Annotated in this window: 205 protein-coding genes, 20 tRNA genes, 1 pseudogene, 1 riboswitch and 2 other annotated features (1 of these 229 running past the window's edge); of the genes and pseudogenes, 176 read left to right on the top strand and 50 right to left on the bottom strand. The window is 44.5% G+C overall.

Annotated elements, in window-relative coordinates:
* The 25 genes from MKY50_RS15855 to glgP form a co-directional block, all read left to right on the top strand.
* Window positions 1-34 (top strand) — tRNA-Thr (locus MKY50_RS15855); it begins 42 nt to the left of the window's first position.
* A gap of 37 nt (window positions 35-71) precedes the next feature.
* Window positions 72-147: transfer RNA gene (locus tag MKY50_RS15850), tRNA-Lys, on the top strand.
* A 10-nt stretch (window positions 148-157) separates the two neighbouring features.
* Window positions 158-244: transfer RNA gene (locus tag MKY50_RS15845), tRNA-Leu, on the top strand.
* Window positions 245-249: 5 nt separating this feature from the next.
* Window positions 250-324: transfer RNA gene (locus tag MKY50_RS15840), tRNA-Gly, on the top strand.
* 14 nt (window positions 325-338) lie between these two features.
* Window positions 339-424, top strand: a tRNA-Leu gene (locus MKY50_RS15835).
* Between the two features lie 9 nt (window positions 425-433).
* Window positions 434-510: transfer RNA gene (locus MKY50_RS15830), tRNA-Arg, on the top strand.
* 15 nt (window positions 511-525) lie between these two features.
* Window positions 526-602 (top strand) — tRNA-Pro (locus MKY50_RS15825).
* A gap of 5 nt (window positions 603-607) precedes the next feature.
* Window positions 608-680, top strand: a tRNA-Ala gene (locus MKY50_RS15820).
* Between the two features lie 20 nt (window positions 681-700).
* A tRNA-Met gene (locus MKY50_RS15815) sits at window positions 701-777 on the top strand.
* A gap of 2 nt (window positions 778-779) precedes the next feature.
* A tRNA-Ile gene (locus MKY50_RS15810) sits at window positions 780-856 on the top strand.
* 6 nt (window positions 857-862) lie between these two features.
* Window positions 863-955 (top strand) — tRNA-Ser (locus MKY50_RS15805).
* A gap of 17 nt (window positions 956-972) precedes the next feature.
* Window positions 973-1,049 (top strand) — tRNA-Met (locus MKY50_RS15800).
* A gap of 11 nt (window positions 1,050-1,060) precedes the next feature.
* Window positions 1,061-1,137, top strand: a tRNA-Asp gene (locus MKY50_RS15795).
* 12 nt (window positions 1,138-1,149) lie between these two features.
* Window positions 1,150-1,225, top strand: a tRNA-Phe gene (locus tag MKY50_RS15790).
* A 17-nt stretch (window positions 1,226-1,242) separates the two neighbouring features.
* Window positions 1,243-1,318: transfer RNA gene (locus MKY50_RS15785), tRNA-His, on the top strand.
* A gap of 10 nt (window positions 1,319-1,328) precedes the next feature.
* Window positions 1,329-1,402, top strand: a tRNA-Gly gene (locus tag MKY50_RS15780).
* Window positions 1,403-1,417: 15 nt separating this feature from the next.
* Window positions 1,418-1,494 (top strand) — tRNA-Ile (locus MKY50_RS15775).
* Between the two features lie 12 nt (window positions 1,495-1,506).
* Window positions 1,507-1,581, top strand: a tRNA-Asn gene (locus tag MKY50_RS15770).
* Window positions 1,582-1,584: 3 nt separating this feature from the next.
* Window positions 1,585-1,675, top strand: a tRNA-Ser gene (locus MKY50_RS15765).
* A 25-nt stretch (window positions 1,676-1,700) separates the two neighbouring features.
* Window positions 1,701-1,772, top strand: a tRNA-Glu gene (locus MKY50_RS15760).
* 231 nt (window positions 1,773-2,003) lie between these two features.
* Window positions 2,004-3,887: a 1,4-alpha-glucan branching enzyme gene (gene glgB / locus MKY50_RS15755; RefSeq protein WP_212059404.1), complete on the top strand. Its 1,884-nt coding sequence runs from the start codon at window positions 2,004-2,006 to the stop codon at window positions 3,885-3,887.
* Entirely contained in the window at window positions 3,884-5,026 is a 1,143-nt protein-coding gene (locus MKY50_RS15750) for a glucose-1-phosphate adenylyltransferase (protein ID WP_003229018.1), read from the top strand. Before glgB ends, MKY50_RS15750 begins: the two co-directional genes overlap by 4 nt.
* Window positions 5,027-5,049: 23 nt before the next feature.
* The gene (gene glgD, locus MKY50_RS15745; RefSeq protein ID WP_015251371.1) at window positions 5,050-6,081 is read left to right on the top strand and encodes a glucose-1-phosphate adenylyltransferase subunit GlgD; all 1,032 of its coding nucleotides are present in this window, start codon (window positions 5,050-5,052) and stop codon (window positions 6,079-6,081) included.
* Window positions 6,078-7,532, top strand: coding sequence for a glycogen synthase GlgA (gene glgA / locus MKY50_RS15740; protein ID WP_213414531.1), 1,455 nt, complete (start codon window positions 6,078-6,080; stop codon window positions 7,530-7,532). The genes glgD and glgA overlap by 4 nt, the downstream gene beginning before the upstream one ends.
* The gene (gene glgP / locus MKY50_RS15735; protein ID WP_041352273.1) at window positions 7,519-9,915 is read left to right on the top strand and encodes a glycogen phosphorylase GlgP; all 2,397 of its coding nucleotides are present in this window, start codon (window positions 7,519-7,521) and stop codon (window positions 9,913-9,915) included. Before glgA ends, glgP begins: the two co-directional genes overlap by 14 nt.
* 30 nt (window positions 9,916-9,945) lie before the next feature.
* Here the strand turns inward: glgP and MKY50_RS15730 are convergent, their stop codons facing one another.
* The gene (locus MKY50_RS15730) at window positions 9,946-10,413 is read right to left on the bottom strand and encodes a TspO/MBR family protein (protein WP_341116914.1); all 468 of its coding nucleotides are present in this window, start codon (window positions 10,411-10,413) and stop codon (window positions 9,946-9,948) included.
* A gap of 79 nt (window positions 10,414-10,492) precedes the next feature.
* A complete protein-coding gene (gene cotI, locus MKY50_RS15725; RefSeq protein ID WP_015251374.1) occupies window positions 10,493-11,566 on the bottom strand; it encodes a spore coat kinase CotI in 1,074 nt (357 codons plus the stop codon).
* 189 nt (window positions 11,567-11,755) lie between these two features.
* Between cotI and cotSA the strand changes: the two genes are divergently transcribed.
* Genes cotSA through MKY50_RS15710 form a run of 3 tightly spaced genes read left to right on the top strand, consistent with a single transcriptional unit; the run spans window position 11,756 to window position 14,392 of the window.
* The gene (gene cotSA, locus MKY50_RS15720; RefSeq protein ID WP_003229028.1) at window positions 11,756-12,889 is read left to right on the top strand and encodes a spore coat protein CotSA; all 1,134 of its coding nucleotides are present in this window, start codon (window positions 11,756-11,758) and stop codon (window positions 12,887-12,889) included.
* 14 nt (window positions 12,890-12,903) lie between these two features.
* Window positions 12,904-13,959, top strand: coding sequence for a spore coat putative kinase CotS (cotS, locus tag MKY50_RS15715; RefSeq protein ID WP_088467357.1), 1,056 nt, complete (start codon window positions 12,904-12,906; stop codon window positions 13,957-13,959).
* 1 nt (window position 13,960) lies between these two features.
* Window positions 13,961-14,392: a hypothetical protein gene (locus tag MKY50_RS15710; RefSeq protein ID WP_004399071.1), complete on the top strand. Its 432-nt coding sequence runs from the start codon at window positions 13,961-13,963 to the stop codon at window positions 14,390-14,392.
* A gap of 73 nt (window positions 14,393-14,465) precedes the next feature.
* Here MKY50_RS15710 and MKY50_RS15705 read toward each other — a convergent pair whose 3' ends face one another.
* From MKY50_RS15705 to MKY50_RS15695, 3 genes are read right to left on the bottom strand one after another with little or no spacing between them, the layout of a single operon-like run.
* Window positions 14,466-15,689: a glycosyltransferase family 4 protein gene (locus MKY50_RS15705; RefSeq protein WP_029318307.1), complete on the bottom strand. Its 1,224-nt coding sequence runs from the start codon at window positions 15,687-15,689 to the stop codon at window positions 14,466-14,468.
* A 2-nt stretch (window positions 15,690-15,691) separates the two neighbouring features.
* A complete protein-coding gene (locus MKY50_RS15700; RefSeq protein ID WP_029318306.1) occupies window positions 15,692-16,642 on the bottom strand; it encodes an NAD-dependent epimerase/dehydratase family protein in 951 nt (316 codons plus the stop codon).
* The gene (locus MKY50_RS15695; RefSeq protein ID WP_004398478.1) at window positions 16,639-17,925 is read right to left on the bottom strand and encodes a UDP-glucose dehydrogenase family protein; all 1,287 of its coding nucleotides are present in this window, start codon (window positions 17,923-17,925) and stop codon (window positions 16,639-16,641) included. The genes MKY50_RS15700 and MKY50_RS15695 overlap by 4 nt, the downstream gene beginning before the upstream one ends.
* Window positions 17,926-18,096: 171 nt before the next feature.
* Here MKY50_RS15695 and MKY50_RS15690 point away from each other — a divergent pair, with 171 nt between their 5' ends.
* Window positions 18,097-18,915 (top strand): UTP--glucose-1-phosphate uridylyltransferase, encoded by an 819-nt coding sequence (locus MKY50_RS15690; RefSeq protein ID WP_003229044.1) that lies wholly within the window; start codon window positions 18,097-18,099, stop codon window positions 18,913-18,915.
* 8 nt (window positions 18,916-18,923) lie between these two features.
* Here MKY50_RS15690 and MKY50_RS15685 read toward each other — a convergent pair whose 3' ends face one another.
* Window positions 18,924-19,643 (bottom strand): yteA family sporulation protein, encoded by a 720-nt coding sequence (locus MKY50_RS15685; RefSeq protein WP_033884539.1) that lies wholly within the window; start codon window positions 19,641-19,643, stop codon window positions 18,924-18,926.
* Window positions 19,644-19,932: 289 nt separating this feature from the next.
* Here MKY50_RS15685 and MKY50_RS15680 point away from each other — a divergent pair, with 289 nt between their 5' ends.
* The 10 genes from MKY50_RS15680 (at window position 19,933) to mntD (ending at window position 31,573) form a co-directional block, all read left to right on the top strand.
* Window positions 19,933-21,348 (top strand): isochorismate synthase, encoded by a 1,416-nt coding sequence (locus tag MKY50_RS15680; RefSeq protein ID WP_015251378.1) that lies wholly within the window; start codon window positions 19,933-19,935, stop codon window positions 21,346-21,348.
* Window positions 21,345-23,087, top strand: coding sequence for a 2-succinyl-5-enolpyruvyl-6-hydroxy-3-cyclohexene-1-carboxylic-acid synthase (gene menD / locus MKY50_RS15675; protein ID WP_069322840.1), 1,743 nt, complete (start codon window positions 21,345-21,347; stop codon window positions 23,085-23,087). The genes MKY50_RS15680 and menD overlap by 4 nt, the downstream gene beginning before the upstream one ends.
* Window positions 23,075-23,899: a 2-succinyl-6-hydroxy-2,4-cyclohexadiene-1-carboxylate synthase gene (menH, locus tag MKY50_RS15670; RefSeq protein ID WP_069322839.1), complete on the top strand. Its 825-nt coding sequence runs from the start codon at window positions 23,075-23,077 to the stop codon at window positions 23,897-23,899. Before menD ends, menH begins: the two co-directional genes overlap by 13 nt.
* A gap of 34 nt (window positions 23,900-23,933) precedes the next feature.
* Window positions 23,934-24,749, top strand: coding sequence for a 1,4-dihydroxy-2-naphthoyl-CoA synthase (gene menB / locus MKY50_RS15665; RefSeq protein ID WP_003229054.1), 816 nt, complete (start codon window positions 23,934-23,936; stop codon window positions 24,747-24,749).
* Between the two features lie 90 nt (window positions 24,750-24,839).
* Window positions 24,840-26,309: an o-succinylbenzoate--CoA ligase gene (locus MKY50_RS15660; RefSeq protein ID WP_341116913.1), complete on the top strand. Its 1,470-nt coding sequence runs from the start codon at window positions 24,840-24,842 to the stop codon at window positions 26,307-26,309.
* On the top strand, window positions 26,297-27,412 hold the full coding sequence (menC, locus tag MKY50_RS15655) for an o-succinylbenzoate synthase (RefSeq protein WP_341116912.1): 1,116 nt from the start codon (window positions 26,297-26,299) through the stop codon (window positions 27,410-27,412). Before MKY50_RS15660 ends, menC begins: the two co-directional genes overlap by 13 nt.
* Before the next feature lie 279 nt (window positions 27,413-27,691).
* Window positions 27,692-28,612 carry a manganese ABC transporter substrate-binding protein/adhesin MntA gene (gene mntA, locus MKY50_RS15650; RefSeq protein WP_341116911.1) on the top strand — a complete coding sequence of 307 codons (921 nt, stop codon included), beginning with the start codon at window positions 27,692-27,694 and terminating at the stop codon, window positions 28,610-28,612.
* An 18-nt stretch (window positions 28,613-28,630) separates the two neighbouring features.
* A complete protein-coding gene (gene mntB, locus MKY50_RS15645; RefSeq protein ID WP_335388804.1) occupies window positions 28,631-29,383 on the top strand; it encodes a manganese ABC transporter ATP-binding protein MntB in 753 nt (250 codons plus the stop codon).
* Window positions 29,384-29,388: 5 nt separating this feature from the next.
* Complete coding sequence (gene mntC / locus MKY50_RS15640; protein WP_341116910.1) at window positions 29,389-30,696, top strand: manganese ABC transporter permease MntC; 1,308 nt, start codon at window positions 29,389-29,391, stop codon at window positions 30,694-30,696.
* Window positions 30,686-31,573: a manganese ABC transporter permease MntD gene (gene mntD, locus MKY50_RS15635; protein ID WP_125121175.1), complete on the top strand. Its 888-nt coding sequence runs from the start codon at window positions 30,686-30,688 to the stop codon at window positions 31,571-31,573. Before mntC ends, mntD begins: the two co-directional genes overlap by 11 nt.
* A gap of 18 nt (window positions 31,574-31,591) precedes the next feature.
* Here the strand turns inward: mntD and MKY50_RS15630 are convergent, their stop codons facing one another.
* From MKY50_RS15630 to MKY50_RS15620, 3 genes are read right to left on the bottom strand one after another with little or no spacing between them, the layout of a single operon-like run.
* Entirely contained in the window at window positions 31,592-31,750 is a 159-nt protein-coding gene (locus MKY50_RS15630) for a DUF1540 domain-containing protein (RefSeq protein ID WP_003229069.1), read from the bottom strand.
* Window positions 31,751-31,803: 53 nt separating this feature from the next.
* On the bottom strand, window positions 31,804-32,844 hold the full coding sequence (locus MKY50_RS15625; RefSeq protein ID WP_341116909.1) for a cytochrome d ubiquinol oxidase subunit II: 1,041 nt from the start codon (window positions 32,842-32,844) through the stop codon (window positions 31,804-31,806).
* 43 nt (window positions 32,845-32,887) lie between these two features.
* On the bottom strand, window positions 32,888-34,219 hold the full coding sequence (locus tag MKY50_RS15620; RefSeq protein ID WP_003229073.1) for a cytochrome ubiquinol oxidase subunit I: 1,332 nt from the start codon (window positions 34,217-34,219) through the stop codon (window positions 32,888-32,890).
* Between the two features lie 204 nt (window positions 34,220-34,423).
* On the opposite strand from MKY50_RS15620, the gene MKY50_RS15615 reads away from it, so the two are divergent.
* The gene (locus MKY50_RS15615) at window positions 34,424-34,672 is read left to right on the top strand and encodes a type B 50S ribosomal protein L31 (protein ID WP_003219346.1); all 249 of its coding nucleotides are present in this window, start codon (window positions 34,424-34,426) and stop codon (window positions 34,670-34,672) included.
* Between the two features lie 93 nt (window positions 34,673-34,765).
* Entirely contained in the window at window positions 34,766-35,329 is a 564-nt protein-coding gene (locus tag MKY50_RS15610; protein WP_014665093.1) for a beta-class carbonic anhydrase, read from the top strand.
* Here MKY50_RS15610 and yidD read toward each other — a convergent pair.
* The gene (gene yidD / locus MKY50_RS15605; RefSeq protein ID WP_014665092.1) at window positions 35,326-35,553 is read right to left on the bottom strand and encodes a membrane protein insertion efficiency factor YidD; all 228 of its coding nucleotides are present in this window, start codon (window positions 35,551-35,553) and stop codon (window positions 35,326-35,328) included. The two genes, MKY50_RS15610 and yidD, sit on opposite strands and share 4 nt — an antisense overlap.
* Window positions 35,554-35,680: 127 nt before the next feature.
* On the opposite strand from yidD, the gene MKY50_RS15600 reads away from it, so the two are divergent.
* A complete protein-coding gene (locus tag MKY50_RS15600; protein ID WP_003219361.1) occupies window positions 35,681-36,154 on the top strand; it encodes an S-ribosylhomocysteine lyase in 474 nt (157 codons plus the stop codon).
* A 119-nt stretch (window positions 36,155-36,273) separates the two neighbouring features.
* Complete coding sequence (locus tag MKY50_RS15595) at window positions 36,274-36,711, top strand: FixH family protein (protein ID WP_341116907.1); 438 nt, start codon at window positions 36,274-36,276, stop codon at window positions 36,709-36,711.
* On the opposite strand, the gene ytzI is transcribed toward MKY50_RS15595, so the two are convergent.
* The gene (ytzI, locus tag MKY50_RS15590; RefSeq protein ID WP_003229081.1) at window positions 36,705-36,845 is read right to left on the bottom strand and encodes a YtzI protein; all 141 of its coding nucleotides are present in this window, start codon (window positions 36,843-36,845) and stop codon (window positions 36,705-36,707) included. The two genes, MKY50_RS15595 and ytzI, sit on opposite strands and share 7 nt — an antisense overlap.
* 128 nt (window positions 36,846-36,973) lie before the next feature.
* Between ytzI and MKY50_RS15585 the strand changes: the two genes are divergently transcribed.
* The 3 genes from MKY50_RS15585 to ytkD all read left to right on the top strand — a co-directional run bounded on the left by MKY50_RS15585 (window position 36,974) and on the right by ytkD (window position 38,666).
* Window positions 36,974-37,411 carry a Dps family protein gene (locus tag MKY50_RS15585; protein ID WP_003229083.1) on the top strand — a complete coding sequence of 146 codons (438 nt, stop codon included), beginning with the start codon at window positions 36,974-36,976 and terminating at the stop codon, window positions 37,409-37,411.
* Between the two features lie 165 nt (window positions 37,412-37,576).
* On the top strand, window positions 37,577-37,981 hold the full coding sequence (locus MKY50_RS15580; RefSeq protein WP_326043423.1) for a phage holin family protein: 405 nt from the start codon (window positions 37,577-37,579) through the stop codon (window positions 37,979-37,981).
* 208 nt (window positions 37,982-38,189) lie between these two features.
* Window positions 38,190-38,666 (top strand): RNA deprotection pyrophosphohydrolase, encoded by a 477-nt coding sequence (gene ytkD, locus MKY50_RS15575; protein ID WP_003229087.1) that lies wholly within the window; start codon window positions 38,190-38,192, stop codon window positions 38,664-38,666.
* 26 nt (window positions 38,667-38,692) lie between these two features.
* Here the strand turns inward: ytkD and MKY50_RS15570 are convergent, their stop codons facing one another.
* Genes MKY50_RS15570 through MKY50_RS15560 form a run of 3 tightly spaced genes read right to left on the bottom strand, consistent with a single transcriptional unit; the run spans window position 38,693 to window position 41,279 of the window.
* Window positions 38,693-39,505 carry an ABC transporter permease gene (locus MKY50_RS15570; protein ID WP_014477740.1) on the bottom strand — a complete coding sequence of 271 codons (813 nt, stop codon included), beginning with the start codon at window positions 39,503-39,505 and terminating at the stop codon, window positions 38,693-38,695.
* Window positions 39,480-40,262: an ABC transporter ATP-binding protein gene (locus MKY50_RS15565; protein WP_227057906.1), complete on the bottom strand. Its 783-nt coding sequence runs from the start codon at window positions 40,260-40,262 to the stop codon at window positions 39,480-39,482. The genes MKY50_RS15570 and MKY50_RS15565 overlap by 26 nt, the downstream gene beginning before the upstream one ends.
* Window positions 40,263-40,274: 12 nt before the next feature.
* Entirely contained in the window at window positions 40,275-41,279 is a 1,005-nt protein-coding gene (locus MKY50_RS15560) for an ABC transporter substrate-binding protein (protein ID WP_029318293.1), read from the bottom strand.
* A 151-nt stretch (window positions 41,280-41,430) separates the two neighbouring features.
* Between MKY50_RS15560 and MKY50_RS15555 the strand changes: the two genes are divergently transcribed.
* Together MKY50_RS15555 and MKY50_RS15550 are read left to right on the top strand one after the other, a co-directional pair.
* Window positions 41,431-42,204 carry an alpha/beta hydrolase family protein gene (locus tag MKY50_RS15555; RefSeq protein ID WP_029318292.1) on the top strand — a complete coding sequence of 258 codons (774 nt, stop codon included), beginning with the start codon at window positions 41,431-41,433 and terminating at the stop codon, window positions 42,202-42,204.
* Between the two features lie 51 nt (window positions 42,205-42,255).
* Complete coding sequence (locus MKY50_RS15550; RefSeq protein WP_004398611.1) at window positions 42,256-42,498, top strand: DUF2584 domain-containing protein; 243 nt, start codon at window positions 42,256-42,258, stop codon at window positions 42,496-42,498.
* Window positions 42,499-42,536: 38 nt separating this feature from the next.
* Here MKY50_RS15550 and pckA read toward each other — a convergent pair whose 3' ends face one another.
* A complete protein-coding gene (gene pckA, locus MKY50_RS15545) occupies window positions 42,537-44,120 on the bottom strand; it encodes a phosphoenolpyruvate carboxykinase (ATP) (protein WP_029318291.1) in 1,584 nt (527 codons plus the stop codon).
* A 196-nt stretch (window positions 44,121-44,316) separates the two neighbouring features.
* Window positions 44,317-44,455, top strand: a riboswitch (SAM riboswitch).
* A gap of 167 nt (window positions 44,456-44,622) precedes the next feature.
* Between pckA and metK the strand changes: the two genes are divergently transcribed.
* The 3 genes from metK (at window position 44,623) to alaP (ending at window position 49,400) form a co-directional block, all read left to right on the top strand.
* Complete coding sequence (gene metK, locus MKY50_RS15540; RefSeq protein WP_003229102.1) at window positions 44,623-45,825, top strand: methionine adenosyltransferase; 1,203 nt, start codon at window positions 44,623-44,625, stop codon at window positions 45,823-45,825.
* Window positions 45,826-45,974: 149 nt separating this feature from the next.
* Window positions 45,975-47,873: an asparagine synthase (glutamine-hydrolyzing) gene (asnB, locus tag MKY50_RS15535; RefSeq protein WP_004398625.1), complete on the top strand. Its 1,899-nt coding sequence runs from the start codon at window positions 45,975-45,977 to the stop codon at window positions 47,871-47,873.
* Window positions 47,874-48,008: 135 nt separating this feature from the next.
* Window positions 48,009-49,400 (top strand): alanine permease AlaP, encoded by a 1,392-nt coding sequence (gene alaP / locus MKY50_RS15530; RefSeq protein WP_003229105.1) that lies wholly within the window; start codon window positions 48,009-48,011, stop codon window positions 49,398-49,400.
* 245 nt (window positions 49,401-49,645) lie between these two features.
* Here the strand turns inward: alaP and MKY50_RS15525 are convergent, their stop codons facing one another.
* On the bottom strand, window positions 49,646-50,161 hold the full coding sequence (locus MKY50_RS15525; RefSeq protein ID WP_004399093.1) for a gamma carbonic anhydrase: 516 nt from the start codon (window positions 50,159-50,161) through the stop codon (window positions 49,646-49,648).
* 48 nt (window positions 50,162-50,209) lie between these two features.
* Between MKY50_RS15525 and ytpA the strand changes: the two genes are divergently transcribed.
* Both ytpA and tbcS read left to right on the top strand, forming a co-directional pair.
* Window positions 50,210-50,989, top strand: coding sequence for a phospholipase YtpA (ytpA, locus tag MKY50_RS15520; RefSeq protein ID WP_004398545.1), 780 nt, complete (start codon window positions 50,210-50,212; stop codon window positions 50,987-50,989).
* 20 nt (window positions 50,990-51,009) lie between these two features.
* Entirely contained in the window at window positions 51,010-52,113 is a 1,104-nt protein-coding gene (gene tbcS / locus MKY50_RS15515; RefSeq protein ID WP_220396804.1) for a tetraprenyl-beta-curcumene synthase, read from the top strand.
* On the opposite strand, the gene MKY50_RS15510 is transcribed toward tbcS, so the two are convergent.
* Both MKY50_RS15510 and MKY50_RS15505 read right to left on the bottom strand, forming a co-directional pair.
* Window positions 52,103-52,687, bottom strand: a complete 585-nt coding sequence (locus MKY50_RS15510; protein WP_038429495.1) for a tRNA (mnm(5)s(2)U34)-methyltransferase — start codon at window positions 52,685-52,687, stop codon at window positions 52,103-52,105. The genes tbcS and MKY50_RS15510 overlap by 11 nt on opposite strands.
* Window positions 52,684-53,652: a TIGR01212 family radical SAM protein gene (locus MKY50_RS15505; RefSeq protein ID WP_024572829.1), complete on the bottom strand. Its 969-nt coding sequence runs from the start codon at window positions 53,650-53,652 to the stop codon at window positions 52,684-52,686. The genes MKY50_RS15510 and MKY50_RS15505 overlap by 4 nt, the downstream gene beginning before the upstream one ends.
* A 161-nt stretch (window positions 53,653-53,813) precedes the next feature.
* Between MKY50_RS15505 and MKY50_RS15500 the strand changes: the two genes are divergently transcribed.
* The 12 genes from MKY50_RS15500 (at window position 53,814) to bceB (ending at window position 64,257) form a co-directional block, all read left to right on the top strand.
* Window positions 53,814-54,086 (top strand): YtzC family protein, encoded by a 273-nt coding sequence (locus tag MKY50_RS15500; protein WP_003229117.1) that lies wholly within the window; start codon window positions 53,814-53,816, stop codon window positions 54,084-54,086.
* A gap of 155 nt (window positions 54,087-54,241) precedes the next feature.
* Window positions 54,242-54,379: a hypothetical protein gene (locus tag MKY50_RS15495; RefSeq protein WP_003229119.1), complete on the top strand. Its 138-nt coding sequence runs from the start codon at window positions 54,242-54,244 to the stop codon at window positions 54,377-54,379.
* 33 nt (window positions 54,380-54,412) lie between these two features.
* On the top strand, window positions 54,413-54,805 hold the full coding sequence (gene ytrA / locus MKY50_RS15490; RefSeq protein WP_003229121.1) for a GntR family transcriptional regulator YtrA: 393 nt from the start codon (window positions 54,413-54,415) through the stop codon (window positions 54,803-54,805).
* Window positions 54,798-55,676 (top strand): ABC transporter ATP-binding protein YtrB, encoded by an 879-nt coding sequence (ytrB, locus tag MKY50_RS15485; RefSeq protein ID WP_144483335.1) that lies wholly within the window; start codon window positions 54,798-54,800, stop codon window positions 55,674-55,676. Before ytrA ends, ytrB begins: the two co-directional genes overlap by 8 nt.
* Entirely contained in the window at window positions 55,670-56,656 is a 987-nt protein-coding gene (locus MKY50_RS15480) for an ABC transporter permease subunit (protein WP_069964267.1), read from the top strand. Before ytrB ends, MKY50_RS15480 begins: the two co-directional genes overlap by 7 nt.
* A gap of 31 nt (window positions 56,657-56,687) precedes the next feature.
* On the top strand, window positions 56,688-57,665 hold the full coding sequence (gene ytrD, locus MKY50_RS15475; protein WP_341116905.1) for an ABC transporter permease YtrD: 978 nt from the start codon (window positions 56,688-56,690) through the stop codon (window positions 57,663-57,665).
* Between the two features lie 14 nt (window positions 57,666-57,679).
* Window positions 57,680-58,375 carry an ABC transporter ATP-binding protein YtrE gene (ytrE, locus tag MKY50_RS15470; RefSeq protein WP_341116904.1) on the top strand — a complete coding sequence of 232 codons (696 nt, stop codon included), beginning with the start codon at window positions 57,680-57,682 and terminating at the stop codon, window positions 58,373-58,375.
* Window positions 58,365-59,675: an ABC transporter permease YtrF gene (gene ytrF / locus MKY50_RS15465; protein ID WP_004398682.1), complete on the top strand. Its 1,311-nt coding sequence runs from the start codon at window positions 58,365-58,367 to the stop codon at window positions 59,673-59,675. Before ytrE ends, ytrF begins: the two co-directional genes overlap by 11 nt.
* A gap of 96 nt (window positions 59,676-59,771) precedes the next feature.
* Entirely contained in the window at window positions 59,772-60,467 is a 696-nt protein-coding gene (gene bceR, locus MKY50_RS15460) for a two-component response regulator BceR (protein WP_033884849.1), read from the top strand.
* Window positions 60,460-61,464: a two-component sensor histidine kinase BceS gene (gene bceS / locus MKY50_RS15455; RefSeq protein WP_004398652.1), complete on the top strand. Its 1,005-nt coding sequence runs from the start codon at window positions 60,460-60,462 to the stop codon at window positions 61,462-61,464. The genes bceR and bceS overlap by 8 nt, the downstream gene beginning before the upstream one ends.
* 101 nt (window positions 61,465-61,565) lie before the next feature.
* The gene (bceA, locus tag MKY50_RS15450; protein WP_003229137.1) at window positions 61,566-62,327 is read left to right on the top strand and encodes a bacitracin ABC transporter ATP-binding protein BceA; all 762 of its coding nucleotides are present in this window, start codon (window positions 61,566-61,568) and stop codon (window positions 62,325-62,327) included.
* Window positions 62,317-64,257, top strand: a complete 1,941-nt coding sequence (gene bceB, locus MKY50_RS15445; protein WP_341116903.1) for a bacitracin ABC transporter permease BceB — start codon at window positions 62,317-62,319, stop codon at window positions 64,255-64,257. Before bceA ends, bceB begins: the two co-directional genes overlap by 11 nt.
* Before the next feature lie 36 nt (window positions 64,258-64,293).
* Here bceB and MKY50_RS15440 read toward each other — a convergent pair whose 3' ends face one another.
* Window positions 64,294-65,040, bottom strand: a complete 747-nt coding sequence (locus MKY50_RS15440) for an LMBR1 domain-containing protein (RefSeq protein ID WP_014480618.1) — start codon at window positions 65,038-65,040, stop codon at window positions 64,294-64,296.
* Between the two features lie 188 nt (window positions 65,041-65,228).
* Here MKY50_RS15440 and MKY50_RS15435 point away from each other — a divergent pair, with 188 nt between their 5' ends.
* Window positions 65,229-66,422, top strand: coding sequence for an MDR family MFS transporter (locus MKY50_RS15435; protein WP_024572130.1), 1,194 nt, complete (start codon window positions 65,229-65,231; stop codon window positions 66,420-66,422).
* A 236-nt stretch (window positions 66,423-66,658) separates the two neighbouring features.
* Here MKY50_RS15435 and MKY50_RS15430 read toward each other — a convergent pair whose 3' ends face one another.
* Window positions 66,659-67,444 carry a blue-light photoreceptor gene (locus tag MKY50_RS15430; RefSeq protein ID WP_003229169.1) on the bottom strand — a complete coding sequence of 262 codons (786 nt, stop codon included), beginning with the start codon at window positions 67,442-67,444 and terminating at the stop codon, window positions 66,659-66,661.
* Window positions 67,445-67,847: 403 nt separating this feature from the next.
* Between MKY50_RS15430 and MKY50_RS15425 the strand changes: the two genes are divergently transcribed.
* The 3 genes from MKY50_RS15425 to MKY50_RS15415 all read left to right on the top strand — a co-directional run bounded on the left by MKY50_RS15425 (window position 67,848) and on the right by MKY50_RS15415 (window position 71,449).
* A complete protein-coding gene (locus MKY50_RS15425; RefSeq protein ID WP_003246114.1) occupies window positions 67,848-68,183 on the top strand; it encodes a DUF4257 domain-containing protein in 336 nt (111 codons plus the stop codon).
* A 102-nt stretch (window positions 68,184-68,285) separates the two neighbouring features.
* Window positions 68,286-68,500 (top strand) — a binding site (T-box leader).
* Window positions 68,501-68,607: 107 nt separating this feature from the next.
* Window positions 68,608-71,022, top strand: coding sequence for a leucine--tRNA ligase (gene leuS, locus MKY50_RS15420; RefSeq protein ID WP_341116902.1), 2,415 nt, complete (start codon window positions 68,608-68,610; stop codon window positions 71,020-71,022).
* 115 nt (window positions 71,023-71,137) lie between these two features.
* Entirely contained in the window at window positions 71,138-71,449 is a 312-nt protein-coding gene (locus MKY50_RS15415) for a rhodanese-like domain-containing protein (RefSeq protein WP_004398993.1), read from the top strand.
* 21 nt (window positions 71,450-71,470) lie between these two features.
* Here MKY50_RS15415 and melA read toward each other — a convergent pair whose 3' ends face one another.
* Genes melA through MKY50_RS15390 form a run of 5 tightly spaced genes read right to left on the bottom strand, consistent with a single transcriptional unit; the run spans window position 71,471 to window position 76,868 of the window.
* Window positions 71,471-72,769, bottom strand: a complete 1,299-nt coding sequence (gene melA, locus MKY50_RS15410; RefSeq protein ID WP_003229179.1) for an alpha-galactosidase MelA — start codon at window positions 72,767-72,769, stop codon at window positions 71,471-71,473.
* A 19-nt stretch (window positions 72,770-72,788) separates the two neighbouring features.
* Window positions 72,789-73,619 (bottom strand): carbohydrate ABC transporter permease, encoded by an 831-nt coding sequence (locus tag MKY50_RS15405; protein ID WP_213414543.1) that lies wholly within the window; start codon window positions 73,617-73,619, stop codon window positions 72,789-72,791.
* The gene (locus MKY50_RS15400; RefSeq protein ID WP_015251409.1) at window positions 73,616-74,527 is read right to left on the bottom strand and encodes a carbohydrate ABC transporter permease; all 912 of its coding nucleotides are present in this window, start codon (window positions 74,525-74,527) and stop codon (window positions 73,616-73,618) included. The genes MKY50_RS15405 and MKY50_RS15400 overlap by 4 nt, the downstream gene beginning before the upstream one ends.
* Entirely contained in the window at window positions 74,520-75,800 is a 1,281-nt protein-coding gene (locus tag MKY50_RS15395; RefSeq protein WP_061891032.1) for an ABC transporter substrate-binding protein, read from the bottom strand. Before MKY50_RS15395 ends, MKY50_RS15400 begins: the two co-directional genes overlap by 8 nt.
* A gap of 33 nt (window positions 75,801-75,833) precedes the next feature.
* Window positions 75,834-76,868, bottom strand: a complete 1,035-nt coding sequence (locus tag MKY50_RS15390) for a LacI family DNA-binding transcriptional regulator (protein ID WP_033884841.1) — start codon at window positions 76,866-76,868, stop codon at window positions 75,834-75,836.
* Between the two features lie 217 nt (window positions 76,869-77,085).
* On the opposite strand from MKY50_RS15390, the gene MKY50_RS15385 reads away from it, so the two are divergent.
* From MKY50_RS15385 to MKY50_RS15340, 10 genes are all read left to right on the top strand, one after another.
* Entirely contained in the window at window positions 77,086-77,985 is a 900-nt protein-coding gene (locus MKY50_RS15385) for a dienelactone hydrolase family protein (protein ID WP_212059381.1), read from the top strand.
* 209 nt (window positions 77,986-78,194) lie between these two features.
* Window positions 78,195-78,971: a 6-carboxyhexanoate--CoA ligase gene (gene bioW, locus MKY50_RS15380; RefSeq protein ID WP_017695466.1), complete on the top strand. Its 777-nt coding sequence runs from the start codon at window positions 78,195-78,197 to the stop codon at window positions 78,969-78,971.
* Window positions 78,961-80,307: an adenosylmethionine--8-amino-7-oxononanoate transaminase gene (gene bioA / locus MKY50_RS15375; protein ID WP_341116901.1), complete on the top strand. Its 1,347-nt coding sequence runs from the start codon at window positions 78,961-78,963 to the stop codon at window positions 80,305-80,307. The genes bioW and bioA overlap by 11 nt, the downstream gene beginning before the upstream one ends.
* A complete protein-coding gene (bioF, locus tag MKY50_RS15370; protein ID WP_151262384.1) occupies window positions 80,297-81,466 on the top strand; it encodes an 8-amino-7-oxononanoate synthase in 1,170 nt (389 codons plus the stop codon). The genes bioA and bioF overlap by 11 nt, the downstream gene beginning before the upstream one ends.
* Window positions 81,463-82,158 (top strand): dethiobiotin synthase, encoded by a 696-nt coding sequence (gene bioD, locus MKY50_RS15365; protein ID WP_213379564.1) that lies wholly within the window; start codon window positions 81,463-81,465, stop codon window positions 82,156-82,158. Before bioF ends, bioD begins: the two co-directional genes overlap by 4 nt.
* 2 nt (window positions 82,159-82,160) lie before the next feature.
* Window positions 82,161-83,168, top strand: coding sequence for a biotin synthase BioB (bioB, locus tag MKY50_RS15360; protein WP_015251417.1), 1,008 nt, complete (start codon window positions 82,161-82,163; stop codon window positions 83,166-83,168).
* Between the two features lie 68 nt (window positions 83,169-83,236).
* Window positions 83,237-84,424, top strand: coding sequence for a biotin biosynthesis cytochrome P450 (gene bioI, locus MKY50_RS15355; protein WP_341116899.1), 1,188 nt, complete (start codon window positions 83,237-83,239; stop codon window positions 84,422-84,424).
* Between the two features lie 76 nt (window positions 84,425-84,500).
* Complete coding sequence (locus MKY50_RS15350) at window positions 84,501-85,262, top strand: NAD-dependent epimerase/dehydratase family protein (protein WP_014477703.1); 762 nt, start codon at window positions 84,501-84,503, stop codon at window positions 85,260-85,262.
* Window positions 85,263-85,468: 206 nt separating this feature from the next.
* The gene (locus MKY50_RS15345) at window positions 85,469-86,329 is read left to right on the top strand and encodes a carbohydrate ABC transporter permease (protein WP_010886597.1); all 861 of its coding nucleotides are present in this window, start codon (window positions 85,469-85,471) and stop codon (window positions 86,327-86,329) included.
* Window positions 86,330-86,353: 24 nt separating this feature from the next.
* Window positions 86,354-87,850 carry an extracellular solute-binding protein gene (locus MKY50_RS15340; protein ID WP_341116898.1) on the top strand — a complete coding sequence of 499 codons (1,497 nt, stop codon included), beginning with the start codon at window positions 86,354-86,356 and terminating at the stop codon, window positions 87,848-87,850.
* 40 nt (window positions 87,851-87,890) lie between these two features.
* Here MKY50_RS15340 and MKY50_RS15335 read toward each other — a convergent pair whose 3' ends face one another.
* Window positions 87,891-90,206, bottom strand: a complete 2,316-nt coding sequence (locus MKY50_RS15335) for a helix-turn-helix domain-containing protein (RefSeq protein ID WP_341116896.1) — start codon at window positions 90,204-90,206, stop codon at window positions 87,891-87,893.
* A gap of 215 nt (window positions 90,207-90,421) precedes the next feature.
* On the opposite strand from MKY50_RS15335, the gene rmgP reads away from it, so the two are divergent.
* The 6 genes from rmgP to MKY50_RS15305 all read left to right on the top strand — a co-directional run bounded on the left by rmgP (window position 90,422) and on the right by MKY50_RS15305 (window position 95,254).
* Window positions 90,422-91,387 carry a polygalacturonan/rhamnogalacturonan ABC transporter permease gene (rmgP, locus tag MKY50_RS15330; RefSeq protein WP_015251423.1) on the top strand — a complete coding sequence of 322 codons (966 nt, stop codon included), beginning with the start codon at window positions 90,422-90,424 and terminating at the stop codon, window positions 91,385-91,387.
* A gap of 7 nt (window positions 91,388-91,394) precedes the next feature.
* A complete protein-coding gene (gene rmgQ, locus MKY50_RS15325; protein WP_341116895.1) occupies window positions 91,395-92,516 on the top strand; it encodes an unsaturated rhamnogalacturonyl hydrolase in 1,122 nt (373 codons plus the stop codon).
* Window positions 92,513-93,016 (top strand): rhamnogalaturonan transport/degradation protein RmgS, encoded by a 504-nt coding sequence (gene rmgS / locus MKY50_RS15320; protein ID WP_213385753.1) that lies wholly within the window; start codon window positions 92,513-92,515, stop codon window positions 93,014-93,016. The genes rmgQ and rmgS overlap by 4 nt, the downstream gene beginning before the upstream one ends.
* Window positions 93,017-93,027: 11 nt before the next feature.
* Window positions 93,028-94,314 (top strand): Gfo/Idh/MocA family protein, encoded by a 1,287-nt coding sequence (locus MKY50_RS15315; protein ID WP_128993295.1) that lies wholly within the window; start codon window positions 93,028-93,030, stop codon window positions 94,312-94,314.
* Window positions 94,315-94,335: 21 nt separating this feature from the next.
* Window positions 94,336-95,004 carry a YesL family protein gene (locus MKY50_RS15310; protein WP_187001867.1) on the top strand — a complete coding sequence of 223 codons (669 nt, stop codon included), beginning with the start codon at window positions 94,336-94,338 and terminating at the stop codon, window positions 95,002-95,004.
* Window positions 95,005-95,071: 67 nt separating this feature from the next.
* The gene (locus tag MKY50_RS15305; protein WP_003223398.1) at window positions 95,072-95,254 is read left to right on the top strand and encodes a sporulation protein Cse60; all 183 of its coding nucleotides are present in this window, start codon (window positions 95,072-95,074) and stop codon (window positions 95,252-95,254) included.
* Between the two features lie 36 nt (window positions 95,255-95,290).
* Here the strand turns inward: MKY50_RS15305 and opuD are convergent, their stop codons facing one another.
* Both opuD and MKY50_RS15295 read right to left on the bottom strand, forming a co-directional pair.
* A complete protein-coding gene (opuD, locus tag MKY50_RS15300) occupies window positions 95,291-96,829 on the bottom strand; it encodes a glycine betaine transporter OpuD (RefSeq protein ID WP_015384403.1) in 1,539 nt (512 codons plus the stop codon).
* Window positions 96,830-97,017: 188 nt separating this feature from the next.
* Window positions 97,018-98,280, bottom strand: coding sequence for a BaiN/RdsA family NAD(P)/FAD-dependent oxidoreductase (locus MKY50_RS15295; RefSeq protein ID WP_072173641.1), 1,263 nt, complete (start codon window positions 98,278-98,280; stop codon window positions 97,018-97,020).
* A gap of 202 nt (window positions 98,281-98,482) precedes the next feature.
* Between MKY50_RS15295 and murJ the strand changes: the two genes are divergently transcribed.
* Both murJ and MKY50_RS15285 read left to right on the top strand, forming a co-directional pair.
* The gene (gene murJ, locus MKY50_RS15290) at window positions 98,483-100,117 is read left to right on the top strand and encodes a lipid II flippase MurJ (protein WP_015251430.1); all 1,635 of its coding nucleotides are present in this window, start codon (window positions 98,483-98,485) and stop codon (window positions 100,115-100,117) included.
* 68 nt (window positions 100,118-100,185) lie between these two features.
* A complete protein-coding gene (locus MKY50_RS15285; RefSeq protein ID WP_017695479.1) occupies window positions 100,186-100,905 on the top strand; it encodes a pseudouridine synthase in 720 nt (239 codons plus the stop codon).
* A gap of 121 nt (window positions 100,906-101,026) precedes the next feature.
* Here the strand turns inward: MKY50_RS15285 and MKY50_RS15280 are convergent, their stop codons facing one another.
* Complete coding sequence (locus tag MKY50_RS15280) at window positions 101,027-101,248, bottom strand: DeoR family transcriptional regulator (protein WP_003152337.1); 222 nt, start codon at window positions 101,246-101,248, stop codon at window positions 101,027-101,029.
* Window positions 101,249-101,537: 289 nt separating this feature from the next.
* Between MKY50_RS15280 and MKY50_RS15275 the strand changes: the two genes are divergently transcribed.
* Window positions 101,538-102,248 carry an ABC transporter ATP-binding protein gene (locus MKY50_RS15275; RefSeq protein WP_015714539.1) on the top strand — a complete coding sequence of 237 codons (711 nt, stop codon included), beginning with the start codon at window positions 101,538-101,540 and terminating at the stop codon, window positions 102,246-102,248.
* The gene (locus tag MKY50_RS15270; RefSeq protein WP_341116893.1) at window positions 102,245-103,402 is read left to right on the top strand and encodes an ABC transporter permease; all 1,158 of its coding nucleotides are present in this window, start codon (window positions 102,245-102,247) and stop codon (window positions 103,400-103,402) included. Before MKY50_RS15275 ends, MKY50_RS15270 begins: the two co-directional genes overlap by 4 nt.
* Before the next feature lie 40 nt (window positions 103,403-103,442).
* Here the strand turns inward: MKY50_RS15270 and pbuO are convergent, their stop codons facing one another.
* Window positions 103,443-104,741: a hypoxanthine/guanine permease PbuO gene (gene pbuO / locus MKY50_RS15265; RefSeq protein WP_069964255.1), complete on the bottom strand. Its 1,299-nt coding sequence runs from the start codon at window positions 104,739-104,741 to the stop codon at window positions 103,443-103,445.
* Window positions 104,742-104,837: 96 nt separating this feature from the next.
* On the opposite strand from pbuO, the gene pepV reads away from it, so the two are divergent.
* Window positions 104,838-106,229, top strand: coding sequence for a dipeptidase PepV (pepV, locus tag MKY50_RS15260; RefSeq protein WP_029318264.1), 1,392 nt, complete (start codon window positions 104,838-104,840; stop codon window positions 106,227-106,229).
* A 33-nt stretch (window positions 106,230-106,262) separates the two neighbouring features.
* On the opposite strand, the gene cysK is transcribed toward pepV, so the two are convergent.
* Window positions 106,263-107,198, bottom strand: coding sequence for a cysteine synthase A (gene cysK, locus MKY50_RS15255; protein WP_003229237.1), 936 nt, complete (start codon window positions 107,196-107,198; stop codon window positions 106,263-106,265).
* A 148-nt stretch (window positions 107,199-107,346) separates the two neighbouring features.
* On the opposite strand from cysK, the gene thpR reads away from it, so the two are divergent.
* From thpR to MKY50_RS15230, 5 genes are all read left to right on the top strand, one after another.
* Window positions 107,347-107,898 (top strand): RNA 2',3'-cyclic phosphodiesterase, encoded by a 552-nt coding sequence (thpR, locus tag MKY50_RS15250; protein ID WP_069322823.1) that lies wholly within the window; start codon window positions 107,347-107,349, stop codon window positions 107,896-107,898.
* 25 nt (window positions 107,899-107,923) lie between these two features.
* Window positions 107,924-108,838: a hypothetical protein gene (locus MKY50_RS15245; protein ID WP_003229241.1), complete on the top strand. Its 915-nt coding sequence runs from the start codon at window positions 107,924-107,926 to the stop codon at window positions 108,836-108,838.
* Between the two features lie 48 nt (window positions 108,839-108,886).
* Window positions 108,887-109,816 (top strand): diacylglycerol kinase family lipid kinase, encoded by a 930-nt coding sequence (locus tag MKY50_RS15240; protein WP_003229243.1) that lies wholly within the window; start codon window positions 108,887-108,889, stop codon window positions 109,814-109,816.
* A 25-nt stretch (window positions 109,817-109,841) separates the two neighbouring features.
* The gene (pulA, locus tag MKY50_RS15235) at window positions 109,842-111,998 is read left to right on the top strand and encodes a type I pullulanase (RefSeq protein ID WP_273796573.1); all 2,157 of its coding nucleotides are present in this window, start codon (window positions 109,842-109,844) and stop codon (window positions 111,996-111,998) included.
* 179 nt (window positions 111,999-112,177) lie between these two features.
* Window positions 112,178-112,975: a phosphotransferase family protein gene (locus tag MKY50_RS15230; protein ID WP_009967993.1), complete on the top strand. Its 798-nt coding sequence runs from the start codon at window positions 112,178-112,180 to the stop codon at window positions 112,973-112,975.
* On the opposite strand, the gene MKY50_RS15225 is transcribed toward MKY50_RS15230, so the two are convergent.
* On the bottom strand, window positions 112,976-113,254 hold the full coding sequence (locus MKY50_RS15225; protein ID WP_003237926.1) for a YtzH-like family protein: 279 nt from the start codon (window positions 113,252-113,254) through the stop codon (window positions 112,976-112,978).
* 206 nt (window positions 113,255-113,460) lie between these two features.
* Here MKY50_RS15225 and trmB point away from each other — a divergent pair, with 206 nt between their 5' ends.
* The 3 genes from trmB to MKY50_RS15210 all read left to right on the top strand — a co-directional run bounded on the left by trmB (window position 113,461) and on the right by MKY50_RS15210 (window position 116,800).
* Window positions 113,461-114,102, top strand: a complete 642-nt coding sequence (trmB, locus tag MKY50_RS15220) for a tRNA (guanosine(46)-N7)-methyltransferase TrmB (protein ID WP_004398646.1) — start codon at window positions 113,461-113,463, stop codon at window positions 114,100-114,102.
* Between the two features lie 69 nt (window positions 114,103-114,171).
* Window positions 114,172-115,017 (top strand): YtnP family quorum-quenching lactonase, encoded by an 846-nt coding sequence (locus MKY50_RS15215; RefSeq protein WP_038429477.1) that lies wholly within the window; start codon window positions 114,172-114,174, stop codon window positions 115,015-115,017.
* An 82-nt stretch (window positions 115,018-115,099) separates the two neighbouring features.
* On the top strand, window positions 115,100-116,800 hold the full coding sequence (locus MKY50_RS15210) for an NAD-dependent malic enzyme (RefSeq protein ID WP_038429476.1): 1,701 nt from the start codon (window positions 115,100-115,102) through the stop codon (window positions 116,798-116,800).
* 52 nt (window positions 116,801-116,852) lie between these two features.
* Here MKY50_RS15210 and MKY50_RS15205 read toward each other — a convergent pair whose 3' ends face one another.
* Window positions 116,853-117,170: a PepSY domain-containing protein gene (locus MKY50_RS15205; protein WP_014480575.1), complete on the bottom strand. Its 318-nt coding sequence runs from the start codon at window positions 117,168-117,170 to the stop codon at window positions 116,853-116,855.
* Between the two features lie 158 nt (window positions 117,171-117,328).
* On the opposite strand from MKY50_RS15205, the gene MKY50_RS15200 reads away from it, so the two are divergent.
* Window positions 117,329-118,402 carry a M42 family metallopeptidase gene (locus MKY50_RS15200; protein WP_014480574.1) on the top strand — a complete coding sequence of 358 codons (1,074 nt, stop codon included), beginning with the start codon at window positions 117,329-117,331 and terminating at the stop codon, window positions 118,400-118,402.
* A gap of 54 nt (window positions 118,403-118,456) precedes the next feature.
* Here the strand turns inward: MKY50_RS15200 and MKY50_RS15195 are convergent, their stop codons facing one another.
* The gene (locus tag MKY50_RS15195; RefSeq protein ID WP_003229263.1) at window positions 118,457-118,903 is read right to left on the bottom strand and encodes a YtoQ family protein; all 447 of its coding nucleotides are present in this window, start codon (window positions 118,901-118,903) and stop codon (window positions 118,457-118,459) included.
* Window positions 118,904-118,982: 79 nt separating this feature from the next.
* Between MKY50_RS15195 and MKY50_RS15190 the strand changes: the two genes are divergently transcribed.
* The 13 genes from MKY50_RS15190 to motS all read left to right on the top strand — a co-directional run bounded on the left by MKY50_RS15190 (window position 118,983) and on the right by motS (window position 131,083).
* Entirely contained in the window at window positions 118,983-119,099 is a 117-nt protein-coding gene (locus MKY50_RS15190; RefSeq protein WP_004399150.1) for a hypothetical protein, read from the top strand.
* A gap of 38 nt (window positions 119,100-119,137) precedes the next feature.
* Window positions 119,138-119,461, top strand: coding sequence for a thioredoxin family protein (locus MKY50_RS15185; protein WP_003229265.1), 324 nt, complete (start codon window positions 119,138-119,140; stop codon window positions 119,459-119,461).
* 14 nt (window positions 119,462-119,475) lie between these two features.
* Window positions 119,476-120,285: a DUF1444 domain-containing protein gene (locus MKY50_RS15180; protein WP_009967991.1), complete on the top strand. Its 810-nt coding sequence runs from the start codon at window positions 119,476-119,478 to the stop codon at window positions 120,283-120,285.
* A gap of 15 nt (window positions 120,286-120,300) precedes the next feature.
* Window positions 120,301-120,906, top strand: a complete 606-nt coding sequence (gene ytpR, locus MKY50_RS15175; protein ID WP_076458270.1) for a YtpR family tRNA-binding protein — start codon at window positions 120,301-120,303, stop codon at window positions 120,904-120,906.
* Window positions 120,907-121,065: 159 nt separating this feature from the next.
* Window positions 121,066-123,924, top strand: coding sequence for a DNA translocase SftA (sftA, locus tag MKY50_RS15170; RefSeq protein ID WP_326237070.1), 2,859 nt, complete (start codon window positions 121,066-121,068; stop codon window positions 123,922-123,924).
* A gap of 249 nt (window positions 123,925-124,173) precedes the next feature.
* A complete protein-coding gene (gene murC, locus MKY50_RS15165) occupies window positions 124,174-125,472 on the top strand; it encodes a UDP-N-acetylmuramate--L-alanine ligase (RefSeq protein ID WP_003229274.1) in 1,299 nt (432 codons plus the stop codon).
* A gap of 161 nt (window positions 125,473-125,633) precedes the next feature.
* Window positions 125,634-126,056, top strand: coding sequence for a DUF948 domain-containing protein (locus MKY50_RS15160; RefSeq protein ID WP_003229276.1), 423 nt, complete (start codon window positions 125,634-125,636; stop codon window positions 126,054-126,056).
* A 30-nt stretch (window positions 126,057-126,086) separates the two neighbouring features.
* Window positions 126,087-126,542: a YtxH domain-containing protein gene (locus tag MKY50_RS15155; protein WP_004398549.1), complete on the top strand. Its 456-nt coding sequence runs from the start codon at window positions 126,087-126,089 to the stop codon at window positions 126,540-126,542.
* A 23-nt stretch (window positions 126,543-126,565) separates the two neighbouring features.
* On the top strand, window positions 126,566-126,892 hold the full coding sequence (gene ytxJ / locus MKY50_RS15150; RefSeq protein ID WP_003229280.1) for a bacillithiol system redox-active protein YtxJ: 327 nt from the start codon (window positions 126,566-126,568) through the stop codon (window positions 126,890-126,892).
* Window positions 126,893-127,127: 235 nt separating this feature from the next.
* Window positions 127,128-128,204, top strand: coding sequence for a bifunctional 3-deoxy-7-phosphoheptulonate synthase/chorismate mutase (locus tag MKY50_RS15145; RefSeq protein WP_003223454.1), 1,077 nt, complete (start codon window positions 127,128-127,130; stop codon window positions 128,202-128,204).
* A gap of 275 nt (window positions 128,205-128,479) precedes the next feature.
* Complete coding sequence (gene ccpA, locus MKY50_RS15140) at window positions 128,480-129,484, top strand: catabolite control protein A (protein ID WP_003229285.1); 1,005 nt, start codon at window positions 128,480-128,482, stop codon at window positions 129,482-129,484.
* A 62-nt stretch (window positions 129,485-129,546) separates the two neighbouring features.
* A complete protein-coding gene (motP, locus tag MKY50_RS15135; protein ID WP_014477672.1) occupies window positions 129,547-130,365 on the top strand; it encodes a flagellar motor protein MotP in 819 nt (272 codons plus the stop codon).
* Window positions 130,355-131,083, top strand: coding sequence for a flagellar motor protein MotS (gene motS, locus MKY50_RS15130; protein ID WP_003229290.1), 729 nt, complete (start codon window positions 130,355-130,357; stop codon window positions 131,081-131,083). Before motP ends, motS begins: the two co-directional genes overlap by 11 nt.
* A gap of 10 nt (window positions 131,084-131,093) precedes the next feature.
* On the opposite strand, the gene MKY50_RS15125 is transcribed toward motS, so the two are convergent.
* From MKY50_RS15125 to acuA, 3 genes are read right to left on the bottom strand one after another with little or no spacing between them, the layout of a single operon-like run.
* Complete coding sequence (locus MKY50_RS15125; protein ID WP_015251447.1) at window positions 131,094-132,257, bottom strand: acetoin utilization protein AcuC; 1,164 nt, start codon at window positions 132,255-132,257, stop codon at window positions 131,094-131,096.
* Window positions 132,254-132,898, bottom strand: coding sequence for an acetoin utilization AcuB family protein (locus MKY50_RS15120; protein ID WP_003229294.1), 645 nt, complete (start codon window positions 132,896-132,898; stop codon window positions 132,254-132,256). The genes MKY50_RS15125 and MKY50_RS15120 overlap by 4 nt, the downstream gene beginning before the upstream one ends.
* Window positions 132,899-132,924: 26 nt before the next feature.
* Entirely contained in the window at window positions 132,925-133,557 is a 633-nt protein-coding gene (acuA, locus tag MKY50_RS15115) for an acetoin utilization protein acetyltransferase AcuA (RefSeq protein WP_134156591.1), read from the bottom strand.
* A 159-nt stretch (window positions 133,558-133,716) separates the two neighbouring features.
* Between acuA and acsA the strand changes: the two genes are divergently transcribed.
* From acsA to sr7p, 3 genes are all read left to right on the top strand, one after another.
* Entirely contained in the window at window positions 133,717-135,435 is a 1,719-nt protein-coding gene (acsA, locus tag MKY50_RS15110; protein ID WP_029318255.1) for an acetate--CoA ligase, read from the top strand.
* A gap of 54 nt (window positions 135,436-135,489) precedes the next feature.
* Window positions 135,490-135,726: a binding site (T-box leader), on the top strand.
* Window positions 135,727-135,776: 50 nt separating this feature from the next.
* The gene (tyrS, locus tag MKY50_RS15105; RefSeq protein ID WP_341116888.1) at window positions 135,777-137,045 is read left to right on the top strand and encodes a tyrosine--tRNA ligase; all 1,269 of its coding nucleotides are present in this window, start codon (window positions 135,777-135,779) and stop codon (window positions 137,043-137,045) included.
* Between the two features lie 129 nt (window positions 137,046-137,174).
* Window positions 137,175-137,303 (top strand): small protein SR7P, encoded by a 129-nt coding sequence (sr7p, locus tag MKY50_RS15100; RefSeq protein WP_015483566.1) that lies wholly within the window; start codon window positions 137,175-137,177, stop codon window positions 137,301-137,303.
* A 21-nt stretch (window positions 137,304-137,324) separates the two neighbouring features.
* Here the strand turns inward: sr7p and rpsD are convergent, their stop codons facing one another.
* Window positions 137,325-137,927 carry a 30S ribosomal protein S4 gene (gene rpsD, locus MKY50_RS15095; RefSeq protein WP_003229304.1) on the bottom strand — a complete coding sequence of 201 codons (603 nt, stop codon included), beginning with the start codon at window positions 137,925-137,927 and terminating at the stop codon, window positions 137,325-137,327.
* A gap of 294 nt (window positions 137,928-138,221) precedes the next feature.
* Here rpsD and MKY50_RS15090 point away from each other — a divergent pair, with 294 nt between their 5' ends.
* Complete coding sequence (locus tag MKY50_RS15090; RefSeq protein ID WP_003229309.1) at window positions 138,222-139,961, top strand: diguanylate cyclase domain-containing protein; 1,740 nt, start codon at window positions 138,222-138,224, stop codon at window positions 139,959-139,961.
* 37 nt (window positions 139,962-139,998) lie between these two features.
* Here MKY50_RS15090 and MKY50_RS15085 read toward each other — a convergent pair whose 3' ends face one another.
* On the bottom strand, window positions 139,999-140,490 hold the full coding sequence (locus tag MKY50_RS15085) for a GAF domain-containing protein (protein WP_003229311.1): 492 nt from the start codon (window positions 140,488-140,490) through the stop codon (window positions 139,999-140,001).
* A 126-nt stretch (window positions 140,491-140,616) separates the two neighbouring features.
* Between MKY50_RS15085 and refZ the strand changes: the two genes are divergently transcribed.
* The gene (refZ, locus tag MKY50_RS15080; RefSeq protein ID WP_003229313.1) at window positions 140,617-141,240 is read left to right on the top strand and encodes a transcriptional regulator RefZ; all 624 of its coding nucleotides are present in this window, start codon (window positions 140,617-140,619) and stop codon (window positions 141,238-141,240) included.
* Here refZ and hisJ read toward each other — a convergent pair.
* Window positions 141,237-142,043, bottom strand: a complete 807-nt coding sequence (hisJ, locus tag MKY50_RS15075) for a histidinol-phosphatase HisJ (protein ID WP_029318252.1) — start codon at window positions 142,041-142,043, stop codon at window positions 141,237-141,239. The two genes, refZ and hisJ, sit on opposite strands and share 4 nt — an antisense overlap.
* Window positions 142,044-142,239: 196 nt before the next feature.
* Here hisJ and ezrA point away from each other — a divergent pair, with 196 nt between their 5' ends.
* A complete protein-coding gene (gene ezrA / locus MKY50_RS15070) occupies window positions 142,240-143,928 on the top strand; it encodes a septation ring formation regulator EzrA (RefSeq protein ID WP_014480561.1) in 1,689 nt (562 codons plus the stop codon).
* Window positions 143,929-144,023: 95 nt separating this feature from the next.
* Here ezrA and brnQ read toward each other — a convergent pair whose 3' ends face one another.
* Window positions 144,024-145,361, bottom strand: a complete 1,338-nt coding sequence (brnQ, locus tag MKY50_RS15065) for a branched-chain amino acid transport system II carrier protein (RefSeq protein ID WP_003229322.1) — start codon at window positions 145,359-145,361, stop codon at window positions 144,024-144,026.
* Between the two features lie 194 nt (window positions 145,362-145,555).
* Here brnQ and MKY50_RS15060 point away from each other — a divergent pair, with 194 nt between their 5' ends.
* The 5 genes from MKY50_RS15060 (at window position 145,556) to MKY50_RS15040 (ending at window position 151,590) form a co-directional block, all read left to right on the top strand.
* Window positions 145,556-146,701 (top strand): cysteine desulfurase family protein, encoded by a 1,146-nt coding sequence (locus MKY50_RS15060; RefSeq protein ID WP_014480560.1) that lies wholly within the window; start codon window positions 145,556-145,558, stop codon window positions 146,699-146,701.
* A 3-nt stretch (window positions 146,702-146,704) separates the two neighbouring features.
* On the top strand, window positions 146,705-147,910 hold the full coding sequence (thiI, locus tag MKY50_RS15055) for a tRNA uracil 4-sulfurtransferase ThiI (RefSeq protein WP_088326737.1): 1,206 nt from the start codon (window positions 146,705-146,707) through the stop codon (window positions 147,908-147,910).
* 93 nt (window positions 147,911-148,003) lie between these two features.
* Window positions 148,004-148,213, top strand: coding sequence for an alpha type acid-soluble spore protein SspA (gene sspA / locus MKY50_RS15050; protein ID WP_003223491.1), 210 nt, complete (start codon window positions 148,004-148,006; stop codon window positions 148,211-148,213).
* Window positions 148,214-148,391: 178 nt separating this feature from the next.
* A complete protein-coding gene (gene mbcS / locus MKY50_RS15045) occupies window positions 148,392-149,981 on the top strand; it encodes an acyl-CoA synthetase MbcS (protein WP_021480313.1) in 1,590 nt (529 codons plus the stop codon).
* 19 nt (window positions 149,982-150,000) lie between these two features.
* Complete coding sequence (locus MKY50_RS15040; RefSeq protein WP_087962084.1) at window positions 150,001-151,590, top strand: amidohydrolase; 1,590 nt, start codon at window positions 150,001-150,003, stop codon at window positions 151,588-151,590.
* 31 nt (window positions 151,591-151,621) lie between these two features.
* On the opposite strand, the gene MKY50_RS15035 is transcribed toward MKY50_RS15040, so the two are convergent.
* Window positions 151,622-152,425 (bottom strand): NAD kinase, encoded by an 804-nt coding sequence (locus MKY50_RS15035; RefSeq protein WP_004399091.1) that lies wholly within the window; start codon window positions 152,423-152,425, stop codon window positions 151,622-151,624.
* 185 nt (window positions 152,426-152,610) lie between these two features.
* On the opposite strand from MKY50_RS15035, the gene sppA reads away from it, so the two are divergent.
* The 14 genes from sppA (at window position 152,611) to MKY50_RS14965 (ending at window position 163,742) form a co-directional block, all read left to right on the top strand.
* Window positions 152,611-153,618, top strand: a complete 1,008-nt coding sequence (sppA, locus tag MKY50_RS15030; RefSeq protein ID WP_069322816.1) for a signal peptide peptidase SppA — start codon at window positions 152,611-152,613, stop codon at window positions 153,616-153,618.
* Between the two features lie 12 nt (window positions 153,619-153,630).
* The gene (locus tag MKY50_RS15025; protein WP_339187591.1) at window positions 153,631-154,125 is read left to right on the top strand and encodes an RDD family protein; all 495 of its coding nucleotides are present in this window, start codon (window positions 153,631-153,633) and stop codon (window positions 154,123-154,125) included.
* Window positions 154,126-154,199: 74 nt separating this feature from the next.
* Window positions 154,200-154,880 carry a DUF2953 domain-containing protein gene (locus tag MKY50_RS15020; RefSeq protein WP_004399127.1) on the top strand — a complete coding sequence of 227 codons (681 nt, stop codon included), beginning with the start codon at window positions 154,200-154,202 and terminating at the stop codon, window positions 154,878-154,880.
* A 13-nt stretch (window positions 154,881-154,893) separates the two neighbouring features.
* Complete coding sequence (gene ytfJ / locus MKY50_RS15015) at window positions 154,894-155,349, top strand: GerW family sporulation protein (RefSeq protein ID WP_003223504.1); 456 nt, start codon at window positions 154,894-154,896, stop codon at window positions 155,347-155,349.
* Between the two features lie 108 nt (window positions 155,350-155,457).
* Window positions 155,458-155,961, top strand: coding sequence for a thiol peroxidase (gene tpx, locus MKY50_RS15010; protein WP_003223506.1), 504 nt, complete (start codon window positions 155,458-155,460; stop codon window positions 155,959-155,961).
* A gap of 60 nt (window positions 155,962-156,021) precedes the next feature.
* Window positions 156,022-157,011, top strand: coding sequence for a class I SAM-dependent methyltransferase (locus MKY50_RS15005; protein WP_003229346.1), 990 nt, complete (start codon window positions 156,022-156,024; stop codon window positions 157,009-157,011).
* Entirely contained in the window at window positions 156,983-157,186 is a 204-nt protein-coding gene (locus MKY50_RS15000; RefSeq protein ID WP_123372909.1) for a hypothetical protein, read from the top strand. The genes MKY50_RS15005 and MKY50_RS15000 overlap by 29 nt, the downstream gene beginning before the upstream one ends.
* Window positions 157,187-157,358: 172 nt before the next feature.
* Window positions 157,359-158,546, top strand: coding sequence for an acetate kinase (locus tag MKY50_RS14995; protein ID WP_003223511.1), 1,188 nt, complete (start codon window positions 157,359-157,361; stop codon window positions 158,544-158,546).
* Between the two features lie 84 nt (window positions 158,547-158,630).
* Window positions 158,631-159,143, top strand: coding sequence for a MogA/MoaB family molybdenum cofactor biosynthesis protein (locus tag MKY50_RS14990; protein ID WP_003229354.1), 513 nt, complete (start codon window positions 158,631-158,633; stop codon window positions 159,141-159,143).
* Window positions 159,144-159,312: 169 nt separating this feature from the next.
* The gene (locus MKY50_RS14985; RefSeq protein WP_003229357.1) at window positions 159,313-160,524 is read left to right on the top strand and encodes an argininosuccinate synthase; all 1,212 of its coding nucleotides are present in this window, start codon (window positions 159,313-159,315) and stop codon (window positions 160,522-160,524) included.
* A complete protein-coding gene (argH, locus tag MKY50_RS14980; RefSeq protein WP_064670905.1) occupies window positions 160,521-161,906 on the top strand; it encodes an argininosuccinate lyase in 1,386 nt (461 codons plus the stop codon). The genes MKY50_RS14985 and argH overlap by 4 nt, the downstream gene beginning before the upstream one ends.
* A 64-nt stretch (window positions 161,907-161,970) precedes the next feature.
* On the top strand, window positions 161,971-162,102 hold the full coding sequence (locus MKY50_RS14975; protein WP_009967976.1) for a hypothetical protein: 132 nt from the start codon (window positions 161,971-161,973) through the stop codon (window positions 162,100-162,102).
* 126 nt (window positions 162,103-162,228) lie between these two features.
* Window positions 162,229-162,996 carry an SDR family oxidoreductase gene (locus MKY50_RS14970; RefSeq protein ID WP_004398521.1) on the top strand — a complete coding sequence of 256 codons (768 nt, stop codon included), beginning with the start codon at window positions 162,229-162,231 and terminating at the stop codon, window positions 162,994-162,996.
* A gap of 62 nt (window positions 162,997-163,058) precedes the next feature.
* Complete coding sequence (locus MKY50_RS14965; protein WP_069322815.1) at window positions 163,059-163,742, top strand: metal-dependent hydrolase; 684 nt, start codon at window positions 163,059-163,061, stop codon at window positions 163,740-163,742.
* 50 nt (window positions 163,743-163,792) lie between these two features.
* Here MKY50_RS14965 and ytlI read toward each other — a convergent pair whose 3' ends face one another.
* Window positions 163,793-164,719 (bottom strand): LysR family transcriptional regulator YtlI, encoded by a 927-nt coding sequence (gene ytlI / locus MKY50_RS14960; protein WP_041851091.1) that lies wholly within the window; start codon window positions 164,717-164,719, stop codon window positions 163,793-163,795.
* A gap of 152 nt (window positions 164,720-164,871) precedes the next feature.
* Here ytlI and snaA point away from each other — a divergent pair, with 152 nt between their 5' ends.
* The 13 genes from snaA (at window position 164,872) to MKY50_RS14895 (ending at window position 176,353) form a co-directional block, all read left to right on the top strand.
* Window positions 164,872-165,408 carry an N-acetyltransferase SnaA gene (gene snaA, locus MKY50_RS14955; RefSeq protein ID WP_341116882.1) on the top strand — a complete coding sequence of 179 codons (537 nt, stop codon included), beginning with the start codon at window positions 164,872-164,874 and terminating at the stop codon, window positions 165,406-165,408.
* Window positions 165,409-165,421: 13 nt separating this feature from the next.
* On the top strand, window positions 165,422-166,231 hold the full coding sequence (tcyJ, locus tag MKY50_RS14950) for a sulfur-containing amino acid ABC transporter substrate-binding protein TcyJ (RefSeq protein WP_015251465.1): 810 nt from the start codon (window positions 165,422-165,424) through the stop codon (window positions 166,229-166,231).
* A 13-nt stretch (window positions 166,232-166,244) separates the two neighbouring features.
* On the top strand, window positions 166,245-167,057 hold the full coding sequence (gene tcyK, locus MKY50_RS14945) for a sulfur-containing amino acid ABC transporter substrate-binding protein TcyK (RefSeq protein WP_029726404.1): 813 nt from the start codon (window positions 166,245-166,247) through the stop codon (window positions 167,055-167,057).
* 21 nt (window positions 167,058-167,078) lie between these two features.
* On the top strand, window positions 167,079-167,798 hold the full coding sequence (tcyL, locus tag MKY50_RS14940) for a sulfur-containing amino acid ABC transporter permease TcyL (RefSeq protein WP_004399112.1): 720 nt from the start codon (window positions 167,079-167,081) through the stop codon (window positions 167,796-167,798).
* Between the two features lie 29 nt (window positions 167,799-167,827).
* Window positions 167,828-168,535, top strand: a complete 708-nt coding sequence (gene tcyM, locus MKY50_RS14935; protein WP_017695743.1) for a sulfur-containing amino acid ABC transporter permease TcyM — start codon at window positions 167,828-167,830, stop codon at window positions 168,533-168,535.
* Window positions 168,532-169,311, top strand: coding sequence for a sulfur-containing amino-acid ABC transporter ATP-binding protein TcyN (gene tcyN, locus MKY50_RS14930; protein ID WP_004398701.1), 780 nt, complete (start codon window positions 168,532-168,534; stop codon window positions 169,309-169,311). Before tcyM ends, tcyN begins: the two co-directional genes overlap by 4 nt.
* Complete coding sequence (locus MKY50_RS14925) at window positions 169,308-170,312, top strand: LLM class flavin-dependent oxidoreductase (protein ID WP_004398798.1); 1,005 nt, start codon at window positions 169,308-169,310, stop codon at window positions 170,310-170,312. The genes tcyN and MKY50_RS14925 overlap by 4 nt, the downstream gene beginning before the upstream one ends.
* Window positions 170,313-170,326: 14 nt before the next feature.
* Window positions 170,327-170,605 carry a glutaredoxin family protein gene (locus MKY50_RS14920; RefSeq protein WP_277736596.1) on the top strand — a complete coding sequence of 93 codons (279 nt, stop codon included), beginning with the start codon at window positions 170,327-170,329 and terminating at the stop codon, window positions 170,603-170,605.
* A complete protein-coding gene (locus MKY50_RS14915; protein WP_341116881.1) occupies window positions 170,602-171,930 on the top strand; it encodes an LLM class flavin-dependent oxidoreductase in 1,329 nt (442 codons plus the stop codon). The genes MKY50_RS14920 and MKY50_RS14915 overlap by 4 nt, the downstream gene beginning before the upstream one ends.
* Window positions 171,931-171,976: 46 nt before the next feature.
* The gene (ribR, locus tag MKY50_RS14910) at window positions 171,977-172,669 is read left to right on the top strand and encodes an RNA-binding riboflavin kinase RibR (protein ID WP_029318236.1); all 693 of its coding nucleotides are present in this window, start codon (window positions 171,977-171,979) and stop codon (window positions 172,667-172,669) included.
* Window positions 172,670-172,686: 17 nt separating this feature from the next.
* Window positions 172,687-173,937, top strand: coding sequence for an S-alkyl-N-acetyl-metabolite deacetylase SndA (gene sndA, locus MKY50_RS14905; protein WP_033884132.1), 1,251 nt, complete (start codon window positions 172,687-172,689; stop codon window positions 173,935-173,937).
* 18 nt (window positions 173,938-173,955) lie between these two features.
* Window positions 173,956-174,858 (top strand): sulfite exporter TauE/SafE family protein, encoded by a 903-nt coding sequence (locus MKY50_RS14900; protein WP_015714506.1) that lies wholly within the window; start codon window positions 173,956-173,958, stop codon window positions 174,856-174,858.
* Window positions 174,859-175,033: 175 nt separating this feature from the next.
* Complete coding sequence (locus MKY50_RS14895; protein WP_004398641.1) at window positions 175,034-176,353, top strand: CBS domain-containing protein; 1,320 nt, start codon at window positions 175,034-175,036, stop codon at window positions 176,351-176,353.
* 18 nt (window positions 176,354-176,371) lie between these two features.
* On the opposite strand, the gene MKY50_RS14890 is transcribed toward MKY50_RS14895, so the two are convergent.
* Window positions 176,372-176,674, bottom strand: a complete 303-nt coding sequence (locus MKY50_RS14890; RefSeq protein WP_341116880.1) for a YtpI family protein — start codon at window positions 176,672-176,674, stop codon at window positions 176,372-176,374.
* Between the two features lie 130 nt (window positions 176,675-176,804).
* Between MKY50_RS14890 and nrnA the strand changes: the two genes are divergently transcribed.
* Window positions 176,805-177,746, top strand: coding sequence for a bifunctional oligoribonuclease/PAP phosphatase NrnA (nrnA, locus tag MKY50_RS14885; protein WP_004398971.1), 942 nt, complete (start codon window positions 176,805-176,807; stop codon window positions 177,744-177,746).
* 17 nt (window positions 177,747-177,763) lie between these two features.
* Here the strand turns inward: nrnA and MKY50_RS14880 are convergent, their stop codons facing one another.
* The 3 genes from MKY50_RS14880 to ytrH form a co-directional block, all read right to left on the bottom strand.
* The gene (locus MKY50_RS14880) at window positions 177,764-177,955 is read right to left on the bottom strand and encodes a hypothetical protein (protein ID WP_003229407.1); all 192 of its coding nucleotides are present in this window, start codon (window positions 177,953-177,955) and stop codon (window positions 177,764-177,766) included.
* Between the two features lie 101 nt (window positions 177,956-178,056).
* A complete protein-coding gene (gene ytrI, locus MKY50_RS14875; RefSeq protein ID WP_003229408.1) occupies window positions 178,057-178,560 on the bottom strand; it encodes a sporulation membrane protein YtrI in 504 nt (167 codons plus the stop codon).
* Window positions 178,557-178,898, bottom strand: coding sequence for a sporulation membrane protein YtrH (gene ytrH, locus MKY50_RS14870; protein WP_003229410.1), 342 nt, complete (start codon window positions 178,896-178,898; stop codon window positions 178,557-178,559). The genes ytrI and ytrH overlap by 4 nt, the downstream gene beginning before the upstream one ends.
* Window positions 178,899-179,037: 139 nt before the next feature.
* Here ytrH and dnaE point away from each other — a divergent pair, with 139 nt between their 5' ends.
* The 7 genes from dnaE (at window position 179,038) to MKY50_RS14835 (ending at window position 189,342) form a co-directional block, all read left to right on the top strand.
* Complete coding sequence (gene dnaE / locus MKY50_RS14865; protein WP_341116879.1) at window positions 179,038-182,385, top strand: DNA polymerase III subunit alpha; 3,348 nt, start codon at window positions 179,038-179,040, stop codon at window positions 182,383-182,385.
* A 136-nt stretch (window positions 182,386-182,521) separates the two neighbouring features.
* Complete coding sequence (gene maeB / locus MKY50_RS14860; RefSeq protein ID WP_014664951.1) at window positions 182,522-183,754, top strand: NADP-dependent malic enzyme; 1,233 nt, start codon at window positions 182,522-182,524, stop codon at window positions 183,752-183,754.
* Window positions 183,755-184,088: 334 nt separating this feature from the next.
* Window positions 184,089-184,961, top strand: coding sequence for an acetyl-CoA carboxylase, carboxyltransferase subunit beta (gene accD, locus MKY50_RS14855; protein WP_003223544.1), 873 nt, complete (start codon window positions 184,089-184,091; stop codon window positions 184,959-184,961).
* On the top strand, window positions 184,946-185,923 hold the full coding sequence (accA, locus tag MKY50_RS14850) for an acetyl-CoA carboxylase carboxyl transferase subunit alpha (protein WP_003229417.1): 978 nt from the start codon (window positions 184,946-184,948) through the stop codon (window positions 185,921-185,923). The genes accD and accA overlap by 16 nt, the downstream gene beginning before the upstream one ends.
* A 183-nt stretch (window positions 185,924-186,106) precedes the next feature.
* Window positions 186,107-187,066: a 6-phosphofructokinase gene (gene pfkA / locus MKY50_RS14845; protein WP_003229420.1), complete on the top strand. Its 960-nt coding sequence runs from the start codon at window positions 186,107-186,109 to the stop codon at window positions 187,064-187,066.
* Window positions 187,067-187,108: 42 nt separating this feature from the next.
* Window positions 187,109-188,866, top strand: coding sequence for a pyruvate kinase (gene pyk / locus MKY50_RS14840; RefSeq protein WP_004398560.1), 1,758 nt, complete (start codon window positions 187,109-187,111; stop codon window positions 188,864-188,866).
* A 92-nt stretch (window positions 188,867-188,958) separates the two neighbouring features.
* Window positions 188,959-189,342 carry an FxsA family protein gene (locus MKY50_RS14835; RefSeq protein WP_338382560.1) on the top strand — a complete coding sequence of 128 codons (384 nt, stop codon included), beginning with the start codon at window positions 188,959-188,961 and terminating at the stop codon, window positions 189,340-189,342.
* A 32-nt stretch (window positions 189,343-189,374) separates the two neighbouring features.
* Here the strand turns inward: MKY50_RS14835 and ytvI are convergent, their stop codons facing one another.
* Window positions 189,375-190,490 carry a sporulation integral membrane protein YtvI gene (gene ytvI / locus MKY50_RS14830; RefSeq protein ID WP_029318231.1) on the bottom strand — a complete coding sequence of 372 codons (1,116 nt, stop codon included), beginning with the start codon at window positions 190,488-190,490 and terminating at the stop codon, window positions 189,375-189,377.
* Between the two features lie 96 nt (window positions 190,491-190,586).
* On the opposite strand from ytvI, the gene MKY50_RS14825 reads away from it, so the two are divergent.
* The 10 genes and pseudogenes from MKY50_RS14825 (at window position 190,587) to coaE (ending at window position 202,735) form a co-directional block, all read left to right on the top strand.
* Entirely contained in the window at window positions 190,587-191,051 is a 465-nt protein-coding gene (locus MKY50_RS14825) for a DUF441 domain-containing protein (RefSeq protein ID WP_004398695.1), read from the top strand.
* A gap of 334 nt (window positions 191,052-191,385) precedes the next feature.
* Window positions 191,386-192,504 carry a citrate synthase gene (citZ, locus tag MKY50_RS14820; protein ID WP_004398810.1) on the top strand — a complete coding sequence of 373 codons (1,119 nt, stop codon included), beginning with the start codon at window positions 191,386-191,388 and terminating at the stop codon, window positions 192,502-192,504.
* 164 nt (window positions 192,505-192,668) lie between these two features.
* On the top strand, window positions 192,669-193,940 hold the full coding sequence (gene icd / locus MKY50_RS14815) for an NADP-dependent isocitrate dehydrogenase (RefSeq protein ID WP_003229433.1): 1,272 nt from the start codon (window positions 192,669-192,671) through the stop codon (window positions 193,938-193,940).
* A gap of 43 nt (window positions 193,941-193,983) precedes the next feature.
* Window positions 193,984-194,922, top strand: a complete 939-nt coding sequence (gene mdh / locus MKY50_RS14810; protein ID WP_003237775.1) for a malate dehydrogenase — start codon at window positions 193,984-193,986, stop codon at window positions 194,920-194,922.
* A gap of 211 nt (window positions 194,923-195,133) precedes the next feature.
* Complete coding sequence (gene phoP / locus MKY50_RS14805) at window positions 195,134-195,856, top strand: two-component system response regulator PhoP (RefSeq protein ID WP_003229442.1); 723 nt, start codon at window positions 195,134-195,136, stop codon at window positions 195,854-195,856.
* On the top strand, window positions 195,849-197,588 hold the full coding sequence (gene phoR, locus MKY50_RS14800) for a sensory box histidine kinase PhoR (protein WP_014480538.1): 1,740 nt from the start codon (window positions 195,849-195,851) through the stop codon (window positions 197,586-197,588). Before phoP ends, phoR begins: the two co-directional genes overlap by 8 nt.
* A 243-nt stretch (window positions 197,589-197,831) precedes the next feature.
* Window positions 197,832-200,474 carry a DNA polymerase I gene (gene polA / locus MKY50_RS14795; RefSeq protein WP_251233307.1) on the top strand — a complete coding sequence of 881 codons (2,643 nt, stop codon included), beginning with the start codon at window positions 197,832-197,834 and terminating at the stop codon, window positions 200,472-200,474.
* 22 nt (window positions 200,475-200,496) lie between these two features.
* Window positions 200,497-201,327 carry a DNA-formamidopyrimidine glycosylase gene (gene mutM, locus MKY50_RS14790; protein WP_024572149.1) on the top strand — a complete coding sequence of 277 codons (831 nt, stop codon included), beginning with the start codon at window positions 200,497-200,499 and terminating at the stop codon, window positions 201,325-201,327.
* 148 nt (window positions 201,328-201,475) lie between these two features.
* Window positions 201,476-202,126 (top strand): annotated as a pseudogene (gene ytaF / locus MKY50_RS14785) (sporulation membrane protein YtaF); the annotation flags it as partial.
* 15 nt (window positions 202,127-202,141) lie between these two features.
* Window positions 202,142-202,735 (top strand): dephospho-CoA kinase, encoded by a 594-nt coding sequence (gene coaE, locus MKY50_RS14780; RefSeq protein ID WP_004398928.1) that lies wholly within the window; start codon window positions 202,142-202,144, stop codon window positions 202,733-202,735.
* Window positions 202,736-202,776: 41 nt separating this feature from the next.
* Here coaE and ytbE read toward each other — a convergent pair whose 3' ends face one another.
* Together ytbE and MKY50_RS14770 are read right to left on the bottom strand one after the other, a co-directional pair.
* Complete coding sequence (gene ytbE, locus MKY50_RS14775) at window positions 202,777-203,619, bottom strand: aldo/keto reductase YtbE (protein ID WP_003229455.1); 843 nt, start codon at window positions 203,617-203,619, stop codon at window positions 202,777-202,779.
* Between the two features lie 23 nt (window positions 203,620-203,642).
* Window positions 203,643-204,830 (bottom strand): MFS transporter, encoded by a 1,188-nt coding sequence (locus MKY50_RS14770; RefSeq protein WP_015251485.1) that lies wholly within the window; start codon window positions 204,828-204,830, stop codon window positions 203,643-203,645.
* Window positions 204,831-205,013: 183 nt separating this feature from the next.
* Between MKY50_RS14770 and MKY50_RS14765 the strand changes: the two genes are divergently transcribed.
* The 8 genes from MKY50_RS14765 to ytxC all read left to right on the top strand — a co-directional run bounded on the left by MKY50_RS14765 (window position 205,014) and on the right by ytxC (window position 212,068).
* The gene (locus tag MKY50_RS14765) at window positions 205,014-205,394 is read left to right on the top strand and encodes a winged helix-turn-helix transcriptional regulator (RefSeq protein WP_003229458.1); all 381 of its coding nucleotides are present in this window, start codon (window positions 205,014-205,016) and stop codon (window positions 205,392-205,394) included.
* A gap of 205 nt (window positions 205,395-205,599) precedes the next feature.
* The gene (locus tag MKY50_RS14760; protein WP_003229459.1) at window positions 205,600-206,622 is read left to right on the top strand and encodes a glyceraldehyde-3-phosphate dehydrogenase; all 1,023 of its coding nucleotides are present in this window, start codon (window positions 205,600-205,602) and stop codon (window positions 206,620-206,622) included.
* A gap of 238 nt (window positions 206,623-206,860) precedes the next feature.
* Window positions 206,861-207,241, top strand: coding sequence for an adenosylmethionine decarboxylase (gene speD, locus MKY50_RS14755; RefSeq protein WP_003223584.1), 381 nt, complete (start codon window positions 206,861-206,863; stop codon window positions 207,239-207,241).
* 273 nt (window positions 207,242-207,514) lie between these two features.
* Window positions 207,515-207,973: a transcriptional regulator NrdR gene (nrdR, locus tag MKY50_RS14750; RefSeq protein ID WP_003223586.1), complete on the top strand. Its 459-nt coding sequence runs from the start codon at window positions 207,515-207,517 to the stop codon at window positions 207,971-207,973.
* A 114-nt stretch (window positions 207,974-208,087) separates the two neighbouring features.
* Entirely contained in the window at window positions 208,088-209,506 is a 1,419-nt protein-coding gene (gene dnaB, locus MKY50_RS14745) for a replication initiation membrane attachment protein DnaB (protein ID WP_341116877.1), read from the top strand.
* A 27-nt stretch (window positions 209,507-209,533) separates the two neighbouring features.
* Window positions 209,534-210,469, top strand: coding sequence for a primosomal protein DnaI (gene dnaI / locus MKY50_RS14740; protein ID WP_003229466.1), 936 nt, complete (start codon window positions 209,534-209,536; stop codon window positions 210,467-210,469).
* Window positions 210,470-210,502: 33 nt separating this feature from the next.
* Window positions 210,503-211,144, top strand: coding sequence for a TVP38/TMEM64 family protein (locus tag MKY50_RS14735; RefSeq protein ID WP_341116875.1), 642 nt, complete (start codon window positions 210,503-210,505; stop codon window positions 211,142-211,144).
* A gap of 78 nt (window positions 211,145-211,222) precedes the next feature.
* Window positions 211,223-212,068, top strand: coding sequence for a putative sporulation protein YtxC (ytxC, locus tag MKY50_RS14730; protein WP_015384337.1), 846 nt, complete (start codon window positions 211,223-211,225; stop codon window positions 212,066-212,068).
* Window positions 212,069-212,359 lie beyond the last annotated feature (291 nt).

Below are 212,359 nucleotides of genomic sequence, written 5' to 3'. Positions count from 1 at the left end.
TAGGTTGGGGGTTCAAGTCCTCTTGCCGGCACCACTTTTATATGATATAATATTCAAGTCTCTTGTAAGAAGAGCCATTAGCTCAGTTGGTAGAGCATCTGACTTTTAATCAGAGGGTCGAAGGTTCGAGTCCTTCATGGCTCACCATTTACATGTTGCGGATGTGGCGGAATTGGCAGACGCGCTAGAATCAGGCTCTAGTGTCTTTACAGACGTGGGGGTTCAAGTCCCTTCATCCGCACCATTTCTGCGGAAGTAGTTCAGTGGTAGAACACCACCTTGCCAAGGTGGGGGTCGCGGGTTCGAATCCCGTCTTCCGCTCCAACTATACCATCCACGCCGGGGTGGTGGAATTGGCAGACACACAGGACTTAAAATCCTGCGGTAGGTGACTACCGTGCCGGTTCAAGTCCGGCCCTCGGCATTAAGTGTTGCGCCCGTAGCTCAATTGGATAGAGCGTTTGACTACGGATCAAAAGGTTAGGGGTTCGACTCCTCTCGGGCGCGCCATGATCTATATGAAATCGGGAAGTAGCTCAGCTTGGTAGAGCACATGGTTTGGGACCATGGGGTCGCAGGTTCGAATCCTGTCTTCCCGACCATTCTTGGGGCCTTAGCTCAGCTGGGAGAGCGCCTGCTTTGCACGCAGGAGGTCAGCGGTTCGATCCCGCTAGGCTCCACTTGATTTTAAAAAATATTTGGCGGTGTAGCTCAGCTGGCTAGAGCGTACGGTTCATACCCGTGAGGTCGGGGGTTCGATCCCCTCCGCCGCTACCAATGGACCTTTAGCTCAGTTGGTTAGAGCAGACGGCTCATAACCGTCCGGTCGTAGGTTCGAGTCCTACAAGGTCCACCACTATACGGAGGAATACCCAAGTCTGGCTGAAGGGATCGGTCTTGAAAACCGACAGGGGTGTCAAAGCCCGCGGGGGTTCGAATCCCTCTTCCTCCGCCATACATATTCCTAATCATCGCGGGGTGGAGCAGTTCGGTAGCTCGTCGGGCTCATAACCCGAAGGTCGCAGGTTCAAATCCTGCCCCCGCAACCAAATTTTAAAATGGTCCGGTAGTTCAGTTGGTTAGAATGCCTGCCTGTCACGCAGGAGGTCGCGGGTTCGAGTCCCGTCCGGACCGCCATTTAAATACTTAGGCTCGGTAGCTCAGTTGGTAGAGCAACGGACTGAAAATCCGTGTGTCGGCGGTTCGATTCCGTCCCGAGCCACCATTTATCAATATATTTTGGCGGTTGTGGCGAAGTGGTTAACGCACCAGATTGTGGCTCTGGCATTCGTGGGTTCGATTCCCATCAATCGCCCCAAATAAAAATTGCGGGTGTAGTTTAGTGGTAAAACCTCAGCCTTCCAAGCTGATGTCGTGGGTTCGATTCCCATCACCCGCTCCATTTCTATATCGTCATGGGCCTGTAGCTCAGCTGGTTAGAGCGCACGCCTGATAAGCGTGAGGTCGATGGTTCGAGTCCATTCAGGCCCACCATGACTTTTGTATTCCACAGTAGCTCAGTGGTAGAGCTATCGGCTGTTAACCGATCGGTCGCAGGTTCGAATCCTGCCTGTGGAGCCAAATGGAGAAGTACTCAAGTGGCTGAAGAGGCGCCCCTGCTAAGGGTGTAGGTCGTGTAAGCGGCGCGAGGGTTCAAATCCCTCCTTCTCCGCCATATGATTACAGATATAATAATTATCGGCCCGTTGGTCAAGCGGTTAAGACACCGCCCTTTCACGGCGGTAACACGGGTTCGAATCCCGTACGGGTCATCCAGAAGCCTTGCATATCCTGCAAGGTTTTTTTGTTTTATAAATCATGATATGTCTTAGATTTTGTTCTTTATTTTAAAAACAGACTACAATTATCTCCATATATTTCGTTTTTCTTCAGAAAATGAAGTTAATTGTCTATAAGTATAAGCGCTTTCAGGAAAGGGCTTTTTTTTATTTCTTCGAATAAATACTATAAATGAAAACTATGATGTCAGAAAGGATGATTACATGGCCGCTGCCAGCCCGACAGCACATGATGTTTATCTTTTTCACGAAGGCAGTCTGTTTAAAAGCTATCAGCTGTTTGGCTCGCATTACCGCGAGCTGAATGGCAAAAGCGGATATGAATTCTGTGTGTGGGCGCCTCATGCGTCGGAAGTACGAGTGGCTGGAGATTTTAACAGCTGGTCTGGAGAAGAGCATGTGATGCACAGAGTGAATGATAGTGGTATTTGGACGTTATTTATTCCAGGTTTAGGAGAAAAGGAACGATATAAATATGAAATCGTGACGAATAACGGTGAGATCAGGCTGAAGGCAGATCCATACGCTATTTATTCAGAAGTCAGACCAAACACAGCGTCATTTACTTACGATTTGGAAGGGTACAGCTGGCAAGATCAAAAATGGCAAAAGAAACAGAAGGCTAAGACGCTGTATGAAAAACCTGTTTTCATTTATGAACTGCATCTTGGGTCTTGGAAGAAGCATTCTGATGGCAGGCATTATTCCTATAAAGAATTAAGTCAGACGCTTATCCCTTATATCAAGGAGCATGGGTTTACCCATATTGAACTGCTTCCGGTGTATGAGCATCCATATGATCGTTCATGGGGGTACCAAGGAACGGGGTATTACAGCCCGACAAGCAGGTTTGGCACGCCGCATGATCTGATGAAGTTTGTTGATGAATGTCATCAACAAAATATCGGAGTCATTTTGGATTGGGTCCCCGGACATTTTTGTAAAGATGCACATGGCCTTTATATGTTTGATGGAGAACCGCTTTATGAATACAAAGAAGAACGTGATCGGGAGAACTGGTTATGGGGCACGGCAAACTTTGACCTGGGAAAACCGGAAGTTCATAGTTTTTTAATTTCGAATGCGTTGTACTGGGCGGAATTCTATCATATAGATGGATTTAGGGTTGATGCAGTGGCTAATATCCTGTATTGGCCAAATCAGGATGAACGCCACACGAATCCATATGCTGTTGATTTTTTAAAAAAACTCAATCAAACCATGAGAGAGACATATCCCCATGTGATGATGATTGCAGAAGATTCTACAGAATGGCCTCAAGTGACAGGTGCCGTTGAGGAAGGGGGGCTTGGTTTTCATTATAAATGGAATATGGGATGGATGAATGACGTACTGAAATACATGGAGACGCCGCCCGAAGAAAGGCGGCATTGTCATCAGCTTATCTCTTTTTCATTACTATATGCGTTTAGTGAACATTTTGTATTGCCGTTTTCTCATGATGAAGTCGTATACGGAAAAAAATCACTTCTCAATAAAATGCCTGGCGACTACTGGCAGAAATTTGCCCAGTATCGGCTTTTGCTGGGCTATATGACAGTGCATCCCGGAAAGAAATTGATCTTTATGGGATCAGAGTTTGCTCAATTTGATGAATGGAAAGATACAGAACAGCTTGATTGGTTTTTGGACTCCTTCCCCATGCATCAGAAAGCCAGCGTTTTTACGCAAGATCTTCTCCGCTTTTACCAAAAAAGCAAAATCCTTTATGAGCATGACCATCGTGCACAATCGTTTGAATGGATTGATGTCCATAATGACGAACAATCAATCTTTTCTTTTATTCGTTATGGCAAAAAGCACGGTGAGGCGCTTGTCATCATTTGTAATTTTACACCCGTGGTCTATCATCAATATGATGTTGGAGTTCCTTTTTTTACTCAATACATTGAAGTGCTTAACAGTGACAGTGAAACATATGGAGGCTCAGGGCAAATCAACAAAAAGCCGTTATCGGCTAAAAAGGGAGCACTTCATCATAAACCGTGTTATATCACGATGACCATCCCCCCTTACGGCATCTCGATTTTACGGGCGGTTAAAAAAAGAGGAGAGATAAAAAGATGAAAAAACAATGTGTAGCCATGCTCCTTGCCGGCGGGAAGGGCAGCCGTCTCAGCGGATTAACAAAAAATATGGCCAAACCGGCTGTATCTTTCGGGGGAAAATACAGGATTATTGATTTTACCCTAAGCAACTGTTCTAATTCAGGCATAGACACAGTCGGGATTTTAACGCAATATCAGCCGCTTGAGCTGAATTCCTATATTGGGATCGGCAGTGCATGGGACCTGGATAGATATAATGGAGGCGTGACGGTTTTACCCCCTTATGCCGAGTCATCAGAAGTCAAATGGTATAAAGGGACGGCAAGCGCCATTTATGAAAATCTCAATTATTTGAATCAGTATGATCCTGAGTATGTACTGATTTTATCAGGAGATCACATATACAAGATGGACTACGGCAAAATGCTTGATTATCACATTGAAAAGAAAGCAGATGTGACCATCTCTGTCATCGAAGTGGGCTGGGAGGAAGCAAGCCGGTTCGGCATCATGAAGGCCAATCCAGATGGGACGATCACACATTTTGATGAAAAGCCCAAATTCCCTAAGAGCAATCTTGCCTCAATGGGAATTTATATATTCAATTGGCCGCTTTTGAAACAGTATCTTGAGATGGACGATCAAAACCCTTATTCTAGCCACGACTTCGGCAAAGACATTATTCCTCTGCTTTTGGAAGAGAAAAAGAAGCTTTCTGCTTATCCGTTCAAGGGATATTGGAAGGATGTCGGAACGGTGCAGAGCTTGTGGGAAGCCAATATGGATTTGTTAAAAGAGGACTCGGAGCTGAAGCTGTTTGAACGCAAATGGAAAATTTACTCTGTCAATCCAAATCAGCCTCCGCAATTTATTTCATCTGATGCGCAGGTTCAAGATTCGCTTGTGAACGAAGGTTGTGTTGTATATGGAAATGTGTCTCACTCCGTTCTTTTTCAAGGTGTGACTGTTGGTAAGCATACGACTGTTACATCATCCGTCATAATGCCGGATGTGACGATTGGGGAGCATGTAGTCATTGAAAATGCCATTGTTCCTAATGGGATGGTGCTGCCGGATGGCGCAGTGATTCGCTCCGAAAAAGACATTGAAGAGGTGCTGCTCGTTTCAGAGGAATTTGTAGAAAAAGAATTGATTTAATTACTGAAGAGGGGGCAGAGTCAGTGTTCAATAATCAAATGTTAGGTGTTATAGATGAAACCACATATAAGCATTCTCTTCAGGATTTAACAGCACAGCGGTCGCTCGGGGCGATCCCTTTTGCCGGCAGGTACCGACTGATTGATTTTATGCTTTCCAACATGGTGAATGCGGATATTAGGAGTGTTGCAATTTTTCCGAAGTATCGTTACCGTTCGCTCATGGATCACCTTGGGGCGGGTAAGGAATGGGATTTGCACCGGAAAAAGGACGGCCTCTTTTTTTTCCCGTCTCCCCATCTTCATCACGAATACGATGAATTCGGTTCCTTTCGCCAGTTTTCGGACCATCTAGATTACTTCCACAGAAGCACTCAGCAATATGCTGTAATCTCCAACAGCCATACCGTATGCAACATTCAATTTCAATATGTGCTGAAACGCCATCAGGAGGTTGGCTGCGACGTCACCGAGGTATTTCAGGACGGCCAGTCGCTGCAAATCTATATCATGTCAACAACGCTTTTAAAGGATCTGATCTACGGACATAGCGAAAAAGGCTATAAAACCATTCAGGAGGCTGTTGAAAAGGAATCTTCCGCCCTGACCATTTGCCCTTATGAATATTCAGGTTATGCCGCTGTCATTGATTCGGTGGAAAAATATTATACCCACAGTATGGAGCTCATTCAGCCTCGTTTTTGGCAGCAGGTGTTTTTGCCGCAGCAGCCTATCTATACAAAAGTGAAGGATGAGCCGCCTACGAAATACGGAAAGCACAGCACTGTCAAAAATTCTTTGGTGGCAAACGGCTGTGTGCTTGAAGGAGAGGTTGAAAACTGCATTTTGTTCAGGGCGGTCCATGTCGGAAAGGGTACGAAGCTGAAAAACTGCATTATTATGCAAAAAACGCAGATTGGCGAGGATTGTCTTCTTGAGCAGGTCATTTCGGATAAGGACGTTAAAATCGGCAAGGCGACAGAAGCTGTAGGAACAGCTGAGCAGCCGCTTGTATTAAGAAAAGGTTTGGTGCAAGGAGAGCTGATGAATTCTTGAAGATATTATTTGCTGTGTCTGAATGCACCCCATTTGTGAAATCAGGAGGTCTTGCCGATGTAGCAGGCGCTCTTCCGAAGGCGCTTGCGCGATTAGGCAATGAAGTATATGTGATGCTGCCGAAGTACAGCCAAATACCTGAACCGTGGAAAAAGCGTATGAAAAAAAAGGCTGAGTGTACGGTAGCTGTCGGCTGGCGTCAGCAATATTGCGGAATTGAACATATGGCCGAAGACGATGTGAATTATTACTTCATCGACAATGAGTACTATTTCAACAGGGATTCGTTGTACGGGCATTATGATGACGGTGAGCGGTTTGCCTTTTTTTCAAGAGCTGTGCTGGAGGCTGCCAAAGTTGTGAATGTTCCAGCCGATATTGTTCATACTCACGATTGGCATACAGCGATGGTCAATTATTTGCTGAAAGAGGAGTACAGAAAACATCCTTTTTATGAACGGATGAAAAGCGTGCTCACGATCCACAACCTGCAGTTTCAAGGCATATTCCCTCCTGATGTCACACATGACTTGCTGGGTCTTGAGATGGATCATTTTCATTATGAAAGGTTAGAATGCAACGGATTTGTTAATTTTATGAAAGCGGGCATCATTGCGGCTGATCATGTGACAACTGTGAGCCCCACTTACAGAAATGAAATCATGACGCCGTATTATGGTGAGCAGTTGGAACAGGTTTTGCAATATAGGGAAGATGATGTAACCGGCATATTAAATGGCATTGATGATACGTTCTATCAGCCGAAAAGCGACCCTTATATAGAGGCGCAATACGATTCAGGAGATCTTGCATGCAAGCTGGAAAACAAAACGAAGCTTCAGCAGCGGATGGGGCTTCCAGAGAAAAACGATATTCCGCTGATCAGTATGGTGACAAGGCTCACTAAACAAAAGGGGCTTGATCTTGTCCGCAGAATTATGCACGAACTTCTTGAGGAGCAAGACATACAGCTGGTTGTGCTAGGCACAGGAGAACGTGAATTTGAAGATTATTTCCGGTATGCAGAATTTGCTTTTCATGAGAAGTGCCGGGCTTATATCGGGTTTGATGAGCCGCTAGCCCATCAAATTTATGCGGGCTCTGATATGTTTTTGATGCCGTCGAAATTTGAGCCGTGCGGTTTGGGGCAGCTCATTGCTCTTCAATATGGCGCCATTCCGATTGTCAGGGAAACGGGCGGTCTTTACGACACTGTCCGTGCCTATCAGGAGGAAGAGGGAACGGGCAATGGCTTTACGTTTTCCGCCTTTAATGCGCATGATCTGAAATTTACGATAGAAAGGGCGCTGTCGTTTTATTGCCAACAGGATGTATGGAAGAGCATCGTGAAGACCGCTATGAATGCAGATTACAGCTGGGGGAAGTCGGCTAAAGAGTATCAGCGTATTTTCGAGCAGGTGACAAGGAGTGGACGGGATGTTCTCGAGTAAAGAACGCTTTGCAGACTTATTTTTAAAGCGTCTGGAAATGACGTGCGGAAAAAGCTTTAAAGATTCTGCCAAGCTGGATCAATATAAAACGTTGGGCAATATGGTCAGAGAGTATATCAGCGCTGATTGGATCGAAACGAATGAAAAAAGCAGATCAAATTCCGGGAAGCAGACATATTATTTATCAATCGAATTTCTGCTCGGTCAGCTCCTTGAGCAAAACTTAATGAATCTTGGTGTTCGTGATGTTGTAGAAGCTGGTTTAAAGGAAATCGGCATCAATTTAGAGGAGATCCTTCAGATAGAGAACGATGCAGGTCTCGGCAATGGCGGACTTGGGCGCTTGGCCGCTTGCTTTTTAGATTCGCTTGCTTCGTTGAACCTGCCTGGGCACGGCATGGGCATACGTTATAAGCATGGTTTGTTTGAGCAAAAAATTGTAGACGGGCATCAGGTGGAGCTGCCTGAGCAATGGCTGAAAAACGGGAACGTATGGGAAGTAAGGAATGCGGATCAAGCAGTGGACGTGCCGTTTTGGGGCGAAGTCCATATGACAGAAAAAAGCGGGCGCCTGCATTTTCGCCACGAACAAGCGACAATTGTTACCGCTGTTCCTTATGATATCCCGGTCATCGGCTATGAAACGGGCACTGTCAACACGTTAAGGCTCTGGAACGCCGAGCCCTATGCGCATTATCACGGCGGTAATATTTTGTCTTATAAGCGAGAAACAGAAGCGGTTTCTGAATTCTTATATCCCGATGACACCCATGATGAGGGAAAAATTTTACGGCTGAAGCAGCAGTATTTTTTAGTATGCGCAAGCTTAAAAAGCATTGTGAACAATTACCGAAAAACACATAAATCTTTATCCGGCCTGCATAAAAAAGTGAGCATTCATATTAATGACACTCACCCTGCGCTTGCGGTGCCTGAGCTGATGCGGATTTTGCTCGATGAAGAGAACATGAGCTGGGAAGAAGCTTGGCATATCACTGTACATACGATTTCTTATACAAATCATACAACATTGTCAGAAGCGCTCGAGAAATGGCCGATTCATTTGTTTAAGCCGCTGCTCCCGCGAATGTACATGATTATTGAAGAGATCAATGAGAGGTTTTGTCGTGCAGTTTGGGAAAAGTATCCGGGAGACTGGAAAAGGATAGAGGACATGGCGATTACAGCGCATGGTGTTGTCAAAATGGCTCATCTGGCCATAGTAGGCAGTTACAGTGTAAATGGCGTTGCAAAAATACATTCCGATATATTAATGGAAAGGGAGATGCGCGACTTTCACTTGCTGTTTCCGAATCGTTTTAACAATAAGACGAATGGAATTGCCCACAGGCGCTGGCTGTTAAAAGCGAATCCAGGCTTGTCTGCCATCATTACAGAGGCGATCGGCGATGAATGGGTCAAACAGCCGGAATCACTGATCCGTTTAGAACCGTACGCCACTGATCCTGCATTTATTGAACAGTTTCAAAACAACAAAAGCAAGAAAAAACAAGAGCTTGCCGATTTGATTTTTTGCACGGCCGGGGTGGTTGTGAACCCTGACAGCATATTCGACGTACAGGTGAAACGGCTTCATGCATATAAACGGCAGCTGCTGAATGTTCTTCACATTATGTATTTGTATAACCGCCTCAAGGAGGACGCCGGGTTTTCAATCTACCCGCAAACCTTTATTTTCGGGGCAAAGGCTTCACCAAGCTATTATTATGCCAAGAAAATCATTAAGCTGATCCATTCTGTCGCAGAAAAAGTCAATTATGATCCGGCAGTCAAACAGCTGATCAAAGTTGTTTTTTTAGAAAATTATAGAGTTTCTATGGCTGAGCGAATTTTTCCGGCATCAGACGTAAGTGAGCAAATTTCAACCGCAAGCAAGGAAGCGTCTGGTACAGGGAATATGAAGTTTATGATGAACGGGGCTTTGACGATCGGCACGCATGACGGCGCAAATATCGAGATCCTTGAGCGGGTGGGCCCTGACTGTATTTACACGTTCGGCTTAAAGGCGGATGAGGTTCTATCGTATCAGGAAAACGGCGGCTATAGGTCGAGGGAATATTATCAGCATGACAGGAGAATCAGGCAGGTAGCGGATCAGCTGATCAATGGTTTTTTTGAAGGAGAGGCAGATGAATTTGAATCGATCTTTGACTCGCTGCTTCCGCATAATGATGAGTATTTTGTGCTGAAGGATTTCAGCTCATATGCAGATGCGCAGGAGCGAATTCAAGCTGATTATCGAGAGCGAAGGAAATGGTCTGAGCGTTCGATTGTAAACATTGCTCATTCTGGATATTTCTCCAGCGACCGCACGATCCGGGAATATGCGAAGGACATTTGGGGCATCAAGCCGATGATGTGAAAAAGCCGCTGTATAAGCGGCTTTTTTTGTTCACAGATTCATTGAATTGATTGTAAAGGATAAGAACGTCGCAAATGCACTCCATAAAAAATAAGGCAAAAGAAGATAGCTTGCGGTTCTGCTGTATTTTTTGGCAATGATCAGTAATATGATTGCTGTGATGGCGACAAGCAGGCAGTCAAGCGATGCAGCCAGCAGATTTTTTTGCGTAAACTGAAAATAGCTGAAGGTTTGATTGAGCACGTAATTTATCAAAAGTGTAAACCAAAAGCTTTTCGCACCTTTAAATGAAAACGCAGCATATACTATAGTTGCTGAAAGGGAGATCAGGGCAAACAGGATGGCCCAAATGATGCCGATCGCAGTTCCGCTTGGCGTCCAGTCCGGTTTTTTCAATGAATTGTACCATTCTTGGTCCACAGGAAACAGGTAGCCTGCGGCTGAAAACAGCGCATATGTAATCACAAAAACGGCTAAAGCGCCGACAATCTTTTTCATATTTGCAACCTCCGCATGTATTTAATTACCCTTTATCTTATAAAGATCAAACCCCCGATATGCGGGGGAAATGATGGTCTTAAATAAGCTGCCGCAATGCGTTTGCTTTAATGCGTTCATATTCAAAAGCTGATTCTAATTCTTCCTTCGGTAAAGCAGACTTGCGGACGTATTTTTCGCGAATGACATCGTAAAGCTCGTAAGGAAACAGCATATCAATAAACATGACTTGTTTTTGTTCTTCAGTTAATGGGGCTCTGGATTCGTATGCGTTCAGCATGACATTAAATGTTTCTTCATCCCAAACGCCCGTCGTATCCAAAAGCGGAATAATCATTTTGCGCAAATCGCGAATAGGCAGATCAAATGAAACGGTATCTAAGTCAATGACCCAAATCTGTTCATTTTCCCCTAAGAGTGTATTTCCGGTTCCGTAATCTTGGTGGCAAAGGTTAGGGCTTTTTTTCAGCTGTTCAGTCCATGGAACATAGGTCGACTGCAAAAGCTGGTCTTTGATGCGCAGCCCGTCTTCAATAAAGCCATCTATCTCCTGAAGATAAAACTGTGAGAAAGGATCTTCTTTTTCCGCCTCCGCCATCAGCTTCCACGTTTCCATCTGTTTGCATCGTTTCGTGTAGTGATTCGGCCAGCGACCTAATTTGGTAAATACGGGAACGCCATTTGGCGGCTGATATCCGACGGAAGCTGTATGAAAATCAGCAAGGCCTTTCATGATAAACTCCAAGTCCTGCTTTACAGTCAGCTCAAACGGCCTTCCTTCGATCCAGTCATATACGACAAATAGAAATGAGCCGTGCTTGGAATATAGGCTGCCTTTTTTGTTTGGGAGTATGCCAGGAACATTCATGCCTTTTTTTGCTAAATAGTCCTGTGCGAAAATGGAAAACAACGCTTTCTTTTCTGGCCTGTGTATTCGTTTTAGACAAACCGCGCCGGAGTCTGTGTGGACCTTCCAGACAAGCGCCATCTGGTTTCCCTGAATGACGTCTATTTTTTCAGCCTGCACATCCCATCCTTGAAGCACATTTTCAGCCAGCTCCGTTAATTTTTTTGCATCTTCTGCTGATAAAGGAAGCTCTGATGAATTCCCCTCCTCAATGACTTCATGGTTTTCTGCCATTAAAGGACACATCCTTACCTGTTTTACTCCTACCTTATGAATCAAAAGGAAAAAATGATTGAGTTATTTGACTATATTTAATAGATGAATCTAGTTGTTTACCCGTTTTGTTTTTAGGGCAGTCCCATTCCGCACAAGTTGGTTGTTCAGCCGTATCATGATTCTAACTAGTTAAAAATCATGCAGGAATGGAGGCTATGTATGAAAATAGCACTGATCGCCACAGAGAAGCTTCCTGTCCCATCGGTTCGAGGAGGCGCCATTCAAATCTACCTAGAAGCGGTTGCCCCTTTAATTGCCAAAAAACATGAGGTGACTGTGTTTTCTATTAAAGATCCGAATCTCGCTGATAGAGAGAAGGTAGACGGTGTCCATTATGTGCATTTGGATGAAGACCGTTATGAAGAAGCCGTTGGAGCAGAGCTGAAAAAGAGCCGTTTTGATCTTGTGCATGTTTGTAATCGCCCAAGCTGGGTTCCGAAATTGAAGAAACAGGCGCCGGATGCTGTTTTTATTTTAAGCGTTCACAATGAAATGTTCGCTTACGATAAAATCAGCCAGGCGGAAGGCGAGATTTGCATCGACTCCGTAGCGCAGATTGTTACGGTCAGCGATTATATCGGACAGACGATCACAAGCCGTTTTCCGTCAGCACGATCAAAAACAAAAACGGTGTATTCTGGTGTGGATTTAAAAACGTACCACCCTCGCTGGACGAATGAAGGGCAGCGGGCTCGCGAAGAGATGCGTAGCGAGCTGGGGCTTCACGGCAAAAAAATCGTCTTGTTTGTCGGCCGGCTTAGCAAAGTCAAAGGCCCGCACATATTATTGCAAGCTTTGCCGGACATCATTGAGGAGCACCCCGATGTCATGATGGTGTTTATCGGGTCAAAATGGTTCGGAGATAATGAATTAAATAACTATGTCAAACATCTTCATACCCTTGGTGCGATGCAAAAGGATCATGTCACATTTATTCAATTTGTGAAGCCAAAGGACATTCCGCGCCTTTATACCATGTCAGATGTATTTGTATGCTCTTCGCAATGGCAGGAGCCTTTAGCAAGGGTGCATTATGAAGCGATGGCTGCGGGACTTCCTATTATTACAAGCAATCGGGGAGGCAATCCAGAGGTCATAGAGGAAGGGAAAAACGGCTACATCATTCATGACTTTGAAAATCCTAAACAATATGCCGAACGTATCAATGATTTGCTGAGCAGCTCGGAAAAGCGGGAACGGCTTGGGAAATACAGCCGCCGTGAGGCAGAAAGCAATTTTGGCTGGCAGAGGGTGGCTGAAAATCTGCTCAGCGTCTATGAAAAGAACAGATAAAAGGGGTGAACAGAGTGTACCAAAAAGAGCATGAAGAACAGATTGTGTCCGAAATTCTCAGCTATTATCCGTTTCATATCGACCATGTGGCGCTGAAATCGAACAAAAGCGGGCGCAAAATCTGGGAAGTCGAAACTGATCATGGCCCAAAGCTGCTAAAAGAAGCGCAAATGAAACCGGAGCGGATGCTTTTTATCACTCAGGCACACGCCCATTTACAAGAGAAAGGGCTGCCGATAGCGCCGATTCATCAAACAAAAAATGGCGGGAGCTGCTTGGGCACGGATCAGGTTTCTTACAGCTTATATGACAAAGTGACAGGAAAAGAAATGATTTACTATGATGCAGAGCAAATGAAAAAAGTCATGTCATTTGCCGGCCATTTTCATCATGCCTCAAAAGGATATGTTTGCACAGATGAAAGCAAGAAGAGAAGCAGGCTGGGAAAATGGCATAAATTGTACCGATGGAAGCTGCAGGAACTTGAAGGGAATATGCAGATCGCGGCATCCTATCCTGATGACGTATTTTCGCAAACTTTCTTAAAACATGCTGATAAAATGCTGGCAAGAGGAAAAGAAGCTCTTCAGGCGCTTGATGACTCAGAATACGAAACCTGGACAAAAGAAACGCTCGAGCATGGCGGATTCTGTTTTCAAGATTTTACATTGGCACGTTTGACAGAGATCGAAGGGGAGCCTTTTTTAAAGGAGCTTCACTCGATTACCTACGATTTGCCGTCAAGAGACCTTCGTATTCTACTGAATAAAGTGATGGTTAAGCTTTCTGTATGGGATACTGATTTCATGGTCGCACTGCTTGCGGCCTACGACGCAGTGTATCCGCTCACAGAAAAACAGTACGAGGTACTTTGGATTGATCTCGCGTTTCCGCATTTGTTCTGTGCAATCGGGCACAAATATTATTTGAAGCAAAAGAAAACGTGGTCAGATGAGAAATATAACTGGGCGCTGCAAAACATGATTTCTGTTGAAGAATCTAAAGATTCGTTTTTGGATAAACTGCCGGAACTGTATAAAAAGATAAAAGCGTATCGGGAGGCGAATTGACATGAGGTCATCGAGACAAAAAGCCTCTATTTCTAAACTGGATCTCGACCAATTCGTATTTACACCGCCAGGACCGATGGGATGGCAGGCTCATGACTCAATCTCAGCTGAGAAGGAAGAAGAGGAGAAGCATTTAGATGTGGGCAGCATTCGAGAGCTCCCTCACATCAATGCACCGAAAGAATATCAAAAAGAAACGAAGGAAAAGGAAACAGATCGCAAAATCGTCGATGATGAAGAAGAAACAAAATTCGAAACCACTCTGGAGCCTGAGGAGGAGCGTGATTCGAAACGCTCAGCGCCCCCATATGAAGAAGAGGATGAAGATGAAGAACCAGACTTAGCGGAAGAAGCTAAAGTGGAAATCATCATTCTTCCAAGTGAATCTAAACCAGCTCCATGGTTTTCTCAAACTGTAAAGCGCAAGGCATAAAGTCACATTTATGCCTTTTTTTAAGTTCTCTGTAGCGAAAAAACAGCCCGTTTTGCAACACGAGCTGTAGGTTTTATGTTTTTGCTTTCACAAAAAGCTGATTGATAGATGATAAATCAAAATTTTGCGTCAGAAAAGGCGGCGGAAATTGTTTGTTTTTCGGGGTCAGAACGGATTGGTAAACAGTATTGAGCCTTTTGGCAGCATGGGTAAAGGTAAATAAAGCTTCTACATGCTTTCGGGCGTTTTTTGTCATTTTGTTCATTAATTCTTGATCTGTAAAGGCTCTGTCAATTGCTTTTGCAAATGAAGAAGGTTTGTTGTAGCTATCGATGACAAGGCCGGTGACTTCGTGTTTTACGACTTCACCGTTTCCGCCCCGGTTTGTGGTAATTAAGGGCGTGCCGGCCGCCATTGCTTCATAATTCACACGGGCGAGGGGTTCGTTCCACTGAGAGCTGCACACAAATACATCTGCCATCAGAAAAAGGTTTGGGATGTCGTCTGCGGGAATGAATTTTGTAAAGATTATGTGGTCTCTGTATGGCAGCGCCAGCGTGCGCAGATAGGTGACATATTGGTTTTCGCTGTCATCGCTGAACCACTTCCCGCCTGCTATGACCAGTACAGCATCAGGGTGCTGCTGCAAAATCCGTCTCATGCTGTGAATGAGAAGGTGAGGCCCTTTTGTCGGGCTTAAGCGGCCGGCGAATAAAATAACTTTTTTATCTTCAATACCGTATTTTTTCCGGTATGTTTTTCTGACAGCCGAGCCTTTCATCGTCCAGACGGGCGGATAAGAGTTTAAATCAACGCCGGAATACACAACTTTTGTGATGTCCTCGGCTTCAGGGAAACGTTCAATGACGGTTTGTTTAATAAATTCGCTCACTGTTGTGATCATGGAGACATTGTCGAGTACTTCTTTTCCTTGCGCGAAGGTCATCTTTTTTTCAGAAAACATTTCGTTATGCAGGCTCAGAACGATCTTGCTGTTTGGTGAGGCTTTTTTATATAAAGAGACATTTAAAGGCCTGTTGAACACATGAATGAGGTCAAAGGAAGAGGCTCGCAGCTCTTCGGCTACCGCCTCGCGGTAATGTTCTTTTGGCAGATGGATATAATGTACGCCGTCTTTTGTTTCTCTTTTTGGGAGCGATGGATCTTCTATTGAAAAAATGGTCAGGTTGTACCTGCTGCTGAAATAGGGCGTGACACCGTCAATCATCATTTGAATAGCGCCGCCGCGTACTGCGGGCGCCGGCAGCTTTTCTGTACAGATAAAGGCAAGCTTCATTTTTATTCCCCCTGATACAGCGACGATAAATAGGCGATTTCGTTGGTCAAGCCATCCTTTAAGGATGTGGCGGGATCATAATGCAAGAGCTGTTTTGCTTTTGAAATATCCGCCCACGTGTTGCTCGGTTCCCCTGCTATTTTGTCCGAAAAGTGCAGTGTTGCTTTTCTCCCGGAAATATCCTCAATGAGGGAGACAACTTTTAAGACTGAGGCACGCTCTGCGCCGCCGATATTTACTGTTTCACCAATAAGGTGGGGTTTCCCAAGAACAGCGGTGATGCCTTTGACACAGTCGCTGATATAAGTGAAATCTCTTGACTGCTGCCCATCACCGAAGATGGTAAGCGGCTTTTGCTGAAGGTGCTGCTTAATGAGCCGGTGAAAAGCCATATCCGGCCGCTGTCTTGGCCCGTATACGGTAAAAAAACGGAGAATCACAATTGGAATGCCAAAGCTCTGTTTATACACATGGCAAAGCTTTTCTCCCGTAAGCTTTGTTACCCCGTACGGAGATAAAGGAGAAAGCGACGTGTTTTCGCTGACTTTTCCTTGTTTTTCGCCATAGACGGAAGAGGTGGATGCAAAGACGAACGTTTGAATAGAATGTTCCCGGCACGCCTCGAGGAGCCTTTGGAGCGCTTGGATATTATGTGCGGCATATGGGTGAAAATGATTGCCCCAGCTTGAGCGGACACCCGGTATGGCCGCCAAATGAAAGATGACGTCCACTCCTTCCAGTAAGGGAGCAAGATCGGCTGTCAGCAGATTTTCCTTTATGAACGTAAATCGCTTTTCCGGCAGCAGGTTTTTAAGGTTTTTTAATTTCAAGGAAAATGGAGTAGGACCGATAAAGTCATCGATTCCGATAACGTTATGTTTCTTATCTTTTAGTAATTCTTCGCAGAGGTGGGAGCCGATAAAGCCAGCTGCTCCTGTGACGAGTATTTTCATGGACGGCCAACTCCCGTACAGATCAGGCCGCAAGCCTCGATCAGTTCTTTTTTTAGTACGTTGCGTCCGTCAATCACAAGACGCCCTTTCATGATATCTGCAGCCTTTTTCCAATCAAACGCTAAAAACTCAGACCATTCTGTCGCCAAAAATAAAAAGTCACTCTCTTCGATCGCATCAAAAGCTTGAGAATGCTGAGTTACATGTTGCCGCAAATGTTCTGGAAGTACAGCTTCAGGATCATATGCATGAACATCACATCCCAGCTCCGCCAGCCTTTCCATCAGTCTGACAGCCTGAGAATTCCGGATGTCATCAGTATTCGGTTTGAAGGAAATGCCGAGTACAGCCGCTTTCTTGCCTTGAAGTGTTTCGAAGAATGACTGTATTTTTTTGATATACAGGCCAAGCTGGGTGTCATTAATGTGCTGCACGGCCCGGAGCAGGAAGGTCTCCGTGTTTTTTTCCTGGGCAGCAAATTGCAGCGCCTGCAGATCCTTTGGAAAACAAGAGCCTCCGTATCCGATGCCTGCCTGCAAAAAGTGCTTCCCGATCCTTGGGTCTAGACCGATAGCGCGGGAAATATCTGAGATATCTGATTGATAGGCTTCACATATGCGGGCCATTTCGTTAATAAACGAAATTTTGGCCGCTAAAAAGAAATTGTTGGCATATTTGATCAGCTCTGCTCCCGCTAAGCTTGTAACGATAAAAGGGGTATCAATGTGTTTGTAAATGGATTTGACGATGGCTGCCGATACGTGATCTTCTTCCTGAACACCGATGACTGTTTTGTCAGGATGCAGCATGTCATATAAGGCATTGCCTTCCCGCAGAAACTCCGGATTGGATACGATATTAAAGAGGTTTTTAGACACTCCGGAGGCAATCAGCTGTTTTGCTATGTTTTCATTTGTCCCGGGCGGAACAGTGCTTTTCGTAATAATGGTTTTATACGATCGGATCGCCTCGCTTAAATCACCGATGACGGACTGCAGGGCTTTCGTATCAGCTGATCCGTCCGAACGCGGCGGAGTTCCGACTGCGATAAAAATAACGGGACATTCCTCCATGCTCGATTTCACTTCAGAAGAAAACGAGAGATTGCCGCAACGAAGTATTGCATCTGAAAGCCCAGGCTCGTAAAAGGGAATGACTCCTTTTTTCAGCTGCCCGATTTTTTTGACGTCTTTGTCTGTGCATATCATGTCATGTCCGATGGATGCCAGTGCCGCTGATAGGGTTAAACCGACATACCCGGCGCCAACCACACAAATTTTCATCACCTGAGCTCCTTTACAAGATTACTGGTCATATATCAATATCCTATTAAAAAAGGGCTGGTTCGTGATTCCGCTTTCTGCCCAGTTGCTTCCGCCTAATTTCAGATGTACAAACATCGGGATGCGCTCTTGGAATATCATGTAATAAACATGAGCTGAGGGGAAAATACCATGATAAAAAAAGCGATCATTCCTGCAGGCGGATTCGGCACGAGAAATCTGCCGGTGACGAAGGTGATTCCGAAAGAAATGTTTCCAGTAGGATCTAAGCCTGTGATTCATTATCTTGTTGAAGAATTAAAGGAGTCAGGCATTGAGGACATTTTGATGGTTGTATCGAGCCATAAAAATCTGATTGTCGACTATTTTGATTCCTCTTTGGCACTTGAGGCTTTTTTGGCCTCTAAGAATAAACTGCATTTACTTAGAGAGCATCCCATTCCGGATATACGGATTCACTATGTGCGGCAGCCTTATGCAAAGGGTCTTGGCGACGCCATTTCTTTCGGAAAGCAATTTGCAGGCGGAGAGCCTTTTGCCGTCGTTTTGCCAGATGATCTGATTTTTTCCGCCAATCAGCCGGCTTTGGGGCAGCTGATTGAAGCATATACGAAATATCAGTCCAGTGTGATCGGCTTAAAAGAAACAAAAACGGAGGATTTACATCATTACGGGGTGATAAAAGGGGAGCCTGTTGAAAAAGGGCTTTATCGCATACAGGATATTGTGGAAAAGCCTAAACAAAACCCTCCGTCTCATTTTGCCGCAGCAGGGCGTTATATTTTCACACCGGATATTTTTAATGAGCTGGAGGCATTAGAAGCTGACAGCGGAGGAGAAGTGCAGGTAACGGATGCGATAAAAGCTTCGCTCGGGGCATGTACCGTATACGGGAAATTGCTAGAGGGCGAGCGGTATGACATCGGCCTGCAAAAGGATTATCTGAAGCTGATTTACGATATGCTGAAAACGGAAAAGAACCCCCAATAATTGGGGGTTCAATCAGCGTGGAGATCGCCGAATGTGGTCATGATTCCCTCTTCGTCAAGTTCTTCTTCATAGCGCTCATGGGCTCTGCTTTGATAAACGGTAATTTCTTTTCCAGTGATATCTGTAGCGATGAAATTTTCGTAAGACTCCGTATTGCCGATATTCTCTTCGGCATTCATCGTCATATCATCATAGCTGAGCGGAGGGTTTTCCATATCCTGCGGCGTTTGTGAGTTACCATATTTTTCGACATCCTGATAGGAATCCTCACTGTCATATGGCGCTCTGATTTCTTCATCATCATCAAATTCAAATTGCCCGAATGGTGTTTCTTCTTCAATCGGACGGTCTCTGGAAACCACGTCCTGTGACGAATACTCCGCGAGGGTTGTGGCAGTCGGAAGCGCTTCAAGTCGTTCGAAAGGGATTTCCTTTCCGCTGACTTCACAAATGCCATAAGTACCGTTTTCTATCGCCTTCAATGAATGCTCAATGTCCCGAAGGTGCTCTCTCTCATGCAAGTCTAGAGCGATGTCTTTCTCACGCTCGTAAAGTTCTGTCGCCTGATCGCCGGGATGGTTGTCGTATGCCGAAAGCTCACCCCACGAATCATAAGGAAAGGCTGAGTTAAGCTGAAAATGATCATTGTCTTTGAAACGGTTTAAGATATCTTTTTTCGTTTGTTCCAGTTCATTTTTTAAATGCTGAAGCTGTTCTTTCGTAAGCAATGTGATCGCCTCGTTTCTCTGTGATGCATACCTTTAGTATGAACAGATCGCCTGAGAACTTTCATAAATGGCGGGTGGAGGAATATAGGAGGTTTTCCTTTTATGGTAAGCGGATACAACCTTTGCTATCAGTGGAGAAAGAAATTTAAGCTTTGTTTCTTTTTCATTTCTGAAATTAGGTTTATAATAGGTAAGGCAGGCCATTTGGACTGCATGATCTGTGTTTGACACAAAGGAGACACAGGTGTATGGTATTAAAAGCATTTTAAGGATTATGGAGGAATGTCTCATGGTGACAACGGTGCAGCGTACGTTCCGAAAGGAAGTTCTACATGCATTACATAAAGCCAAAGAAGTCAACCATGCTGTCTTAATAAGCTATTCGAGACAAATCGAGTCTCTTGACCCTCTATCATTTTTCAATTACGGAGCAAAAAAATATACAGGCAATCGATTTTTTTGGTCAGATCCTGAAAGTGAATTGACAATAGTCGGTCTTGGCAAAGAAGCGGTTTTCCAGACAAATCAAAAAAACAGCGAGCGGTATCGTGAGGTTTTTGAACAATGGGAGCGCTTTAAAAAGACGGCTTTTCATATTTATGAAGAAGAAAAGCTGCAGCATTCTGCAGTGGGACCTGTGTTATTCGGAGGATTTTCTTTTGACCCTTGCGAAGAAAGAGGTTCACAATGGGACCATTTCTCGGAAGGGGATTTCTTTGTGCCTGCGCTTATGCTGACGATGACTGCTGAAGGCCCGTTCTTAACAGTTAACAGATGGGTAAGCGGAGGAGAAGACGCAGAAGCTGTTTTAGAAGGTTTAAAAGCTTTTGCGGCGGAATTTATGGTTCCCGATTTCAAGCAAGAAGATCAGGCTGTGATTGCAGCAGCCGAAGAGCTGGATAAGGATGATTGGCTGAAAGCAATCGAAACGGCCACAAGCCAAATTAAAGAGAAACAATATGATAAGGTTGTTCTTGCCCGAGAGCTGCTGCTCACGTTTGACGGTCCAATCCAAATTGAACCGGTGCTTAAAACGCTTCTGGACGATCAGCAGACAAGCTATGTTTTTGCAATTGAACAAGAAGGCAAAACTTTTGTCGGCGCGTCTCCGGAAAGACTGATCAAAAGAGACGGCGGCACTGTCATGTCTTCCTGTCTGGCAGGCTCCATTAAACGAGGCGTGAATGAAGAAGACGACCGCCGGATAGGCCTTGAATTATTAAACGATGAGAAAAACCTGCTTGAGCATGATATTGTGGTAGGTATGATTCATAATGCTTTTGTATCAAGCTGTTCAGAGGTTGAAAAGCCTGATGGACCTGTTTTGTACAAAACAAAAAGCGTTCAGCACCTGTTTACGCCGATTGTCGGACAGCTGCGCGAGTCTGCATCGATTTTTGACTTAATTGAGAAGCTGCATCCCACTCCGGCGCTTGGGGGAGCACCTCAGGAAAAAGCTGTTGACGTGATCAGGGAGATTGAACCGATGTCTCGCGGCTGGTATGCGGCCCCTATCGGCTGGATTGACAGCCAGGATAACGGGGAATTCGCGGTCGCCATTCGTTCAGGGCTCATCGAAGGAAGCACAGCAAGGCTGTTTGCCGGGTGCGGTATTGTGGAAGACTCGGAACCAATCTCGGAATATGAAGAAACACAGATTAAATTGAAGCCGATGATCTCTGCATTAGGAGGTGAGAGGCGTTGACAGTCAACCCGATTACTCATTACATCGGAAGTTTTATTGATGAATTCGCCCTTTCCGGAATTACGGACGCCGTCGTTTGTCCGGGCTCAAGATCTACACCGCTGGCTGTTCTTTGTGCTGCGCATCCCGATATCAGCGTCCATGTCCAAATTGATGAAAGGTCTGCCGGATTTTTTGCCTTAGGTTTGGCAAAAGCGAAGCAGCGTCCCGTACTATTGATCTGTACATCTGGAACAGCCGCGGCCAACTTTTATCCGGCTGTGGTTGAAGCCCATTATTCAAGGGTGCCTATTATTGTGTTAACTGCTGATCGGCCTCATGAGCTGCGCGAAGTAGGCGCACCGCAGGCTATTAATCAGCACTTCTTATTCGGTAACTTTGTTAAGTTTTTCACAGACTCTGCTCTTCCTGAAGAGTCTCCGCAAATGCTGAGATACATCCGAACGCTGGCAAGCCGCGCTGCCGGAGAAGCACAAAAGCGCCCAATGGGGCCTGTCCATGTGAATGTGCCGCTGCGCGAACCGCTGATGCCGGATCTTTCAGATGAGCCGTTTGGAAGAATGAGAACAGGCCGTCATGTGTCTGTGAAAACGGGTACGCAGTCTGTTGACCGAGAGTCCCTGTCTGATGTGGCTGAGATGCTCGCAGAGGCTGAAAAAGGAATGATCGTCTGCGGAGAGCTCCATAGTGATGCGGACAAGGAAAACATTATTGCGCTGTCAAAAGCGCTTCAGTATCCAATTTTAGCAGATCCGCTGTCTAATCTGCGGAATGGTGTTCATGATAAAAGCACTGTTATTGATGCGTATGATTCGTTTTTAAAAGATGATGAGCTGAAGCGGAAACTCCGTCCTGATGTTGTCATTCGGTTTGGACCGATGCCTGTTTCAAAACCGGTTTTCTTATGGCTTAAGGATGATCCGGCGATTCAGCAAATCGTGATTGATGAGGATGGAGGGTGGAGAGACCCGACACAGGCAAGCGCGCATATGATTCATTGTAATGCGTCTGTTTTTGCTGAGGAGATCATGGCAGGCCTTACTGCTGCTGCCAGATCCTCAGAGTGGCTGGAAAAGTGGCAGTTTGTCAATGGGCGGTTCCGCGAGCATCTGCAAACAATCAGCAGTGAAGATGTTTCGTTTGAAGGCAATCTCTATCGAATCCTTCAGCATCTTGTGCCTGAAAACAGCTCGCTGTTTGTGGGAAACAGCATGCCGATCAGGGATGTTGATACGTTTTTTGAAAAGCAGGACCGCCCTTTCCGGATTTATTCAAACCGGGGAGCAAACGGGATAGACGGTGTCGTCTCCTCTGCCATGGGGGTATGTGAAGGAACAAAAGCGCCTGTTACCCTTGTGATTGGAGATTTATCTTTTTATCACGATTTAAACGGCCTGCTGGCGGCCAAAAAGCTGGGTATTCCTCTTACTGTGATTCTTGTCAATAATGACGGAGGAGGGATTTTCTCCTTTTTGCCGCAGGCTTCTGAGAAGACACACTTTGAAGATTTGTTCGGCACACCGACAGGGCTCGATTTCAAGCATGCGGCTGCACTTTACGGCGGAACGTATTCATGCCCGGCTTCTTGGGATGAATTCAAAACAGCTTACGCGCCGCAGGCAGACAAGCCCGGACTCCATTTGATTGAAATCAAAACGGATCGCCAATCAAGAGTCCAGCTTCATCGCGATATGCTGAATGAGGCTGTGTGGGAAGTGAAAAAACAATGGGAACTGTAAACATAACGGTATCAGATGGTGTCCGATATGCAGTGGCAGACGGGGGACCGAATGATTCCGAAGCCGTCGTCTGTCTGCACGGGTTTACCGGCAGCAAACAATCATGGACTTTTCTTGATGAAATGCTGCCTGATTCCCGCTTGATCAAAATTGATTGTTTAGGGCATGGGGAAACCGATGCCCCGCTGAATGGGAAAAGATACAGCATAAGCCGGCAAGTTTCTGACCTTGCCGAGATTTTTGATCAATTAAAACTTCACAAAGTGAAATTGATTGGGTATTCTATGGGAGGAAGGCTTGCTTACTCTTTTGCGATGACATATCCCGAGCGGGTATCGGCACTTGTGCTTGAAAGCACGACGCCGGGGCTCAAAACACTTGGGGAACGGCGGGAACGAATCATGCGGGACCGGAAGCTTGCTGATTTTATTTTACGAGACGGGCTCAAAGCGTTTGTTGCCTATTGGGAGAATATCCCTTTGTTTTCATCTCAGCAGAGGCTGGCTGAAGATATTCGGCACAGGATACGATCGGGCCGTCTGCGGAACAATAAGAATGGGCTTGCGAACAGTTTAACCGGCATGGGCACCGGTTCACAGCCTTCCTTGTGGAGCCGTGTAGAGGAAATAGATGTTCCTGTGCTTCTTATCTGCGGGGAGTGGGACGAAAAATTTTGCGCCATCAATCAAGAGGTGCATAAGATGCTTCCTTCTAGTAGAATAGAGATTGTTCCAAAAGCAGGACATACGGTCCATGTGGAACAGCCGCGATTGTTTGGTAAAATAGTGAGTGAGTTTTTGACAAGCATCTGACTCATTCACATAGAGAATAAAAGGAGGTCATCATATGGCTGAATGGAAAACAAAACGGACATACGATGAGATATTGTATGAAACGTATAATGGCATTGCAAAAATAACAATCAACCGACCTGAGGTACATAATGCGTTTACCCCTAAAACGGTTGCTGAAATGATTGATGCGTTTGCTGACGCAAGAGACGACCAAAACGTTGGGGTTATCGTGCTTGCCGGTGCAGGGGACAAAGCATTTTGTTCTGGCGGAGACCAAAAAGTGCGCGGCCACGGTGGATATGTAGGAGACGACCAGATCCCTCGTCTTAACGTATTGGATCTTCAGCGTTTAATCCGCGTCATCCCGAAACCGGTTGTTGCGATGGTGTCCGGATATGCGATCGGCGGAGGCCATGTGCTTCACATCGTATGTGACTTGACAATTGCTGCGGACAACGCAATTTTTGGACAAACAGGCCCTAAAGTGGGAAGCTTCGATGCAGGTTACGGTTCTGGCTACCTGGCTCGAATTGTAGGACATAAAAAAGCACGTGAAATCTGGTACCTATGCCGTCAGTACAACGCACAGGAAGCACTGGACATGGGTCTTGTCAACACAGTCGTTCCTTTGGAACAGCTTGAAGAAGAAACGATTAAATGGTGTGAAGAAATGCTTGAAAAAAGCCCGACCGCACTGCGCTTTCTTAAAGCTGCGTTTAACGCGGACACAGACGGACTTGCTGGAATTCAGCAGTTTGCAGGGGATGCTACCCTTCTTTACTACACAACAGATGAAGCAAAAGAAGGCCGTGATTCCTTTAAGGAAAAACGCAAACCTGATTTCGGACAGTTCCCTCGTTTCCCGTGATCAGCAATACTTAGTAAACCAACAGCTTGAGACTTTGCGGTCCAAGCTGTTTTCTTTTCAATACAGACATTTTACCTCGGAGATGATGACATGCTGACAGAACAGCCTAACTGGCTCATGCAGCGGGCACAGCTGACACCTGAGAGAATCGCTCTCATCTATAGAGACCAAACAGTGACATTTGCAGAATTATTTGCCGCGTCTAAGCGAATGGCGGCACAGCTTGCCGCTCATTCGGTTCGGAAAGGGGATACTGCGGCTATTTTGCTCCAAAACCGTGCAGAAATGGTATACGCCGTTCACGCTTGTTTTTTGCTTGGTGTTAAGGCGGTGCTTTTGAATACGAAGCTGTCAACACATGAAAGGGTGTTTCAGCTGGAGGATTCGGGATCCGGCTTTTTATTGACAGATTCAAGCTTTGAGAAGAAAGAATATGAACACATCGTTCAAACGATTGATGTGGATGAACTGATGAAAGAAGCAGCAGAGGAAATTGAGATTCAGGCTTATATGCAAATGGATGCAACGGCAACGCTGATGTATACGTCGGGTACGACAGGAAAGCCCAAGGGAGTTCAGCAAACGTTCGGAAACCATTATTTCAGTGCGGTGTCGTCCGCTCTTAATTTGGGTATAACAGAACAAGACCGCTGGCTTATCGCATTGCCGCTCTTTCATATCAGCGGATTGTCCGCATTATTTAAATCTGTGATCTATGGAATGACTGTCGTGCTTCACCAGCGTTTTTCCGTAAGCGATGTGCTGGATTCTATCAACAGGCATGAAGTGACAATGATATCTGCGGTGCAGACTATGCTGGCCAGTCTTTTGGAAGAAACAAACCGCTGCCCTGAATCCATCAGATGCATTCTTCTCGGCGGCGGTCCTGCACCGCTGCCATTGCTTGAGGAATGCCGTGAGAAAGGATTCCCTGTCTTTCAGTCATATGGAATGACAGAAACATGCTCGCAAATTGTTACCCTGTCGCCGGAATTCAGTATGGAAAAGCTCGGATCTGCGGGGAAACCGCTGTTTTCGTGTGAAATCAAAATAGAGCGGGACGGACAGGTATGTGAACCGTTTGAACACGGTGAAATCATGGTCAAAGGCCCGAATGTCATGAAAAGCTATTTTAACCGGGAGAGCGCAAACGAAGCCTCTTTTCAAAATGGCTGGCTGAAAACAGGTGATCTTGGTTATTTGGACAGCGAAGGCTTTTTATATGTATTAGACAGACGTTCAGATCTGATCATATCCGGCGGAGAAAACATTTATCCGGCCGAAGTGGAGTCAGTGCTGCTTTCACACCCCGCTGTGGCCGAAGCCGGGGTTTCAGGGGCTGAGGACAAAAAATGGGGGAAAGTGCCTCACGCCTATCTTGTCCTTCACAAGCCTGTGAGCGCAGAAGAATTGACTGCCTACTGCAAAGAACGCTTGGCGAAGTATAAAATTCCGGCAAAATTCTTTGTGCTTGACCGCCTGCCGCGCAATGCGTCTAATAAGCTCTTGCGAAAACAGCTGAAGGATGCGCGTAAAGGAGAACTGCTATGCTCGAAATAGAAAAAATCACCCTTTACCATTTGAGCATGAACTTAAAGAAACCGTTTAAAAACAGTATCGAAACGCTTCAAGAGCGTAAATTTCTGATCGTGGAAGCCATTGATACATCAGGTGTCACAGGCTGGGGAGAAGTTTCCGCTTTCTCTTCGCCTTGGTACACCGAGGAAACCATTGGAACATGTTTGCATATGCTAAAAGATTTTTTTATCCCAAATGTCGTCGGCCGTGAATTCAATCATCCTTCAGAAGTGCCGGACAGCCTGGCGCGTTATAAAGGAAATCGGATGGCAAAAGCGGGACTTGAATCGGCTGTATGGGATATCTATGCCAAAAAGAAGGGCGTATCCCTTGCTGAGGCATTGGGCGGAACAAGAGATAAAGTCCCTGCCGGGGTGGTAGTCGGCCTGGCGCCTCTTGACGATATGCTGAAGGAAATTGAGAGCTATCAAAAAGAAGGTTATCAAAGAATAAAAATTAAAATTCAGCCTGGGCAGGATGTGGAATTGGTCAAGGCCATCCGCAGCCGATTCCCAAACATCCCGCTTATGGCCGATGCCAATTCCTCTTACGAACTGAAGGATATCAGCCGCTTAAAGGAGCTTGATGACTACCATTTAATGATGATTGAGCAACCCCTTCAATCCGACGATATCGTTGACCACCGCCACCTGCAGAAACATTTGAAAACGGCCATTTGCCTTGACGAGAGCATTTGTTCAGTTGATGATGCGAGACGGGCGATTGAGCTAGGAAGCTGCAAAATTATTAATATAAAACCTTCTCGTGTCGGCGGCTTAACAGAAGCCTTAAAAATTCATGATTTATGCCAAGAGCATCATATGGAGGTTTGGTGCGGCGGAATGCTGGAAACAGGCATATCAAGAGCGCAGAACGTGGCGCTTGCTTCACTGCCTCAATTCACAATACCTGGCGATATATCTTCATCCTCACGCTATTGGGATGAAGATATTGTAACTCCTGATATTCGTATTGATAATGGATTTATTTCTGTGTCAAAACAGCCTGGTTTAGGGGTTGAGGTAAACCAAGACATTATGCGAAAATATGTGACCAAAATGGATGTTTTCACACAGCATGGTTAAGAAAAAAGCATTTTGCTATTTTGAATAAATGACACTGTGCTGTTACAGTAAAAGTGTTCGTTGAATACATCCCTTCTCGTTTGGACCGGCTGCTGACCCAGCCGGTTTTTTTATGTAAATTAGCTTGACAAAAATGGCCAAACGCGATAATTTTGCACAAGGGAAACTTTTTGTCCTGTGTAAATAAAACATGCTTTTGGCTAATTTAATGTCACATGTCTAAGAACTGACAACATAAGATAAAACAATCGGACATTGATGGTAAAGAGGAGGAGAAATATGAGACGAGGGCTGATGGCAGCAGTACTTTTTGCGACCTTTGCTTTAACGGGATGCGGAACGGATTCAGCCGGAAAAAGCGCTGATCAGCAATTACAAGTGACAGCGACAACATCTCAAATTGCCGATGCAGCAGAAATCATCGGAGGTAAGCATGTAAAAGTCACCTCTTTAATGGGACCGGGGGTTGATCCGCACCTTTACAAAGCTTCCCAAGGTGACACGAAAAAATTAATGTCTGCCGATGTTGTTCTGTACAGCGGGTTGCATTTGGAAGGGAAAATGGAGGATGTGCTCCAAAAAATCGGTGAACAAAAACAATCGGCGGCAGTAGCTGAGGCCATTCCGAAAAATAAGCTTATTCCCGCGGGGGAAGGCAAGACGTTTGATCCCCACGTCTGGTTCAGCATTCCGTTATGGATCTATGCGGTGGATGAAATTGAAGCGCAATTCAGCAAAGCAATGCCTCAGCACGCAGATGCCTTTCGGAAAAATGCCAAAGAGTACAAAGAAGATTTGCAATATTTAGATAAGTGGTCGCGTCAGGAGATCGCACATATTCCGGAGAAAAGCCGTGTGCTTGTGACTGCTCATGATGCGTTTGCGTACTTTGGGAATGAGTATGGATTTAAGGTAAAAGGCCTGCAGGGACTCAGCACAGATTCGGACTATGGATTAAGGGATGTTCAGGAGCTGGTTGATCTTCTGACAGACAAACAAATAAAAGCTGTGTTCGTAGAAAGCAGTGTATCTGAAAAATCAATCAATGCAGTGGTGGAAGGCGCTAAAGAAAAAGGCCATACAGTCACAATCGGCGGTCAGCTTTATTCGGATGCCATGGGTGAAAAGGGCACAAAAGAAGGCACATATGAAGGAATGTTCCGCCACAATATCAACACGATTACTAAAGCGCTTAAATAAAGAAAAGAGGTGAAGGATATGTTCCCTGTGGAGCTTGATAATGTGACGGTTGCTTATCATAAAAAGCCTGTACTGCAGGACATTTCGCTGCAGGTGCCGGAAGGAAAACTTATTGGCATTATCGGCCCAAACGGCGCGGGAAAATCAACCTTGATCAAAACGATTCTCGGTCTTGTGCCCCGTGCTTCCGGAGACATCTCTATTTACGGCAAAGAATATAAGGATCAGCGGACCAGAATCGGATATGTTCCGCAGCGCGGCTCGGTTGACTGGGATTTCCCCACAAGCGCGCTCGATGTCGTCCTAATGGGAAGATACGGGAGAATCGGTTTATTAAAGAGGCCAAAGAAAGCGGATGTGGAGATGGCGAAGGCCGCATTAGCAAAAGTCGGGATGCTTGATTATGCGAAGAGGCAGATCAGCCAGCTGTCAGGCGGCCAGCAGCAGCGGGTGTTTCTTGCCCGGGCACTCTGCCAGAACGCTGACATTTATTTTATGGATGAACCGTTTGCAGGTGTCGATGCAGCGACGGAGCGCGCGATTATGACGCTGTTGGCAGAACTCAAAGAAAAAGGAAAAACCGTGCTTGTCGTCCATCATGACCTGCAGACCGCCGAGGATTATTTCGATTGGATCTTACTGCTTCATTTAAGAAAAATCGCTTTCGGACCGGCGGAAAACGTTTTTACGATCGAAAACCTGCAAAAAACATATGGAGGAAGGCTTACGTTTTTAAAAGATAAAGTGCTGGCAGAAGGACATAAGGAGTGAGCGCGATGTTTGAAAGTTTGTGGCTGCAGCTTCAGCATCCGAATACACAGTGGGTGCTGGCCGGTACGCTTTTGCTCGGGACGGCCAGCGGTGTTTTGGGCAGCTTTGTGCTGCTGAGAAAGCAAAGTTTAATCGGCGATGCGATGGCCCATTCAGCTCTGCCGGGAGTGTGTCTCGCTTTTCTGTTCACCGGGCAAAAATCACTGCCTTTCTTTTTGCTGGGTGCGGCGCTCGCCGGACTGCTCGGAACGTTTTGTATTCAGCTGATTCCGCGGCTTTCAAAAACAAAGGAGGACTCGGCGATCGGGATTGTTCTTTCTGTGTTTTTTGGCGTCGGGATCATTCTGCTGACATATATTCAGCAACAGGGGGCGGGAAGCCAAAGCGGGCTTGATTCTTTTTTATTCGGCCAGGCTGCTTCATTGGTCAGGCAGGATATCATCCTTATTGCAGGAATATCCGCTGCTCTACTGCTCCTATGTATTGTTTTCTTTAAGGAATTTACATTGATTACTTTTGATCTCGCGTTTGCAAAGGGATTAGGAATCCCGGTGCGTTTTTTAAACGGGCTTTTGGCTTGTCTGATTGTCTGTGCTGTCGTCGTTGGGCTTCAGACTGTTGGTGTGATATTAATGGCGGCTATGCTGATTACACCTGCCATAACCGCGAGATATTGGACCGAACGATTAACCGGGATGATCGTCATTGCCGGGATTACAGGCGGGGTCAGCGGTGCGGCCGGAACCCTGCTTAGCACCACGATGAAGGGAATGGCGACAGGGCCATTAATGATTTTATCTGCAACGCTGCTCTTTCTTTTTTCAATGATTTGTGCGCCTAAGCGGGGATTGGCTGCTAAAGCCATAAGGCTGATGAGGCTGCGGCGCAGAACAAGCAGGGAGCAAGTGCTTTTGGAGATTTATGAACAGTATGAAAAGAATAATCTTTGTGTAACTGTTGAAAGTGTAAGAAAGAAAAGACGCCTATCCCCTTCATTATGCCTTAAGGCATTAAATGACTTGGAACAAGAGAGGTGCATTGAGCGTATCGAAAATGGGATTTGGCAAATCACAAGCAAAGGGATAGAAAAAGGCTATCACACAGCTTTGAAGCAGCGGATGTATGAAGTGTATCTCATGCATGAAATGGAACTTGCCAATATAGAATCCGATCAGGACTGCTTTAACCCAGACCGTTTACCGAGAGAAACGAGAGAGCGGCTTTATTCACTCTTAAAGCTGTATGGACGGATGCCTGAGCGTCGAAAAGCGTCTCATGATGCCGAGAAGGGACAGATCGTAAATGAGTTTTGAAGCATGGATTATAGCTACCGGTGTATTAGTCGGTGTAAGCTGCGGATTGATCGGCACATTTCTTGTGCTGAGAAGCATGGCGATGCTGGCCGACGCAATCAGTCATACAGTGTTGCTTGGCATTGTCGGCGCTTTTCTAGTGACGGGAAGTCTCGATGGGATTTCTATGTTTATTGGCGCAGCCGCAATCGGTCTGTTAACGGCTTTCTTGGTTCAGCTTCTTCATAGCAAGGGGGTTCAATCAGATGCTGCCATAGGAGTTGTGTTTACATCCTTATTTGCAATCGGGGTTATTTTGCTTTCTGTATATGGAGCGAATGTCCATCTCGATATTGAGCACTCGTTAATGGGAGAAATCGCTTTTGTGCCGTGGAATACGGTGACGGTATTCGGGGTTGATATTGGGCCGAAAGCGTTTTGGATGCTGACATCTATTCTGGTTTTAAACGTAGTGTTGATCAGTGTGTGCTATAAGGAGTTTAAAATCGCTTCGTTTGATCCTCAAATGGCCTTAGCCTTGGGAATACCGGTTTTGCTCATTCATTACGTGCAAATGGGCATGCTGTCTCTGACGACTGTTGCTTCCTTTGATTCGGTGGGTGCTGTATTGGTTGTGGCTATGTTGATTGTTCCGCCTGCTGCGGCACATTTGCTGACAGACCGGCTTCTTTATATGCTGATTCTCAGCGCGTTGATTGGCGGGCTGTCGGCGGTCATGGGCTATTTCTTCGCAACATGGCTTAATGTTTCGATTTCAGGAGCGATGGCGGCCATGACAGGTGTATGTTATGCAAGCGCCTTTTTGTTTTCACCTGCAAACGGGGTCATGACTAAAAAGTTAAGAACACTCAACATGCAAAAAGAAAGAGCTGGCTGACGCAGCTCTTTCTTTTAATTACAAATCATGTGGCTTAAACGTTTTGCAGTCTGTTTCCCGGCTGTTTTCAGCCGTTTCACCAGTATGGCTGACAACATAAATGGCATCAGCGGTGCATTTGTTACCTTTGCCCCAATAAGAACAGTTGTTGACCTCACATAGAATTTTCTGCTCCATGCCATCCCCTCCTTATAAAGGTTCTGGATTAGTATAGCCGGCTGGCTTGCCCTCTATTCCTTCTGGCGGATATAGCGTTTATCTCGCATAAACATTTTCCAGAAGAAATAAAAGCCCGGAAATAGAATGATAAATGCAACGATATACGTTGCAAACAGCGCTCTGAACGTTGCTGGCTCTGTGAAGCCTGACATGACTGTCACATCGGGATAAATCATATACGGAAGATGCGCCCGCCCGTACGCGTAGCTTGCGAGAAAATACTGTATCCCAATCGCGACAAGTGCAAGCCGCGGTTTTCCGATGTTTTGCCCAAAGCTCTTATTAGGCAGGAAAAGGGCGATTCCAGCAATGACAAATGTAATGAACGATGCAATAATCCAAGTAAAATCATTCAGCATTCCGCTGTACAGCCAGTTTGCTTCATTCCGCATCGTCACCATGATGCATACAGCAAACAACAGTGAAATCGGGCCGGTAATCAGGGCGCTTTTTCTGTAGGCTCGGTACGCATCCTGTTCCTCTGCCACATTTGAAACATCTGCAAGCAGCAGCGAGGACAAAAATAAGGTGCTTAAAATCGCAAACCCGATAAATGAATAGGCGTTGGGGCTTGAAAAGATTTTAGACATATTTAAGTTATAGATTCCATCCGTTTTTTCTATAAACCCTCCGTGTGTCACAGGAAGCACCAAAATTAAAATAGCAGGAATGATAAAGCCGGAGATGCCGGAAATATATCTTAGCGTTTTCCGCTCCTTTGCTGTATTTGAAAAAACGAGAAATCCGCTTCGAATCGCTAAAAGCAGCAAAATCATGCTTCCGGGAATTAATAAAACGGTTCCGAGCACAAATGTCGCGCCGGGGAAAAAACTGAAAAGCGCCACGACGATGGCTACTATAAAGACGTTTGTGACCTCCCAAGTCGGGGACAAAAAGCGATTCGCAATATCGGTGGCCTTCATATGCTCCTTGTTTAAATAGATCATAGACCAAAATCCCGCTCCAAAATCCATTGTCGCCATGACGGCGTAAATAAACACAAAGCCCCAGATAATTGAGATGGCGATCAGAGCGTCAGTTGAAATCTCCATTTGTACGATCTTCCTTCCATTTGGTTTCCTGTTTGCGGAGCCATTACGACTCCGCTGTATTTAAATCTTCGTCAACCGGGTGCTTGCGGAAATAATACAGCAGCACGTAGACGACAGCTGCGCCTAACACGGCATAAACAAATGTGAAAAATAAGAACAGCACCCCGATCGAGCCAGTCGTTGTTACGACATCTGACGTTTTCAGCAGATGATAGATGACCCAAGGCTGCCTCCCCGTACATGCGAAAATCCAGCCGAATTCAATGCCGATGAGACTAAAAGGGCCTGCTGTCATGAAAATGACCAAAAGCCACGTAGGGAAACGGTCTTTCTTGAGCACCTTTCTCCAGACCACACCGATAATGGAATAAAGAATAAGCAGCATGCCTACACCGACCATCGCATTAAACAGCGTGTGAATGAAAAGCGGCGGCCATTCATCTCTCGGAAATGCATTTAATCCTTTTACAACAGTGTCAAAACGGTTCGCTGCCAAAAAGCTTAAAGCCCATGGAATCTCGATTGCCCATTTTACTTTTTCTTCATTCGGGTCGGTAAAACCGCCGATAGCGAGCGGGGCGTGGGATCTTGTTTCAAACAGGCCTTCCGCACCGGCTAATTTTTCGGGCTGGTATTCGTACAGCATCTGTGCAGATTCGTGTCCGTTCAAAGCGGTCAGCAAAGAAAAAATACCGCCGATCGTCAGTGCGAGCAAAAGGGCTTTCCGGTGAAAGCGATAGACCTTTTCCTTTTTCCTCGTCCGGATCATTTTATACGCCGCAACAGAAGCCACGATAAACGCACCGGTCATAAACGCGGACAGCACGACATGGCCCGCAGTGATAAAAAAGCTAGGATTAAAAAACGCAGCCCACGGGTCAACATCTGTAATTTTTCCGTTTAAAATTTTAAAACCGGCGGGCGTACCTTCAAAAGCGTGAACATTCGTAATCAGAACAGCTGATGCTGCTGCCCCGACTAACACAAAGAAAACAGCAACAATCCTCATTGCAGGTGACAAACGGTCTGCAGCGTATACATAAATCGACATGAATAGGGCTTCAACAAAAAAAGCATAGATTTCAATTTGAAATGGCAGGGACATGACCCGGCCGATGACTTCCATAAATCCCGGCCATAAAAGCGCGAGCTGAGTGCCCGCGATCGTTCCGGTCGGTATGGCGACTCCCAGTAAAACGGCTTGTGCTTTCGTCCACCTTTTCGCCATGATCGCATAATGGTCATCTTTCGTTTTTTGATAGATCAATTCCGCCACTAAAATCATGAGCGGCAGACCGACTCCAAGCGTTGCGAAAATGATATGAAAGCCCATTGTCGTGCCAAAAAGGCTTCTGGCCAAAACTAAATCATCCACAATCGTAAACCACCTTTCTCAAATGACGTTCTTTATGTATTTTGGGTTTATTATTTGCTTCCTCGGTTAGATTATTCTTCCTATTCTTAAATGCCATGAGTTTACGATGAGAAAACAGAGGGAAAGATATAAGAAGATTGACAAAACGTTTGTGACGTTATAAAATAAAACGTAATTATTACGATTTGGTGAAAGGAGATACGCATGAAAGAAGGAATTCATCCAAAGAACCACAAAGTGATATTTCAGGATGTCAACAGCGGCTACCGTTTTCTCAGCACCTCTACGAAAACATCTAATGAAACAGCAGAGTGGGAAGATGGTAACACATATCCCGTCATTAAAGTAGAAGTAAGCTCTGACACGCATCCGTTTTATACAGGCCGCCAGAAATTCAATGAAAAAGGCGGACGAGTTGAGCAGTTCAAAAAACGCTATAACATGGGGAAATAAGGCAGACCTGAGGGTTTGTCTTTTTTTATTATGACGAATAAACAAGTGTTGTGATATATTGAAGAGTAAAAAGAATAGAAAGGGACAACGAACATGAGTCTTCTAAATGATATTCTCGAATTTAACAAGACATTTACTGAACAAAGAGAGTATGAAAAGTATAAAACGTCAAAATTCCCCGATAAAAAAATGGCGATTCTTTCTTGCATGGACACTCGTCTGGTTGAACTGCTGCCGCATTCAATGAATATGCGAAACGGCGATGTGAAAATCATTAAAAGTGCCGGTGCGCTTGTGACACACCCATTCGGAAGCATCATGAGAAGTTTACTCGTCGCAGTGTACGAGCTGAACGCCGATGAGGTATGTGTGATCGGACATCACGATTGCGGCATGAGCAAAATCAGCAGCGAAAGCATGCTTGATAGAATCAAAGAAAGAGGAATTCCGGAAGAACGCATCGAAACATTAAAGTACTCCGGTGTTGATTTTGATCAATGGTTTAAAAGCTTTGATTCAGTAGAAGCAAGCGTGAAAGACAGCGTAGAAGTCATTAAACATCATCCGCTGTTCCCGGAAAACGTTCCAGTCCACGGCTTGGTTATTGATCCTGACACAGGAAAACTGGATCTTGTCGTAAATGGCTATAACGCTTAATGTTTGTGTTTCTTTTCAGGAACGGGATCGACTCCTCCTGGATGGAACGGGTGACATTTCAAAATCCGTTTGATTGTCAGCCATCCGCCTTTTAAAGCGCCATGTGTTTTAATCGCTTCGATTCCATATTGGGAACAGGTCGGATAAAAGCGGCACGTTGGCGGTGTCAGGGGCGAGATGAATTTTTGATATCCTCTGATCAGAGCGATGAATAGGGTTTTCATATGTATTCAGCAACCTTTCTGATGCAAGTATAAGAAAAAAAACGCAGATTGAAAAGCTATTCGATTATTCTTATCGGAAAGGTATGTTATAATGAATGTACATTTTTAGAAAAGGGAGAGTGCCATTATGCCTTCAGTAGAAAGTTTTGAGCTTGATCATAATGCGGTTGTTGCTCCATATGTAAGACATTGCGGCGTGCATAAAGTGGGAACAGACGGCGTTGTAAATAAATTTGACATTCGTTTTTGCCAGCCAAATAAACAGGCGATGAAGCCTGACACCATTCACACACTCGAGCATTTGCTCGCGTTTACGATTCGTTCTCACGCTGAGAAATACGATCATTTTGATATCATTGATATTTCTCCAATGGGCTGCCAGACAGGCTATTATCTAGTTGTGAGCGGAGAGCCGACATCAGCGGAAATCGTTGATCTGCTTGAAGACACAATGAAGGAAGCGGTAGAGATTACAGAAATACCAGCTGCGAATGAAAAGCAGTGCGGCCAAGCGAAGCTTCATGATCTGGAAGGCGCTAAACGTTTAATGCGTTTCTGGCTTTCACAGGATAAAGAAGAATTGCTAAAAGTATTTGGCTAAAATAGAAAGGACCTTTTTGCGCATAAGCAAAAAGGTCTTTTTTGTGACGTCTCATATTTTATGTACCATTTGCTGTAAGCGTTTGCTACTATTTAGGTAAACGATGAAAGGGTGATGGCATGAAAAAGATGTTGGTTGTTCTGCTTTTTTCTGCTTTATTGCTTAATGGATGCGGATCTGGTGAAAGCAAAGCAAATACAGCTGAGACGCCCGAGGTTTTGGATGTCAAGCTGACCGGACCTGAAAAAGTAAATCCCGGAGAAAGCGCTGCTTATGAAGCAGCCGTATCATATGGTGATGAAGCTGTGACGGATGCCGATGAAGTAGAGTTTGAAGTATGGAAAGAAGGGGAAAAAGACGCAAGCCAAATGTTTAAGGCGAAACAAGAAAAAGGCGTATACCGATTGGAAACGACGTTTAAGGAAGATGGTGTATACACTGTCCAATCCCATGTCACAGCAAAAAAACAGCATAGCATGCCGACCTTAAAAGTCCAAGTCGGAGACGTCGATGCTGCCAGCAATCAGTCAGAAAAGGAGCATTCACATCATCATTGATTGTGTGAATCAGAGTGATTTTCTTGTGGTGGATCAATGGTATGCTTTACATTATAGGCTTTTACAGTCGTCCAAATGGTTACAAGCAAAACAGCCAGCACAATCAAAATACTTATCGTAATGAGAAGCGTCATGACATTCCACCTCCCGTTTTTTAACAATTGTAGCATAATAGAAGAAATCGTGACAGATAAGGGTAAAAAAGAGGTTTTAGCGTACGATATTAAGGGTATACATAGTCATATAACAAGGAGGAGATACCATGTCAGAACAATTGATTCAAGCAGTGAACAAACAAGTAGCCAACTGGACGGTCATGTATGTGAAACTACATAATTATCACTGGTATGTGAAAGGAAAAGATTTCTTCACTCTTCATGAAAAGTTTGAGGAGCTGTACAATGAAACGGCAACTTATATTGATGACTTAGCAGAACGTCTTTTGGCGCTGAACGGAAAACCGATTGCAACAATGAAGGAATCCTTAGAAACGGCTTCTGTCAAAGAAGCTGCTGGAAATGAAACAGCTGAACAAATGGTTCAAAGCGTATATGATGATTTCACAGTCATCGCGGAAGAGCTGAAAAACGGCATGGATTTAGCTGATGAAGTCGGTGACGAAACAACAGGGGACATGCTTCTTGCGATCCATCAAAATATTGAAAAACATAACTGGATGCTAAAAGCTTACCTAGGTTAAGTTCAAAAATAGAACGGCCGGATGTCTTAAAAAAGACGTCCGGCTTTTCTTTTTGTATCTGAAAAATAGGCGACAACCAGTCCATTTTTCTGAAAAATCCAATCCGTTCGGCTTGTTTACCATAGAATATCGTAAGGCCGTTTCTGTGAAAGGATGTTGGGATAAATGGATAGAGACTTTGGCATCTTTTCGTTTTTAGCAGTCAGCGTTTCAGCAGCGGGTTTTTTCTTTGGAGGTTTTCAGTATTCATTTCTGATTTTGCTCTCTCTGATGGCAATTGAATTTATCAGTACGACTTTGAAGGAAACCATTATTCATAAACTGTCATTTATAAAGGTATTTGCCCGGCTTGTCAAAAAATTAGTCACGCTGGCTCTGATCTCTGTATGCCACTTTTTTGATCAGCTGCTGAATACACAGGGGTCAATTCGTGACTTGGCTATTATGTTTTATATTCTTTATGAATCTGTGCAAATTGTTGTGACAGCCAGCTCTCTTGGCATACCGGTTCCTCAGATGCTTGTCGATCTTTTAGAAACGTTAAAAAATAAATTTAAGCGCAAACCGTAACTTTTCCCTGTTCGCGGGTCATAATAAAGCCCAGAGCGTCGGTCACACTTTCCGGCAAAAGTATCGCAAAAAAACTGTACGAGCTAGTCTGCATGCAGAACCTGACGGCGTGCTGGGTTTCCCTTATTTTTTGATAAAAGGCTTCCGAAGAAACGTAACTGTGGTATGATGTATGGAAGATAGCTAGGAACGGATTTGAGGGATAAACATGTACGAGTTTAAAGATTATTATCAGAATACTGTTCAGCTTTCCTTTGACGATCAGCCTTTCTCGGACAGCCCGAAGCATGTCTGGGTGATTTGCCGTTTTGGCGGCAAATGGCTTTTAACAGAACATGAGGACAGAGGCTATGAGTTTCCAGGCGGGAAAGTAGAGCCGATGGAGTGCGCAGAAGAGGCTGCGCTCCGGGAAGTAAAGGAAGAGACGGGCGCGAGAGTCAAAAGCCTCAAGTATCTCGGACAGTATAAAGTTCTCGGAAAAGAAAAAGTGATTGTAAAAAATATATATTTTGCAGATATAGAAAAGCTTGAAAAGCAGGCTGATTACTTTGAAACGAAAGGCCCGGTTTTGTTTCACGAGCTGCCGGAGAACCTTTCCCGCAATAAAAAATTCAGCTTTATTATGAAGGATTCCGTACTTCCGATCAGTTTGAAAAAACTGAAAGAATCTGGATGGATTGAATAAAAAACCCGGCACATGTGCCGGGTTTTTTATGTCCTCCCCTTCGTCCATTTCTTTTCCAGCAGCTCGACGCCCTGATACATCAGAGTGGCGAAGATGGCGATGATCAGCAGGCTTAAGAAGACGAGTGTAAAATTGAAGACTTGGAATCCGTAAATAATCATATATCCTAATCCGACCTTCGAAACGAGGAATTCCCCTACAATGACGCCAACCCATGATAAACCGACGTTCACTTTTAGTGTTGAAATAATCGCGGGGGAGGATGCAGGCAGTATGACTTCTTTAAAAATAACCCACTTTTTTGCGCCGAATGTTTTCATGACTTTCGTATAGTTTTCGTCGACCTCCTGGAAGGCGGTGTAGACAACGATGGTTGTGATAATGACGCTGATGATGGCTCCCATCGCAATGATGCTGATAAAACTGGGACCGAGCGCGACAATCAGAATCGGGCCCAGGGCCACTTTCGGCATTGCATTCAAAATCACAAGATACGGATCTAAAATTCTGGCAAGTCGGTTAGACCACCATAACAAAGCGGCGAGGCACGTGCCCATAAACGTCCCAAGCAAAAAGCCAAGCACCGTTTCAAATAAAGTGACGCCGATGTGTGACAGTAAAGAACCGTCACCAAGTTTCTCCAGCAATAATCGCCACACAGCTGAGGGAGAGCTGAAGATCAGCGGATCGATCCAGCCCTGCCTGCTGGAGGTTTCCCAGCCCGAGAAAAAGAGAATAAATATGGCAAGCTGAAAGGAATGAACCTTCCACTTTTCCTTTTTCTGTTTGAATTGATACTGCTCGTGAAGCAGATCAATGGTTTCTTTGCTGTTTCTCAAGAGAATTCAGCTCCTTCCATATCGTTTGAAACAGTGTCTGGAAGGAAGGTTCCTGACGGGCGTCAAAAGGCAACATCGCGGCCAATTCCTTAGGAATGGTAAAAATCTGATGGATGGTGCCCGGCTGATTTGAAAATAAATAGATCGTATCGCTCATCGCTATCGCTTCCCCTATATCATGAGTGACAAGCACTGCTGTTTTTTGATATTCCTTTAATGTGCGGAATACCAGGTTTTCCAAAGACAGCTTTGTCTGAAAATCAAGCGCGGAAAATGGCTCATCCAGCAAAAGCAGACTAGGGTTAGGCGCAAGTGTTCTTGCAAGCGCAGCCCGCTGGCGCATCCCGCCTGACAGCTCTTTCGGATATTTTTTCTCCACATCTATGAGGCCGAACTCCGGCAATAGACCGAGTGCAGCGGCTTTGCTTTCTTCTGTCAGCGTGTCGGCGATTTTTAAACCGAGAAGCACATTTTCCTCGATAGATTTCCAGGGAAATAAGTAATCCTGCTGAAGCATATAGCCAATATTATGTTCTTTTTGATTCGGCTCACGGCCTTCAATCAGAACTCTGCCTTCTGATGGCTCAATCAAACCGGCAATAATGGAAAGCAGTGTTGTTTTTCCGCAGCCGCTTGGGCCGAGAAATGAGATGAAATCACCTTTTTCGGCATCGAAATGAATATCCCGCACAGCCGTTGTTTTTTCTTTAATAGAAAAATAAGTATGGGTTACATGGTCGACATGTAAGAAAGACATAGATGGCGCCTCCTATTTCTCCGAGGTGACTTTTTCAGCAATATGTTTATTTACAAGCTGATTGTATGGAATGTGCTTCGGCAGTTCTCCCGATTGATCCATAATGGTTTGGAGAAGCTCCCATTCTTTTTCGTTAAGCAGAGGGTCTGGCGAATATGAATGCTGTTTTTTATAGCGTTCAATGGATGTTTCGATGACGTCTGGGTCGGTATCATCAAATTCATCTTTAATGGCATCTGTGATGTCCTTCGCAGAATGGTTTTCAACCCACTGCTGCGCCTTATAAATGGCCTTTGTAAACTTGACGGCTGTGTCTTCATTTTTCTTCAAATAGCTTTTTTTCGCCATAAAAGTCGTATAAGGAACCTCTCCTGATTCTTCTCCGAATGAAGCCACGATATGGCCGATGCCTTTTTTCTCAAAGAGAGAAGCCTGCGGTTCAAAGAGCTGTACATACTCACCGGTTCCAGAAGCAAACGCATTGGCAATATTGGCGAAGTCTATGTTCTGGATAAGGTCTATATCCTTATGCGGGTCAATCTTATGTTTGTTCAGCACATACTCGCCGACCATTTGCGGCATGCCGCCTTTTCGCTGGCCGAGAAACGTTTTTCCTTTCAGCTGATCCCAGTCGAAGTGTTCAACATTTTCTCTCGCGACAAGAAACGTTCCGTCTGTCTGAGTCAGCTGGGCGAAATTAATGACGGGATCTTTAGCCCCTTGCGCTTCGACATAAATAGATGTTTCTGACCCGACAAGCGCGATGTCGGAGCCGTTGGAAAGAAGCGATGTCATCGTTTTGTCTCCGCCCCAGGTCGTATTCACATCGACATCAAGCCCTTCTTCCTTAAAAAAACCTTTAGACTCAGCAACATATAAAGGTGCGTAAAAAATTGAATGGGTCACTTCAGCTACTTTGACTTTGGTGAGCGTTTCTTCCTGCTTGCAAGCCGCCAGGGCGATCATCAGAAAGATACTGCCGACACAGGCGAAGCCCAGCCTTAACCATCTGTTCACATAGACAACCTCCTTATTTCGCATCAAGTTAATATCCTTTTTTGCTTTACATATCGTATGATGGGTATAAAAATGTGTGAATGCCTAACCAGGTTCTCCGGATGTAATTTTGGAGTAAGGAAAGCATATAGAAAAAAAGGAGGCGGCTGTTTTGATTGTAGAGAAAAGAAGATTTCCGTCGCCAAGCCAGCATGTGCGTTTGTATACGATCTGCTATCTGTCAAATGGATTACGGGTTAAGGGGCTTCTGGCTGAGCCGGCGGAACCGGGACAATATGACGGATTTTTATATTTGCGCGGCGGGATTAAAAGCGTGGGCATGGTTCGGCCGGGCCGGATTATCCAGTTTGCATCCCAAGGGTTTGTGGTGTTTGCTCCTTTTTACAGAGGAAATCAAGGAGGAGAAGGCAATGAGGATTTTGCAGGAGAAGACAGGGAGGATGCATTTTCTGCTTTTCGCCTGCTTCAGCAGCACCCAAATGTCAAGAAGGATAGAATCCACATCTTCGGTTTTTCCCGCGGCGGAATTATGGGAATGCTCACTGCGATCGAAATGGGCGGGCAGGCAGCTTCATTTGTTTCCTGGGGAGGCGTCAGTGATATGATTCTTACATACGAGGAGCGGCAGGATTTGCGGCGAATGATGAAAAGAGTCATCGGCGGAACACCGAAAAAGGTGCCTGAGGAATATCAATGGAGGACACCGTTTGACCAAGTAAACAAAATTCAGGCTCCCGTGCTGTTAATCCATGGAGAAAAAGACCAAAATGTTTCGATTCAGCATTCCTATTTATTTGAAGAGAAGCTAAAACAACTGCATAAGCCGGTGGAGACATGGTACTACAGTACATTCACACATTATTTCCCGCCAAAAGAAAACCGGCGTATCGTGCGGCAGCTCACACAATGGATGAAAAACCGCTGACAGTGAAATATGTTATGATAAAGAAAAAAGAGAACGAAAGGGGATTTCACTTTGGGAATGCCTGTTGAATTTAATACACTGATTGTGACAAAAGGAAAAGAAGTCCGCATAGATGAGAATATATTCACGTTAGAGAAGGACGGATACCGAGTATATCCGATGGAGATTCCAATGGATGTACGCAAAACAAAGTTTGGCGAAAAGTCAGGCACAGCTGAAGTGCAGAAGCTTCAATGGGAAGAAGGCCGGACCATCATTACATATAAGCTGACTTCTTTGCATTCCGTCAATTAAAACAAGCCAAGAGCATAATTGCTCTTGGCTTTTGTTTTTTATACGAGAGGGCCGCCTGCCTGGGCGATGGCATCGGTATGTGCGAACTTTTTAAAGTTCTCTTTGAATTCATTTGCAAGGTAGACTGCTTTTTCTTTGTATTCTTCCTTGTTGGTCCACGTGTTTTCAGGCTGAAGGATATGATCAGGAACGCCAGGAACATGGGCCGGAATGTGCAGGCCGAAAATATCGTCAGTTATCATTTCTGCATCCTCTAATTTTCCTTCAATCGCTGCTTTAACCATTGCTCTCGTGTAAGAAAGCTTCATTCGTTCGCCTGTGCCGTAGCCGCCCCCGGTCCAGCCGGTATTGACTAAGAAAACGTCTGCGCCGTGTTCATCGATCTTTTTGCCGAGCATTTCAGCATAGACGTGAGCAGGAAGCGGCAGGAACGGTGAGCCGAAGCATGTAGAAAACGTCGTTTCAGGAGACGTGACACCACGTTCGGTTCCGGCAAGCTTACTCGTGTAACCGCTCAAGAAATGGTACATCGCCTGCTCCTTCGTTAGTTTGCTGATCGGCGGCAGGACTCCGAAGGCATCAGCCGTCAAAAATACAATTGCTGACGGATGGCCGGCCATGCTTGGAGTCACGATGTTGTCAATCATATGAATCGGGTAAGCTGCCCGCGTGTTTTCAGTATAGAAGGAATCATCATAATTGGCTTCGCGTGTATCTTCATCCACAACGACATTTTCGAGAACAGACCCGAAGCGGATCGCGTTAAAGATTTGCGGCTCCTTTTCCTCGCTTAAATGAATGCACTTAGCGTAGCACCCGCCTTCAATATTAAAGACGCCTGTATCAGACCAGCCATGTTCATCGTCACCGATCAGCTTGCGGTCAGCATCTGCCGACAGGGTGGTCTTGCCTGTTCCTGACAGTCCGAAGAAAAGGGCGACATCGCCTTTTTCACCGACATTGGCGGAGCAGTGCATAGATAAAATATCTCTTTCAGGCAGCAGGAAATTCATAATGGAGAAAATGGACTTCTTCATTTCACCGGCATACTCAGTTCCGCCGATTAAAATTGTCCGCTTTTCGAAAGAGACAATAATAAACGTTTCGGAATGAGTGCCGTCTGTTTTTGGATCCGCTTTGAAATGCGGAGCAGAAAGAATGGTGAACGGCTGCTCAACTGTTTTCTTATCATTTCCTTCCGGACGGATAAACAGCTGCCGCGCAAATAAATTGTGCCATGCGAACTCATTTACGACAGTGATCGGCAGCCTGTATTTCTCGTCTGCTCCGGCAAATCCTTCGAAAACAAACAGTTCATCTCGCTCCTTTAAATAGCTGACAACTTTCGTGTACAGCCGCTCAAACGCTTCTTCTGAAATCGGCTGATTCACCGGGCCCCAATCGATCTTATTTTTCGTGCTTTCTTCCTCCACGATGAATTTATCTTTAGGTGAGCGTCCTGTGTAAGCGCCTGTTGTCGCGCGAACAGCACCTGTGGATGTTAAAATGCCTTCGTTTCGGGAGAGGACTTTTTCTGTTAGCTGTGCTGCTGATAAATTATGACGCACATTTGGACATGTTAATAAGGCTTGTAAATCAGTGGTCAAATCAACTGAGTTCATATGAAACCTTCCTTTATCGTTTTTTGTGTTTTGCTAATTGTGAATTAGTATAACATATATTTTCAAATAGTCTATACTATTTATCATTTTTTGTGTGTGCATTTCCATTGTTTTCCCTCAATATAGGTGCCTATTTCTTCTGAATCATATTGACATTGCAAACCCTTTTACGATAAGATATTTCATTGAGCGGATACTCTTATCCCGAGCTGGCGGAGGGACAGGCCCTATGAAGCCCAGCAACCGGTTTCTCTGTTATTTATTATGTTCAACTGAGTGAGACAACCAAGGTGCTAACCTGTTGCAAGGTTGTATGATTCCTTGAGCGATAAGAGTGAAAGGCACAAAGACCAAACCCTTTCCTCGATGGAAAAGGTTTTTTTATTTCATAAATATGCCAATTAACATTCTCTAATATAACTGTACATTGTATAAGAGGGAGCGAGTTCCGTATCATATATACAAGGTCTTTCGGGAGGCCTTGTGCAGGAGGAAGCAAATCATGAGTAAAAATCGTCGTTTATTTACATCAGAATCTGTTACGGAGGGGCATCCGGATAAAATCTGTGACCAGATTTCTGACAGCATTTTAGATGAAATTTTAAAGAAAGACCCTAACGCGCGTGTTGCTTGTGAAACATCTGTGACAACAGGTTTGGTTCTTGTAAGCGGAGAGATCACAACTTCTACGTATGTTGACATTCCGAAAACGGTTCGCCAAACCATTAAAGAAATCGGATACACACGTGCAAAATACGGATTTGATGCGGAAACTTGTGCGGTTTTAACATCAATTGATGAGCAGTCTGCTGATATCGCGATGGGCGTAGACCAAGCGCTTGAAGCCCGTGAAGGCACAATGAGCGACGAAGAAATTGAAGCGATTGGTGCGGGTGACCAAGGATTAATGTTCGGTTATGCGTGCAACGAAACGAAAGAGCTTATGCCTCTTCCAATTTCACTTGCCCATAAATTAGCCCGCCGCCTAAGTGAAGTCCGTAAAGAAGATATTCTTCCGTACCTTCGCCCTGACGGCAAAACACAGGTAACGGTTGAGTACGATGAAAATAACAAACCAGTCCGCATTGACGCGATTGTTATTTCAACTCAGCATCATCCTGAAATTACACTTGAGCAAATTCAGCGCAACATTAAAGAACATGTAATCAATCCGGTTGTTCCTGAAGAGCTGATTGATGAAGAAACAAAATATTTCATCAACCCTACAGGACGTTTCGTAATCGGAGGCCCTCAAGGGGATGCGGGACTTACAGGACGCAAAATCATCGTTGATACGTACGGCGGCTATGCACGCCACGGCGGAGGCGCGTTCTCAGGTAAGGACGCGACGAAGGTAGACCGTTCTGCAGCTTATGCGGCAAGATACGTTGCGAAAAACATCGTTGCGGCTGAGCTTGCTGATTCTTGCGAAGTACAGCTTGCTTACGCGATCGGTGTTGCACAGCCTGTGTCAATCTCAATCAACACATTCGGTTCCGGAAAAGCTTCTGAGGAAAAACTGATTGAAGTTGTTCGCAATAACTTTGATTTACGACCTGCCGGCATTATCAAAATGCTTGATTTGCGCCGTCCGATCTACAAACAAACTGCTGCGTACGGCCACTTTGGACGTCACGATGTTGACCTTCCATGGGAGCGCACAGACAAAGCGGAGCAGCTGCGTAAAGAAGCGTTAGGAGAATAATTTTATAGCCGCTTACTGGTTAAGCGGCTTTCCCTTTTTTATCGTTGTATTCATGTTTATTTTTTTACATAACTGTGAAACCAAATACTATTCACAGCGTCTATAAATAGGGGTTCAATGATGACAATTTTAATTATGGAGGCAATACTATGTGTGGATTTGTCGGGGTTTTTAACAAGCATCCGTTAGCTCAAACCGCTGATCAAGAAGAACTAATCAAACAAATGAACCAAATGATCGTTCACCGCGGTCCTGACAGTGATGGATATTTCCATGATGAGCACGTCGGCTTCGGATTCAGACGGCTCAGCATTATTGATGTAGAAAATGGCGGACAGCCTTTATCATATGAAGATGAAACATATTGGATTATCTTTAACGGAGAAATCTATAACTATATCGAACTGAGAGAAGAACTTGAAGCAAAGGGGTACACATTCAACACGGATTCGGACACAGAGGTTCTTCTTGCGACTTACCGTCACTATAAAGAAGAAGCGGCGTCCAAACTGCGCGGTATGTTTGCCTTTCTGATTTGGAATAAAAACGATCATGTGCTTTATGGGGCAAGAGATCCATTCGGCATTAAACCGTTGTACTACACAACGATCAATGATCAGGTTTATTTTGCCTCAGAGAGAAAAAGTTTAATGGTTGCTCAGAATGATATTGAAATAGATAAAGAGGCATTGCAGCAGTACATGTCTTTCCAATTTGTTCCTGAACCAAGCACGCTTGATGCCCATGTGAAAAAAGTAGAGCCGGGTTCACAGTTCACAATCCGCCCGGACGGCGATATCACATTCAAAACGTATTTCAAAGCGAACTTCAAGCCGGTTCAGACTGAAGAAGACAAGCTTGTGAAAGAAGTCCGAGACGCGATCTATGACTCTGTAAACGTTCATATGAGAAGTGACGTTCCTGTCGGTTCGTTCCTGTCTGGCGGGATTGATTCTTCCTTTATTGTGTCTGTTGCGAAGGAATTTCATCCAAGCTTAAAAACATTCTCTGTCGGCTTTGAACAGCAGGGCTTCAGTGAGGTTGATGTAGCGAAAGAAACGGCAGCGGCGCTGGGCATTGAAAATATCAGCAAAGTCATTTCGCCTGAGGAATACATGAATGAGCTTCCGAAGATCGTATGGCATTTTGATGACCCGCTTGCTGATCCGGCAGCGATTCCGTTGTACTTTGTTGCAAAAGAAGCGAAAAAACATGTAACGGTTGCTTTATCAGGTGAAGGAGCGGATGAGCTCTTCGGCGGATATAACATTTACCGTGAACCGCTTTCGCTTAAACCGTTTGAACGGATTCCGTCCGGCTTGAAAAAGATGCTTCTGCACGTTGCTGCCGTTATGCCTGAAGGTATGAGAGGGAAGAGCCTGCTTGAGCGCGGCTGCACTCCGCTTCAGGATCGTTATATCGGTAACGCTAAAATCTTTGAAGAGTCTGTCAAAAAGCAGCTGTTGAAGCATTATAATCCGAACCTTTCATATCGCGATGTGACGAAGACTTACTTTACAGAAAGCAGCTCGTACAGCGATATCAACAAAATGCAGTATGTCGATATCCACACTTGGATGCGCGGCGACATTTTGTTAAAGGCGGATAAAATGACGATGGCGAATTCTTTGGAACTGCGTGTGCCGTTCTTGGATAAAGTCGTATTCGACGTCGCTTCAAAAATTCCTGATGAGCTGAAAACGAAGAACGGCACGACGAAGTATCTTCTTCGCAAAGCCGCTGAAGGAATTGTGCCTGAGCACGTATTAAACCGCAAAAAGCTTGGTTTCCCTGTACCGATCCGTCATTGGCTGAAAAACGAAATGAACGAATGGGTGCGGAATATTATTCAGGAAAGCCAAACGGATGCTTATATCCATAAGGATTATGTCCTTCAGCTTCTTGAAGACCATTGTGCGGACAAGGCTGATAACAGCCGTAAAATCTGGACTGTGCTAATCTTTATGATCTGGCACAGCATCAATATTGAAAAACGGTATATGCCTGAAGAGCTGAGCCATCAGCCTAAAGAAGTCATCTTTGTGTAACAGACAACAAGGCTTTCGAGTAGTCGAAAGCCTTGTTGTTATCCTTTTATTTCTCCATCATCATTGGTTTACCCAATTCATACGAAATATTCAGAAAAATGATTTAATGATATTTTTTTCTAGGGGAGAAGAAGCATGCAAAAACAAAAACAAGAGTTGCACCGCGGACTCGAAGAAAGGCATATTTCTTTAATGTCTTTAGGAGCTGCTATAGGAGTAGGGTTGTTCCTCGGCTCCGCATCAGCTATTCAATTAGCAGGGCCTGGTATTTTGGTAGCGTATGCCGCAAGCGGCCTGGTCATGTTTTTTATTATGAGAGCGCTTGGGGAAATGGCTATTCAAAAACCGGTTGCAGGCTCCTTCAGCAGGTATGCGCGTGATTATTTGGGACCGCTTGCAGGCTATTTAACAGGGTGGAACTACTGGTTTTTATGGGTTGTCACTTGTATGGCCGAAATTACTGCTGTCGGCATCTATATGGGGTTCTGGTTTCCTGACGTGCCAAACTGGATTTGGGCATTATCGGCGCTGGTCATTATGACGGGTGTTAATTTCCTGGCTGTCAAAGCTTACGGTGAGCTGGAATTTTGGTTCGCATTGATTAAAATTGTTGCGATCTTATCCATGATTGCAGTCGGTTTATTGATGATTATTGCAGGAGTCGGCAATGGGGGCATTGCCACCGGAATCAGTAATTTGTGGAACAACGGAGGATTTTTCCCTCATGGATTAAAAGGGGTTCTATTGTCTCTTCAAATGGTCATGTTCGCATATTTAGGGATTGAAATGATCGGGGTGACGGCTGGCGAAGTAAAAAACCCGCAAAAATCGTTAGCCAAAGCAATCGATACAGTATTTTGGCGGATTTTGATTTTTTATGTAGGCGCTTTATTTGTCATTATGTCTATTTATCCGTGGCAGGAAATTGGCTCTCAAGGAAGTCCATTTGTTCTCACATTTCAAAAAGTGGGCATTCCATCGGCCGCAGGTATCATTAACTTTGTCGTGTTGACAGCCGCGCTGTCTTCATGCAACAGCGGTATTTTCAGCACAGGGCGGATGCTGTTTAACTTGGCGGAACAGAAAGAGGCGCCACAAGCATATGGTCAGCTGACGAAAGGCGGCATCCCGGGTAAAGCTGTTCTGGCTTCAGCGGGCGCTTTATTAGTCGGAGTGCTGTTAAACTATGTTGTCCCTGCGAAGGTATTTACTTGGGTTACAAGTATTGCGACGTTCGGAGCGATTTGGACGTGGGCAATCATTTTGCTTTCTCAAATAAAATACAGGAAAAGTTTGAAGCCGGAAGAAAAGAAACAATTAAAGTACAAAATGCCTTTATTTCCGTTTACGTCTTATGTGTCATTGGCATTTCTAGCATTCGTCGTCATTCTTATGGCTTACAGCCCTGATACAAGAGTAGCCGTGATTATCGGGCCGATATGGTTTCTCATCTTGCTGGCTGTGTACTATGGAAAAGGGTTTCATAAAAAAAATGCAGCTGCTGCCAGCGAACGAAATATCAGCTGACAAAAAGAGCTCCCAGTGGGCTCTTTTTGTGTGTGCTCATAGAAAATAGAGAACAGGAAAGAATAGGTATGTGTGTTTGCAGAGGCTGTTTATAGTTTTGTGATAAGATAAAAGTCATACGTTTCATGCTATATGTGAACGTTTTATGGAAAAATCGAAACCCGAACTGTTATGACGTCCGGGTTAACGATGGTTATTGCTTTCAAATATAATTTGAAAAATGGTAAAGTAAGACGAAGCAGGTCTTATGTTTGTTGAAGAAATTTATAATATTGGCCCTTTTCTACATATTCTGACCGTATTCTTTGCATATCTTTTCGGTCTTCTTCCGTCAAAGGGCGGATGACTTTTGCAGGGCGGCCAAAGGCGAGATGGCCAGGCGGAATGATTTTTCCGGGCGGGACAAGACTGCCGGCACCAATAAAAGCGCCTTCGCCAATTTCGGCTCCGTCTAAAATGATTGAGCCCATCCCGATTAAGGCGTTCTTGCGGATAACAGCGCTATGAAGTGTAACCTGATGGCCTATCGTGGCGTCATCTTCAATGAGCAGCGTCTTGTTCGGGCTTTGATGGAGGCAGCTTAAATCTTGGATATTGACTCTGTTTCCGATTCTGGTCGGCGCAACATCTCCCCTTATGACAACAGAAAACCAAATGCTGGACTGTTCTCCGATCACGACATCACCGGTAATTGTTGCATTATCAGCTATAAAGGCTGTTGGGTGGATATCTGGCTTGTGTTCCTTATAAGGGTAGATCATAAGATTCATCCTTCTTTCTCTATTTAAATTTCGTATGAGGTGAAGAACATGTGGACCTGGAAAGCAGACAGACCTGTTGCAGTGATTGTAATCATTCACGGGGCAAGTGAATATCACGGACGATATAAATGGCTGATTGAAATGTGGCGGTCTTCGGGTTATCACGTTGTCATGGGCGATTTGCCTGGACAGGGAACAACGACAAGAGCGAGAGGGCATATTCGCTCGTTTCAAGAATACATTGATGAAGTAGATGCTTGGATAGATAAAGCGCGAACCTTTGATCTGCCGGTTTTTCTTCTAGGTCACAGCATGGGCGGTCTGGTCGCGATTGAATGGGTTAAACAGCAAAGAAATCCCCGGATTACGGGAATTATTTTATCATCACCGTGTCTTGGACTGCAAATTAAAGTCAATAAAGCGCTTGATCTTGCATCAAAAGGTCTGAATGTCATCGCTCCGTCACTTAAGGTTGATTCGGGATTATCAATTGATATGGCGACGCGCAATGAGGACGTCATCGAGGCTGACCAAAATGATTCGTTATACGTCAGGAAAGTTTCTGTCAGATGGTACAGAGAGCTTTTAAAGACAATTGAATCGGCAATGGTGCCGACAGAGGCATTTTTGAAAGTTCCGCTTCTTGTGATGCAAGCCGGTGATGACAAGCTTGTTGACAAAACGATGGTCATCAAGTGGTTTAATGGTGTTGCTTCTCATAATAAAGCATACAGAGAGTGGGAAGGGCTTTACCATGAGATCTTCAATGAACCCGAGAGAGAAGATGTTTTTAAAGCAGCAAGAGCGTTTACTGATCAATATATTTGAACTAGTAGGGGGTGCATGTGTTGACAGTACCGGAACATCCTTTTGGATTGATGGCAAAGGTATATCGAGATATTTTTCCGCTCGTTCATCAAGAGCTGGACATATGGAAGCAAAAATCAGAATCGATTCATAACAGTGAATTGAAAGCACAGGCAACCGCAAGTATTCGGGACAAAACGTTTCACTGTGAAGGCGGCGGCATACTGGCCTTATTGTCAGGCAGCCAAAAACAGAAATGTGTCGAGTTTATCATCGCGTATCAAACGATTAGTGATTATTTGGACAATCTGTGTGACCGCAGCACCTCGCTGGACCCGCAGGATTTTCGGATGCTCCATGCCTCAATGCAGGATGCACTGACAGTTGGGGCGGAACTGCAAAATTATTATCAATTCAGGGAAGAACAGGATGACAGCGGATATCTGCACGAACTGGTCAAAACGTGCCAGCGTGTCCTTGGTTCCATTGAGCACTATGACATGATTAAACCTTATCTGCTTGAACTGTGCGGCTATTATTGCGATTTGCAGGTGCATAAGCACGTTATTGAGCATGAGCGTGTTCCGCGGCTTGAAAAGTGGTTTGCTCAATATGAATCAGAGCTGCCTGAGATGGAATGGTATGAATTTTCAGCCTGTGCAGGCTCAACGTTAGGCATTTTCTGTCTGGTTGCGTATTCGTTCCAGCCTGATTTCACAGAAAGCACCGCTAAAAAAATCCGCGACAGTTATTTTCCTTACATACAGGGTCTTCATATTCTTCTTGATTATTTGATTGATCAAGAGGAGGACTTGTTGGAAGGAGACTTGAATTTCTGCTCGTATTATCAGTCTCATGAAGAGATGATGGACCGGCTTGAACACTTTATCCATAAAGCCGACGAGCATTTACAAGGCATTCCGCATGAAAACTTCCATCGTTTAATCAATCGCGGCTTGCTTGGCGTTTATTTGTCAGATGATAAAGTGGCAGGCCAAAAGGAAATGGGCCGGCTCGCAAAGAAGCTGATCAAAGCCAGCGGAAAAACCTCCCTTTTCTTTTATATCAACGGCAGAGCCTACCGGAAATTTCAAAAAATGTCCTGGATGAAAAACTCAAAGAAAAAAGCTCAAATCATTTGCTGATCTGAGCTTTTTTTTCGATGGCGATAATAAATGGCGGGTCATTTTGCTGATTGATAAATCCGTATGATAATACACGGGCTGTTTGCTGGTCCAAGTCCCGGCAAAACTCGAGCACGTCGTTTTTTTCAGCTTTGCCTTCCGGGTGGCCATGATAGACGACGAGAACAATCAGACCTTCGTCTTTCATGATGCCGAGAAGCTGTTCAATGGCTTTGATCGTAGAACTGCCGTTTGTCGTAATTGATTTGTCCCCGCCCGGCAAATAGCCGAGGTTAAATACCGCGGCCGCCACTTTGCCATGTGTTTCAGGCGGGAGGGATTCAGCGATTTTATCATGGCTTTTGTGAAATAACGTTGTTCGCGCTTGATACATGTCACCGAGCCGTTCCTTTGTATTGGCCACGGCTGATTCTTGGATGTCGAATGCGTACACATGACCGTTTTCACCAACAAGCTCCGCTAAAAACTGTGTATCATGTCCGTTGCCCATTGTCGCATCTACGACAATATCTCCTTCTCCCGCGGCCATTTTCAGCAGTTCTTTGCTGTAGGGAAGAATTTTCTTCAAAATCATAGCGCTGATTCCTCCTCAAGCCGCTGAAAGAACTTTCCTTGATAGCTGCCTCGATTTTCTAGCTCTTTATTAATGGCGCCAAGCACTTCCCATTTGTTGACGCTCCACATTGGCCCGATCATCAACTCAATCGGTCCGTCACCTGTAATGCGGTGGACGATCATTTCAGGCGGAATGATCTCAAGCTGATCGCAGACGAGCTGCACATAATCATCTTGAGAAAGAAATTCCAGCTTCCCCTTTTCATATTGCTTGACCATTGGCGTGCCTTTCAGTAGGTGAAGCAGATGGATTTTAATGCCCTGGACGTCCAAATCTGCGACGGCCTTTGCCGTTTCCATCATCATGTCCCGGTCTTCCAAAGGCAGCCCATTGATAATATGCGAGCAGACACGTATGCCGTGTTTTCTTAATTTATTGACGCCTTCCACATAGCAGTTAAAATCATGTGCGCGGTTGATCAGAAGTGCAGTCCGTTCATGAACTGTTTGAAGCCCAAGCTCCACCCACAAATACGTACGTTCATTCAGCTCTGCCAAGTAATCAACGACATCATCAGGCAGACAGTCCGGGCGTGTGGCGATCGAAATGCCGACCACATCATCTAAGGCGAGGACGGATTCGAATTTCTCACGAAGCACCTCAACCGGGGCGTGAGTGTTTGTGAAAGCCTGAAAATAAGCGATGTACTTGCCATCCTTCCATTTTTCGTGCATGCGGTTTTTGATGTCATGGAATTGCGTAATTAAATCATCGGCCCGGTTCCCGGCAAAATCGCCGGAGCCTGCTGCGCTGCAAAACGTACAGCCTCCGTGGGCTACGGTGCCGTCCCGATTCGGACAGTCAAAACCGCCGTCAAGCGCCACTTTAAATACCTTATGGCCGAAATGTTCTCTGAGATGATAATTCAATGTATGATAGCGTTTTTCCGTATTTGAATAAGGAAAAGGATTGTTCTGCATCACAATTCATGTGCCTCCTTGCGTACGATTGCATCCTAAAATTGTAGCACGCATTTCACAAGAGAACAAATGAATATCGACCATAAATTACTTTATTGAACAAAGTCAGATGAGGCTACAATATGAATGATGGATGATTTCCATTACCAAGAGGAGGGGTTACTGTGGCAACAAGACAATCAGTAGATGAACATCTCCAGCAATGTATGCAGGCCTATGATTATGCTGAAGAACAGCTGAAAATCGCTTCTAAACAAGAGCATTATAACGATCAAGAATATAGTGATGCACAAATGCAGCTTGAAGATGCGGTAAATGCCTTGAATAAGCTATGGCTGTCGTCAAATGATCAGCAGAGAGAACAGCTGTACAGAATGAGGCTTCAGCTTCAATCTTTGCAAAATAATATGATCCTGCAGCACCCTCTTGATGTGTAGGAAAACGGACCCTTTTAAAAGGGTCCGTTTTTTTTGTAAAAAAAGGATTGACTTTGTGAGTTAAAGTATTTATTGTATTAAGTGTACTAATTGAAGTAATACACTATAGACACTAATATAAAATCATTTATATATTGACATTAAGGGAGGCAGTTATGAAACATAAAAAACGAAACAAACGTAACGTGCCAATGCTGATTGCGGCATCTGTGATCGCTTGTTCTTTTTTTCTTGTTCTTGTGATGATCGGTTTTGAATGGCAAAAAAGTATAATTGATCATTTTTATCTATAAAAGGTTCAGATCGTATAGAAAGTAGGGAAGTAAATGATTCAAATCGATCCAAGAAGCTCAACACCCATTTACGAACAAATTATTCAGCAAATGAAAGAGCTTTGTTTGAAAGGGATCATGAAGCCTGGTGATAAGCTTCCTTCTGTCAGAGAATTGGCGACGATCATTATTGCGAATCCGAACACTGTCAGCAAAGCGTATAAAGAACTTGAGCGAGAGGGGATTATTGAAACGCTGCGGGGCAGAGGGACCTATATATCGGAGAATGCAAAAACGACACTGGTTGAAGGGAAGATGACGATGATTAAAGAGCAACTCAAACAGCTCATCATCGATGCACACTATGCAGGGGTTGAGCTGGAAAAACTGCACGAATGGATAAAGGAAATCAGCGCTGATGTGAAGGGAGGCAAAAAAAATGATTGAACTGCGGCAGCTGTCAAAAGCGATTGACGGCAATCAAGTATTAAAAGATGTTTCATTAACAATCGAAAAAGGAGAAATCTTTGGATTGCTTGGACGCAACGGATCAGGGAAAACGACGATGCTTCGCTTAATCCAGCAAATCATTTTCCCTGACAGCGGAACGATTTTATTTGACGGCGTAGAAATCAAAAAGCACCCGAAGGTCAAACAAAATATCATCTACATGCCTGTTCAAAATCCTTTTTACGACAAGTATACATACAAGCAGCTTGTTGATATCCTGAGAAGAATATATCCGAAATTTGATGTCACGTACGCGAATGAACTGATGAACAGATACGAAATTCCAGAAACGAAAAAATACCGTGAGCTGTCGACAGGCTTAAAAAAACAGCTGTCCCTCGTTCTGTCGTTTGCGGCGAGACCGGCGCTGATCCTCCTTGATGAGCCGACGGATGGAATAGACGCGGTGACAAGGCATGATGTGCTGCAGCTGATGGTCGATGAAGTGGCAGAGCGTGATACGAGTATCCTGATTACGTCCCACCGGCTTGAAGACATAGAGCGGATGTGCAACCGAATTGGTTTTCTCGAAGATAACAGACTGACCAACGTCATGGATCTTGATGAGTTAAAAGAAGAATACATTAAAATTCAAATGGCTTTCGATACAGATGTCAATTTGGCCATCAGAGAGCAAAACATTCCGATGCTCGATCAGGCCGGCGTGTTTTACACAGTGCTGATTCCGAAAAGCGATGAGGAGAAAAAGAGCTTTTTGAGAGAGCTGAAGCCAAAAGTATGGAATGAGCTTCCTGTCAACCTGGAAGAAGTGTTCATTGCGAAGTTTGGAGGGAAGCGGAGATGGTAGACCGAGGTCTCCTCTATCGAGAGTGGAAACAGAATCAAGTGGTGATTTTGCTGAGTATTGTGTTTTTAGTCTTGGCAAATCCTTTAACGATTTATCACTCATATTCTTTAAACGAGTCATGCCTAGCACATTCAGACCCAAAACTGTGTGCATTTTTTGTGGATTACCACATAGACAGCATGATTCAAATCAATTGGGTGATAGGGATTATACTGGCAGTATGTTTGGTCGGGCTTGAACGTTCGAGAGGTACGATGGACTTTTTGTTAGGTCTTCCATATAAAAGAAGTCAAATTTTTCAAACGAAATTTTGGCTAGGCGCAGTTGTCCTTGTGCTTTCACAATTAGTCGGATTTTTATTGGCATGGCTGCTGATTCTTTTCTTAAAACCTGAACAAGTAAACTTTTTTGAACATGGAAGCATTGGTGTTATGATCACTAGCATTATGTTTTACTCATTAGTAATGGCCGCTGGGTCGTTAGCTGGAAACGCTTTTGCTCAGTTGTTGACAGCTTTTGCAACTTCTGTATTGCCATATTTGATTATCGTATTGCCATTTTCTAATATAGAGATTATCTCAGGGGTTCAAGTTTGGAGACTAATTCCTAACGTTGAATATTACTTCGATTTTGAAAATAATTTGATGAACTTTTCCCCAATTGCTTATGTGGATTCAAGTTGGGTGGCGGAAAGTAAATATTTATTATTAATCCCTGCAGTGATGAGTATTCTCTTTTATTTCATTGGTTATATCAGTTTTATAAAACATCATAATGAGCGTAATGGATACTTTTTCTTATGGAAAACATTAGATCGACCTATTCAAATCCTTGTCATCGTGTTAGGAATCCTAGGTTTTGGTATAGTGGGGCATTCTGCTGGCGAATCCATAGCGGGTTACATTATCGGCATGATTATCGGAGGAATTGTAGGATTTTTGATCAGTTATTTTTCCATCTTTAAAAAAGTAAGACATTAAGATAACGGTTTAAAGTTCGGAGGGAAGTAAAATGCCGGATTCCGGTCTGCTTTATAAGGAGTGGAAACAAAATAAAGTCGCCTTAGTTATCACCATTTTGGTTTTTATATTGGGTAATCCATTATCAATTTTAAATATGTATCTCATCTATCAAGGCTGTGTCACTGGAAAAGAAAATTGGGTCGGCCCCTGCGTATTCAGCGTTGATTATTTAAACAGCTCATTTATCTCATTGTTTTGGATTTGGGGAGTCGTTTTGGCGGTCAGCCAGCTAGGGATTGAACGAAGCAAGGGCTTTTTTGATTTTACATTAAGCCTTCCGTATACAAGAGGGCAGATATTTCATGCGAAGTTCCTTACTGGCGGAATGGTGATTGTGATACCGCAACTCATAGGTTATGTTTTATCTGTTTTGCTGATCATGCTTTTGAAGCCTGATCAGGCCGTTTATTTTCACAATTACAGCCTTGGTATGATCATCATCAGCATGCTGGCTTATTCGCTTGTTATGGCGGGTGGAGCTCTGACAGGCAATATTTTTGCACAGCTTTTGGTCTCATTTACCGTGGCCATTTCGCCATTTTTACTCATCAGCCTGCCTGCGATCAACCTCGAGATCCTTTTTGGCGGATCAATCGATTTTATCCATGGTCCAGTACCTAAATGGGTGCAGTATTTCATTCCGATAATTTATGTAGACTCGAAATGGGCTGAGAATTCACCATATTATTTAGTCATTCCGGCTATCATGACTATCATTTTTTACATCATCGGCTATATTAGCTTTGTTAAAATGTCTAATGAAAGAAACGGATATTTCTTCTTATGGAAGCCGCTTAACCGCCCGGTGCAGATCATCGTTATTATCATAGGAATCATGGGCTTCAGCTATTTTGGATTTACTGCAAGCGAGAGCTTTGCCGGTTATCTCATTGGCATGGGTACAGGTGCGGTAATCGGTTTCTTGATTAGTTATTTTGCGATTTATAAAAAAATGAAACTTTTGTAAGGGAGAGAGAACATATGATTGATGTTCAGCATATCGACCATTCTTTCACGATCGGAAAAAAGGGCCGTGAGAATGAAGTTCCAGTATTGAAGGATGTTTCATTGAGCGTGGCGAAAGGGGAAATCGCCTGCATTGTCGGACGAAGCGGCTCAGGGAAATCAACGCTTTTGAATTTGATTTCCGGCTACATATCGCCGACAAAAGGGCGGATTGTCATTAATGGCACTGATGTTACGGAGTTTAATGAAAAGGAATGGGCGCAATTTCGGCTTGACCATTTCGGGTTTATTTTTCAGAGCTTTCAGCTCATCCCGGGTTTAACGACGTATGAGAATGTGGAAATGCCGCTGGCGTTAAAAGGAATCAAGCCCTCTGAGCGGAAGCAAAAGGTGCAGGACATGCTGAAACGCGTCGGTCTGGAAAGCCACGCCGCTCATTATCCGAATGAACTGTCAGGCGGCCAGCAGCAGCGTGTCAGTATTGCTCGAGCATTGATTTTAAATCCTTCGATTATCTTAGCAGATGAGCCGACGGGAAGCCTTGATTCAGAAACGGAACATGAAGTGCTGGAATTGATCCAGCAGCTGAATCGTGAGCGTGGCATTACATTTGTGATCATTACTCACGATGATGAAGTCGCTTCTATCGGACATTCAAAATTTCAGCTTCATGATGGTGTGCTAAAAGGAGGAATTACCGTTGAGGTTTAAGGATCAGGTTCATTTTATCAGAAGAAATATGAAGAAAAACAGGCTTCGCGTCTTTATGACGATTCTGGCGACAACAATGGCGTGTGCGTTTTTGGTTGTGTTGTCGTCCGTTGGATTTGGGATTCAAAAGACGATTACAGATATGACAATGAGCCAGCAGATTGTAACGAAAGTCAGCGTAATGGGCAAGGAAGGAGACAAGCCGATTAAAAAAGCTGATTTAGAGAAGTATGATCACGTAAGGTCAGTTGTAGAAAGAACGCAAGTGTATGAACCAAACAAAGCTACTTTAGGCAATCGTACAAATGAAAGCTCAAATCTCATTTTTACTAATATGAATGATGAATTAAAGGCCAATATGGAATTGGAAAAGGGAAGAGTCGCAAAGTCGGAAAATGAAATCGTAGTAGGATACGACTTCGCAAAGAGATTATTAACGAAAAAAGAATCGGAAGAATATAACAAAAAAATCGAGGAAGCAAAAGGAAATCCAGAAGATATAAAAGAACCAAAGGGCTATACGAAAGATATTCTAAATAAAACAATTGAACTAAGTGTATCGAAGACAGATTCTAAAACAGGGGATGTTACAAAAACAAAAACATATGACTTTAAAATTGTCGGTATTACAAAAAAACCATCTCAAGACTGGATGGAGGACTCAAATATTTTTATCAGTGATCAATTCAAAAAAGATTTTTCGGAATTCTTAGATTTCAAAGGCGGAAATGTTGAAACGAACATTGGTGTTTTTGCTGATAAGTTTGAGAATGTGGAACAGCTGACAAATGATCTAACAGATGACGGGTACTATGTCACATCAGTGACTACCGAACTTGAGGGAGCCAATACCTTCTTCATGGTCTTCAAAATCGGACTGATCTTTGTCGGATGTATCGCAGTTATCATTTCAGCGATCGGCATTTTTAACACGATGACGATGGCGGTGACAGAGAGAACGCAAGAGATCGGCATTATGAAAGCGATTGGGGCGAGCCCGTCAATCATTCGCCGAATGTTCTTGATGGAAAGCGCGTATATCGGAATTTTAGGCTGTGTGATTGGGATTATCATTTCTTACGGCGTGAGCTACCTTGTCAACCTGGCCGTTCCGATGATTCTTGCGGCCACAAGCGGTGGCGATGCGGGCGATTTGAATTACACATTCTCCTACATCCCGGCGAGCCTTGTGATCATTGCCGTTGTGATTTGCGGAGGGGTCGCAGTCATTTCCGGAATGAACCCGGCGAGAAAAGCTACCAAAACCAACGTGCTGACAGCGTTGAGAAGAGAATTATAATGCGAACGAGCCGGCTGAGACAGCCGGCTTTTTCTATAGCGCATGCTGGCGTTTTGCTATACACTTGATAAAAAAGGAAAAAGTGCGGTGAGTCGATTGTTTAAACTTTTGCTGATTGAAGATGATGAATCGCTGTTTCATGAAATCAAGGATCGTTTAACGGGATGGTCCTATGATGTATACGGCATTCAGGATTTCAGTCAGGTGCTGCAGGAATTTGCGGCGGTTAATCCTGATTGTGTCATTATTGATGTGCAGCTGCCTAAATTTGACGGCTTTCATTGGTGCCGTCTGATCCGCTCCCGGTCAAATGTTCCGATTCTCTTTTTATCCTCCCGGGATCATCCTGCTGATATGGTGATGTCCATGCAGCTCGGGGCAGATGACTTTATCCAAAAGCCATTTCATTTTGATGTGCTGATTGCGAAAATCCAAGCAATGTTCCGGCGTGTGCACCATTATAATACGGAGCCGAATACGATTAAAACGTGGTGCGGCGCTGCTGTAGACGCGGAGCAGAACCTCGTCAGCAATGACAAAGGATCTGTTGAACTGACCAAAAATGAAATGTTCATTCTAAAACAATTAATAGAGCAAAAAAACAAGATCGTCAGCCGGGAAGAGCTGATCAGAAGCTTGTGGAACGATGAGCGTTTTGTTAGTGATAATACGCTGACCGTCAATGTCAATCGCCTGCGAAAAAAACTGGACGCCCTGCAGCTTGGTGCATATATCGAGACAAAGGTGGGCCAGGGCTACATCGCGAAGGAAGAGGACAAGTTCTATGATTAAAGCATTCCTTATCGAAAGGCGGAGCTGGATTGCCGCTTTTTTGTTTCAGCAGGCTTTGATGCTGTTCATTGCTTTTGTCGATCCTTCCATATCATTTGGGAATGTACTTTATATGGTGTATTTGTGCATCTTGTTTTTTATCATATTCCTTTGGTTCCGCTATCGGAAAGAAACAGCGTTTTATAAAAGCTTGAAAACATGGGAGAACAATCTCGATGTGACAGCCATAAATGAACCGGAAACGCCGTTTGAAGCAATGGTTGAAAGAAGCATTGCCGGGCAAACAGAACACTTGAAGCAGACCGCAGCACGGCATCGCTTAGCATTGGAAAATGAAAAAGATGAGCTGATGGCATGGATCCATGAGGTCAAAACCCCATTAACAGCGATGCATTTAATCATTGATAGAATGGAAGAAAAAGCACTGAAATCCCAGCTGTCATATGAATGGCTGCGTATTCACCTGCTTCTTGATCAGCAGCTTCATCAAAAACGCATTTCATTTATTGAAAACGACCTGTCAGTAGAATTCATTCAGCTTCAGCCTTTGATCTTTAAAGAAATCAAAGATTTACAATCGTGGTGTATCCAAAAAGGGATCGGTTTTGACATACAGCTCGAGGCCAAAGAAGTGCTGAGCGATGCAAAATGGCTGGCGTTTATCATCAGGCAGCTGCTGACAAACGCGGTGAAATACAGCGAAGCCTCTGAAATCGAGATCAAAAGCTTTCAAAAAGGGGAACAGACGCAGCTCCAAGTGAAAGATTGTGGCAGGGGCATTGATCCAAAAGATGTACCGCGTATTTTTGATAAAGGGTTTACATCCACAACGGATCACCATGATCAAGCGTCAACTGGCATGGGGCTGTACTTGGCAAAAAAAGCAGCGGCGCCGTTATTGATCCATATTGATGTTGAGTCGGAGTTTGGTGCGGGAACAGTTTTTACATTAACCTTTCCAATACGGAATCAATTTGAACATGTCATAAGCGTGTGACGAAAATGTCACATGCTTTTCTTTTTTGTTCGCCGTATCGAAGGAAAAGCCCGGCATTCCTTTTTATAATGAGATTATCCAATATAAAGGAGACTGCGTAAATGGTGATTTTAGAAGCGAATAAAATTCGAAAAAGTTATGGAAACAAGCTGAATAAACAGGAAGTGCTGAAGGGCATCGATATTCACATTGAAAAGGGCGAATTCGTCAGTATTATGGGTGCTTCCGGGTCGGGAAAAACCACTTTGCTCAACGTTCTGTCCTCAATCGATCAGGTCAGTCACGGAACCATTCATATTAATGGAAATGACATGACGGCTATGAAGGAAAAGCAGCTGGCTGAATTTAGAAAACAGCATTTAGGTTTTATCTTTCAGGATTACAATTTGTTAGACACATTGACAGTGAAAGAGAATATCCTTCTGCCTTTATCGATCACGAAACTATCAAAAAAGGAAGCCAATCGCAAGTTTGAGGAAGTTGCCAAGGAACTGGGAATATATGAATTGCGGGATAAATACCCGAATGAAATTTCCGGCGGCCAGAAGCAGAGAACATCCGCTGGAAGAGCGTTTATTCATGACCCGAGCATTATTTTCGCTGATGAACCGACCGGCGCGCTCGATTCGAAATCGGCCTCTGATCTATTAAATAAGCTGAGCCAGCTCAATCAAAAACGCAACGCGACGATTATTATGGTTACCCATGATCCCGTCGCTGCCAGCTACTGCGGCAGAGTCATTTTTATTAAGGACGGTCAAATGTATACACAGCTGAATAAAGGGGGCCAGGACAGGCAAACGTTTTTCCAGGATATTATGAAAACGCAAGGCGTGTTAGGCGGGGTGCAGCATGAACATTAATCAGCTCATCCTGCGAAATTTGAAAAAGAATCTCCGGAATTACTATTTGTATGTGTTTGCGCTCATCTTTAGCGTGGCGCTTTATTTCGCCTTTGTCACGCTGCAGTATGATCCAGCAATTAACGAAGTGAAGGCTTCAATCAAGGGAGCCGCGGCTATTAAAACCGCTTCGATTTTGCTTGTGGCTGTAGTGGCGATCTTCATTTTATATGCCAATACGATTTTTATTAAGAGACGGAGTAAAGAAATCGGGCTGTTTCAATTAATTGGAATGACGAAGCATAAAATTTTTCGCATCTTAAGTGCAGAAAATGTCATGCTGTATTTCGGTTCATTAGCGATCGGGGTAGCGGCCGGGTTTTCGATATCGAAGCTTGTCTTGATGATTCTGTTCAAAATTGTCGATGTCAAAGCGGATGCGAAACTGCATTTTTCTGAGCAGGCCTTGGTCCAAACGGTCATTGTGTTCTGCGGCATTTACCTTTTGATCATGATCATGAATTATACGTTTATCAAAAAACAGAGTATTTTATCTTTGTTTAAAGTAACGTCCTCCACTGAAGACAAAGTGAAGAAAATATCATTTTTCCAAATGCTGATCGGCGCTTTAGGCATCGCGTTGATTTTGACAGGATACTATGTGTCTTCTGAGCTGTTTGGCGGAAAATTTAAGACCATTAATGAACTGTTTGTTGCGATGAGCTTCATTCTGGGGAGCGTCATTATCGGGACGTTTTTGTTTTATAAAGGATCAGTTACGTTTATCTCGAATATCATTCGAAAAAGCAAGGGCGGCTACTTAAATATTTCTGAGGTTCTGTCACTGTCATCGATCATGTTCAGAATGAAATCGAATGCGCTGCTGCTGACGATTATTACAACCGTTTCAGCGCTCGCCATCGGGCTGTTATCTCTTGCTTACATCTCGTATTACTCGTCGGAAAAGACCGCTGAACAAAATGTAGCGGCTGATTTTTCATTCATGAATGAGAAAGATGCCAAGTTATTTGAAAACAAATTGAGGGAAAGCAACATCTCGTTTGTAAAAAAGGCAACACCTGTCCTGCAAGCAAATGTTGACATTGCAAATATTATGGATGGAACTCCGAAAGAGATGCAGGGCGATCCCGGCAATATGCAGCTTGCTGTTGTTAGCGACAAAGATGTAAAAGGAGTCGATGTGGCGGCTGGAGAAGCCGTTTTCTCAGGATACACCGACTTGCTGCAAAAAATAATGGTTTTCAAGGACTCTGGTGTTATTAAAGTAAAAAGCAAGCACGAGACGCAGCCATTAAAATATAAAGGATTAAGAGAAGAGTTTCTTGTATCCTACACGTTTACAAGCGGGGGCATGCCCGCTGTCATTGTGGATGACAGCCTGTTTAAACAGCTGGACAAGGATAAAGACCCCCGCATTCAGCTGGCGCAATCTACATTTATCGGCGTCAATGTGAAACATGACGATCAAATGGAAAAAGCAAATGAGCTTTTTCAACAGGTGAACAAGAAAAACGAGCATTTATCAAGACTAGATACAAGCGCTGCGCAAAAATCACTGTTTGGTATGGTGATGTTCATCGTCGGCTTCTTAGGGTTAACGTTCCTGATTACATCAGGTTGTATCCTTTATTTTAAACAAATGGGTGAAAGTGAAGATGAAAAACCGAGCTATACAATTTTAAGAAAACTCGGCTTTACGCAGGGCGACCTGATAAAGGGGATACGCATCAAACAAATGTACAACTTCGGCATTCCGCTCGTTGTCGGCCTCTTCCACAGTTACTTTGCCGTCCAATCCGGCTGGTTCTTATTCGGATCAGAGGTATGGGCGCCTATGATTATGGTGATGGTGTTATATACTGCGCTCTACTCCATTTTTGGCTTTCTGTCAGTTCTTTATTATAAGAAGGTCATTAAATCGTCGTTGTGAAACAGAAAAAGCTCCAGACATTCTGGAGCTTTTTGTTTATCGTTTTGGCGCCCGATAACCGGCGGCTTCAGCTTCTTCAACTGAGCAAAACATTTCAGCCGGATCGGTTGTCCGGTCGTAGTATGTACTGCCTGGCGTGTGGTAGATGCCGTTTTTGCTTCCTTTGATATTACAGCCTTCTGCTTTGTCAGCTGTTTTGGTTTCATCACTTTTACTCGTATTGTTTGAAGAACTTCCAGTGTCTTCATGAGAACTGGCAGTTTGGCTTTCCGTCTCTTTTAATTGATTTTCAAGCTTTGTTTTATCTTGTCGGAGTGTTTCATTTTCAGCCTTTGCCGTTTTTGCATCTTCTTTGAGCTGCTTTTGATTTTCTTGAAGCTCTTTAATCTCAGCTTTTAATGATTTCTGAGTCTTTTTTAGATCGCTATTTTCGTTTTTAAGCTTTTCAAGCTTGTCTTGATCTTCTTTGTTGTCTTTTAATTTCTTTGCTTCGGAGCTGACAGATTTATATTCTTTCTCAAGTTCTTCGTGCTCTTTTGTGAGGTTTTTATATTCGGCGTTTAGCGCTGAATATTTTTTCTCGGCATTTGCTGCGGCAGTGTCAGGTTCTGCCAATGCTGCCCCGGTAAAGAGCAGCACAAGGCCTCCAATGAAAAGCGGCCAAAAAAGTCTCTTGGAGAAACGTTTTTCCTTTTTCAGTACATATCTGACAAGGTGATATAATCCATAGCCCAGTGCAATGAGACATGCCAGAAAACCTAAGAATGCTAATACCATTTCCATAATATGACCCCTTTTTCTATTTATTTTACATTTTTCAAACAATATTTGTTAGATTTTTTCACGCTCATCAGTTGAAAAATGTGAGAGAGACAGATAGAATGAATGTGCTATGATAACTGGATTCGTACGGAGCCGTTTTAGGTTTCGTTTTTTTCATGAGCTTTTTTAGGTAAGAAAGGGGGATGAGTATGCCGCGTGCTCTTAAAATTTTAGTCATTGGAATGTTTATCAATGTGACGGGTGCTTCTTTTTTATGGCCGCTGAATACGATTTATATCCATAATCATTTAGGAAAGTCGTTAACAGTAGCCGGACTTGTCCTGATGCTGAATTCCGGCGCCAGTGTGGCTGGCAATTTATGCGGAGGTTTTTTGTTTGATAAAATCGGCGGTTTTAAATCGATTATGCTTGGGATAGCCATTACGTTAGCAAGCCTGATGGGCCTTGTCTTTTTTCATGATTGGCCAGCCTATATTGTGCTGCTGACGATTGTGGGCTTTGGCTCCGGTGTTGTTTTTCCGGCCAGCTACGCAATGGCAGGATCGGTATGGCCTGAAGGGGGAAGGAAGGCATTTAATGCGATATATGTCGCGCAAAACGCAGGTGTGGCTGTCGGTTCAGCGCTTGGCGGTGTCGTGGCGTCTTTCTCGTTTTCATATGTATTTTTGGCGAATGCCGCGCTGTATCTGGTCTTTTTCTTTATTGTATATTTCGGATTTCGAAATATTCAGACGGGAGATGCGTCCCAAACGTCTGTGCTTGATTACGATGCTGTGAACAGCAAAGCAAAATTTGCCGCACTGATCATTTTAAGCGGAGGCTATGTACTGGGATGGCTGGCTTATTCTCAATGGTCAACCACAATTGCTTCGTACACACAAAGCATTGGAATATCTCTTTCCTTATACAGTGTGCTGTGGACGGTTAACGGAATTCTCATTGTGCTCGGCCAGCCGCTCGTCAGTTTTGTGGTGAAAAAATGGGCCGAGTCGCTAAAAGCGCAAATGGTCATCGGCTTTATCATTTTTATTGTGTCTTTCAGCATGCTGCTGACTGCAAAGCAATTTCCGATGTTTCTCGCTGCGATGGTAATCCTGACTATCGGAGAAATGCTTGTTTGGCCTGCTGTGCCGACTATTGCCAATCAGCTTGCCCCTAAAGGGAAAGAAGGCTTTTATCAAGGCTTTGTCAACAGTGCGGCGACAGGCGGCAGAATGATTGGTCCCCTGTTCGGAGGAGTGCTTGTCGATCATTACGGCATTAGGGCTCTTGTTTTATCTCTGTTGGTATTGCTGCTGATCAGTATTGCCACAACGCTTCTATATGACAAACGGCTAAAATCAGCTAAAGAAACAAATAAGCAGGCATCAATCTCTTCATAATAAAAGATCCCGCTGGGTGAGCGGGATCTTTCAGCGTGTCGACAAACCCTCGCATTCGTTGTCAGGCCTGCGCTTCGGTGCTCACGAATTAGAACATTCGCTCCGCTCCTATGCTCGTCCTTCCTAGACTTCAAGGGTTTTCAATCACGCTGAAAAGATGACAAAATCCTAAAATGAAAACCATTTTAGGATTTTGTCAACAATCTGAAAGATCCAGCTGGGTGAGCGGGATCTTTTTACATAATCGGAAGCACTTTAACGGCATCCTTTACATTTGAATATGTTTTCAGCGACGAAAAATTGGCATCCAGTTTATTCATTTTCATAGCCAATTCAGGCTTAATGCCAGTAATGATTAACTCAGTTCCGGTCAATTTCAGCAAATGGCTCAGCTTGAAAATTTGGTCGGCCGTTTGTTCGTTCACTTGGGCCAATCCGGATAAATCAATGATCAAATAATCATCTTTGGATGTTGATAAGATATTCGTCAATGTGCAAACGATGGAATTAAATCGCTCCTCTGTCAGGTTTCCGACTAGCGGAAGAGCCGAAATGCCATTGCGAATCGGGACAATAGGAGTTGAAAGTGCAGTAATTTCCGTGAGGGAATCCTCGAGAAGCTTTTCATACTCTTTTTGCTTGGTGATGTCTTTCTGAATTCCGACAAAATATGTTTTATCCTCTATTTCCATTGGATCAATATTTAATTCATTCCAGAACATCGTTCCGTCTTTTTTGTAGTTTTGAATCTGAACGGTGACCGGTTCTTTATTTTGTAAAGCGGTTCTGATGTTGTCCACTTCTGCAGGATCTGTGTGTTTCCCCTGTAAGAAGCGGCAGTTCTTTCCTAAAATTTCCTCGGTCTCGTAGCCGGTCATTTGAACAAAGCCTTGATTTACGTAGATAATAGGATTATCTTCAAGTGCGGGATCTGTAATTACCACACCGACTCGCACGTGATCAAGCGCTTTTTTGATGACTTCCAGCTGTCCTGGTATCCCAAATGATTGAAAACTAGCCATATAAATCCCCCTTAGGCCGTCAGCTTGCTATGCGAAAGCCTGATATTCCCCTTTTTAAAATGAATTCTACAGTAACCGTAGCACAACACATGTTCTGATTCAAGCAAGTGCAGTTTGTTGTTTGTCATTAGGGCTTGTCCTCGTATACACTAAAAATAAGAACAGAATTTGAACATATGAACGGAAAGGTTTTCTACATGCTAAATAGGTGACTAGGTCAATGTCACTGGGTGAAAAATGAATCCAATGCATCAAGCTTACCGATCATGTGTTCACATATAATGGAAGAAACAAGCTTTTTACAGATTTGCCGGTATGTAGATATCGAAAATCATCGGAATCGTTTAAGGGGGCTGGATGGCCTGAAGTCGCTTTACGAAATAAGGGCTTTAGGAAGGTGATGATGAAGATGCTGCATCAGGTACTCATTGCTTGTGTAATTGGAGGAATCATGGGGATTCTCGGTCATGTGAAAAAGAGAGGCAGGCTGGAGAAGCCCAGAATGACGAAGCGGTTTATCTACCTTGGATTTTTGGAAGATTGGTTTATCGGCATGACGGCTTCCATTTTACTTGTATTATCCGCTGACCCCGATTCAGGAATTCAACTTGTCATCTTATCCATTATCTCAGGCTACGGCGGTGAAGCTGTTCTCAGAAGTTTTGACTTTGTGAGAGAACTGAACAGCGGCGGCGAACCGGCCGAGTCCAAACGTCAAACCAAAACTCCACCCGAATAATTGTCCTCAATCTCCGCCCGTTCAGGGTACATTCCCATTGTATACAAACCTGCTTGCACTTATGAACAGAATTCTATAAAATACAGTTAGATTACGGTTGCGATAAGAACAATGAAGAGGAGCAGTAAGAAACAGATATTGTTGCAGAGAGTTGACGGCTGGTGAAAGTCAATCAAGTTTGTTTCCGAACTCACCTCAGAGTTGCAGCGGTGAAAAGCCGCTGACGCATAACTGCGTTAAAAGTATCAAGTGAGTGCGGCGTATGCCGCGCTAACGAGGGTGGTACCGCGGGAAAACGAAAGTCTCTCGTCCCTTTTTGGGATGAGGGAGTTTTTTTTAGTTTGGGAATATTCTGAATAATCCTCTCCTTCCCGTCAATACTTGAACCATACACGCCGTATTCAATCAGAAGGAGGTTTTTACTTTGAGTTTTCAGCACAAAGAGATAGAAAAGAAATGGCAAACATATTGGCTTGAAAACAAAACATTTGCCACTCTTGATAATAATGAAAAACAAAAATTCTACGCGCTGGACATGTTTCCTTACCCGTCTGGAGCTGGGTTGCACGTCGGCCATCCTGAAGGATACACAGCTACGGATATTCTGTCCCGCATGAAGCGAATGCAGGGCTATGATGTCCTTCATCCAATGGGCTGGGACGCATTCGGCCTGCCAGCTGAACAATACGCGCTTGACACAGGGAACGACCCCGCTGTGTTTACGAAGCAGAATATTGATAACTTCCGCCGCCAAATTCAAGCGCTTGGCTTCTCATATGACTGGGATCGCGAAATCAATACGACTGACCCTGAATACTATAAATGGACGCAATGGATTTTCTTAAAGCTATACGAAAAAGGCCTTGCTTACGTTGACGAAGTGCCTGTAAACTGGTGCCCTGCGCTCGGTACTGTTCTTGCCAACGAAGAAGTCATTGACGGCAAGAGCGAACGCGGCGGCCATCCGGTAGAGAGACGCCCAATGAAGCAGTGGATGCTGAAAATCACCGCTTATGCGGACAGGCTCCTTGAGGACTTGGAAGAGCTTGATTGGCCGGAAAGCATTAAAGATATGCAGCGCAACTGGATCGGCCGCTCGGAAGGCGCTCACGTTCATTTTGCTATAGATGGACATGATGATTCCTTTACGGTGTTTACAACAAGACCAGATACGCTGTTTGGCGCTACATACACTGTCCTTGCCCCGGAACACGCATTGGTGGAAAACATCACAACGGCTGAGCAAAAAGAAGCTGTTGAAGCTTATATCAAAGAAATTCAATCAAAGAGTGACCTAGAACGCACAGATCTTGCGAAAACAAAGAAAGGCGTATTCACAGGAGCGTATGCGATCAATCCTGTAAACGGAGAAAAACTGCCGATTTGGATTGCAGATTATGTTCTTGCATCATACGGAACAGGTGCTGTCATGGCAGTTCCAGGCCACGATGAGCGTGATTTTGAATTCGCCAAAACATTCGGCCTTCCGGTGAAGGAAGTCGTAAAAGGCGGGAACGTCGAGGAAGCAGCTTATACTGGCGACGGCGAGCACGTGAACTCTGATTTCCTGAACGGCCTTCACAAACAGGAAGCGATTGAGAAAGTGATCGCTTGGCTGGAAGAAACGAAAAACGGTGAGAAGAAAGTGACGTACCGTCTTCGTGACTGGCTCTTCAGCCGCCAGCGTTATTGGGGCGAGCCGATTCCGGTCATTCATTGGGAAGACGGAACGTCAACAGCTGTCCCGGAAGAGGAGCTGCCGCTGATTTTGCCAAAAACGGATGAAATCAAACCGAGCGGAACGGGCGAATCACCGCTTGCGAACATTAAAGAGTGGGTGGAAGTCACAGATCCTGAGACAGGGAAAAAAGGAAGAAGAGAAACGAATACAATGCCGCAATGGGCGGGAAGCTGCTGGTATTTCTTGCGCTATATTGATCCGCACAATCCGGATCAGCTGGCATCACCAGAAAAATTGGAAAAATGGCTTCCGGTCGATATGTATATCGGCGGTGCAGAGCATGCCGTGCTTCACCTTCTGTATGCCCGCTTCTGGCACAAGTTCCTTTATGATATCGGCGTAGTGCCGACGAAAGAACCGTTCCAAAAGCTGTACAACCAAGGAATGATTCTCGGTGAAAATAATGAAAAAATGAGTAAATCTAAAGGGAACGTTGTCAACCCTGACGAAATCGTGTCCTCTCACGGTGCTGATACGCTGAGATTGTACGAAATGTTCATGGGACCTCTTGATGCTTCAATCGCCTGGTCTGAATCAGGATTAGACGGTGCGCGCCGTTTCCTTGACCGTGTATGGCGCCTGTTTATTGAAGACAGCGGTGAGCTTAATGGCAAAATCGTTGAAGGCGCGGGTGAAACATTGGAGCGCGTCTATCATGAAACGGTCATGAAAGTCACAGACCATTATGAAGGCCTTCGTTTCAACACGGGTATTTCCCAGCTAATGGTCTTTATTAATGAAGCTTATAAAGCAACAGAACTGCCGAAAGAATATATGGAAGGCTTCGTGAAGCTTCTTTCTCCTGTCGCGCCACACTTAGCGGAAGAGCTATGGGAGAAGCTTGGCCATTCCGGCACAATTGCCTACGAAGCTTGGCCTGTATATGATGAAACAAAACTTGTGGATGATGAAGTTGAAATCGTTGTTCAGCTGAACGGAAAAGTAAAAGCGAAATTACAGGTTCCTGCCGATGCAACGAAAGAACAGCTGGAACAGCTTGCTCAAGCAGATGAAAAGGTCAAAGAGCAGCTTGAAGGCAAAACGATTCGGAAAATCATCGCGGTGCCTGGGAAGCTTGTCAATATTGTGGCAAACTAAGCCTAGAAAAAATCCCCTTTGCCAAAAGGGGATTTTTTTCATCAGTCTCAGAATGGCAATCGTTCAGCTGACTTTGATATACTGAACATGATCACTGTGAATAGGAGTGTTTTCTTTGGAAATAAAAGAAATCAGCACAGCCGCTTTGAAAGAAAAAATTGAGGCGGACGAAGAATTATATTTAATTGATGTCAGAGAAGATGAAGAGGTAGCGGAAGGCATGATCCCGCAAGCCGTTCATATTCGCATGGGGGATATTCCTGAAAAAATGGAAACCCTTGATAAAGACAAAGAGTACGTATTTATCTGCCGCTCAGGAATGCGCAGCATGAACGTCTGCAAGTACCTGGATGAGCAAGGCTTTAAAACAGTCAATGTTGAAGGCGGCATGATGGCCTGGGAAGGCGAAACAAAACCAAAAAACTAGGGGAGAGCGGTCCCCTAGTTTTTATTTGTATTCCGGAAGCCAATCGCCGTGTGCTGCAAATAAATCGTCGCACATGGAGATGATGTCCTTCATGGAAAGCTCCGCGCTTGTATGCGGATCAAGCATTGCAGCTTGGTAAACCGCTTCTTTTTTCCGTGTGACAGCCGCTTCGATTGTCATCAGCTGTGTATTAATATTCGTCCGGTTTAAGGCGGCAAGCTGCTCAGGCAGTTCTCCGGCGAAGCACGGTGTAATTTTTTTTCTGTCGGCGACGCATGTCACTTCCACAACCGCTTTTGAAGGAAGGTTGGTGATCAGCCCTGTATTCAAGACGTTTCCTCCGAAGGTGAATGGTTCGTTTGTTTCCATTGCTTCTATAATTCTTGAACCATATTCCTTTGAGCGTTCGTGCGTAAGGTTTTTATTATTGACGATATCATCCCGCATTTTCTCCCAATTTTCAATTTGCTTGACGCACCTTCTCGGATATTCGTCGAGCGGGATTTGCAGCTCGCTGATCAGTTCAGGGTAATTCCGTTTAATAAAGTATGGGTGATACTCTGCGTTATGTTCGGACGATTCCGTGACATAATAGCCGAACTTATCCATTAATTCAAACCGCACCATATCATGATGCTTTGTTTTTTGTTTTTCTTTCGCTCTCCTTTTGATTTCTGGATATAAATCTGTGCCGTCTTTTTTGACTTCCAAAAGCCAAGCCATATGATTGATTCCCGCGATGCGTTCCTCAATTCCGTCATGCTCCATTCCGAGAGCTTTAAATAAATCCTTCGTGCACACTTGAACACTGTGGCAGAGCCCGATTGTTTTGATATTGGTATAGCGGAGCATGGCGCCTGTAAGAGTGGCCATTGGATTTGTATAGTTTAAGAACCATGCGTCAGGGCACATTTCCTCCATATCTTTTGCGATATCAATTAAGACCGGGATTGTTCTGAGAGATCTGAATATCCCGCCGATGCCGACTGTATCGGCGATCGTCTGGCGCAGCCCATACCGTTTAGGAATCTCGAAATCGATGACTGTGCTCGGTTTGTATCCTCCAACCTGAATCGCATTGATGACATAGCCTGCGTTTTGCAAGGCGAGTTTTCTGTCATCATAGCTGTTGATGGCCACACTTGGGTTATAACGGTCTCTTAGATTTTCGAGCATGAGCTGGGATTCCTGCAGGCGTTTGGGATCAATGTCGTAAAGAGCGAACTCAAATCCATTCAGTGCCTCTGTTAACAGGCAGTCTCCCAAAACATTTTTGGCGAAAATCGTGCTCCCTGCACCGATAAATGTAATCTTTTTCATATTGCTTCCTCCTTTAATGTTAACCCTTTACCGCTCCGGAAGACAGGCCGGCAATAAAGTATTTTTGCAGCGCCAAAAACAGAACAACCATCGGCAGCATTGCCATAAGTGCCGCTGCGGCAACTAAATGCAGGTTGTTTGCGTTTTCTCCAAAAAAACTTGCCATGGCGACTGTTAATGTCTGAACCTTTTGATCTTGTAAAAAGAAAATGGCAAATTGATAGTCGTTCCAAATAAAGACACAAGAAATAATACAGATGGTCGCAGTGATCGGCTTCAGCAGAGGAAACACAATCGTAAAAAAGATTTTCAGCATGCCTGCGCCGTCAATTCTTGCGGCTTCTTCAAGCTCTTTTGGAATGGTCGATCGGATAAAGCCTGAATATAAGAATACGGTTAACGGCATGTAAGCCGCTGTATTGATGAAAATGGCAATTGCGTGTGTATTGACCATCCCGGCGTCCACGACCATTCGGTACAAAGGAACCATGGACGTTAACGGAGGGATGATCATAATGGAAATCAGCAAGGCAAAAACGGCTTTATTCAGTTTCGTTTCCCTCCGGGCAAGCGGGTAGGCGGCAAGTGAGCCGAATATAATTAATAACAAGGCAGAAAAACCTGTGATGATCATGGTGTTTATAAAAGAGTTACCTAGCGAAGCGCGCTCCCACGCCTCTGAGAAATTGTGAAAGGAGATGTTGGCTGGAAATATCCATTTCGAACTGTAGTCTCCTTTTGCTTTCAATGAAGTGGTCAGCAGGATATAAAAAGGAATAAAATGCGCACAGGCCACAATGGCGGCAAGAAGCGTAATGATCCGCATGTTTTTTGTACGGACGGCTCTCATGACATTTCCGTCTCCTTTCTTTTAAAGTACGCAAGCGCGCAAAAGCTGATGATCAAAATGACAAATGCCATAAATATGCCTTGCGTTGCGGCATAGCCGGCATCCTGCCGTTTGAAATACAAATCATACATAAACGTGGACATGGATTGTGACGCATTTCCGGGACCGCCCGCGGTGAGTGCAATGATGACGTCAAAAAGCTTTAAGCCTCCGATAATATTGATGACCATATTAATGGTAATGGAGGGCATTAACAGCGGCAGCGTGATGGTAAAAAACTGCTGGCCTTGTTTCGCGCCATCCATTTGCGCCGCTTCATAGTAGTCTTTCGGAATGCTTTGCAGACCGGCTAAGTAGACAACCATAGCAATCCCGACATATTGATAGGTGTTAATCATGACAATGATCCATGGATTGAGCGAGGGACTGGCGAGCGCATTAATAGGGCTGATGCCGAAGACCCCGAGCAAATCGTTGAGCGCGCCTCCGTCATAGGAGAAGAAAAAGTACCAAATGTAGCCCATAATGAGCGGGCTGATCATCACCGGCAAATACACAATTGTTCTTGTTACCGCTTTCGTTTTAATGCTTTGATTTAAGAGGAGAGCGTACAGAAGCCCGACCACATTTTGAAAAAAGGTGCTGCCAAGCCCGTAAAGCAGAGTGTTTTTTAAGATATGCCAAGTATCAGGATCAGAAAACAGCCTTTCATATTGCGCGAATCCAACCCATTGGTAGACTTGTGAAAATCCGTTCCAGTTTGTAAAGGTAATCAATGTGCCTTTCACAAACGGGTAAATCATAAAGACCAGAACGGAGAGCAAAGCAGGAATGTACATCCACCAAAGTGAGGACTGCTTTTTTGGCTTAACCTGTTTCACATGAACGTCCCTTGCGATCTCACTCATTGTTTTCAGCTCCCTGTGTTTCCGATTGCTCCCGGAGTCGTTTATATTCTCTTCCCAGCTTCTGCGAAATGTCTTGAGGCGCCAAAATGTCAGCCGCGAGCTCCTGCCCAACCGTGCCCAGGACATCCCACATTCCGTTTGGCAAGTATAAACGGTCGAAGTAAGGCTCTACTTTGACATCTTGATAATGCTCATAATCGTTTGCGTAGAAAATATCAGCTTTCACATTGGTCAGCCCTGAAGGAAGCGATGTGGCTTCAGCCATTTGTTTGGCATTGGCCGGGCGGGCCATAAATGCGATAAAATCTTTTGCCTCTTTTAATTGAGGCGAATCTTTCCATGCTGCAAGGGTGTAGCGTTCACCGCCGATCCATATCGGGTCATCACCGGGATGGATGGCAGGTGTCGGGATAATGCCGACCTTGACGTTCGGGTTGATCTGGGCAACGTCTTGGCCGAGTGTGCCGCCTTGCATTGTAAAGGCGATTTTGTTTTGGGCCATTAATTCAATGAGCTGTGATTTTTTTGCCGTGACGGCGTCGATATTGATCAATTTTTCTTTCTGCATTTGTTTGAGGATTTCTGATAAATAAGTGAATTTACTCCATTGAAAAGTGCCGTTGATGAGCTGTTTTTTTTCATTATGGGCAGGGTCTGTGATGAGAAGAGGTGTAGCGAATTGGTCGTAATATTGAGCGAATGAGCTTTTGTCATAGCCGGCAAACCAGAAGGGAACAATGCTTCCCTTGCTCTTTTCTTTAATCGTTCTCAGTGCTTTGATAAAGTCATCCATGGTTTCCGGCGGAGCAATGCCGTAACGGTCTAAAATATTGCGGTTATACGCCAGACCGTCTTTTGCCTGATTGATCGGATAGGCATACACCTTTCCGCTTTTATTTTTGAGGATGCTGTTTAAATTGGGATCAAGATCTTGAGTCCATTCCATATCCCGGAGATCGGCTGTATATTCACCGTACCTGATTTTCCCCCAGCCATGTGTATCGAATAGATCTGGCAAATCATTGGCCGCCATTCTGACACGCATCATATTTTCATAGTCATTGCCTGGGAAATGAAGGCTGACATGAATGTCACTGTGTTCCTTTTCGAATGCTGCCGCCAGTTTTCTGAACGTATCTCTTTCACTGTCGGTTGACATTGTAGAATAAATGGTTAACGTCTTTTTTGCGGTATCTGCTGAGCTTTTCTCTGCTGAACACCCGGGCAGAACAAGCAGAATAAGAGAGAGAAATAAAACAAAAGTGTGTTTCATCTTTTCCTCCTTATCATCGTGATGAATCTTTGCTTATGTCACCTCCTTTGCTGTACATCCGCAGCTTTGTCTTACGATTAATGTTGTAGGCAGGGTGACATGGTGAGGAAGCGTTCGGCCATTGAGACGGTCAAGCAGCAGTTTTACGCCTGTCCGGCCCATTTCCTCTGTGTATACCTTCACCGTCGTTAAAGGCGTGCTGGCAAATTCAGCTTCCTCAATGCCGTTAAAGCTGACGATTGCGGTATCCCGCGGCACTTGCAGTCCGGCTTCCTGCAGCGCTTTTAATGCGCCGATCGCCATAGAATCGCTGGCAATAAAGAATGCTTCCGGCAGATGGCCTTGATCGATTGCTTTCTTCATCAGGCGATAGCCCTCACGCATGCTGTATTCTCCGATCAGCACATGCTCAGGCTGGGGGGCGGCTGACTCCAAAAAAGCGGTCAGGCGTTTATCTTCAATCGTTCTGCGAATGCTTTGGCCGTCCTTCAGCGTATGCTCTTTTTCTTGTCCGCCAATGTAGCCTAACCGTTTGTAGCCTAAGTCGAAAAGGTGATCAATCGCCTGGCGTGAAGCCGATTCAAAATCGATTCCAATCGAATCGTATGCTTGCGGATCTGGTGAATGATTGATAAATACGGCATGCTCCAGCCTTCCGCTGATATGCTTAACCGCTTCATCATGAACACGGCCGATGACAATGACACCATCCAATTCCCGAAAGATATGTTCCTGAAAGGAGCCGAGATGAATTGAATTTGTAATGAAAATTTCCTGTTCAAAGCATTCCTTTTCAATCCCTTTCCGAATGGAAGAAAAATAAGGGTCCTGCCTTTCCTGATCAGGGGACAGACAGCTCAGCACACCGATCAGCGGCTGGGCCCGCTGTTTTTGCCCGCGGGCTTTTCGGCGTTTGGCAACGGTTTGATAACCAAGCTCTTCAGCGATGTTGATGACTCTTTGTCTCGTTTCGCCCGCAACAGAAAGCGACTCATCTTCATTTAAAATTCTGGACACAGTTGCGCTGGAAACTTTAGCTTTCAAGGCGATATCTTTAATACGAACCATGGGTATCCCTCTCATCTATTTAGTAAAATATTAACTCATCTGTTTTTGATAAATTGATACTATCATATAAAAGTAAGCGGTTACAATAATTGTTTTCGAAATATTTCATGATATTTACTAAATATTTAGTGAATGATGTGATTTATGTTGGAAAAATAAAGGGGAACCCAGATCTGTCTCGTAAATGTGAAGTAAGCGAATAAGGAAGGGTGATGGGATGAGAGCCGAAAGAAGAAAGCAACTGTTTCGATTGCTTGGTGATTTGCCTGATCGGAGGCCAATCAGTGTTGAGACATTACGTATTGAAGAAAGAGAAGAAAATATCGTTGAAACGCTCCTGCTCGATTTAAATGGACATGAAAAGGCGCCCGCTTATTTTGTGAAGCCGAAGAAAACAGAAGGACCGTGCCCAGCCGTATTGTTTCAGCATTCGCATGGGGGCCAGTATGATAGGGGAAAAAGTGAGCTGATTGAGGGAGCGGATTATTTGAAAACGCCTTCTTTTTCTGATGAGCTTACTTCACTCGGATACGGCGTTCTTGCGATTGATCATTGGGGATTTGGAGATCGGCGGGGAAAAGCGGAAAGCGAGATATTTAAAGAAATGCTTCTCACCGGAAAAGTGATGTGGGGGATGATGATTTATGACAGTTTAAGTGCGTTGGACTATATGCAGTTACGCTCTGATGTTCAGCCTGACAGGATCGGAACCATCGGCATGTCTATGGGAGGTTTGATGGCGTGGTGGACAGCGGCGCTCGATGACCGGATTAAGGTGTGTGTGGATTTGTGCAGCCAGGTGGATCATCACGTGCTGATCAAAACACAGAATCTTGACAGGCACGGCTTTTATTATTACGTCCCATCGCTTGCAAAGCATTTTTCCGCATCGGAGATCCAAGGCCTGATCGCGCCGCGCCCGCACCTTAGTCTTGTTGGTGTACACGATCGGTTAACGCCGGCCGAGGGCGTGGACAAAATCGAAAAAGAATTGACAGCTGTCTATGCTGGACAGGGAGCTTCTGATTGCTACCGAGTGGTCCGTTCTGCTTCGGGACATTTCGAAACAGCAGTTATGAGGCATGAAGCTGTCCGGTTTTTGCAAAAGTGGCTGTGACTGTTAAAAGAAATCGAAAAAGACCGTTTTATGTGAAAACGGTCTTTTTGTTTCCTTTTAACCACCTGCCATAAATCGATGCTTTCTTCTATTGACAGAAACAGGAGAGAATAATATATTCTAATTGTTAACCTTAAAATATAATTGGTTAACAATTAAGGTGAGAAGCACTGCACGTTCTTCAGTTATCAGTGAAAGGGCGAGAAATGATGCAAGAAGAAACTTTTTATAGTGTCAGAATGAGGGCTTCTATGAATGGATCTCATGAAGACGGCGGAAAGCATATATCCGGCGGAGAACGGCTTATACCTTTCCATGAGATGAAGCATACAGTCAATGCTTTATTAGAAAAAGGGTTATCCCATTCAAGAGGAAAACCTGATTTTATGCAAATTCAATTTGAAGAGGTATATGAATCGATAAAAACCATTCAGCCATTGCCTGTCCATACGAATGAAGTGAGCTGCCCGGAAGAAGGACAAAAGCTGGCCCGATTGTTATTGGAAAAAGAAGGCGTTTCACGAGACGTGATTGAAAAAGCATATGAACAAATCCCTGAATGGTCAGATGTCAGGGGTGCGGTGTTGTTTGATATTCATACAGGAAAGCGAATGGATCAAACAAAAGAAAAAGGGGTGCGGGTCTCCAGAATGGATTGGCCGGACGCTAATTTTGAAAAATGGGCGCTTCACAGTCACGTGCCAGCTCATTCAAGAATAAAAGAGGCCCTTGCGCTCGCTTCAAAGGTAAGCCGGCACCCGGCAGCCGTTGCAGAATTATGCTGGTCGGACGATCCGGATTACATAACAGGCTATGTTGCGGGTAAGAAAATGGGCTATCAGCGTATTACAGCAATGAAAGAATACGGGACTGAAGAGGGCTGCCGAGTCTTTTTTATTGATGGATCCAATGATGTAAACACGTACATACATGACCTGGAGAGGCAGCCTATTTTAATAGAGTGGGAGGAAGATCATGACTCATGATTTGATAGAAAAAAGTAAAAAGCACCTCTGGCTGCCATTTACCCAAATGAAAGATTATGATGAAAACCCCTTAATCATCGAAAGCGGGACTGGAATCAAAGTCAAAGACATAAATGGCAAGGAATACTATGACGGTTTTTCATCAGTTTGGCTTAATGTCCACGGACACCGCAAAAAAGAACTAGATAATGCCATAAAAAAACAGCTCGGAAAAATTGCGCACTCCACGTTATTGGGCATGACCAATGTTCCAGCAACCCAGCTTGCCGAAACATTAATCAACATCAGCCCAAAAAAGCTCACGCGGGTCTTTTATTCAGACAGCGGCGCAGAGGCGATGGAAATAGCCCTAAAAATGGCGTTTCAGTATTGGAAGAACATCGGGAAGCCCGAGAAACAAAAATTTATCGCAATGAAAAACGGGTATCACGGTGATACGATTGGCGCCGTCAGTGTCGGTTCAATTGAGCTTTTTCACCACGTATACGGCCCGTTGATGTTCGAGAGTTACAAGGCTCCGATTCCTTATGTGTATCGCTCTGAAAGCGGTGATCCTGATGAGTGCCGTGATCAGTGCCTCCGAGAGCTTGAACAGCTGCTTAAGGAACATCACGAGGAAATTGCTGCGCTTTCCATTGAATCAATGGTACAAGGGGCTTCCGGTATGATTGTGATGCCGGAAGGATATTTGGCAGGGGTGCGCGAGCTATGTACAACATACGATGTCTTAATGATCGTTGATGAAGTCGCTACAGGCTTTGGCCGTACAGGAAAAATGTTTGCGTGCGAGCACGAGAATGTCCAGCCTGATCTGATGGCTGCCGGTAAAGGCATTACAGGAGGCTATTTGCCAATTGCCGTTACGTTTGCCACTGAAGACATCTATAAGGCATTTTATGATGATTATGAAAACCTAAAAACCTTTTTCCATGGCCATTCCTATACAGGCAATCAGCTTGGCTGTGCGGTTGCGCTTGAAAATCTGGCATTATTTGAATCTGAAAACATTGTGGAACAAGTAGCGGAAAAAAGTAAAAAGCTCCATTTTCTTCTTCAAGATCTGCACGCTCTTCCTCATGTTGGGGATATTCGGCAGCTTGGCTTTATGTGCGGTGCAGAGCTTGTACGATCAAAGGAAACTAAAGAACCTTACCCGGCTGATCGGCGGATTGGATACAAAGTTTCCTTAAAAATGAGAGAGTTAGGAATGCTGACAAGACCGCTTGGGGACGTGATTGCATTTCTTCCTCCTCTTGCCAGCACAGCTGAAGAGCTCTCGGAAATGGTTGCCATTATGAAACAAGCGATCCACGAGGTTACGAGCCTTGAAGATTGATTCCTGGTTAAACGAGCGGTTAGACATAGCAAAGGAAGCCGGCATACACCGTAACCTGCGGTCAATGAATGGGGCACCGGTTCCAGAGAGGAACATTGATGGCGAAAATCAAAAGGTCTGGTCCTCAAACAATTATTTAGGGCTCGCAAGCGATAGACGTTTGATCGATGCAGCCCAAACAGCATTGCAGCAATTTGGGACAGGAAGCAGCGGTTCACGTTTAACGACAGGCAATTCAGTCTGGCATGAAAAGCTAGAAAAGAAGATTGCCAGCTTTAAGCGGACAGAAGCGGCCCTGCTGTTTTCGAGCGGTTACTTGGCCAATGTCGGTGTCCTTTCATCCTTGCCAGAAAAGGAAGATGTCATTTTAAGTGACCAGCTCAATCATGCAAGTATGATCGACGGCTGCCGACTTTCTAAGGCTGATACAGTTGTTTATCGGCATATTGATATGAATGATCTTGAAAATAAGCTGAATGAAACACAGCGTTATCAGCGCCGTTTTATCGTAACAGACGGGGTATTCAGCATGGATGGTACAATCGCCCCTCTTGATCAGATCATCTCACTTGCGAAACGCTATCATGCCTTCGTGGTCGTTGATGACGCCCACGCAACAGGAGTTTTAGGCGATTCGGGACGAGGAACGAGTGAATACTTTGGTGTTTGTCCCGACATTGTGATCGGCACCTTAAGCAAAGCTGTTGGCGCGGAAGGAGGTTTTGCGGCAGGATCAGCGGTCCTCATCGACTTTTTGCTGAACCATGCCAGAACATTTATCTTTCAAACCGCTATTCCGCCAGCCAGCTGTGCGGCTGCTCACGAGGCTTTCAACATCATTGAAGCCAGCAGGGAAAAACGACAGCTTTTATTTTCTTATATCAGTATGATCAGAACCAGTCTGATGAATATGGGGTATGTGGTGAAAGGAGATCACACACCGATTATTCCTGTAGTCATTGGCGATGCCCATAAAACGGTCATATTTGCTGAAAAACTGCAGGGCAAGGGAATTTATGCTCCTGCCATTCGGCCGCCGACCGTTGCGCCGGGTGAAAGCCGTATTCGAATTACAATCACGTCTGACCACAGTATGGGTGATATTGATGATTTGCTGAAAACATTTCATTCAATCGGAAAGGAGCTGCATATCATTTGAGGGGTTTTTTTGTGACGGGAACTGATACAGAAGTAGGGAAAACGGTTATATCCAGCGGAATCGCCGCTTTATTGAAAGAACATAATAGAGATGTTGGGGTGTATAAACCATTTTTAAGCGGGATATCACGTCATCATCCAGATAGTGATACTAGTCTGCTGAAAGACATGTCGCAGACCAGTCTTTCTCATGAAGACATTACGCCTTTTGCCTTCAAAGCGCCGCTTGCACCATACGTTGCAGGGAAACTTGAGGGAAAGACTGTCACCATGGAAGAGGTTTTAAGCCATTGGGGACGGATTAGAGAAAAACATGAATGCTTCATCGTAGAAGGTGCAGGCGGTATTTCTGTGCCATTGGGAGAGGACTATTTGGTCAGTCATGTCATAAAAGCGTTGCAGCTTCCCATGATTATTGTGGCACGTCCTCACCTTGGAACCATTAATCATACCTTTTTAACTGTCAAATATGCAGAAAGCATGGGGCTTCCAATTGCCGGAATTATCATCAATGGAATCAGTGACTCTCCTGATGAAGATGAAAAAACCAATCCTGAGATGATTGAGCGCTTATGCGGTGTGCCGATTTTAGGGGTTACGCCAAAGCTTGCCAACGTGACGAAAGAAACGGTTCTACATATGGTAAAAGACCATATCAATCTATCATTACTGATGAATCAAGTGGGGGTATGAGAATGAATCAATGGATGGAACTCGCAGACCGGGTGCTGGCTGGAGCAGAAGTGACTGACGAAGAGGCGCTTTCAATATTACATTGTCCTGATGAAGATATTTTGCTATTAATGCATGGAGCTTTTCATATCAGAAAACACTTTTATGGAAAAAAAGTAAAGCTCAATATGATTATGAATGCGAAATCCGGGCTCTGCCCGGAAAACTGCGGCTATTGTTCACAGTCTGCGATTTCGAAAGCGCCGATTGAGTCTTACCGGATGGTGAATAAGGAAACACTGCTTGAAGGCGCGAAGCGGGCGCACGATCTGAATATCGGCACATATTGTATCGTGGCAAGCGGCAGAGGGCCGTCTAACAGAGAAGTGGATCAGGTCGTAGATGCGGTTCAGGAAATTAAAGAGACGTATGGACTGAAGGTTTGTGCGTGTCTCGGACTGTTGAAGCCAGAGCAGGCGAAGCGTCTCAAAGATGCCGGAGTAGACCGCTATAATCATAATTTGAATACGTCACAGAGAAACCATTCAAACATCACGACCTCACATACATACGATGACAGAGTCAATACGGTTGAAATCGCAAAAGAATCGGGACTTTCTCCGTGTTCCGGCGCCATTATTGGGATGAAGGAGACGAAACAGGATGTCATTGACATCGCCAAAAGCTTGAAGGCTCTTGACGCGGATTCCATTCCTGTGAATTTTTTGCATGCAATTGATGGCACGCCGTTAGAAGGCGTCAACGAATTAAACCCGCTGTATTGTTTAAAAGTGCTGGCGCTGTTCCGTTTTATCAATCCATCAAAAGAAATTCGCATTTCCGGAGGAAGAGAGGTCAATCTCCGCTCATTGCAGCCATTAGGGCTTTACGCCGCAAACTCCATTTTTGTCGGAGACTACTTAACAACTGCCGGGCAAGAGGAGACGGAGGATCATAAAATGCTGAGTGATTTAGGCTTTGAAGTTGAATCAGTCGAAGAAATGAAGGCCAGTTTAAGTGCGAAAAGCTGAAAGAATCAATAAAAGCAATCGGTATGATGTCGATTGCTTTTATTTTTGAACAGAAAGGAGAAAATCACGTGACAATTGCATCGTCAACTGCATCTTATGAGTTTTTGAAAAACCCATATTCTTTTTACGACACATTGCGAGCTGTTCATCCTATCTATAAAGGGAGTTTCTTAAAATATCCGGGCTGGTATGTCACAGGATATGAAGAAACGGCTGCTATTTTGAAAGATGCGAGATTCAAAGTCCGCACCCCGCTGCCTGAGAGCTCAACCAAATATCAGGACCTTTCACATGTGCAAAATCAAATGATGCTGTTTCAGAACCGGCCTGATCATAGACGATTGCGGACGCTTGCCAGCGGAGCGTTTACGCCGAGAACGACAGAGAGTTATCAGCCGTATATCATTGAAACTGTCCATCATTTGCTTGATCAAGTGCAAGGTAAAAAAAAGATGGAGGTCATTTCGGACTTTGCTTTTCCTTTAGCAAGTTTTGTCATAGCTAACATTATAGGTGTACCGGAGGAAGATAGGGAGCAATTAAAGGAGTGGGCTGCGAGTCTCATTCAAACGATTGATTTTACCCGCTCAAGAAAGGCATTAACAGAGGGCAATATTATGGCTGTGCAGGCTATGGCATATTTCAAAGAGCTGATTCAAAAGAGAAAACGCCACCCTCAACAGGATATGATCAGCATGCTCTTGAAGGGGAGAGAAAAGGATAAGCTGACGGAAGAGGAGGCGGCATCTACGTGCATATTGCTGGCGATCGCCGGACATGAGACAACGGTCAATCTCATCAGCAATTCAGTCCTTTGTCTGCTGCAGCATCCAGAACAGCTTTTGAAACTGAGAGAAAATCCAGATCTTATTGGTACCGCAGTCGAGGAATGTTTACGCTATGAAAGCCCCACGCAAATGACAGCCAGAGTTGCGTCAGAGGATATTGACATCTGCGGGGTGACGATCCGTCAAGGAGAACAAGTCTATCTTTTGTTAGGAGCGGCTAATCGAGACCCTAGCATATTCACGAACCCCGATGTCTTCGATATTACGAGAAGTCCTAATCCGCATCTTTCATTCGGGCATGGCCATCATGTTTGCTTAGGGTCCTCGCTGGCACGATTAGAAGCGCAAATTGCGATTAACACTCTTCTGCAGCGAATGCCCAGCCTTAATCTTGCGAATTTTGAATGGCGGTATCGGCCGCTTTTTGGATTTCGGGCGCTTGAGGAGCTGCCGGTGACTTTTGAATAAGCCTAAGAATGTGAGTGCCAAAAAAGTGTCAGCCCCGCCGAAAATGGGCAATCTATAAAAAAGGGGAGTGAACATCGTGAAAAAAGTGCTGATCGCCGGCGGAAATGGTGTGATTGGGAGACTGCTTGCTGAAGGGCTTATTTCAGACTATGAAGTGACTGTGCTTGATAAAGATCATTTCGATGGCAAAGCCTCTTCCATTCAGGCTGACGCGGCAAATTATGAGGAGCTGTTGAAGAAGATTCCAAAAGATACCGATGCCATCTTGAATTTACTCGCTGTGAAAATCAAATACGATATTATGGACATCGCTGAGTTTGAAAAAATGACGGATGTTTTCTATAGGGCAAGCTATTATCTGTGCCGTGCGGCAGCGGAGCTCGGCATTCAAAAGCTCGTGTTCGCCAGCAGCAATCATGTCACAGATGTATATGAAAAAGACGGGCGCTCGCTCTTAGGACGGGAAATCACAACAAGCGATTATCCGCTGTCAAAAAACTTGTACGGTGTATTAAAGCTGACCTCTGAACAGATCGGCCATTTGTTTTATTTGGAAAATAAGCTATCAGTAATCAACCTTCGAATCGGAACAGTCGTGACAGATGAAATGGATACGCTGCATGAAAAAGAACGGACGAAAAAGACACTGCTTTCTCACCCCGATCTGCTGTCGATTTTCAAAGCCGCCATTGAGACCAACATCCGGTATGGCACTTATTACGCCGTCTCTGATAATCCGGGCCGGCCATGGTCCATTGAATCTGCCGTGAATGAACTTGGGTTTTCGCCACAAATCAATACGGCCGAACTTCTGAACGGGGAGGAGAACGGAGCATAATCATTTTCTAAGATTATGCTCTTTTTCTTTTGTTATCGGTCTCAATTCGCGGCAGCCCCCGCCCGGCCGGGGACTCTGTTCAAATGATTATAGACATGGCAATCACAGATTTGCTACATTTTAGACACGATATCGTCACATGCTGAGCTCGGTTTTCAAAAACATGATAACGCTTACAAAGAGAGGTGGGAGCTATCGCACATTCACTGAAAAACCGTCTGTTTGATATGTTGATTTATGGTTTCTTGCTGATGTTCGCTTTAATATGCGTACTTCCGTTCATTCATGTCATCGCAGCATCTTTCGCCACAGTAGAAGAAGTCGTGTCGAAAAAATTCATTTTAATACCGACCACTTTTTCGCTAGATGCTTATCGCTACATTTTTTCAACAGATATTATTTATAAGAGTTTGCTTGTTTCTGTGTTTGTGACAGTGATAGGCACTGCGGTCAGCATGTTTCTTTCTTCACTGATGGCTTATGGGTTATCCCGCCGTGATTTAATCGGCCGGCAGCCGCTCATGTTTCTCGTCGTATTTACGATGCTGTTTAGCGGCGGCATGATTCCGACTTTCCTTGTGGTCAAATCGCTTGGATTGCTCGATTCTTACTGGGCGCTTATTTTGCCGACAGCCATTAATGCCTTTAACCTGATCATTCTGAAAAACTTCTTTCAAAATATCCCATCAAGCCTGGAAGAGTCCGCGAAAATTGACGGGTGCAATGATCTGGGCATATTCTTTAAAATTGTGCTGCCGCTGTCTCTTCCTGCGATCGCAACGATTTCACTATTTTATGCGGTCACGTATTGGAACACGTATATGACAGCGATCTTGTACTTAAATGATTCAGCAAAATGGCCGATTCAGGTGCTTCTGCGCCAAATCGTCATTGTATCAAGCGGTATGCAGGGGGATATGTCTGAAATGGGGTCGGGCAGCCCGCCGCCTGAGCAAACGATTAAAATGGCGGTCATAGTGGTGGCGACCATCCCGGTTCTGCTTGTCTATCCGTTTATACAAAAGCATTTTGCAAAAGGAGCTTTGCTGGGATCTGTCAAAGGATAAAGAAATATGAAACGGAGGGGTACGATGGGAAACAAATGGAGGGTGCTTTTGATTGTGCTTGTACTGGCACTCGGCGGAGTGCTGGCGGGCTGTAAAGGAGCTGATCAGTCTTCGGCTGAAGGCAAAGCTGGCCCAGATTCAAAGGTAAAGCTGTCTTGGATGGCGATTTTGTATCACCAGCAGCCGCCGAAAGACAGGGCGATTAAAGAAATTGAAAAGCTGACAAATACAGAACTCGACATCACCTGGGTTCCAGACGCGGTGAAAGAAGACAGGCTGAATGCAGCGCTTGCAGCCGGGAATCTTCCGCAAATCGTGACCATCCAGGATATTAAAAATTCGTCAGTCATGAATGCCTTTCGGTCAGGAATGTTTTGGGAAATCGGCGATTATATCAAGGATTATCCCAACTTAAACAAAATGAACAAACTCATTAATAAAAATGTGACAATTGACGGCAAGCTCTACGGGATATACAGAGAGCGCCCGCTTTCCAGACAGGGGATCGTCATTCGGAAGGACTGGCTGGACAATTTAAATTTGAAAACCCCGAAAACGTTGGATGAGCTTTATGAAGTGGCCAAAGCATTTACGGAGGACGACCCGGACAAGGATGGGAAAGATGATACGATCGGGCTGACAGACCGTAATGACTTGATTTACGGCGCGTTTAAAACGATTGGCTCGTATGAAGGCATGCCGACAGATTGGAAGGAATCGGGCGGCAAATTCACGCCTGATTTCATGACACAGGAATACAAAGACACGATGAACTATATGAAAAAGCTGCGTGATAACGGGTATATGAATAAGGATTTTCCCGTCACGAGCAAAACCCAGCAGCAGGAGCTGTTTTCTCAAGGAAAAGCCGGAATTTATATTGGCAATATGGTAGATGCGGTCAATCTGCGCGACCATGCCTCTGATAAATCAATGAAGCTCGAGATCATCAACCGCATAAAAGGCCCAGATGGGAAAGAGCGGGTATGGGCATCAGGAGGCCATAACGGCGTGTTTGCTTTCCCGAAAACGAGTGTGAAAACGGAAGCTGAGCTTAAACGGATCTTGGCGTTTTTTGACCGAATTGCCGAAGAAGATGTCTATAGCCTGATGACTTATGGCATTGACGGCGTTCATTACAACAAAGGTGCGGACAAAACGTTTACACGCAAAGAAAGCCAGGTAAAAGACTGGCAGACTGATATTCAGCCGCTGTCCGCTTTAATTGCCATTGATAAAGCCTACTTAAAAAACACTGGAGATCCGCTTCGGACGGCGTACGAGGAGCTGACCGAGGACAATGAAAAGATTATCGTCTCAAACCCGGCTGAAAGCCTGTATTCCGCATCGGAGTCGGAACGGGGTGATGAACTGAAGAAAATCATTGATGACGCGACTTATAAATATATGATTGGAGACATCACAGAAAGCCAGTTCGATAAAGAAGTGGAAAAATGGGAGTCAAGCGGAGGAAAACAAATTATTCAGGAATACGAAGAAGCGTTTAAACAAGCAAAATAACATTGGGAAAACCCAAAACGCGCAAGCGGTTTTGGGTTTTTTACATGCTTCTTTTTTGCTGGCGGTAGTTTCCCGGTGTAATCCCCTCCAGCTTCTTAAATGATCTGATAAAATTTTGCGAGTTTTTATATTTCAGCTTTTCGGCAATGTCCTTGACCGCCATGTCTGTTTCGGCAAGCCAGCTTTTCGCCATATGGTGTCGGTAGCTTGAGACATACTCGCTGAATGAAATTCCCATTTCTTTTTTGAAAATGCTGCTTAAATAATTTGGGTTGTAATGCAGCCTGCGCGCGATTTCGTCCAGTGTCAATTCGGATTCAAACTCATGATGGATGATATGAATGATGTTGTCGGAAATATTTTTGTACTGGGCATCCGCGCGGGCGTTCACTTTGTCTGTCATCGGATCAATAAACTCATTCTTTAGCCAGTTTTCGGTATCCTCGAACGTTTTCAGCTCAAAAATTTGGTCATACAGCATTTTGTTTTCTTCAAGCTCAAACAATTCGATCCCGAGCACATGCATCAGCTCAATCACATGGTTCAAAAAACGGGCGATGGCGATTTGAAATTGATACGGGTTGGTGTTCTGGGTGAAAATGGCTTGCAAAATCGCGTGCAGGCATTTGTCCGCTTTCTCCTTGTCTCCTGCTTTGACGGCATCGAACAGCTCATGCTGAAGCTGCTTGGGAAAATGGGTTTTGAAGGTTTTTTTCTGGTCCAGGTCTTCATAAAAGATAATCGATTTGTTTTCTGCTTTGAGCCGGTATTTCAACGCCTCCGAACCTTCAGCGTAGGCTGTTTTCGCCTTTGTCAGCGCATCAAACGGCTGGCTGACGCCGATGCTGACAGACAGCTGCAGCTCAGCTTCCGCTTTTTCCTGAATCATCCTTGCAGTCTCATTCAGCTCAGCCATGAATTCCTCCTTTGTCCCGCTTTGATTGATCAAAATCGTTGCCTGCTGTTTGTCCACCACGGCGGGGGCAAGATGTTTGTCCGTCGGGATGCTGCGCTCAATCAGGCTGTTGACGGCAAACAAAAGCAGATCCATATCTTTTTTCTCATAAGGTGTATGATTCAGTGTGTCAATTTGGAGCACAAGCAGGGCAAGGTGCCGCCAATTTTGCTTTAAACCGAGGCTTTCAAAACGGTTATTAACCTCCTCATCCGTCAGTTTTCCGAGCATAAGCCTGACCATAAAATATTGCTGCAGGTGGGTGGCTTGCTGCTTCATCGTTTCTTCAAGATCATCATTTCTGTCCTTCAGCTGCTTAAAGCTCTGTTCAATTAACTCAAATTCATTTTGAGGCGGCTGTTTTTCTTGTATGGCACCATGCCTTGCGAATGATTCGTAAAGCACCCTGATCGGCTTGTAAAAATGGCGGGAACCCAGCCAAGAAAACAATAATGAAAGCGTTAACAAAATAAGGCATACTGTAAAAGTGATCCAGCCGATTGATTTGGCTTCTTTTTTTAGCTCAGGCAGGGAAACGAGAGAAAAATAAGTCCACGTGTTATAATCGGATTTTTGATAGGTGACTTTATAATGAATCCGGTCAATAACTGTTTCAAACTGACCGCTATTAGCGGTTTGCGCCAGCATTTTTTGGACAAAACCGTCGTTATGAAGATTTTCTCCCACGTCAGACATATTGTTATGCAGGATGATGCGGCCTTTTTCATCCATGATAAACAGGTTGTTGGCGTTAGAATAGTCAGGCATATTTTTGACAAGCGAACAGCTCGGGATGCTTGCGGCGGCTAATCCTTTTGTATTTGTGCTGTTCAAAGGCAGCTGCTTAATTAAATTGATATTGTAGCGGCAGTTTTCTGATGTGCCTTCTTTGGTTGAAATCAAATGATTGTTTTCCTCAAGCGCCCAATAGGAGCGGCTCGCTTTGTGTTTCGTGTACGCTGAGGCTGCTTCATGAAGAGTGTCTGTATTCAAACGGTACAAACCGGAATTGTTCATGTACCATTTTTTCGTATAACTGACTAACGTCATGTTGGACAGATCGGTATCAAAGCTTTGCAGATAATTGAGCTCTTGGTTCACTTGGTTATAGATTTGAAATTGGTCTGAGTGCAAAGGCTCGGACAATGTGCGAAGGAGAGGCGGCGAACTCACATAGTGGGTTAAAGAGTGATCGACGGTTTTCAATATATGCTCGATGCTTTGCTGGGTCTGCTGGAGTGTGTCGAATTTTTCCTCTGAAACGTTGGAAATAGCCGTTTTCTGAGAGTGCTCGTACGAAAACAATCCGACCAAAATAACCGGAATGGTGCTGAGCAGGCAGAAAAACGTGATCAGTTTGTAGTAAAACTTGTATTGGCTTCTTTTCATAAAACCCCCCATTTCATAACATCCACTTCACCTTAATACAATTAATCCAAAGATTGATAGATATTGTCAATAATCATTTTCTAATATCGGTGTCTTTTTTTCAGGTGGACCTCCTGAACCCTTGATTATAAAGGGATAAAACAGGATGTGATCATATGATTGTAGACGGACTTTTGCCTGCTGCGCTACAGTGAATGCAAGAACCCGTGAAAGGAGGCTGGGAAAAAATGAAAACAGCAGAAGCGCAAGCGCCGGCTGTTGATACAGTCATTTTTAAAAAAGAAAAAAGAAAGCGCTTACTAAGTAAGCTGATTCAGCAAAAATATTTGTACTTGATGATTTTGCCAGGGTGTATTTATTTTTTGCTTTTTAAGTATGTCCCGATGTGGGGAATTGTGATTGCGTTTCAGGATTATCAGCCGTTCCTCGGCATTTTGGGCAGTGAGTGGGTGGGGCTGAAGCATTTTATCAGGCTGTTTACTGAGCCTACATTTTTTCTCTTGTTAAAAAACACGCTCGTGTTATTTGCTTTGAACCTGGCCATATTTTTCCCGGTGCCGATACTGCTGGCGCTTCTATTGAACGAAGTGCGGATTGCTCTCTTTAAAAAATTTGTTCAGACGCTGATTTATATCCCGCATTTTATGTCTTGGGTCATTGTTGTATCGCTTTCGTTTGTGCTTTTAACGGTAGACGGAGGCTTGATTAATGAACTGATTGTGTTTTTTGGCGGTGAAAAAATCAATTTTCTGCTGAACGAAGAATGGTTCCGGCCCCTGTATATTCTGCAGGTTATCTGGAGGGAAGCGGGCTGGTCGACGATCATTTATCTGGCGGCTATTACAGCGGTTGACCCCCAGCTGTATGAAGCGGCGAAAATGGACGGAGCGGGACGGCTGCGGCAAATGTGGCATATTACGCTGCCCGCCATTAAAAGCGTTATCGTCGTTTTGCTGATTTTGAAAATCGGAGACACGCTGGAGCTTGGCTTCGAGCATGTGTATTTGCTGTTAAATGCGACTAACAGGGAAGTGGCGGAAATTTTTGATACGTATGTTTATACTGCAGGGCTGAAACAGGGCCAATTCAGCTACAGTACAGCAGTCGGCGTATTTAAAGCGGCGGTCGGGCTGATTTTGGTCATGCTTGCGAATCGTTTAGCGAAGAAATTTGGCGAGGAAGGAATTTATTAAGAAAGGGATGGGATCAATGGATCAATCAATCGCTGTAAAATCGCCTCTTACGTACGCGGAGGCATTGGCAAAAACCATTATGAATACGTACACAGTCGAGGAGCTGCCTCCTGCAAACCGCTGGCACTACCACCAGGGTGTTTTCTTATGCGGTGTATTGCGGCTGTGGGAAGCAACCGGGGAAAAGCGGTATTTTGAGTATGCGAAGGCTTATGCAGATCTCTTAATCGATGATTATGGCAATCTATTATTTAGAAGAGATGAACTGGACGCCATTCAAGCGGGTCTCATTCTTTTTCCATTATACGAGCAGACGAAGGATGAACGGTATGTCAAAGCGGCAAAAAGGCTGCGCGGCTTATATGGAACACTAAACCGGACGTCTGAGGGCGGTTTTTGGCACAAAGACGGTTATCCTTACCAAATGTGGCTTGATGGCTTATACATGGGGGGGCCGTTCGCACTGAAATATGCCAATCTGAAGCAGGAGCCGGAGCTGTTTGATCAGGTCGTGCTGCAGGAGTCATTAATGAAAAAGCATACGAAGGATTCAAAAACCGGACTTTTTTATCACGCCTGGGATGAAGCGAAAAAAATGCCTTGGGCCAATGAAGAGACAGGCTGTTCACCGGAATTTTGGGCACGTTCCATCGGCTGGTATGTCATGTCTCTTTCTGACATGATTGAAGAGCTGCCGAAGAAGCATCCAAACCGTCATGTGTGGAAAAACACGCTGCAGGACATGATGGAAAGCATCTGCCGCTATCAAGACAAAGAGACGGGGCTATGGTATCAGATCGTTGATAAGGGAGACAGGTCTGATAACTGGCTGGAAAGCTCAGGATCCTGTCTGTACATGTACGCAATCGCAAAAGGAATCAATGAAGGCTATCTAGACAGAGCTTACGAAACAACACTACTTAAAGCGTATCAAGGCTTGATTCAGCATAAAACCGAAACATCAGAAGCCGGCGCGTTTCTCGTCAAAGACATATGTGTCGGAACGTCAGCCGGTTTCTATGACTATTATGTCAGCCGCGAAAGAAGCACAAACGATCTGCACGGAGCCGGCGCGTTTATTTTAGCTATGACAGAGCTGGAGTCTCTTTTTAGGTCAGCGGGGAAATGACAAAAAAGATACGTACGGCTTTGTGTGTGATCGTCTCAGTGCTCTTTTTGGCATCATGCTCAAGCAGGCCGGACGGAATGCATGTCATTCTCTTTTCTGATATGCAGGCTGGCGTACAGGAAAAAATAAAAAAGGCCGCCGAGCAGAATGCCGGGAAGGTCGATATCTTTCCAGCTTTTCAGGAAAAACTGCTGACTGAAATTACCGCCCATGAAGGAGATGTTTTTATCGTGCCTGAAGACATGTTTCAAGCTTACGATGATCCGGAAAATTTTCAGCCGTTAAACGGATTGCCTCCTGAAAAAACATCTCCTTATACAACTGTTAGTAAAAAAACAGGAGAAAAAACGATCTATGCCGTTCAGATCGAAAAAGGGAAAAAACAGCTGAACGGCTATTCTTTTCAATTGAATCGCGATATGGCGGCGTTTATCCCTGTGTATGCTGAAAAAACAGAGGAAGCGCTGCAGCTGATTTCTCAACTAACTGAAGCCCGATAGAGGTGAGGATATTGAAGAACATCGTCTTTTGCGGATTGAGCAGCAGAGCATTCAGTATGTTTATCAAACCGCTGTTGGAGCGGTTTTCAACTCATTATGAGATTACGGGATTGCTGGATGCCGATCCGAAACGTTTTGCCGTTTGCAAGAAGAAATTTCCCGAGCTGGCCCACGTGCCCGAGTTTAGCGAAGATGCTTTTGACGAGATGATGCGCGTGTCAAAGCCTGATATCGTCATTGTGGCAGGCAGGGACGATACGCATGTCACATATATTGTAAAAAGTCTTCAGTGGAATACAGATGTGATTACTGAAAAACCAATGGTGACAACAGTGCAGGATGCGAATCGGGTGCTTGAAGCGGAGGCCAAAAGCGAAGGAAAAGTCACCGTCGCGTTTAACTATCGCTACAGCCCGTTTCATCGGAAAATAAAAGAAATGATTCTGGACGGAAAAATAGGCAGGGTCACCTCCGTTGATTTAAATTGGTATATTGATACGTATCATGGCGCCAGCTATTTTAAACGCTGGAACAGGTCGAGACAGTTTTCCGGGGGCCTTTCTGTCCATAAATCAACACATCACTTTGATCTCGTCAATTGGTGGCTCGGGCAAAATCCGGAAGAGGTATTTGCTTATGGCGCCTTGAATTACTATGGGCCGGACAGTGAGTGGAACCCCTTGCCGGAAGAAGACGGGCGTTTTTGCGGGACGTGCCGGGTCAAAGAAAAATGCCACTACTATTCAAGGTGGCATCCCCGTTCCTCTAAAGCTTCTATAAAGGATGATCATCTCGAAGCAGGAGACCAGTCCAGCTTATATACTGCATACAGGCCTGACGCGTGTATTTTTGACGAGGAAATTGACATCGAGGATACGTACGTGGCGGCAGTCAAATATGATGGCGGCGCACTGTTAAGCTACTCGATTATTTTTTCGGCCCCGTATGAAGGCTACCGGCTGACGATCAACGGCACAAAAGGGCGTATTGAATCAAATGAATTTCACGAACCTTCCAGAATTCCGTTTGCTTTTCCTGAGCAGACAATCGAATACTATCCGCTTTTTGAATCAAAGCAGACGATACAAGTGGTCAAAAATGAAGGGGGGCATGGCGGAGGTGATCCGCTTTTGCTTGAGGATCTTTTTTTAGGAAAAGACCCGCTGCGCCGCTATGATATTTTAGCCGGGGCTGAAGCTGGAGCCTACTCCATCGCGGTTGGTGAGGGAATGTGGCGCTCGGTTGCCGAAAAGAAGCCGATCGGCATGAAAGAGCTTTTTCAGATGCAGAATGTATAATGCAAAAAAGGAGGGGGCGCCATGGAACATGATGGCTCACTGGGACGGATGCTGCGTTTTTGCGAATGGATTATGAGATTTGCGTATACAAACTTGCTGTGGCTGTTTTTTACGTTACTCGGTCTCGGCGTGTTTGGCATCATGCCCGCGACCGCGGCTTTATTCGCTGTCATGCGGAAGTGGATTCAGGGGCAGGACAACGTTCCCGTGCTCAAAACGTTTTGGCAGGAATACAAGGGTGAATTTTTTCGTTCAAATCTGCTCGGCGCTGTTCTGGCGCTCATCGGAGTGATCATTTATATTGATTTGGCCTTCATTTATCCAAGTCATTTCCTTCTGCACATCCTGCGCTTCGCCATTATGATATTTGGCTTTTTGTTCGTATCCATGCTTTTTTATGTGTTTCCGCTGCTCGTCCACTTTGACTGGAAAAAACGTCTGTATGTGAAATTTTCGCTCTTGCTCAGTGTGGCGTATTTGCAATATACGCTTACTATGCTTGCGCTGACTGTTGCTCTCTTTTTCTTGCTTGCGTACCTGCCCGGCATTGTCCCTTTTTTCAGCGTCAGCCTGATCAGCTACTGCCATATGCGAATTGTTTATGCCGTGCTGCTGAAAGTGGGGCAGCAAGGCGGCGAGCCACAGAGGGAATCCCATATACGGAAAGCTTTTTATCTGGAAACGAGATAATCATCATTTCTCTATCATAACGCTGTTCCAAACGGAATAGATTGATAGAGAAAGGAGAGCGGATAAAATGCTGAAGGTAGCGGTATTTGATGAAGAGCATGAAAAAGACTTACAAACGGAAATCAATTCATTTTTAAAAGGGATATCGGAGGAGCAGCTGATTGATATCAAATATACGGTTTCGGCGGCGTGCGACCCAGACGGCGAGCAGCTTTACTGTTTTTCCGCCCTTATTTTATATCGCAAATAAAAAGATCTTCCCGCAGGCGCGGAAAGATCTTTTTTGTTAATATGCTTTTTTCACTCTTGGACTTCTCGGTTTATCGAGTTTCTCCGCTTTTTTGATCTCTCTTCTTTCTTTTGAGAGCGATTGATAGAGAGAGGCAATCATCAGCAGGATAACGATAGAAAACGGCAGCGCTGCCAGAATCGCTGTGTTCTGCAAAGCGGCAAGCCCTCCGGAATATAGGAGCACAGCCGCCATGGCGGACTGAATGATACCCCAGCTGAGTTTCACAGAATTCGCCGGATTTAAAGAACCGTACGACGTCTGCATGCCCAGCACGAATGTAGCTGAATCAGCAGACGTGATAAAGAATACTGCGATCAGAATCAATGCAAGGATCGATGTCACCATTGTCAGCGGATAGTGATCAAGTGTTCCGAACAGCATCGTTTCAGTGGACAGCTTTGCTACATTGAACGTGCCTTTTTGCTGGAGATCCATGGCTGATACGCCGAAAATGGAGAACCATAGAAATGTCAAAATACAAGGTGTCACCAAGACGCCGATTAAAAATTCGCGGATCGTCCGGCCTCTGGATACACGGGCGATGAAAATGCCGACAAATGGAGACCAGGAAATCCACCATGCCCAATAGAAAATCGTCCAGCTGTTAATCCATTCGCGTTTTTCAGGATCGTTCGGTGTCAGTCTGAAGCTCATTTGAACGATATTTTGAATGTATTGTCCGATAGAATCTGTAAATGAGTTCATGATCAGCACTGTAGGCCCGACAACGAGCATAAACAACATTAACAATCCGGCCAATACCATGTTTGTGTTGCTTAAATACTTAATTCCTTTTCCGAGTCCGCTCCACGCAGAAAGTAAAAAGAGCACTGTCACAATAATGATTAAAACCAATTGGACGATAAACGCATTCGGAATGCCGAACAGGTAATTCAAACCGCCGTTAATTTGGGTTGCGCCAAGACCAAGACTTGTTGACACCCCGACAACAGTGGCGAAAACTGCAATACAGTCAATGGCCTTTCCGATCGGTCCGTTTACTTTATCCCCGAGAATCGGTGACAGTGTGCTGCTGATTAACCCGGGTGCGCCTTTGCGGAATTGGAAATAGGCAATGCATAATGCCACAATGGCATAAATGGCCCAAGCGTGCAAACCCCAGTGGAAAAACGTATAGCGGAGTGCATCTCTGAAGGCTTGGGGGGTTTCTGTTTCACCTGATGGAGAGCTAATTGCGTAATGGCTGATCGGTTCAGCCGCACCGTAGAATACTAAGCCGATTCCCATGCCTGCGCTGAACAGCATGGCAAACCATGATAATAACCCGAATTCCGGTTTTTCATCAGGCTTTCCGAGTTTGATTTTTCCGATCGGGCTGAAAATCAAAAAGAGACAAAACCCGACAAACAAAGAGACAACTAAAAGATAATACCAACCAAATGAATCGGTAATAAATGCTTGTGCCGATTGAGACACATTTTGCAGGCTGTCAGGAGAAATAACACCCCATAATACAGCTGCAGCTGTGATTGCAATCACAATCCAAAATACACTAGATATATGTTTCAACATTTCTCACCCTCTAATTTTTTGTGTACGCCTATATCTTGCTCGCAGGCTTAGTATGGTCGTACGATGGCAGCTCATTCCTCTCTTAAAATTACCCCGCAATCAGGTGAAACAAAACAAGTCTCACCCTAACATGAATGCGGGGAATGTTCAAATGTGAGTTTGGCGGCAAGAGATTTAAAGAGTAATGATTAAGAACGGGCGTATTGCCCGGCATTTAGCCCTGCAAGCCTGCCTGTGACAAGGGCGGAGGTAATATTGTATCCGCCTGTGTAGCCGTGGATATCCAGAATTTCACCGCAAAAATAAAGCCCCTCCATTTTTTTAGAAGCCATCTTTTTCGGGTCAATTTCTTTTACAGATACCCCGCCTCCCGTGACAAATGCCTTATCAAGCGACAGTGTGCCATTTGCGAGGACAGTAAACTGCTTGCAGTCCCTTACAAATTGTCTGAAAGGATCCTTCGGCAGCTCAGAAAACGATACGTTCGGAGAGATGCCGTTTTTTTCGAGCAGGAATAGGAGATAGCGCTCCTGCATCCAAGGCTTCAGCACGTTTTTAATGGTTTTTTTCGGTGCTTCCTTCAGTTCTTTATACATCTTTTGGAAAAGCGTTTCTTCATTGATATCCGGATACAAGTCGATTCTGATCGGCACTTGAGGCTGTTTTTTCAGCTCTTTTACGACAAATTGGCTGCATCTGAGAATGGCAGGTCCTGAGAGGCCGAAATGGGTAAACAGCATGTCCATTTTATGTGTGATAATCGGTTTGCCTTTTTTATTTAACACACTAACGGCTACATCTCTTAGTGATAAGCCCTGAAGTGTTTTTTGCTTAATGAACGGTTCGCCAGAAGTGACTGGAACCTCTGTCGGAAACAGCTCTGTTATGGTATGGCCCGCGGCTTCAGCCCATTCATAGCCGTCTCCCGTGCTTCCGGTATGAGGCACGCTTTTACCGCCTACAGCGATAATGACTGCCTGGCTATGGATCATTTCGCCATTATTCGTCACAATCCCTGCTGCCTGTCCATCTTCATATATAACAGATTTAATTTTCTCGTTCGTTCTGATTGTTACGCGGAGCTGCTTCAGCCTGTTTAACAGCGCGTCAACGACACTTTGGGCTTTGTCGGTCACAGGAAACATCCGGCCGTGATCCTCTTCCTTCAATTGAATGCCGAGGTTTTCAAAAAACTTGATAATGTCTTCATTATTAAATTCAGAAAACGCGCTGTATAAAAAACGCCCGTTGCCGGGGATGTGCTTGATAATTTCTTCCACAGGAAGGCGGTTCGTCACATTACAGCGGCCGCCCCCGGAAATCGCGAGTTTCCGTCCTAATTTATTTCCTTTATCTATCAGCAACACGCCAGCGCCCTGTTCTCCTGCTGCAATCGCAGCCATCAAGCCTGAAGGGCCTCCGCCGATTACGATTACGTCATATTGTTTCATCTTTATCATCAACTTTCTTTTCATTTCGTGTGCGGACACCCCGTCCGCAGTACTATTATAGCGAAAGAAAGCCGCTCCTTAAACGTCTTTTGCCGCGGACATGAATGTTCACAGGATTGCTTTTGTATTTATTACCGTCTAAATGCCCAGTTGTGGTAAAATAGAAAAGTTGAATCTTCGTAGAAAATGGTGATGAAGAAACATGTCAAGCAAACTGTTAAGAGGCACGTTTGTATTAACGCTCGGTACATATATATCGCGGATTCTGGGGATGGTCTATTTAATTCCCTTCAGCATTATGGTCGGGGCGACAGGCGGTGCATTATTTCAATACGGATACAACCAATACACTTTATTTTTGAATATTGCTACGATGGGCTTTCCGGCCGCTGTTTCTAAATTTGTTTCCAAATATAATTCAAAAGGGGATTATGAGACAAGCAGGAAAATGCTCAAGGCGGGCATGTCGGTTATGCTCGTCACAGGAATGATAGCCTTTTTCATTCTGTATCTATCGGCTCCGATGTTTGCGGAAATATCGCTGGGAGGCAAGGATAATAACGGCTTGACAATTGATCATGTCGTTTATGTCATCCGCATGGTCAGCTTAGCGCTTTTGGTCGTACCGATTATGAGCCTTGTCCGCGGATTCTTTCAAGGGCACCAAATGATGGGTCCGACAGCTGTTTCCCAAGTCGTTGAACAGATTGTCCGCATCATCTTTCTATTGAGTGCGACATTCTTGATTTTGAAGGTTTTCAACGGCGGCCTTGTCATCGCTGTGGGCTATGCAACCTTCGCAGCGCTGATCGGTGCCTTCGGAGGGCTGGTCGTGCTTTATATTTATTGGAACAAACGGAAGGGCAGCCTGCTGGCGATGATGCCGAATACGGGTCCGACAGCAAACCTAAGCTACAAAAAAATGTTTTTCGAGCTGTTCAGCTATGCTGCTCCGTACGTTTTTGTCGGACTAGCCATCCCTTTGTATAACTATATTGATACAAATACGTTTAACAAAGCGATGATTGAAGCCGGTCATCAAGCCATCAGCCAAGACATGCTTGCGATTCTAACCCTGTATGTTCAGAAGCTCGTGATGATCCCGGTTTCCCTAGCAACTGCTTTCGGACTGACATTAATTCCAACGATTACTGAATCGTTTACAAGCGGAAACTATAAGCTGTTAAATCAGCAGATTAATCAAACGATGCAGACGATCCTGTTTTTAATTATTCCGGCTGTTGTTGGGATCTCTCTATTGTCAGGACCGACGTATACGTTCTTTTACGGGTCAGAGAGCCTTCACCCTGAACTGGGGGCAAACATTTTGCTATGGTATTCGCCAGTCGCAATTCTGTTCTCTTTGTTTACAGTCAACGCAGCCATTCTGCAGGGCATCAATAAGCAAAAATTTGCGGTTGTCAGCCTTGTGATCGGCGTCGTGATCAAGCTTGTGCTGAATGTTCCGCTGATCAAGCTGATGCAGGCTGACGGAGCGATTTTAGCGACGGCGCTTGGATATATCGCTTCCCTTTTATATGGGTTTATCATGATTAAGCGCCATGCAGGCTATTCGTATAAGATACTAGTTAAACGAACTGTTTTGATGCTTGTCTTATCAGCCATTATGGGTATTGCCGTGAAAATCGTGCAGTGGGTATTAGGCTTCTTTATTTCCTATCAGGATGGCCAGCTGCAAGCTGCGATTGTTGTGGTGATCGCGGCCGCTGTTGGCGGAGCTGTCTACCTGTATTGCGGCTACCGATTAGGATTTTTGCAGAAAATTTTAGGCCGCCGTTTGCCAGGTTTCTTAAAGAAAGGCAGACATGCAGGCTGATGAACTAGATATGATGAAACTGAGGGCTCGCATGCTGCGGGCTTTCTTTTATAAAGGAGAGATTGGGAATGAGACTTGATAAGCTGCTTGCCAACAGCGGGTATGGTTCCAGAAAAGAAGTCAAAGCCGTTGTGAAGGCTGGAGCCGTGATGATCGACGGCAAACCTGCCAAAGATGTAAAGGCGCACGTTGATCCTGATACACAGGAGGTGACCGTATACGGGGAACCGGTTGATTATCGAGAATTCATTTATCTTATGATGAATAAACCGCAGGGCGTGCTGTCGGCGACTGAGGACAGCCGGCAGCAAACAGTGGTCGATCTGCTGACGCCGGAGGAGATGAGATTTGAGCCATTTCCAGCCGGCAGGCTTGATAAAGATACAGAGGGCTTTTTGCTGCTCACAAATGACGGGCAGCTCGCACATCGGCTCCTTTCTCCTAAAAAGCATGTTCCAAAAACGTATGAAGTCCATTTAAAATCACAGATTTCTCGGGAAGACATCTCCGATTTGGAAACGGGTGTCTACATAGAGGGCGGCTATAAAACAAAGCCGGCAAAAGCGGAAATCAAAACAAACGACAGTGGCAATACCGTGATATACCTGACAATTACAGAAGGAAAATACCATCAGGTCAAGCAAATGGCAAAGGCAGTCGGCAACGAAGTGGTTTATCTGAAGCGGCTTTCGATGGGACGCGTTTCCCTAGATCCCGCTCTGGCACCCGGAGAATACCGTGAGCTGACAGAGGAAGAGCTTCATTTGCTCAATGAGCCGCAAGCATGACAAAAACCCCGCATACCGAATGCGGGGTTTTATTTATAAGCACACAAAAACAAGGCTCAGTAGTTTCTTCGCCCTATTATCTATCGGGCCGCTCTCAGGCGGCCCTATGTAATTTTTCAATTTATGAGGTAATCTTTACTTTCTTTCTCGTTGTCTCCCACTTGCCACGGCTTGGACTATGAACAAGATCATTATATGCCAACACATTTAAGTCTCTTTGAATCGTTCTAGGTGTAATGCCGAATTCGTCAACCAGTTCCTGTGTTGTCACAAGACCTTTTTCTTGGATAAACATGTAAACTGATTTGATTCGAGTTAGCATACGGTTTGTTGAAGGTTTCAAAAAACCACTCCCTATCATAAGATCGGATGGACTTGACTAACCACAACTCACGACTATCAACTGCGTACGAAATAGCAACAAAGGCAGACATCTGTAATTGTTAAAATAATTCGCCCTCATTATACACGATATTGCAGTGATGAATCTAGGGATAACTCCTATTAATTTTTTCCAATTCGCGTTGGGCAGCCATCCTTGTTGGATTACTATGTATTTCGGCTCAATATTATTATGGTTAAAGAAACTTTTTTTATTCTGTTTCGTAGTAAATTTTGGAGGTGGGTGAGTTTTGACAAATTTGCTTGAAGCTTCAATAGAACAGGCCGGGTATACAAGCCGAAAAAAAGTGCTCACCGATGTTTTTCTGGAAGTCAGAAAAGGGGAACTAGTTGGACTGATCGGAGCTAACGGCGCCGGAAAAAGCACTGCAATCAAGGCGATACTCGGCCTTTCAGAAGATTTTAAAGGGCATATTGCCTGGAACGACTGTTCATTTGCATATATTCCGGAGCATCCGTCCTTTTACGAAGAACTGACGCTGTGGGAGCATTTGGATCTGATCAGCACACTCCACGGCATTGAAGAGAGAGAATTTGCGCATCGGGCCCAAAGCCTGCTGCAGACGTTTTCGCTTGATCATGTCAAACATGAGCTGCCTGTCACCTTTTCGAAGGGCATGCAGCAAAAACTAATGCTTATCCAGGCCTTTCTCTCTAAGCCGGATATGTATGTGATTGATGAACCGTTTATCGGCCTTGATCCGATATCGACGAAACGCTTTGTGGACATGCTTAAGGCTGAAAAAGAACGTGGAGCCGGAATTCTGATGTGCACGCATGTACTCGATACCGCGGAAAAAATCTGTGACCGGTTTTATATGATTGAGAAAGGTTCATTATTTCTCCAAGGCACGTTAAAAGATATTCAGGACAAGACCGGATTAGAGGGGCAGTCATTGCTTGACTGTTTTTATAAGGCAGTTCAAGGTGATCGGCCATGAACGGGCGTACGCTCTTTTTTCGAAGGCTGTTTGACTATTACAAGTATCAGTTTAAAGTGTTGCATGCGGTCATTGACTGGACAGTCGCTCTCTATATTGTTTTGCCGACGATTGCTTTTGTCATCTATCAGTATATTGATTTGATGAATGGAAGAGGTCTTCTTTATGAGTGGTCTGAAGTGGCGGAGTGGAGATGGCTGTACGCTGTGTGTGGGCTGATCATGTTTACAGGCTCGATTCGTACATTTTTAATGGAAGCGGACAAAGTGTTTTTGCTGCAAAAGAAGGAAATCATCTATCAGCTCAAACGGTACGCGCTTTTGTATTCTTTTCTGGTCACGATGGCTAAATGGCTGCTTCTCTTTTTTATTGTCCTTCCCCTTATCAGTCATTTTGTTCACATCACATTCGCAGAAAGCACTGCTCTATTGTGTTATTTGTTTGGCCTTCATATATTCTTTTTATCCTTAAAGCAAGACAGGATCAGAAAGCCGCGCTCTATTTCGAGATGGATTGGCGATATCCTTGTCAGAGCTATTCTTTTTACTGGTTCTGCTATCCTGATTGTTTTGACTCAGTGGCACTTGCTTGCGCTTTTTGGCATTTTATTTTTGCTTTTCTCAGTTATCCGCAGTTTGAAAAAGACGGCTTCGTTCACGGCTTTTGAAGCTGAGGTGACTGAAGAGAAAAAAAGCAGGCTTGCTCTTGCAGGACTTGTGATGATGATGAGTCAGGAGGCGGGAATGCCAAAAGTAAAAGACAGGATGAGAAGAAAACCGTTATTATACCGTAATTCAAAAAGGATATTTAAAAGGCGAACGATCTGCACAGGCTATAAGGAATTGTTTTTTAAAGTCATGCTGAGGAATGGCGAGTATGCGAGGCAGATGTACATGCTATTGTCAGCTTTCACCGTTCTCATATTTGTTTCCCCAATTTGGCTGAAGGTGATTGCGCTGCTGGTATATACAGGGGTTTGCCGTTATATCCTGACGCTTATTTTTGACAAGGTCATGGATGCCCCTTTTTTAATTGGCGCCGATAAGGAAAGTGATGAATATTATCGGGCCAGAAAAAGCTGTATCAATATCCTGCACTATGCATTTGCCGCCTGTTGTTTTTTAGCGGCCGCTGTCTCTTTATTGTTTACATAAAAAAACCCAAACGGCGACGTTTGGGTTTTTTGGTCTATCCTTATAAAATAAACAGCTGGATGAAAAACAGAATGGCGAAAACGATGACGAGCGGATGAATCTCTCTCCATTTTCCCCGCGCCGCTTTTACTATTGGGTACGAAATAAAGCCAAGCGCGATTCCTGTAGAAATGCTAGAGGTCAAAGGCATGGCTAGAATGACGAGAAACGCAGGAAATGCCTCGTCCATCTCTTTCCAATTCATATTGGAAACTGAGCCCATCATCAGGCTGCCGACGATAATCAAAGCAGGCGAGGTGATGGCGGCTATACCGGACAAGGCGCTGACAAGCGGACTGAAAAACATTGAAGCCGCAAACATCACCGCGACAGTCAAAGCCGTAAGCCCCGTTCTTCCCCCGGCTGCGACACCGGCGGAAGACTCGATAAATGCAGTCGTCGGACTTGTGCCGAAAACAGCTCCTACTGTCGTCGCGGTTGAATCAGCAAGCAGCGCTTTTCGCACGTTCGGCAGCTTGTTGTTCTTCATCAGCCCGGCTTGCTCGGCAACTCCGATCATCGTGCCTGTCGTATCAAAAATGGTGACTAATAGAAAAGAAAAGACGACAGCGTACAGGCCGTGATGAATGACATCGCCAAAAGCGATAAATGGATTTGAGATCATCAATCCTTCCGGCAAATGAGGAAGCGACATAAATCCCTTTGGAAAATGGAGCTGACCGGTGAAAAAGGCGATCAAAGCAGTAGCTGCCATTCCGATAAATAAAGCGCCGCTTACATTCAGCACCATCAGGACCACGCTGATCAAAAGGCCAACCAGCGTTAAGATAACACCAGGTGAATGCAGATTGCCGAGAGTGACTAGGTTTGACTCATCAGCTGCCACAATGCCCGCTTGACGCAAACCGATAAAAGCAATAAACAGCCCGATCCCTGTTGTGATCCCGTATTTTAAATTGTTTGGAATCGCTTCTATAAGTTGTTTTCTTAAAGGCGTTAACGATAGAATAATGAAGAGAACCCCTGCTGTAAATACTGCGCTGAAAGCTGTTGCGTACGTGATGCCGCCATCGCTTGCGCTTACGACATGAAAGGCTAAATAAGCGTTCAAGCCCATGCCGGGCGCAATAGCAATCGGATAATTTGCTGCCAGGGCCATCCACAGCGTTCCGACAATGGAGGCAATAATCGTTGCGGTGAAAACCTGGTCGAAAGGAACCCCGGCGTTAGCCAGAATGACCGGATTGACCACGACGATATAGACCATTGTGAAAAAGGTCGTCAGCCCTGCTATGATTTCTTGCTTTATGGATGTTTGCTGCTCTTTTAGATGAAACATAGTATCCTCCAATTACGAACGTTTTAACAAAACACCATTAATATTATTCGTTTTATTTGGTTTTTGCAAGTCATTTCTTGCGGAAAGGGGATCATTATGAACTGGGAAGTTGAAGTGATCAGAAAAAAAGAGGATTTAATTCGTGATACGCAGGAATTTTTGAGAATCAACAGTGTCATGGACGAAACAACCGCCGGACCCGGTAAACCGTTTGGAGAAGGGGTAAACGCCAGCCTGACTTCGTTGCTGGAGCTTGGAGAAAAAGAAGGCTTTACAACAAAAAATCTTGACGGCTTCGCAGGTCATATTGAATGGGGGGAGGGCGATGACATTATCGGCGTACTTTGCCATGTTGACGTCGTGCCGCCGGGAGATGGGTGGACGAGTGATCCATTTTCAGCTGAAATCCGCAACGGACGGATTTATGCAAGGGGCGCCATTGATGACAAAGGCCCGACAATGGCGGCATTCTACGCGCTGAAAATCGTGAAAGACATGAATTTGCCCCTGTCCAAGCGAGTCAGAATGATTATCGGAACAGATGAAGAAAGCGATTGGAGATGCGTAGAGCATTATTTCAAGCATGAAGAAATGCCAACAATGGGCTTTGCGCCTGACGCCGATTTTCCAATCATTAATGCGGAAAAAGGGATCATCGATGCTTCTTTACTTATTCCGCACCGCCCAAATCAAGCAGAACCAAAGGCAGTGCTTGTCTCGTTTCAATCAGGCCTTCGCTTAAACATGGTGCCCGACGCTGCGGAAGCTGTCATTGAAGGGCCGAAAAATGAAGAGATTCTGTCTTCATTTAAAGACATGCTCCGCACGACGGATCAAAAAGGGGAAGCTGCAATAGAGAACGGACAGCTCATTTTGCGTATGTACGGTCTTTCCTGCCATGCGATGGAACCGAACAATGGGATCAATGCCGGCATTTTATTGTGCGAATTTCTCCAGCAGACTGAGCTTGACGATGCAGGAAAGCGGTTTGTGCAAGTTGTGACAGATAAGTTCTCAGGTGATACAAGAGGAAAAAAACTGGACATCGACTGTGAGGATGAAATCAGCGGTGAGCTGACATTAAATGTCGGAACACTGCGCTATAAAGAAGGGCAGGGAGGCGAGCTCGGGATCAATATCCGCTATCCTGTGACAGCAGAAAGCAAAGCGATTCGCGATGCATTCGAAAGTGCATCTGAATTTGATCTGGGAGAATTCAAAGACAGCAAGCCGCATCACGTGTCCGCAGATCATCCGTTAGTCAAAACCCTGCAAAAGGTTTATGAAGGCCAGCTGGGTAAAAAAGCTGACTTAATCTCAATCGGCGGGGGGACATATGCGAGATCCTTAAAAGCCGGTGTCGCGTTCGGCCCGCTGTTCCCCGGACGCCCTGACAGCGCACACCAAAAGGATGAATATATCGAAATTGATGACCTGCTGAGATCGACAGCGTTATATGCTCAGGCCATTTACGAGCTTGCAAAATAAAAGGACCGGCTTCTGCTGAAGCCAGTCCTTTTTTTAAATAAATGACCATAAATCAGTTGATAAGTACCGTTCTCCTGTATCAGCTGTCATGCAGACCACAACTTTGTCAGGAGAGAGGCGTTTCGCTGTTTCGATTGCCGCGAAGCAGGCAGCGCCTGATGAAGGACCGACAAGAATTCCTTCTTCAGCAGCAAGCCGTCTTGTCGTCGTATACGCGTCTTCATCAGAGATTTTGATAATTTCATCATAAACGTCTTCATTTAAAATCGGCGGTATAAAGCCTGGGCTCGTTCCTACAAGTTTATGTGCGCCAGGTTTTCCGCCGGATAATACAGGCGAACCCGCTGGCTCAACAACATGAACCGTGATATCCGGAAAAAGCTCTTTGAGCGCCTCACCTGTTCCGGTAATGGTTCCGCCCGTTCCAGAGGAGGCGACAAAAGCGCCGAGCGGTTTTCCGATTTCCTCTATTGCCCGGGCGATTTCAGGCGCTGTTGTTTTCCGGTGCGCATCAGGATTAGCAGTGTTATCGAACTGCATTGGAATATAGCTGTTCGGAATTTGTTCGGCAAGCTCCTTCGCTTTTTTGATGCTGCCCGGCATTCTTTCCTCTCCGGGAGTTAATACAACTTCTGCACCGTAAGCTTTAAGCAGGTTGATCCGTTCCTTCGTCATCGTATCAGGCATCACTAAGATTGCTTTATATCCGCGTGCTGCCGCATTCATGGCGAGCCCGATTCCGGTATTTCCGCTTGTCGGCTCTATAATAACTGATCCCGGCTTGAGTAAACCGTTTTGTTCAGCTTCTATGATCATTTGATAAGCGGCTCTGTCTTTCACACTGCCGCTCGGATTGAAAAATTCAAGCTTTAAATAGACTTGTGCCGCATTTTCCGGCTGAAGCCGATTCAATCTCACTAGCGGTGTATCTCCTATCAGATCAGCTGTGTTTGCAACGATTTTCAACATTGTCATTCCTTTCTGAATAAAACAAGTGTCATATAATATCCTAACATAATAAACGTTTGTGCGAGAGTGTTTTCATACACTGTTCCTCTATCCGCACAGCCTCTTTATTGATAAAATAATAGCTGTCAAAGAAGGGAGTGTCAGACGGATGCCAGATATACGGCCTCATTATTTCATCGGCGTTCCCATACCTGAGGGAATTGCAAATCCGATCTACCAGGCTGCGAAAAACGAACCGATATTGACGTTTCAAAAATGGGTGCACCCGCTTGACTATCATATCACGTTAATTTTTCTCGGAGCGGCGGATGAGACACAAATAAAGAAGCTTGAAGGTTCGCTAGCAGAGATTGCTTCAGAAATTGACCCATTTTCAATTGAGTTTGACAAGATAGATGTATTCGGCGACCGCAGAAGGCCGCGCGTTTTACATCTGGAGCCAAAGAAAAACAAAACGCTTGATAGACTGCGGGAACATACGAAGCAGGCTGTCCTTCAGGCCGGCTTTCAAGTGGAAAAAAGACCGTATCATCCTCATATGACGCTGGCAAGAAAATGGACAGGCGAAGATGGATTTCCAGCTCACGTTCCGTTTGAAAGCGGCGAGGTTTCGATGATGGCTGAACGATTTTCGCTCTTTCAAATACACTTGAACCAATCACCAAAATACGAGGAAATATTCAAATTTCAATTATCTTAATTCATTGCGGAGTGGAGAAACAAACATGGCACAAATCATCAAAATTCATGATTATATATCGAGATATGAGCTTGATCCGTACCATTATATCAACCAGTTTGTACGTTTGAAAAAAGAGCGCTGGCTTTCACTAGTAGAAGCAGCGGAGCGCCAGCATGAAGAAAGGCAAGCCAGTGCTGAAGAACCGGAACCGGTGCAGAAACGAAAAAAATTTTCATTGAAAAGAAGAAAAGAAGAGATAAAAGCCGATATACAAGAAGAGAGACACCAATGGTTTGAGGACGAAGAAGATATTCATGTAAGGCTCCCGAAGAGCAGGGTGGCGCTTGCTTCTTTTTATAAAAGGCATTTATATGATTTTCAGCTCAAATGGGCAAGCTCTACTCTTTCAGAAATATCTCAACTCTCAAACCAAGTGAAGCAGGACCGCATTTTGCGTTATCTGACCCAGCAGCTGCCTGATTCTTATTTTATTATGTATAAGCCTGTGCTGAAAATTCAGCAGGCGGCGGTTGAATTAAGCATTGTGATTATTTCTCCTCTGGAAATTTATTGCGTTTCTTTTTTAGAGGCTGAGGAAGACAGTGTCTACATAGGGTCTAAAAATCGTTTTTGGGACAAGAAAACAGCCTCTCAGACTGCATCAGTGTTAAATCCAGGGCTTAGCCTGTTTCGTACGGACTCGGTTGTGTCAAAGATCGTAAAGGAAAAACAGGCTGAGATTCCGGTTCGAAAATTGCTTCTGAGCAGAACGTCGTACATCGATTACCCGGAGCCGCCATACGGCTTAGAAATAGCGGATAAGCGGAGCGCGGAAGAATGGATTGAGCGGCAGAAGAAAAACACTGCTCCGATCAAACATCATCAGGTAAAGGCTGCAAAGGCTCTATTGTCTTACTGCATGTCTGACTCCTATCGCAGACAGGAGTGGCTGGAGTAAAAGAGAACGATTTGAGCGGTTTTCTCATAACATAAGCAGGTGAGAAAGATGAGCCATTGGTTTTTTATTATTAATCCGACAGCAGGACATCGAAACGGCCTGCGTGTTTGGAAGTCCATTCAAAAAGAATTGATCAAACGAAAGGTTGAGCACCGTTCATTTTTAACTGAACATCCGGGACACGCAGAGGTGCTCGCCAGACAGATTTCAACGATACAGGAATATAAGCTGAAGCGCCTGATCGTCATTGGCGGAGACGGAACCATGCATGAAGTTGTCAACGGGCTGAAAGATGTTGACGATATTGAGCTGAGCTTTGTGCCGGCAGGCGCGTATAATGATTTTTCGCGAGGATTCTCTATTAAAAAAATCGATCTGATACAGGAAATCAAGAAGGTAAAGCGCCCGTTAACAAGAACCTTTCATTTAGGGAGCGTCAATTTCCTTCAGGATAAATCACAGATTCTTTATTTTATGAATCATATCGGGATCGGGTTTGACGCATATGTCAATAAAAAGGCGATGGAATTTCCGTTGAGACGGGTTTTTCTTTTTCTCCGCCTTCGATTTCTTGTGTATCCGCTTTCTCATTTGCACGCTTCGGCAACCTTTAAGCCGTTTACGTTAGCTTGTACGACGGAAGACGAGACGCGCGAATTTCATGATGTCTGGTTTGCCGTTGTATCCAACCATCCGTTTTACGGGGGAGGCATGAAGGCGGCGCCCCTAGCAAATCCGCGCGAGAAGACATTTGATATCGTAATCGTTGAAAACCAGCCGTTTTTGAAAAAATATTGGCTTTTATGTCTCATGGCATTTGGAAAACATACAAAGATGGATGGCGTTACGATGTTTAAAGCGAAGGACATTACATTTTACACGAAGGACAAAATCCCCTTCCATGCTGACGGTGAAATCATGGGCACTACCCCGTTTCGTCTGGCATCTAGTCCTTCACCCCTAAGAATCAAAACATAAACGTGTTTGGAGGAGAGAGCTTCCGATGGTCAGCATCCGCCGCAGCTTCGAAGCGTATGTCGATGACATGAATATTATTACTGTTCTGATTCCTGCTGAACAAAAGGAAATCATTACACCGCCGTTTCGGCTTGAGACAGAAACAACAGTTTTTCCTCTGGCTGTCAGGGAGGAATACTCCCTTGAAGCAAAATACAAGTACGTCTGCGTATCCGACCATCCTGTGACATTTGGAAAAATCCATTGCGTCAGAGCATCCAGCGGCCACAAAACGGATCTCCAAATTGGCGCGGTCATCCGGACGGCTGTGTTCGATGACGAATTTTATTATGACGGAGAGCTGGGCGCCGTTTATACCGCGGATCATACCGTATTTAAAGTATGGGCGCCTGCTGCAACCTCAGCTGCTGTCAAGCTTTCACACCCCAATAAAAGCGGGCGCACATTCCAAATGACTCGGTTGGAAAAAGGCGTCTATGCCGTTACGGTCACAGGTGACCTTCACGGATATGAGTATTTGTTTTGCATCTGCAACAATTCAGAATGGATGGAAACCGTTGACCCGTATGCCAAGGCTGTGACTGTAAATGGAGAGAAGGGCGTCGTCTTGCGCCCGGATCAAATGAAATGGACTGCTCCTCTTAAACCATTCTCACACCCTGTGGATGCCGTCATCTATGAGACGCACCTTCGCGACTTCTCCATCCATGAAAACAGCGGCATGATAAACAAGGGAAAATACTTAGCATTAACGGAAACTGATACACAAACCGCAAATGGCAGTTCTTCTGGACTGGCGTATATAAAAGAGCTCGGTGTTACACATGTGGAGCTTCTGCCGGTGAATGATTTTGTCGGAGTTGATGAAGAGAAGCCGCTTGATGCATACAATTGGGGATATAACCCGCTTCATTTCTTTGCCCCGGAGGGAAGCTATGCCTCAAACCCTCATGATCCTCGAACGAGAAAAACAGAGCTGAAACAAATGATCAATACCCTGCATCAGCACGGTCTGCGAGTCATTCTGGATGTTGTTTTTAACCATGTGTATAAGAGGGAGAATTCCCCCTTTGAAAAGACAGTGCCCGGTTATTTTTTCCGGCACGACGAATGTGGGATGCCATCAAACGGCACCGGCGTTGGCAATGATATCGCATCAGAAAGAAGGATGGCAAGAAAATTCATTGCGGATTGCGTGGTCTATTGGCTTGAAGAATACAATGTTGACGGCTTCCGCTTTGATCTCCTCGGGATTTTAGATATTGACACCGTGCTTTATATGAAAGAGAAAGCAACTAAGGCAAAGCCCGGAATCCTGCTTTTTGGAGAAGGGTGGGATCTGGCTACACCGCTGCCGCATGAACAGAAAGCTGCTTTGGCGAACGCGCCAAGAATGCCGGGCATCGGCTTTTTTAATGATATGTTTCGTGACGCTGTAAAAGGGAACACCTTTCACCTTAAGGCAGCAGGGTTTGCGCTCGGCAGCGGTGAATCAGCACAAGCTGTGATGCATGGAATTGCCGGGTCTTCCGGATGGAAGGCATTAGCACCGATTGTTCCGGAACCAAGCCAGTCCATCAATTATGTCGAATCACACGACAATCACACCTTTTGGGATAAAATGAGCTTTGCGCTTCCTCAAGAAAATGACAGCCGAAAGCGAAGCAGGCAAAGGCTTGCAGCCGCGATTATTTTGCTTGCCCAAGGGGTGCCGTTTATTCACAGCGGCCAGGAATTTTTCCGGACGAAGCAGGGAGTGGAAAACAGCTATCAATCCAGTGACAGCATCAACCAGCTCGACTGGGATCGCCGTGAAACATTCAAAGAAGATGTTCACTATATCCGCAGGCTGATCTCGCTGAGAAAAGCGCATCCTGCATTCCGTCTTAGGTCCGCTGCAGACATCCAGCGCCATCTTGAATGCTTGACGCTAAAAGAACACCTTATCGCATACAGGCTTTATGATCTTGACGAGGTTGACGAATGGAAAGATATCATTGTTATCCATCACGCGAGTCCAGACTCCGTCGAGTGGAGGCTGCCAAACGACATACCTTATCGGCTTTTATGTGATCCATCAGGATTTCAGGAAGACCCAACAGAAATCAAGAAAACGGTTGCAGTAAACGGCATCGGAACGGTTATCTTATATTTAGCATCAGATCTTAAGAGTTTTGCTTGACGAAGTTTGTGCTATAGCGCTAAAATTTAAAGGACGGCTATTGATTAGCATATGAGACTCTCAATAGCTGTCTTTTTTATTTTTATACGATTCGTACGAAAAAGGCATTCGCTGGATAGACTAGAAACGATTAGCCTTAATTCTAAAATATTTTAAGAAATGATGGGTTGAACATTGATATGAACTGGTTGGGACAATTACTAGGTAGCGATTGGGAGATCTTCCCCGCCGGAGGAGCTACAGGAGATGCATATTATGCGAAACATAACGGGCAGCAGCTTTTTTTAAAACGTAATAGCTCACCTTTTTTAGCTGTTTTATCCGCCGAAGGCATTGTTCCGAAGCTGGTTTGGACAAAACGGATGGAAAATGGGGACGTCATTACGGCCCAGCACTGGATGACCGGCAGAGAGCTGAAGCCTAAAGACATGAGCGGACGGCCCGTTGCTGAATTGCTTCGTAAAATACACACATCAAAAGCCTTGCTGGACATGCTGAAGAGACTTGGAAAAGAACCGCTGAACCCGGGGGCTCTTTTGTCTCAGCTGAAGCAGGCTGTATTTGCTGTGCAGCAATCTTCGCCGCTGATTCAAGAAGGGATCAAGTATTTGGAAGAACACCTGCATGAAGTGCATTTCGGTGAGAAAGTCGTTTGCCATTGTGATGTCAATCATAATAACTGGCTATTGTCTGAAGACAACCAGCTGTATTTAATTGACTGGGACGGCGCCATGATCGCTGATCCGGCGATGGACCTCGGGCCTTTGCTGTACCACTACGTCGAAAAGCCAGCTTGGGAGAGCTGGCTGAGCATGTACGGCATAGAGCTGACAGAAAGCCTTCGGTTGCGAATGGCTTGGTATGTGTTATCTGAAACAATTACTTTCATTGCCTGGCATAAAGCAAAAGGCAATGATAAGGAATTTCATGATGCAATGGAAGAGCTGCATATCCTCATGAAACGAATTGTTGATTAATCAGGAATACGAATCCATTTGCTCTACCCATTGAGACAGGCTGTTCTGATGCTCTTGTATGTGTGAGTCGATGGATTTGGACGATATTCCTGATTGGCTGTAGCGGTAAACATCTTCAAGCACGTTTTTGAAATTTGAATCAAGCTCGGTGTTTGCCATCAGTGATTTAATCACACGCTCAAGCTGCTCGTACTCTGCGACTGTTCCGCAGCAGTCCAATTGATGGTCAGTCAATATATCCTTCAATAAATGAACTTGATGCTCATAATGTAAACCCATAACGGTACACATCCCTTCAGTATCATACGGGTTAAATTGTTCAAAACAGAGCGTTTTTATACATGGGAAAGGAGTGTTCCAGCAGACGGGACCCTCTTTTTTTATGCGCTCGGCCTTAAGAGAGATACACTGGAAAAACGAGCTTGCGGGTCTTTTTAATTCATGGTATGTTGTTAGTCGAAATAATAGATAGAGGTGTCAATCATATGAGAATGCGCCACAAGCCTTGGGCTGATGACTTTTTGGCTGAAAACGCAGATATTGCCATCAGCAATCCTGCTGATTATAAAGGGAAATGGAACACAGTGTTTGGTAACGACAATCCGATCCATATCGAGGTTGGTACAGGAAAAGGCCAATTTATTTCTGGTATGGCCAAACAAAATCCCGACATCAATTATATTGGTATTGAGTTATTTAAAAGCGTCATCGTGACAGCCGTCCAAAAAGTAAAAGACAGCGAAGCGCAGAATGTAAAGCTTCTGAATATAGATGCGGACACGCTGACGGATGTGTTTGAGCCGGGGGAAGTGAAACGGGTCTACTTGAACTTTTCTGATCCTTGGCCGAAGAAACGGCATGAAAAACGCCGCCTGACATATTCCCACTTCCTCAAAAAATATGAAGAAGTAATGGGCAAAGGCGGATCGATTCATTTTAAAACGGACAACCGAGGTTTATTTGAGTACTCTTTGAAGAGCTTCTCTGAGTACGGCCTCCTGCTGACATACGTCAGTCTCGATTTGCATAACAGCAATCTGGAAGGCAATATTATGACAGAATATGAAGAAAAATTCTCTGCACTCGGCCAGCCGATCTATCGGGCTGAGGTTGAATGGAGAACGTAAAGACAGACTCTGACAGGAGTCTGTTTTTTTTATGGGCCGTTTGCTACCATGATGACAGGGGGGATGAAAATGGAAACAATGAAAATTGGAAACATCACGTTGACCTGGCTTGACGGAGGCGTGACGCATATGGACGGAGGCGCCATGTTCGGCGTTGTGCCAAAGCCGCTTTGGTCTAAAAAATATCCAGTCAATGAAAAAAACCAGATTGAACTAAGAACAGACCCTATTTTGATTCAAAAGGATGGGCTCAATATCATCGTTGACGCCGGAATTGGGTACGGCAAGCTGACTGATAAACAAAAACGAAACTATGGCGTGACACAAGAGTCGAATGTGAAACCATCGTTAGCAGCACTCGGATTAACGGTTGCCGATATAGATGTGATCGCAATGACACACCTTCATTTTGATCATGCATGCGGTTTAACGGAGTATGAAGGTGAACGGCTCGTCTCTGTCTTTCCGAATGCAGTAATTTATACATCAGCTGTTGAATGGGACGAAATGCGCCATCCGAATATCAGGTCGAAAAATACGTATTGGAAAGAAAATTGGGAGGCTGTAGCTGGCCAAGTCAAAACCTTTGAAGACACCTTAACGATCACAGAGGGTATTACAATGCATCACACCGGAGGCCATAGCGACGGACACAGTGTCCTGATATGCGAGGATGCGGGTGAAACTGCCGTACATATGGCAGATCTGATGCCGACACATGCCCACCGCAATCCGCTATGGGTGCTGGCTTACGATGATTATCCGATGACCTCTATCCCGCAAAAGCAGAAATGGCAGGCGTTCGCAGCAGAAAAAGACGCTTGGTTTATTTTTTATCATGATGCCGAGTATCGCGCCCTTCAATGGGAGGAGGACGGAAGCATCAAAGATTCAGTCAAGCGAATGAAGCAATAGCATATTTTTATGTTTACCCTGCATGTTTTCCGGCTAATAATGCAAACCTAGTACTAATTATGCTCAGAAAGGAAGAGGCAGGGTGAAACAATTCAGAGTAACAAACGAAGGAGACATTCAAACAACATTAAGAGGCCTTGAAGTGCTCTCTGTTCCTTTTTTGAACAAAGGTGTTGCTTTTACTGAGGAAGAAAGAAAAGAACTTGGTTTAAAAGGCTTTCTGCCGCCCAAGGTATTAACAATTGATGAGCAGGCGAAAAGAGCGTATGAGCAATATTCCGCACAGCCTGACGATTTGAGCAAAAATGTCTATTTAACGGCGCTGCACGATCGGAATGAAACGCTGTTTTACCGCCTGTTAAATGACCATTTAGGGGAAATGCTCCCGATTGTCTACACACCGACAGTCGGAACGGCAATCCAGAGATACAGCCATGAATACAGAAAACCACGAGGGCTCTATCTGTCAATCGATGACCCGGACGGTATGAAAGAAGCATTTAAACAGTATAAAGATCAAAGCGATACGATCGATTTAATTGTTGCAACTGATGCAGAAGGAATTTTAGGAATCGGTGACTGGGGCGTCGGAGGAATCGCGATTTCTATTGGCAAGCTGGCGGTTTATACAGCGGCTGCGGGCATTGATCCGAGCAGAGTGCTGGCTGTTGTTTTAGATGCGGGGACAAATCAGGAGAGCCTCTTAAACGACCCGCTTTATGTCGGCAACCAGCATTCCAGAGTGCGCGGGGAACGTTATGACCAATTTATTGACGACTACGTTGCGCTGGCGAGAGAAACATTTCCGAATGCATTGCTGCATTGGGAGGATTTCGGGGCGAAAAACGCGCGAAGCATTTTGAAACGCTATAAAGATAAAGTGTGTACCTTCAATGATGATATCCAAGGAACTGGCGCTGTTTCTTTGGCCGCAGTCTTATCCTGTGCAAAAGCGTCTAAAGTTCCGCTGAGAGATCACAGAGTTGTTATATTCGGAGCGGGAACGGCAGGAATCGGAATTGCCGAACAGCTGCGGGAAGCATTGGTGCGCGAGGGACTGAGTGAAGAAGAATCATACAAGCGCTTCTGGTGCATAGACAGGAACGGGCTGTTAACAGATGATATGGATCAGCTTCTTGATTTCCAAAAGCCGTATGCCCGTTCGGCTGATGAAGTGAAGGATTATCAGCGGAACGGAGACGGCGGAGGCATTGATCTTCTTGAAGTGGTCCGGCAGGCGAAACCGACGATCCTGATCGGCACATCTACGGTTTCCGGCGCTTTCACTGAAGAAATTGTAAAAGAAATGGCGTCACATGTGAAACGGCCGGCGATTTTGCCAATGTCAAATCCGACAACTCTTTCTGAAGCAAAGCCGGAGGATTTAATCGAATGGACAGAAGGCCGTGCGCTGATCACGACAGGAAGCCCGTTCCCGCCAGTTGAATATAACGGAGTTACGTATCATATCGGGCAGGCAAACAACGCGCTTGTCTTCCCTGGTCTCGGTCTTGGAACGATTGTTACCAAATCAAAATTAATTACCGACGGCATGTTTGAAGCATGTGCCCGGGCAATCGCAGGTATGGTCAATGTCGGGGTGCCTGGCGCGCCGATGCTTCCAAAAGTTGAAGATTTGCGCACTGTTTCGGCAACCGTTGCTGTTGAAGTTGCAAAAACCGCAATGAAGGAAGGCGTCGCTACGGAAGAGCCTGAAGACATTATACAGGCAGTGCAGGATGCGATGTGGTATCCGGTATACAAACCGATTCGCGCGATATAATAAAAAAGAGCCGCTGCGTGGGCAGCGGCTTCTATTTTTTGCTTGTCCGGTGTTAAGAGGCGATTGTATCAATGACATCAACAATTTCTCCCGTTTTGGCATCCACCATCACTTCATACTGTTCTAATTCTCCGAAAGCTGATCGTGTAATGCCGGTTTTGTATACCTGTACCGTTTCTCCGTTAATATTGTAAGGCTCCGGCTGGGTGTAAATCCATGATCCGTCAATCGGGCCCCGCTGCTTAAAAGCAGACTTTACAATTCGAAGCGCTTTTTCTGAAGAAATATAAGGCTTCATCACATATTGTTTCACAACGACAGCCGCACAAATTCCAAGTCCTGCACCTAAAAGAAGATGACGCAATTTCAAAATAAAGCACCTCCTGGTTGATCGTACTTTTCATTATACAGAAACAGCCAAATCCTGTTAAGCAATACGCGGCTGATCGAGCAGATTCGGTCAGGGTGCTTGGAAAACTTCATTGTTTCTAATAAAATAAAAGGACTACATAGAAATGAGGGGAAAACATGAATCAAGAAACGAAAGCGCTTTTCCAAACACTGACGCAGCTTCCCGGCGCGCCGGGCAATGAGCATCAGGTTCGTGCTTTTATGAAGCAGGAGCTAGCCAAATATGCCGATGACATCGTTCAGGACAGACTGGGAAGTGTTTTCGGAGTCAGACGAGGCGCAGAGGACGCACCGAGAATTATGGTAGCCGGGCACATGGACGAAGTCGGCTTCATGGTGACATCCATTACAGACAACGGGCTGCTCAGATTCCAGACGCTCGGAGGCTGGTGGAGCCAGGTTTTGCTTGCGCAGCGGGTTGAAATTCAAACAGATAACGGGCCGGTTCCGGGTGTGATTTCAAGCATACCGCCGCATTTATTGACAGATGCGCAGCGAAACCGTCCGATGGATATCAAAAACATGATGATCGACATTGGAGCGGATGATAAGGAAGACGCCATCAAAATCGGCATTAAACCGGGACAGCAGATCGTGCCTGTTTGTCCGTTTACGACGATGGCGAATGAAAAGAAAATTTTATCAAAAGCATGGGATAACAGATATGGATGCGGCTTAAGCATTGAACTTCTGAAGGAATTACACGGTAAAGAGCTTCCGAATACACTCTATGCGGGTGCAACGGTTCAGGAAGAAGTAGGGCTAAGGGGCGCGCAGACGGCTTCTCATATGATTAAACCGGACTTGTTTTTCGCCCTTGACGCCAGCCCGGCAAACGATATGAGCGGAGACAAAAATGAATTCGGCCAGCTTGGAAAAGGCTTTTTGCTGCGCATTCTTGACAGAACGACAGTCATGCATCGCGGAATGAGGGAATTCGTTCTTGATATGGCTGAAACGCATGATATTCCATATCAATATTTTGTATCCGGCGGGGGAACAGACGCAGGCAAGGTTCATATTTCGAACAGCGGTGTGCCGTCAGCGGTTATCGGAATATGTTCCCGCTATATTCATACAAACGCTTCTATCATTCATATTGATGATTATGCTGCTGCTAAAGAAATGCTCATCAAACTTGTAACAGCCTGCGATAAGCAGACGGTGGATGCGATTAAAGAAAATATGTAGGTTTCATAAAAGCTTGTTGAACGAGCAGTAAGCCCGGATCGACAAGCTTTTTTCTTATTCTGTTTCAAATAGATAGGAAAGGGCCTTAATGGCTTGGTTAACGGTTTCAACCGTAATATTCGCTTTATTGGAAAGCTCTTTTAAAGGATGGTGGAGCGATTCCGGCCGGATGATAATCAGGGGTTTTCCTTTTGCGATCGCATATGATGCATCCATTGCCGTGTTCCACTGTTTGTACTTTTCGCCAAACAGGGCGATCACAAAGTCTGCTTTATTCATCAGGACGGCGGTTCTGAAGTTGTTGATGTCAGAGGCTTTGTCATCCTTTAAAACGGCATTTGGCTGTACGCCCATAATTTCTTCACCAATATTGTCTGAGCGGTCATGATTCTCCATCGGGCCAACAAACGTAATCGGGAGCTTCAGTGATTTTGTTTTTTCTTTAATTTCCTCGCGCCAATTGCTGTGGATTTCTCCTGCTAAATAGACGATAAACTCCATAATAAAAATCCCTCCTTATGTATATCCATCTGTAAATTTCACCCTCATGTACACGATGTTAAACGAAACGAGCTTGATAATGCAAATAAAATATGATAATGATAATGGGAAAGCCAATCTTACATATTCATTCGTTGCATATAAGTGGTTTTGCCTCAAGCAGTTTGGTATGATCCAAATGGACGAGTATCGATAAAAAACATGTAAGAACATAAACAACTGGAGGGATATGAAATGAAAAAAATTGAATCAACTCAAGAGCTGGAAAAAGCGGTAAAGGATGATTGGTCTGTATTTATGTTTTCAGCCGATTGGTGCCCGGATTGCCGTTTTGTAGAGCCTTTCCTGCCTGAACTGGAAGCGAATTTCCCTGAATTCACCTACTACTACGTAGACCGTGACAAATTCATTGATACATGTGCAGAGTGGGAAATTTACGGAATCCCAAGCTTTGTGGTGTTTAATGAAGGAAAAGAAGTAAATCGTTTTGTGAGCAAAGACCGCAAAACAAAAGAAGAAATTGAACAGTTTTTAACAGACTCTCTCGCTAAAGCGTAAAGGAGGACATCGTTTTGAAAATGACCTCAAGGAAGCTGTCAGATATACTGAAACAGCGCCTTCAGCACGAGAATCGCTCCTTTCTGTTTGACAGAGAAAAAGACACCCTCCGTGTTGAGGATCAAACGACTAAAAAAGGGATTACGCTCGATTTGCCGCCGATTATTGCAAAATGGGAACTGAAAAAAGACGAAGCCATTGATGAGATCGTGTACTATGTCTCCGAAGCGATGACGGCAATGGAAGGGAAGGCTCAGGAAATGACCGGGAAAGAAACTCGCATTTATCCGGTCATCCGCTCGACTTCCTTCCCGGACAAGTCCAGCGAAGATATCCCGCTCATTTATGACGATCATACCGCAGAGACAAGAATTTATTACGCGCTAGATCTCGGGAAAACCTACCGTTTAATTGACCAGCGCATGCTTGAGAAAGAAAACTGGACAAAAGAGCGGATCAGAGAGACGGCCGCATTTAATCTCCGTTCTCTGCCGACGGTTGTCAAAGAGGATACGGTTGCCGGCAATTACTTTTATTTCTTCAGGGCAAACGACGGATACGACGCAAGCCGGATATTGAACGAAGCGATCTTAAATGAATATAAGCAGCATGCAGAAGGTGAGCTGGCGATCTCTGTTCCTCATCAGGACGTTTTGATTCTTGCTGACATCCGAAATGAATCGGGGTATGATATTCTAGGACAAATGTCGATGAGCTTCTTTGCAGGCGGCACCGTCCCGATTACCGCCCTATCATTTTTGTACAATGAAGGAAAGCTGGAACCGGTGTTTATCCTGGCGAAAAGCCGTCCGAAAAAGGATTAGAAAGGATTTTTACTTATGAACGCTTTTTATAATAAAGAAGGTGTGGGAGACACGCTCCTGATCTCTCTTCAAGATGTGACACGCGAACAATTAGGCTACGAAAAACACGGCGACGTCGTCAAAATTTTTAATAACGAAACAAAAGAAACAACGGGCTTCAACATTTTCAACGCGTCTTCTTACTTGACCATTGATGAAAACGGCCCTGTTGCGCTCTCAGAAACATTCGTGCAAGATGTGAATGAGATTTTAAACAGAAACGGCGTTGAAGAAACATTAGTCGTTGATTTATCTCCGAAGTTTGTTGTGGGGTATGTAGAATCAAAAGAAAAACATCCGAATGCGGATAAATTAAGCGTATGTAAAGTCAACGTAGGAGAAGAAACGCTTCAGATCGTCTGCGGCGCGCCTAACGTTGACAAAGGCCAAAAAGTTGTCGTTGCCAAAGTCGGTGCTGTGATGCCTAGCGGACTTGTCATTAAGGATGCAGAGCTTCGCGGCGTTCCGTCAAGCGGGATGATCTGCTCAGCGAAAGAGCTTGATTTGCCGGATGCCCCTGCTGAAAAAGGAATCCTTGTGTTAGAAGGAGACTATGAGGCGGGAGACGCATTTCAGTTTTAGACTCCCATAAATCCGCCAAAAAAAACGAATCATGTGAAAAGCCGCTAAGCCCTTGTTTAGCGGCTTTGTTTCTGCTGATAGCTTAATCTTTTCTGGGCCGACCAGCAGTGGTATACTAAAAACCGTCCCAGAAAACTATAAGGGAGTTAGAGATAAATTATGAGTTGGCTTCATAAATTTTTTGATTTGTTTTTAGGCGAAAGCGAAGAGGATGCTGAACGGGAGACAAAACCCGCTCAAATTCCGCAGCAACAAGAGGTACATCATCCTGAAGGACAATTAAAAAGATTGGAAGATCCTAAAATATATTATGAATATCCAAAAGGCAAATTCCGTTTTCCAGTCGTGCCTGACGGATACAAAAATCATGACCTGAGAAGGCGCCGCACACCATCGGACGAACCGAAATCCGCGCCTCGTCCAAGTGCTGCACCTTACAGAGAGCGTCCCAGAAATGAAGAAGAGCAGCATACATATCAAGCAGCAGAGCCGGCGAAGAAACCGTTTAAACCGACAAATATCCCTTCGCCTGTCTATGGATTCAATCAAAAACCATCTGTTAAAAAGGATGTGCCGAAAAAGCCTTCTGAAACATTGAACGAACCGGATAAATCGGTAAAAGAGAAGGTAACACTGCTGTCAGAAGAGATCGAACGTGAACGCGGCTATCCTGCTTCAGACACACAGGCGCATTCCAAAAAAGAAAGTCCTTTCTTCCCGGATACCCAATTTGAAAAACAGCCTTCTTGCGTTTTAAACAGAAAGGATACGGAGCATGATGAGGCGCTGGCGAAACGGCCAGCCGAGCCGTCAGGTAACAAAGTGCCATTTGAGTCAGGCGTTCAACAGCCGGAAAAAGAGGAGCCTTCCTTCCCAGCTGAACATGCCGAAGAGCAAACACCGCCTGAGATGCTCACAGATACGGCGGCTGAAGGGCTTTCAGACAGTGAAGTAGGCCGCGAAGAGCCTGCAACGGCTAAGGAAGAACAAAGGGAGCAGCAGTCAGAGAAATTTGAAGAGCCTGTTTTCTCCGCTGAACTTGATGAAGAGCAAACAGCTCCTGAATCTCAGACAGCGGCAGTATCTGAGGATGAAAAAGCAAAAGAGCCGTCAGACAGCCAAGTATACAATCATCATGAAAACGCGGCAGAAGGTGCTGAGTCCCCGTTCGTTCAAGAAGAACAAATGGAAATTCGTCAGGAAGAGCCTTTATTGACTGATCATGAGTATTCATCAGAGGCTCTGGCTCAAGCAGAAACTGTGGCAAAAGAATCAGAAGAGCCATCAGAAAGCATAATAAATAATCATTATGACACCCTGGGAGAGGCTCAGGAAACGAAGATAGATGTTCAGCCAGACAGCCATACAGAGCTTGAGAAAACTGAACACATGGAGCAGGGTTCCAAATCGTTTTCTGCAACTCTTGAAAATCGGCAGGGAATTCGCGCAGACAAACCTCGCGAAGCTTCAGAAGAGCCGAAAAAAAGGCCTGATGTACAGGAGAAAAGGACTGAACAAAGCGCATCTTCTCAAAAAGGGCCATCCGTTCCTTTTAATGTGATGATGCTGAAAAGAGATACGCATAAACAGCAAAAAGCAGAGGAGCGCCGCGGCAGCTATGTATTTCCGAATGTTGCACTGCTTGATGTCCCGCCAGCGCAGGTTCAAGATGATACTGCGTGGATCGAAGAACAGCGTCAGCTTCTTGATTTGACCTTGAAAAACTTCAATGTCCGCGCCAATGTGGTCCATGTAACCCAGGGTCCGTCTGTCACGAGATTTGAAGTGCATCCTGAACCAGGTGTAAAGGTGAATAAAATCACCAACTTGTCCGATGATATTAAACTCAGTCTCTCAGCGAGAGATATTCGGATTGAAGCGCCGATTCCGGGGAAAAACACGATCGGAATTGAAGTGCCGAACCGCACGAGCAAGGTGGTTGATTTGCGCCAAATGATTCGCAGCTCAGCTTTCAGGACAAGCAAGTCACCGCTCACAGCTGCGCTGGGATTAGATATTTCAGGAAATCCTGTTGTTATCGACTTGAAGAAAATGCCGCATGGCTTGATTGCCGGCGCTACAGGCTCCGGAAAAAGCGTATGCATCAATACAATATTAGTCAGCCTGCTTTATAAAGCTGACCCGAGTGAGGTAAAGGTGCTGCTGATTGATCCGAAAATGGTAGAGCTGGCCCCTTACAATAAAATTCCTCACCTCGTCAGCCCGGTCATTACTGATGCTAAAGCGGCTACAGCTGCTTTGAAATGGGTCGTTGAGGAAATGGAGCGCCGCTATGAGCTTTTTGCCCATTCAGGTGTCCGCGACATTGACCGCTTTAATCAATTAACCGCTGAACACCAAATGGGTGAAAAGCTGCCATATTTAGTTGTCATTATTGATGAGCTTGCAGATTTGATGATGGTGGCTCCAAACGATGTGGAAGAAAGCATTGCGCGGATCGCCCAAAAAGCCAGAGCGTGCGGTATCCATCTTCTCGTCGCCACTCAGCGTCCGTCAGTCGATGTCATTACAGGTCTGATAAAGGCGAATATCCCAACGAGAATCGCCTTTTCTGTTTCAAGCCAGGTTGATTCCCGAACAATTATCGACATAGCCGGTGCAGAAAAGCTTCTCGGAAAAGGGGATATGCTCTTTTTGGAAAACGGATCGGGAAAACCGGTTCGTCTGCAAGGTAACTTTGTGTCAGACCGGGAAATCGACCGCGTCGTTTCCCACGTCAGAAGCCAAATGCCGCCGACCTATTTATTTGAACAAGAAGAGCTCGTAAGACAAGGATCAGCCCTGAAAGAAGAGGACGAACTGTTTTACGAAGCGTGTGAGTTTGTTGTAGAGCAAAACAGTGCGAGCACTTCAAGCCTGCAAAGAAGATTCAGAATCGGTTACAATCGTGCGGCAAGGCTGATCGACATGATGGAAGCGGAAGGCATGATCTCTGAGGCAAAAGGAAGCAAGCCTCGGGAGGTGCTGATCACAGCAAGTGATTTAATAAACGAATAATATGGGTTCATTTTCACACCAAACATGGTATGATAGTGTTTAGAGCATTTAACAGCTATGCCGCTTTACAGCAGCTGTGCATAGACAAATCTTGATATCTGGGTTTAATCGGAAAGAAATAACCTGATACTAAACATAACAAAACATATAAAATACGCCGCTAAGGGAGGCTTTTCAGCCGCCGCGGTCGCAAATTGAAATGAGCGTCATATACTGGGGAACAGATAGACGTTTGTTGGAGGTACAATTATGACTGTTTATCATTTTGTTGGAATAAAAGGGACCGGTATGAGTCCGCTTGCCCAAATACTTCATGATAATGGATATACTGTCCAAGGATCGGATATCGAAAAATTTATTTTTACGCAAACAGCGCTTGAAAAAAGAAATATTACGATTCTTCCTTTTAGCGCGGAAAATATTAAACCCGGCATGACAGTCATCGCCGGAAACGCATTCCCAGACACGCATCCTGAAATAGAAAAAGCGATGTCTGAGGGAATTCCGGTGATACGTTATCATAAGTTTTTAGGCGACTACATGAAAAAATTCACGAGTGTTGCCGTTACGGGCGCACACGGCAAAACGTCGACTACGGGTCTGCTGGCTCACGTGATCCAAAACGCAAAACCGACGTCTTTCTTAATCGGAGACGGAACAGGCCAGGGAAATGAAAACAGCGAATACTTTGTGTTTGAAGCGTGCGAATACCGCCGCCATTTCTTAAGCTATCAGCCAGATTATGCGATTATGACGAATATTGATTTTGATCACCCTGATTACTTCTCAAGCATTGACGATGTATTTGACGCTTTCCAAGAGATGGCTCTTCAAGTCAACAAAGGCATTATTGCCTGCGGAGACGATGAGCATCTGCCGAAAATCCATGCGAACGTCCCGGTTGTGTATTACGGCACGGGGGAAGAAAATGATTTTCAAGCCAGAAACATCGTAAAAAGCACGGAAGGGACAACTTTTGATGTCTTTGTCCGCAATACGTTCTATGATACGTTTTATATTCCTGCGTACGGCCACCACAATGTATTAAACTCATTGGCGGTCATTGCGTTATGCCATTATGAAGAAATTGATTCCAGCATCATTAAGCATGCTCTCAAATCCTTTGGGGGCGTCAAACGCAGATTCAATGAGAAGCAGCTTGGGGATCAAGTGCTGATCGATGACTATGCTCATCATCCGACAGAAATAAAAGTGACAATTGAGGCGGCAAGACAGAAATATCCTGATCGGGAAATTGTCGCGGTATTCCAGCCTCATACATTTACACGGACGCAGCAGTTCCTTGACGAATTTGCAGAAAGCCTGAGCGGCGCTGACTGTGTGTATTTATGCGATATTTTCGGCTCAGCCCGTGAGAATGCCGGAAAGCTGACGATCGGCGATCTCCAGGGAAAAATTCATAATGCCAAGCTGATTGAAGAAGATGACACATCTGTTTTAAAAGCTCATGATAAAGCCGTTCTCATCTTCATGGGAGCAGGAGATATCCAAAAATATATGAGAGCCTACGAAAACGTCATGGCATAATAAAAAGCAGTGATCTCACTGCTTTTTATTTATCTGATGGAAAAGCTTATTAAAGGATTTTCTTACATAACGGAGAATAGTATGTATACAGCCCAGTACACATGTTTATGATTGAAGAAAACGGGTAAACAGCAGTATATCCTGCAGCAAGGAGGTTTGAGATGATTATTATTCTTTATTTGAGCGTTGCACTCATCGCAGTTGCATTTCTCGTATTAGTGATCTACTTGTCTAAAACATTGAAGTCACTGCAGCTGACACTAAAAAACGTCGCATCCACTCTTGAAGGGCTGGAGGGACAAATGAAGGGCATCACAACTGAAACAGCCGAGCTTTTACATAAGACCAACCGCCTGGCTGAAGATATTCAGGAAAAATCAGAAAAGCTGAACACGGTCGTTCATGCTGTTCAAGGAGTGGGAGCTTCTGTACAGCAGTTCAATACATCCATGAAACAAGCGGCAGGGTCTGTATCGGCATCAGTTAGAGAGAATCAAGATAAGATCAATCAAGTTGTCACTTGGAGTCAAGCAGCAATGGAAATTTGGGAGAAATGGAAGCAAAAGAAAAAATCAGCCCTGTAAGAGAAAAAAATACTAAGAGGAGGAATAATGATGAGCAAAGATGGAATTAATAGTAAAGATTTTTTAATCGGAACTTTAATCGGGGGAATCATCGGTGCCACTACAGCTCTTTTTCTAGCGCCTAAATCAGGCAAAGAACTTCGCGACGATCTCGGCAGCCAGGCTGTTGCCTTACGGGACAAAACTGATAAAATGACGGCAGATGCGAAGGAAAAAGGCACGCAATATGTCAGCATCGCAAAAGACAAAACTTCCAACATCACACAGCTTGTAGCGGATCAGTCTGGACAGATCATGAACAAGGTAAAGGATTTGAGAGACCGTTCCAAATCTGACAAAACGGATTCATCGACTGCAATGCAAGATATGAGGGAAGAAGCGATGCAGGCAGCTGATGAAACAAAAGATCAAGTCCTCCAGACGAAAGAAGATGTAAAAGACGAACTGAAAGATGCACAAAAACAGGCTGAGCAGTTGAATCGCTGAGCAGGGAAGGAAGAGCTTGAGTCATGGCTAAACAGCTTATTCAATCTGAGGAAGAATTTAAACGGATTGCAGAACAGGAAGGCGTTTTCGTCTTCTTGAAACACAGCACCACATGCCCGATCAGCCAGGCAGCATTTCATGAGTTTGATGCCTTTGCAAATCAGCATGAGGATGTGCCGGCTTACTATCTTCAAGTACAAGAAGCCCGGCCGCTGTCCAATTTCATTGCAGAAACATATGGGGTCAAGCATGAAAGCCCTCAGATATTCATCATCCAGAACGGTGAAGTGAAATGGCATACCTCACATTCACAAATTACAGAAGCCGCTATTGAGCAGCATTTGTCATAGAAAAAAGCGTCCAGATATCATCTGGCGCTTTTTTTTGTAAAAAACCCTTGAACATTGCCCTCACATCATGTAGGATAGCTTCATAGATTACTTTATCACTTAAAAGCGTTTGGGTAATAAAGTAGAGTTTTTATAAAATTTTTTGTATTTCAGTATTTCCATTTGGAATTACTTATAGTAAGATGCATGATAACTACAAAATAAAAAATGAATGTGCAGGGAAAGGATGAAAAAAATGAGCAACACAGAGTTAGAGCTTTTAAGGCAGAAAGCAGACGAATTAAACCTACAAATTTTAAAATTAATCAACGAACGCGGCAATGTTGTAAAAGAGATCGGTAAAGCGAAGGAAGCACAGGGTGTCAACCGATTTGACCCTGTCAGAGAACGCACAATGTTAAACAATATCATTGAAAACAATGACGGGCCGTTCGAAAATTCAACCATCCAGCACATTTTTAAAGAGATATTCAAAGCCGGTTTAGAGCTTCAGGAAGAAGATCACAGCAAAGCGCTGCTTGTCTCCCGCAAGAAAAAACCTGAAGATACAATTGTTGATATCAAAGGCGAAAAAATCGGAGACGGCCAGCAAAGATTCATTGTCGGCCCATGTGCGGTAGAGAGCTATGAGCAGGTAGCTGAAGTCGCTGCAGCTGCGAAAAAACAAGGGATTAAAATTTTGCGCGGTGGAGCCTTTAAGCCTCGTACGAGCCCATACGATTTCCAAGGGCTTGGTGTTGAAGGCCTTCAAATTTTAAAACGTGTAGCGGATGAATTTGATCTGGCGGTTATCAGTGAAATCGTAACTCCGGCTCATATCGAAGAAGCGCTGGACTACATTGATGTCATTCAAATCGGAGCGCGCAACATGCAAAACTTCGAATTGCTGAAAGCGGCCGGCGCCGTGAAAAAGCCAGTGCTTCTGAAGCGCGGTCTTGCTGCAACGATCTCTGAATTCATCAATGCTGCTGAATACATCATGTCACAAGGAAATGACCAAATTATCCTTTGTGAGCGCGGAATCAGAACATATGAAACAGCAACGAGAAACACGCTGGATATTTCAGCTGTGCCGATTTTGAAACAAGAAACGCATTTGCCAGTCTTTGTTGATGTTACGCATTCAACAGGCCGCCGTGACCTCTTGCTTCCGACAGCTAAAGCCGCTTTAGCGATCGGTGCTGATGGCGTAATGGCTGAGGTTCACCCTGATCCGTCAGTCGCACTTTCTGACTCTGCTCAGCAAATGGCGATTCCTGAATTCGAAAAATGGCTGAATGAACTGAAGCCAATGGTGAAAGTCAACGCTTAATTGAACAATCCAAAAGGCCGCGCCTGCGGCCTTTTTTTATGCTTTCTCGTTTATTTAGTTATAAAAACCAAGTATACGTTTTCATCATCTATAAAAACGTGTATAATTTCATGAGAAGTAATTAAATTTGATGAATAATGAAAAATAATGTACACTACTGACTTACGCTTACAAATCATAAACGACATAAATTCGGACATTATGACATTTCTCTACATAAAGTGTTTATGCTATAGATAAGGATAAGTGTATCCAGTAAAAGGAGTGGTTTTAGGATGAGCAATATTACGATCTACGATGTAGCGAGAGAAGCTAATGTAAGCATGGCAACCGTTTCCCGTGTCGTGAACGGCAACCCGAATGTAAAACCGACAACGAGGAAAAAAGTCTTGGAAGCCATTGAACGTCTCGGTTACCGTCCAAACGCGGTGGCAAGAGGGCTGGCAAGTAAAAAAACAACAACTGTAGGTGTCATCATTCCCGATATCTCAAGCATTTTCTATTCAGAGCTTGCGCGCGGAATTGAAGATATCGCGACAATGTATAAATACAATATTATTTTGAGCAACTCTGACCAAAACATGGAGAAAGAGCTGCACTTGTTAAACACAATGCTCGGCAAACAAGTGGACGGCATCGTGTTTATGGGCGGAAACATTACGGACGAGCATGTGGCGGAATTTAAGCGTTCTCCAGTGCCGATTGTACTTGCCGCTTCTGTAGAAGAGCAGGAGGAAACACCGTCAGTCGCTATCGATTACGAACAGGCGATTTATGATGCCGTGAAGCTTTTGGTTGATAAAGGACATACAGACATCGCGTTCGTTTCCGGACCAATGGCAGAACCGATCAACCGTTCGAAAAAACTCCAAGGCTACAAACGTGCGCTTGAAGAAGCGAACCTTCCGTTTAATGAACAATTTGTAGCTGAAGGGGATTACACATATGATTCCGGACTCGAAGCACTGCAGCATCTGATGAGCCTGGATAAAAAACCGACAGCCATTCTTTCTGCAACTGATGAAATGGCACTCGGCATTATCCATGCCGCTCAGGATCAGGGCTTATCCATTCCGGAGGATCTCGACATTATCGGTTTTGATAATACAAGATTAAGCCTCATGGTTCGTCCTCAGCTTTCAACAGTTGTTCAGCCGACATATGATATCGGCGCCGTTGCGATGAGACTGCTGACGAAGCTCATGAATAAAGAGCCGGTTGAAGAGCATATCGTCGAACTGCCGCACCGTATAGAGCTTAGAAAGTCAACCAAGTCATAAGAAAAACAAAGAGCAAGCTTCACCTTTATGGTGAATTCTTGCTTTTTTCATGGGGAGAAATGATGAAACGTTTTGATTATCTTACACCTGTTGGATTTGTGTTAGGAACGATTATTATTGTTATCGGGATTATTTCAGGATCGGGAGTAAGCGGTTTCCGCTCTTTTCTTGATCTGACCTCTTTCTTCATCGTAACAGGGGGACTTTGCGCCGCTGTTTTTATCAGTTTTCCGCCAAGAGAGCTGAAAAAAGCGCCCTCTGTGTTAAAGCAGGCATTCATCCGCCAGGAAGACAATGTGAAAGATCTTGTGAAAACCTTTGTTTCCCTTTCCGATCACGCGCGAAAACACGGGCTTTTATCATTGGATGATCAGGCTCGGGAAATCAAAGATCCATTCTTGAAAAAAGGGCTGCTTTTAGCGATTGACGGCTGGGATGAAGAAACGATTCGGCTCGTCATGGATTCAGAAATCGCAGCAATGGAGGAACGGCACCGAAAAGGGCGGCGAGTTTTTGAAAAAGCGGGAGAATTCGCTCCGGCATGGGGAATGATCGGAACACTCGTCGGGCTTGTGCTGATGCTCAAAAACTTAAATGACCCGCATATGCTTGGACCAAATATGGCCATTGCGCTTCTGACGACTTTATATGGTTCATTACTGGCAAATATGGTCTTCAACCCGATCGCGGCTAAGCTTGAAGAGAAAACAGAAAGTGAAATTTTCATCAAGCAGGTAATGGTGGAAGGGATTATCGGTGTTCAATCCGGAAAAAACCCGCGCAACCTTGAAAGCCAGCTGGTCGTTTTCAGCTCACGGGAAGAATGGCAGAAGCAGCCAAAACAAGTAAAAACAAAAAAGGGATCTGTACATGAAGCTTAGAAGAGAACGTTTTGAAAGAAGGAATGGAAGCGGAAAAAACAGTCAATCTTCATCCAGCTGGATGGTAACCTTTACAGATTTGATCACCTTGATCCTTGTGTTCTTTATTTTACTCTTTTCGATGTCCCAAATTGATCTGCAAAAATTTAAAGCGGCAGTGGACTCGATCCAGAAGGAAGGCAACGGGCTTCAGCCGGACCAAACATCCATAGAAAAAAAGAATACATCCCCATCTGATACGAAGAAGCAAGAGGATCAGCAGGATCAGCTTCTCAAGAAAGTAAATACATATATAAAAGACAATCATTTGAAGGCCCAAATGACAGCCAAACGGGATGAACGCGGTGTCGTGCTCGTTCTTCAGGAGGCTGTGCTGTTTGATACAGGTGAGGCAAAGGTGCTGAAAAATGCCGAAACACTTCTTCACCAAATTGCCGTTCTTCTTCAAACCATTCCAAATGACATTCAGGTGGAGGGGCATACAGACAGCCGAAACATTTCGACATACCGATACCCGTCGAACTGGGAGCTATCAGCAGCACGGGCAAGTGGGGTTATTCAATACTTCACGTCTAAAGAGAAGCTTCCCTCCAAGCGCTTTATTGCTGTCGGTTATGCGGATACAAAGCCAGTAAAGGATAACAAGACAAATGAACACATGAAGGAAAATCGGCGTGTGGAAATAGTGATTAAAAAATCAAAAACGACCTCTTCGTAAAGGTCGTTTTTTACTTTGTTCTTTGCTGTTCAGAACGTATCGCATATAATGCTTTGCTGACAGTTTGGGCATTTTTTTCTGTAATTTCAGGCTTGCGGGGAATCGGAGGATATAAATCAGCCGGATCGCTCCAGCTCGACGGAAGGGCCACGGGGCATTGTTTTTGCCATTTAGCAATCCATTCCGGCGGGATCTCGTGTCCCGGATCAATTCCCTTCATTTCAAGCCATATTCTGGCCCAGGCGCGGGGCACGACACGCCAAATATCATATCCGCCCCCTCCGACTGCAATCCATTTCCCTCCGCAATATTGATGAGCCAAAGTGTGTGCAAGACGGGGGATTTCTTCGTATATATTGATTGTTGCTGATAAATGCGTCAGCGGGTCGTAGTAATGGGCATCGGCGCCGTTTTGGCTGATAATGACATCAGGCTCGAAATACGCGGCGACTTCTGAAGCTGCTGTCCGGTAAGCCTCAAGAAAAGAATCATCCTCTGTAAAAGCGTCAAGCGGGATATTAAAGGAATAGCCATATCCTTTTCCGCTGCCTTTTTCTTGGATCTGGCCGGTTCCAGGGAATAAATACCTTCCTGTTTCATGAATGGACAGCGTGCATACGTCAGGATTATCGTAAAATGTAAATTGCACACCGTCCCCGTGGTGGGCGTCCGTATCAATATAAAGCACTCTGGCGCTATATTTTTTCTGGATATATTGAATCGCCACAGCGCTGTCGTTGTATATGCAGAATCCTGATGCTCTCCCGCGAAAGCCATGATGAAGCCCTCCACCAAGGTTTGCCGCATGCAGGGCTTGTCCTGACATGACCCAGTCTGCGGCCGTTAAAGTGCCGCCGACCAAGAGTGATGCCGCTTCGTGCATGCCGGCAAAGACGGGTGTGTCTTCAGTGCCGAGCCCGTAGCTTTCTCCTTCTTCAGCGGGAAGCTTTCCGGCGCCCGCAAGCTTTACGGCCTGAATGTAATCGTCCGTGTGGACAAGGGAAAGCTCCTCTTCTGAAGCGAGTCTGGGGGTGACAATGTCTCCATCATCAAAGGCATTGATCGTCTTAAGCAAATCATATGTTAACAGAACCCGCTGCTGATTAAAGGGATGCTCCTGATGAAACATATAGGTTTGGTAGGATGGAGAATAGATAAATACACTGTCTCTCATAGCAGATCCCTTTGCTCTGACGGCCATACGACGTGGTGTCCATTTCTTTGTAATGCCTGCAAAAACGGCAGCGGATTCATCGTTTTTACACGGAAGACAAGCACTTTTACACCGGGATCGTCATGCGGATAAACAAGCACGCTTAATATTTTCACTTGAAGGTCTTGGCAAAGACTGCTGATCTCAGCGAGGCTTTTGGTGATGTCGTTTACTTTTATCTCAATTTGCGATCCCGGCTGGTCAGCGCCTGTCAATTTGACAAACGTCCGCAGCAAATCGGTTTTTGTTAAAATGCCTATTAATTTTTGATGGTGCACCACTGGAAGGCAGCCGATGCCATGCTCGTAGAACACGGCTGATATTTCTTCGACAAAATCTAACGGGTGGGCGCAGACAACATCCTTTTTCATAATTGAATCTACGCTTCGTGTGAGAAATAGGCTTCGTTTGTTTTCTTCAAAAATACTCGGGCTGGCCTGTTTCATGTCTCTGTCTGTAATCATGCCGATCACGTGTCGTTCTTCATCTACAACAGGCAGATGTCTGATATGGAATTCCTTCAGTTTGCATATGGCTGTTTCAAGCGTATCTGTCTTCGTTAATGTAATGACATCTCTTTTCATGATTTGCTCAACAATCATTATTTTTTCCCCTTTGCCAGTGTCAGTTAATACATATAACGATGATAAAAACGGAGCCTGTCAAATTGCTCAATTGATTCTTGGCTGACGTTTTTTCCAATGCGGGCCATCAGACAGTTTGCAGGGTGGGAGCTGATCTCCGGCTCATCCGTTGCAAACCAGACCAATCCGCCTGCATTCATCATCTTTTCCATGATCTTTCTGTATTCCCACACATCTTTTTTCATCCCTTTTAAATCCCAATGCCAGTAATATTCTGTCGTCATCACAATGTAGTTTTCCATTTGTTCATCCATCATGCTGACGGTCAGGAGCGTCTTTCCGACAGCGCATCCCCGATAGTCCGGCGCTACTTCGATGGCTCCGAGCTCAATCAAATCCTCCATATTTCCTTCAGACCATCTTTCGAGCGGGTCAGGATATAAATACGTGACATAGCCGACAATGGTTCGGCCGTCTCTGGCAATAATAATGCGCCCTTCGGGAAGGCCTGCAATGTCGACTAGCGCTTCATGCTGCTCGCGAGGCGGGCGAAATGCGGTTAAATCTTTATGAAACTCATAACCTGCCAAATTCTCTGGAGAGACAGGCCCTTCTATCAGTAAAGAGCCGGTTGCTGTTTTGATGTTTGCTGAATGGTATGTTTTATGATGTTCCACTAATTCACCGTCCCATCAATTCTTATAAAAATACATGCCTTCTTTAAGAATACCAAATTATAAAGCGTTTTCAACATGGTTTATATTTTAAAAATTGAGAAGAATATGAATATATACTATAATAATTGTGACAACTTCAGCAAAGGGGGATGTTTGGGCATGAATTTGAAAGCGTTACCAGCAATAGAGGGGGATCATAACTTAAAAAACTATGAAGAAACGTACCGGCATTTTGATTGGGCCGAGGCAGAGAAACATTTCTCTTGGCATGAGACAGGTAAACTGAATGCGGCGTATGAAGCGATTGACCGCCATGCCGAATCGTTTCGAAAAAACAAAGTAGCGCTTTATTATAAAGACGCAAAAAGGGATGAAAAATACACATTTAAAGAAATGAAGGAAGAATCAAACAGAGCCGGGAATGTGCTGAGACGGTATGGAAATGTGGAAAAAGGGGACCGCGTTTTTATTTTTATGCCAAGATCACCCGAGCTTTATTTTATTATGCTTGGCGCAATCAAAATTGGCGCCATCGCCGGGCCGCTGTTCGAAGCATTTATGGAGGGAGCGGTGAAAGACCGGCTTGAAAACAGTGAGGCAAAGGTTGTTGTCACAACGCCTGAGCTGCTGGAGAGAATACCAGCAGACAAACTGCCTCACTTGCAGCATGTCTTCGTAGTCGGGGGAGAGGCTGAGAGCGGCACGAATATCATCAATTATGATGAAGCAGCGAAACAGGAGAGCACAAGACTGGATATCGAATGGATGGATAAAAAAGACGGCTTTCTGCTTCACTATACATCAGGTTCCACTGGTACGCCAAAGGGCGTGCTGCATGTCCATGAAGCGATGATTCAGCAATATCAAACAGGAAAATGGGTCCTTGATTTAAAGGAAGAAGACATTTATTGGTGCACGGCTGATCCTGGCTGGGTGACAGGTACGGTATACGGCATTTTTGCACCGTGGCTGAACGGAGCGACAAATGTCATCGTCGGCGGTCGTTTCAGCCCGGAAAGCTGGTATGGAACGATTGAACAGCTTGGCGTCAATGTCTGGTACAGCGCGCCGACCGCTTTTCGGATGCTGATGGGAGCGGGAGATGAGATGGCTGCGAAATATGATCTAACTTCACTACGGCATGTGCTCAGTGTCGGTGAGCCGCTAAATCCGGAAGTCATCAGATGGGGACATAAAGTTTTTAACAAACGAATCCATGATACCTGGTGGATGACCGAAACGGGCAGTCAGCTCATCTGCAACTATCCTTGCATGGATATTAAACCGGGTTCAATGGGTAAGCCGATTCCAGGAGTGGAGGCAGCGATCGTTGACAATCAAGGCAACGAGCTTCCCCCGTACCGTATGGGCAATCTCGCCATCAAAAAGGGCTGGCCTTCCATGATGCATACCATTTGGAATAACCCTGAAAAGTATGAATCATATTTCATGCCGGGCGGCTGGTATGTGTCTGGGGATTCTGCTTACATGGATGAAGAGGGATACTTTTGGTTCCAAGGCAGAGTTGATGACGTCATCATGACCTCCGGTGAGCGCGTCGGCCCATTTGAAGTGGAAAGCAAGCTTGTCGAACATCCGGCTATTGCAGAAGCAGGCGTAATCGGAAAGCCTGACCCGGTGCGTGGAGAAATCATTAAAGCCTTTATTGCACTCAGGGAAGGATTTGAGCCGTCTGATAAACTGAAAGAAGAGATCCGCCTATTTGTAAAGCAGGGTCTTGCAGCCCATGCGGCTCCGCGTGAGATCGAATTTAAAGATAAACTTCCGAAAACCCGAAGCGGAAAGATCATGAGGCGCGTGCTGAAGGCATGGGAGCTTAATCTGCCGGCTGGAGATCTGTCAACAATGGAGGATTAAAAGGCGGCGTTGACACAGGATTTTATTTATGTTAAAAATGATATAGCTTCATATGAAAAGGTAAAGATTGAGACAAGTAGAATATCCTTACGTTCCAGAGAGCTGATGGCCGGTGAAAATCAGCACAGACGGATATATCGAATACACTCATGAACCGCTTTTGCAAACAAAGCCGCCCAGGCTTTCAGTAGTGAAAGAACGGACCTGATCCGTTATCAGGCAAAGTGATAAGACGAATGTTTGCATTCTCTTATTAGTAGGGTGGTACCGCGATAATCAATCGTCCCTTCGTGTAAACGAAGGGGCGTTTTTTATTTTAATCAAAAAAGGAGCTTTATCTTATGACAAACTTACTTGAAGACTTATTCTTCCGCGGATTGATTCAGCAAATGACAGATGAAGAAGGGTTAAATAAACAGCTGAATGAAGAAAAAATACGCTTGTACTCAGGCTTTGACCCGACAGCAGACAGCTTGCATATCGGACACCTGCTGCCTATTTTAACACTTCGACGTTTTCAGCTTGCAGGGCATCATCCGATTGCGCTTGTGGGCGGCGCGACGGGCCTCATCGGTGATCCAAGCGGGAAAAAAGCAGAGCGTACATTAAACACCGCTGACATCGTATCCGAATGGTCCCAAAAAATCAAAAACCAGCTGTCCAGATTTCTAGATTTTGAAGCAGCAGAAAACCCAGCTGTCATCGCGAACAACTTTGACTGGATCGGCAAAATGAATGTGATCGATTTCCTTCGTGACGTTGGTAAAAATTTCGGCATCAATTACATGCTGGCAAAAGATACGGTCAGCTCAAGAATTGAATCCGGCATCTCGTACACGGAATTCAGCTACATGATTCTTCAATCTTATGATTTCTTAAATCTTTACAGAGACAAAAACTGTAAACTGCAAATCGGCGGAAGCGATCAGTGGGGCAATATCACAGCGGGTCTTGAACTGATCAGAAAATCAGAAGAAGAAGGAGCAAAAGCGTTCGGCCTAACGATTCCGCTTGTCACAAAAGCAGACGGCACGAAGTTCGGAAAAACGGAAGGCGGCGCGATCTGGCTTGATAAAGAAAAAACATCGCCATATGAATTCTATCAATTCTGGATCAACACAGACGACCGTGACGTTGTCAAATACTTGAAATACTTTACGTTCCTTTCAAAAGAGGAAATTGAAGCATACGCTGAAAAAACAGAAACGGCGCCAGAAAAACGTGAAGCACAAAAACGCCTGGCAGAAGAAGTGACATCACTTGTTCACGGACGCGAGGCGCTGGAGCAAGCCATCAACATCTCCCAAGCGCTGTTCAGCGGCAATATTAAAGAGCTTTCTGCTCAAGACGTAAAAGTAGGTTTTAAAGATGTTCCTTCTATGGAAGTTGACAGCAGCCAAGAGCTTTCACTTGTAGATATGTTGGTGCAATCTAAATTATCTCCTTCTAAACGCCAAGCGCGTGAAGACATTCAAAACGGAGCTGTTTACATTAACGGTGAACGCCAAACGGAAATAAATTATACCCTGTCAGCTGAAGACCGTATCGAAAATCAATTTACTGTTCTGCGCCGCGGGAAGAAAAAATACTTCCTTGTGACGTATAAATAAGAAAAAGATCCTTTGCCACTGATGGCAAAGGATCTTTTTGTTTACCGCATAGGAATGAAAGGAAAAGAGTATATTAGATAGGGCAAACACGACCAATCACCACCTTTTAAATGAAAGGAGCGCTAAAGCGTGAATCTCATGTGTACGATTGCAAAAGAACGGCTGCAGCGGGATTATTGGGAGCAGCAGGCGCAGGATAGTGTTGGCCAGCAAGAGGCAAAAGACAAAATAGACGATAAAAAAACCCCGACCGCATAGCGGCAGGGGTTTTTAAAACGATTAACGAGAGTAGAACTCAACGATAAGCGCTTCGTTAATTTCCGGAGCAAGTTCAGAACGCTCAGGAAGACGAGTGAAAGTACCTTCAAGCTTTTCAGCGTCGAAAGTAAGGTATTCAGGAACGAAGTTGTTCACTTCAACAGATTCTTTGATGATAGAAAGGTTTCTTGATTTTTCGCGAACACCGATTGTTTGACCAGGTTTCACTAGGTAAGACGGGATGTCAACGCGGCTTCCGTCTACAAGAATGTGACCGTGGTTAACCAATTGGCGAGCTTGACGGCGAGTACGTGCTAAACCTAGCTTGTACACAACGTTATCAAGACGAGAATCTAAAAGAATCATGAAGTTTTCACCGTGTTTACCAGCTAGTTTGCCAGCTTTGTCAAACAAAGTGCGGAATTGACGTTCGTTTACACCGTACATGTGACGAAGCTTTTGCTTTTCTTGCAATTGCAAACCGTATTCTGATAATTTTTTACGTTGTCCTGGGCCGTGTGGACCTGGAGCGTAAGGGCGTTTTTCTAATTCTTTTCCTGTACCGCTAAGAGAGATTCCTAGACGGCGGGACAGTTTCCAAGATGGACCTGTATAGCGAGCCATAATGTGACTCCTCCTTTGGTTTTATTTTTGTGGAAAATAAAAACCGTCTGCTCTATTCGACCATGCACATTTTGTTTTCATGTATCCTCGCTCCAGCAGCAGAGAGTTACACGATACACCTTATTGATAAGGAACAAAATGAAAACATAGAAGCTGAACAAAAAGGCTGCAATATTTCACACAAAGGTCATTATATAATTTATTTGTTTTGAAGTCAACCATTCCTCCATTATTGCTTCACCGTTTATGATATAATAAACAAAAATTAGTGGTAAACTTTTAGGTGATAAAAACATGGTAGAACAAACTAAAGATCAATTATCCGCCTTTCATTATCATATGCTCGATTTTTTATTAACCAAATCTGAAAAAGTCACATTCACCGACTCTTTCATATGGCTGACTTCGGCTATTCAAACCTATTTTTCAACCCTTTGTGTTTCGCTTACACCGTCACCATCAGACTTTGTGACAAAACTGGCAGATGGTGAAGCGCGTTTTTCCGCTTCAAAAATAAACGCTTCATGTTATCTGATTGAGGACGGCTCCGGCAGGCGTTTCCATCTTGCGTGCAGGCAGGATGAAGAGATTCCTGAAGGGCTTCCGGACGTGGTTGCTTCATTTTTAAACCAGTCGATGAAACAGGAAAGACTCTATAACAAAACGATCTACCAAAAAAAGATATACAAAATGACAGAGCTGTTCCATTCACTGCTTGATCAGACAGATGTGCTGAAGCAGCTTTTAGAAAGCTTGACAAGCACATTTTCTCTTTTTGAGTTTTCTTTATTTATATCGCACGATCAAGACCAATGTTTAGGGATTCCTGCAAAAGAGCTGTATATGGAAGGGGAAAAATCCGATTCCTTTGCGCTCAAAGTGTATTTGTCCGGAGACATTTTGCGGAAAAATGAATCTGTCGCCTATATTCCGATCAAAGGACAGCAGGGCACATACGGGGTGTTGAAGGCTGAAGGAACGGGTGACAGCTTTCTTACTGATGCCTGCCTTGATGAAATGTCGCTGTTAGCAAACGCCGCGGGAAAAGCGTTTGAAAATGCCCAGCTCTACGAACAATCCAAAGCAAGCATCGCAAATTTGGAATTGATTAATGAAACATCACGACGCCTGAATCAGCGGCTGACATTGACTGATACAATGAATGATCTGGCTGTGAGAATGGCAGAATCGTTTCAGGCAGAAGAAGTGGGATTTTTTCATATAGACCATTTTGAAAACCTAACATTGCTCCCAGGCAGCACAGCATTTTTTAAAGAAGCGAAGCCGTCAGATTTTTATAATGAGCTGAAAGAAAAGCTGTATGAAGGTGAAAAAGGGGTTTTCATCGGGAATGGCCAGTCTGTTTTTGGGAAGGCGGGGTACGGCTCGCTGATGGCTGCTCCGATGATTCAAAACGACCGGCTTTTAGGCTTTGCGGTTTTATTGAAACAGGAGCTGTACGCTTTTACATTTGAAATGTACAAGCTGTTTCAGGCGCTGATTCATCACGCGACACTGGCTGTAACCAATTCAATGCTTCGCGACCGCCTTGAGCATCTCGTGAAAACAGATCAGCTGACTGAACTGTATTCACGAGCGTATTTAGATGAAAAAATTCAATACAGCATGAAAATCCATCAAAAGGGTGTTTTTATTCTTGTTGATATTGATAATTTTAAAAATGTAAATGATACGTACGGCCATCAGACTGGGGACGAGATTTTAATTCAAGTCGCTTCAGTGATTAAAAGCAACATCCGAAAGCATGATGTCGGTGCCCGCTGGGGAGGAGAGGAGCTGGCGATTTATTTGCCAAATGTGCCGGTTGCAGTGGGGAAACGGATTACCGAGCGACTGGTTTACGCGGTCAGAAAAAATACGAAACCCGAGGTAACCATTTCCTGCGGTATCTCCTGCTGGACGACAGAAACAAAAAAGTCGCTGAAAGAGCTTGTGCATGAGGCAGATGAAGCGCTCTACAGCGCGAAACGGAGCGGGAAAAACCGCTTGATGATTCATGACTCAATAAAATAAAAAAAGCCCAAAACGATATCAGTTTTGGGCTTTTATATTACTGCGCTAACGCTTTTTCTAGCGTTTCGGCAAATTGAGTTAAGTATTTTTCATCAATTTCGTCGAAACGGTTTTTCACTGGGCTGTCGATGTCCAAGACGCCGACAATTTTTCCGTCTACACGAATCGGAAGCACAATTTCTGATTGAGACGCTGCATCGCAGGCGATATGTCCGGGAAACGCGTTTACATCCTCAATACGTTCCACTTTTCCGTTTGCGTACGCTGTGCCGCAAACCCCTCTGCCGAAAGGAATCCGAACACATGCCGGCAGGCCTTGGAACGGACCTAACACAAGCTGTCCATCCTCTTCTTTGGCAAAATAGAAACCCGCCCAGTTGACTTCAGGCAGCGAATGATACAGCAGTGCTGAGGCATTTGCATAGTTAGCTATTTGGTCTGTTTCGTCTTCGGTCATGGCTTCGAGCTGTTTTAGCAGAAGCTGATAGTCTTTTTCTTTATCTCCAGATTGTTTTTCGACATGGAACATGGAAAACCCTCACTTTTTCTATAATATAAAACAAAGTTCCGGCTTTTCTGCCGGCATTTGTCGATAAGTTCTTACAGGAACAGCGGCTTTCTGCTTGAATAGTATCAAGAGGAAGGAGTGAGCCGTATGAAAGTAAGCACCAAAGACAAAATTATTGAATCTGCTGTCATGCTTTTTAACCAAAAAGGATTTTCTGGCACGTCTGTCCGTGAAATCGCAAAGTCAGCTGATGTAAATGTTGCGCACATCTCCTACTATTTTAAAGGCAAAGGAGGCTTGATGGAACACTTAGTTTCAGAGTTTTACGAAGGCTACAGCAAAACGCTTGAAACAGCGGCAAGCAATATCTCTACTCAAAGCACGCAGGAACAGCTTCTTCAATTGGTTTTCGATATTTTATCCTATCAGCATAATCATCGTCAATTAACTCGTTTTGTCTACCGGGAAGTCACAATTGACTCCACATTAATCAGGGAAATTATGTCGACATATCTAATGAAGGAAAAGTATATCTTCCAGCTGATCATTGAGGAAGGAGAAAAACAGCGTGAATATTTAACGCTGCCGCTGCCTCATTTTATTCTCCAATTAAAATCTCTCTTGATGATGCCCTATCTCCAGCCTCAATATATTTCAGAAGTACTCTACATGCAGCCGCACGAGCCGTATTTTTATAAAATGTATTTTGAAGAAATCAAGATTTGGATCAGAAGCGTCTTCCGGACAGGAGACGTGGCGCTCACCAATTAGCACCGTTCCAAAAACGTCTCATACGCATATCCGACATCTCCCGCTTGATGGGCATCAGACCCAAACACAAGCGGGATCTTCTTTTGCTTCGCTTCATTCAGCATCCAATCCTCGATATAAATACCGCCAGCGTAAGTTTTTCTTAAGCCGGAAGTATTGAAGTCGAGCTCCATTCCGTTTTCTTCAATGGCATTTAAGCACAGGGAAACGAGGCCGCGAATATGCTCTGACATGCTGTATGGAAACAGCTTGATGAATTTTTGGACGAGTGTGATGTGACCGACTCTTTTTGGCTTATAAACGCCGAGAGATGCTACAATGGAAGAATAGATACTCCGGTAATATTGTTCATATACCGCTTCAATGCTTCCGCAGGCTGAAATCAGCTCTTTGAAGGTATGCTCGTCATAATCAAGGCATAGATAGGAAGAGTCTGTGCGCAAAAAATGAACGGATAAGATGCTGTCATCTAAATATGGCCCGTATGTGTCCAGGAATAATGTAATTTCGTCTTCAAATTCAGCGATATAATCGACTTCAAGCCCTGTCCGTATGCTAAGCTGTCCGCGATATTCTTTTTTTAATCCGGAAATTTCATGAATATAGCGTTCCAAAGAAGCTTGCGCCATCGCGCTGTCTTTCAGCGGCGTGGGATCGGTAAAAGAGGGCGGCAATGGGGCGTGTTCGGTAAAAGTAATCGATTCGAACCCTTTTTTTAAGGCTTCTTCTGCATATTGTCTGAGTGTGTCATTGGAGCCGTGAGGGCAAAATGGTGTGTGAATATGTCCGTCTCGCTTTTGCATTGATGTCACCCCATGAAAAAATAGTCAAATCCTGCCGATTTTGCACAAAAAGTTTTTGATTTCTGGTCAAAAAATGTTTGTTACATGGTATCATAATAACAATGAAAACGACAGTTTTTCTCAATACATATCCTGAAATCTTTCTGAATAAATAAAACACCCTGACAGATTAAGGTAAACAGCAAGGGGGCTCATTATGGAGTTTGTCATTGGATTATTAATTGTACTGCTTGCGCTGTTTGCGGCAGGCTACTTTTTCAGGAAAAAAATCTACGCCGAAATCGACCGGCTGGAATCGTGGAAGATTGAAATTCTGAATCGGTCGATCGTGGAAGAAATGTCTAAAATAAAACATTTAAAAATGACGGGTCAGACAGAAGAGTTCTTTGAGAAGTGGCGTGAAGAATGGGACGAGATTGTCACAGCCCACATGCCGAAAGTTGAAGAGCTCCTTTATGATGCCGAGGAAAATGCAGACAAATACCGGTTTAAAAAGGCCAATCAAGTGCTCGTTCATATCGATGACCTGCTGACAGCGGCTGAATCAAGCATTGAAAAGATTCTTCGGGAAATCAGCGATCTTGTCACAAGTGAGGAAAAGAGCCGTGAAGAGATTGAACAGGTGAGGGAGCGCTATTCGAAATCTCGAAAAAACCTGCTGGCTTACAGCCACCTTTACGGGGAGCTTTATGACAGCCTTGAAAAGGATCTGGACGAAATTTGGAGCGGCATCAAACAATTTGAAGAAGAAACAGAAGGCGGAAACTATATTACTGCACGAAAAGTACTGCTTGAGCAGGACCGCAATCTTGAACGGCTTCAGTCATACATAGATGACGTGCCGAAGCTGTTAGCTGACTGTAAACAGACGGTGCCCGGACAGATTGCAAAGCTCAAGGATGGCTATGGCGAAATGAAAGAAAAAGGGTACAAGCTTGAGCATATCCAGCTTGATAAGGAATTAGAAAATCTGTCAAACCAGCTGAAACGAGCGGAACATGTCCTGATGACTGAGCTGGATATTGATGAAGCGTCCGCAATCCTGCAGCTCATTGACGAAAATATTCAATCTGTTTATCAGCAGCTGGAGGGCGAAGTTGAAGCCGGTCAATCCGTGCTAAGCAAAATGCCTGAATTGATTATTGCTTACGACAAGCTTAAAGAAGAGAAAGAGCATACGAAAGCAGAAACTGAGCTGGTGAAGGAAAGCTACAGGCTGACAGCCGGTGAGCTCGGCAAACAGCAGGCTTTTGAAAAGCGCCTTGATGAAATTGGGAAGCTGCTATCATCCGTTAAAGATAAGCTTGATGCAGAGCATGTCGCTTACTCACTTTTAGTAGAAGAAGTTGCTTCAATAGAGAAGCAAATTGAAGAAGTGAAAAAAGAGCATGCCGAGTATCGTGAAAATCTGCAAGCGCTGAGAAAAGAAGAGCTTCAGGCGAGGGAGACGCTCAGCAATTTGAAAAAAACAATTTCTGAGACAGCTAGACTGCTGAAGACTAGCAACATTCCAGGGATTCCGAGCCATATTCAAGAGATGTTGGAGAACGCGCATCATCATATTCAAGAAACAGTCAATCAACTAAACGAACTTCCATTAAATATGGAAGAAGCCGGTGCCCATTTGAAACAAGCAGAAGAAATCGTCAACAGGGCAAGCCGGGAATCAGAGGAACTTGTCGAGCAGGTCATCCTCATTGAAAAAATCATTCAGTTCGGAAACCGGTTCAGAAGCCAGAATCATATTTTATCTGAACAGCTGAAAGAAGCGGAAAGACGTTTTTATGCTTTTGATTATGACGACTCTTATGAAATTGCAGCTGCCGCTGTAGAAAAGGCTGCGCCAGGTGCAGTTGAAAAAATCAAAGCAGACATATCCGCTTAGATAATCACGACTATGAAAAAGAGCCCGCAGTGTAATGAGCAGGCTCTTTTTTTCATTACAAAACGCCTGCGCAATAACGCAGGCGTTCTGTGACATTAACTTATTTCATTAAGCTGTTTGGATGGTCCGATGAATAAGGTCAGCACATAGCCGATAACCGCTCCGACGATTCCTGGAAGCACCCAGCCGATGCCGAGGCTGTAAAGAGGAAGATTCGCATTTAGAAACACATCTAAAGATCCAAGTGAAAAACCGGCTGCTTTGATACCGTCTAAAATACTGAAAAGTCCTGTACCGATCAAGCAAGCGATGTACACTTCGCGTCTTTCTTTAAAGATCTTATCGATGAAGGAAAGAACGATAATGACAATGGCAAGTGGATAGATAGCTGATAAAATAGGAACAGAAAACGCGATAATTTGCGCGAGTCCGAAATTCGCAATGATCAAGCTGAATAACGTGACAATCGTAACGACAATTTTATATGATAATGCCGGAATAAGTTTTGAAAAATATTGGCCGCAAGATGTGACAAGGCCGATGCTTGTTGTTAAACATGCGACTGTAATCGCTGCTCCGAGTACGATGTTGCCTAATGAACCGAATAAATAATGGGAAGACGCAGATAAAATTTTAGCTCCTTCACCAACAGGACCGATGGCATTTGTACTTGTTGCACCTAAATAAGCAAGGGATACATAAATGAAAGTCAGCCCTAAAGCGGCAATCACACCTGCTTTAATGCAGGCTGCAGCAAGAGCTTTAGACTGTGTAACGCCTTTGCTTTTTACAGCATTTACAACGACAACGCCAAATACAATTGAAGCAAGTGCGTCCATTGTTTTATAGCCTTCTAAAAATCCTTTAAAAACCGGTGTTCCTTTATATGCTTCTGTCACGGCGCCCAATCCGCCCATCGGTGTGAAGATGGCTTTGAGAACAATGATTAAAATAATTGTGAATTTGATGGGAGTCAGAATTTTTCCGACTCGATCGACAACCTTGGATGGGTTTAACGCTAAATAGTACGTAACGCCGAAAAAGATAAGTGTAAATATTAATAAAGAAAGTCTTTCTGGTACGCCAGTCAAAAACGGAACAGCGCCAATTTCATATGAAACAGTTCCTGTTCTCGGGATGGCGAATAATGGTCCGATTGATAAATAAAGCACGACAGTAAAGATTGTGCCGAAAACAGGGTGCGCTTTGTCAGCAAGGCCTTTAGCGTCCTTACCGGTTAATGCGATGGCGATAATGCCGAGAAGCGGCAGGCCTACCCCTGTCAGTAAAAATCCGCCGATGGCCTTCCAGACGTTGTGTCCGGCTGCTTGTCCAAGTTCCGGCGGATAAATCATATTTCCTGCTCCAAAGAATAACGCAAATAGCATGAAACCAATAATAATGGTATCTTTGACAGGCAGTGAGTGTTTCATGAAAAAAATCCTCCTAATAATTATGTTAAAATATTCTGTCAATTAATTGTCAGATAATATGACGAAACGAACAAATCTTATTATATGGTAAAAAAATTAGAAGTCAATACTAGTTTTTCGTAATTTTCTATTAAATTTTGTTATGGTAACATAAATATCATACCTTGTACCGCTTTCATAAAGGAGTAAAAAAGATGATATATTTAGATAATAGTTCAACGACGAAGCCTTACGATGAAGTCTTGAACGTATATGAACAGACAAGCAGCCGATACTTTGGCAATCCTTCATCTTTGCACCGATATGGAGCCGAAACGGAACAGCTGCTTCAAGCAGCCAAAAATCAAATCAAAAGGTCCTTAGGCCTAAAAAAATATGATATTGTATTTACATCAGGCGCCACAGAAGCCAATAATGCGGCTTTAAAAGGAGCGGCTTTGTCAAAGATAAAAACAGGCAAACATATCATTGCCACTTCTATTGAACATCCATCCGTTACGGAATCGTTAGAACAGCTGAAAGAGTTGTTCGGGTTTGATATCACTTATCTTTCTGTGAATGAAGACGGATTTGTTTCTATTGAAGATCTAAAAGCAGCCATCCGTCCCGATACCGTGCTTGTCAGCATGATGCATGTGAACAATGAAGTCGGTTCCGTGCAGCCGATTGAAGCGGCAGGGGAAGTGCTGAAGAAGCACCCGAACATTTTGTTCCACGTCGATTATGTGCAGGGCATCTATAAAGTGCCCTTGGCAATTGAAAAGGCCGGCATTGATCTATGTTCAATTTCGGGGCATAAATTTCACGGCCTAAAGGGGACAGGCGCACTTATTGTAAAAGAGGGAACACGCCTTATTCCGCTCATAACGGGAGGCTCTCAGCAAAAAGGCATACGGGCCGGAACAGAACATACTGCTGGTGCGGTTTCGCTTGCCAAGGCCATTAATCTTGCCTCTGCTGATTTTGACACACGGCTTGACACGATGACTGCCGCAAAGGAATTGTTTATGAAAAGGCTGAGTGAAATTGAGGGCGTCGTTATCAACACGCCTCAAATGAATAGCGCGCCGCACATTATTAATTTCTCTGTACCGGGGATTAAAGCGGAAGTGCTTTTACACATGCTTGAGGAACAGGATATATTCGTCTCCACAACATCGGCTTGCTCGGCAAAAGAACATAAGCCCAGTAAAGTTCTCTTAGAGATGGGCAAAGGAGAGCAGATTGCCGGAAGCAGCATCAGAATCAGTTTAAATTACAGCCAGACAAGCGATGTGGCAGAACCGTTTATGAACGCGCTTCGTCCTGGTATCAAAAAATTAAGGGAAATGATGAGGTAGAACATGAATTACGATCATATATTAATTCGTTTTGGGGAAATTTCGACCAAAGGCAAAAACAGAAAAAGCTTTATTGAGCGCTTAAAACAAAACATCAGACTCGTTTTGAAAGACTATCCGAATTTAAAATACTTTTCCAACAGGGATCGTATGACGATTACATTAAATGGAGAGGATCCTGAGGCTCTTTTTCCTCATTTAAAGCAAGTGTTTGGGATTCAAAGCTTCAGCCTGGCAATTAAGTGTGACAGCCGCCTTGATGATATTAAGGCAACCGCACTAAAGGCTATCAAAGATCAGTATAAACCAGGTGATACGTTTAAAGTCGCGACAAAGAGAGCGTATAAGCAATTTGAATTAGATACAAACCAAATGAACGCTGAAATCGGCGGCCATATTTTGCGAAATACAGAAGGATTGACGGTCGATGTTCGCAACCCAGACATCCCGCTCAGAATCGAAATCAGGGAAGAAGCAACATTTTTGACAATTCGTGATGAAAAAGGTGCAGGCGGGTTGCCAGTTGGTTCAGCAGGAAAAGCGATGCTGATGCTTTCTGGCGGTTTTGACAGCCCTGTTGCCGGTTTTTATGCGATGAAACGGGGATTGTCGGTAGAAGCTGTTCATTTCTTCAGCCCGCCATACACAAGCGAGCGCGCAAAGCAAAAGGTAATGGATCTGGCGAAATGTCTGTCCCGTTTTGGGGGAAGCATGACACTTCATATTGTTCCATTTACAAAAACGCAAGAGCTCATTCAAAAACAAATTCCTGAAAATTACACAATGACGGCAACCCGCCGCCTCATGCTTCAGATCGCCGACAGAATCAGAGAAAAGAGAAACGGGCTTGCCGTTATTACGGGAGAAAGCCTCGGTCAGGTAGCGAGCCAAACGCTTGAAAGCATGTATGCAATTAATGCGGTGACGTCAACACCGATTTTGCGTCCGCTAATCGCCATGGACAAAACAGAAATCATCGAAAAATCACGGGAAATTGGCACATATGAGACAAGCATTCAGCCGTTTGAAGACTGTTGCACGATCTTTACACCGCCAAGCCCGAAAACACGCCCTAAAAAAGAGAAAATTGAACACTTTGAAAGCTTTGTTGATTTCGAGCCGTATATTCAAGAAGCGGTAGATAACATTGAGTCAATGACCCTGTATAGCGAACAAGAAGCTAACGATAAATTCGCTGAACTCTTTTAAATCAATTTTCAGCTCCTGTATACAATTACCAAAGTTTTTCTGAATGAAGCCATGTGTTTTGACACATTCTATACTCACAAGGAGGTGAGACACATGGCTAACAATAACTCAGGTAACAGCAACAACCTTTTAGTACCAGGAGCTGCTCAAGCGATCGACCAAATGAAATTAGAAATCGCTTCTGAATTCGGTGTAAACCTTGGAGCAGACACAACTTCTCGCGCTAACGGTTCTGTTGGAGGAGAGATCACAAAACGTCTTGTATCTTTTGCTCAACAAAACATGGGCGGAGGACAATTCTAATTTACAATTTCACATAATGGCTTAGGAGTGGGGGTATCCCCACTCTTTTTCATTTTTTACATATAAAAAAGGACCAGCGGCCTATAAAATCTATGTTTACAGAGGTTGCTTTTAGGCATATCCTTACGGAAAGAGCCTGTATTTATGTATAATGGGTGGAGAAAGTGAGGAGTTGTTCGTGTTAAAACGTGAAGATTTAATTGCCCCTGTGCAATATAATTTAGTGAATGAAATGGAAAAGTTCAGTGCTGCTGGACAAAAAACCGCTCTTCTGTGGGAGGACGAGTCGGGCAAGCAAGAATCTTGGTCGTATGAAAAGCTGATGGAAGAAACAAATAAAATCGGAGCGGCCTTAGCTGATCTTGGATTTAAAAAGGGAGACAAGCTGATTGTAATGGTACCGCGGGTGCTTGAAGCCTATGCTGTTTATTTGGCTATCCTGAAATCAGGAATGGTTGTCATTCCGTGCTCCGAAATGCTTCGCGCGAAAGATCTTGAATACCGGATTGAACATGCAGAGGTAAAAGGCGCTATCGTCTACTCAGAATTTATTGGCGCTTTCCGGGATGTCAGTACGACTGACAAACTGATTACACTGTCTATTGGTGAAAATGATGCCGGCTGGAAAAACCTCTTATCAATTGAAGCGGACGGAAGCCAATTTAAAACAGCTGACACAACAAGAGATGATATGGCTTTCTTATCTTATACATCCGGGACAACAGGTCAGCCGAAAGGTGTTGTACATACACATGGATGGGCATTTGCTCATTTAAAAACTTCTGCCGGCGCTTGGCTTGACATTTCTGAAAAGGATATCGTCTGGGCAACTGCTGCCCCTGGCTGGCAAAAGTGGGTATGGAGTCCGTTTTTAGCGGTGCTTGGCAGCGGAGCAACCGGTTTTGTGTACCACGGCAGATTCAAAGCAGAAAAATATCTAGAGCTTTTAAATCGCTACAAAATCAATGTTTTCTGCTGCACGCCGACAGAATACCGCTTAATGGCGAAGGTTGAAGGCTTGGACCGTTTTGATCTTTCTGCCCTGCACAGCGCTGTTTCCGCAGGTGAGCCGCTCAACCGTGAAGTCATTGATGTTTTCCAAAAGCACTTTGGCATTAAGGTACGGGACGGATATGGCCAAACAGAAAGCACGCTTTTGGTTGGTGTTTTGAAAGATACGCCTATTAAACCGGGAAGCATGGGAAAACCGACACCGGGAAATCAGGTGGAGATCATAAATGAAGACGGTGAAATCTGCAAACCTGGTGAGGTTGGCGATATCGCTGTTCACCTCAGTACGCCTGCGCTCTTTAAAGAGTATTTTAAAGATCCGGAAAGAATGAAAACACAAATTCGCGGCGATTATTTCCTAACGGGAGACAGAGCAAGAAAAGATGAGGAAGGTTACTTCTGGTTTGAAAGCCGAAATGACGATATTATTATCAGCTCCGGCTATACGATCGGGCCTTTCGAGGTGGAAGACGCGCTTGTTAAGCACCCAGAAGTAAAAGAATGTGCTGTTGTCGCAAGTCCTGATGAAATCAGAGGCTCCATCGTAAAGGCATATGTTGTCCTGCAAAATCATGAAAAACGCAGTGATGAGCTTGTCAAAATGCTGCAAAACCATGTGAAGACGATTACCGCTCCATACAAATATCCTAGAGAAATTGAATTTGTGGAAAACCTGCCGAAAACGGCTTCTGCAAAAATCAGACGAGTGGAATTAAGAAAACGTGAAGAACAGCTCAAAGCTAATAAAAAGGCGTAAAGAAAGAGAGTGAACGTGAATGAAGGCGATATGGCACGGCGGTTTCATTTATACGATGCTCGAAGAAGGCGATCGGACTGAGGCAGTTTATGTTGAGGATGGTGTTATAAAAGGCACCGGCAGCTATGAACGTTTGAAGGAAAAGTACGGGTCGCCGGAAACAGAAGAAATCAGCCTGAACGGAGCAGTGATGTTCCCCGGTTTTGTTGACAGCCATCTACATTTGATCGGCCACGGTGAGAAACAGCTTCAGCTCGATCTGTCCGCACTGACGTCGAAAGATTCAATTTTACAGGCTGCGAAGGAAAGAGAGCGGCAGCTTCCTAAAAACGATTGGCTCATTGGAGAAGGCTGGAATGAAAATCAGTTTGAGACACCTGACTACTTGACTAAGCATGATCTTGATCGCCTGTTTCCTGACAGGCCCGTCTTGCTCAAGCGTATATGCCGGCATGCAATAGCTGTCAATTCTGCGGCTCTTCAAGCAGCGGGAATTTCAAGAAATACTCCTGATCCTGACGGCGGAGTCATCGTAAAAGATGCAAATGGCGAGCCGACCGGACTCCTGTTTGATAAGGCGCAGGATTTGATTCTGAAGGCTGTCCCGCCAGTCTCCCAGCACTATGTTGATGAGGCATTAACGGCTGCAATAAAGGATTGCTGGACAAAAGGCCTGACGGGCGGTCATTCGGAAGACTTGTCCTATTATGGTGATGTTTCGGTGCCGTTGAAAGCTTATGAGAAAGCTGCCGCTGGCGGAAAGTATCCGTTCCGCTGCCATTTGCTCGTTCATCATGAAGCGGTCGATCGATGGGAGCAGCTGGAGAAACCGTCCGGCCCGTATGTGGAGTTCGGTGCGATGAAAATCTTTGCGGACGGGGCGCTTGGCGGGAGAACGGCTTTATTGAAAGAACCATATCAGGATGATCCATCAACAAATGGTGTTCAGGTTCACGATGACGAAACCCTTGGCCGGCTCATTCGCAAAGCGAGAGAAAAAGGGATGGAGGTTGCTGTTCATGCAATCGGCGATCTTGCTTTTGAAAAAGTGCTGAACGCAATAGAAAAGCATCCGCCCAAAAACGGCCGGCATGATCGGCTTATTCATGCTCAAGTGCTTGATAACGAATTAATCGAGAGAGCAGCACGCATGCCGATCGCACTTGATCTTCAGCCGCATTTCGTTGCAAGCGACTTTCCGTGGGTCATTGACCGTCTCGGAAAAGACCGGATGAAGACTGCATTTGCCTGGAAAACCCTCATATCTAAAGGCATTTTATGCGCGGGCGGTTCAGACGCCCCGATTGAGCCTGTTGACCCGCTTCTAGGGATCCAGTCCGCGGTCCTCCGGAAAAGCAGTCATGAGCAAAACGGGCCAAGCTATAATGAAAGTGAATGTTTACCTGTATATGAAGCGATAAAGCTTTATACAGAAGGTAGCGCCGGTATCATTTATAAAGAGAAGTCACGCGGAAAAATTGCGGAAGGCTATGACGCGGATTTTACAGTTCTCAGTGGTGATCCGTTTGCCATTGACCCCGCACAGCTTCATCTTTTAGAGATTAAAAAAACCGTGATTAACGGCCAGATTGTATATGAGAAATCATAAAAGGACAGGCAGCAGCCTGTCCTTTTATTTTCTATAAAAAAGTACGCTTCACTTTTTCCCAAAATGAATTGTCCTTTAGTTTGACTGTTTTGATTTTCTTATTAGACAGTTTGATTTCGATCGTTTTCACATTTCTCGTGCTGAGTGCTTCATTGTCCAAGCCGATGATTGGGTGTTCGTTGCCGTCCTGCACCACACGAAGGGTCAGCTTTCGGTCAGAGCTGAGGACAAATGGCGAGCCGAGTGTCCGGTAGGTGTTATTGTTAAGGGATGCAAGCTCTGATACCTGCATGCATGGAAGCAATGGATCAACAACAGCTCCTGCAACAGACTTGTTATAGGCGGTGCTCCCTGTAGGCGTTGAGATAATCATTCCGTCACCTCTAAACGTTTCAAAGTGCAGATCGTCAATCAGCACGTCCATCACAAAGGTTTTGATGATGCTTGAGCGGATGGATACCTCGTTTAAGCAGTGAAAAGGACTGGCTTGATCCACTGTCACTTCAATCAGCGGGTATTTTCTCACTTCAATTTGTTCAAACGTCATTGCATCGACCATTTTTTCTCGCTCATCACTATGAAAGTCGCAATATAAATGAGCTTTCCCCTTTTTGGTAATGCCGACGTACAAGCAGTCGTCACGAAAATTCGTCTTTCTGACTGCCTGCAAAAATGTGCCGTCCCCGCCAATGCTAGCGATAATATTGGCGTCTGAGTGCTGGTTCACAACGGTAAATCCATGCTCTTCCGCTAATTGTGTTAACGAGCGGGCTTGTTCGTTCGTTTCCTGATCCTGTTTGTGAAAAAAATAAACATTACGGCGTTGATCGGTCATATCCCATTTCCCCTTTGCTGTCATATTTAAGTTTTTCTGCCATCCAGTATTTGTGATAAAATACCTTTGGCCATAAGTGTACCACGTTTGCCGGCAGCCCGTTAAGCCGGAGCTTTCTCATGAAGTGAAACATTTTTCATATTGAATCGTATAATGAGAGAGTTTAGGAAAAAGGAGGAGAAAAAATGAATGCAAAAAGATGGATTGCATTAGTGATTGCTCTGGGGATTTTCGGCGTGTCTATTATCGTCAGCATCTCTATGAGTTTCTTTGAAAGCGTCAAAGGCGCTCAAACGGATCTCACATCACTGACGGATGAATCGCAGGAAAAGACGCTGGAAAACGGCAGTCTCTCAAGTAAAATTGCCGTATTAGAGGTCAGCGGCACCATTCAGGATAATGGGGACTCAAGCAGTCTGCTTGGTGCAGACGGATATAACCACAGAACGTTCTTAAAAAACCTTGAGCGCGCAAAAGATGACAAGGCGGTCAAAGGTATCGTTCTGAAGGTGAATTCTCCGGGTGGCGGAGTGTATGAAAGTGCTGAAATACATAAGAAGCTGGAAGAAATCAAGAAAGAAACGAAAAAACCGATTTACGTGTCAATGGGTTCGATGGCAGCATCAGGAGGCTATTACATCTCAACAGCGGCTGATAAGATTTTTGCGACACCGGAAACCCTGACCGGGTCACTCGGCGTCATTATGGAAAGCGTCAATTATTCAAAGCTTGCCGATAAGCTTGGCATTTCTTTTGAAACGATTAAGAGCGGGGCCCATAAGGACATTATGTCTCCTTCCCGTGAGATGACGAAAGAAGAAAAAAACATCATGCAATCGATGGTTGATAATTCGTATGAAGGCTTTGTTGATGTCATTTCAAAAGGGCGCGGCATGTCGAAAGCAGAGGTAAAGAAAATTGCGGACGGCCGCGTGTATGACGGACGGCAGGCGAAAAAACTGAACCTCGTTGATGAGCTTGGTTTTTATGACGATACCATTACGGCCATGAAAAAGGATCACAAGGATTTGAAAAACGCCTCTGTCATTTCTTATGAGGAAAGCTTCGGATTAGGCTCACTGTTTTCCATGGGCGCGAACAAAATGTTTAAAAGTGAAATTGATTTTTTGAATATGAGAGAAATTCTATCGCAATCCGGTTCGCCGAGAATGATGTATCTCTATGCGAAGTAGGAGGGAACAATAATGGACGCGACATATGAAGAGTTAGAGCGCAATGACATCAAAGGCCCGCAAGAAGCGGAGCTGCTGACACATGCCTATGCTGGCTTTTGGGTTCGTTTCTGGGCTTTCCTGCTTGATTGGCTCGTGATATGGGGATTAAACCATTTGCTCGTTTCTCCCCTCTTTACCGTATTGGATCTGCCGAAAACATCCGGCATGTTTACCTTCTCGGCTTACAGTGTGACAACGCTTATTGTGTATCTTGCCTACTTCGCACTCATGACTAAATACTTCAGGCAGACGCTTGGTAAAATGGTGTTCGGCCTCAAAGTGGTTTCTGTGAAGCAAGATAGCAAGCTGACATGGAGTAAAGTGATTTTTCGTGAAGTGGTTGGACGGTATATTGATAAGATTTGGATTTTATATATCGTTGTTGCTTTTTCACCTACAAAACAAGGGATTCATGATTACATCGCGGATACCACCGTGGTGCATGAAAAATTATACCGCAAATAACCGATAACCCGGACTTCCGTCCGGGTTTATTTTTTTAGGAATTGGCGATAATGCTCCTAGAGGAAGTGAAGAATATGGTGTATGTACTGACAGCCATTCTTATTCTCATAGGGATCGTACTGCTTCTCAGAATGAAAATCCATGTCGCGCTGGAGTATCTTCATGCCGATGATAATGACAAATTGACCTTGAAGATTACGGCGCTGTTTGGCCTTATAAGGATCAAAAAAACAATCCCGGCGATTAAGGTGAACAAAGAAGACGGAACAGTGGATATCAAACAAAAAACTGAATCCAAAATGAAAAAAAGCAGCGGAAAGAAAAAAATTACACAAAACGATGTGCAGCAAAGCATTAATAAAATCGAAATGCTTTTGCATCAGGTCACCAGACTACGGAAAATCAGCGCGTCTTTTCTCGCGCATTTACATATCACAAAACTAGAATGGGTTACAGTAATCGGAATTCAGGACGCGGCAGTGACAGGTGTGTTAACAGGTGCTGTATGGGGTGTGAAGGGCGGTATCGCAGCAATGCTCTACGACCACCTGGACTTTGTGAATAAACCTGTCTATGAGGTGATCCCGTCGTTTCAAGTCCCTGTTTCCAAGACCCATTTTCAGTGTATATTCTTTTTTCGCTTTGGACATGCTATGCTTGCAGCTTTCAAATTCGTCAAATACGGACGGGAGCTATCCGTATTAAAGAAGAATCCGTCGGCTAGAATGACTTCAAAGAATGATTCATCAGTTTAAGGAGGAAGCGTATATGGCAGACCATCCCATCCAAGGTTTAATGAAAACCGCAATGGAAAACTTGAAGGAAATGATTGATGTTAACACCATCATCGGAGATCCAGTAGAAACGCCTGATGGAAGTGTGATTTTAACTGTTTCTAAAGTTGGATTTGGATTCGCCGCAGGCGGAAGCGAGTTTGGCGGAAAGCCGGCCGAAAAGAAATCGGAAGATGATGAGACAAGAGAACAGAAACTTCCTTTCGGAGGCGGAAGCGGGGGCGGTGTGTCCATTACGCCGATCGCGTTTTTAATTGTCGGATCGACAGGCATCAGAATGCTTCATTTAGATGAAAATACCCATTTAATAGAGAAAATTTTAGACGCAGCCCCTCAAACACTCGAACGCATCCAGCAAATGTTCAAGAAAAATAACAAGAACCAAGGCCAGGGCCAAAATCAAAACCAAATGAACAATATGAATTATTAAAAAAGGTTAACTGCGCTGGCCGCAGTTAACTTTTTTTTGGCATAAACTTTGCAGTTTGCAGGAAACTTTACTATGATAGAGACATACATACAAAAGGGAGGAATTATAATGGCTGAAATTACATTCAAAGGCGGTCCGGTTACACTTGTCGGACAAGAAGTGAAGGTAGGAGATCAAGCTCCTGATTTCACAGTGCTGACTAACAGCCTTGAAGAAAAATCGTTAGCTGACATGAAAGGAAAGGTAACGATTATTTCTGTTATCCCTTCAATTGATACAGGTGTTTGTGATGCACAAACACGCCGTTTTAACGAAGAAGCTGCAAAGCTTGGAGATGTCAACGTCTACACAATCAGTGCAGACCTTCCATTCGCGCAAGCGCGCTGGTGCGGCGCTAACGGAATTGACAAAGTGGAAACACTGTCTGACCACAGAGATATGTCATTTGGCGAAGCGTTCGGTGTGTATATTAAAGAACTTCGTCTGCTTGCGCGTTCCGTATTTGTCCTTGATGAGAATGGAAAAGTCGTTTACGCTGAATATGTAAGCGAAGCAACAAACCACCCGAACTATGAAAAGCCAATTGAGGCTGCTAAGGCATTAGTGAAGTAAGCAGGGAAAAAAGCTCCAGGCTGCCGCCGGAGCTTTTTTCATGGCAAGGAGGAACACAATATGCAAAAAGACCATGTAGGTGCGGTGTATGAGCTGTTAAACGAAGCCGCGATTATGATAAAGAATGAATTGCAGATTTCATATATAGAGGCGCTGGCCGAAGCAGGAGAAATGTATTTTCTTGAAAAAACGGATCAGCTGAAACTGCCTGCTGATCAGAAAACCAAACAACTTCAGGCTCTGCTTGAAAAAGCGGAATTCGGCACGTATGAGCATGAGTGGGTACGCAAGGCTTTTCAGCTTGCCGTCCTTAAAGGAATGAAAGATATCTCCCATCCAAACAGACAAATGACGCCGGATACGATCGGGCTTTTCATCAGCTATTTGGTGAATAAGTTTATGGCGGACAAAAAGGAACTGACCATTCTTGATCCAGCCTTGGGAACTGGGAACCTTCTGTTTACCGTGCTGAACCAGCTGTCTGAAAAAACGGCAAACAGCTTTGGCATTGAAATTGATGATGTGCTCTTGAAGATCGCCTATGCCCAAGCGAACCTTCTGAAAAAAGAGCTTGAGCTTTTCCACCAAGACAGCCTTGAGCCGTTGTTTATCGATCCAGTTGACACGGTCATTTGTGATCTGCCAGTCGGCTATTATCCGAATGACGAAGGAGCAGAAGCGTTTGAGCTTAAAGCTGACGAAGGCCATTCCTTCGCTCATCATCTGTTTATTGAACAGAGCGTCAAGCATACCAAACCGGGCGGCTACTTATTTTTTATGATTCCGAATCATTTGTTTGAGAGCTCCCAAAGCGGCAAGCTGAAACAGTTTTTCAAAGATAAGGTTCATATCAACGCACTGTTGCAGCTGCCAAAATCTATTTTTAAAGACGAAGCTCATGCCAAAAGCATCCTTGTGCTTCAGAAACAAGGAGAGAATACGAAAGCGCCGGGGCAAATTCTGCTTGCGAATCTTCCGTCTTTCTCCAATCAAAAGGCGATGCTTGATATGATGGCTCAATTTGATGAATGGTTTAAAAAAGAAAAGTAAGTGTTTTAAAAGCAGCTTAGGCAGCCGTATGAGGTCGATGCCTAAGCTGCTTTTATTTATGCTTTTGAAGACCGGACTTGACGAATTGAATCCAGCTTTGAAACACAAAATACAGAGGGAAAAACCGCAAATTGTAAGCGTTCATCAATACAAAACCTATAGGGAATGTGTCTGAAAATAACGACTTCTTATTGTAAGCGTTATCAATACGCAAGTTGACTTGAAAAGCCGACATGACAATGTTTAAATGGAAAAGTCAGATATTTTTCGGAGAAGATGTTGATATTCACCGGGAAAAAAGTACGAAAAACGAAGTTGTTGATACAGAGTATAAAGGAGCGTCAATCATGTCCAAAATTATTGCAATTAACGCAGGAAGCTCGTCTTTGAAATTTCAGCTTTTCGAAATGCCTTCAGAAACCGTTTTAACGAAGGGTTTAGTTGAACGAATCGGTATCGCCGACAGTGTATTCACAATTTCTGTGAACGGCGAAAAAAATACAGAAGTAACTGATATTCCGGATCATGCGGTAGCTGTTAAAATGCTGCTGAATAAGTTAACGGAATTCGGCATTATTAAAGACTTGAATGAAATTGACGGAATTGGCCATCGTGTCGTTCACGGCGGAGAAAAATTCAGCGATTCTGTTTTATTAACGGATGAAACCATTAAGGAAATCGAAGATATTTCTGAATTGGCACCGCTTCACAATCCGGCAAATATCGTTGGAATTAAAGCGTTCAAAGAAGTGCTTCCAAATGTTCCTGCGGTAGCTGTATTTGATACGGCATTCCACCAAACAATGCCTGAGCAGTCTTACCTGTACAGCTTGCCGTATGAATACTATGAAAAATTCGGCATCCGTAAATACGGCTTCCACGGCACTTCACATAAATATGTAACTGAGCGTGCGGCAGAGCTTCTCGGCCGTCCGTTAAAAGACTTGCGCCTGATTTCCTGCCACCTTGGAAACGGAGCAAGTATTGCGGCTGTTGAAGGCGGAAAATCAATTGACACATCCATGGGCTTTACGCCGCTTGCCGGTGTAGCAATGGGTACACGTTCTGGAAACATCGACCCTGCCCTGATTCCATACATCATGGAGAAAACAGGCCAAACGGCTGACGAAGTATTGAATACATTAAACAAAAAAAGCGGACTGCTCGGCATTTCCGGTTTCTCAAGCGATCTTCGTGACATCGTTGAAGCAACGAAAGAAGGAAATGAGCGCGCGGAAACGGCTCTTGAAGTATTCGCAAGCAGAATCCACAAATACATCGGTTCTTACGCTGCAAGAATGAGCGGTGTAGATGCGATCATCTTTACTGCCGGTATCGGTGAAAACAGTGTGGAAGTCAGAGAACGCGTTCTTCGCGGTTTAGAATTCATGGGCGTATACTGGGATCCTGCGCTTAATAACGTGCGCGGCGAGGAAGCTTTCATCAGCTATCCGCATTCTCCAGTAAAAGTCATGATCATTCCGACTGATGAAGAAGTCATGATTGCGCGCGACGTTGTTCGTTTAGCAAAATAAATCGCATGAAAGCACATTCTCTTGAATGTGCTTTTTTGTTGATGCATGATAGTGACAGACAGAAAACATAAAAGAGGTGGGCCAATGAGCGTTCAAGAGCATAAACAAGAAGCTCCCGATATCGTTCGGTGCAAAGTGATTACTGTCAGTGACACGAGGACAGAGGAAACCGATAAAAGCGGCAAGCTGATGATCTCATTTTTAGAAGAAGCTGGTCATCATATTGCTGCATATGAAATTGTAAAAGACGAAAAGGATGCTTTGCAGCGGTCAGTGCTTGCGGGCTGCATGGATGAACAGACAGACGCGGTACTCTTAAACGGAGGGACAGGCATAGCAGATCGGGATGTCACAATTGAAGCCATAACGCCGCTGTTTTCGAAAGAACTGCCGGGCTTTGGAGAAATATTCAGGATGCTGAGTTATACAGAGGATATCGGCTCTGCCGCAATCATGTCGAGAGCAACTGCCGGCGTCATTCAGCATACCGCTGTTTTCTCAACGCCAGGCTCAAGCGGCGCAGTAAAGCTGGCAATGAATAAGCTGATTATTCCCGAACTTGCGCATGTGGTCAGAGAAATTAGAAAAGACAAGTAAATGAATAAATACTATGAAACTTCACCTGAAATTTAGGTGAAGTTTTTTTTATAAAAGGCTTGAAAAAACGAAACGTACTTGTTAAAGTGTATACATACAAAATGTATTTTTATTAAATATAATTTATTTTTATACAAAATAGAAACACGGTTGAGAGGGGATTTTTATCATGTCAGAACAGAAAAAAGTCGTATTAGCATACTCAGGAGGTCTTGATACTTCCGTCGCAATAAAATGGCTTCAGGAGCAAGGATATAATGTAATCGCCTGCTGCCTGGATGTCGGTGAGGGCAAAGATTTGGCATTTGTTCAGCAGAAAGCGCTTGAAGTCGGCGCGACAAACTCCTACGTGATCGATGCAAAAGAAGAATTTGCACAGGATTACGCGCTTATCTCTTTGCAGGCCCACACAATGTATGAAGGAAAATACCCGCTTGTTTCGGCATTATCTCGGCCGCTGATCGCGAAAAAACTGGTTGAAATAGCGGAAAAAGAAGATGCACAGGCGATTGCCCACGGATGCACTGGGAAAGGAAATGACCAGGTTCGTTTCGAAGTCTCCATTAAATCATTAAACCCTGACCTAGAAGTCATCGCGCCGGTTCGCGAATGGCAGTGGTCACGTGAAGAAGAAATTGAATATGCGGCTAGCCGCGGCATTCCGATTCCGATCAATCTTGACAGCCCGTATTCTATCGACCAAAACCTCTGGGGACGCGCCAATGAGTGCGGTATTTTAGAAGATCCATGGGCGGCGCCGCCAGAAGGTGCATACGATTTAACAGCTCCGCTGGAAAAAACGCCGGACACGCCGGAAGTGATTGAAATTGCATTTGAACAAGGCGTGCCTGTCTCCATTGACGGTGTTTCCTACTCGCTTTCTGAGCTGATCTTGAAGCTGAATGAAATGGCGGGCGCGCACGGTGTCGGACGTATCGACCACGTGGAAAACCGCCTCGTCGGCATTAAATCCCGGGAAGTATACGAATGCCCTGGTGCGATGACACTGATCAAAGCGCATAAAGAATTAGAAGATTTGACACTGGTGAAAGAGGTAGCCCACTTTAAACCGATCATCGAGCAAAAAATGTCAGAAATCATTTACAACGGCTTATGGTTCTCACCGTTAAAAGACGCGCTGCACGCTTTCTTAAAAGAAACGCAAAAGCATGTCACAGGCATTGTCCGCGTGAAGCTGTTTAAAGGCCATGCAATTGTAGAAGGACGTAAATCAGAATACTCTCTATATGATGAAAAACTTGCAACATATACAAAAGACGATGCATTTGATCACCATGCAGCAATCGGATTTATCGAGCTTTGGGGACTTCCGACAAAAGTGAACAGCATCGTGAAAAAGAAGGAGCAGATTAAAGCATGAAGAAGCTTTGGGGAGGCCGATTTCAAAAAACACCGGAAAAATGGGTCGACGAGTTCGGCGCGTCCATATCATTTGACCAACATTTAGTTGCTGAAGACATTACAGGGTCTCTCGCACATGCTGCCATGCTGAAAAAATGCGGTATTCTGACAGCTGAAGAAGAGCTGAAAATCCGAGAGGGCCTGAATACCCTTTTGCAAAAAGCAGAGGAGGGAGCATTGGAATTCTCAGTCGATTATGAGGATATTCATTTGAACATTGAGAAAATGCTCATTGACGAAATCGGTCCTCTTGGCGGCAAGCTGCATACCGGCAGAAGCCGGAATGACCAGGTGGCGACTGACATGCATTTATATTTGAAGAATCATGTCGGCCACATCATCGAGCTGATTGAGGCATTCCAAAGTGCGCTGATTGAAAAGGCGGAAGCGAACGTTGAAACGATTCTGCCGGGCTACACACATCTGCAGCGCGCCCAGCCGATTTCATTCGCTCACCATCTGCTTGCGTATTTCTGGATGCTTGAGCGCGACAAGGAGCGTTTTCAGGATTCAATGAAGCGGATTAACAAATCTCCGCTCGGCTGCGGGGCGCTCGCGGGAACAACCTTCCCAATTGACCGTGATTATTCAGCGGAACTGCTCGGCTTTGATGCCATTTATGAAAACAGCTTGGACGGCGTCAGCGACAGAGACTTCATTTTGGAGTTTTTAAGCAACAGCAGTATGCTGATGATGCACCTCTCCCGTTTCTCTGAAGAAATCATTTTATGGTGCTCGCAGGAGTTTAAATTCATCGAGCTTGACGATACGTACGCAACAGGAAGCAGCATGATGCCGCAAAAGAAAAATCCTGATATGGCGGAGCTGATCCGCGGCAAAACAGGACGCGTATACGGCGATATGATGGGGCTGTTTACGATCATGAAAGGACTTCCGCTCGCTTACAACAAAGATCTGCAGGAAGACAAAGAGGGCATGTTTGACACGGTGAAAACGGTGGAGGGCAGCCTGCAAATCTTCACAGGCATGATCCAAACAATGACTGTAAACAAAGACGTCATGAAGCAAGCAACAAAACAAGACTTTTCAAATGCGACGGAACTGGCGGATTATTTAGCTAAAAAGGGGATGCCGTTCAGAGAAGCGCATGAAGTGGTCGGGAAACTTGTGTACACATGCATCGAAAGAGGGATCTATTTAAGCGATATGCCGTTTGGCGAGTTTCAGCAGGCGAGCACACTATTCGAAGAAGATATTTACACTGTGTTAGACCCTTACTACGCAGTTGAAAAAAGAATGAGCGCCGGGGGCACCGGATTCAAACAGGTAAAGCAGGCGCTTGAAAAAGCGAAAGCTTGCGTGGCAGCAGGAGTTTGTTAAAATTTCCTTCATAAAATCCCGTCATTATAGCCAACCTACCTCTATAATGATGGGAGGCAGAATGATGAAAAAAGAACCGGAACGCTATATTTATGATGAACAAGAAAGCCAGGAGACAACAAGGCTCATTTCAGAAGCGTATCAAAGCGGTTATGTCGATATGCCTGATCAGGAGTCTTCATCTCCTGCAGAATAAGCTGTCTGTACAGGCAGCTTTTTTTGTATGCCAAAGTGTAAAAAGTGATATTGCAAGCCTTTTATAGTAAAGTAGAAGAAGAAACACTTTATTGAAAGCGGCGACGTTGCTTTGGGAGGTATTCATGTGCGACATGCTTTAATTACTGCCGGTTCGAAGGGTTTAGGCCGCAAAGTGACTGAAACGTTGCTTGCAAAGGGGTATTCAGTAACAGTCAATTACAGACAGGATGAGGAGGCAGTCAGCCGCCTGAAGGAAGCCTGTCCCGATTGTCTTGACCGGCTGCAATTTGTAAAAGGTGATGTCACCAAAAAAGAAGATCTGCTGCGTATTGCAGAGGCTGCCTTAAACCGCTTCGGAAGGATCGACTTTTTGATTAACAACGCGGGACCATACATATTTGAACGTAAAAAGTTAGCCGATTATACTGATGATGAATGGTATGGCATGCTGGAAGGAAATTTAAGCGCCGTCTTTCATTTATTCAAAGCGGTTATTCCTATTATGAGAAAACAGCAATTTGGACGCATCATTACGTACGGATTCCAAGGTGCGGCTCACGCGCCCGGCTGGCTTCACCGATCGGCATTTGGCGCTGCGAAAGTGGGCTTGGCTTCTTTGACGAAGACAATTGCCATTGAAGAAGCCGAATTCGGCATAACCGCCAACATGGTTTGCCCGGGAGACATTGTCGGCGACATGAAAGAAGCATCGATAGAGGAAGCCAGAATGCGAATCGGCAAAGAAAAAACGCCGATAGGAAGATCCGGTACAGGCGAGGATATCGCCCGGATTATCGCTTTCTTGTGTGAGGAGAACTCAGACCTTGTGACAGGGACTGTCATTGAAGCCACTGGAGGCCTCAATGTCATTAACAAGAATCAAACAACATAAGTTTTTCAGCTTTTTAAAAAGGGAAAATAAAAAAATCAAAATCATGTGACGAGGTGAAAGAAATGAAAGTGACATATCACGGACATTCTGTAATCACAGTGGAAACGAAGGACCATCATATTATTTTTGATCCGTTTTTAACAGGGAATTCATTAACGGATATAAAGCCGGAGGATGTAAAAGCGGATGTCATCTTACTAACGCACGGCCACAATGACCATGTCGGTGATACTGAACAAATCGCCAAGCAAAATAACGCGTTGGTTATAGCCCCGAACGAGCTCGCTGTGTACTTAGGCTGGAAAGGCTTGAATGTTCATCCAATGCATATTGGCGGCTCCCGCAAGTTCGATTTTGGAAAAGTGAAGCTCACACAGGCCTTTCATGGATCAGCCATCACAGATGAAGAAAACAAAACGATCACTTACACAGGCATGCCTGCCGGTATTTTGCTGACTGTAGAAGATAAAACGATTTTCCACGCGGGCGATACGGCTCTTTTCTCTGATATGAAACTCATTGGCGAATTGAATCATATCGACCTTGCTTTCCTGCCGATTGGCGATAACTTTACGATGGGGCCTGAAGACGCCAAGCTTGCCGCTGAATGGCTGCGCGCAAAACAGGTCGTGCCGGTGCATTACAATACATTCCCGGTCATCGAACAAGACCCAGAAGCATTCGCTGACAGCCTGCCGGGCGGAGTCGGCAAAGTCATGTCGGTCGGTGAGACGATCGAGCTTTAAACCGTGAAACCATCTCCTGATGAATCAGGAGGTGGTTTTTATTTTTTCAGTTATCCTGTAATGGTCTTATCAGAGGTTCCTTCCAATTCTTTGCTGCGCTGCTGAAAACGTTTGGTTATCCGGGCGATCAAGTCCTTCGTGGCGCGGTCAAAATGAACTTCTTTTTGATTTGTCAACAGCCCTATGGGCGGGGTGATATCCAGGTTCAGAATTGGAATGACTTTAGTGCCGTTGAACGGTTTAGAATGTGCGGTGCTGGTAAAGATTGAAATTCCGATGTTTTCACGTACGTAATATTCATGTGACATGCTGCTTGTGAGCTCCATTTTTTTGTAGCGATTCCCGAGTTCTCTATGTAAATGCTGTTCAATTTGTAAGCGAATGGGGCAATTGGCGGGCGTAAATATGAAGCGCTCTTCTGCTAAATCAGACAAATGGACAGCCTTCTTCTCAGCGAGCGGATGTTGATCAGATACAATCACATTTAATGTGTCATAAAAAAATGGATGGTAGTAATTTTCAAGAATCAGCTCCGGCTCGCCGCAGACTGCAAAATCAATCGTCCCGTCTAAGAGCTTTTGACTGCAGGTATTGGCGTCATCAACCTTGATATTAACTGTTATCTTTGGGTAATCCTTTAAGAAATCCTTTAAAATCTCGGGGAATATCAGACTGGCGGTTGGCTCTGAAACCCCTATGTTGATAATGCCTGCCTCTTCTTCCTTTAAGTCGGAGAGGTTGTGTTTAAGCGCCTCGTATTGCATCAAAAGATCTCCTGTTCGTTCATAAAAAAGCTTCCCTGCTTTTGTCAACTGCAGGCTTTTTCCTCTTTCAAACAGCAGTACGCCTAAATCCTGCTCCAATTGCTTCATACGCATCGATATCGTCGGCTGCGAGTAGTTGAGTATTTCTGCAGCTTTATAGAAGCTTCCAAATTTTACAATCGTATGAAACGTTTTGATTGAGCGTAACTCCAATGTGCTCCCTCCTGTTTTTCATCATTAAAATTACTGAAGTGAAGGTTTACTTTTTTTGATTAGTCAAAGATCAGAGTATGCTTTATAGTATAAACAATAAAAGCTTAGTAAACAAATAGGAATTATATATTTTATGAAGAGGAGTGACAAAAATGAGTGAGGACATTTTTCGACTGGCAACTGTTGAAGATGCATCGGAGCTGTTGAAACTGGTTAACAGCGCATTTCAGCCCATTCGGCAGCTGGATATTGATTGGCCATCCACGAGAGCTGATATCCAAATGGTATCAGAAAATATTGAACATCATTCAGCGATTGTGCTGGAGCGGGATGGGAAGCTGATTTCAACGATTACAATCAGGTTCCCGTGGGAGAGTGAGACGCCTCCTTCAAAATATCCGTTTGTATGGTGGTTTGCGACACTGCCGGAATATAAAGGGCAAGGCGCCGGAAGTAAGCTGCTTACGTATGTTGAAGAAAAAGTGCTTCGAGATATGCTGAAGGCTCCTGCGCTGACACTCGGCACATCGGCGCGCAAGCATCCTTGGCTTGCTGAAATGTACAGAAGGAGAGGGTATGAAGTGTATTTTGAGCAGGAAAAAGACGGGGACATAGGTGTGATGATGCACAAGGTTCTGATTCCGGAACGATTTAACCCAACGCTTTTAGGTGCGCCCAGCTGGGCATGATGTGAGGCAGCCTATGAATAAGCGTAAAGGATTGGTTTTGCTGCTGTCAGTGTTTGCATTACTTGGCGGGGGATGTTCGCAAACAAATAACAAAACAGATCGTCAGGCTCAAACGGTCATTGTCGGCACTGGAACAGATTTTCCGAATATTGCGTTTTTAAATGAAAAAGGCGATTTGACCGGGTATGACATTGAAGTGATGAAAGCCATCGATAAGGAGTTGCCTCAATATACATTTGAATTTAAAACGATGGATTTCTCAAATTTGCTGACGAGTCTCGGAAATAAAAAAATTGATGTGATTGCTCACAATATGGCCAAAAATAAAGAACGAGAAAAGCGTTTTTTGTATCATAAAGTCCCATATAACTACTCGCCGATGTACATCACGGTGAAAGAGGATAATCACAAGATTCATACATTAAAAGACTTGCACGGAAAAACAGTCATAGTTGGCGCCACGTCAAATGCGGCAGATTATATTACAAAGTACAACAAAACGCACGGCAGCCCGATTCATTTGAAATATGCGGGACAGGGAAGCAATGACACCGCCAATCAAATTGAAACCGGGCGCGCAGATGCAACGATAGCTACACCGTTTGCCGTCGATTTTCAGAATAAAACGCACGCCTTCCGCCAAAAGACAGTCGGTGACGTGTTATTAGATACCGAGGTGTACTTTATGTTTAATAAAGGCAGCCAAACCTTGGCGGATGACACGGATCAAGCGATTAAAAAGCTGGAGAAAAACGGAACGCTAAAAAAACTAAGCCGAAAATGGCTCGGGGCAGATTATTCAAAATCAAGTTTTGAAAAATAAATGGGGCGATGAGATGAAAACGAAAGCAGCATTCATGGCAATATTATTTTCGCTTATAACAGTTCTGTCAGCTTGCGGTGCAGGCAGTCAAACGACGGGAGCCGGGCAAAAGAAGGTACAGACGATCACGGTCGGAACTGGAACCCAATTTCCGAATATTTGCTTTATTGATGAAAAAGGCGATTTAACCGGTTATGATGTCGAACTGATCAAAGAGCTTGATAAGCGCCTGCCACATTATAAATTCACATTTAAAACGATGGAATTTTCCAACCTGCTTGTCAGCCTCGGACAGCATAAAGTCGATATCGTGGCACATCAAATGGAGAAAAGCAAAGAGCGTGAGAAAAAATTTCTGTTTAACAAGGTTGCTTACAACCATTTTCCTTTAAAAATTACTGTGCTTCAAAATAACGATACGATCCGTGGAATTGAAGACTTAAAAGGAAAACGGGTGATTACGAGTGCAACCTCCAACGGAGCGCTTGTACTGAAAAAATGGAATGAGGATAATGGACGGCCGTTTGAGATTGCCTATGAGGGCCAAGGCGCAAATGAGACTGCGAATCAGCTGAAATCGGGGCGTGCGGACGCAACGATCTCAACGCCTTTTGCAGTAGACTTTCAAAACAAGACGAGCGCTATTAAAGAAAAAACCGTCGGTCATGTGCTTTCAAATGCCAAAGTGTATTTTATGTTTAACAAAAATGAACAAACGTTAAGTGACGATATTGATAAAGCCTTACAGGAAATCATTGATGACGGAACGCTGAAAAAACTCAGTTTAAAATGGCTTGGTGACGACTATTCCAAAGAGCAGTATTAGGTGAAAAGAGAGGGAGCAGTGATGGAAAAAGCGTTTGATATGAACATGATTGGAGATTTTGTGCCGACGTTAACCGCTTATTTACCGGTTACATTATACATTTTAACACTGTCCTTGCTTTTCGGTTTTGTATTAGGACTCTTTCTGGCACTGCCCCGCATCTACAATATTCCAATTGTAAATCAATTGGCAAAAGTGTATATCTCATTTTTCAGGGGAACGCCTATCATGGTGCAGCTTTTCATCGTGTTTTACGGAATCCCGGCGCTTACGGGGCTTATCGGGATTGATACATCAAAAATGGACCCGTTTTATGCTGCTGTCGCAACCTACGCGTTAAGCAATGCAGCGGCAGCCGCAGAAATCATTCGAGCGGGGGTGGGCAGTGTAGATAAAGGCCAAACGGAAGCGGCGTACAGTATTGGCTTAAGCGGTAGTCAGGCCTTCAGGCGAATCGTTCTGCCCCAGGCACTTGTCCAGGCATTTCCGAATATGGGAAACATGGTGATCAGTTCTTTAAAAGATACATCTCTAGCTTTTTCAATAGGTGTTATGGATATGTCCGGAAGGGGCCAAACACTGATTACCTCAAGCAACCATTCTCTTGAAGTTTACATTGCGCTATCGATTGTTTATTATGCTGTTGCAGTTTTATTCGAATGGTTCTTTCGAGTGGCAGAAAAACGAATCAAGAAGAATCAAACAAGGATTGTTACTGTTTTTGACATGAACATACATTGATATATTTCTTCGGATGAGGGGGGAGAAGATTGCAATTTGACTTTCCATTTATCGTTTCCGCCATGAAAGAAATGGTAAAGACCATTCCTCTGACATTGATGATGGCTGTTTTGCCGATTGTGTTTGGATTTCTCGTGGCTCTTGGAAATATAATTGTTAGAATTTTTAGAATTAAGGGCTTGGTGGCTTGCTCAAGGTTTTATGTGTCTTTCTTTCGAAGTACACCTGCAATTCTTCACATTATGTTGATTTATTTAGGGATACCGCCTGTTGCAGATCAAGTCAGCAGTTTTTTTCATCTCGGCTGGTCCGCTAATGAGATACCGGTCTCCATGTTTGTCATCATGGCCTTGTCTTTAACTGCCGGAGCTTATCTCACAGAAATCATCCGGTCGGGCATTCTGGCGATGGATACCGGACAGGTCGAAGCGGCTTATTCAATCGGCTTGACATACAGCCAAACCTTTCGGCGTGTAATATTGCCGCAGGCGCTGATGGTTTCCATCCCAAACTTCACAAATTTGGGTATCGGCTTTTTGCATACCACCTCTATCGCGGCTATAGTGGCTGTCCCAGAGATTACAGGGACGGCGACTATCGTTGCTTCTGATAATTATGCATTTTTAGAAGCGTTTATCGGAGCAGCGATTATCTATTGGGTGCTGACTCTAATCCTAGAATCCGCAAATGGAGTATTAGAGAGAAAGGCAGCCAGATTTCAAGGAGGCACTTTATGATTGAGATTAAAAATATCCATAAACAGTTTGGCATCCACCATGTATTAAAAGGGATAAATCTCACGGTACGCAAGGGAGAAGTTGTGACGATTATCGGGCCGAGCGGATCAGGGAAAACCACCTTTTTACGGTGCCTGAATTTATTAGAACGTCCAGACGAAGGGATCATTTCTATACATGACAAAGTGATTAATTGCCGCTTTCCGTCCAAAAAAGAGGTTCACTGGCTCAGAAAACAGACGGCAATGGTATTTCAGCAATACCACCTGTTTGCTCACAAAACGGTGATTGAAAATGTCATGGAGGGCTTGACGATTGCCCGGAAAATGAGAAAACAAGACGCGTATGCCGTAGCGGAAAATGAACTGAGAAAGGTCGGGCTTCAAGATAAATTGAACGCTTATCCGAGTCAGTTATCGGGAGGACAAAAGCAGAGGGTAGGGATAGCAAGGGCGCTTGCCATTCATCCTGATGTGCTGCTGTTCGATGAGCCGACGGCAGCGCTTGACCCGGAGCTGGTCGGTGAAGTGCTTGAGGTAATGCTGGAAATCGTGAAAACCGGAGCCACCATGATTGTTGTTACACATGAAATGGAGTTTGCAAGAAGGGTCTCTGATCAAGTTGTTTTTATGGATGAAGGAGTCATTGTTGAACAAGGAACCCCGGAGGAAGTCTTCCGCCATACCAAAAAAGACAGAACGAGGCAGTTTCTCCGCCGTGTTTCGCCGGAATATTTATTTGAACCAAAAGAACACATAAAGGAGCCGGTGATATGATCCGCTTAAGTATTTTAGACCAAAGCTTGATTGGTGAAGGGGAGACAGCAGCTGATACATTACAGCATACAGTGAAATTGGCACAAATGGCTGAAGAATGTGGATATCACCGATTTTGGGTGGCCGAACATCACAACAATGATGAGATTGCAGGGTCTGCACCCGAGGTTCTTTTAGGCTATCTTGCTGCAAGCACAAGAAAAATTCGTTTAGCATCAGGCGGAGTGATGCTGCAGCATTACAGCTCTTATAAAGTAGCGGAGCAATTCCATCTTCTATCAGCGTTAGCTCCCGGCCGTATAGATCTTGGAGTGGGCAAAGCGCCCGGCGGGTTTCAGCTGTCCACAGACGCGCTGCAGGCCGAATATAAAAAACCGGTGCGTCAGTTTGATGAAAAACTGGAGGAGCTTACTCATTTCGTTCGGGATGATTTTCCTGATACCCACCGCTATGCCGCATTGCGTCCTAGGCCGCAGGTTGATCGGAAGCCGGGTATTTTTCTATTGGGAGGAAGCACAGAGAGTGCCATTTCTGCTGCAAAACTGGGAATCTCTTTTGTCTTTGCTTACTTTATTAACGGTGAAGAGGAAGTGCTGAAGGAAGCCCGCCGAGCATTTGACGCGCATCTCCCGCCAGGATCTGAGGCTGAATTTCATCTTGCCCCCGCTGTTTTTGCGGCACATACAAAAGAAGAAGCGGAAAAACATATTGTGTCGCGTGAATCGATAAAAGTGGTTTTGAAAGACGGGCGTAAGGTCAACGTCGGTTCCCGCGAACAGGCTGAGGCCTATCTGGAAAACGTCACAGAGCCCTATGACATCATCGTGCAAAAAACCGGGATTATTGCCGGAACAAAGGAAGAAGTGGCAGAAGAATTAACACGTTTATCAGGCACATACAAAATCAATGATTTTGTTATTTTTACACCTATCAAAAATGCTGTAGAAAAACAGCTGTCTTATCAGCTGCTGAGCGATGCAGTTTTAGCTGCAAAACGTTAAGGAGGGACAGAAGAATGAGTGATGTTGTGAACATTGTGGTTTGGAGTAAAAAAGGCTGTTCGTATTGTGAGGAAGTCAAGAATTATTTGAATGAAAAAGGGTTCCCGTTCCAAAATATCGATGTTTCAGAGAAAGAAAAGCTTCGGGATATTTTACAGGTGAAATATGGGGTGCGCCATGTGCCTGTGGTCGAAATCGGGTGCGGCAATCAGTATCAAGGGATAACTGAAATCGGCATTGAACACCTTGATCTTGCACTTGCTAATGCACAGATAAAGGAGGCAAAAAGATGACACGTTCAGATTTTATTCAGTTTGGAGCCATGATTCACGGTGTCGGGGGAACAACTGACGGCTGGCGTCATCCCGATGTTGATCCCTCGGCCAGCACGAATATTGAATTTTACATGAAAAAGGCGCAAACAGCCGAAAAAGGCTTGTTTAGTTTTATTTTCATTGCAGACGGCTTATTTATTTCTGAAAAATCGATTCCTCATTTTTTAAACCGTTTTGAACCGATCACCATTTTATCTGCGCTGGCATCAGTTACCAAAAATATTGGTTTAGTAGGGACGTTCTCTACATCTTTTACTGAGCCATTCACTATCTCCAGACAATTGATGTCGCTGGACCATATCAGCGGGGGCAGGGCCGGCTGGAATCTGGTTACTTCGCCGCAGGAAGGAGCGGCGCGCAACCATAGTAAGTCTAATTTGCCAGAACACACTGAACGTTACGAGATCGCACAAGAGCATTTGGATGTTGTGCGCGGGCTGTGGAATTCCTGGGAGCATGACGCATTTATACACAATAAGAAAACAGGGCAGTTTTTCGATCAGGCGAAGCTTCATCGCCTGAATCATAAAGGAAAGTATTTTCAAGTAGAGGGGCCCTTGAATATCGGGCGCTCTAAGCAGGGAGAGCCTGTAGTGTTTCAAGCGGGTTCATCAGAAACAGGCCGGCAGTTTGCTGCTAAAAACGCGGATGCGATTTTTACCCATTCCAATTCATTAGAAGAGACAAAAGCGTTTTATGCGGATGTGAAAAGCCGAGCTGCTGATGAAGGGCGTGATCCTTCAAGTGTGCGGATTTTTCCAGGGATCAGCCCGATTGTGGCAGATACGGAAGAAGAGGCGGAAAAGAAGTATCGAGAATTTGCAGAATTGATACCGATTGAAAATGCTGTTACGTATTTGGCCCGCTTTTTTGATGATTATGATCTGAGTGTTTACCCGTTGGATGAGCCATTTCCCGATATTGGCGGTGTGGGAAAGAATGCGTTTCAAAGCACAACAGACCGGATTAAGAGAGAAGCAAAAGCCAGAAATCTGACATTGCGGGAGGTAGCACAGGAAATGGCTTTTCCACGGCCTCTATTCATCGGCACACCAGAGCGTGTCGCATCCTTAATTGAAACTTGGTTCAACGCTGAGGCGGCGGATGGGTTTATCATTGGGTCGGATATACCGGGTACACTTGATGCTTTTGTAGAAAAGGTGATTCCGATTCTTCAAGAAAGAGGGCTTTATCGTCAAGATTATCGCGGCGGGACCTTGCGGGAAAATCTCGGTCTTGGCATTCCGCAGCATCAATCCGTTTTACATTCATCACATCAATAGGTTTCGTCTGATCGAATGCGGAAGCTGAGAGGGGAGGCTGACTTTTTTGACGATCATTGCCGGTACGGTTGTGAAAGGAAAACAATTAGGCAGAAAGCTTGGATTCCCCACGGCAAATGTAGATGCAAAAATGCATGGGCTGCGTAATGGAGTATATGGGGTTCTGGCGACAGTCAATCACCAATTTCATTTAGGGGTTATGAATATCGGTGTGAAACCGACGGTGGGCTCTAACCTTAAAAGGACATTGGAGATTTTTTTGTTTGACTTTCATAGAGACATCTATGGAGAAAAAATCGAATGCAGCATTCTCTTTAAAATTAGAGAAGAAAGAAGGTTTGATTCTTTGGAGTCTTTAACAAAGCAAATTAAAAAGGATATTTCGTGCGTTGCAAAACGCTTTGAGCTGATTGGGATTATGGCACCAAACAAAAAAGAAAGCCTTCTTTCCCATCAGGAGTTAAATCTTCCGGATCTCTGCTTTTACAAGAAATGTAACAACCTATATGGCGTCAACCGAGGCGTATACAATGTCATTGATAACTGGTTTTTTGAGTACGGAATTACACAAGTAGCTTACAGGCGCATTTATATTTTATCTTTTTTAAGCTTTTTGAAAGAGGATAATCCGAAAGTTTCCAGCAAGTATATAAGATTTGGGGCGGGTGGTCTTGCTGATAAATTGAACCGATTTATTTCATCTTATGTTGAAGAGTCTGAAGAAAATATATTGGGATAGGGAAAGGAGCGGAACATATGTCTTTGGATTATTGGAGAAATATAGAAGGCTCCTATCCATATCAGACTACAGGAAATGACATCCTGAAGTTGAAAGGGGAGTATAATCCCGTAAATCTCTCAACGCTAGAAAAGCAGCTCATCGGCATTCGCCGGCACCTGCACCAATATCCTGAACTGTCAAAAGAAGAATTTGAAACAACTGCTTTTATAAAAAAATGCCTTAAAGAAAAGGGGATACAGATTCGCCCTACTGCTCTAAAAACGGGTGTGTTCGCAGACATAGCAGGGGAGTCAGAAGGTCCGGCGATTGCTTTGAGGGCTGATATTGACGCCTTGCCAATTGAAGAAAAAACAGGATTGCCTTATGCGTCTAAACATAAAGGGATCATGCATGCGTGCGGTCATGATTTTCATACGGCAGCGCTTCTTGGTGCGGCCTTTTTATTGAAGGAAAATCAAGACAGTCTGAAAGGAAAGGTTCGTTTATTATTTCAGCCGGCAGAGGAAGCGGGTGCAGGCGCTGCAAAAGTGATAGAGGACGGCCAACTGGATGGCATTGATGCGGTTATTGGACTTCACAATAAACCGGATATCGCGGTTGGGACTGTAGGGTTAAAAACAGGCCCGCTTATGGCTGCTGTTGACCGATTTAAAGTAGAGATAGAAGGGAAAGGAGCTCATGCAGCATTGCCGCATAATGGTTTTGATCCAATTGTCGGCGCCTCTCAGCTTATCGTCGCCCTGCAAACGATTGTAAGCAGAAATGTAAACCCGCTGCAAAGCGCGATTTTAACCGTAGGGAAAATCAACGGCGGCAGCACTTGGAATGTCATTCCGGATACAGTTGTCATTGAGGGCACTGTTCGTACATTTGATTCAGAGGTTCGTAATCAAGTGAAACAGCGTTTTTTGGCAGTCACAGAACAGATTTCTGCCGCTTTCTCGTTAAAGGCAAATGTGAAGTGGCATTCCGGACCGCCGCCGCTTTGTAATGATGAGGCAATAACGGGGCTGGTGCGAGACGCTGCGCATAAAGCGAAACTTCAAGTCATTGATCCCGACCCATCAACCGCGGGGGAAGATTTTGCTTATTATCTTGAGCATATTCCGGGATCCTTTGCGTTTTTTGGAACAGACGGTGATCATGATTGGCACCACCCTGCATTTACAATTGATGAAACTGCCATTATCAAAGCCTCTTATTTTTTATATGAAAGCGCCAAGAGATTGTTAGATTTGAATGAAGAGTCAAAAATATCTGATTGATATAGATGGGGTGTTCTGATGAAGAAATTAATCGTTTTTGCATTTATTGGTTTATTGTCGCAGTTAATAGACGGTTCGTTAGGTATGGCTTATGGGGTTACCTCAACTTCTTTGTTATTGGCGTTTGGCATCACACCTGCTGTGGCTTCGGCTTCTGTCCATTTAGCGGAAGTCGTAACGACTGCCGCATCGGGAGTGTCGCATATTAAATTTGGCAATGTTGACAAACAAACCGTTTATCAGCTTGTCATTCCCGGCTCTATAGGCGCTTTTTTAGGCGCGGCATTCCTTAGCCAATTACCTGGAGATGTGGCGAAACCCTATATTTCTTTGTTTTTGCTCCTTCTGGGCGGATATGTATTGATCAGGTTTTTATTTCAATATAAGCCGGCTCTTGAGAAGAAGCATGTGCCGTTAAACCGAAAACAATCCATCCCATTGGGAGTGATCGCTGGTTTTGCAGATGCCACAGGCGGAGGCGGCTGGGGACCGGTGACCACTCCGATTTTATTATCCCGCAAAGGCTTGAGCCCGAGGAAAGTTGTCGGGACTGTAGACACAAGTGAATTTGCCATCGCCGTATCTGCAACCGCCGGTTTTCTTATTTCATTAGGATGGGAGGACGTCAATTGGTTATGGGTGTTTTCACTAATGGCCGGCGGAATTATCGCTGCCCCTATCGCAGCATGGCTGGTGCAGAAGTTTCATCCGCAATTGATGGGTGTGCTTGTAGGAGGATTTATTATTCTGGTAAATGCCAGAACATTAATAAATGAATGGATCGCAAACAAAGCTGTTTATCCATTGATCTATACGGCCATAGGGGCGATATGGCTATTTGCAGTTTTATTTGTTTTATCTAAAATAGGGAATCGAAATATTGTTAAGACAGCGGTTGATGTCCATTTGAAAGAAAAATAAAGGTTTTTCCGCTTTACGATGTAAAAGGAGCCACGGGGTCCTTGCGCTTGACTGGAACGAAATCAACGCTGTAAGAAGCCGGTCGGGCTTCTTTTTTATTTTCCAGCCTCATTGCGTATAAATCCTTTGAAACCTTATAATAAAAACAAGAAGACTGTCCTTAGAGGTGAAAGGCTTGGCAACGAAGCATGAACAAATTTTAACGTATATCGATTCACTGCCTGTCGGTGAAAAAATTTCTGTCCGAAGAATTGCAAAGGAAATGAAAGTAAGCGAAGGGACCGCGTACAGAGCGATCAAGGAAGCAGAGAATAAAGGGTTTGTCAGCACGATTGAACGTGTGGGCACAATCAGAATTGAACAAAAGAAAAAAGAGAACATTGAAAAGCTTACCTATGCAGAGGTTGTAAATGTTATAGACGGACAAGTGCTCGGAGGCAGGGCAGGGCTCCATAAGACATTGAATAAATTCGTCATCGGCGCGATGGAGCTTGACGCGATGATGCGTTACACCGCAGCGGGGAATCTTTTGATTGTCGGAAACAGAATCAATGCACACAGGCAGGCGCTTGAAGCGGGCGCGGCCGTATTGGTGACCGGAGGCTTTAACACGGATGACAGCATTGTGCAGCTGGCAGATGAGCTTGAACTGCCGATTTTATCCACGAGCTATGACACCTTTACAGTTGCCGCGATGATTAACCGGGCAATTTATGACCAGCTGATCAAAAAAGAAATTGTTTTGGTGGAGGACATCCTAACACCTGCTGACCGCACGGTATATCTTTCGCCTAAGGATAAACTTGAAAAATGGTATGAGAAAAATTTTGAAACGGGGCACGGCCGCTTTCCGGTTGTCGACGATCAAATGAAAATCCATGGCATTCTGACATCAAAAGATATTGCTGGCCATGACCGAAATGCATCTATAGAAAAAGTCATGACCAAAAATCCCGTCACGGTTATTGGGAAAACATCTGTCGCTTCAGCTGCGCAAATGATGGTATGGGAAGGGATCGAAGTGCTTCCCGTCACTGACGGCCACCAAAAACTCATCGGCATGATCAGCCGCCAAGACGTATTAAAAGCTCTTCAAATGATTCAAAAGCAGCCGCAGGTCGGGGAGAAGCTTGATGATATCGTTTCAAGGGGGTTTAAAGATGAGGGTGATGATAAAGAAGATCAAACGGTTTACGAGTATGAAGTCACGCCGCAAATGACAAATCAGCTTGGAACCATTTCTTATGGCGTATTTACGACCATTTTGACGCAAGCGGCAAACCGATTTTTGCGCTCGAAAAAACGCGGCGAACTCGTCATAGAGAGCATCACCATCTTCTTTTTGAAGCCTGTGCAGATGGAATCAGTCATCGAAGTCAAACCTCGCATCTTGGAGGCTGGCAGAAAGTTTGGGAAAATGGAAGTGGAAGTGCACAGCCAAGGTCATATCGTGTCTAAAGCGATGCTGATGGTTCAGCTGATGGAAAGAAGCTAAGGGACGTTCAGGCGCCCCTTACGTGTGATCTCTTTCAGCTTCTTTGGCGTGAAGGGGATTGTAATGCCTGAAGGCTTTATAACCTGCCCAAGCGCTTCCTGCTCCTATGACGATAAAGATACCGCCGATTACTAACGTTAATACTGAATGGAATAATATCATTTGGTTAAGCCCGTAGAACAGGACTAGTGACCCTAAGGCCATGCTTGATTTTGCTGAACATATTTCTTTTGCCAAAGATGGCTTTGCCCGTACGCCTTTTACTTTATAGTACACATAAAAGCAGGCTGAAAGCCCAATCAAAAAAACAAGAACCAGCATAAATGAAATCCTCCATCGTAAAAGTTTACAAACCCATTTTATACAAAAACGGGCTTGGTTTTGACGTTATTTTTCTTTTCCGTCGGCAGAGAATGTGATTTAATGAATAAAAACAATAAAGGAGTATCAAATGAAAACAGAATTGATCAGAACCATATCATTATATGACACGATTATCTTACATAGACATGTGCGTCCTGATCCGGATGCCTACGGATCACAGTGCGGGCTTACGGAAATCTTGCGTGAAACATATCCTGAAAAAAATATTTTTGCGGTCGGCACGCCTGAACCGTCCCTCTCTTTCTTATATTCCCTCGATGAGGTGGACAATGAAACATATGAAGGCGCACTTGTCATTGTCTGCGATACGGCAAATCAGGAAAGAATCGACGATCAGCGTTATCCTTCAGGCGCCAAACTAATGAAAATCGACCACCATCCGAACGAAGATCCATACGGTGACCTTCTCTGGGTCGATACAAGCGCCAGCTCAGTAAGTGAAATGATTTACGAGCTGTATTTAGAAGGAAAAGAGCACGGCTGGAAGCTGAATACGAAAGCGGCAGAGCTGATCTACGCCGGCATTGTTGGAGATACCGGACGCTTTTTATTTCCGAATACCACGGAAAAAACATTAAAATATGCAGGCGAGCTCATTCAGTATCCATTCTCTTCCTCAGAGTTATTTAATCAATTGTATGAAACAAAACTGAATGTGGTGAAGCTTAACGGCTTTATCTTTCAAAATGTGTCTTTGTCCGAAAACGGGGCGGCTTCTGTTTTCATCAAAAAGGATACGCTTGAAAAATTCGGCACAACGGCTTCTGAAGCGTCACAGCTTGTCGGGACGCTTGGCAATATCTCAGGTATTCGCGCCTGGGTGTTTTTCGTAGAAGAAGACGATCAAATCAGAGTCAGATTCCGTTCGAAGGGGCCTGTCATTAACGGACTTGCCCGGAAATATAACGGCGGAGGGCATCCGTTAGCTTCAGGCGCCTCTATTTACAGCTGGGATGAAGCTGATCGGATTTTAGCTGATCTGGAAACATTATGTAAAGAACACGAGTAGAGGGGAGACCCTCTCTCTTAGTGTTCATCTGTGACGGGGATGAACCAGCAGCCGAAATCAGTAAGGTCCTCGTAGACTTGGAGATTGTGTGATTGAAGTTCTTTTTTGATGAGGGAAGCGAGTGAGTTTGTTTCGGCATATGCAGAAAAACCTTGTCTGAGACGGGCTGCTTGATCTTTTGCTAACTGACGGTCACTGTAAACCTCCATTTCCCTTCCTCCTTCCTTTCGCCATTAAGCCTCACATATAGTTTATAAAAAAGAATGGGAAAAAGCGACAGAAGTTTGGAGAATTTAAAAAAAATCCATAATTATGTGGCGAAAGATATTTCAAGTTCCACTGTCAGCCTCGTATAAATAATCAATTCTCTGACGGTTGCCTCGTATTTTTTTTCATTGATCATATAGACTTTATTTTCAATTGTCCGCTTCAAGAGATCCTTTGTTTGATAGACGCTCTCTATGTCTTTTGTAATCACCTCTGAAATATCATCCTTTACATGCTCCTCGAATTTCGTTTTATCCGGCTGTGATATTTTATATTTATCCCCATTCAGCAATTTGACGCTGACGCTTTGAATCAGCAGTTTTCTTTTATTATCTTCATTCAGTTTATGGAGATCTTCCTGATAGATCGAAATTTGATTGTTCAAGTCTTTTACATGCTCTTTTTGCTTTTCGATGAGGCTGACCTGCTCCTCTTGGAATGTTCCGTAAGTAAACAGGAAAAAGAACCAGCTAATTACGGCTCCGCACATCATTCCCGCGAAAAAACGCTGCCATCCCGGTTTTTTGTAATGCTGGGGGACCCTCATGAAGAAAGATGCTCCTGGGTCAGCCATGATATAATAAGCCAGCCGCTTTGCGCGCCTCCCATGGCCGAAATAATTAAAAGAAGCTGTTTAAAGATATCTCTCGTATTGCCTTCGAGTATGCCGCGTTCAAAGCTGTATACCGCATCAAAGGTGCCTCCGATAGCTGCGACAAGCGCCCATATTTTTAACCGGTTGGCAAGCTTTGTAATGGCTGTAAGCGGGGGTTCGCCTGCCAAATATGCTCCGAGCCCTCCAATGAGTGCGCCCCCGATCAGCACCCCTAACGCAATGAAGTAGCTATTGATAAAATTCACCATAAATCCTGCTTCCTGATCCATCTTTATCACCTCACCTTTTATATCATATTGAGCTTTCAGGACAAGTATGATGATGAGTCAAAAAAGAACATTTGTTTCTTTTGGAAACCGGCCTTATAATGAGGGAAGAAATGAATCGTAATGAGAAAGAGGTGATAGCATGTCTTTTGTTCACCTGCAAGTGCATAGCGGGTATAGCCTGCTAAACAGCGCCGCGGCTGTGGAAGAGCTCGTCAGTGAAGCTGACAGGCTCGGATATGCGTCTTTGGCGCTGACAGATGATCATGTCATGTACGGAGCTATTCAATTTTATAAAGCTAGCAAGGCGAGAGGGATCAACCCAATAATCGGTTTGACGGCTTCTGTTTTTACAGATGACAGCGAGCTTGAAGCATACCCGCTCGTCCTGCTGGCAAAATCAAATACAGGCTATCAAAACCTGCTGAAAATCAGCAGCGTTCTGCAATCTAAATCAAAAGGCGGACTGAAGCCGAAATGGCTTCACAGTTATCGAGAAGGGATTATCGCAATAACGCCCGGCGAAAAAGGATATATTGAAACGCTTCTTGAAGGAGGGCTGTTCGAACAGGCTGCTCAAGCCTCGCTGGAATTTCAGTCTATATTCGGAAAGGGAGCTTTTTATTTCTCCTATCAGCCTTTTAAAGGGAATCAAGTCTTGTCTGAGCAGATTCTAAAGCTGTCAGAAGAAACGGGTATCCCTGTTACGGCCACAGGCGATGTGCATTACATAAGGAAGGAAGATAAGGCTGCCTACCGTTGTTTGAAAGCGATTAAAGCGGGGGAAAAACTGACGGATGCACCCGCTGAAGATTTGCCTGATCTCGATTTGAAACCACTCGAAGAAATGCAAAACATTTATCGAGAGCATCCCAGGGCACTGCAAGCTTCTGTAGAGATCGCGGAACAATGCCGGGTTGACGTCAGTCTCGGGCAGACCCGTCTACCGTCTTTTCCGACCCCAGACGGAACGTCCGCTGATGATTATTTAACGGATATCTGTATGGAGGGACTCCGCAGCCGTTTCGGCAAGCCTGATGAACGATACCTTCGCCGTCTTCAATATGAGCTTGATGTCATCAAGCGGATGAAGTTCAGCGATTACTTTCTGATCGTGTGGGATTTTATGAAGCACGCCCATGAAAAAGGGATTGTTACAGGACCGGGAAGGGGTTCTGCGGCGGGTTCTCTTGTGGCATATGTGCTGTATATCACAGATGTTGACCCGATTAAGCATCACCTTCTGTTTGAAAGATTTTTAAATCCCGAACGCGTCAGCATGCCGGATATTGATATTGACTTTCCCGATACTAGAAGGGATGAAGTCATTCAATATGTTCAGCAGAAATACGGTGCGATGCACGTCGCACAGATTATCACCTTTGGAACACTTGCGGCAAAGGCGGCGCTCCGGGACGTCGGCAGAGTATTCGGCGTCAGCCCGAAGGAGGCAGATCAGCTTGCAAAACTCATTCCTTCAAGACCGGGAATGACGCTGGATGAAGCGAGACAGCAGTCACCGCAGCTGGATAAGCGGCTTCGGGAGTCAAGCCTGCTTCAGCAAGTCTATTCAATTGCCCGGAAAATAGAAGGGCTGCCAAGGCATGCATCAACCCACGCAGCGGGCGTTGTCCTGAGTGAAGAACCGTTAACAGATGTTGTTCCGCTTCAAGAAGGGCATGAAGGGATCTATTTAACGCAATACGCGATGGACCATCTTGAAGACTTGGGCCTTTTAAAAATGGATTTCTTAGGTTTGAGGAATCTGACACTTATTGAATCCATCACTTCAATGATTGAAAAAGAAGAAAATATTAAAATAGATCTTTCAAGTATTTCCTACAGCGATGACAAAACGTTCTCCTTGCTGTCAAAAGGGGATACGACAGGCATTTTCCAGCTTGAATCTGCAGGGATGAGAAGCGTCTTGAAACGGCTGAAACCTTCGGGCCTAGAAGATATTGTGGCGGTCAATGCACTGTACCGGCCGGGTCCGATGGAAAATATTCCGTTATTTATCGACCGTAAACACGGCCGGGCGCCTGTTCACTATCCTCATGAAGATTTAAGGAGCATTTTGGAAGATACATATGGCGTCATTGTGTATCAGGAACAAATTATGATGATTGCTTCCCGTATGGCGGGGTTTTCTTTAGGCGAAGCGGACCTATTGAGAAGGGCGGTCAGCAAAAAGAAAAAAGAAATCCTGGACAGAGAGCGAAGCCATTTTGTTGAAGGGTGCTTAAAAAAGGAGTATTCTGTAGACACTGCAAATGAGGTCTACGATTTAATCGTCAAATTCGCAAACTATGGCTTTAACAGAAGCCATGCGGTGGCATACAGCATGATCGGGTGCCAGCTTGCGTATTTGAAAGCTCATTATCCGTTATATTTTATGTGCGGATTGCTGACAAGCGTCATTGGCAATGAGGATAAAATCTCTCAATATCTTTACGAAGCAAAGGGGAGCGGGATTCGTATCCTTCCTCCGTCAGTGAATAAAAGCAGTTTTCCGTTTACCGTTGAAAACGGATCTGTCAGATACAGCCTCCGCGCGATAAAAAGTGTAGGCGTCTCAGCAGTCAAAGATATATATAAAGCAAGAAAAGAGAAACCATTTGAAGATCTTTTCGATTTCTGCTTTCGCGTGCCGTCAAAAAGCGTAAATCGCAAAATGCTTGAAGCACTTATCTTTTCTGGTGCGATGGACGAATTCGGCCAAAACCGGGCCACGCTGCTCGCATCCATTGATGTTGCTTTGGAACATGCTGAGCTATTCGCCGCGGACGATGACCAAATGGGATTGTTTTTAGATGAATCGTTTTCAATTAAGCCGAAGTATGTGGAGACGGAGGAGCTTCCTCTGGTGGATTTACTTGCGTTTGAAAAGGAAACGCTTGGCATTTATTTTTCAAATCATCCCCTCTCCGCCTTCCGAAAACAGCTCACTGCGCAAGGAGCAGTCTCCATTCTGCAGGCTCAGCGGGCAGTCAAAAGGCAGCTTTCACTAGGCGTTCTGCTGTCGAAGATCAAAACGATTCGGACGAAAACAGGTCAAAACATGGCGTTTTTAACGCTCAGTGATGAAACCGGCGAGATGGAAGCCGTAGTCTTCCCTGAACAATTCAGACAGCTTTCTCCCGTTTTAAGAGAAGGCGCTCTTTTGTTCACTGCGGGGAAATGTGAAGTTAGACAAGATAAGATCCAATTCATCATGTCCCGGGCAGAATTATTAGAAAATATGGATGCAGAAAAAGCGCCATCGGTTTATATAAAAATAGAAAGCAGTCAGCACAGCCAGGAGATCCTGGCAAAGATTAAGCGCATTTTGCTGGAGCATAAAGGGGAAACAGGCGTTTATCTCTATTATGAAAGGCAAAAACAGACGATTAAGCTACCTGAGTCGTTCCATATCAATGCAGATCACCAGGTGTTATATCGCTTAAAAGAGCTGTTGGGTCAAAAAAACGTCGTTTTAAAACAGTGGTAACGATTCGCTTTTTGTTATACAATTGGAGCAATTATGTGATCCTGTTTAAATATTCAGATAGATTTACTCCGCAGAATGCAGCAATCAACGCAGCAGTATACGAATCAAAAAATATCCATAAGGAGTGTTTAGTAGAATGTCATTAAGAGAAGAAGCATTACACCTGCATAAAGTCAACCAGGGGAAACTGGAGTCTAAATCAAAAGTAGAGGTCAGAAATGCAAAAGATCTAAGCCTCGCTTATTCTCCGGGTGTTGCAGAACCGTGTAAGGATATTCATGAAGACATTAACAAAGTATATGATTATACAATGAAGGGGAACATGGTAGCAGTTGTAACTGACGGTACAGCTGTGCTTGGCCTTGGAAACATCGGCCCTGAAGCGGCGCTTCCTGTTATGGAAGGGAAAGCAGTTCTTTTCAAAAGCTTTGCGGGCGTAGATGCGTTCCCGATTGCTTTAAACACAAACGATGTTGATAAAATCGTTGAAACTGTAAAATTGCTGGAACCAACATTTGGCGGCGTCAACCTTGAAGATATTGCAGCGCCAAACTGCTTTATCATTGAAGAGCGCCTCAAAAAAGAAACAAACATCCCGGTTTTCCATGATGATCAGCACGGTACTGCCATTGTAACCGTAGCAGGTCTTGTGAACGCGCTGAAACTGTCTGGAAAATCCATGTCATCCATTAAAGTTGTCGCAAATGGCGCGGGTGCGGCTGGCATTGCGATTATCAAGCTTCTTCATCATTATGGCGTTCGCGACATTGTGATGTGCGATTCCAAAGGGGCCATTTATGAAGGGCGCCCGAACGGCATGAACGATGTCAAAAATGAAGTGGCGAAGTTCACGAACCAAGACCGCAAAGACGGTTCTCTGAAAGATGTCATCGTTGATGCTGACGTATTTATCGGTGTCTCTGTAGCAGGCGCGCTAACAAAAGAAATGGTTCAAAGCATGGCAAAAGATCCGATTATCTTTGCAATGGCAAATCCAAATCCGGAAATCATGCCGGAAGATGCGCGTGAAGCCGGAGCAAGCGTTATCGGAACTGGCCGTTCTGACTTCCCAAACCAAGTAAACAATGTTCTTGCATTCCCTGGTATTTTCCGCGGAGCACTTGATGTGCGTGCCACTCATATTAACGAGGAAATGAAAATCGCAGCGGTTGAAGCCATTGCTTCACTGGTTTCAGAAGATGAGCTTAGCGCAGATTATGTCATCCCTGCACCGTTTGATAAACGTGTTGCGCCTGCTGTTGCGAAGGCTGTGGCAAAAGCTGCGATGGAAACAGGTGTTGCAAGAATCACTGTTGACCCTGAGGAAGTCGCAGAAAAAACAAGAAAACTTACGATTATTGGTGAATAATTTTAATTCATTCCAAAAATGGCAGCGCGTTGGCGGAGACCGGCGCGCTGTTCTCAAGTTAAACTGACGGCTGAAATTTTTTTAGGGGGTTAGCCTTAAAAAAATTTCAGCCGGGTTTAACATTATTTTTGAATACGCTGTCAACCTTGTCGTTTCAACACCTTATCTGATTTCATACAAGCCTTTCCGAGCACGTCATCGAATAAAAAGTTGTCGAATTGAGGATGACAGCGTTTGACAAAAAAAGTACAATAGTTTCGGTAAAGTTATTAGCAAGTCTATCTGTTTGATGACATGCGGTGAAGAGAACCCTTCACAAAAGGGAGGTAATCATTTGTTAAAGGATATATTCACGAAAAAGAAAAAGTATGCTTCCGTACCGTCTGATCAAGCGAAGCACGATGTTCCGGAAGGCATTATGACAAAATGTCCTAAGTGTAAAAAAATCATGCTCACTAAAGAGTTGGATAAAAATATGCGGGTATGCATGAACTGCGATTATCATTTCCCAATGAACGCAAAACAGCGTATCGAAAGCTTGATGGATGAACAATCCTTTGAGGAATTTAATCAGGGAATGCTCTCGGAAAATCCGCTTGGTTTCCCGGGATATCTGGAAAAGCTTGAAAAAGATCGCGAGAAAACATCCTTAAACGAGGCTGTTGTGACAGGCAAGGGCACCATCGGCGGACACCCGGCTGTTGTCGCCGTCATGGACTCTTCATTCAGAATGGGCAGCATGGGTTCAGTCGTCGGTGAAAAAATCACGCTTGCGATTGAAAAAGCAAAAGCTGATAAAGTTCCGTTTATTATTTTTACGGCTTCAGGCGGTGCTAGAATGCAGGAAGGCGTATTAAGTTTGATGCAGATGGCAAAGACAAGCTCTGCGTTAAAACTGTTCAGTGAAGAACAGGGTCTTATTATTTCAGTAATGACGCATCCGACTACCGGGGGCGTATCAGCAAGCTTTGCATCCCTTGGCGATTACAATTTCGCTGAGCCTGGCGCGCTGATCGGTTTTGCCGGAAGACGGATTATTGAACAGACAATAGGAGAAAAACTGCCTGAGGACTTCCAAACGGCTGAGTTTTTATTAAAACATGGACAGCTTGATGCGGTTATTCATCGCGACGATATGAAAAAAACGTTAGAAAATCTGCTGGATATGCATCAAACAGGAGGTGACATTGAGTGGCTCCAAGATTAGAATTTGAAAAACCGGTGATTGAACTGCAAACCAAAATCGCCGAACTAAAAAAATTCACCCAAGATTCCGATATGGATCTAAGTGCGGAAATCGAACGGCTCGAAGACCGTCTCGCTAAGCTTCAGGATGATATTTACAAAAATTTGAAGCCGTGGGACCGGGTTCAAATCGCGCGTCTGGCGGACCGTCCGACAACTCTTGATTATATCGAACACCTGTTTACCGACTTTTTTGAATGTCACGGAGACAGAGCGTACGGGGACGATGAAGCCATTGTCGGCGGGATTGCGAAGTTCCACGGCCTCCCTGTAACGGTAATCGGGCATCAGCGCGGCAAAGACACGAAGGAAAACCTAGTCCGCAATTTTGGGATGCCGCATCCAGAAGGCTACAGAAAAGCGCTTCGTCTGATGAAACAGGCTGACAAATTTAACAGACCAATTATCTGTTTTATTGATACGAAGGGGGCATACCCTGGACGAGCAGCTGAAGAAAGAGGACAAAGTGAAGCTATTGCCAAAAACCTGTTTGAGATGGCCGGCCTTCGAGTGCCTGTTATCTGCATCGTCATTGGTGAAGGCGGAAGCGGCGGAGCCCTTGGTCTGGGTGTAGGCAATCACTTGCATATGCTGGAAAACTCTACTTATTCTGTTATTTCTCCGGAAGGTGCCGCGGCACTTTTATGGAAGGACTCCAGTCTTGCTAAAAAAGCAGCAGAAACAATGAAAATCACTGCGCCGGATTTAAAAGAATTAGGTATTATAGATCATATGATTAAAGAAGTAAAAGGCGGAGCGCACCATGATGTGAAGCTGCAGGCAAGCTATATGGACGAAACCCTTAAACAATCGTTAAAAACTTTACTGAAGCTGAGCGAAGAAGAATTAGTTCAGCAGCGTTATGAAAAATATAAAGCAATTGGCAAAGTCTCGGTTGAAGATCAATATATCGGGGTAAACTAAATAAACGTGAAGCCTTTGGCTCACGTTTATTTTTTGTGACATTCCTTAAATTTTATTTAAAAACAATTTATTTAATTGTATAATAGGTAAGGTTTCATAGGGAGGATGGAGATCCCTTTTCATTGTTTTTAGGGCAATGATCATGTTATGTTTAATCATATATGTTGCTGAGGTGAATGGAGAATGAAACGAATAGGGGTATTAACGAGCGGCGGGGATTCCCCGGGAATGAACGCAGCAGTTCGCGCAGTAGTCAGAAAAGCGATCTATCATGACGTTGAAGTTTACGGTATTTACAACGGATACGCGGGATTGATCAGCGGAAAGATTGAAAAGCTTGAACTCGGATCAGTAGGCGATATTATACATCGTGGAGGGACTAAGCTTTATACGGCGAGATGTCCTGAATTCAAAACAGTTGAAGGCCGTGAAAAAGGGATAGCAAACTTGAAGAAGCTTGGTATTGAAGGCCTTGTTGTTATCGGCGGAGACGGTTCCTATATGGGTGCGAAAAAATTAACGGAACACGGGTTTCCATGTGTAGGTGTACCGGGTACAATTGATAATGACATTCCGGGCACTGATTTTACAATCGGTTTCGATACAGCTTTAAATACAGTAATTGACGCAATTGATAAGATTCGCGATACAGCGACTTCTCATGAACGTACATATGTAATCGAAGTAATGGGCCGTCATGCCGGCGATATCGCATTGTGGGCCGGTCTTGCAGGGGGCGCAGAATCGATCTTAATCCCTGAGGCAGACTATGACATGCACGAAATCATTGCCCGCTTAAAACGCGGCCACGAACGCGGCAAGAAGCACAGTATTATTATTGTTGCCGAAGGTGTAGGCAGCGGTGTTGAATTCGGGAAACGCATTGAAGAAGAAACAAATCTTGAAACTAGGGTATCTGTATTGGGCCATATCCAGCGCGGAGGTTCTCCGAGTGCTGCTGACCGTGTGTTGGCAAGCCGTCTCGGCGCATATGCAGTTGAACTGCTGCTTGAAGGAAAAGGCGGACGCTGTGTAGGTATACAAAACAATAAGCTTGTAGACCATGATATTATAGAAATACTTGAGACAAAACACACAGTTGAGCAAAACATGTATCAGCTTTCAAAAGAACTGTCTATCTAATGTACAGCTGAAGGCTGAAGATTTCAGAAGGAAGTGAACCAAATGAGAAAAACTAAAATTGTTTGTACCATCGGTCCGGCAAGTGAAAGTATTGAAATGCTTACGAAATTAATGGAGTCAGGAATGAACGTGGCTCGATTAAACTTTTCTCACGGAGATTTTGAGGAGCACGGTGCAAGAATTAAAAATATCCGCGAAGCAAGTAAAAAACTTGGCAAGAACGTTGGAATTCTGCTTGATACAAAAGGTCCTGAAATCCGCACACATACAATGGAAAACGGCGGTATTGAGCTTGAAACAGGCAAAGAGCTCATTATTTCAATGGACGAGGTTGTAGGAACAACAGATAAAATTTCAGTGACATATGAAGGTTTAGTCCATGACGTTGAACAAGGTTCAACGATTCTGTTAGATGACGGCCTTATCGGTCTTGAGGTACTTGATGTAGATGCCGCTAAACGCGAAATCAAAACAAAAGTATTAAACAACGGAACACTCAAAAATAAAAAAGGTGTTAACGTACCGGGCGTAAGTGTCAATCTTCCGGGGATTACTGAAAAGGATGCGCGAGACATCGTTTTCGGTATTGAGCAAGGAGTAGACTTCATCGCACCATCTTTCATTCGACGTTCTACGGATGTGCTCGAAATCCGTGAGCTTCTTGAAGAGCACAACGCTCAGGATATTCAAATCATCCCTAAAATCGAAAACCAAGAGGGCGTTGACAACATCGATGCGATTCTCGAAGTGTCTGACGGCTTAATGGTTGCACGCGGAGACTTAGGTGTGGAAATTCCAGCTGAAGAAGTGCCGCTTGTGCAAAAAGAACTGATCAAAAAATGCAACGCGCTGGGCAAACCTGTTATTACAGCGACACAAATGCTTGACAGCATGCAGCGCAACCCGCGTCCGACTCGTGCGGAAGCAAGTGACGTTGCAAACGCGATCTTCGACGGAACAGATGCGATCATGCTTTCTGGTGAAACTGCTGCCGGAAGTTACCCGGTTGAAGCAGTTCAAACAATGCATAACATCGCGTCCCGTTCTGAAGAAGCATTAAATTATAAAGAAATTCTCTCAAAACGCAGAGACCAAGTGGGCATGACAATTACAGACGCAATTGGACAATCTGTCGCACATACGGCGATTAACCTGAATGCTGCTGCGATCGTAACGCCGACAGAAAGCGGCCATACAGCACGTATGATTGCAAAATACCGTCCGCAGGCTCCGATTGTTGCGGTTACTGTAAATGACTCTATTTCCAGAAAGCTTGCCCTCGTATCTGGCGTATTCGCGGAAAGCGGCCAAAATGCGAGCTCAACAGATGAGATGCTTGAGGATGCTGTCCAAAAATCATTGAACAGCGGAATTGTAAAACACGGCGATCTTATCGTTATTACAGCTGGCACTGTCGGTGAGTCCGGCACTACGAACTTAATGAAGGTTCATACTGTCGGCGATATCATCGCTAAAGGCCAAGGCATTGGACGCAAATCAGCTTACGGTCCGGTTGTCGTTGCACAAAATGCAAAAGAAGCTGAGCAAAAAATGACTGACGGTGCGGTACTTGTTACCAAAAGCACTGACCGTGATATGATTGCATCCCTTGAAAAAGCGTCTGCTCTTATTACAGAAGAAGGCGGTTTGACTAGCCATGCTGCGGTAGTCGGATTAAGCCTTGGCATCCCGGTTATCGTGGGTCTGGAAAATGCGACATCTATTTTGACAGATGGCCAGGATATTACAGTTGACGCTTCCAGAGGCGCAGTCTATCAAGGCCGTGCGAGCGTTCTTTAATTACAGGTGAAAATGGAAGGGGAATCCCTTCCTTTTCTCTTTATCATGCCTTTTGTTGAACAGAACGTGTTACACGTGTGGGGGGCTTGGATATGAGATTTTTGTTTTTGCTTTTTATTGTGTTTCCGGCAATAGAAATCGGTATATTCCTATTTTTAGGAAAGCTGATTGGCATTTTACCGACAGTTCTATTCATGATTCTGACTGGCATTATCGGCGCAGCAGCTGCAAAAAAACAAGGAACCGAAGTGTATTATAAGGTTCAGCGTGATCTTCAATATGGCAAAATGCCGGGAGAAGCGATTGCTGACGGTCTGTGCATTTTCATTGGCGGTCTATTGCTGATGCTTCCGGGCTTTTTATCAGATTTGGCCGGCGCCTGTCTTCTTACCCCGTTTACCCGCGGCTGGTGTAAGCCGATTCTGTTCAAATGGCTGAGAGGTATGTCGAAGAATAAGCGGATCATCATCAAATAAAAAACGGCAGCCATGAAAAAACGGCTGCCGTTTTATTTTTGCTGAACGGTGATATAGGACCATATTTCTTTTAATGCGCCTGTTGTGATGAAAGCTTGGATGATGACGAGTACAGCCGGTCCCGCAATCAGTCCTAAAAACCCGAATAATTTAAAGCCGGCAAACAGGGCGATGAGTGTTGCCAGCGGATCGATCCCGATAGATTTACTTAGTATCTTGGGCTCTGTCAGCTGCCGCTGAATAAGAACGACGAGGTACAGGATACCAATTCCGATCGCTTGGGGCAGCTGGCCCGTAATCGATAAATACAAAATCCAGGGCACAAATACGGAGCCGGCACCTAAGTAAGGGAGAAGATCTACAAGCCCGATTAAAAAAGCAATTGTTGCGGCGTGTTCAACCTTTAAGAGAGAAAGGCCGATAAATACAATCACCATCGTGATGAAAACGAGGACGGCTTGTGCTTTGATAAAACCAGCCATTGCTTTTTTTAATTCGCTGCTGATCGCTTTGCTGTTAGCTGTCACACGATCCGGCAGAATTAAAACAAGCATGGCTTTAAGCTTATGCCAATCCTTTGTCATAAAAAAGGTTGCCAGAAGAGAAAAAATCAGAACCGCCGCCGTATTGGGAAGAAGAGCGAAAAATCTCGGGATCATCTCTAGAATGTGGGACAGCAGGAGCCCGGCATTTTTAGCGGCAGAATCTCCGAGTGTCTGGATATGAGTGACGATGGAAGCCTGCTGGTTCGTTTCCAATTCTTGAAACAAAAGAGTTAACTCGTTATAGAGCGGCTGAATATGAGTTGTAAACAATTTTTCGCAATATGAAATAAACGTGCTGATATGCGGAGGCAGCGTTTTTGCTAGATAGGCTGTTCCCGTTACGATTTCGGCTACCAGAATGGTAAGGACGCCGAAGGCTGCGAGCAGAAAAAAAGCAAGAACGCCCAGAACATTTATCGTTCGGGGGAATCCTGTCACTTTGTCCAAATAATCGACAACAGGATGAATCACTGAAGATAGAATAAGGGCGATCAGGAACGGATAAGTTAACGGAAACGAATAATAGGCCGCAGCTATCGACCCTGCGGTCATTGATATGACAAAGAGGGTTCTGAAAAAAATAGTGATATAAGATTGATTCACAAAAACGGTCCTCCTCTCGTCAGCATGTCCTATTTTTTATATGTATTCACGCTGCGGCTGAATATGAATACATTCATCTTAAAGGAGGGATGGCATGTGTTTACACAAGCGAATTTATTTTTAATTTTACTCTTGGCTATCGCACTTATCGCAAAAAACCAATCATTGCTCTTTGCTGTATCCGTCCTTTTGATCATCAAAATCGTTGGGCTTGATCAGAAATTATTTCCGACCATCCAGTCAAAAGGCATTAACTGGGGTGTGACCATTATTACCATCGCCGTTCTTGTCCCGATTGCCACGGGAGAAATCGGATTTAAGCAGCTTGGAGAAGCAATGCGGTCTTCCTACGCATGGATCGCCCTTGGAGCGGGGATCGCAGTGGCGCTGATTGCAAAAAACGGCCTGACCCTGCTTGAAAATGATCCGCATATTACAACTGCTCTCGTGATCGGGACCATTCTTGCAGTCGCGCTTTTTGGAGGAGTTGCGGTGGGGCCGCTGATCGGAGCGGGGATTGCTTATTTAGCCATGCAGATCGTAAAACTGTTCACTTCATAAAAAAAAGCGGCCTTAAAGCCGCTTTTTTTTTATGCAAAAACCCGCAAATAAAGGCGTTTTTTCGGGGAAATCACAGAATGAAAAAAAAAAATTATAGGTAAACATTTAACAAATGTCTGATTATTGTTTATAATGAGAATAGGCTTAAACTTAAATAAGCTTATAAGAATTTGTTATGTTCTTTCATAAGCAAAGGGTTTTAGTTCCAGCAGCCAGTAAAATGTAAGCATTTTCTTTTTGGGGGAGAGAAATACTTGCATCGTGCTTTTTAAGTAAGCCTCATGTTTTTACAACACTCTTAAAGGGGAAATTTATTGAAAAGGAGATGTTATATATGACAGCGACACGCGGTCTTGAAGGGGTTGTAGCAACAACATCATCTGTTAGTTCTATTATTGATGATACCCTTACATATGTGGGGTATGATATCGATGATTTGACAGAGAATGCAAGTTTTGAAGAAATCATCTACTTGCTTTGGCATCTAAGGCTGCCAAACAAAAAAGAGCTTGAAGAGTTAAAGCAGCAGCTTGCAAAGGAAGCTGCCGTTCCGCAAGAAATTATTGAGCACTTCAAATCTTATTCCCTCGAAAATGTTCATCCCATGGCTGCTCTTCGGACAGCAATTTCATTACTAGGCCTGCTAGACAGCGAGGCTGATACCATGAACCCGGAAGCCAACTACAGAAAGGCGATCCGCCTTCAGGCAAAGGTGCCTGGCCTGGTTGCAGCGTTTTCCAGAATTCGCAAGGGTCTTGAGCCTGTTGAACCGAGAGAAGATTACGGTATTGCGGAGAATTTTCTTTACACATTAAACGGTGAAGAGCCTTCACCAATTGAAGTTGAAGCCTTCAACAAAGCATTGATTTTACATGCTGACCATGAGCTGAACGCGTCAACGTTCACAGCGAGGGTCTGCGTCGCAACACTTTCTGACATCTATTCAGGCATTACTGCAGCAATCGGCGCGCTGAAAGGGCCTCTTCACGGCGGAGCGAATGAAGGCGTTATGAAAATGCTGACAGAAATCGGTGAAGTGGAAAACGCTGAGCCGTACATCCGCGCTAAACTTGAAAAGAAAGAAAAAATCATGGGATTCGGCCACCGTGTGTATAAGCATGGTGATCCGCGCGCGAAGCATCTGAAAGAAATGAGCAAGCGCCTGACCAACCTGACAGGCGAAAGCAAATGGTATGAGATGTCGATTCGTATAGAAGACATCGTCACATCAGAGAAAAAGCTTCCGCCTAACGTTGATTTCTATTCGGCTTCTGTATATCACAGCCTCGGTATTGACCATGATTTGTTTACACCGATTTTTGCTGTAAGCAGAATGTCCGGCTGGCTCGCTCATATTCTTGAGCAGTATGACAACAACCGTCTGATCCGCCCGCGGGCAGATTACACAGGACCTGACAAACAAAAATTCGTTCCGATTGAAGAAAGAGCCTAAAGAACCATTGGAGGCTGGCTTGCGTCAATGAGGTTAGCCTCTTGTTCAGAACATCAAAATTGGGTTACACTTTAAATTGAATGTTGGGAAAAATCATTTTGTTTTCTATATAAGAAAAATAAAATGTTTTCTAAATATGAATTACATACTGGGAGGTTTTTATTGTGGCACAAGGTGAAAAAATTACAGTCTCTAACGGAGTATTAAACGTACCAAACAACCCGATTATCCCATTTATCGAAGGAGACGGAACCGGTCCTGATATTTGGAACGCGGCTTCGAAGGTTTTGGAAGCAGCAGTAGAAAAAGCATACAAAGGCGAAAAGAAAATTACATGGAAAGAAGTTTACGCCGGAGAAAAGGCTTATAATAAAACAGGTGAGTGGCTCCCTGCTGAAACATTAGATGTGATCCGTGAATATTTCATCGCGATTAAAGGCCCGTTAACGACACCTGTCGGCGGCGGTATCCGTTCTTTGAACGTAGCGCTCAGACAAGAGCTTGACCTATTCGTCTGCTTAAGACCTGTAAGATACTTTACTGGAGTGCCGTCACCGGTAAAACGCCCTGAAGATACTGATATGGTCATCTTCCGTGAAAATACAGAAGATATTTACGCAGGCATCGAGTATGCAAAAGGCTCTGAAGAAGTGCAAAAGCTTATCAGCTTCCTTCAAAATGAGTTAAACGTCAACAAAATCCGTTTCCCTGAGACATCAGGTATCGGCATTAAGCCTGTTTCAGAAGAAGGAACAAGCCGCTTGGTCAGAGCTGCCATTGATTATGCGATCGAGCATGGCCGCAAATCTGTAACGCTTGTTCACAAAGGAAACATCATGAAGTTCACAGAAGGCGCCTTCAAAAACTGGGGCTATGAACTTGCTGAAAAAGAATACGGAGATAAAGTCTTTACATGGGCTCAATATGACCGCATTGCTGAAGAACAAGGAAAAGACGCTGCCAACAAAGCGCAAAGCGAAGCGGAAGCAGCAGGAAAAATCATTATCAAAGACAGCATTGCTGACATTTTCCTTCAGCAGATCTTAACGCGTCCAAACGAGTTTGATGTCGTTGCGACAATGAACTTGAACGGAGATTACATTTCAGATGCTCTTGCTGCGCAAGTCGGCGGAATCGGCATTGCTCCTGGAGCGAACATCAACTACGAAACAGGACATGCGATTTTCGAAGCGACGCACGGAACGGCTCCTAAATATGCAGGCCTTGATAAAGTAAACCCATCTTCGGTTATTCTTTCAGGTGTTCTGCTTCTTGAGCATTTAGGATGGAACGAAGCGGCTGATTTGGTTATCAAATCTATGGAAAAAACAATCGCTTCCAAAGTCGTAACTTACGATTTTGCTAGATTAATGGACGGGGCGACTGAAGTGAAATGCTCAGAGTTCGGAGAAGAACTGATCAAAAACATGGACTAAGCAAGGAAAAAGCCTAAAACTAGCCATAAAGGAGAAGAGAGACATGGGAAATACTCGTAAAAAAGTTTCTGTTATCGGAGCAGGTTTTACCGGAGCTACAACTGCATTTTTAATCGCTCAAAAAGAGCTGGCAGACGTTGTTCTTGTTGACATTCCGCAATTGGAGAACCCGACAAAGGGAAAAGCGCTTGATATGCTTGAAGCAAGCCCAGTTCAAGGCTTTGACGCAAAAATTACGGGAACATCCAATTACGAGGATACAGCTGGCTCTGACATTGTAGTCATTACAGCCGGTATCGCAAGAAAACCTGGTATGAGCAGAGATGATCTGGTCTCTACAAACGAAAAGATTATGAGAAGCGTTACGCGGGAAATCGTGAAATATTCTCCTGACTCTATTATTGTGGTGCTGACAAATCCTGTTGATGCAATGACATACGCGGTGTACAAAGAATCAGGCTTCCCTAAAGAGCGTGTAATCGGCCAGTCCGGTGTGCTTGATACGGCAAGATTCAGAACATTTGTGGCAGAGGAATTAAACCTGTCAGTGAAAGATGTGACTGGTTTCGTACTCGGCGGACACGGTGACGATATGGTTCCGCTTGTGCGTTATTCTTATGCTGGCGGTATCCCGCTTGAAACTCTTATTCCGAAAGAACGGATTGACGCAATTGTGGAGCGCACTAGAAAAGGCGGAGGCGAAATCGTGAATCTTCTTGGAAACGGAAGCGCGTATTATGCGCCTGCGGCTTCTCTGACTGAAATGGTCGAAGCGATCTTGAAAGATCAGCGCCGCGTTCTTCCTACAATTGCTTATCTTGAAGGGGAATACGGCTATGAAGGCATCTACCTTGGTGTTCCTACAATTGTAGGCGGCAACGGTCTTGAGCAAATCATTGAACTTGAACTGACAGACTATGAAAGAGCGCAGCTGAATAAATCAGTTGAATCTGTCAAAAATGTCATGAAAGTATTATCCTAATAAAAAGAGAGAAAGGCTTGCTTAATACAGCCTTTCTCTTTTTACTATATATGAAAGCGCTATCATGCACATCTTTATTTCTTTTAAAAATGATGTAAAAGGCGAATTGTCGGAATGTCCTGCTTTCGCTAAAATAAAATCATGAAACATGTTAAGATGACATAAAATAGAGAAATAGGATGTCGGGGAATTATAATACTGGAGGCACAGCATGAACAAGAAAATTTTAGTTGTGGATGATGAAGAATCTATTGTTACTCTTTTACAGTACAATTTGGAACGGTCAGGCTATGATGTCATTACCGCCTCGGATGGGGAAGAAGCACTCAAAAAAGCGGAAACAGAGAAGCCTGATTTGATTGTGCTTGATGTGATGCTTCCAAAATTGGACGGAATCGAAGTATGCAAGCAGCTGAGACAGCAAAAACTGATGTTTCCCATTTTAATGCTGACAGCGAAGGATGAGGAATTCGACAAAGTATTAGGGCTGGAGCTCGGTGCTGATGATTATATGACCAAGCCGTTCAGTCCAAGGGAAGTAAATGCGAGAGTCAAAGCGATTTTAAGGCGTTCGGAAATAGCTGCGCCCTCTAGTGAGATGAAGAACGATGAAATGGAAGGCCAGATCGTAATCGGCGATCTGAAAATCCTGCCTGATCATTATGAAGCGTACTTTAAAGAAAGTCAGCTTGAACTGACACCGAAAGAATTCGAACTGTTGCTCTATTTAGGCAGACATAAAGGCAGAGTTCTGACAAGAGACCTGCTGCTGAGCGCAGTCTGGAATTATGATTTTGCCGGAGATACGAGAATTGTTGATGTGCACATCAGCCATCTTCGCGACAAAATTGAAAACAATACCAAAAAACCGATCTACATTAAAACGATTAGGGGATTGGGGTATAAACTGGAGGAGCCAAAAATGAATGAATAAATACCGTGTGCGCCTTTTTTCTGTATTCGTTGTCTGTATGATTCTGGTGTTTTGTGTTCTCGGGCTGTTTTTACAGCAGCTTTTTGAAACATCTGATCAAAGGAAAGCAGAGGAACACATTGAAAAAGAAGCAAAATACTTGGCTTCGCTTCTTGATGCCGGCAATCTGAATAATCAAGCAAATGAGAAAATCATTAAAGATGCAGGCGGCGCGCTTGATGTGAGCGCATCCGTTATCGATACAGACGGTAAGGTGCTGTATGGGTCAAACGGGAGATCGGCTGATTCCCAAAAGGTGCAGGCGCTTGTTTCTGGCCATGAGGGTATTCTGTCAACAACAGATAACAAGCTTTATTACGGACTTTCACTTAGAAGCGAAGGTGAAAAAACAGGATATGTGCTGCTTTCCGCCTCTGAAAAAAGCGACGGCTTAAAAGGCGAATTGTGGGGGATGCTGACGGCCAGTCTTTGTACCGCATTTATCGTCATTGTTTATTTTTATTCCAGCATGACCTCACGTTATAAAAGGTCAATTGAGTCAGCGACAAATGTAGCCACAGAACTCTCTAAGGGCAACTACGATGCACGGACGTACGGCGGCTATATTAGGCGTTCTGATAAGCTAGGACATGCGATGAACAGCCTTGCCATTGATCTGATGGAAATGACGCGAACGCAGGAAATGCAGCGGGATCGGCTGCTGACAGTCATTGAAAACATTGGCTCCGGGCTGATTATGATCGACGGAAGAGGCTTTATTAATCTCGTAAACAGGTCTTACGCCAAGCAGTTTCATATCAATCCGAATCATATGCTGCGCCGTCTTTATCACGATGCATTTGAACATGAAGAAGTGATCCAGCTTGTCGAAGACATTTTTATGACGGAGACAAAGAAATGCAAGCTGTTAAGACTGCCGATCAAAATAGAACGGCGTTATTTTGAAGTGGACGGTGTTCCGATTATGGGGCCGGACGATGAATGGAAAGGAATTGTGCTTGTTTTCCATGACATGACGGAAACAAAGAAATTAGAGCAGATGAGGAAGGATTTTGTGGCCAATGTTTCTCATGAGCTGAAAACGCCGATTACGTCCATAAAAGGGTTTACGGAGACGTTATTGGACGGGGCGATGGAGGATAAAGAGGCGCTTTCTGAATTTCTCTCTATTATTCTTAAGGAAAGCGAAAGGCTTCAGTCTTTGGTTCAGGATTTGCTCGATCTCTCAAAAATCGAGCAGCAAAATTTCACGCTCAGTATCGAAACGTTTGAGCCGGCCAAAATGCTTGTTGAGATTGAAACGCTTCTGAAGCATAAGGCGGATGAGAAAGGCATCTCCTTGCACCTGAATGTCCCGAAAGACCCTCAATATGTATCTGGTGACCCGTACAGGCTGAAACAGGTATTTCTTAATCTCGTAAACAATGCGTTAACCTACACGCCTGAGGGGGGCTCCGTGGCTATCAATGTAAAGCCCAGAGAAAAAGACATTCAGATTGAGGTTGCCGATTCTGGAATCGGAATTCAGAAAGAAGAAATTCCGCGCATCTTTGAACGCTTTTACCGCGTAGATAAAGACAGAAGCAGGAATTCGGGCGGAACCGGGCTGGGCCTTGCGATTGTCAAGCATTTAATAGAGGCTCATGAAGGGAAAATTGATGTCACAAGCGAGCCTGGACGGGGAACTGTCTTTACCGTGACGCTGAAACGGGCCGCTGAAAAGTCCGCCTAATGTTTACAAAGGTTTAACAATATCTTCATGCACTGTTAAACCTATGCTGGTAGGATGTAGTAGAACCCCTTCATCCAAGGAGCCAATTTTGACGGCGGGAACCTATTTGTGTTCCCGTCCTTTTTTGTGTCTTCTCTTATAGTTCACGTATTTTCCTTTCAAATTGAACTTTGTTAAAATAAGAGGAGCTAATGACTATGTAAGAGATGAATGGAAGCCTGAGGCTTCTTAGGAGGAAATTGAATGACGGAACGAAAAAAATTAGTGCTTGTAGACGGAAACAGTCTGGCTTACCGGGCGTTTTTTGCATTGCCGCTGTTAAGCAATGATAAAGGTGTTCATACAAATGCTGTATACGGCTTTGCGATGATTTTGATGAAAATGCTTGAGGATGAAAAACCGACGCACATGCTGGTTGCGTTTGATGCCGGGAAAACAACATTTCGTCACGGCACATTTAAAGAATATAAAGGCGGCAGACAGAAAACCCCGCCTGAGCTTTCCGAACAAATGCCGTTTATCCGCGAGCTGCTGGATGCCTACCAGATCAGCCGCTATGAACTGGAACAATATGAAGCGGATGATATTATCGGCACACTGGCCAAATCGGCTGAAAAAGACGGATTTGAAGTAAAGGTTTTCTCAGGGGATAAGGATTTAACCCAGCTGGCAACGGACAAAACGACAGTTGCCATTACGAGAAAGGGAATTACCGATGTTGAATTTTACACACCGGAGCATGTCAAAGAGAAATATGGGCTTACGCCTGAACAAATCATTGACATGAAGGGTCTGATGGGCGATTCCTCAGATAATATTCCGGGTGTGCCCGGCGTCGGAGAAAAGACTGCGATTAAGCTTTTAAAACAATTTGATTCCGTTGAAAAGCTGCTGGAGTCCATTGACGAGGTGAGCGGAAAGAAATTGAAGGAAAAGCTTGAGGAGTTTAAGGATCAGGCATTGATGAGCAAGGAGCTTGCGACAATTATGACGGATGCTCCGATTGAGGTATCTGTTTCCGCCCTGGAATATCAAGGCTTTAATCGTGAACAGGTCATTGCCATCTTTAAAGATCTTGGCTTCAACACGCTTCTTGAACGGCTTGGAGAAGACAGTGCAGAAGCAGAACAGGATCAATCGTTGGAAGACATTAATGTCAAAACAGTCACAGACGTGACAAGCGATATATTGGTTTCTCCATCCGCATTTGTCGTTGAACAGATTGGCGATAATTATCATGAAGAGCCGATTCTCGGATTTTCGATCGTAAATGAAACGGGAGCTTATTTCATTCCGAAAGACACTGCCGTTGAGTCTGAGGTGTTTAAAGAATGGGTGGAAAATGACGATCAGAAGAAATGGGTCTTCGACAGCAAGCGGGCTGTTGTCGCTTTGCGCTGGCAGGGCATTGAGCTGAAAGGAGCCGAGTTTGATACGCTCCTTGCGGCTTATATCATCAACCCGGGCAATTCATATGACGACGTTGCGAGTGTGGCTAAGGATTACGGCCTGCATATCGTTTCAAGTGATGAATCAGTTTATGGAAAAGGAGCAAAACGGGCAGTGCCGTCAGAAGACGTACTGTCTGAGCACCTTGGCCGCAAAGCGTTAGCGATTCAAAGCCTTCGGGAAAAGCTCGTTCAGGAGCTGGAAAACAACGACCAGCTTGAACTGTTTGAAGAGCTGGAAATGCCTCTTGCGCTTATTCTCGGCGAAATGGAATCAACTGGCGTCAAAGTCGATGTTGACCGTTTAAAACGGATGGGTGAAGAACTGGGTGCGAAGCTGAAGGAATATGAAGAAAAAATCCATGAGATTGCGGGAGAGCCGTTTAACATCAATTCTCCGAAACAGCTAGGCGTCATCTTATTTGAAAAGATCGGCCTTCCTGTCGTAAAGAAAACGAAAACAGGCTATTCTACGTCTGCCGATGTGCTTGAAAAGCTGGCTGACAAGCATGATATTGTCGACTATATTTTACAGTACAGACAAATTGGCAAGCTTCAATCAACATATATCGAAGGGCTTTTAAAGGTGACGAGACCGGATTCGCATAAAGTGCACACGCGATTTAACCAGGCCTTAACGCAAACTGGCCGTCTCAGTTCGACTGATCCGAACCTGCAAAACATTCCGATCAGGCTTGAGGAAGGGCGGAAAATTCGCCAAGCTTTTGTGCCGTCTGAAAAAGATTGGCTCATTTTTGCAGCCGATTATTCACAAATCGAGCTGCGGGTGCTTGCCCATATTTCAAAGGATGATAATCTGATCGAAGCTTTTACAAATGATATGGATATTCACACGAAAACGGCAATGGATGTGTTCCATGTCGCTAAGGATGAAGTGACATCTGCGATGAGACGCCAGGCGAAAGCGGTCAACTTTGGCATTGTTTACGGGATCAGCGATTACGGTCTGTCACAGAACCTCGGCATTACCCGGAAGGAAGCGGGAGCATTTATCGACCGCTATCTGGAAAGCTTCCAAGGCGTAAAAGCGTACATGGAAGATTCAGTACAGGAAGCGAAGCAAAAAGGATACGTAACAACGCTTATGCATCGCCGCCGCTACATCCCTGAGCTGACGAGCCGGAACTTTAATATCCGAAGTTTTGCAGAGCGGACGGCCATGAATACGCCGATTCAAGGAAGCGCCGCTGATATTATCAAAAAAGCCATGATTGACATGGCTGCCAAGCTGAAAGAAAAACAGTTGAAAGCAAGGCTTCTGCTTCAAGTACACGATGAATTGATTTTTGAGGCGCCAAAGGAAGAAATTGAAATTCTTGAAAAGCTTGTTCCTGAAGTGATGGAGCATGCGCTTGCATTAGATGTGCCGTTAAAGGTGGACTTTGCATCAGGCCCATCTTGGTACGATGCGAAATAAACAGAGATAGGAAGTGATGGATGTGCCGGAATTACCAGAGGTTGAGACGGTCCGGCGCACTCTGACCGGGCTTGTAAAGGGAAAAACAATCAAATCGGTAGAGATCAGATGGCCGAATATCATCAAACGGCCTGCCGAACCGGAGGAATTTGCGCGAAAACTAGCAGGAGAAACGATACAGTCCATCGGAAGACGGGGAAAGTTTTTACTGTTTCATTTAGATCATTATGTTATGGTTTCTCACCTTCGAATGGAAGGAAAATACGGTCTTCATCAAGCCGAGGAGCCTGACGATAAACACGTGCATGTCATATTCACGATGACGGATGGAACCCAGCTTCGGTACAGGGATGTGCGGAAATTTGGAACCATGCACTTATTTAAACCGGGAGAAGAAGCGGGCGAGCTCCCGCTTTCTCAGTTAGGTCCGGAGCCGGATGCAGAAGAATTTACGAGTGCGTATTTAAAAGAACGGCTTGCGAAAACAAACCGCGCTGTCAAAACTGCCCTACTGGATCAAAAAACGGTAGTTGGACTAGGGAACATTTATGTGGATGAGGCTCTTTTTAGAGCGGGTGTCCATCCCGAGACAAAAGCAAATCAATTATCAGATAAAACAATCAAAACCCTTCACTCTGAAATCAAAAACACTCTGCAGGAGGCGATTGATGCGGGCGGAAGCACAGTCCGTTCATATATCAACTCCCAAGGGGAAATCGGAATGTTCCAGCTGCAGCATTTTGTCTACGGAAAAAAAGACGAGCCATGCAAAAATTGCGGAACGATGATTTCGAAAATTGTCGTTGGAGGAAGAGGCACGCATTTTTGCGCAAAGTGCCAGAAAAAAAAGTAGCATAATGCTTCATCGTCCAAGCTGTCGGTGCATATATCAGTAACTCTGTAATGGAGGATGCCATTTTCGAAACACGGATTTTTCACTTTCCCATATATATGATTGTGATGAATCCCGGGCATTTCACATCTGATACAAGAGCACCAACAGAAAGGAAGAAACGGATATGCAAATGGTTTCTATACTGCTGCTGGCGTTGGCTGTCAGCTTGGACAGTTTTTCAGTCGGATTTACGTACGGATTGAGAAAAATGAAAATACCGTTTAAAGCGATTTTGGTTATCGCCTGCTGTTCCGGTGCTGTCATGTTTATATCCATGCTGATCGGAAGCTTTCTCACGAAGTTTTTTCCTGTATATGTGACGGAGAAGCTTGGCGGTTTGATATTGGTTGGAATCGGTGCGTGGGTTCTGTACCAATTCTTCAAACCGGCAAAAGATAAAGAATACCTATTGCATGAAAAAACGCTGCTTAATTTAGAGGTTCGGTCATTAGGGATTGTGATTCATATTTTGAGAAAACCCATGAGTGCGGATATCGACAAATCGGGTGTGATCAACGGAATTGAGGCGGTCTTATTGGGATTTGCCTTATCGATTGATGCCTTTGGAGCAGGTATAGGCGCAGCCATTCTCGGTTTTTCGCCGATTGTGATGAGCATCGCCGTGGCAATCATGAGCTCGCTGTTTGTATCAATTGGAATCAATGCCGGCCATTTTCTGTCTAAGTGGAAATGGATCGATAAAATGGCGTTTTTGCCGGGGCTTCTATTAATCACGATTGGGCTCTGGAAATTGTAAAAAGGAGTGGATCTCTTGACCTTAGTCATTGGTTTAACGGGAGGAATAGCTAGCGGCAAAAGCACGGTAGCCAATATGCTGATTGAAAAAGGAATAACAGTTATAGATGCAGATATCATTGCAAAACAAGCGGTAGAAAAAGGGATGCCGGCCTACCGGCAAATCATTGACGAATTCGGTGAAGACATACTGCTCTCAAATGGCGATATAGATAGAAAAAAGCTTGGAGCGCTGGTATTTACAAATGAACAAAAACGTCTCGCTTTAAATGCAATTGTTCATCCCGCAGTCAGGCAGGAAATGCTCAATCGCCGTGATGAAGCCGTTGCAAATCGGGAGGCATTTGTTGTATTGGATATCCCGCTATTGTTCGAAAGCAAATTGGAATCATTGGTTGATAAAATTATCGTGGTCAGTGTGACAAAAGAGCTTCAACTGGAACGTCTGATGAAGCGCAATCAGCTGACGGAAGAAGAAGCAGTCAGCCGTATCCGCTCTCAAATGCCCTTAGAGGAAAAAACAGCAAGAGCAGATCAAGTCATCGATAACAGCGGCACGCTTGAAGAGACCAAAAGGCAGCTTGATGAAATCATGAACAGCTGGGCATAATACAAAAAACACCGTTCATATTGAACGGTGTTTTTTTGCCATTAAAAATCAAAGTTGTCCGGATCAGGACCGACTCGCAAGTTTTCATTCAGTGCATCGATTCGGTTCATGTCATCCTGCGTTAATTCAAAGTCAAATACGCTTGCATTTTCTTTAATGCGGTGTTCCTTCGTTGATTTAGGAATCGTAATGATGCCATGCTGCAGATCCCAGCGCAAAATAATTTGTGCGACAGATTTATTGTATGTTTGAGCGATGTCAGCCAATACAGGGTGATCCAGCAGCTGCCCCTGCATTAAAGGTGACCAAGCCTCCATCTGGATGCCCTGATTTTGGCAGTATCTTATCAACTCTTTTTGTGTGAGGCGCGGGTGAAATTCCACTTGGTTAATCATAGGCTTAATTTCAGCTGCCGTCATCAGATCTTCAAGATGGTGAATTTGGAAGTTGCTTACGCCAATCGCTTTGATACGGCCTTCTTTATACAGCGTTTCAAGCGCTCTCCAAGCTTCTTTATACTTTCCTTCTACAGGCCAGTGGATGAGGTATAGATCCAAATAATCCAGACCGAGTTTGGACAGGCTTGTTTCAAACGCGGCGAGTGTTTCTTCGTAGCCTAAATCCGCATTCCATACTTTCGATGTGATAAACAGATCCTCTCTTGAAATGCCTGCTTCTTCAATGCCTTCCCGAATCCCTTCTCCAACGCCAGCTTCATTTCCATAGATAGCTGCAGTATCAATACTGCGGTACCCGTGAACAATGGCAGTTTTAACTGCGTTTACCAGTTCAGATCCTTCTTCCACTTGGAACACGCCGAGGCCGAACCAAGGCATTTCTACCCCATTATGAAGTGTTGCTTTTGCTTGTAAATGTGTTGTCATGTTCATTTCCTCCTTTAAAATTGTCAGGCTTCCTGCCGATCTCGTTTTTCCATTAAGCGGCTCCAGCCTGTTAAAATGACTGCACCGACCACCATTAATCCGCCTATCCAAGCGGTATGAATCAATCCGATTGAATCGGTGATCACACCGCCAAGGTATGACCCAAGCGCGATTCCTGCATTAAAGGCAGCGATATTCATCGCGGATGCGACGTCAACTGCACTCGGGACAAAACGCTCAGCCAGCATGACGACATACACCTGAAGGCCGGGCACGTTCATAAAGGCCAGCAATCCCATACAGAGAATGGTAATGAGCCCTGCTGTTTGATACGGGGCTGTAAATGTCAGTACGAATAGAACAATTGCTTGTACGATAAACATATAGAATAAAGCGGCAATCGGATTTCGGTTTGACAGCTTTCCGCCAATCATATTGCCGATAGCAATAGCTATTCCGTATCCGAGCAGAATCACTGCAACAGTCCCGGCTTTGAAGCCTGTTACTTCCTGAAGCAGGGGAGACAGATACGTGAACACAACGAATGTTCCTCCGTATCCAAGCGCTGTAATGACAAATAAAAGCAATAACCGGCTGTTTGTCACAAGCTTCAATTGATCCCGCATCGTTGTTTTCGTCCCTTTTCGTAATTTGGACGGTACAAGAATGCCATTTGTAATGAAAGCAATGATTCCGACGGCGATAATGACCATAAAGGCGAAACGCCAGCCGAACTGCTGGCCGATAAATGTCCCAAAAGGAACTCCGGTTACAGTTGCCACAGTGAGGCCGGTAAACATAATTGAAATCGCGCTAGCCCTTTTATCTTCCGGGACAATATCCGCTGCGATTGTCGAACCGATCGACATAAACACACCGTGCGAAAATGCCGATATCACACGTGCTGCTAGTAAAATCCCGATGCTTGAAGCGGTTGCTGCCATCGTATTACCGGCAATAAAAATAAACATGATCCAAAGCAATAGTGTCTTACGCGACATGCTTGAGGTCAATGAAGTTAATATAGGTGCCCCAAATGTAACGCCGAGCGCATAAAGGGAAACGGTTAATCCTGCTGTCGTGACTGGAATATGCAGGTCATCAGCAATGAGCGGCAAAAGGCCGACACTGATAAATTCAGTTGTCCCTATTGCGAATGCACTTACGGCCAAAGCCAGTAGTGCAGGAATACTGCTTTTGGCTGAAGTCATGATGTTCCTCCTTTGTAAGATGTGTTGTATGATTGAAATTCTGCCGAGTAAGCTATATAAATAAAAAAGAGCAGATTCAAATCAGCCGGCAAATGTGATTATGAAACATATCGTTAAGAAATAAAAGTACGTACTTTGAAGTGCTATAGTCACTTTTTGGTGCCTGTGAGGAGAATGGATTGTATGGAGAAGAAAAAATATAACATTTCTGTTGAAGCGACTCTTGAAGTGATTGGAGGGAAATGGAAATGCGTCATTTTATGCCATTTGACGCACGGAAAAAAACGCACAAGCGAATTAAAACGCCTAATGCCCAATATCACGCAAAAAATGCTGACTCAGCAGCTGCGCGAGCTGGAAGCGGACGGTGTCATTAACCGAATCGTATATAATCAAGTTCCTCCCAAAGTGGAATACGAGCTCAGCGAATACGGCCGCAGCTTAGAAGGGATTTTAGATATGCTGTGTGCTTGGGGAGCGAATCATATTAACAGAGTGTACGGGGATACATTTTCTGTGCTAGAAGAAAGTGTGCTCAATGATAAGTTAAAACAGGAATCATAAAGCATGAGGGCAGTCAGTGCGGAGCGCTGGCTGCTTTTTGGTTCTTACGCCTGATATTCTGTGCAAGAAAACATAAGATGCATCATAAATTAGCGTTATAATCGTTGATTTTTATCAATATGTACTGGCGAATTTGTTTTAATGTGTTATACTAATTTTAGATAGTAACAAATTAGGATGGCATAATTGATAAGGGGTGTCCAACATGAAGGTAAAAGTAGCGATCAACGGGTTTGGAAGAATCGGAAGAATGGTTTTTAGAAAAGCGATGTTAGACGATCAAATTCAAGTAGTGGCCATTAACGCCAGCTATTCCGCAGAAACGCTGGCTCATTTAATAAAGTATGACACAATTCACGGCAGATACGACAAAGAGGTTGTGGCTGGTGAAGACAGCCTGATCGTAAATGGAAAGAAAGTGCTTTTGTTAAACAGCCGTGATCCAAAACAGCTGCCTTGGCGGGAATATGATATTGACATAGTCGTCGAAGCAACAGGGAAGTTTAATGCTAAAGATAAAGCGATGGGCCATATAGAAGCAGGTGCAAAAAAAGTGATTTTGACCGCTCCGGGAAAAAATGAAGACGTTACCATTGTGATGGGCGTAAATGAGGACCAATTCGACGCTGAGCGCCATGTCATTATTTCAAATGCGTCATGCACGACAAACTGCCTTGCGCCTGTTGTAAAAGTGCTGGATGAAGAGTTTGGCATTGAGAGCGGTCTGATGACTACAGTACATGCGTATACGAATGACCAAAAAAATATTGATAACCCGCACAAAGATTTGCGCCGGGCGCGGGCTTGCGGTGAATCCATCATTCCGACGACAACAGGAGCGGCAAAGGCGCTTTCACTTGTGCTGCCGCATTTGAAAGGAAAACTTCACGGCCTCGCCTTGCGTGTCCCTGTTCCGAACGTCTCATTGGTTGATCTCGTTGTTGATCTGAAAACGGATGTTACGGCTGAAGAAGTAAACGAGGCATTTAAACGCGCTGCCAAAACGTCGATGTACGGTGTACTTGATTACTCAGATGAACCGCTTGTTTCGACTGATTATAATACGAATCCTCATTCAGCGGTCATTGACGGGCTTACAACAATGGTAATGGAAGACAGGAAAGTAAAGGTGCTGGCGTGGTATGACAACGAATGGGGCTACTCCTGCAGAGTTGTTGATCTGATCCGCCATGTAGCGGCACGAATGAAACATCCGTCTGCTGTATAAAATAAGGTCATGGACACATTTTAAAGAAAAAACCCTTAACAGCATATTTCTGAAAAAACGCACCTTGCAAATTAGACTTAAACACAGTATACTATTTTTCGTGAACTTCTTGCTTGAGACTGTTTCGGAATTACTTAAAGGGTTAGGACCTCTCCGGACTAACTTTCCCCCGTGGTAAATGGCCGACCCAGTTGTTGGAATTTCACTTTTTAATTCTTGTTAAGGGGGGTCCATGACTATGGAAACAATGGGGCGTCACGTTATCTCCGAGCTATGGGGATGCGATTTTGATAAGCTGAATGACATGGATTTTATTGAAAAAACGTTTGTAAATGCTGCTCTAAAATCAGGTGCTGAGGTGCGCGAGGTTGCATTTCACAAATTTGCACCGCAAGGCGTAAGCGGAGTTGTGATTATTTCTGAATCACACTTAACGATTCACAGTTTTCCTGAGCACGGATATGCGAGCATTGATGTTTATACTTGTGGAGACTTAGATCCTAATGTCGCTGCTGATTACATTGCAGAGGCATTACATGCTGATACAAGAGAAAACATTGAAATACCAAGAGGAATGGGGCCTGTGCAAATTAAACAGGCGCAAGCGAAAGTACTATAAAGTAAATTGCGAACACAAAGGGAGCTGAAGCTAGAAAGCCATTATGCGCTTTTTAGCTTATGCTCCTTTTATTTTTATAAAGAAACGAGAGTGTCAGCTTTTTCTTTTTTCATTTTTTTTGTAAAATAAGAAGGAGATTTTCACAAACCACCTAATGCTATAGAAACAAATTTAACAACGGCTCTCCCGACAGATGCTGTCACATCTATTTTTAAAAGGCGGAGGCTGCCGAAAATACATTGCAGGGAACGATATAGTTGGGAGCTGATTTTATTGAAATGTCCTTCATGCCAGCATAACGGAACACGAGTCCTTGATTCACGGCCTGTGGATGACGGAAAGTCGATTCGCCGAAGACGCGAGTGCGAATCCTGCCACTACCGGTTTACGACCTTTGAGAAAGTGGAGGAAACCCCGCTCATCGTTGTGAAAAAAGAAGGTGTGCGTGAGGAATTCAGCAGAGAAAAAATGCTGCGCGGCCTCATAAAAGCATGTGAAAAAAGGCCTGTTTCACTCAAAACGCTTGAAGACATGTGCTTTGATATTGAAAAAGAGCTTCGCAATCAAGGCTGCTCCGAGGTGAAGAGTGAGCTCGTCGGAGAAATGGTCATGGACCGGCTGGCTAAGATTGACGAAGTCGCATATGTGCGGTTCGCGTCCGTCTATCGGCAGTTTAAAGATATAAACGTCTTTATCGATGAATTAAAAGACTTAATAAAGAAAGAGCGTTAAAAGAGCTAAGAGGATTCTTCTAGCTCTTTTCTCATGTGCAAAATTGGCATTTGATAGATATAAGAAACGGTGTAAAATGAAAGGTAGAAACAAATTCGGAAGGTTTGAGAATGTATGGCTGACTATTGGAAAGATGTACTGCCTGTAGACCCGTATGTGGTTAAAAGCAGATCGATGCTGCAGGATATTGACAGACAAATTATTACACAACTGTACCAGCCCTTAATCGGCCCTGTTGCATTCTCTCTTTATATGACATTGTGGGGAGAGCTTGAACAAAACCGTCTGTGGGGCGGAGAGTCCACACATAGACAGCTGATGGCGATGACACAGTCCAACTTAAAAACGATCCATCAGGAACAGGGGAAGCTCGAGGGCATCGGATTGCTGAAAGTATATATGAAAGAATCCGAGCGGCAGGAGCGCCTCTTTATATATGAACTCCTTCCGCCGCTCAGACCAAATGAATTTTTTGAAGACGGAATGCTGAATGTTTTTCTGTATAATAGGGTCGGAAAAACGAAATATCAGCAATTAAAACAATTTTTTACGCACCCGGCCATTTCAGAAGATGCGAAGGACATTACGCGTCCGTTTAATCATGCGTTTGAATCGCTGCAGCCGAGTGAATGGAAGCTCACATCCGATATGGAGGAAACGGTAAGGCTTGCCGAGGGGTCCGAGTATACTTCTGTCGGACAGTCTCCGTCCTACACCATAACGGAGGATGTGTTTGATTTTGATTTGTTTTTAGCGGGACTTTCTGAGACGATGATACCGAGAAAAGCGATGACCCAGCAGGTGCGGGACACAATCAAAAAGCTTTCTTATCTGTACGGAATTGACCCTTTGCAAATGCAAAATGTTGTGATGAGCGCAATTGATGAGCGTGACGTCATTACGACGGAGGCATTAAGAAAAGCGGCGAGCGACTGGTATCAAATTGAAAGAAACGGACAGCTGCCCGATTTGGTGGAAAAAACACAGCCGGTGCATCTGCGTGAAGGCGAACAACCGGCAGAAGAGGATTCTCTGGATGGGAAGCTGATTGCATTGCTGGAGGCGATTTCCCCGAAGAAGCTTCTGCAGGACATTGCTGACGGAACAGAGCCGTCAAAAGCTGATCTGAAGATCATAGAAGAAATTATGTTCGAACAGAAGCTCGAGCCAGGCGTCACAAATGTGTTAATTTATTATGTCATGCTGAAAACCGACATGAAGCTGTCGAAAAACTATATCCAAAAAATCGCTTCGCATTGGGCACGCAAAAAGGTGAAAACGGTCAGGGAAGCGATGAAGCTCGCAATAGAAGAAAACCGCCAGTATCTTGAATGGGCTGAGGGAAAAACAAAGTCTTCGAAACGAAACCAAAAAGTGATTCGTGAAGAAAAGCTTCCTGATTGGATGACAGAAAAGGAAACAGCGTCCGATTCAGAATCCGGACAGCAGAAGCTGCATCCGCAGGATTTGGAAGAACAGAAGAAAAAGATGATGGAAGAAATGCAAAAACTGAAAAAATACTCTGCCTATTAAAGACAGAGATGCGGGGTGAAGGAATAGATGGAACCAATCGGCCGTTCCCTGCAGGGCGTAACCGGCAGGCCGGATTTCCAAAAACGTCTTGAACAAATGAAGGAAAAAGTCATGAAAGATCAAGATGTTCAAGCATTTTTGAAGGAAAACGAAGAAGTGATTGACCAAAAAATGATCGAAAAGAGCTTAAATAAGCTTTATGAATATATCGAACAAAGCAAGAATTGCTCCTATTGTTCGGAAGATGAAAACTGCAACAATTTGTTGGAGGGCTACCATCCGAAGCTTGTTGTCAATGGGCGGTCTATTGATATCGAGTATTATGAATGTCCAGTCAAACGGAAGCTCGACCAGCAGAAGAAACAACAGTCTCTTATGAAAAGCATGTATATCCAGCAGGATCTTCTCGGAGCGACGTTCCAGCAAGTTGATATCAGTGACCCGAGCAGGCTCGCGATGTTTCAGCATGTTACAGACTTCCTGAAAAGCTATAATGAGACGGGAAAAGGGAAAGGATTATATTTATACGGGAAATTTGGGGTAGGAAAAACGTTTATGCTCGCTGCAATTGCCAATGAGCTGGCGGAAAAAGAGTATTCTTCCATGATTGTCTATGTGCCTGAATTTGTGAGAGAGCTTAAGAATTCGCTGCAAGACCAGACATTGGAAGAGAAGCTCAATATGGTAAAGACCACACCCGTATTGATGCTTGATGACATCGGAGCAGAATCAATGACAAGCTGGGTAAGGGATGAGGTCATCGGAACGGTGCTTCAGCACAGAATGTCCCAGCAGCTGCCAACGTTCTTTTCTTCTAATTTCTCACCTGACGAGCTGAAGCATCATTTTACGTATTCGCAGAGGGGAGAAAAAGAAGAAGTAAAAGCTGCAAGATTAATGGAGCGGATATTATATTTGGCTGCTCCGATCCGCCTTGACGGAGAAAACCGCCGACATCCATAATTGCTGCGGTTCAAAGGGGAAGGAACTGAGGGTATGAAACGGAAAATGGCTGTAAAATGGCTGGCAGTGCTTGCAGGTGCTGGTTTACTCTATTGGGGAAATAAAACGTATTTGAATGTATCGCCGAAAGAAATCAGGGTATGGGTATTGTCGTTCGGAGTCTTTGCACCTCTGATGTTTATCGGGATATCCATCGTCAGGCCACTTGTTTTATTTCCGGTGTCTGTTATTTCAATAGCTGGCGGACTTGCGTTTGGCCCGCTTCTCGGCACGCTTTATACGTTATTCGGTTCGATGTGCGCTTCAGCTGTTTCGTTTTTTGCGGCCGGTTTGTTTTCGGCGAAAAAGAACGGGCATTACGAAAGGCTTGAAGCCATACAGAAGCAAATGGAGGATAACGGATTTTTCTATATCTTTCTTTTGAGAATCCTGCCGATCAATTTTGATTTCGTCAGCTATGCGGCAGGCCTTTCCAATGTCAAAGCGCTGCCGTATTTTGCCGCAACGGCTGTGGGAATCATCCCTGGGACGATTGCGCTTAATGTGCTGGGTGCGAGCTTTTTGGCTGGCAATCTGCCCGCTTTCTTTATGGTGCTCGCTTTGTATATCGTGTTTATCTCATTGCCGTTCATCTTCAGAAAGAAAATGCAAAACTTGTTCCAAGAATCAAATTAAGATTTGCCAATGACCTTTACGTCTATTTTAAAAACATCCCCCATATACTTGTAACAGATGCCGTAAGGGGGGACAAACATGCTTGAAATAATCTTTGAAGATGACCATGATGCAGCCGCTTTTTTACATCTCATTCAGCATTCGGACGATCGGAACAATATCATTGTCCGTGAAGGCATACGAAAAATCGGGATTGAAAAAGCGAATCCGGCTTTTCCTATTCAGCGTTTTATGGAGCCGATTCTGGTCAAATTTTTTTTGGAATGCAAAGAAGACGAGCATATGCTGTCATTGATTGAGGAAACGTATTGTTTCACGGACCAGGATGAACAGCAGCAAATCCTTCAGCTCGCACACAGTATTATTGAAGGTGAAGCAGACGATCTTCCGTTTGAGCCGCTGAAGCTTTCACGGAAACAATCTATTTTGGATGAACTCCAAACGATCTGTTTAGAGGAAGGAGTATTTTACATTCGCTCCTTTCAGACCTTCCGACTTGGATCATACTATAAGCAGCTGAGAGATATTACAGAAGCAGCGATTGATGAATATAAGATGGAACAGGAATATCAAAACTTTATTCAAACACTCAGAGACTATGTGAACGCCAAACAGCCGCGAATCAAAAAAGTGCATATTGTCCATGATGGTTCCTTTACATTATGGGAGCTGCGCTATGTGCCGGAACGGGAAAAAATGAAATACATAGACAGAAGATTTGTCCGGGATCATCCTATGTATATTGATTCTCATTTGCTCGCGCCGCTGATTTCCATTGCGCCTGATGAAGTCGTGCTTTATACCGACCAGCCCGAGCACATGATGGCAAGGACCATTCAAAACGTATTTCAAGAGAGAGTGGAAATGCTCCCGCTGCACGCTTTTTCAGATGCAGAAATACCGGTGAAGCACTCGGAAGGGTGAGGGCCGGCAGCCTGTCTATATAAGGCTGTCGGTTTAAAAAAGGAAACGCGATCGTGTTGATTTTTTGGATTGAACAATTTATAATACATAGGAGATTAAGAAAGACACACGTATTGATAAGGACACGAAGGAATGATACCGGCTCAAAGAGAGGGAAGCCCTGGCTGCAAGCTTCCCAGCTAAGGACCATTCGCTTTACCGCCTTTGAACTTCAGCTGTGAACCTCTTGAAAAGGAACAGTAATGGCTGACGGGAACTCCCGTTACAGAGCTTAGAGCCGCAGGTGCCGTA

Origin of the sequence: Bacillus sp. FSL R7-0685 (assembly GCF_038002425.1) — a bacterium.
GTDB classification, from domain to species: domain Bacteria; phylum Bacillota; class Bacilli; order Bacillales; family Bacillaceae; genus Bacillus; species Bacillus subtilis.
Note: the sequence above shows the minus strand (reverse complement) of the source record. Positions and strands in the feature narration are given on the sequence as shown.

What these genes read in the sequence shown, in the direction of transcription:
- glgB (WP_212059404.1), top strand. Translation starts at nt 2,004, where the DNA reads ATGGCCGCTGCCAGCCCGACAGCACATGATGTTTATCTTTTTCACGAA.
- MKY50_RS15750 (WP_003229018.1), top strand. Translation starts at nt 3,884, where the DNA reads ATGAAAAAACAATGTGTAGCCATGCTCCTTGCCGGCGGGAAGGGCAGC.
- glgP (WP_041352273.1), top strand. Translation starts at nt 7,519, where the DNA reads ATGTTCTCGAGTAAAGAACGCTTTGCAGACTTATTTTTAAAGCGTCTG.
- MKY50_RS15730 (WP_341116914.1), bottom strand. Translation starts at nt 10,413, where the DNA reads ATGAAAAAGATTGTCGGCGCTTTAGCCGTTTTTGTGATTACATATGCG.
- cotI (WP_015251374.1), bottom strand. Translation starts at nt 11,566, where the DNA reads ATGTGTCCTTTAATGGCAGAAAACCATGAAGTCATTGAGGAGGGGAAT.
- cotSA (WP_003229028.1), top strand. Translation starts at nt 11,756, where the DNA reads ATGAAAATAGCACTGATCGCCACAGAGAAGCTTCCTGTCCCATCGGTT.
- MKY50_RS15710 (WP_004399071.1), top strand. Translation starts at nt 13,961, where the DNA reads ATGAGGTCATCGAGACAAAAAGCCTCTATTTCTAAACTGGATCTCGAC.
- MKY50_RS15705 (WP_029318307.1), bottom strand. Translation starts at nt 15,689, where the DNA reads ATGAAGCTTGCCTTTATCTGTACAGAAAAGCTGCCGGCGCCCGCAGTA.
- MKY50_RS15700 (WP_029318306.1), bottom strand. Translation starts at nt 16,642, where the DNA reads ATGAAAATACTCGTCACAGGAGCAGCTGGCTTTATCGGCTCCCACCTC.
- MKY50_RS15695 (WP_004398478.1), bottom strand. Translation starts at nt 17,925, where the DNA reads ATGAAAATTTGTGTGGTTGGCGCCGGGTATGTCGGTTTAACCCTATCA.
- MKY50_RS15690 (WP_003229044.1), top strand. Translation starts at nt 18,097, where the DNA reads ATGATAAAAAAAGCGATCATTCCTGCAGGCGGATTCGGCACGAGAAAT.
- MKY50_RS15680 (WP_015251378.1), top strand. Translation starts at nt 19,933, where the DNA reads ATGGTGACAACGGTGCAGCGTACGTTCCGAAAGGAAGTTCTACATGCA.
- menH (WP_069322839.1), top strand. Translation starts at nt 23,075, where the DNA reads ATGGGAACTGTAAACATAACGGTATCAGATGGTGTCCGATATGCAGTG.
- menB (WP_003229054.1), top strand. Translation starts at nt 23,934, where the DNA reads ATGGCTGAATGGAAAACAAAACGGACATACGATGAGATATTGTATGAA.
- MKY50_RS15660 (WP_341116913.1), top strand. Translation starts at nt 24,840, where the DNA reads ATGCTGACAGAACAGCCTAACTGGCTCATGCAGCGGGCACAGCTGACA.
- menC (WP_341116912.1), top strand. Translation starts at nt 26,297, where the DNA reads ATGCTCGAAATAGAAAAAATCACCCTTTACCATTTGAGCATGAACTTA.
- mntA (WP_341116911.1), top strand. Translation starts at nt 27,692, where the DNA reads ATGAGACGAGGGCTGATGGCAGCAGTACTTTTTGCGACCTTTGCTTTA.
- mntB (WP_335388804.1), top strand. Translation starts at nt 28,631, where the DNA reads ATGTTCCCTGTGGAGCTTGATAATGTGACGGTTGCTTATCATAAAAAG.
- mntC (WP_341116910.1), top strand. Translation starts at nt 29,389, where the DNA reads ATGTTTGAAAGTTTGTGGCTGCAGCTTCAGCATCCGAATACACAGTGG.
- mntD (WP_125121175.1), top strand. Translation starts at nt 30,686, where the DNA reads ATGAGTTTTGAAGCATGGATTATAGCTACCGGTGTATTAGTCGGTGTA.
- MKY50_RS15630 (WP_003229069.1), bottom strand. Translation starts at nt 31,750, where the DNA reads ATGGAGCAGAAAATTCTATGTGAGGTCAACAACTGTTCTTATTGGGGC.
- MKY50_RS15625 (WP_341116909.1), bottom strand. Translation starts at nt 32,844, where the DNA reads ATGGAGATTTCAACTGACGCTCTGATCGCCATCTCAATTATCTGGGGC.
- MKY50_RS15615 (WP_003219346.1), top strand. Translation starts at nt 34,424, where the DNA reads ATGAAAGAAGGAATTCATCCAAAGAACCACAAAGTGATATTTCAGGAT.
- MKY50_RS15610 (WP_014665093.1), top strand. Translation starts at nt 34,766, where the DNA reads ATGAGTCTTCTAAATGATATTCTCGAATTTAACAAGACATTTACTGAA.
- yidD (WP_014665092.1), bottom strand. Translation starts at nt 35,553, where the DNA reads ATGAAAACCCTATTCATCGCTCTGATCAGAGGATATCAAAAATTCATC.
- MKY50_RS15600 (WP_003219361.1), top strand. Translation starts at nt 35,681, where the DNA reads ATGCCTTCAGTAGAAAGTTTTGAGCTTGATCATAATGCGGTTGTTGCT.
- MKY50_RS15595 (WP_341116907.1), top strand. Translation starts at nt 36,274, where the DNA reads ATGAAAAAGATGTTGGTTGTTCTGCTTTTTTCTGCTTTATTGCTTAAT.
- ytzI (WP_003229081.1), bottom strand. Translation starts at nt 36,845, where the DNA reads ATGACGCTTCTCATTACGATAAGTATTTTGATTGTGCTGGCTGTTTTG.
- MKY50_RS15585 (WP_003229083.1), top strand. Translation starts at nt 36,974, where the DNA reads ATGTCAGAACAATTGATTCAAGCAGTGAACAAACAAGTAGCCAACTGG.
- MKY50_RS15580 (WP_326043423.1), top strand. Translation starts at nt 37,577, where the DNA reads ATGGATAGAGACTTTGGCATCTTTTCGTTTTTAGCAGTCAGCGTTTCA.
- ytkD (WP_003229087.1), top strand. Translation starts at nt 38,190, where the DNA reads ATGTACGAGTTTAAAGATTATTATCAGAATACTGTTCAGCTTTCCTTT.
- MKY50_RS15565 (WP_227057906.1), bottom strand. Translation starts at nt 40,262, where the DNA reads ATGTCTTTCTTACATGTCGACCATGTAACCCATACTTATTTTTCTATT.
- pckA (WP_029318291.1), bottom strand. Translation starts at nt 44,120, where the DNA reads ATGAACTCAGTTGATTTGACCACTGATTTACAAGCCTTATTAACATGT.
- metK (WP_003229102.1), top strand. Translation starts at nt 44,623, where the DNA reads ATGAGTAAAAATCGTCGTTTATTTACATCAGAATCTGTTACGGAGGGG.
- asnB (WP_004398625.1), top strand. Translation starts at nt 45,975, where the DNA reads ATGTGTGGATTTGTCGGGGTTTTTAACAAGCATCCGTTAGCTCAAACC.
- alaP (WP_003229105.1), top strand. Translation starts at nt 48,009, where the DNA reads ATGCAAAAACAAAAACAAGAGTTGCACCGCGGACTCGAAGAAAGGCAT.
- MKY50_RS15525 (WP_004399093.1), bottom strand. Translation starts at nt 50,161, where the DNA reads ATGATCTACCCTTATAAGGAACACAAGCCAGATATCCACCCAACAGCC.
- ytpA (WP_004398545.1), top strand. Translation starts at nt 50,210, where the DNA reads ATGTGGACCTGGAAAGCAGACAGACCTGTTGCAGTGATTGTAATCATT.
- MKY50_RS15510 (WP_038429495.1), bottom strand. Translation starts at nt 52,687, where the DNA reads ATGATTTTGAAGAAAATTCTTCCCTACAGCAAAGAACTGCTGAAAATG.
- MKY50_RS15495 (WP_003229119.1), top strand. Translation starts at nt 54,242, where the DNA reads ATGAAACATAAAAAACGAAACAAACGTAACGTGCCAATGCTGATTGCG.
- ytrA (WP_003229121.1), top strand. Translation starts at nt 54,413, where the DNA reads ATGATTCAAATCGATCCAAGAAGCTCAACACCCATTTACGAACAAATT.
- ytrB (WP_144483335.1), top strand. Translation starts at nt 54,798, where the DNA reads ATGATTGAACTGCGGCAGCTGTCAAAAGCGATTGACGGCAATCAAGTA.
- MKY50_RS15480 (WP_069964267.1), top strand. Translation starts at nt 55,670, where the DNA reads ATGGTAGACCGAGGTCTCCTCTATCGAGAGTGGAAACAGAATCAAGTG.
- ytrD (WP_341116905.1), top strand. Translation starts at nt 56,688, where the DNA reads ATGCCGGATTCCGGTCTGCTTTATAAGGAGTGGAAACAAAATAAAGTC.
- ytrE (WP_341116904.1), top strand. Translation starts at nt 57,680, where the DNA reads ATGATTGATGTTCAGCATATCGACCATTCTTTCACGATCGGAAAAAAG.
- bceS (WP_004398652.1), top strand. Translation starts at nt 60,460, where the DNA reads ATGATTAAAGCATTCCTTATCGAAAGGCGGAGCTGGATTGCCGCTTTT.
- bceA (WP_003229137.1), top strand. Translation starts at nt 61,566, where the DNA reads ATGGTGATTTTAGAAGCGAATAAAATTCGAAAAAGTTATGGAAACAAG.
- bceB (WP_341116903.1), top strand. Translation starts at nt 62,317, where the DNA reads ATGAACATTAATCAGCTCATCCTGCGAAATTTGAAAAAGAATCTCCGG.
- MKY50_RS15440 (WP_014480618.1), bottom strand. Translation starts at nt 65,040, where the DNA reads ATGGAAATGGTATTAGCATTCTTAGGTTTTCTGGCATGTCTCATTGCA.
- MKY50_RS15435 (WP_024572130.1), top strand. Translation starts at nt 65,229, where the DNA reads ATGCCGCGTGCTCTTAAAATTTTAGTCATTGGAATGTTTATCAATGTG.
- MKY50_RS15430 (WP_003229169.1), bottom strand. Translation starts at nt 67,444, where the DNA reads ATGGCTAGTTTTCAATCATTTGGGATACCAGGACAGCTGGAAGTCATC.
- MKY50_RS15425 (WP_003246114.1), top strand. Translation starts at nt 67,848, where the DNA reads ATGAAGATGCTGCATCAGGTACTCATTGCTTGTGTAATTGGAGGAATC.
- melA (WP_003229179.1), bottom strand. Translation starts at nt 72,769, where the DNA reads ATGAAAAAGATTACATTTATCGGTGCAGGGAGCACGATTTTCGCCAAA.
- MKY50_RS15405 (WP_213414543.1), bottom strand. Translation starts at nt 73,619, where the DNA reads ATGAGAGCCGTCCGTACAAAAAACATGCGGATCATTACGCTTCTTGCC.
- MKY50_RS15400 (WP_015251409.1), bottom strand. Translation starts at nt 74,527, where the DNA reads ATGAGTGAGATCGCAAGGGACGTTCATGTGAAACAGGTTAAGCCAAAA.
- MKY50_RS15395 (WP_061891032.1), bottom strand. Translation starts at nt 75,800, where the DNA reads ATGAAACACACTTTTGTTTTATTTCTCTCTCTTATTCTGCTTGTTCTG.
- MKY50_RS15390 (WP_033884841.1), bottom strand. Translation starts at nt 76,868, where the DNA reads ATGGTTCGTATTAAAGATATCGCCTTGAAAGCTAAAGTTTCCAGCGCA.
- MKY50_RS15385 (WP_212059381.1), top strand. Translation starts at nt 77,086, where the DNA reads ATGAGAGCCGAAAGAAGAAAGCAACTGTTTCGATTGCTTGGTGATTTG.
- bioW (WP_017695466.1), top strand. Translation starts at nt 78,195, where the DNA reads ATGCAAGAAGAAACTTTTTATAGTGTCAGAATGAGGGCTTCTATGAAT.
- bioA (WP_341116901.1), top strand. Translation starts at nt 78,961, where the DNA reads ATGACTCATGATTTGATAGAAAAAAGTAAAAAGCACCTCTGGCTGCCA.
- bioB (WP_015251417.1), top strand. Translation starts at nt 82,161, where the DNA reads ATGAATCAATGGATGGAACTCGCAGACCGGGTGCTGGCTGGAGCAGAA.
- MKY50_RS15340 (WP_341116898.1), top strand. Translation starts at nt 86,354, where the DNA reads ATGGGAAACAAATGGAGGGTGCTTTTGATTGTGCTTGTACTGGCACTC.
- MKY50_RS15335 (WP_341116896.1), bottom strand. Translation starts at nt 90,206, where the DNA reads ATGGGGGGTTTTATGAAAAGAAGCCAATACAAGTTTTACTACAAACTG.
- rmgP (WP_015251423.1), top strand. Translation starts at nt 90,422, where the DNA reads ATGAAAACAGCAGAAGCGCAAGCGCCGGCTGTTGATACAGTCATTTTT.
- rmgQ (WP_341116895.1), top strand. Translation starts at nt 91,395, where the DNA reads ATGGGATCAATGGATCAATCAATCGCTGTAAAATCGCCTCTTACGTAC.
- rmgS (WP_213385753.1), top strand. Translation starts at nt 92,513, where the DNA reads ATGACAAAAAAGATACGTACGGCTTTGTGTGTGATCGTCTCAGTGCTC.
- MKY50_RS15310 (WP_187001867.1), top strand. Translation starts at nt 94,336, where the DNA reads ATGGAACATGATGGCTCACTGGGACGGATGCTGCGTTTTTGCGAATGG.
- MKY50_RS15305 (WP_003223398.1), top strand. Translation starts at nt 95,072, where the DNA reads ATGCTGAAGGTAGCGGTATTTGATGAAGAGCATGAAAAAGACTTACAA.
- opuD (WP_015384403.1), bottom strand. Translation starts at nt 96,829, where the DNA reads ATGTTGAAACATATATCTAGTGTATTTTGGATTGTGATTGCAATCACA.
- MKY50_RS15295 (WP_072173641.1), bottom strand. Translation starts at nt 98,280, where the DNA reads ATGAAACAATATGACGTAATCGTAATCGGCGGAGGCCCTTCAGGCTTG.
- murJ (WP_015251430.1), top strand. Translation starts at nt 98,483, where the DNA reads ATGTCAAGCAAACTGTTAAGAGGCACGTTTGTATTAACGCTCGGTACA.
- MKY50_RS15285 (WP_017695479.1), top strand. Translation starts at nt 100,186, where the DNA reads ATGAGACTTGATAAGCTGCTTGCCAACAGCGGGTATGGTTCCAGAAAA.
- MKY50_RS15270 (WP_341116893.1), top strand. Translation starts at nt 102,245, where the DNA reads ATGAACGGGCGTACGCTCTTTTTTCGAAGGCTGTTTGACTATTACAAG.
- pbuO (WP_069964255.1), bottom strand. Translation starts at nt 104,741, where the DNA reads ATGTTTCATCTAAAAGAGCAGCAAACATCCATAAAGCAAGAAATCATA.
- pepV (WP_029318264.1), top strand. Translation starts at nt 104,838, where the DNA reads ATGAACTGGGAAGTTGAAGTGATCAGAAAAAAAGAGGATTTAATTCGT.
- cysK (WP_003229237.1), bottom strand. Translation starts at nt 107,198, where the DNA reads ATGTTGAAAATCGTTGCAAACACAGCTGATCTGATAGGAGATACACCG.
- thpR (WP_069322823.1), top strand. Translation starts at nt 107,347, where the DNA reads ATGCCAGATATACGGCCTCATTATTTCATCGGCGTTCCCATACCTGAG.
- MKY50_RS15245 (WP_003229241.1), top strand. Translation starts at nt 107,924, where the DNA reads ATGGCACAAATCATCAAAATTCATGATTATATATCGAGATATGAGCTT.
- MKY50_RS15240 (WP_003229243.1), top strand. Translation starts at nt 108,887, where the DNA reads ATGAGCCATTGGTTTTTTATTATTAATCCGACAGCAGGACATCGAAAC.
- pulA (WP_273796573.1), top strand. Translation starts at nt 109,842, where the DNA reads ATGGTCAGCATCCGCCGCAGCTTCGAAGCGTATGTCGATGACATGAAT.
- MKY50_RS15230 (WP_009967993.1), top strand. Translation starts at nt 112,178, where the DNA reads ATGAACTGGTTGGGACAATTACTAGGTAGCGATTGGGAGATCTTCCCC.
- MKY50_RS15225 (WP_003237926.1), bottom strand. Translation starts at nt 113,254, where the DNA reads ATGGGTTTACATTATGAGCATCAAGTTCATTTATTGAAGGATATATTG.
- trmB (WP_004398646.1), top strand. Translation starts at nt 113,461, where the DNA reads ATGAGAATGCGCCACAAGCCTTGGGCTGATGACTTTTTGGCTGAAAAC.
- MKY50_RS15215 (WP_038429477.1), top strand. Translation starts at nt 114,172, where the DNA reads ATGGAAACAATGAAAATTGGAAACATCACGTTGACCTGGCTTGACGGA.
- MKY50_RS15200 (WP_014480574.1), top strand. Translation starts at nt 117,329, where the DNA reads ATGAATCAAGAAACGAAAGCGCTTTTCCAAACACTGACGCAGCTTCCC.
- MKY50_RS15195 (WP_003229263.1), bottom strand. Translation starts at nt 118,903, where the DNA reads ATGGAGTTTATCGTCTATTTAGCAGGAGAAATCCACAGCAATTGGCGC.
- MKY50_RS15190 (WP_004399150.1), top strand. Translation starts at nt 118,983, where the DNA reads ATGCAAATAAAATATGATAATGATAATGGGAAAGCCAATCTTACATAT.
- MKY50_RS15185 (WP_003229265.1), top strand. Translation starts at nt 119,138, where the DNA reads ATGAAAAAAATTGAATCAACTCAAGAGCTGGAAAAAGCGGTAAAGGAT.
- ytpR (WP_076458270.1), top strand. Translation starts at nt 120,301, where the DNA reads ATGAACGCTTTTTATAATAAAGAAGGTGTGGGAGACACGCTCCTGATC.
- sftA (WP_326237070.1), top strand. Translation starts at nt 121,066, where the DNA reads ATGAGTTGGCTTCATAAATTTTTTGATTTGTTTTTAGGCGAAAGCGAA.
- murC (WP_003229274.1), top strand. Translation starts at nt 124,174, where the DNA reads ATGACTGTTTATCATTTTGTTGGAATAAAAGGGACCGGTATGAGTCCG.
- MKY50_RS15160 (WP_003229276.1), top strand. Translation starts at nt 125,634, where the DNA reads ATGATTATTATTCTTTATTTGAGCGTTGCACTCATCGCAGTTGCATTT.
- MKY50_RS15155 (WP_004398549.1), top strand. Translation starts at nt 126,087, where the DNA reads ATGAGCAAAGATGGAATTAATAGTAAAGATTTTTTAATCGGAACTTTA.
- ytxJ (WP_003229280.1), top strand. Translation starts at nt 126,566, where the DNA reads ATGGCTAAACAGCTTATTCAATCTGAGGAAGAATTTAAACGGATTGCA.
- MKY50_RS15145 (WP_003223454.1), top strand. Translation starts at nt 127,128, where the DNA reads ATGAGCAACACAGAGTTAGAGCTTTTAAGGCAGAAAGCAGACGAATTA.
- ccpA (WP_003229285.1), top strand. Translation starts at nt 128,480, where the DNA reads ATGAGCAATATTACGATCTACGATGTAGCGAGAGAAGCTAATGTAAGC.
- motP (WP_014477672.1), top strand. Translation starts at nt 129,547, where the DNA reads ATGAAACGTTTTGATTATCTTACACCTGTTGGATTTGTGTTAGGAACG.
- motS (WP_003229290.1), top strand. Translation starts at nt 130,355, where the DNA reads ATGAAGCTTAGAAGAGAACGTTTTGAAAGAAGGAATGGAAGCGGAAAA.
- MKY50_RS15125 (WP_015251447.1), bottom strand. Translation starts at nt 132,257, where the DNA reads ATGAGAGACAGTGTATTTATCTATTCTCCATCCTACCAAACCTATATG.
- MKY50_RS15120 (WP_003229294.1), bottom strand. Translation starts at nt 132,898, where the DNA reads ATGATTGTTGAGCAAATCATGAAAAGAGATGTCATTACATTAACGAAG.
- acsA (WP_029318255.1), top strand. Translation starts at nt 133,717, where the DNA reads ATGAATTTGAAAGCGTTACCAGCAATAGAGGGGGATCATAACTTAAAA.
- tyrS (WP_341116888.1), top strand. Translation starts at nt 135,777, where the DNA reads ATGACAAACTTACTTGAAGACTTATTCTTCCGCGGATTGATTCAGCAA.
- rpsD (WP_003229304.1), bottom strand. Translation starts at nt 137,927, where the DNA reads ATGGCTCGCTATACAGGTCCATCTTGGAAACTGTCCCGCCGTCTAGGA.
- MKY50_RS15090 (WP_003229309.1), top strand. Translation starts at nt 138,222, where the DNA reads ATGGTAGAACAAACTAAAGATCAATTATCCGCCTTTCATTATCATATG.
- MKY50_RS15085 (WP_003229311.1), bottom strand. Translation starts at nt 140,490, where the DNA reads ATGTTCCATGTCGAAAAACAATCTGGAGATAAAGAAAAAGACTATCAG.
- refZ (WP_003229313.1), top strand. Translation starts at nt 140,617, where the DNA reads ATGAAAGTAAGCACCAAAGACAAAATTATTGAATCTGCTGTCATGCTT.
- hisJ (WP_029318252.1), bottom strand. Translation starts at nt 142,043, where the DNA reads ATGCAAAAGCGAGACGGACATATTCACACACCATTTTGCCCTCACGGC.
- ezrA (WP_014480561.1), top strand. Translation starts at nt 142,240, where the DNA reads ATGGAGTTTGTCATTGGATTATTAATTGTACTGCTTGCGCTGTTTGCG.
- brnQ (WP_003229322.1), bottom strand. Translation starts at nt 145,361, where the DNA reads ATGAAACACTCACTGCCTGTCAAAGATACCATTATTATTGGTTTCATG.
- MKY50_RS15060 (WP_014480560.1), top strand. Translation starts at nt 145,556, where the DNA reads ATGATATATTTAGATAATAGTTCAACGACGAAGCCTTACGATGAAGTC.
- thiI (WP_088326737.1), top strand. Translation starts at nt 146,705, where the DNA reads ATGAATTACGATCATATATTAATTCGTTTTGGGGAAATTTCGACCAAA.
- sspA (WP_003223491.1), top strand. Translation starts at nt 148,004, where the DNA reads ATGGCTAACAATAACTCAGGTAACAGCAACAACCTTTTAGTACCAGGA.
- MKY50_RS15040 (WP_087962084.1), top strand. Translation starts at nt 150,001, where the DNA reads ATGAAGGCGATATGGCACGGCGGTTTCATTTATACGATGCTCGAAGAA.
- MKY50_RS15035 (WP_004399091.1), bottom strand. Translation starts at nt 152,425, where the DNA reads ATGACCGATCAACGCCGTAATGTTTATTTTTTTCACAAACAGGATCAG.
- sppA (WP_069322816.1), top strand. Translation starts at nt 152,611, where the DNA reads ATGAATGCAAAAAGATGGATTGCATTAGTGATTGCTCTGGGGATTTTC.
- MKY50_RS15025 (WP_339187591.1), top strand. Translation starts at nt 153,631, where the DNA reads ATGGACGCGACATATGAAGAGTTAGAGCGCAATGACATCAAAGGCCCG.
- MKY50_RS15020 (WP_004399127.1), top strand. Translation starts at nt 154,200, where the DNA reads ATGGTGTATGTACTGACAGCCATTCTTATTCTCATAGGGATCGTACTG.
- ytfJ (WP_003223504.1), top strand. Translation starts at nt 154,894, where the DNA reads ATGGCAGACCATCCCATCCAAGGTTTAATGAAAACCGCAATGGAAAAC.
- tpx (WP_003223506.1), top strand. Translation starts at nt 155,458, where the DNA reads ATGGCTGAAATTACATTCAAAGGCGGTCCGGTTACACTTGTCGGACAA.
- MKY50_RS15005 (WP_003229346.1), top strand. Translation starts at nt 156,022, where the DNA reads ATGCAAAAAGACCATGTAGGTGCGGTGTATGAGCTGTTAAACGAAGCC.
- MKY50_RS14995 (WP_003223511.1), top strand. Translation starts at nt 157,359, where the DNA reads ATGTCCAAAATTATTGCAATTAACGCAGGAAGCTCGTCTTTGAAATTT.
- MKY50_RS14990 (WP_003229354.1), top strand. Translation starts at nt 158,631, where the DNA reads ATGAGCGTTCAAGAGCATAAACAAGAAGCTCCCGATATCGTTCGGTGC.
- MKY50_RS14985 (WP_003229357.1), top strand. Translation starts at nt 159,313, where the DNA reads ATGTCAGAACAGAAAAAAGTCGTATTAGCATACTCAGGAGGTCTTGAT.
- argH (WP_064670905.1), top strand. Translation starts at nt 160,521, where the DNA reads ATGAAGAAGCTTTGGGGAGGCCGATTTCAAAAAACACCGGAAAAATGG.
- MKY50_RS14975 (WP_009967976.1), top strand. Translation starts at nt 161,971, where the DNA reads ATGAAAAAAGAACCGGAACGCTATATTTATGATGAACAAGAAAGCCAG.
- MKY50_RS14965 (WP_069322815.1), top strand. Translation starts at nt 163,059, where the DNA reads ATGAAAGTGACATATCACGGACATTCTGTAATCACAGTGGAAACGAAG.
- snaA (WP_341116882.1), top strand. Translation starts at nt 164,872, where the DNA reads ATGAGTGAGGACATTTTTCGACTGGCAACTGTTGAAGATGCATCGGAG.
- tcyJ (WP_015251465.1), top strand. Translation starts at nt 165,422, where the DNA reads ATGAATAAGCGTAAAGGATTGGTTTTGCTGCTGTCAGTGTTTGCATTA.
- tcyK (WP_029726404.1), top strand. Translation starts at nt 166,245, where the DNA reads ATGAAAACGAAAGCAGCATTCATGGCAATATTATTTTCGCTTATAACA.
- tcyL (WP_004399112.1), top strand. Translation starts at nt 167,079, where the DNA reads ATGGAAAAAGCGTTTGATATGAACATGATTGGAGATTTTGTGCCGACG.
- tcyN (WP_004398701.1), top strand. Translation starts at nt 168,532, where the DNA reads ATGATTGAGATTAAAAATATCCATAAACAGTTTGGCATCCACCATGTA.
- MKY50_RS14925 (WP_004398798.1), top strand. Translation starts at nt 169,308, where the DNA reads ATGATCCGCTTAAGTATTTTAGACCAAAGCTTGATTGGTGAAGGGGAG.
- MKY50_RS14920 (WP_277736596.1), top strand. Translation starts at nt 170,327, where the DNA reads ATGAGTGATGTTGTGAACATTGTGGTTTGGAGTAAAAAAGGCTGTTCG.
- MKY50_RS14915 (WP_341116881.1), top strand. Translation starts at nt 170,602, where the DNA reads ATGACACGTTCAGATTTTATTCAGTTTGGAGCCATGATTCACGGTGTC.
- sndA (WP_033884132.1), top strand. Translation starts at nt 172,687, where the DNA reads ATGTCTTTGGATTATTGGAGAAATATAGAAGGCTCCTATCCATATCAG.
- MKY50_RS14900 (WP_015714506.1), top strand. Translation starts at nt 173,956, where the DNA reads ATGAAGAAATTAATCGTTTTTGCATTTATTGGTTTATTGTCGCAGTTA.
- MKY50_RS14890 (WP_341116880.1), bottom strand. Translation starts at nt 176,674, where the DNA reads ATGCTGGTTCTTGTTTTTTTGATTGGGCTTTCAGCCTGCTTTTATGTG.
- nrnA (WP_004398971.1), top strand. Translation starts at nt 176,805, where the DNA reads ATGAAAACAGAATTGATCAGAACCATATCATTATATGACACGATTATC.
- MKY50_RS14880 (WP_003229407.1), bottom strand. Translation starts at nt 177,955, where the DNA reads ATGGAGGTTTACAGTGACCGTCAGTTAGCAAAAGATCAAGCAGCCCGT.
- ytrI (WP_003229408.1), bottom strand. Translation starts at nt 178,560, where the DNA reads ATGAGGGTCCCCCAGCATTACAAAAAACCGGGATGGCAGCGTTTTTTC.
- ytrH (WP_003229410.1), bottom strand. Translation starts at nt 178,898, where the DNA reads ATGGATCAGGAAGCAGGATTTATGGTGAATTTTATCAATAGCTACTTC.
- dnaE (WP_341116879.1), top strand. Translation starts at nt 179,038, where the DNA reads ATGTCTTTTGTTCACCTGCAAGTGCATAGCGGGTATAGCCTGCTAAAC.
- maeB (WP_014664951.1), top strand. Translation starts at nt 182,522, where the DNA reads ATGTCATTAAGAGAAGAAGCATTACACCTGCATAAAGTCAACCAGGGG.
- pfkA (WP_003229420.1), top strand. Translation starts at nt 186,107, where the DNA reads ATGAAACGAATAGGGGTATTAACGAGCGGCGGGGATTCCCCGGGAATG.
- pyk (WP_004398560.1), top strand. Translation starts at nt 187,109, where the DNA reads ATGAGAAAAACTAAAATTGTTTGTACCATCGGTCCGGCAAGTGAAAGT.
- MKY50_RS14835 (WP_338382560.1), top strand. Translation starts at nt 188,959, where the DNA reads ATGAGATTTTTGTTTTTGCTTTTTATTGTGTTTCCGGCAATAGAAATC.
- citZ (WP_004398810.1), top strand. Translation starts at nt 191,386, where the DNA reads ATGACAGCGACACGCGGTCTTGAAGGGGTTGTAGCAACAACATCATCT.
- mdh (WP_003237775.1), top strand. Translation starts at nt 193,984, where the DNA reads ATGGGAAATACTCGTAAAAAAGTTTCTGTTATCGGAGCAGGTTTTACC.
- phoP (WP_003229442.1), top strand. Translation starts at nt 195,134, where the DNA reads ATGAACAAGAAAATTTTAGTTGTGGATGATGAAGAATCTATTGTTACT.
- phoR (WP_014480538.1), top strand. Translation starts at nt 195,849, where the DNA reads ATGAATAAATACCGTGTGCGCCTTTTTTCTGTATTCGTTGTCTGTATG.
- polA (WP_251233307.1), top strand. Translation starts at nt 197,832, where the DNA reads ATGACGGAACGAAAAAAATTAGTGCTTGTAGACGGAAACAGTCTGGCT.
- ytbE (WP_003229455.1), bottom strand. Translation starts at nt 203,619, where the DNA reads ATGACAACACATTTACAAGCAAAAGCAACACTTCATAATGGGGTAGAA.
- MKY50_RS14770 (WP_015251485.1), bottom strand. Translation starts at nt 204,830, where the DNA reads ATGACTTCAGCCAAAAGCAGTATTCCTGCACTACTGGCTTTGGCCGTA.
- MKY50_RS14765 (WP_003229458.1), top strand. Translation starts at nt 205,014, where the DNA reads ATGGAGAAGAAAAAATATAACATTTCTGTTGAAGCGACTCTTGAAGTG.
- MKY50_RS14760 (WP_003229459.1), top strand. Translation starts at nt 205,600, where the DNA reads ATGAAGGTAAAAGTAGCGATCAACGGGTTTGGAAGAATCGGAAGAATG.
- speD (WP_003223584.1), top strand. Translation starts at nt 206,861, where the DNA reads ATGGAAACAATGGGGCGTCACGTTATCTCCGAGCTATGGGGATGCGAT.
- dnaB (WP_341116877.1), top strand. Translation starts at nt 208,088, where the DNA reads ATGGCTGACTATTGGAAAGATGTACTGCCTGTAGACCCGTATGTGGTT.
- dnaI (WP_003229466.1), top strand. Translation starts at nt 209,534, where the DNA reads ATGGAACCAATCGGCCGTTCCCTGCAGGGCGTAACCGGCAGGCCGGAT.
- MKY50_RS14735 (WP_341116875.1), top strand. Translation starts at nt 210,503, where the DNA reads ATGAAACGGAAAATGGCTGTAAAATGGCTGGCAGTGCTTGCAGGTGCT.
- ytxC (WP_015384337.1), top strand. Translation starts at nt 211,223, where the DNA reads ATGCTTGAAATAATCTTTGAAGATGACCATGATGCAGCCGCTTTTTTA.